This is a genomic window from Nocardioides sp. GCM10023255, assembly GCF_042653125.1.
Taxonomy (GTDB): Bacteria; Actinomycetota; Actinomycetes; order Propionibacteriales; family Nocardioidaceae; genus Nocardioides.
Genome location: NZ_JBHSHU010000001.1, coordinates 1 through 223,387, shown reverse-complemented (window position 1 = coordinate 223,387; position 223,387 = coordinate 1). Strand labels below are relative to the sequence as shown.

General features: G+C 72.5%; 214 protein-coding genes, 5 tRNA genes and 1 pseudogene (1 of these 220 cut by a window edge). 142 read left to right on the top strand and 78 right to left on the bottom strand.

What is annotated here, in order from left to right; translation table 11 throughout:
* Positions 1–809, bottom strand: the start of a protein-coding gene (gene edd / locus ACFO9I_RS01100; RefSeq protein ID WP_379176951.1) for a phosphogluconate dehydratase. 1,060 nt of this gene lie to the left of the window's left edge; only the first 809 of its 1,869 coding nucleotides appear in the window; it begins with the start codon at positions 807–809; the stop codon falls past the left edge of the window.
* Positions 806–2,302 (bottom strand): glucose-6-phosphate dehydrogenase, encoded by a 1,497-nt coding sequence (gene zwf / locus ACFO9I_RS01095; protein ID WP_379176949.1) that lies wholly within the window; start codon positions 2,300–2,302, stop codon positions 806–808. Before zwf ends, edd begins: the two co-directional genes overlap by 4 nt.
* A 96-nt stretch (positions 2,303–2,398) precedes the next feature.
* Here zwf and ACFO9I_RS01090 point away from each other — a divergent pair, with 96 nt between their 5' ends.
* Together ACFO9I_RS01090 and ACFO9I_RS01085 are read left to right on the top strand one after the other, a co-directional pair.
* Complete coding sequence (locus ACFO9I_RS01090; RefSeq protein WP_379176947.1) at positions 2,399–3,610, top strand: ROK family protein; 1,212 nt, start codon at positions 2,399–2,401, stop codon at positions 3,608–3,610.
* 25 nt (positions 3,611–3,635) lie between these two features.
* On the top strand, positions 3,636–5,036 hold the full coding sequence (locus tag ACFO9I_RS01085; protein ID WP_379176946.1) for an amidase: 1,401 nt from the start codon (positions 3,636–3,638) through the stop codon (positions 5,034–5,036).
* Between the two features lie 109 nt (positions 5,037–5,145).
* On the opposite strand, the gene ACFO9I_RS01080 is transcribed toward ACFO9I_RS01085, so the two are convergent.
* Positions 5,146–5,943: a thioesterase family protein gene (locus ACFO9I_RS01080; protein WP_379176944.1), complete on the bottom strand. Its 798-nt coding sequence runs from the start codon at positions 5,941–5,943 to the stop codon at positions 5,146–5,148.
* A 30-nt stretch (positions 5,944–5,973) separates the two neighbouring features.
* Between ACFO9I_RS01080 and ACFO9I_RS01075 the strand changes: the two genes are divergently transcribed.
* The 6 genes from ACFO9I_RS01075 to ACFO9I_RS01050 all read left to right on the top strand — a co-directional run bounded on the left by ACFO9I_RS01075 (position 5,974) and on the right by ACFO9I_RS01050 (position 8,283).
* Positions 5,974–6,046 (top strand) — tRNA-Thr (locus ACFO9I_RS01075).
* Positions 6,047–6,099: 53 nt separating this feature from the next.
* Positions 6,100–6,173, top strand: a tRNA-Met gene (locus tag ACFO9I_RS01070).
* A gap of 36 nt (positions 6,174–6,209) precedes the next feature.
* Complete coding sequence (gene rpmG, locus ACFO9I_RS01065; RefSeq protein ID WP_121804265.1) at positions 6,210–6,380, top strand: 50S ribosomal protein L33; 171 nt, start codon at positions 6,210–6,212, stop codon at positions 6,378–6,380.
* Between the two features lie 91 nt (positions 6,381–6,471).
* Positions 6,472–6,876 carry an FAS1-like dehydratase domain-containing protein gene (locus ACFO9I_RS01060; RefSeq protein WP_379176941.1) on the top strand — a complete coding sequence of 135 codons (405 nt, stop codon included), beginning with the start codon at positions 6,472–6,474 and terminating at the stop codon, positions 6,874–6,876.
* Entirely contained in the window at positions 6,873–7,250 is a 378-nt protein-coding gene (locus ACFO9I_RS01055; RefSeq protein ID WP_379176939.1) for a MaoC/PaaZ C-terminal domain-containing protein, read from the top strand. Before ACFO9I_RS01060 ends, ACFO9I_RS01055 begins: the two co-directional genes overlap by 4 nt.
* Positions 7,243–8,283: a UDP-N-acetylmuramate dehydrogenase gene (locus ACFO9I_RS01050; RefSeq protein ID WP_379176937.1), complete on the top strand. Its 1,041-nt coding sequence runs from the start codon at positions 7,243–7,245 to the stop codon at positions 8,281–8,283. The genes ACFO9I_RS01055 and ACFO9I_RS01050 overlap by 8 nt, the downstream gene beginning before the upstream one ends.
* A gap of 23 nt (positions 8,284–8,306) precedes the next feature.
* Here ACFO9I_RS01050 and ACFO9I_RS01045 read toward each other — a convergent pair whose 3' ends face one another.
* Genes ACFO9I_RS01045 through ACFO9I_RS01035 form a run of 3 tightly spaced genes read right to left on the bottom strand, consistent with a single transcriptional unit; the run spans position 8,307 to position 11,172 of the window.
* Positions 8,307–8,861: a DUF4190 domain-containing protein gene (locus ACFO9I_RS01045; protein WP_379176935.1), complete on the bottom strand. Its 555-nt coding sequence runs from the start codon at positions 8,859–8,861 to the stop codon at positions 8,307–8,309.
* Positions 8,858–9,925, bottom strand: coding sequence for an adenosine deaminase (locus ACFO9I_RS01040; protein ID WP_379176933.1), 1,068 nt, complete (start codon positions 9,923–9,925; stop codon positions 8,858–8,860). Before ACFO9I_RS01040 ends, ACFO9I_RS01045 begins: the two co-directional genes overlap by 4 nt.
* 2 nt (positions 9,926–9,927) lie before the next feature.
* Entirely contained in the window at positions 9,928–11,172 is a 1,245-nt protein-coding gene (locus ACFO9I_RS01035; protein ID WP_379176931.1) for a pyridoxal phosphate-dependent aminotransferase, read from the bottom strand.
* Positions 11,173–11,344: 172 nt separating this feature from the next.
* Here ACFO9I_RS01035 and ACFO9I_RS01030 point away from each other — a divergent pair.
* From ACFO9I_RS01030 to rplA, 5 genes are all read left to right on the top strand, one after another.
* Positions 11,345–11,417: transfer RNA gene (locus tag ACFO9I_RS01030), tRNA-Trp, on the top strand.
* 86 nt (positions 11,418–11,503) lie between these two features.
* Positions 11,504–11,752: a preprotein translocase subunit SecE gene (gene secE / locus ACFO9I_RS01025; protein WP_379176929.1), complete on the top strand. Its 249-nt coding sequence runs from the start codon at positions 11,504–11,506 to the stop codon at positions 11,750–11,752.
* Between the two features lie 87 nt (positions 11,753–11,839).
* Positions 11,840–12,697, top strand: coding sequence for a transcription termination/antitermination protein NusG (gene nusG / locus ACFO9I_RS01020; RefSeq protein ID WP_379176927.1), 858 nt, complete (start codon positions 11,840–11,842; stop codon positions 12,695–12,697).
* Between the two features lie 87 nt (positions 12,698–12,784).
* Positions 12,785–13,213, top strand: coding sequence for a 50S ribosomal protein L11 (gene rplK, locus ACFO9I_RS01015; RefSeq protein WP_125036546.1), 429 nt, complete (start codon positions 12,785–12,787; stop codon positions 13,211–13,213).
* 106 nt (positions 13,214–13,319) lie between these two features.
* Positions 13,320–14,039: a 50S ribosomal protein L1 gene (gene rplA / locus ACFO9I_RS01010; protein ID WP_379176925.1), complete on the top strand. Its 720-nt coding sequence runs from the start codon at positions 13,320–13,322 to the stop codon at positions 14,037–14,039.
* 81 nt (positions 14,040–14,120) lie between these two features.
* On the opposite strand, the gene ACFO9I_RS01005 is transcribed toward rplA, so the two are convergent.
* Positions 14,121–15,116 (bottom strand): DnaB-like helicase C-terminal domain-containing protein, encoded by a 996-nt coding sequence (locus tag ACFO9I_RS01005; protein ID WP_379176923.1) that lies wholly within the window; start codon positions 15,114–15,116, stop codon positions 14,121–14,123.
* Positions 15,117–15,178: 62 nt separating this feature from the next.
* Between ACFO9I_RS01005 and ACFO9I_RS01000 the strand changes: the two genes are divergently transcribed.
* The 24 genes from ACFO9I_RS01000 (at position 15,179) to ACFO9I_RS00885 (ending at position 46,694) form a co-directional block, all read left to right on the top strand.
* Positions 15,179–16,192, top strand: a complete 1,014-nt coding sequence (locus ACFO9I_RS01000) for a D-2-hydroxyacid dehydrogenase family protein (RefSeq protein WP_379176921.1) — start codon at positions 15,179–15,181, stop codon at positions 16,190–16,192.
* 233 nt (positions 16,193–16,425) lie between these two features.
* A complete protein-coding gene (gene rplJ / locus ACFO9I_RS00995; protein WP_379176919.1) occupies positions 16,426–17,085 on the top strand; it encodes a 50S ribosomal protein L10 in 660 nt (219 codons plus the stop codon).
* 90 nt (positions 17,086–17,175) lie between these two features.
* On the top strand, positions 17,176–17,571 hold the full coding sequence (gene rplL, locus ACFO9I_RS00990) for a 50S ribosomal protein L7/L12 (RefSeq protein WP_379176917.1): 396 nt from the start codon (positions 17,176–17,178) through the stop codon (positions 17,569–17,571).
* 314 nt (positions 17,572–17,885) lie between these two features.
* Positions 17,886–18,839 (top strand): ABC transporter ATP-binding protein, encoded by a 954-nt coding sequence (locus ACFO9I_RS00985; RefSeq protein WP_379176915.1) that lies wholly within the window; start codon positions 17,886–17,888, stop codon positions 18,837–18,839.
* A gap of 4 nt (positions 18,840–18,843) precedes the next feature.
* Positions 18,844–19,629 carry an MlaE family ABC transporter permease gene (locus tag ACFO9I_RS00980; protein WP_379176913.1) on the top strand — a complete coding sequence of 262 codons (786 nt, stop codon included), beginning with the start codon at positions 18,844–18,846 and terminating at the stop codon, positions 19,627–19,629.
* Between the two features lie 5 nt (positions 19,630–19,634).
* A complete protein-coding gene (locus ACFO9I_RS00975) occupies positions 19,635–20,462 on the top strand; it encodes an MlaE family ABC transporter permease (protein ID WP_379176911.1) in 828 nt (275 codons plus the stop codon).
* Between the two features lie 7 nt (positions 20,463–20,469).
* Positions 20,470–21,747: an MCE family protein gene (locus tag ACFO9I_RS00970; RefSeq protein WP_379176909.1), complete on the top strand. Its 1,278-nt coding sequence runs from the start codon at positions 20,470–20,472 to the stop codon at positions 21,745–21,747.
* On the top strand, positions 21,744–22,799 hold the full coding sequence (locus ACFO9I_RS00965) for an MCE family protein (protein WP_379176907.1): 1,056 nt from the start codon (positions 21,744–21,746) through the stop codon (positions 22,797–22,799). Before ACFO9I_RS00970 ends, ACFO9I_RS00965 begins: the two co-directional genes overlap by 4 nt.
* Complete coding sequence (locus ACFO9I_RS00960; RefSeq protein WP_379176905.1) at positions 22,799–23,764, top strand: MCE family protein; 966 nt, start codon at positions 22,799–22,801, stop codon at positions 23,762–23,764. Before ACFO9I_RS00965 ends, ACFO9I_RS00960 begins: the two co-directional genes overlap by 1 nt.
* A 1-nt stretch (position 23,765) precedes the next feature.
* Positions 23,766–24,917: an MCE family protein gene (locus ACFO9I_RS00955; RefSeq protein WP_379176903.1), complete on the top strand. Its 1,152-nt coding sequence runs from the start codon at positions 23,766–23,768 to the stop codon at positions 24,915–24,917.
* Positions 24,914–26,317: an MCE family protein gene (locus tag ACFO9I_RS00950; protein WP_379176902.1), complete on the top strand. Its 1,404-nt coding sequence runs from the start codon at positions 24,914–24,916 to the stop codon at positions 26,315–26,317. The genes ACFO9I_RS00955 and ACFO9I_RS00950 overlap by 4 nt, the downstream gene beginning before the upstream one ends.
* Positions 26,314–27,627, top strand: coding sequence for an MCE family protein (locus tag ACFO9I_RS00945; protein ID WP_379176900.1), 1,314 nt, complete (start codon positions 26,314–26,316; stop codon positions 27,625–27,627). Before ACFO9I_RS00950 ends, ACFO9I_RS00945 begins: the two co-directional genes overlap by 4 nt.
* A gap of 35 nt (positions 27,628–27,662) precedes the next feature.
* Entirely contained in the window at positions 27,663–28,217 is a 555-nt protein-coding gene (locus ACFO9I_RS00940) for a hypothetical protein (protein ID WP_379176898.1), read from the top strand.
* Entirely contained in the window at positions 28,214–29,038 is an 825-nt protein-coding gene (locus ACFO9I_RS00935; RefSeq protein ID WP_379176895.1) for a J domain-containing protein, read from the top strand. The genes ACFO9I_RS00940 and ACFO9I_RS00935 overlap by 4 nt, the downstream gene beginning before the upstream one ends.
* A 250-nt stretch (positions 29,039–29,288) precedes the next feature.
* Complete coding sequence (rpoB, locus tag ACFO9I_RS00930; RefSeq protein ID WP_379176893.1) at positions 29,289–32,753, top strand: DNA-directed RNA polymerase subunit beta; 3,465 nt, start codon at positions 29,289–29,291, stop codon at positions 32,751–32,753.
* Between the two features lie 91 nt (positions 32,754–32,844).
* Positions 32,845–36,741, top strand: coding sequence for a DNA-directed RNA polymerase subunit beta' (locus ACFO9I_RS00925; protein ID WP_379176891.1), 3,897 nt, complete (start codon positions 32,845–32,847; stop codon positions 36,739–36,741).
* Between the two features lie 303 nt (positions 36,742–37,044).
* Complete coding sequence (locus tag ACFO9I_RS00920; protein WP_379176890.1) at positions 37,045–37,437, top strand: hypothetical protein; 393 nt, start codon at positions 37,045–37,047, stop codon at positions 37,435–37,437.
* Positions 37,438–37,491: 54 nt separating this feature from the next.
* Complete coding sequence (locus ACFO9I_RS00915) at positions 37,492–38,748, top strand: geranylgeranyl reductase family protein (protein ID WP_379176888.1); 1,257 nt, start codon at positions 37,492–37,494, stop codon at positions 38,746–38,748.
* Positions 38,748–39,536, top strand: coding sequence for a lysophospholipid acyltransferase family protein (locus tag ACFO9I_RS00910; RefSeq protein WP_379176886.1), 789 nt, complete (start codon positions 38,748–38,750; stop codon positions 39,534–39,536). Before ACFO9I_RS00915 ends, ACFO9I_RS00910 begins: the two co-directional genes overlap by 1 nt.
* A 5-nt stretch (positions 39,537–39,541) precedes the next feature.
* Positions 39,542–40,444, top strand: a complete 903-nt coding sequence (locus ACFO9I_RS00905) for an NUDIX domain-containing protein (protein ID WP_379176884.1) — start codon at positions 39,542–39,544, stop codon at positions 40,442–40,444.
* Between the two features lie 53 nt (positions 40,445–40,497).
* A complete protein-coding gene (locus tag ACFO9I_RS00900; RefSeq protein ID WP_379176882.1) occupies positions 40,498–43,323 on the top strand; it encodes an FAD-binding and (Fe-S)-binding domain-containing protein in 2,826 nt (941 codons plus the stop codon).
* Between the two features lie 88 nt (positions 43,324–43,411).
* On the top strand, positions 43,412–44,671 hold the full coding sequence (locus ACFO9I_RS00895; RefSeq protein ID WP_379176880.1) for a class I SAM-dependent methyltransferase: 1,260 nt from the start codon (positions 43,412–43,414) through the stop codon (positions 44,669–44,671).
* Positions 44,664–45,653: a hypothetical protein gene (locus ACFO9I_RS00890; RefSeq protein WP_379176878.1), complete on the top strand. Its 990-nt coding sequence runs from the start codon at positions 44,664–44,666 to the stop codon at positions 45,651–45,653. Before ACFO9I_RS00895 ends, ACFO9I_RS00890 begins: the two co-directional genes overlap by 8 nt.
* A 36-nt stretch (positions 45,654–45,689) precedes the next feature.
* A complete protein-coding gene (locus tag ACFO9I_RS00885) occupies positions 45,690–46,694 on the top strand; it encodes a DNA topoisomerase IB (RefSeq protein ID WP_379176876.1) in 1,005 nt (334 codons plus the stop codon).
* 6 nt (positions 46,695–46,700) lie between these two features.
* On the opposite strand, the gene ACFO9I_RS00880 is transcribed toward ACFO9I_RS00885, so the two are convergent.
* A complete protein-coding gene (locus tag ACFO9I_RS00880) occupies positions 46,701–47,540 on the bottom strand; it encodes a GNAT family N-acetyltransferase (RefSeq protein WP_379176874.1) in 840 nt (279 codons plus the stop codon).
* Between the two features lie 75 nt (positions 47,541–47,615).
* Here ACFO9I_RS00880 and ACFO9I_RS00875 point away from each other — a divergent pair, with 75 nt between their 5' ends.
* Positions 47,616–48,113: a macro domain-containing protein gene (locus tag ACFO9I_RS00875; RefSeq protein WP_379176872.1), complete on the top strand. Its 498-nt coding sequence runs from the start codon at positions 47,616–47,618 to the stop codon at positions 48,111–48,113.
* 12 nt (positions 48,114–48,125) lie between these two features.
* Here the strand turns inward: ACFO9I_RS00875 and ACFO9I_RS00870 are convergent, their stop codons facing one another.
* Positions 48,126–49,082, bottom strand: a complete 957-nt coding sequence (locus ACFO9I_RS00870; protein ID WP_379176870.1) for a helix-turn-helix transcriptional regulator — start codon at positions 49,080–49,082, stop codon at positions 48,126–48,128.
* 80 nt (positions 49,083–49,162) lie between these two features.
* Between ACFO9I_RS00870 and ACFO9I_RS00865 the strand changes: the two genes are divergently transcribed.
* Entirely contained in the window at positions 49,163–50,338 is a 1,176-nt protein-coding gene (locus ACFO9I_RS00865) for an epoxide hydrolase family protein (protein ID WP_379176868.1), read from the top strand.
* A 52-nt stretch (positions 50,339–50,390) separates the two neighbouring features.
* Here the strand turns inward: ACFO9I_RS00865 and serC are convergent, their stop codons facing one another.
* Entirely contained in the window at positions 50,391–51,530 is a 1,140-nt protein-coding gene (serC, locus tag ACFO9I_RS00860) for a phosphoserine transaminase (RefSeq protein WP_379176866.1), read from the bottom strand.
* Between the two features lie 95 nt (positions 51,531–51,625).
* Here serC and ACFO9I_RS00855 point away from each other — a divergent pair, with 95 nt between their 5' ends.
* Positions 51,626–52,144 (top strand): GNAT family N-acetyltransferase, encoded by a 519-nt coding sequence (locus ACFO9I_RS00855; protein ID WP_379176864.1) that lies wholly within the window; start codon positions 51,626–51,628, stop codon positions 52,142–52,144.
* Here the strand turns inward: ACFO9I_RS00855 and ACFO9I_RS00850 are convergent.
* The 3 genes from ACFO9I_RS00850 to ACFO9I_RS00840 all read right to left on the bottom strand — a co-directional run bounded on the left by ACFO9I_RS00850 (position 52,141) and on the right by ACFO9I_RS00840 (position 55,102).
* A complete protein-coding gene (locus ACFO9I_RS00850; protein WP_379176862.1) occupies positions 52,141–53,229 on the bottom strand; it encodes a hypothetical protein in 1,089 nt (362 codons plus the stop codon). The genes ACFO9I_RS00855 and ACFO9I_RS00850 overlap by 4 nt on opposite strands.
* Positions 53,230–53,320: 91 nt before the next feature.
* Complete coding sequence (locus ACFO9I_RS00845; RefSeq protein WP_379176860.1) at positions 53,321–54,331, bottom strand: TerC/Alx family metal homeostasis membrane protein; 1,011 nt, start codon at positions 54,329–54,331, stop codon at positions 53,321–53,323.
* A 171-nt stretch (positions 54,332–54,502) separates the two neighbouring features.
* Positions 54,503–55,102: a class I SAM-dependent methyltransferase gene (locus tag ACFO9I_RS00840; RefSeq protein ID WP_379176858.1), complete on the bottom strand. Its 600-nt coding sequence runs from the start codon at positions 55,100–55,102 to the stop codon at positions 54,503–54,505.
* A 101-nt stretch (positions 55,103–55,203) separates the two neighbouring features.
* Here ACFO9I_RS00840 and ACFO9I_RS00835 point away from each other — a divergent pair, with 101 nt between their 5' ends.
* Positions 55,204–55,773, top strand: a complete 570-nt coding sequence (locus ACFO9I_RS00835; RefSeq protein ID WP_379176856.1) for a hypothetical protein — start codon at positions 55,204–55,206, stop codon at positions 55,771–55,773.
* A 27-nt stretch (positions 55,774–55,800) separates the two neighbouring features.
* Here ACFO9I_RS00835 and ACFO9I_RS00830 read toward each other — a convergent pair whose 3' ends face one another.
* The gene (locus ACFO9I_RS00830) at positions 55,801–56,904 is read right to left on the bottom strand and encodes a citrate synthase 2 (RefSeq protein ID WP_379176854.1); all 1,104 of its coding nucleotides are present in this window, start codon (positions 56,902–56,904) and stop codon (positions 55,801–55,803) included.
* A gap of 113 nt (positions 56,905–57,017) precedes the next feature.
* Here ACFO9I_RS00830 and pdxH point away from each other — a divergent pair, with 113 nt between their 5' ends.
* The 6 genes from pdxH to ACFO9I_RS00800 all read left to right on the top strand — a co-directional run bounded on the left by pdxH (position 57,018) and on the right by ACFO9I_RS00800 (position 64,530).
* A complete protein-coding gene (gene pdxH, locus ACFO9I_RS00825) occupies positions 57,018–57,677 on the top strand; it encodes a pyridoxamine 5'-phosphate oxidase (protein WP_379176852.1) in 660 nt (219 codons plus the stop codon).
* Positions 57,678–57,759: 82 nt separating this feature from the next.
* Entirely contained in the window at positions 57,760–58,344 is a 585-nt protein-coding gene (locus tag ACFO9I_RS00820) for a TetR/AcrR family transcriptional regulator (RefSeq protein ID WP_379176850.1), read from the top strand.
* Positions 58,344–60,080 carry an ABC transporter ATP-binding protein gene (locus ACFO9I_RS00815; RefSeq protein ID WP_379176848.1) on the top strand — a complete coding sequence of 579 codons (1,737 nt, stop codon included), beginning with the start codon at positions 58,344–58,346 and terminating at the stop codon, positions 60,078–60,080. The genes ACFO9I_RS00820 and ACFO9I_RS00815 overlap by 1 nt, the downstream gene beginning before the upstream one ends.
* Positions 60,077–62,071: an ABC transporter ATP-binding protein gene (locus ACFO9I_RS00810; RefSeq protein ID WP_379176846.1), complete on the top strand. Its 1,995-nt coding sequence runs from the start codon at positions 60,077–60,079 to the stop codon at positions 62,069–62,071. Before ACFO9I_RS00815 ends, ACFO9I_RS00810 begins: the two co-directional genes overlap by 4 nt.
* A 387-nt stretch (positions 62,072–62,458) precedes the next feature.
* Positions 62,459–64,072: an MDR family MFS transporter gene (locus tag ACFO9I_RS00805; protein ID WP_379176844.1), complete on the top strand. Its 1,614-nt coding sequence runs from the start codon at positions 62,459–62,461 to the stop codon at positions 64,070–64,072.
* The gene (locus ACFO9I_RS00800) at positions 64,069–64,530 is read left to right on the top strand and encodes a MarR family winged helix-turn-helix transcriptional regulator (RefSeq protein WP_379176842.1); all 462 of its coding nucleotides are present in this window, start codon (positions 64,069–64,071) and stop codon (positions 64,528–64,530) included. Before ACFO9I_RS00805 ends, ACFO9I_RS00800 begins: the two co-directional genes overlap by 4 nt.
* A gap of 73 nt (positions 64,531–64,603) precedes the next feature.
* On the opposite strand, the gene ACFO9I_RS00795 is transcribed toward ACFO9I_RS00800, so the two are convergent.
* The 3 genes from ACFO9I_RS00795 to ACFO9I_RS00785 form a co-directional block, all read right to left on the bottom strand.
* Entirely contained in the window at positions 64,604–66,193 is a 1,590-nt protein-coding gene (locus ACFO9I_RS00795) for a glycoside hydrolase family 13 protein (RefSeq protein ID WP_379176840.1), read from the bottom strand.
* Between the two features lie 115 nt (positions 66,194–66,308).
* Positions 66,309–67,100 carry a hypothetical protein gene (locus tag ACFO9I_RS00790; protein WP_379176838.1) on the bottom strand — a complete coding sequence of 264 codons (792 nt, stop codon included), beginning with the start codon at positions 67,098–67,100 and terminating at the stop codon, positions 66,309–66,311.
* A complete protein-coding gene (locus tag ACFO9I_RS00785; protein WP_379176836.1) occupies positions 67,097–68,452 on the bottom strand; it encodes a cryptochrome/photolyase family protein in 1,356 nt (451 codons plus the stop codon). The genes ACFO9I_RS00790 and ACFO9I_RS00785 overlap by 4 nt, the downstream gene beginning before the upstream one ends.
* 70 nt (positions 68,453–68,522) lie before the next feature.
* Between ACFO9I_RS00785 and ACFO9I_RS00780 the strand changes: the two genes are divergently transcribed.
* Positions 68,523–69,209 carry a metal-dependent transcriptional regulator gene (locus ACFO9I_RS00780; protein ID WP_379176834.1) on the top strand — a complete coding sequence of 229 codons (687 nt, stop codon included), beginning with the start codon at positions 68,523–68,525 and terminating at the stop codon, positions 69,207–69,209.
* 127 nt (positions 69,210–69,336) lie between these two features.
* Here the strand turns inward: ACFO9I_RS00780 and ACFO9I_RS00775 are convergent, their stop codons facing one another.
* Both ACFO9I_RS00775 and ACFO9I_RS00770 read right to left on the bottom strand, forming a co-directional pair.
* Positions 69,337–70,179: an NAD-dependent protein deacetylase gene (locus ACFO9I_RS00775; protein ID WP_379176832.1), complete on the bottom strand. Its 843-nt coding sequence runs from the start codon at positions 70,177–70,179 to the stop codon at positions 69,337–69,339.
* The gene (locus ACFO9I_RS00770; RefSeq protein ID WP_379176830.1) at positions 70,176–70,445 is read right to left on the bottom strand and encodes a DUF2277 domain-containing protein; all 270 of its coding nucleotides are present in this window, start codon (positions 70,443–70,445) and stop codon (positions 70,176–70,178) included. Before ACFO9I_RS00770 ends, ACFO9I_RS00775 begins: the two co-directional genes overlap by 4 nt.
* 57 nt (positions 70,446–70,502) lie before the next feature.
* On the opposite strand from ACFO9I_RS00770, the gene ACFO9I_RS00765 reads away from it, so the two are divergent.
* Together ACFO9I_RS00765 and ACFO9I_RS00760 are read left to right on the top strand one after the other, a co-directional pair.
* On the top strand, positions 70,503–71,687 hold the full coding sequence (locus tag ACFO9I_RS00765) for a saccharopine dehydrogenase family protein (protein WP_379176828.1): 1,185 nt from the start codon (positions 70,503–70,505) through the stop codon (positions 71,685–71,687).
* Between the two features lie 74 nt (positions 71,688–71,761).
* Complete coding sequence (locus tag ACFO9I_RS00760; RefSeq protein ID WP_379176826.1) at positions 71,762–72,040, top strand: DUF4333 domain-containing protein; 279 nt, start codon at positions 71,762–71,764, stop codon at positions 72,038–72,040.
* 10 nt (positions 72,041–72,050) lie between these two features.
* Here ACFO9I_RS00760 and ACFO9I_RS00755 read toward each other — a convergent pair whose 3' ends face one another.
* Both ACFO9I_RS00755 and ACFO9I_RS00750 read right to left on the bottom strand, forming a co-directional pair.
* Positions 72,051–72,248, bottom strand: a complete 198-nt coding sequence (locus ACFO9I_RS00755; RefSeq protein WP_379176824.1) for a hypothetical protein — start codon at positions 72,246–72,248, stop codon at positions 72,051–72,053.
* 124 nt (positions 72,249–72,372) lie between these two features.
* A tRNA-Arg gene (locus ACFO9I_RS00750) sits at positions 72,373–72,445 on the bottom strand.
* A gap of 314 nt (positions 72,446–72,759) precedes the next feature.
* Between ACFO9I_RS00750 and ACFO9I_RS00745 the strand changes: the two genes are divergently transcribed.
* The 3 genes from ACFO9I_RS00745 to ACFO9I_RS00735 all read left to right on the top strand — a co-directional run bounded on the left by ACFO9I_RS00745 (position 72,760) and on the right by ACFO9I_RS00735 (position 76,256).
* A complete protein-coding gene (locus tag ACFO9I_RS00745; RefSeq protein WP_379176822.1) occupies positions 72,760–73,440 on the top strand; it encodes a hypothetical protein in 681 nt (226 codons plus the stop codon).
* Positions 73,441–73,559: 119 nt separating this feature from the next.
* Positions 73,560–74,855: a hemolysin family protein gene (locus tag ACFO9I_RS00740; RefSeq protein ID WP_379176820.1), complete on the top strand. Its 1,296-nt coding sequence runs from the start codon at positions 73,560–73,562 to the stop codon at positions 74,853–74,855.
* A 63-nt stretch (positions 74,856–74,918) separates the two neighbouring features.
* A complete protein-coding gene (locus ACFO9I_RS00735; protein ID WP_379176818.1) occupies positions 74,919–76,256 on the top strand; it encodes a chloride channel protein in 1,338 nt (445 codons plus the stop codon).
* On the opposite strand, the gene argS is transcribed toward ACFO9I_RS00735, so the two are convergent.
* Positions 76,234–77,961 carry an arginine--tRNA ligase gene (gene argS, locus ACFO9I_RS00730; protein WP_379176816.1) on the bottom strand — a complete coding sequence of 576 codons (1,728 nt, stop codon included), beginning with the start codon at positions 77,959–77,961 and terminating at the stop codon, positions 76,234–76,236. The two genes, ACFO9I_RS00735 and argS, sit on opposite strands and share 23 nt — an antisense overlap.
* Positions 77,962–78,096: 135 nt before the next feature.
* Here argS and ACFO9I_RS00725 point away from each other — a divergent pair, with 135 nt between their 5' ends.
* Together ACFO9I_RS00725 and ACFO9I_RS00720 are read left to right on the top strand one after the other, a co-directional pair.
* Positions 78,097–79,332 carry an LCP family protein gene (locus ACFO9I_RS00725; RefSeq protein ID WP_379176814.1) on the top strand — a complete coding sequence of 412 codons (1,236 nt, stop codon included), beginning with the start codon at positions 78,097–78,099 and terminating at the stop codon, positions 79,330–79,332.
* Between the two features lie 10 nt (positions 79,333–79,342).
* A complete protein-coding gene (locus ACFO9I_RS00720) occupies positions 79,343–79,504 on the top strand; it encodes a hypothetical protein (RefSeq protein WP_379176812.1) in 162 nt (53 codons plus the stop codon).
* A gap of 36 nt (positions 79,505–79,540) precedes the next feature.
* On the opposite strand, the gene ACFO9I_RS00715 is transcribed toward ACFO9I_RS00720, so the two are convergent.
* From ACFO9I_RS00715 to ACFO9I_RS00705, 3 genes are all read right to left on the bottom strand, one after another.
* Entirely contained in the window at positions 79,541–79,900 is a 360-nt protein-coding gene (locus ACFO9I_RS00715) for an MscL family protein (protein WP_379176810.1), read from the bottom strand.
* Positions 79,901–79,952: 52 nt separating this feature from the next.
* On the bottom strand, positions 79,953–80,588 hold the full coding sequence (locus ACFO9I_RS00710; RefSeq protein ID WP_379176808.1) for an RcpC/CpaB family pilus assembly protein: 636 nt from the start codon (positions 80,586–80,588) through the stop codon (positions 79,953–79,955).
* A gap of 71 nt (positions 80,589–80,659) precedes the next feature.
* The gene (locus ACFO9I_RS00705; protein ID WP_379176806.1) at positions 80,660–80,959 is read right to left on the bottom strand and encodes an FmdB family zinc ribbon protein; all 300 of its coding nucleotides are present in this window, start codon (positions 80,957–80,959) and stop codon (positions 80,660–80,662) included.
* 82 nt (positions 80,960–81,041) lie between these two features.
* Between ACFO9I_RS00705 and ACFO9I_RS00700 the strand changes: the two genes are divergently transcribed.
* Positions 81,042–83,675 (top strand): penicillin acylase family protein, encoded by a 2,634-nt coding sequence (locus tag ACFO9I_RS00700; protein WP_379176804.1) that lies wholly within the window; start codon positions 81,042–81,044, stop codon positions 83,673–83,675.
* Here the strand turns inward: ACFO9I_RS00700 and ACFO9I_RS00695 are convergent.
* Positions 83,672–84,292: a 5-formyltetrahydrofolate cyclo-ligase gene (locus ACFO9I_RS00695; RefSeq protein WP_379176802.1), complete on the bottom strand. Its 621-nt coding sequence runs from the start codon at positions 84,290–84,292 to the stop codon at positions 83,672–83,674. The genes ACFO9I_RS00700 and ACFO9I_RS00695 overlap by 4 nt on opposite strands.
* A gap of 23 nt (positions 84,293–84,315) precedes the next feature.
* Here ACFO9I_RS00695 and ACFO9I_RS00690 point away from each other — a divergent pair, with 23 nt between their 5' ends.
* The 5 genes from ACFO9I_RS00690 to ACFO9I_RS00670 are packed head-to-tail and all read left to right on the top strand — an operon-like array spanning position 84,316 to position 88,497.
* The gene (locus ACFO9I_RS00690; RefSeq protein ID WP_379176800.1) at positions 84,316–85,728 is read left to right on the top strand and encodes a UTP--glucose-1-phosphate uridylyltransferase; all 1,413 of its coding nucleotides are present in this window, start codon (positions 84,316–84,318) and stop codon (positions 85,726–85,728) included.
* A complete protein-coding gene (gene glp / locus ACFO9I_RS00685; protein WP_379176798.1) occupies positions 85,721–86,953 on the top strand; it encodes a gephyrin-like molybdotransferase Glp in 1,233 nt (410 codons plus the stop codon). The genes ACFO9I_RS00690 and glp overlap by 8 nt, the downstream gene beginning before the upstream one ends.
* Before the next feature lie 52 nt (positions 86,954–87,005).
* Positions 87,006–87,443: a cyclic pyranopterin monophosphate synthase MoaC gene (gene moaC, locus ACFO9I_RS00680; protein ID WP_379177368.1), complete on the top strand. Its 438-nt coding sequence runs from the start codon at positions 87,006–87,008 to the stop codon at positions 87,441–87,443.
* Complete coding sequence (locus tag ACFO9I_RS00675) at positions 87,440–87,916, top strand: MogA/MoaB family molybdenum cofactor biosynthesis protein (RefSeq protein WP_379176796.1); 477 nt, start codon at positions 87,440–87,442, stop codon at positions 87,914–87,916. Before moaC ends, ACFO9I_RS00675 begins: the two co-directional genes overlap by 4 nt.
* On the top strand, positions 87,913–88,497 hold the full coding sequence (locus ACFO9I_RS00670) for a GNAT family N-acetyltransferase (RefSeq protein ID WP_379176794.1): 585 nt from the start codon (positions 87,913–87,915) through the stop codon (positions 88,495–88,497). Before ACFO9I_RS00675 ends, ACFO9I_RS00670 begins: the two co-directional genes overlap by 4 nt.
* On the opposite strand, the gene ACFO9I_RS00665 is transcribed toward ACFO9I_RS00670, so the two are convergent.
* Entirely contained in the window at positions 88,448–90,022 is a 1,575-nt protein-coding gene (locus ACFO9I_RS00665) for a sulfatase (RefSeq protein WP_379176792.1), read from the bottom strand. The two genes, ACFO9I_RS00670 and ACFO9I_RS00665, sit on opposite strands and share 50 nt — an antisense overlap.
* Before the next feature lie 186 nt (positions 90,023–90,208).
* Here ACFO9I_RS00665 and ACFO9I_RS00660 point away from each other — a divergent pair, with 186 nt between their 5' ends.
* From ACFO9I_RS00660 to ACFO9I_RS00650, 3 genes are all read left to right on the top strand, one after another.
* On the top strand, positions 90,209–91,084 hold the full coding sequence (locus ACFO9I_RS00660; RefSeq protein WP_379176790.1) for a hypothetical protein: 876 nt from the start codon (positions 90,209–90,211) through the stop codon (positions 91,082–91,084).
* 23 nt (positions 91,085–91,107) lie between these two features.
* Positions 91,108–91,584, top strand: a complete 477-nt coding sequence (locus tag ACFO9I_RS00655; protein ID WP_379176788.1) for an SRPBCC family protein — start codon at positions 91,108–91,110, stop codon at positions 91,582–91,584.
* An 86-nt stretch (positions 91,585–91,670) separates the two neighbouring features.
* A tRNA-Ala gene (locus ACFO9I_RS00650) sits at positions 91,671–91,746 on the top strand.
* Between the two features lie 69 nt (positions 91,747–91,815).
* Here the strand turns inward: ACFO9I_RS00650 and ACFO9I_RS00645 are convergent.
* Positions 91,816–92,301: a cupin domain-containing protein gene (locus ACFO9I_RS00645; RefSeq protein ID WP_379176786.1), complete on the bottom strand. Its 486-nt coding sequence runs from the start codon at positions 92,299–92,301 to the stop codon at positions 91,816–91,818.
* Between the two features lie 90 nt (positions 92,302–92,391).
* Here ACFO9I_RS00645 and ACFO9I_RS00640 point away from each other — a divergent pair.
* The 4 genes and pseudogenes from ACFO9I_RS00640 to ACFO9I_RS00625 all read left to right on the top strand — a co-directional run.
* Positions 92,392–92,976 (top strand): annotated as a pseudogene (locus ACFO9I_RS00640) (ATP-binding protein); the annotation flags it as partial.
* 1,344 nt (positions 92,977–94,320) lie between these two features.
* Positions 94,321–95,400, top strand: coding sequence for a helix-turn-helix transcriptional regulator (locus tag ACFO9I_RS00635; RefSeq protein ID WP_379177367.1), 1,080 nt, complete (start codon positions 94,321–94,323; stop codon positions 95,398–95,400).
* A 109-nt stretch (positions 95,401–95,509) separates the two neighbouring features.
* Positions 95,510–96,898, top strand: a complete 1,389-nt coding sequence (locus ACFO9I_RS00630) for an FAD-binding oxidoreductase (protein ID WP_379176784.1) — start codon at positions 95,510–95,512, stop codon at positions 96,896–96,898.
* Positions 96,895–97,287: a cupin domain-containing protein gene (locus tag ACFO9I_RS00625; RefSeq protein ID WP_379176782.1), complete on the top strand. Its 393-nt coding sequence runs from the start codon at positions 96,895–96,897 to the stop codon at positions 97,285–97,287. Before ACFO9I_RS00630 ends, ACFO9I_RS00625 begins: the two co-directional genes overlap by 4 nt.
* Here the strand turns inward: ACFO9I_RS00625 and ACFO9I_RS00620 are convergent.
* The gene (locus tag ACFO9I_RS00620) at positions 97,277–98,671 is read right to left on the bottom strand and encodes a hypothetical protein (RefSeq protein WP_379176780.1); all 1,395 of its coding nucleotides are present in this window, start codon (positions 98,669–98,671) and stop codon (positions 97,277–97,279) included. The genes ACFO9I_RS00625 and ACFO9I_RS00620 overlap by 11 nt on opposite strands.
* 81 nt (positions 98,672–98,752) lie before the next feature.
* The gene (locus tag ACFO9I_RS00615) at positions 98,753–99,358 is read right to left on the bottom strand and encodes a TetR family transcriptional regulator (protein WP_379176778.1); all 606 of its coding nucleotides are present in this window, start codon (positions 99,356–99,358) and stop codon (positions 98,753–98,755) included.
* An 89-nt stretch (positions 99,359–99,447) separates the two neighbouring features.
* Here ACFO9I_RS00615 and ACFO9I_RS00610 point away from each other — a divergent pair, with 89 nt between their 5' ends.
* Positions 99,448–101,061: an MFS transporter gene (locus ACFO9I_RS00610; RefSeq protein ID WP_379176776.1), complete on the top strand. Its 1,614-nt coding sequence runs from the start codon at positions 99,448–99,450 to the stop codon at positions 101,059–101,061.
* 84 nt (positions 101,062–101,145) lie between these two features.
* Positions 101,146–101,871: a ZIP family metal transporter gene (locus ACFO9I_RS00605; protein WP_379176774.1), complete on the top strand. Its 726-nt coding sequence runs from the start codon at positions 101,146–101,148 to the stop codon at positions 101,869–101,871.
* 20 nt (positions 101,872–101,891) lie between these two features.
* Here ACFO9I_RS00605 and ACFO9I_RS00600 read toward each other — a convergent pair whose 3' ends face one another.
* Positions 101,892–102,296 carry a pyridoxamine 5'-phosphate oxidase family protein gene (locus ACFO9I_RS00600; protein WP_379176772.1) on the bottom strand — a complete coding sequence of 135 codons (405 nt, stop codon included), beginning with the start codon at positions 102,294–102,296 and terminating at the stop codon, positions 101,892–101,894.
* A 72-nt stretch (positions 102,297–102,368) separates the two neighbouring features.
* Here ACFO9I_RS00600 and ACFO9I_RS00595 point away from each other — a divergent pair, with 72 nt between their 5' ends.
* Complete coding sequence (locus ACFO9I_RS00595) at positions 102,369–103,334, top strand: SDR family NAD(P)-dependent oxidoreductase (RefSeq protein ID WP_379176770.1); 966 nt, start codon at positions 102,369–102,371, stop codon at positions 103,332–103,334.
* A gap of 3 nt (positions 103,335–103,337) precedes the next feature.
* Here the strand turns inward: ACFO9I_RS00595 and ACFO9I_RS00590 are convergent, their stop codons facing one another.
* Positions 103,338–105,014 carry a dolichyl-phosphate-mannose--protein mannosyltransferase gene (locus ACFO9I_RS00590; RefSeq protein ID WP_379176768.1) on the bottom strand — a complete coding sequence of 559 codons (1,677 nt, stop codon included), beginning with the start codon at positions 105,012–105,014 and terminating at the stop codon, positions 103,338–103,340.
* 154 nt (positions 105,015–105,168) lie between these two features.
* Between ACFO9I_RS00590 and ACFO9I_RS00585 the strand changes: the two genes are divergently transcribed.
* From ACFO9I_RS00585 to ACFO9I_RS00555, 7 genes are all read left to right on the top strand, one after another.
* On the top strand, positions 105,169–106,038 hold the full coding sequence (locus ACFO9I_RS00585; protein ID WP_379176766.1) for an endonuclease/exonuclease/phosphatase family protein: 870 nt from the start codon (positions 105,169–105,171) through the stop codon (positions 106,036–106,038).
* A gap of 29 nt (positions 106,039–106,067) precedes the next feature.
* Positions 106,068–106,910 (top strand): 16S rRNA (cytidine(1402)-2'-O)-methyltransferase, encoded by an 843-nt coding sequence (gene rsmI, locus ACFO9I_RS00580; protein WP_379176764.1) that lies wholly within the window; start codon positions 106,068–106,070, stop codon positions 106,908–106,910.
* Positions 106,911–106,941: 31 nt separating this feature from the next.
* Entirely contained in the window at positions 106,942–107,844 is a 903-nt protein-coding gene (locus ACFO9I_RS00575) for a TatD family hydrolase (protein ID WP_379176762.1), read from the top strand.
* A gap of 275 nt (positions 107,845–108,119) precedes the next feature.
* A complete protein-coding gene (locus ACFO9I_RS00570; protein ID WP_379176760.1) occupies positions 108,120–109,268 on the top strand; it encodes a transglycosylase family protein in 1,149 nt (382 codons plus the stop codon).
* Positions 109,269–109,322: 54 nt separating this feature from the next.
* Complete coding sequence (gene rsmA / locus ACFO9I_RS00565; RefSeq protein WP_379176758.1) at positions 109,323–110,234, top strand: 16S rRNA (adenine(1518)-N(6)/adenine(1519)-N(6))-dimethyltransferase RsmA; 912 nt, start codon at positions 109,323–109,325, stop codon at positions 110,232–110,234.
* Positions 110,231–111,172: a 4-(cytidine 5'-diphospho)-2-C-methyl-D-erythritol kinase gene (locus ACFO9I_RS00560; RefSeq protein ID WP_379176756.1), complete on the top strand. Its 942-nt coding sequence runs from the start codon at positions 110,231–110,233 to the stop codon at positions 111,170–111,172. The genes rsmA and ACFO9I_RS00560 overlap by 4 nt, the downstream gene beginning before the upstream one ends.
* Positions 111,165–112,979, top strand: a complete 1,815-nt coding sequence (locus tag ACFO9I_RS00555) for an ABC-F family ATP-binding cassette domain-containing protein (protein WP_379176754.1) — start codon at positions 111,165–111,167, stop codon at positions 112,977–112,979. Before ACFO9I_RS00560 ends, ACFO9I_RS00555 begins: the two co-directional genes overlap by 8 nt.
* A gap of 87 nt (positions 112,980–113,066) precedes the next feature.
* On the opposite strand, the gene ACFO9I_RS00550 is transcribed toward ACFO9I_RS00555, so the two are convergent.
* Complete coding sequence (locus ACFO9I_RS00550) at positions 113,067–113,552, bottom strand: MarR family winged helix-turn-helix transcriptional regulator (protein WP_379176752.1); 486 nt, start codon at positions 113,550–113,552, stop codon at positions 113,067–113,069.
* A gap of 106 nt (positions 113,553–113,658) precedes the next feature.
* Between ACFO9I_RS00550 and ACFO9I_RS00545 the strand changes: the two genes are divergently transcribed.
* Both ACFO9I_RS00545 and ACFO9I_RS00540 read left to right on the top strand, forming a co-directional pair.
* Positions 113,659–114,438, top strand: coding sequence for a trans-aconitate 2-methyltransferase (locus ACFO9I_RS00545; protein WP_379176750.1), 780 nt, complete (start codon positions 113,659–113,661; stop codon positions 114,436–114,438).
* Positions 114,435–114,821 carry a VOC family protein gene (locus tag ACFO9I_RS00540; RefSeq protein WP_379176748.1) on the top strand — a complete coding sequence of 129 codons (387 nt, stop codon included), beginning with the start codon at positions 114,435–114,437 and terminating at the stop codon, positions 114,819–114,821. The genes ACFO9I_RS00545 and ACFO9I_RS00540 overlap by 4 nt, the downstream gene beginning before the upstream one ends.
* Before the next feature lie 7 nt (positions 114,822–114,828).
* Here ACFO9I_RS00540 and ACFO9I_RS00535 read toward each other — a convergent pair whose 3' ends face one another.
* Entirely contained in the window at positions 114,829–115,683 is an 855-nt protein-coding gene (locus ACFO9I_RS00535) for a patatin-like phospholipase family protein (RefSeq protein ID WP_379176746.1), read from the bottom strand.
* Between the two features lie 88 nt (positions 115,684–115,771).
* Between ACFO9I_RS00535 and ACFO9I_RS00530 the strand changes: the two genes are divergently transcribed.
* Positions 115,772–116,233, top strand: coding sequence for a hotdog fold domain-containing protein (locus ACFO9I_RS00530; protein ID WP_379176744.1), 462 nt, complete (start codon positions 115,772–115,774; stop codon positions 116,231–116,233).
* Here ACFO9I_RS00530 and ACFO9I_RS00525 read toward each other — a convergent pair.
* A complete protein-coding gene (locus ACFO9I_RS00525) occupies positions 116,205–116,924 on the bottom strand; it encodes a hypothetical protein (RefSeq protein ID WP_379176742.1) in 720 nt (239 codons plus the stop codon). The genes ACFO9I_RS00530 and ACFO9I_RS00525 overlap by 29 nt on opposite strands.
* Positions 116,925–117,034: 110 nt before the next feature.
* Between ACFO9I_RS00525 and ACFO9I_RS00520 the strand changes: the two genes are divergently transcribed.
* The gene (locus tag ACFO9I_RS00520; protein WP_379176740.1) at positions 117,035–118,162 is read left to right on the top strand and encodes a sensor histidine kinase; all 1,128 of its coding nucleotides are present in this window, start codon (positions 117,035–117,037) and stop codon (positions 118,160–118,162) included.
* A complete protein-coding gene (locus tag ACFO9I_RS00515) occupies positions 118,159–118,800 on the top strand; it encodes a response regulator (protein ID WP_379176738.1) in 642 nt (213 codons plus the stop codon). Before ACFO9I_RS00520 ends, ACFO9I_RS00515 begins: the two co-directional genes overlap by 4 nt.
* Here the strand turns inward: ACFO9I_RS00515 and ACFO9I_RS00510 are convergent.
* Both ACFO9I_RS00510 and ACFO9I_RS00505 read right to left on the bottom strand, forming a co-directional pair.
* The gene (locus ACFO9I_RS00510) at positions 118,793–120,265 is read right to left on the bottom strand and encodes a CehA/McbA family metallohydrolase (protein WP_379176736.1); all 1,473 of its coding nucleotides are present in this window, start codon (positions 120,263–120,265) and stop codon (positions 118,793–118,795) included. The genes ACFO9I_RS00515 and ACFO9I_RS00510 overlap by 8 nt on opposite strands.
* Positions 120,262–120,537: a hypothetical protein gene (locus ACFO9I_RS00505; protein WP_379176734.1), complete on the bottom strand. Its 276-nt coding sequence runs from the start codon at positions 120,535–120,537 to the stop codon at positions 120,262–120,264. Before ACFO9I_RS00505 ends, ACFO9I_RS00510 begins: the two co-directional genes overlap by 4 nt.
* 124 nt (positions 120,538–120,661) lie before the next feature.
* Between ACFO9I_RS00505 and miaB the strand changes: the two genes are divergently transcribed.
* Positions 120,662–122,161: a tRNA (N6-isopentenyl adenosine(37)-C2)-methylthiotransferase MiaB gene (gene miaB, locus ACFO9I_RS00500; protein ID WP_379176731.1), complete on the top strand. Its 1,500-nt coding sequence runs from the start codon at positions 120,662–120,664 to the stop codon at positions 122,159–122,161.
* A 50-nt stretch (positions 122,162–122,211) separates the two neighbouring features.
* Here miaB and ACFO9I_RS00495 read toward each other — a convergent pair whose 3' ends face one another.
* The 7 genes from ACFO9I_RS00495 to ACFO9I_RS00465 are packed head-to-tail and all read right to left on the bottom strand — an operon-like array spanning position 122,212 to position 124,019.
* Positions 122,212–122,514, bottom strand: coding sequence for a hypothetical protein (locus ACFO9I_RS00495; RefSeq protein ID WP_379176729.1), 303 nt, complete (start codon positions 122,512–122,514; stop codon positions 122,212–122,214).
* Positions 122,511–122,762 carry a hypothetical protein gene (locus tag ACFO9I_RS00490; RefSeq protein WP_379176727.1) on the bottom strand — a complete coding sequence of 84 codons (252 nt, stop codon included), beginning with the start codon at positions 122,760–122,762 and terminating at the stop codon, positions 122,511–122,513. Before ACFO9I_RS00490 ends, ACFO9I_RS00495 begins: the two co-directional genes overlap by 4 nt.
* Positions 122,759–123,259: an NUDIX hydrolase gene (locus ACFO9I_RS00485; RefSeq protein ID WP_379176725.1), complete on the bottom strand. Its 501-nt coding sequence runs from the start codon at positions 123,257–123,259 to the stop codon at positions 122,759–122,761. Before ACFO9I_RS00485 ends, ACFO9I_RS00490 begins: the two co-directional genes overlap by 4 nt.
* Positions 123,256–123,447, bottom strand: a complete 192-nt coding sequence (locus ACFO9I_RS00480) for a hypothetical protein (protein WP_379176723.1) — start codon at positions 123,445–123,447, stop codon at positions 123,256–123,258. The genes ACFO9I_RS00485 and ACFO9I_RS00480 overlap by 4 nt, the downstream gene beginning before the upstream one ends.
* Positions 123,444–123,620, bottom strand: a complete 177-nt coding sequence (locus tag ACFO9I_RS00475; RefSeq protein ID WP_379176721.1) for a hypothetical protein — start codon at positions 123,618–123,620, stop codon at positions 123,444–123,446. The genes ACFO9I_RS00480 and ACFO9I_RS00475 overlap by 4 nt, the downstream gene beginning before the upstream one ends.
* Before the next feature lie 22 nt (positions 123,621–123,642).
* Positions 123,643–123,804: a hypothetical protein gene (locus ACFO9I_RS00470; RefSeq protein WP_379176719.1), complete on the bottom strand. Its 162-nt coding sequence runs from the start codon at positions 123,802–123,804 to the stop codon at positions 123,643–123,645.
* The gene (locus tag ACFO9I_RS00465) at positions 123,801–124,019 is read right to left on the bottom strand and encodes an antitoxin (protein WP_379176717.1); all 219 of its coding nucleotides are present in this window, start codon (positions 124,017–124,019) and stop codon (positions 123,801–123,803) included. Before ACFO9I_RS00465 ends, ACFO9I_RS00470 begins: the two co-directional genes overlap by 4 nt.
* A gap of 74 nt (positions 124,020–124,093) precedes the next feature.
* Between ACFO9I_RS00465 and miaA the strand changes: the two genes are divergently transcribed.
* The 7 genes from miaA (at position 124,094) to ACFO9I_RS00430 (ending at position 130,907) form a co-directional block, all read left to right on the top strand.
* Positions 124,094–125,014, top strand: a complete 921-nt coding sequence (gene miaA / locus ACFO9I_RS00460; RefSeq protein WP_379176715.1) for a tRNA (adenosine(37)-N6)-dimethylallyltransferase MiaA — start codon at positions 124,094–124,096, stop codon at positions 125,012–125,014.
* 66 nt (positions 125,015–125,080) lie between these two features.
* Positions 125,081–126,016: a helix-turn-helix domain-containing protein gene (locus tag ACFO9I_RS00455; RefSeq protein WP_379176713.1), complete on the top strand. Its 936-nt coding sequence runs from the start codon at positions 125,081–125,083 to the stop codon at positions 126,014–126,016.
* Positions 126,017–126,043: 27 nt separating this feature from the next.
* The gene (locus tag ACFO9I_RS00450) at positions 126,044–126,592 is read left to right on the top strand and encodes a dihydrofolate reductase family protein (protein ID WP_379176711.1); all 549 of its coding nucleotides are present in this window, start codon (positions 126,044–126,046) and stop codon (positions 126,590–126,592) included.
* 80 nt (positions 126,593–126,672) lie between these two features.
* A complete protein-coding gene (ggt, locus tag ACFO9I_RS00445) occupies positions 126,673–128,526 on the top strand; it encodes a gamma-glutamyltransferase (RefSeq protein WP_379176709.1) in 1,854 nt (617 codons plus the stop codon).
* A gap of 83 nt (positions 128,527–128,609) precedes the next feature.
* Complete coding sequence (locus ACFO9I_RS00440; RefSeq protein ID WP_379176707.1) at positions 128,610–129,251, top strand: pyridoxamine 5'-phosphate oxidase family protein; 642 nt, start codon at positions 128,610–128,612, stop codon at positions 129,249–129,251.
* A complete protein-coding gene (dapF, locus tag ACFO9I_RS00435; protein ID WP_379176705.1) occupies positions 129,244–130,098 on the top strand; it encodes a diaminopimelate epimerase in 855 nt (284 codons plus the stop codon). The genes ACFO9I_RS00440 and dapF overlap by 8 nt, the downstream gene beginning before the upstream one ends.
* A 32-nt stretch (positions 130,099–130,130) precedes the next feature.
* On the top strand, positions 130,131–130,907 hold the full coding sequence (locus ACFO9I_RS00430) for an SDR family NAD(P)-dependent oxidoreductase (RefSeq protein ID WP_379176703.1): 777 nt from the start codon (positions 130,131–130,133) through the stop codon (positions 130,905–130,907).
* On the opposite strand, the gene ACFO9I_RS00425 is transcribed toward ACFO9I_RS00430, so the two are convergent.
* The 4 genes from ACFO9I_RS00425 to ACFO9I_RS00410 form a co-directional block, all read right to left on the bottom strand.
* Entirely contained in the window at positions 130,908–133,853 is a 2,946-nt protein-coding gene (locus tag ACFO9I_RS00425) for a hypothetical protein (RefSeq protein ID WP_379176701.1), read from the bottom strand. It lies immediately after the preceding gene.
* Positions 133,854–133,968: 115 nt separating this feature from the next.
* Entirely contained in the window at positions 133,969–134,604 is a 636-nt protein-coding gene (locus tag ACFO9I_RS00420; protein ID WP_379176699.1) for a nucleoside/nucleotide kinase family protein, read from the bottom strand.
* A 5-nt stretch (positions 134,605–134,609) separates the two neighbouring features.
* Positions 134,610–137,078: a GcvT family protein gene (locus tag ACFO9I_RS00415; RefSeq protein ID WP_379176698.1), complete on the bottom strand. Its 2,469-nt coding sequence runs from the start codon at positions 137,076–137,078 to the stop codon at positions 134,610–134,612.
* A 25-nt stretch (positions 137,079–137,103) separates the two neighbouring features.
* On the bottom strand, positions 137,104–137,952 hold the full coding sequence (locus ACFO9I_RS00410; protein WP_379176696.1) for a hypothetical protein: 849 nt from the start codon (positions 137,950–137,952) through the stop codon (positions 137,104–137,106).
* 165 nt (positions 137,953–138,117) lie between these two features.
* Between ACFO9I_RS00410 and hflX the strand changes: the two genes are divergently transcribed.
* Positions 138,118–139,626 carry a GTPase HflX gene (gene hflX, locus ACFO9I_RS00405; protein WP_379176694.1) on the top strand — a complete coding sequence of 503 codons (1,509 nt, stop codon included), beginning with the start codon at positions 138,118–138,120 and terminating at the stop codon, positions 139,624–139,626.
* A gap of 97 nt (positions 139,627–139,723) precedes the next feature.
* Entirely contained in the window at positions 139,724–140,455 is a 732-nt protein-coding gene (locus tag ACFO9I_RS00400; RefSeq protein ID WP_379176692.1) for an SGNH/GDSL hydrolase family protein, read from the top strand.
* On the opposite strand, the gene ACFO9I_RS00395 is transcribed toward ACFO9I_RS00400, so the two are convergent.
* Positions 140,433–141,326, bottom strand: coding sequence for an alpha/beta fold hydrolase (locus ACFO9I_RS00395; protein ID WP_379176690.1), 894 nt, complete (start codon positions 141,324–141,326; stop codon positions 140,433–140,435). The two genes, ACFO9I_RS00400 and ACFO9I_RS00395, sit on opposite strands and share 23 nt — an antisense overlap.
* Before the next feature lie 130 nt (positions 141,327–141,456).
* Here ACFO9I_RS00395 and ACFO9I_RS00390 point away from each other — a divergent pair, with 130 nt between their 5' ends.
* On the top strand, positions 141,457–143,496 hold the full coding sequence (locus ACFO9I_RS00390) for an ATP-dependent DNA helicase (protein WP_379176688.1): 2,040 nt from the start codon (positions 141,457–141,459) through the stop codon (positions 143,494–143,496).
* A gap of 75 nt (positions 143,497–143,571) precedes the next feature.
* Here ACFO9I_RS00390 and ACFO9I_RS00385 read toward each other — a convergent pair whose 3' ends face one another.
* From ACFO9I_RS00385 to ACFO9I_RS00365, 5 genes are all read right to left on the bottom strand, one after another.
* Entirely contained in the window at positions 143,572–144,873 is a 1,302-nt protein-coding gene (locus ACFO9I_RS00385; protein ID WP_379176686.1) for an alkaline phosphatase family protein, read from the bottom strand.
* On the bottom strand, positions 144,873–146,636 hold the full coding sequence (locus ACFO9I_RS00380) for an alkaline phosphatase D family protein (RefSeq protein ID WP_379176684.1): 1,764 nt from the start codon (positions 146,634–146,636) through the stop codon (positions 144,873–144,875). Before ACFO9I_RS00380 ends, ACFO9I_RS00385 begins: the two co-directional genes overlap by 1 nt.
* A gap of 83 nt (positions 146,637–146,719) precedes the next feature.
* Positions 146,720–147,484 (bottom strand): phosphatase PAP2 family protein, encoded by a 765-nt coding sequence (locus ACFO9I_RS00375; RefSeq protein WP_379176682.1) that lies wholly within the window; start codon positions 147,482–147,484, stop codon positions 146,720–146,722.
* Between the two features lie 142 nt (positions 147,485–147,626).
* On the bottom strand, positions 147,627–148,349 hold the full coding sequence (lexA, locus tag ACFO9I_RS00370) for a transcriptional repressor LexA (protein ID WP_379176680.1): 723 nt from the start codon (positions 148,347–148,349) through the stop codon (positions 147,627–147,629).
* Positions 148,350–148,471: 122 nt separating this feature from the next.
* Entirely contained in the window at positions 148,472–149,293 is an 822-nt protein-coding gene (locus tag ACFO9I_RS00365; protein WP_379176678.1) for a GNAT family N-acetyltransferase, read from the bottom strand.
* Positions 149,294–149,352: 59 nt separating this feature from the next.
* Here ACFO9I_RS00365 and ACFO9I_RS00360 point away from each other — a divergent pair, with 59 nt between their 5' ends.
* From ACFO9I_RS00360 to ACFO9I_RS00340, 5 genes are all read left to right on the top strand, one after another.
* The gene (locus ACFO9I_RS00360; RefSeq protein ID WP_379176676.1) at positions 149,353–150,150 is read left to right on the top strand and encodes an SDR family NAD(P)-dependent oxidoreductase; all 798 of its coding nucleotides are present in this window, start codon (positions 149,353–149,355) and stop codon (positions 150,148–150,150) included.
* 416 nt (positions 150,151–150,566) lie between these two features.
* Positions 150,567–150,908 carry a hypothetical protein gene (locus ACFO9I_RS00355; protein ID WP_379176674.1) on the top strand — a complete coding sequence of 114 codons (342 nt, stop codon included), beginning with the start codon at positions 150,567–150,569 and terminating at the stop codon, positions 150,906–150,908.
* A gap of 359 nt (positions 150,909–151,267) precedes the next feature.
* The gene (locus ACFO9I_RS00350) at positions 151,268–151,648 is read left to right on the top strand and encodes a hypothetical protein (RefSeq protein WP_379176672.1); all 381 of its coding nucleotides are present in this window, start codon (positions 151,268–151,270) and stop codon (positions 151,646–151,648) included.
* Between the two features lie 284 nt (positions 151,649–151,932).
* On the top strand, positions 151,933–152,322 hold the full coding sequence (locus ACFO9I_RS00345; RefSeq protein ID WP_379176670.1) for a LysM peptidoglycan-binding domain-containing protein: 390 nt from the start codon (positions 151,933–151,935) through the stop codon (positions 152,320–152,322).
* Between the two features lie 125 nt (positions 152,323–152,447).
* Complete coding sequence (locus ACFO9I_RS00340; RefSeq protein ID WP_379176668.1) at positions 152,448–152,864, top strand: DUF3052 domain-containing protein; 417 nt, start codon at positions 152,448–152,450, stop codon at positions 152,862–152,864.
* A gap of 17 nt (positions 152,865–152,881) precedes the next feature.
* Here ACFO9I_RS00340 and ACFO9I_RS00335 read toward each other — a convergent pair whose 3' ends face one another.
* Positions 152,882–153,277 carry a hypothetical protein gene (locus ACFO9I_RS00335; protein ID WP_379176666.1) on the bottom strand — a complete coding sequence of 132 codons (396 nt, stop codon included), beginning with the start codon at positions 153,275–153,277 and terminating at the stop codon, positions 152,882–152,884.
* A gap of 206 nt (positions 153,278–153,483) precedes the next feature.
* Here ACFO9I_RS00335 and ACFO9I_RS00330 point away from each other — a divergent pair, with 206 nt between their 5' ends.
* The 5 genes from ACFO9I_RS00330 (at position 153,484) to ACFO9I_RS00310 (ending at position 159,629) form a co-directional block, all read left to right on the top strand.
* On the top strand, positions 153,484–154,443 hold the full coding sequence (locus tag ACFO9I_RS00330; RefSeq protein WP_379176664.1) for an ATP-binding protein: 960 nt from the start codon (positions 153,484–153,486) through the stop codon (positions 154,441–154,443).
* Between the two features lie 44 nt (positions 154,444–154,487).
* The gene (locus ACFO9I_RS00325; RefSeq protein ID WP_379176662.1) at positions 154,488–154,991 is read left to right on the top strand and encodes a mismatch-specific DNA-glycosylase; all 504 of its coding nucleotides are present in this window, start codon (positions 154,488–154,490) and stop codon (positions 154,989–154,991) included.
* Between the two features lie 418 nt (positions 154,992–155,409).
* Positions 155,410–155,928 carry a transcriptional regulator NrdR gene (gene nrdR, locus ACFO9I_RS00320; RefSeq protein WP_379176660.1) on the top strand — a complete coding sequence of 173 codons (519 nt, stop codon included), beginning with the start codon at positions 155,410–155,412 and terminating at the stop codon, positions 155,926–155,928.
* 155 nt (positions 155,929–156,083) lie between these two features.
* Positions 156,084–158,999 carry a vitamin B12-dependent ribonucleotide reductase gene (locus ACFO9I_RS00315; protein ID WP_379176658.1) on the top strand — a complete coding sequence of 972 codons (2,916 nt, stop codon included), beginning with the start codon at positions 156,084–156,086 and terminating at the stop codon, positions 158,997–158,999.
* Between the two features lie 261 nt (positions 159,000–159,260).
* Entirely contained in the window at positions 159,261–159,629 is a 369-nt protein-coding gene (locus ACFO9I_RS00310) for an ATP-binding domain-containing protein (protein WP_379176656.1), read from the top strand.
* A gap of 11 nt (positions 159,630–159,640) precedes the next feature.
* On the opposite strand, the gene ACFO9I_RS00305 is transcribed toward ACFO9I_RS00310, so the two are convergent.
* Positions 159,641–160,606, bottom strand: coding sequence for a hypothetical protein (locus ACFO9I_RS00305; RefSeq protein WP_379176654.1), 966 nt, complete (start codon positions 160,604–160,606; stop codon positions 159,641–159,643).
* Between the two features lie 194 nt (positions 160,607–160,800).
* On the opposite strand from ACFO9I_RS00305, the gene ACFO9I_RS00300 reads away from it, so the two are divergent.
* From ACFO9I_RS00300 to ACFO9I_RS00285, 4 genes are all read left to right on the top strand, one after another.
* On the top strand, positions 160,801–161,115 hold the full coding sequence (locus tag ACFO9I_RS00300; RefSeq protein WP_379176652.1) for a hypothetical protein: 315 nt from the start codon (positions 160,801–160,803) through the stop codon (positions 161,113–161,115).
* A 141-nt stretch (positions 161,116–161,256) separates the two neighbouring features.
* The gene (locus ACFO9I_RS00295) at positions 161,257–162,246 is read left to right on the top strand and encodes a nuclease-related domain-containing protein (RefSeq protein WP_379176650.1); all 990 of its coding nucleotides are present in this window, start codon (positions 161,257–161,259) and stop codon (positions 162,244–162,246) included.
* 174 nt (positions 162,247–162,420) lie between these two features.
* Positions 162,421–162,603 (top strand): hypothetical protein, encoded by a 183-nt coding sequence (locus ACFO9I_RS00290; RefSeq protein WP_379176648.1) that lies wholly within the window; start codon positions 162,421–162,423, stop codon positions 162,601–162,603.
* Between the two features lie 30 nt (positions 162,604–162,633).
* Positions 162,634–163,086, top strand: coding sequence for a hypothetical protein (locus ACFO9I_RS00285; protein ID WP_379176646.1), 453 nt, complete (start codon positions 162,634–162,636; stop codon positions 163,084–163,086).
* Positions 163,087–163,238: 152 nt separating this feature from the next.
* Here ACFO9I_RS00285 and ACFO9I_RS00280 read toward each other — a convergent pair whose 3' ends face one another.
* Complete coding sequence (locus tag ACFO9I_RS00280) at positions 163,239–163,664, bottom strand: MarR family winged helix-turn-helix transcriptional regulator (protein ID WP_379176644.1); 426 nt, start codon at positions 163,662–163,664, stop codon at positions 163,239–163,241.
* Between the two features lie 144 nt (positions 163,665–163,808).
* Here ACFO9I_RS00280 and ACFO9I_RS00275 point away from each other — a divergent pair, with 144 nt between their 5' ends.
* From ACFO9I_RS00275 to ACFO9I_RS00245, 7 genes are all read left to right on the top strand, one after another.
* A complete protein-coding gene (locus tag ACFO9I_RS00275) occupies positions 163,809–164,396 on the top strand; it encodes a hypothetical protein (protein ID WP_379176642.1) in 588 nt (195 codons plus the stop codon).
* A gap of 57 nt (positions 164,397–164,453) precedes the next feature.
* Positions 164,454–164,852 (top strand): hypothetical protein, encoded by a 399-nt coding sequence (locus ACFO9I_RS00270; RefSeq protein ID WP_379176640.1) that lies wholly within the window; start codon positions 164,454–164,456, stop codon positions 164,850–164,852.
* Positions 164,853–164,881: 29 nt separating this feature from the next.
* Positions 164,882–165,331, top strand: coding sequence for a hypothetical protein (locus ACFO9I_RS00265; protein ID WP_379176638.1), 450 nt, complete (start codon positions 164,882–164,884; stop codon positions 165,329–165,331).
* 77 nt (positions 165,332–165,408) lie between these two features.
* On the top strand, positions 165,409–166,659 hold the full coding sequence (locus ACFO9I_RS00260) for a lipase family protein (protein WP_379176636.1): 1,251 nt from the start codon (positions 165,409–165,411) through the stop codon (positions 166,657–166,659).
* Positions 166,660–166,911: 252 nt separating this feature from the next.
* Complete coding sequence (locus ACFO9I_RS00255; protein WP_379176634.1) at positions 166,912–168,795, top strand: FlgD immunoglobulin-like domain containing protein; 1,884 nt, start codon at positions 166,912–166,914, stop codon at positions 168,793–168,795.
* 109 nt (positions 168,796–168,904) lie between these two features.
* The gene (locus ACFO9I_RS00250) at positions 168,905–170,098 is read left to right on the top strand and encodes a hypothetical protein (RefSeq protein ID WP_379176632.1); all 1,194 of its coding nucleotides are present in this window, start codon (positions 168,905–168,907) and stop codon (positions 170,096–170,098) included.
* Between the two features lie 71 nt (positions 170,099–170,169).
* Positions 170,170–171,639 carry a hypothetical protein gene (locus ACFO9I_RS00245; protein WP_379176630.1) on the top strand — a complete coding sequence of 490 codons (1,470 nt, stop codon included), beginning with the start codon at positions 170,170–170,172 and terminating at the stop codon, positions 171,637–171,639.
* 1 nt (position 171,640) lies between these two features.
* Here the strand turns inward: ACFO9I_RS00245 and ACFO9I_RS00240 are convergent, their stop codons facing one another.
* Genes ACFO9I_RS00240 through ACFO9I_RS00230 form a run of 3 tightly spaced genes read right to left on the bottom strand, consistent with a single transcriptional unit; the run spans position 171,641 to position 175,199 of the window.
* Positions 171,641–172,291: a response regulator gene (locus ACFO9I_RS00240; protein ID WP_379176627.1), complete on the bottom strand. Its 651-nt coding sequence runs from the start codon at positions 172,289–172,291 to the stop codon at positions 171,641–171,643.
* Entirely contained in the window at positions 172,288–174,351 is a 2,064-nt protein-coding gene (locus ACFO9I_RS00235) for a sensor histidine kinase (protein ID WP_379176625.1), read from the bottom strand. The genes ACFO9I_RS00240 and ACFO9I_RS00235 overlap by 4 nt, the downstream gene beginning before the upstream one ends.
* A gap of 29 nt (positions 174,352–174,380) precedes the next feature.
* Positions 174,381–175,199: a hypothetical protein gene (locus ACFO9I_RS00230; protein ID WP_379176623.1), complete on the bottom strand. Its 819-nt coding sequence runs from the start codon at positions 175,197–175,199 to the stop codon at positions 174,381–174,383.
* 183 nt (positions 175,200–175,382) lie between these two features.
* Here ACFO9I_RS00230 and ACFO9I_RS00225 point away from each other — a divergent pair, with 183 nt between their 5' ends.
* From ACFO9I_RS00225 to ACFO9I_RS00175, 11 genes are all read left to right on the top strand, one after another.
* A complete protein-coding gene (locus tag ACFO9I_RS00225) occupies positions 175,383–176,393 on the top strand; it encodes a LacI family DNA-binding transcriptional regulator (protein WP_379176622.1) in 1,011 nt (336 codons plus the stop codon).
* Positions 176,390–177,328: a carbohydrate ABC transporter permease gene (locus ACFO9I_RS00220; protein WP_379176621.1), complete on the top strand. Its 939-nt coding sequence runs from the start codon at positions 176,390–176,392 to the stop codon at positions 177,326–177,328. Before ACFO9I_RS00225 ends, ACFO9I_RS00220 begins: the two co-directional genes overlap by 4 nt.
* Positions 177,325–178,167 (top strand): carbohydrate ABC transporter permease, encoded by an 843-nt coding sequence (locus tag ACFO9I_RS00215; protein ID WP_379176620.1) that lies wholly within the window; start codon positions 177,325–177,327, stop codon positions 178,165–178,167. The genes ACFO9I_RS00220 and ACFO9I_RS00215 overlap by 4 nt, the downstream gene beginning before the upstream one ends.
* A gap of 57 nt (positions 178,168–178,224) precedes the next feature.
* Positions 178,225–179,511 carry an ABC transporter substrate-binding protein gene (locus ACFO9I_RS00210; protein WP_379176618.1) on the top strand — a complete coding sequence of 429 codons (1,287 nt, stop codon included), beginning with the start codon at positions 178,225–178,227 and terminating at the stop codon, positions 179,509–179,511.
* Between the two features lie 17 nt (positions 179,512–179,528).
* Positions 179,529–180,680 (top strand): ADP-ribosylglycohydrolase family protein, encoded by a 1,152-nt coding sequence (locus ACFO9I_RS00205; RefSeq protein ID WP_379176616.1) that lies wholly within the window; start codon positions 179,529–179,531, stop codon positions 180,678–180,680.
* Positions 180,677–182,041 (top strand): ADP-ribosylglycohydrolase family protein, encoded by a 1,365-nt coding sequence (locus ACFO9I_RS00200; protein ID WP_379176614.1) that lies wholly within the window; start codon positions 180,677–180,679, stop codon positions 182,039–182,041. The genes ACFO9I_RS00205 and ACFO9I_RS00200 overlap by 4 nt, the downstream gene beginning before the upstream one ends.
* Positions 182,038–182,955, top strand: a complete 918-nt coding sequence (locus ACFO9I_RS00195; protein ID WP_379176612.1) for a ribokinase — start codon at positions 182,038–182,040, stop codon at positions 182,953–182,955. Before ACFO9I_RS00200 ends, ACFO9I_RS00195 begins: the two co-directional genes overlap by 4 nt.
* Positions 182,952–184,925, top strand: coding sequence for an SUMF1/EgtB/PvdO family nonheme iron enzyme (locus tag ACFO9I_RS00190; protein WP_379176610.1), 1,974 nt, complete (start codon positions 182,952–182,954; stop codon positions 184,923–184,925). The genes ACFO9I_RS00195 and ACFO9I_RS00190 overlap by 4 nt, the downstream gene beginning before the upstream one ends.
* Positions 184,922–186,109, top strand: a complete 1,188-nt coding sequence (locus ACFO9I_RS00185) for a CaiB/BaiF CoA transferase family protein (RefSeq protein WP_379176608.1) — start codon at positions 184,922–184,924, stop codon at positions 186,107–186,109. The genes ACFO9I_RS00190 and ACFO9I_RS00185 overlap by 4 nt, the downstream gene beginning before the upstream one ends.
* Complete coding sequence (locus tag ACFO9I_RS00180; RefSeq protein ID WP_379176606.1) at positions 186,106–186,864, top strand: HpcH/HpaI aldolase/citrate lyase family protein; 759 nt, start codon at positions 186,106–186,108, stop codon at positions 186,862–186,864. The genes ACFO9I_RS00185 and ACFO9I_RS00180 overlap by 4 nt, the downstream gene beginning before the upstream one ends.
* A 63-nt stretch (positions 186,865–186,927) precedes the next feature.
* The gene (locus ACFO9I_RS00175; RefSeq protein WP_379176604.1) at positions 186,928–187,626 is read left to right on the top strand and encodes a hypothetical protein; all 699 of its coding nucleotides are present in this window, start codon (positions 186,928–186,930) and stop codon (positions 187,624–187,626) included.
* Here the strand turns inward: ACFO9I_RS00175 and ACFO9I_RS00170 are convergent.
* Entirely contained in the window at positions 187,579–189,207 is a 1,629-nt protein-coding gene (locus ACFO9I_RS00170; RefSeq protein ID WP_379176602.1) for a LuxR C-terminal-related transcriptional regulator, read from the bottom strand. The genes ACFO9I_RS00175 and ACFO9I_RS00170 overlap by 48 nt on opposite strands.
* A complete protein-coding gene (locus ACFO9I_RS00165; protein WP_379176600.1) occupies positions 189,155–190,315 on the bottom strand; it encodes a flavin-containing monooxygenase in 1,161 nt (386 codons plus the stop codon). Before ACFO9I_RS00165 ends, ACFO9I_RS00170 begins: the two co-directional genes overlap by 53 nt.
* Before the next feature lie 188 nt (positions 190,316–190,503).
* Between ACFO9I_RS00165 and ACFO9I_RS00160 the strand changes: the two genes are divergently transcribed.
* Entirely contained in the window at positions 190,504–191,190 is a 687-nt protein-coding gene (locus tag ACFO9I_RS00160) for a SprT family zinc-dependent metalloprotease (protein ID WP_379176598.1), read from the top strand.
* A 73-nt stretch (positions 191,191–191,263) separates the two neighbouring features.
* On the opposite strand, the gene ACFO9I_RS00155 is transcribed toward ACFO9I_RS00160, so the two are convergent.
* From ACFO9I_RS00155 to ACFO9I_RS00140, 4 genes are read right to left on the bottom strand one after another with little or no spacing between them, the layout of a single operon-like run.
* Complete coding sequence (locus tag ACFO9I_RS00155; protein WP_379176596.1) at positions 191,264–191,554, bottom strand: contact-dependent growth inhibition system immunity protein; 291 nt, start codon at positions 191,552–191,554, stop codon at positions 191,264–191,266.
* A gap of 16 nt (positions 191,555–191,570) precedes the next feature.
* Positions 191,571–192,974: an RNase A-like domain-containing protein gene (locus ACFO9I_RS00150; RefSeq protein WP_379176594.1), complete on the bottom strand. Its 1,404-nt coding sequence runs from the start codon at positions 192,972–192,974 to the stop codon at positions 191,571–191,573.
* Positions 192,971–193,276 (bottom strand): WXG100 family type VII secretion target, encoded by a 306-nt coding sequence (locus tag ACFO9I_RS00145; RefSeq protein ID WP_379176592.1) that lies wholly within the window; start codon positions 193,274–193,276, stop codon positions 192,971–192,973. Before ACFO9I_RS00145 ends, ACFO9I_RS00150 begins: the two co-directional genes overlap by 4 nt.
* On the bottom strand, positions 193,273–193,599 hold the full coding sequence (locus ACFO9I_RS00140) for a WXG100 family type VII secretion target (protein WP_379176590.1): 327 nt from the start codon (positions 193,597–193,599) through the stop codon (positions 193,273–193,275). The genes ACFO9I_RS00145 and ACFO9I_RS00140 overlap by 4 nt, the downstream gene beginning before the upstream one ends.
* Positions 193,600–193,714: 115 nt before the next feature.
* Between ACFO9I_RS00140 and rlmC the strand changes: the two genes are divergently transcribed.
* Both rlmC and ACFO9I_RS00130 read left to right on the top strand, forming a co-directional pair.
* Complete coding sequence (rlmC, locus tag ACFO9I_RS00135; RefSeq protein ID WP_379176588.1) at positions 193,715–194,845, top strand: 23S rRNA (uracil(747)-C(5))-methyltransferase RlmC; 1,131 nt, start codon at positions 193,715–193,717, stop codon at positions 194,843–194,845.
* Positions 194,846–194,950: 105 nt separating this feature from the next.
* A complete protein-coding gene (locus tag ACFO9I_RS00130) occupies positions 194,951–195,094 on the top strand; it encodes a hypothetical protein (RefSeq protein WP_379176586.1) in 144 nt (47 codons plus the stop codon).
* Between the two features lie 10 nt (positions 195,095–195,104).
* Here the strand turns inward: ACFO9I_RS00130 and ACFO9I_RS00125 are convergent, their stop codons facing one another.
* The gene (locus ACFO9I_RS00125; protein ID WP_379176584.1) at positions 195,105–195,530 is read right to left on the bottom strand and encodes a hypothetical protein; all 426 of its coding nucleotides are present in this window, start codon (positions 195,528–195,530) and stop codon (positions 195,105–195,107) included.
* 309 nt (positions 195,531–195,839) lie between these two features.
* On the opposite strand from ACFO9I_RS00125, the gene ACFO9I_RS00120 reads away from it, so the two are divergent.
* Both ACFO9I_RS00120 and ACFO9I_RS00115 read left to right on the top strand, forming a co-directional pair.
* Entirely contained in the window at positions 195,840–196,241 is a 402-nt protein-coding gene (locus tag ACFO9I_RS00120) for a hypothetical protein (protein WP_379176582.1), read from the top strand.
* A gap of 1 nt (position 196,242) precedes the next feature.
* A complete protein-coding gene (locus ACFO9I_RS00115; RefSeq protein ID WP_379176580.1) occupies positions 196,243–197,538 on the top strand; it encodes a hypothetical protein in 1,296 nt (431 codons plus the stop codon).
* Here the strand turns inward: ACFO9I_RS00115 and ACFO9I_RS00110 are convergent.
* The gene (locus ACFO9I_RS00110) at positions 197,478–198,575 is read right to left on the bottom strand and encodes a flavin-containing monooxygenase (RefSeq protein ID WP_379176578.1); all 1,098 of its coding nucleotides are present in this window, start codon (positions 198,573–198,575) and stop codon (positions 197,478–197,480) included. The genes ACFO9I_RS00115 and ACFO9I_RS00110 overlap by 61 nt on opposite strands.
* 297 nt (positions 198,576–198,872) lie before the next feature.
* On the opposite strand from ACFO9I_RS00110, the gene ACFO9I_RS00105 reads away from it, so the two are divergent.
* The 3 genes from ACFO9I_RS00105 (at position 198,873) to ACFO9I_RS00095 (ending at position 203,971) form a co-directional block, all read left to right on the top strand.
* Positions 198,873–200,321, top strand: coding sequence for an MFS transporter (locus tag ACFO9I_RS00105; protein ID WP_379176576.1), 1,449 nt, complete (start codon positions 198,873–198,875; stop codon positions 200,319–200,321).
* Positions 200,322–200,408: 87 nt separating this feature from the next.
* Entirely contained in the window at positions 200,409–200,621 is a 213-nt protein-coding gene (locus ACFO9I_RS00100; protein WP_379176574.1) for a heavy-metal-associated domain-containing protein, read from the top strand.
* A 56-nt stretch (positions 200,622–200,677) separates the two neighbouring features.
* Positions 200,678–203,971: a heavy metal translocating P-type ATPase gene (locus ACFO9I_RS00095; protein ID WP_379176572.1), complete on the top strand. Its 3,294-nt coding sequence runs from the start codon at positions 200,678–200,680 to the stop codon at positions 203,969–203,971.
* Here ACFO9I_RS00095 and ACFO9I_RS00090 read toward each other — a convergent pair.
* Both ACFO9I_RS00090 and ACFO9I_RS00085 read right to left on the bottom strand, forming a co-directional pair.
* Positions 203,940–204,509: an isochorismatase family protein gene (locus ACFO9I_RS00090; protein ID WP_379176570.1), complete on the bottom strand. Its 570-nt coding sequence runs from the start codon at positions 204,507–204,509 to the stop codon at positions 203,940–203,942. The two genes, ACFO9I_RS00095 and ACFO9I_RS00090, sit on opposite strands and share 32 nt — an antisense overlap.
* 11 nt (positions 204,510–204,520) lie before the next feature.
* The gene (locus ACFO9I_RS00085; protein WP_379176568.1) at positions 204,521–207,250 is read right to left on the bottom strand and encodes a helix-turn-helix transcriptional regulator; all 2,730 of its coding nucleotides are present in this window, start codon (positions 207,248–207,250) and stop codon (positions 204,521–204,523) included.
* A gap of 123 nt (positions 207,251–207,373) precedes the next feature.
* Between ACFO9I_RS00085 and ACFO9I_RS00080 the strand changes: the two genes are divergently transcribed.
* Positions 207,374–207,850 (top strand): GNAT family N-acetyltransferase, encoded by a 477-nt coding sequence (locus ACFO9I_RS00080; RefSeq protein ID WP_379176566.1) that lies wholly within the window; start codon positions 207,374–207,376, stop codon positions 207,848–207,850.
* On the opposite strand, the gene ACFO9I_RS00075 is transcribed toward ACFO9I_RS00080, so the two are convergent.
* Entirely contained in the window at positions 207,834–208,301 is a 468-nt protein-coding gene (locus tag ACFO9I_RS00075) for a hypothetical protein (RefSeq protein ID WP_379176564.1), read from the bottom strand. The genes ACFO9I_RS00080 and ACFO9I_RS00075 overlap by 17 nt on opposite strands.
* Before the next feature lie 175 nt (positions 208,302–208,476).
* Between ACFO9I_RS00075 and ACFO9I_RS00070 the strand changes: the two genes are divergently transcribed.
* From ACFO9I_RS00070 to ACFO9I_RS00060, 3 genes are all read left to right on the top strand, one after another.
* A complete protein-coding gene (locus tag ACFO9I_RS00070) occupies positions 208,477–208,611 on the top strand; it encodes a hypothetical protein (protein ID WP_379176562.1) in 135 nt (44 codons plus the stop codon).
* Positions 208,612–208,699: 88 nt separating this feature from the next.
* On the top strand, positions 208,700–211,039 hold the full coding sequence (locus ACFO9I_RS00065) for a transketolase-like TK C-terminal-containing protein (RefSeq protein ID WP_379176561.1): 2,340 nt from the start codon (positions 208,700–208,702) through the stop codon (positions 211,037–211,039).
* 92 nt (positions 211,040–211,131) lie between these two features.
* Positions 211,132–211,713, top strand: a complete 582-nt coding sequence (locus ACFO9I_RS00060) for a thermonuclease family protein (protein ID WP_379176559.1) — start codon at positions 211,132–211,134, stop codon at positions 211,711–211,713.
* Here ACFO9I_RS00060 and ACFO9I_RS00055 read toward each other — a convergent pair.
* Positions 211,669–213,162, bottom strand: a complete 1,494-nt coding sequence (locus ACFO9I_RS00055; protein ID WP_379176557.1) for an MFS transporter — start codon at positions 213,160–213,162, stop codon at positions 211,669–211,671. The genes ACFO9I_RS00060 and ACFO9I_RS00055 overlap by 45 nt on opposite strands.
* Before the next feature lie 151 nt (positions 213,163–213,313).
* Between ACFO9I_RS00055 and ACFO9I_RS00050 the strand changes: the two genes are divergently transcribed.
* Positions 213,314–214,687, top strand: a complete 1,374-nt coding sequence (locus ACFO9I_RS00050; protein WP_379176556.1) for an NAD-dependent succinate-semialdehyde dehydrogenase — start codon at positions 213,314–213,316, stop codon at positions 214,685–214,687.
* A gap of 7 nt (positions 214,688–214,694) precedes the next feature.
* Here the strand turns inward: ACFO9I_RS00050 and ACFO9I_RS00045 are convergent, their stop codons facing one another.
* Both ACFO9I_RS00045 and ACFO9I_RS00040 read right to left on the bottom strand, forming a co-directional pair.
* A complete protein-coding gene (locus ACFO9I_RS00045; RefSeq protein WP_379176554.1) occupies positions 214,695–215,450 on the bottom strand; it encodes an MOSC domain-containing protein in 756 nt (251 codons plus the stop codon).
* A gap of 12 nt (positions 215,451–215,462) precedes the next feature.
* Positions 215,463–216,110: a maleylpyruvate isomerase family mycothiol-dependent enzyme gene (locus ACFO9I_RS00040; RefSeq protein ID WP_379176552.1), complete on the bottom strand. Its 648-nt coding sequence runs from the start codon at positions 216,108–216,110 to the stop codon at positions 215,463–215,465.
* An 83-nt stretch (positions 216,111–216,193) separates the two neighbouring features.
* Between ACFO9I_RS00040 and ACFO9I_RS00035 the strand changes: the two genes are divergently transcribed.
* On the top strand, positions 216,194–216,634 hold the full coding sequence (locus tag ACFO9I_RS00035; protein WP_379176550.1) for a MarR family winged helix-turn-helix transcriptional regulator: 441 nt from the start codon (positions 216,194–216,196) through the stop codon (positions 216,632–216,634).
* A 4-nt stretch (positions 216,635–216,638) separates the two neighbouring features.
* Here ACFO9I_RS00035 and ACFO9I_RS00030 read toward each other — a convergent pair whose 3' ends face one another.
* From ACFO9I_RS00030 to ACFO9I_RS00015, 4 genes are read right to left on the bottom strand one after another with little or no spacing between them, the layout of a single operon-like run.
* Entirely contained in the window at positions 216,639–217,121 is a 483-nt protein-coding gene (locus ACFO9I_RS00030; protein WP_379176548.1) for a DUF1097 domain-containing protein, read from the bottom strand.
* A 13-nt stretch (positions 217,122–217,134) separates the two neighbouring features.
* Entirely contained in the window at positions 217,135–218,169 is a 1,035-nt protein-coding gene (locus ACFO9I_RS00025) for an NAD(P)-dependent alcohol dehydrogenase (RefSeq protein WP_379176546.1), read from the bottom strand.
* Positions 218,166–218,981: an iron-sulfur cluster assembly protein gene (locus ACFO9I_RS00020; protein WP_379176544.1), complete on the bottom strand. Its 816-nt coding sequence runs from the start codon at positions 218,979–218,981 to the stop codon at positions 218,166–218,168. The genes ACFO9I_RS00025 and ACFO9I_RS00020 overlap by 4 nt, the downstream gene beginning before the upstream one ends.
* Complete coding sequence (locus ACFO9I_RS00015; protein WP_379176542.1) at positions 218,978–220,027, bottom strand: amidohydrolase family protein; 1,050 nt, start codon at positions 220,025–220,027, stop codon at positions 218,978–218,980. Before ACFO9I_RS00015 ends, ACFO9I_RS00020 begins: the two co-directional genes overlap by 4 nt.
* A gap of 204 nt (positions 220,028–220,231) precedes the next feature.
* Between ACFO9I_RS00015 and ACFO9I_RS00010 the strand changes: the two genes are divergently transcribed.
* The gene (locus ACFO9I_RS00010; RefSeq protein ID WP_379176540.1) at positions 220,232–221,725 is read left to right on the top strand and encodes a helix-turn-helix domain-containing protein; all 1,494 of its coding nucleotides are present in this window, start codon (positions 220,232–220,234) and stop codon (positions 221,723–221,725) included.
* Between the two features lie 515 nt (positions 221,726–222,240).
* Positions 222,241–223,290, top strand: coding sequence for an IS30 family transposase (locus ACFO9I_RS00005; RefSeq protein ID WP_379176538.1), 1,050 nt, complete (start codon positions 222,241–222,243; stop codon positions 223,288–223,290).
* Positions 223,291–223,387 lie beyond the last annotated feature (97 nt).

Below are 223,387 nucleotides of genomic sequence, written 5' to 3'. Positions count from 1 at the left end.
GTGACGCGGGCACCGGCAGCGCGGGTGAGGGCCTCGCGCAGCGGGGTGCCGGGGTTGACGAACGACGACCCCGGCAGGTGCAGGCCGAGGACCTCCATCAGCAGCTGGTTGGAGTTGGCGGTGCCGTAGAACGTGCAGGTGCCCGCCGAGTGGTACGACGCCGCCTCGGCCTCGAGCAGCTCGTCGCGGCCGACCTTGCCCTCGGCGTACAGCTGACGGACCTTGGCCTTCTCGCCGTTCGGCAGGCCCGAGGTCATCGGGCCGGCCGGCACGAAGACGGTCGGCAGGTGGCCGAAGGAGAGCGCGCCGATCAGCAGGCCGGGAACGATCTTGTCGCAGACGCCCAGCATCAGCGCGCCGTCGAACATGTCGTGGGAGAGCGCGATCGCGGTCGACATCGCGATCACGTCACGGCTGTAGAGCGAGAGCTGCATGCCGTCGCGGCCCTGGGTGATCCCGTCGCACATGGCCGGGACGCCACCTGCGAACTGCGCGATGCCGCCGGCCCGGACGACCGCCTTCTTCAGTGCGGCCGGGTAGGTCTCGAACGGCTGGTGCGCGGAGAGCATGTCGTTGTACGCCGACACGATCGCGACGTTCGGCTTGGTGCGACCGCGCAGGGCCTGCTTGGCCGGGGCGTCGGACGCGGCGAAGCCGTGCGCGAGGTTCGCGCAGGCGAGCCGGCCTCGGGCGGGGCCCTTGTCGGCGGCGGCCCGGATGCGGTCGAGGTAGGCGGCGCGGCCGGGCGCGCTGCGCTCGACGATGCGCGCGGTCACCTCGGTGACGACGGGGTGGAGGGGAGTGGTCACTGGTCAGGCTCCTGCCAGGATCGGCCGTCGCGCTCGAGGAGCGTCGTGGCGGCGATGGGCCCGCTCGTGCCGGCCGGGTAGCGCAGCGGCTGGTCGGGCGACGTTGCCCAGCGGGTGAGGATCGGCTCCACCCAGGTCCACGCGGCCTCGACCTCGTCGCGGCGCATGAACAGGGTGGGGTTGCCCTTGATGACGTCCATCAGCAGACGCTCGTAGGCATCGGGGAGGCGCTGCTCGAACGCCGTGGCGTAGCTCAGGTCCAGCGAGACCGGACGCAGCCGGATCCCCCCGGGGCCGGGCTCCTTGGCGGTCAGGTGCAGGCGCATGCCCTCGTCGGGCTGCACCTGGATGTGCAGCCGGTTCGGCTCGGTGGTGCCCTCGCTGTTGGGGAACATGTGGTGCGGCGGCGCCTTGAAGACCACGATGATCTCCGACGCGCGACGGTCCATCCGCTTGCCGGTGCGCAGGTAGAACGGCACGCCCGCCCAGCGCCAGTTCTGCACCTCGGTCTTCAGCGCCACGAACGTCTCGGTGCGGGTGGCGTTGTGCCCGAGGTCGTCGGTGTACGACGGCACGGCCTCGCCGTCGACGAGCCCGGCGGTGTAGCGGCCGCGCACGGTGTCGCGGTCCACGTCGGCCGGGGTCATCGGCTTGAGCGCCTGCAGCACCTTGAGCTTCTCGTCACGGACGGTCTCGCGGCCGATGTGGGTCGGCGGCTCCATCGCGACCAGGCAGAGCAGCTGGAGCAGGTGGTTCTGCACCATGTCGCGCATCGCGCCCGCGTGGTCGTAGTAGCCGCCGCGGTCACCGACCCCGAGCGACTCGGCCACGGTGATCTGCACGTGGTCGACCCAGCGGGAGTTCCACAGGGGCTCGAGGAAGGCGTTGGCGAAGCGCGTCACCAGGAGGTTCTGGACGCTCTCCTTGCCGAGGTAATGGTCGATGCGGAAGATCTGGGACTCGTCGAAGACCCGACCGACCGCGTCGTTGACGGCCTGCGCGGAGGCGAGGTCGTGCCCGATCGGCTTCTCGAGGACGACCCGGGCGCGCTCGTCGACGACGCCGATCTCGTCGAGGCGCTGACTGATGTCGCCGAAGAGCGCGGGCGCGACGGCGAGGTAGAAGACGCGGACGGCCTGCTCCACGTTCGGACGGTCCTTGAGCAGCGCGTGGAAGCGGTGCCAGTCGTCGGGTCGCTGCGCGTCGAGCATCAGGTGGTGCAGGCGGCCGGCGAAGCGGTCGACGACGGTCGTGTCGAGGTCGGCGGGGGCGACGTACGTCGTGAGCGCGGAGCGGACCTCCTCGCGCCAGCCGGCGTCGTCGAGCTCGGACCGGGAGACGCCCAGGATCCGGGTGTCGTCGGGCAGCTGGCCCTCGAGGTCGCGGTGGTAGAGCGCCGGCAGCAGCTTGCGCAGCGCGAGGTCGCCCGTACCGCCGAAGACGGTGAAGTCACACGAGGTCGGGACCGTGTGGGGGGAGGCGGTCTGGTCCATGCCATCCACGGTAGGGAGAAGTTTGGATCGTTACAAGCACAACTAAGGTATTTTTGAGATCAAAGTGAGGAACACCGTCCGAACGGGAGGAGGGACATGAGCGAGACCACGCGCGAATCGGCCGCCCCGGCGACCGCAGGCGAGCTGCTGGAGCTGGTGCGCACCGGCCGGGCCAGCACCCGCTCGGACCTGCGTCGGCTGACCGGCCTGTCCCGGACCGCCGTCGTCAGCCGCGTCGCGGCGCTCACGTCCGCAGGACTGCTGCTGCTCGGCGAGGAGCTCGCCTCCACCGGCGGCCGGCCCCCGGGGGCGCTGGTGTTCAACCGCGACGCCGGCGTGGTGCTGGCCGTGGCCGTCGGACGTTCGCGCAGCCAGCTCGCGGTCCTCGACCTCGAGGGCACCGAGCTGGCCTCGGACTCCCGCGACCACCGCGTCGGGATCGGCCCGGACGAGCTGATGCCCGAGGTCGCCGCCCGGCTCACCGGGCTCCTCGAGGGTGTCACGCCCGAGGTGGTCGGGATCGGGCTCAGCCTCCCGGGCACCGTCGACGTGGTCCGCGGCGTCAGCCTCGACTCCCCGGTGATGGGCGGCTGGGACGGGGTGCCGCTCGCACCGTACCTCTCCGCGGTCGCCGACGCCCCGCTGTTCGTCGGCAACGACGGTGACGTGATGGCGCGCGCCGAGCTGCTCGCCCGCCCCGGCACGCTGCGCGACGCGCTCGTGGTCAAGGCCTCGACCGGCCTCGGGCTGGGCATCGTCGCCGACGGGCACGTGCTGTCGGGGCACCTCGGCGCCGCCGGCGAGATCGGGCACACCTGGCTCGGCGCCGCCGACGGCCTCACCTGTCGCTGCGGCCGCACCGGCTGCCTGGAGGCCGTGGCCGGAGGGTGGGCGCTGGTGGCGCGCCTCGAGCAGTCCGGTCACCACCGGGTCGGCCACGTGCGCGACCTGGTGTCGCTGGCCCTCGAGGGGGACGCCGAGGCGCGCGGGCTGCTGCGCGAGAGCGGCCGGCACCTCGGCGAGCTGCTGGCCGTGGCGATCAACCTGCTGAACCCCGCCACGATCGTCATCGGCGGCGACATGGCGGCGGCCTTCGACGTGTACGCCGGCGGCGTGCGTGAGAGCGTCTACGCCCGCGCCGGCGCCCTGTCGACCCGCGACCTGCAGATCGTCCCGGCCACCCACGGGGACCGGGCCGGCCTCGTGGGCTGCGCGGCGCTCGCCCTGGACCACGTGCTGTCGCCGGCCGCGGTCGACGCGCGTCTCGCGGTCCTCTCCGCGCGGGTGCCCGCCGACGCCCCGGGCTGACCATGCCGCTGAGTAGGTTGTCCGCATGAGCCGCGTGCACGCGTTCGGTGACGACGCCCTCGGGGACCTCGACGCCGTCGGGCTGGTGGCCCGGATCCAGGACCGCAGCGTCTCCGTGGCCGAGGTCGTCGACGCCGCGATCGGGCGGGCGGAGCGGGTCGACCCGGTGCTCGACACGCTCGCCCACCGGGCGTTCGATCGCGCCCGGGAGGAGGCGCGCCACCCGCGCGGCGGGTTCTTCGCCGGCGTGCCCAGCGTGCTCAAGGACAACGTCGACGTGCAGGGCATGCCGACCCGTCACGGCACCGACGCGTTCGTGTCCCGGCCGCGGCGGGAGGACGGCGACTTCGCGCGGATGTTCCTCGCGACCGGGCTGGTGCCGCTGGGCAAGACGAGGCTCTCGGAGTTCGGCTTCAGCCCGGCGGCCGAGCACCCCCGGCTGGGGCCGGTCCGCTGCCCGTGGGACACCGACCGCACCGCCGGGGCGTCCTCGGCCGGGTCGGCCGCGCTGGTCGCCGCCGGCGCGGTCCCGCTGGCCCACGCCAACGACGGTGGCGGATCGATCCGGATCCCGGCCGCGGTCAACGGGCTGGTCGGCCTCAAGCCCACCCGGGACCGGCTCGCGCAGGACAGGCTGATGCGGGACATGCCCGTGCGCATCGTGTCCGACGGGGTGCTGACCCGCTCGGTGCGCGACACCGCCGCGTTCTACCGCGAGGCCGAGAAGGTCTACCGGGCCCTGCAGTTCCCGCCGATCGGCAACATCACCCGCCCCGGCCGGGCCCGGCTGCGGGTGGCCGTCGTCACCAGCGGCGTCGGCGTCGGCGCCTCGCCGGAGGTCGCGGATCTCACCTGGAAGACCGCCGCCCTGCTCGAGGAGCTCGGGCACCGCGCCGAGGCGGCCCAGGCGCCGGTCGCCGACTCGTTCCCGGACGACTTCCTGCTGTACTGGTCGCTGCTGGCGCTGGCGATCGTGCGCACCGGTCGGCGCAGGTACGGCCGCAGCTGGGACCCGACGCGGCTGGACAACCTGACGCTGGGCCTGGCGGCACATGCCCGCCGCAACCTGCACCGGGTGCCGCTGGCGATCCGGCGGCTCAGGCGCGCCCGCCGGCGCACCGAGGAGCTCTTCTCGACCCACGACGTGGTCCTGACCCCGACGCTGGCCACCGAGACCCCGCAGGTCGGCCACCTCGACCCGACCCACGACTACGACACGATCATGGAGCGGCTGCTCGGCTGGGTGGCCTTCACGCCGCTGCAGAACGCCACCGGGGAGCCGGCCATCTCGCTGCCACTGGCGACCACCGAGGCCGGCCTCCCGCAGGGGATGATGTTCGGCGCGGCCGCCGGCCGCGAGGCCACCCTCCTCGAGCTCGCCTACGAGCTGGAGGAGGCCCGTCCCTGGGCCCGCATCCAGGACTGAGCAGGTCGAGTCGGCGCAAGCTCGCCGCGAAAACAGGTCGAGTCGGCGCAAGCTCGCCGCGAAACAGGTCGAGTCGGCGCAAGCTCGCCGGTCCTGCCCCGATCCGGCGTCAGCGCGGGGCGACGAGCAGGGCCTGCGAGGAGCGGGCGACCAGGCCGAGCTCGTCGGAGATCGCCGCCGTCGCCACGCCGACCGAGCCCGGACCCAGGGTGGTCTCGGCGTCCAGGCAGATCCACTCGCCCACGGGCGGGCGCAGCACGTGGACGGTCAGCTCGGTGTTGAGGAACGCCCAGCGGCGTACGTCGAGCGCGGCGCTGGCGCCCGAGGCCGAGTCGGCGCAGGCCAGCAGCCGCTGCACGGGCGACGGGTGCTCGCCCTCGACCAGGGCGGGCGGGCGCATCCACACCACACCGGGACCCGGGGTCGACACCGAGCCGGACACCCACCGCCACTCGACCGCGTCGAGGTAGCCGCCGTGCCAGGCGGTGGGGCGGTCGTGGCGGACGCCGTCGGCCGGGCCGTGCGCCAGCGGTTTCGGCTGCTCGGGCCCGTCGGTGGAGACGGGGAACAGCCAGGCGCGGGCCGAGGCGACGACCCGTCCGCGGGTGACGTCGTGCAGCTCCGCGCCCACCAGCTGCACCGACCGCCCGGGTCGCAGCACCGTGGCGGAGGTCGCCAGCGGCCCGACCGGGACCGGGCCGTGCAGCTCCATCGTGAAGCGACCGACGTGGGCCTGCGAGAGCCTCTCGACGGCACGGGCGAGCAGGGCCGCCGGAGGGCCGCCGTGCTGGGCGTCGGCGGCCCACGGACCGGCCGTCGCGGGCAGCGACTCGAAGGTCTCGCGCCCGTCTCCCGAGGCGTCGATCAGGCGGTAGAACCAGGGGTGCTCACCCGATTTTTCTTCCACGTCGCTCCCTGTGTATTGTTCTCGCTCGTTGCCCCTTTAGCTCAGTCGGCAGAGCGTCTCCATGGTAAGGAGAAGGTCTACGGTTCGATTCCGTAAAGGGGCTCTGGGTGTGGGTTGCCGGCGGCCAGTATTCTGGCCGGCGTGCCCTGTCCCGGTGGCGGGGTAGCTCAGGTGGTTAGAGCACACGGCTCATAATCGTGGTGTCGCGGGTTCGAGTCCCGCCCCCGCTACTAACTCTCGACCGACCAGCAACAAAAGGACTTCCCGTGGCCAGCAAGAGCTCCGACGTTCGCCCCAAGATCACGCTCGCGTGCGTGGACTGCAAGGAGCGCAACTACATCACCAAGAAGAACCGCCGCAACGACCCCGACCGTCTCGAGCTGGCGAAGTTCTGCCCGCGCTGCCGCAAGCACACCGCGCACCGCGAGACCCGCTGACCCACTTCAGCATCCGCCTGGCCCGCCCGAGATCCTCGGGGCGGGCCAGTCGTCATTTCGGGGCCTCCGACGGCGCCGATAGTGTGACGCCATGCCTGTCGACCAGTCGCTCGTCGGCCGGGAGTTCCCGCCGACCTCGCCGTACACCGTCACCGAGGAGAAGGTCCGCGCGTTCGTGGCGGCGACGGGCGGTGGCGAGTACGCCGGAGGCCCGGTCCCGGCCACGTTCCCGATCGTGATGGCCTTCGACGCGATGAACGCCTTCCTCGAGGCCGAGTCCATCGACCTGTTCCGCATCGTCCACGGCGAGCAGAAGTTCCACTACGAGCGCCCGGTGGTGCCCGGCGACGTGCTCAGCGCCTCGCTCACCGTCGCCAGCCTGCGCCAGATCGGCGGCAACGACATCATCGGCACGGCCAGCCGGATCACCGACGCCGAGGGCGCCCTCGTGTGCACCACCTCAGCCACGCTCGTCCACCGAGGAGAGTCCGCATGAGCCTGCCCACGCAGACCTTCACGGTCACCCGGGCCGACCTGGTCGCCTACGCCGAGGCCAGCGGCGACCACAACCCGATCCACCAGGACGAGTCGGTCGCGCGCAGCGTGGGACTGCCGGGCGTGATCGCCCACGGGATGTACACCATGGCGCTCGCGGCCCGCGCGGTCGCCACCTGGTTCCCCGATGCCGAGGTGGTCAGCTTCGGCTGCAAGTTCACCAACCCGGTCGTCGTGCCCGCCGACGGCGGCGTCGACGTCGAGGTGGCTGGTGAGGCCAAGCCGGGCGACGACGGGCTCACCACCGTGGCCCTCACCGTCACCTGCGAGGGCCAGAAGGTCCTCGGGATGCCGAAGGCTGTCGTGCGTGCCTGAGCTGCTCCGCGACCACACCACCCTCCGCCTCGGGGGTCCGGCCCGGGAGTTCGTCACCGCCACCACGGCAGACGAGCTGGTCGACGCCGTACGCCGCGCCGACGAGGCCGGCGCCCCGGTCCTGGTCCTGGGCGGTGGCAGCAACCTCGTCGTCGCCGACGAGGGATTCGACGGAACGGTCGTGGAGGTCGCCACCCGCGGCATCGTCCCCGACGCCGAGGACGGCGCGACGTGCGGCGGCGTCATGGTGACCGTGGCGGCGGGGGAGACCTGGGACGACCTCGTGGCGCGGGCGGTGGACGCCGGCTGGATCGGGATCGAGGCCCTCTCCGGCATCCCCGGCTCCGTCGGCGCGACACCGATCCAGAACGTCGGCGCCTACGGCCAGGAGGTCTCCCAGACGATCGCGACGGTGCGTGTCTGGGACCGGGTGCTCCGCGGGGTCCGGACCTTCGCCAACGCCGACTGCGGGTTCGGCTACCGGCACTCCCGCTTCAAGGCCGACCGGCTGGACTCGGGGGGCGGCCGGCACGTGGTGCTCGACGTGACCTTCCAGTTCCGCCAGGGGGACCTCGGTGCCCCGGTTGCCTACGCGCAGCTGGCCGGCGCGCTCGGCGTCGAGGCCGGCGGCCGGGTGCCGCTCACCGAGGTCCGCAAGACCGTCCTCGAGCTGCGCCGCAGCAAGGGCATGGTGCTCGACGGGGACGACCACGACACGTGGAGCGCCGGCTCGTTCTTCACCAACCCGGTCGTCGCGCTTGAGCAGGTGCCGGAGGGGGCGCCGGCCTGGCCGCAGCCCGACGGGGGCGTCAAGACCAGCGCCGCGTGGCTGATCGAGCACGCCGGCTTCGCCAAGGGCCACGGGAACGCGCTGGCGAGCCTGTCCACCAAGCACACGCTCGCCCTGACCAACCGGGGGAGCGCCACCGCCGCGGACCTGCTGGCCCTGGCCCGCGAGGTCCGCGACGGGGTCGAGCGTCGGTTCGGCATCCGGCTCGTCAACGAGCCGGTGCTGGTCGGCTGCGAGCTGTAGGCGCGCAGCCGACCCTGCGCAGGTCAGTACCCGCTGCTGCTGCTGGAGGTGGTGCCGGCGACCGCCAGGGCGATGACGCCGATGATGAGCAGCACGCCGAGCCCCAGCAGCACGGTGCCGATGATGCCCATGATCCTGCCCGCGTTGGCCTGGTCGCGACCGCCGTATCGCCCCGGCTCGGCGTCGATCTCGCGCACCGCCCGCGCGCCGATGCGCCACGCGAAGGGTGAGAGCACCAGCGTGATGCCGCCGCAGAAGGCGATGCCGGCCAGTCCGATCAGGCTCAGGACCAGCGCCGTGGTCGCCGAGGGGTGGTTGGCCGCCATCGGCGTGCCGTAGCCGTACGCGCCGGGCTGCGCGCCGTACGGCTGCTGGCCGTAGGGCTGCTGGCCGTACGGGGCCTGGCCGTAGGGAGCCTGGCCGTACGGCTGCTGGCCGTAGGGCTGCTGCGGTCCGGTCGGCGGGGGGCCGTACGGGCTCTGCTGGCCGTAGGGGTCCTGGCCGTACGGCTGGTGGGTCGGGGGCAGCGAGGAGTCCCCCTGGCCGGGGGGCTGGTTCGCGTCGTCTGGGCTGCTCACGCGTCCATCCTGACAGGCTCGGGGGCCAGCCACCGGTCGACCTCCGCGATCAGCTCGCGCTTCACGTCGTCGGGGGCGCGCGAGCCGCGGACCGACATCCGCCCCAGCTCGGCGAGCTGGGCGTCGGTGAGCTCGTGCGCGGCCCGCATGGTGGCGTACTGGCCGGCCAGGCGCGAGCCGAACAGCAGCGGGTCGTCGGCGCCCAGGGCCACCGTCGCTCCCGCCTCGAGCAGCGTCGGCAACGGGACCGACGTCAGGTCGGAGTAGACACCGAGGGCGACGTTGGAGACCGGGCAGACCTCGAGGACCACGCCGCGCTCGACGATGCGGTCCAGCAGCGCGGGGTCCTCCGCGGACCGGACGCCGTGGCCGAGCCGGTCGGCGTGCAGCGCGTCCAGGCAGGCGCGGATGCTGTCCGGGCCGAGCAGCTCGCCGCCGTGCGGGACCAGGGTCAGCCCGGCCCGCTCGGCGATCGCGAACGCCGGCGCGAAGTCGGTCGTGGTGCCCCGGCGCTCGTCGTTGGAGAGCCCGAACCCGACCACGCCGCGCCCGGCGTACTGCGCGGCCAGCCGGGCCAGCGTCCGCGCGTCGAGGGGGTGCCGCGTGCGGTTGGCCGCGATCACGACGGCGATGCCCAGCCCGGTGTCCCGGGAGGCGGCGGCGACGGCGTCGAGCACCAGGTCGGTGAAGGCGGTGATGCCGCCGAACCGGGCGCCGTAGCCGCTGGGGTCGACCTGGATCTCCAGCCAGCGACCGCCGTCGCGCACGTCGTCCTCCGCCGCCTCGCGCACCAGTCGGCGCACGTCGTCCTCGGTGCGGAGCACCGAGCGGGCGACGTCGTAGAGCCGCTGGAAACGGAACCAGCCCTTCTCGTCGGCCGCCGAGAGCCGCGGCGGCCACTCCGAGACCAGCGAGTCGGGCAGCACGATGCCGTCCCGCTCGGCCAGCTCGAGCAGCGTCGCGTGCCGCATCGAGCCCGTGAAGTGCAGGTGCAGGTGCGCCTTGGGCAGGGTCAGCAGGTCACGCGCGCCCGCCTCGCCGTCCGCCCCCGTCGGACCGACCACGCTCAGGCGAACAGCTTCTGGAGCCGCGTGACGCCCTCCGCCAGGTCGTCGTCCCCGAGGGCGTACGAGAGCCGGAGGTAGCCGGGCGACCCGAAGGCCTCACCGGGGACGACCGCGACCTCGGCCTTGTCGAGGATGTACTCGGCGAGCTCGGCCGACGTCTCGATGACGCGGCCGTCGTACTCCTTGCCGAGCAGGCCCTTGACCGACGGGTAGGCGTAGAACGCGCCGTGCGGGGTCGGGCAGACGACGCCGTCGATCTCGTTGAGCATCGAGACGATGGTCCTGCGCCGCCGGTCGAAGGCGACCTTCATCTCCTCGACGGCCGTCAGGTCCCCGCTCACGGCGGCGATCGCGGCACGCTGGGCGACGTTGGAGACGTTCGAGGTGGCGTGCGACTGCAGGTTGGTGGCCGCCTTGACCAGGTCGGTCGGGCCGATCATCCACCCGACGCGCCAGCCGGTCATCGCGTAGGTCTTGGCGACACCGTTGACCACGACGCAGTTGTCGGTGAGGAAGGGGCACAGCACCGGCATCGAGCCGGTGTCGACGCCGTCGTAGACGAGGTGCTCGTAGATCTCGTCGGTGAGCACCCACAGCTGGTGGTCCTCGACCCACTGCCCGATCGCGCGGATCTCGTCGGAGGTGTAGACGGCGCCGGTCGGGTTCGACGGCGAGACGAACAGCAGCACCTTGGTGCGGTCGGTGCGGGCGGCCTCGAGCTGCTCAGGCGTGACCTTGTAGTCCTGCGTCTCGTCGGCCAGCACCGGCACCGGCACCCCGCCGGCCAGCTGGATCGCCTCGGGGTAGGTCGTCCAGTACGGCGCCGGCACGATCACCTCGTCGCCCGGGTCGAGCATCGCCGCGAACGCCGCGTAGATCGCCTGCTTGCCGCCGTTGGTCACGAGGACCTGGCCGGGCTCGATCTCGAGGCCGCTGTCGCGGAGGGTCTTCTCGGCGATCGCCTTCTTCAGCTCGGGCAGCCCGCCGGCCGGGGTGTAGCGGTGGTTCCTCGGGTCGCGGCAGGCCTCCACGGCCGCCTCGACGACGTAGTCCGGCGTCGGGAAGTCGGGCTCGCCGGCACCGAAGCCGATGACCGGGCGGCCCTCGGCCTTGAGCGCCTTGGCCTTCGCATCCACCTTCAGCGTTGCCGACTCGGCGATGGCGCCGATGCGCTGCGAGACGCGACGGTCGCGGGGGCTTCCCCCGGCGGCGGGGCCGGGCTGGGCGGACACGTTGGCGGTCATGGCACCATCGTAGAGGCGCAGTCGCGGACCGGCGGCCCGGGTTTCACGCCCGGACCGGCCGTTCCACCGGCGGCATCGGGGCCGGTTTGGACTCGGCCTCGGTGTTACCCGTAGACTCCCCGTTTGGTGGTTTCCCACATGCTCCGGCGTGCCCGGAAGTGGGCGTCATCGGAGGGCACTAGCTCAACTGGCAGAGCATCGGTCTCCAAAACCGAAGGTTGGGGGTTCAAGTCCCTCGTGCCCTGCAAGACAGACGCACGACAGCAGCACAGATGGATGCAGGAAAGCTGGTCGACCCGGCCAGGACATCGAACGAGGAGAGGTGACGCGCGTGTCGGACAGCAAGGCCGTCCGCGGTCCGCGAGAGAGCAGGACCGAGAAGCGCACCAGCCTTCCCACGTTCTACCGCCAGGTCGTCGCCGAGCTGCGCAAGGTGGTCTACCCGACCCAGGAGCAGCTGGTCACCTACTTCCTGGTGGTCATGGTGTTCGTCCTCTTCATGATGGCGCTCGTCGCGGCGGAGGACCTGGCGTTCGGCAAGCTCGTCTTCGCGATCTTCGCCGGCAACTCGGACCAGTGACCACGCGGGTGTCCTCCCGGACACCCGCCCGCCCGGCCTCGACCGGGCACAGCAGATCGAATTGACATCGAAGTGACGGAGCATCACGTGTCGGAGCAGTACGACTCGGTCGAGACCGAGGAGACGGTGGCCGCCCCCGCGGGCGACGCGTCTGCCGAGGAGACCCCGGAGGTCGCCGCGGAGACCGAGGCCCCCGTCGACGTCGAGGACGGCGACGAGGCCGGTACGCCGGCCGACGCCGACAGCGAGTCCGAGGCAGGGTCCGAGGACGAGCAGGTCGCGGAGAGCGACGACGAGGCCGGGGACGAGCCCGGCGACGACGACCCGCTCGAGGCGTTCCGTCGCGAGCTGTGGGCCAAGCCCGGCGACTGGTTCGTGGTGCACACCTACTCCGGCATGGAGAACCGGGTGAAGTCGAACCTCGAGAACCGCATCATCTCCCTCAACATGGAGGACTACATCCACGAGATCGTGGTCCCCACCGAGGAGGTCGCGGAGATCAAGAACGGCCAGCGCAAGATGGTCAAGCGCACCGTTCTCCCCGGCTACGTCCTCGTCCGCATGGACCTCACCGACGAGTCCTGGGCCGCGGTCCGGCACACCCCGTCGGTCACCGGGTTCGTCGGCCACAGCCACCAGCCGGTGCCGCTGAGCATGTCCGAGGTCGAGAACATGCTGGCTCCCGCCGTCGTGGCCCGCGCCGAGGCCGAGGCCGTGGCGGCCGGCACCCCGGCGGCCAGCACCGGCACCACCGCGAAGAAGCCGATCGAGGTCGCCGACTTCGACGTGTCCGACTCGGTCATGGTCGTCGACGGCCCGTTCGCCACGCTCCACGCGACGATCACCGAGATCAACGCCGAGTCCCAGAGGGTCAAGGCCCTCGTCGAGATCTTCGGCCGGGAGACCCCGGTCGAGCTGAGCTTCAGCCAGATCCAGAAGGTCTGAGGCCGGGCCCGAGCTTGCGTCTCGAAACCCAGTAAGCAGTGGCAGGGGGCTCGACCCCCGTCATGACCACACGAGAGAGAGAAAGAAATGCCTCCCAAGAAGAAGATCGCCGCACTGGTCAAGGTGCAGCTGCAGGCCGGTGCCGCTACCCCGGCCCCGCCGGTCGGTACCGCCCTCGGTCCGCACGGCGTGAACATCATGGAGTTCTGCAAGGCGTACAACGCCCAGACGGAGTCCATGCGCGGCAACGTGATCCCGGTCGAGATCACCATCTACGAGGACCGGTCCTTCACCTTCGTCACGAAGACCCCGCCGGCCGCCGAGCTGATCAAGAAGGCCGCCGGCCTGAAGAAGGGCTCGGGCGTCCCGCACAAGGAGAAGGTCGGCAAGCTGACCAAGGACCAGATCCGCGAGATCGCCACGACCAAGCTGCCCGACCTCAACGCGAACGACATCGACGCCGCGATGAAGATCGTCGAGGGCACCGCCCGCTCCATGGGCGTCACCACCGACTGACGACCCCTCGCTGGTCCCGCCGGTCGAGACCAACGGATCCCTAGCACCTGTGGCAGGGCCGCGCTGGCCCCTTGAAGACCACACCTGGAAGAGAAGAGAACCAGACATGCAGCGCAGCAAGACCTACCGCGCAGCGGCCGAGTCGTTCGACAAGGACGAGCTGTTCGCCCCGCTGGCCGCGATCAAGATCGCCAAGAACGCGAGCAAGAAGAAGTTCGACGAGACCGTGGACGTCGTCATGCGTCTCGGCGTCGACCCCCGCAAGGCCGACCAGATGGTCCGCGGCACCGTCAACCTCCCGCACGGCACCGGCAAGACCGCCAAGGTCCTGGTCTTCGCGAACGCCGAGAAGGCCGAGGCCGCCCGTGAGGCGGGCGCCGACGTCGTCGGTGGCGACGAGCTCATCGAGAAGGTCGCCGGTGGCTGGCTCGACTTCGACGCCGTGGTCGCGACCCCGGACATGATGGGCAAGGTCGGCCGCCTCGGTCGCGTGCTCGGTCCCCGTGGCCTGATGCCGAACCCGAAGACCGGCACCGTGACGCCGGACGTGGCCAAGGCCGTGTCCGACATCAAGGGCGGCAAGATCGAGTTCCGTGTCGACCGCCACGCGAACCTGCACTTCATCATCGGCAAGGCCTCCTTCTCCGAGGTCCAGCTCGCGGAGAACTACGCCGCCGCCCTCGAGGAGGTGCTGCGTCTCAAGCCGGCCAGCTCCAAGGGCCGCTACCTGAAGAAGGTCACCGTCTCGACGACCATGGGCCCCGGCGTCCAGGTCGACCCGAACCGCATCAAGAACGTCGCGGTCGAGGACGAGGCCACCGCCTGACGGACCTCGCGCCCAGCGCGTACGAAGGGCCGGTCACCCCACGGGGTGACCGGCCCTTCGCCAGTTCAGGAGCCGGCGTGACTACTCGGTGAAGACGCGCTCGTCGACCAGCTGCTCGCGAACCGCCTGGCCCTCGGGCACGAAGCGGGCCTGGTCGAACCGCTTCTGGAACTCCAGCTCCACCCCGTCGCGGCCGAAGCGGTTCTTCTCGACCGAGAGCACCGCCCACTCGCGGAACCGTTCGGCGTTGCCGAGGTCGTAGGTCAGGTGGTGGCGGGCGACGATGTCGTACTTGCTGTTGAGGATCAGCACGACGTCGGCCTCGTAGCCCAGTGCCGAGGAGCCACGCAGGTGGTTGACCCGCATCCGCCGGCCGCTCTCGAGACCGGTCTTGTCCGCGGCCACGACGGCCAGGACCGGGACGGCGGCGTCGATGGCGAGGTCCTTGAGGCCCTCCACGACGGTCGTGGTGCGCTCCGCCTCCTCGGCCGGGCCGTCGGGGACCAGCACCTTCTGGAGGTAGTCCACGACCACCATCGGCGAGTGCCCGGTGAGGTGGTGGGTGGTGTCCACGGCGGTGCGGATCGCCGCCAGGTCGGTGGAGGTGCCCGTGGAGCGGTGCACGTGGAGCAGGTCGGCGTACTTGCGGACCCTGGCCAGCGCCTCGTTGCCCGCGGCCACCGTGTCGAGGCGGTCCTCGATGGTGCCGCTGCCGACGGCGTCGAACGCCGCGCGGACCGCGGTGAGCCGGGCCCGGTTGGTGTCGTCGATCTCCCCGGCCTCCAGGGCGACCAGCTTCTCGATCAGGTCCTCGGGGTCGTGCTCGTAGGAGAAGTACACGACCGGCCGTCCCTCGCGGACGATGTTGCGGGCGAGCTGCAGCGCGAAGGTGGTCTTGCCCAGGCCCTGCGGGCCGGCCAGCAGGCACAGGCCTCCGGAGCGGAGGCCACCGCCGATGACGGGGTCCAGCCCGCCGAAGCCGGTGGGCCAGATGCGGTCCGCGGCGTGGCGACCGGTGCGCAGCCGCTCATCGGTCCGGGTCAGCACGGTCGAGACACTGGTGAGCTTGTCGTCCATGGCGACAGTGGAGCAGCGGCGACTCGGCTCCCGGGTCGAAACGAGGGCAGGGATCCCCTGAGATGGGTACGTCGGACGCCGACCTGCCGGGCCCGCGCCGCGGCCGACGTCGTACCTTGGCGGGCGTGCGCTGCGTGATCCTCGACGACTACCAGGGTGTCGCCACCGCCCTCGGCCCGTGGTCGGACCTCCCGGGGGTCGAGGTCACGGCGGTGCGCGAGCACCTCGCCGGCGAGGAGGCTGTGGCGGCCGCCGCCGGTGACGCCGACATCCTGGTCGTGATGCGGGAGCGCACGCCGCTCACCGCGTCGCTGCTGGCCAGGCTGCCCCGCCTTCGTCTCGTGGTCACCAGCGGCATGCGCAACGCCTCCATCGACCTGGCCGCGTGCCGTGAGCGCGGGGTCACCGTCTGCGGCACGGGCTCGTCGTCGACCCCGCCCGTCGAGCTGACCTGGGCGCTGGTCCTGGGCCTGGCCCGCCACCTGGTGCCGGAGTCCACGGCGTTCCGCGAGGGCGGCCCGTGGCAGTCCACCGTGGGTGTCGACCTGGCGGGGGCGACCCTGACGCTGATCGGCCTGGGCAAGATCGGCACCCGGGTGGCCGCGGTGGCCGGTGCCTTCGGGATGGACGTGGTCGCCTGGAGCCCACACCTGACCCCGGAGCGGGCGGAGGCTGCCGGCGTGCGGTTCGCGCCCAGCCTGTCCGCAGCCCTGGGCGAGGCGGACTTCGTCTCGCTGCACCTGGTGCTGTCCGACTCCACGCGGGGGCTGCTGGGCGCCGAGGAGCTCGCGATGATCCGCCCCACGGCGTACCTCGTGAACACGTCCCGGTCGGGCCTGGTCGACACCGGCGCCCTGGTCGCCGCGCTGCAGGAGGGCCGGATCGCGGGTGCCGGCCTCGACGTGCACGACGAGGAGCCGCTGCCCGCCGACCACCCGCTGCGGCGCCTCCCCAACGTCCTCGCCACGCCGCACCTCGGCTACGTCACCCGGAGAAACTACGACACCTACTTCACCGAGGCGGTCGAGGACGTCGCGGCCTGGCTGGCCGGGGCGCCAGTACGCCGCCTCGACTGACCTCGATTTGGCCGGCTCCGGCCGCACCCCGTAGTCTTCCTCTCGAAACCAGAGACCGCCGGTTGTCGCGCCGCATCAGCAGCACGACCGAAGGCTCCGCGGATTGCGGACGGCCAGCGCAGGTGTCAGAGCAAGGTCGGGCCCGCCCGGCCGTCCACGCCCTGAGCGCCCGCGCTCGGGGCGTTCGTCTTTCCCGGGTCCTTCACGGTGGCCTCCAGTCCGGAAGGAGACCCATGGCGCGGGCAGACAAGCAGGCCGCCGTCGCGGACATCGTTGAGTCGTTCAACGGTGCCGCCGGTGCTGTGCTGACCGAGTACCGCGGTCTCACCGTGAAGCAGCTGCAGGAACTGCGGCGCTCCCTCGGTGCGAACGCCAACTACGCCGTGGTCAAGAACACGCTGGCCAAGATCGCCGCCACCGAGGTCGGCATCGAAGGCTTCGACGACCTGCTGACCGGTCCGACCGCCATCGCCTTCATCAACGGCGACGTGGTCGAGGCGGCCAAGGGTCTGCGTGACTTTGCCAAGGCGAACCCCACCCTCGTCATCAAGGGTGGCGTCCTCGACGGCAAGCCTCTCGACGCGAAGGAGGTCGCCAAGCTGGCCGACCTCGAGTCGCGCGAGGTGCTCCTGGGCAAGCTGGCGGGCGCGATGCTCGCGTCGCTCAGCCAGGCCGTCTACCTGCTCAACGCCCCCATCGCCCAGGCTGCCCGGCTCGCCGGTGCGCTGCAGGCGAAGGCCGAGCAGGACCCCTCGATCCTCGCAGGTGGTGCTGGTACGCCGGTCGCCGCCGAGGAGGCCCCGGCCGCAGCCGACGCTGCTGACGAGGCCCCCGCTGACGAGGCGGCTGCCGACGCCGCCGCCTCCGACGAGGGCGACACCACCGAGGCCTGAGGCACCGCCTCTCCACTCGGTCAACCACCACCTGAAACCCGGTCCGGCCGCGCACCGTCGGCGGACCACCGAACGGAAGGAAACGCCATCATGGCGAAGCTCACCACCGACGAGCTGCTCGACGCGTTCAAGGAGATGACCCTCATTGAGCTGAGCGAGTTCGTGAAGCAGTTCGAGGACACCTTCGGCGTCACCGCCGCCGCCCCGGTCGCCGTTGCCGCTGCCCCCGCCGCCGGCGGTGCCGCTGGCGACGCCGGCGAGGCCGCTGGCGAGCAGGACGAGTTCGACGTCATCCTCGAGGCTGCCGGCGACAAGAAGATCAACGTCATCAAGGAGGTGCGCGCCCTCACCTCGCTCGGCCTGAAGGAGGCCAAGGAGCTGGTGGAGTCCGCGCCGAAGCCGATCCTGGAGAAGGTCGCCAAGGACGCCGCGGAGAAGGCCAAGGAGGCCCTCGAGGGCGCCGGCGCCACCGTCACCCTCAAGTGACGTCGTAGCACCAGTCCCGGACAGGGGCGACCACCCGCGAGGGTGGTCGCCCCTGTTCTGCATTTCCAGCCCCTGTCCCGGGGCGTCGGCGTCTCGCGGGCTAGACCTCAGGTTTGCCCGGGAGGGCGCGTGGGCAGGTTCGGCCCGGGAGAGGAATCAGCACGTGGACCCCGGGAGATCTCGCGGCAGCTGCCGCGTAACCTCACCGCGGCCGGGCCGTTGTTACTCACCAGTGGGACCCGCGAGGGGAGTCGCTCGCGCGCCCATGAGGGGGGCGTTCGACGGGGTGCAGACGACAGGGAGAGAGCGGCGCCATGGGCGTGGAGATCAAGGTCGAGGACCTCAGCAAGTCCTTCGGCAAGCAGCTCATCTGGGGTGACGTGACGCTGACCGTCCCCGCCGGGGAGATCTGCGTCATGCTCGGCCCCTCGGGCACCGGCAAGTCGGTCTTCCTCAAGACCCTGATCGGGCTGCTGAAGCCCGACAAGGGGTCGATCATCATCGAGGGCACCGACATCGCCAGCTGCAGCGAGAAGGACCTCTACGAGATCCGCAAGCTGTTCGGGGTGCTGTTCCAGGACGGCGCGATGTTCGGGTCGATGAACCTCTACGACAACGTCGCCTTCCCGCTGCGGGAGCACACCCGCAAGTCCGAGTCCGAGATCCGCGACATCGTCATGGAGAAGATGGACCTCGTCGGCCTGATCGGCGCCGAGGACAAGCTCCCCGGCGAGATCTCCGGCGGCATGCGCAAGCGCGCGGGCCTGGCCCGTGCCCTGGTGCTCGACCCGGAGATCGTGCTCTTCGACGAGCCCGACTCGGGCCTGGACCCGGTCCGCACGGCCTTCCTCAACCAGCTCATCGTCGACCTGAACGCCCAGATCGACGCGACGTTCCTCATCGTCACCCACGACATCAACACCGCGCGCACGGTCCCGGACAACATCGGGCTGCTCTACCACCGCCACCTCGCGATGTTCGGCCCCCGCGAGATGCTGCTCTCCTCCGAGGAGCCGGTGGTCCGCCAGTTCCTCAACGCCCAGCGGGTCGGCCCCATCGGCATGTCCGAGGAGAAGGACGCCGACGAGCTCGCGGCCGAGGCCGACCAGGAGCTGCCGCCGCTGCCGCCGATCCCGATGCAGCTCGAGCCCTCCAACGGCATCCCGCGGCGCAGCCAGCGCGAGCCGGGCGCGTGGTGCCGCGAGAACGGCGTGACGCCTCCGCCGGGCTCGTTCGAGGAGAACATGACGATGACGACGGGGGTCTGATCCGTTGTCCTCCCTGACCGCCACGCGCGCCCTCGCGCCGATCGGCACCGCAGGCAAGCTGTTCGCCTTCGGTCTCGACGTCGGCCGCGGGCTCTTCCGGCGCCCCTTCCAGATGCGCGAGTTCCTCCAGCAGGCCTGGTTCATCGCCTCGGTGACGATCATCCCCACGGCGCTGGTCGCCATCCCGTTCGGCGCGGTGATCGCGCTGCAGGTCGGCGGCCTGATCAAGCAGTTCGGAGCCCAGTCCTTCACCGGGTCCGCGGCGGTCCTCGCCGTGGTCCGCGAGGCGGGCCCGATCGCGACCTCGCTGCTGATCGCCGGCGCCGGCGGCTCGGCCATCGCGGCCGACCTCGGCGCCCGCAAGATCCGCGAGGAGCTCGACGCGATGATGGTGCTGGGCATCGACCCGATCCAGCGCCTGGTGGTGCCGCGGGTGCTCGCCTGCATGCTCGTCGCCGTCTTCCTCAACGGCCTGGTGAGCGTGGTGGGCGTGGCCGGCGGCTACGTCTTCAACGTCGTCCTGCAGGACGGCACACCAGGGGCCTACCTGGCGAGCTTCACCGCCCTGGCGCAGCTGCCGGACCTCTGGCAGGGCATGGCCAAGGCACTGGTGTTCGGCCTGATCGCCGCCATCGTGGCGTCGTACAAGGGCATGAACGCCGCAGGAGGACCGAAGGGTGTCGGTGACGCGGTGAACGAGTCCGTCGTCATCACCTTCATGTTGTTGTTCGTCGTCAACTTCGTGATGAGCGCGATCTACTTCCAGCTCGTCCCCCCGAAGACGGGTTGACCCGCATGGCCAGCATCAAGGCGGTCTACGACAAGCCGCTCAAGACCCTCGACAGCCTCGGCGAAGAGCTCGCGTTCTACGTCCGGGCGCTCCTGTGGACCCCGCGCACGGTCCGCCGCTACAAGAAGGAGATCATGCGCATCCTGGCCGAGGTCACCCTCGGCTCGGGAGCGCTGGCCGTCATCGGCGGCACGGTCGGTGTCATCACCGCCATGTGCTTCTTCACCGGCACCGAGGTGGGCCTGCAGGGCTACGCCGCGCTGAACCAGATCGGCACGGCGGCGTTCTCCGGCTTCGTCTCGGCCTACTTCAACACCCGTGAGATCGCGCCGCTGGTCGCCGCGATCGCGCTGGCGGCCACCGTGGGCTGCGGCTTCACCGCGCAGCTCGGGGCGATGCGGATCTCCGAGGAGGTCGACGCGCTCGAGGTGATGGCGATCCCGTCGCTGCCGTTCCTGGTGACCACGCGGATCATCGGCGGCCTGATCGCGATCATCCCGCTGTACGTCGTGGGGCTGCTGTCGTCGTACTTCGCCACGAGGCTGACGGTCACCCAGTTCTTCGGCCAGAGCACCGGCACCTACGACCACTACTTCAACCAGTTCCTGCCGCCGGGGGACGTGCTCTGGTCGTTCGGCAAGGTGCTGGTCTTCGCGGTCACCGTGATCCTGATCCACTGCTACCACGGCTACACCGCCTCGGGCGGTCCCGCGGGCGTGGGCGTCGCGGTCGGCCGGGCGGTGCGCACGAGCATCGTCGCCATCAACGTCATGGACCTGTTCCTGTCCATGGCCATCTGGGGCACCACCACGACCGTCCGGTTGGCGGGGTGAGGCGGCGATGAGGATCCTGCACCACTTCCGGCTGCTCGGGCTGCTGTTCCTGTGCCTGCTCCTCGCAGGCGTCTACCTGACCTACGGCATCTTCAGCAAGAAGTTCGTCGACTACGACGAGGTCACGCTGCAGACCTCGAGCATCGGCCTGCAGCTCCCTGCGCGGGCGGACGTGAAGATCCGCGGCGTGATCGTGGGCGAGGTCCTCGGCTTCGACTCCAACGCCGAGGGCGCGAAGCTCACCCTGGGGATCTACCCCAGCCAGGTCGACACCATCCCCGAGAACGTCACCGGCTCGATCGTTCCCAAGACCCTCTTCGGCGAGAAGTACGTCTCCCTCGAGGTGCCCGACGACCCGTCGCCGCAGCACATCGAGACCGGCGACACGATCAAGCGGACCGAGGTCGCGGTCGAGGTGGAGAAGGTCCTCTCCGACCTCTACCCGCTGCTGCGCACCGTGCAGCCCGCCGAGATCAACCAGACCCTCAACGCGCTGGCCACGGCGCTGGAGGGCCGCGGTGAGCAGATCGGCGAGAACCTCGAGACCGTCGACAGCTACCTCAAGCGGATCAACCCGCAGATCCCGGACATCGTCGAGGACCTCCGGCTGACCTCCCAGGTCTCCGACACCTACGCCTCGGTGATGCCGCAGATCGCCCGGATCCTGCGCAACACAGTGAAGACGACCGGCACCCTCGAGGACCGCCAGGCCAAGCTCAACGCGCTCTTCACCGACGTGACGGCGTTCTCCGACACCGCCCGCGGCTTCCTCCAGGCCAACGGCGACAACCTGGTCCGGCTCGGCCAGGTCAGCGCCGCCCAGCTGCGGGTGCTCGCGAAGTACGCCCCGGAGTTCCCCTGCCTCACCAAGGGCATCGTGAACGCCGGCAAGCTCCAGGCCGAGGCGTTCCGCGGGTTCACGCTGCACATCGTCCTCGAGACGCTGCCCAACCAGCCGCGCGGCTACAACGCGAACGACGTGCCGCGGGTCGGCGACGACCGCGGCCCCAACTGCCTGCACCTGCCGAACCCGCCGTGGTCGCAGTCCAACCCCGTGCGGCACCAGCCGGACTTCAACGACGGCGTCGACGAGCCCACCGGCAAGGGCACCAGCCGCGTCGCCCCGAACTACTACCGCGGCAGCATGGTCGGCAGCCGCCAGGAGTCGGACTTGCTCAAGTCACTGCTCGGTCCCTCGCTCGGCCTGACCGCCGGCGACGTGCCCGACCTGGGGGTCCTGCTCGTGGGCCCGATGGCCCGTGGGGCGGAGGTGTCGCTGCGATGAAGATGCTCGACAGGCGCACCGCGTCCGACCTGACCAAGCTGCTGATCTTCATCGTCGTCACCACGCTGGCGACCGGGGTCCTGGTCATCACCATCGGCAACCTGACCTTCGGCGGCAGCAAGGAGTACAAGGCCGAGTTCGTCGACGCCACCGGCGTCGTGAAGGGCGACGACGTGCGGATCGCCGGGGTCAAGGTCGGCACCGTCAAGAACGTCGAGATCGTCGACCGCACCCGCGCCATGGTGACCTTCTCGGTGCAGGACGAGACCTCGCTGAGCAAGGCCACCCACGCGGCGATCCGCTACCGCAACCTGGTCGGCCAGCGCTACATCTCGCTCACCCAGGAGATCGGCGACGGCGCGGCGCTCGCCGAGGGCGCCACGATCCCGGTCTCGCAGACCTCGCCCGCGCTGGACCTCACGGTCCTCTTCAACGGGTTCAAGCCGCTGTTCCAGGCGCTCTCGCCCTCGGACATCAACAAGCTCTCCTACGAGATCGTCCAGGTCTTCCAGGGCGAGGGCGGCACCCTCGAGGGGCTGCTGGCCCACACCGCCTCGGTGACCTCGACGCTGGCCGACCGCGACAAGGTGATCGGCAGCCTGATCGACAACCTCAACGAGGTGCTCGACCACATCGGCGACCGCGACGGCCAGCTCAACCAGCTGATCACGACGTTCCGGGCCTTCGTGGGCGGCCTCAAGGACGACCGCCAGGCCATCCTCGGGTCGCTGGACCAGATCTCCGAGCTCTCGGTCCAGACCGCCGACCTGGTCTCGGGGATCCGCGAGCCGTTCGTGGACGACATCAAGCAGCTCCGCTCGGTGGCCACCACCCTCGACGCCAACAAGAGCGAGCTGGACCGCGCCCTGCAGGTGCTGCCGATCAAGCTCAACAAGGTCGGCCGGACCGCGATCTACGGCTCCTGGTTCAACTTCTACCTGTGCCAGTTCAAGGGGAGGGTGACGATCCCGGGCGCCGGTGGCGTGAACGTCACGTACCCCCCGAGCGGCGTCAAGGTCGCCGACCGCTGCGACCTCGGAGGTAACGGCTGATGAGTGTCCCGTTCCGTGAGCGCAACCCCGTCGTCATCGGTGCCGTCAGCCTGGCGGTCATCGCGGTCATGATCCTCGGCGCCTTCCGGGCCCAGGACCTGCCGCTGATCGGCGGTGGCGACACCTACTACGCAGCGTTCTCCGAGTCCGGCGGCCTGAAGGCCAACGACGAGGTCCGCATCGCCGGCGTCCGGGTGGGCAAGGTCGAGAAGGTCGAGCTCGACGGCGACCACGTCCGGGTCACCTTCCGCGTCGACGGCGGCGCCGACTTCGGCGACGAGACGCACGCGGCGATCAAGGTCAAGACCCTGCTCGGCGCGATGTACCTGTCGCTCGAGCCGGCCGGCTCCGGCCAGCTCGCCGAGGGTGCCGAGATCCCCGTGGACCGCACCAGCTCGCCGTACGACGTCGTCGACGCCTTCTCCGGCCTCGCCGAGACCTCCGAGCAGATCGACACCGACCAGCTGGCCCGGTCGCTGACCACGCTCGCCGACCTGACCAGGAACACCCCCGAGGAGTTCCGCAGCGCCCTGGACGGGGTGTCCCGGCTCTCCTCGAACGTCGCCGCGCGCGACGACCAGATCAACACGCTGCTGAAGAACCTCAAGCGGGTCTCCGGCGTCCTCGACGCCCGGGACCAGGACATCGTCGGGCTGATGAAGGACTCCGACGTGCTCTTCCGGGCCCTGGTCGCGCGCCGCGAGGCGGTGCACAACCTGCTGGTGTCGACGTCGACCCTCTCCAAGGAGCTGACCGCCCTGGTGAAGCAGAGCCGAGCCGACCTGAAGCCCGCGCTGACCCACCTCGAGTCGGTCGTCGCGGTGCTGAACAAGAACGAGGACAACCTCGACAACAGCCTGCGGCTGATGGCGCCGTTCTACCGGGTCTTCGCCAACACGCTCGGCAACGGGCCGTGGTTCGACACCTACATCCAGAACCTTCCCCCCGTTCCGCAGGTGGGCTGAGATGACGACCCTGAAGAAGCTCATCGTCCCCGCGATCATCGTGGCGCTCGTCGGCGCGGCCGCGCTGGTGATGTTCGGCGGCGGTGACCAGAAGACGCTGACCGCGAAGTTCCCGCGCACGATCTCGATCTACGAGGGCAGCGACGTGCGTGTCCTCGGCGTGCCGATCGGACAGGTCGACAAGGTGACGCCCTCCGGCACCGACGTCGTCGTCACCATGTCCTACGACCCCGACGTGAAGATCCCGGCCGACGCCAAGGCGGTGATCATCGCCCCGTCGATCGTGGGGGACCGGTTCGTCCAGCTGACGCCGACCTACGAGGAGGGCGACGACGTCCTCGCCGACGGGACGGTGCTCGACCAGGACCGCACCGCGGTGCCGCTGGAGCTCGACCAGATCTACTCCTCGCTCGACGACCTGACCGTCGCGCTCGGCCCGACCGGCGCCAACAGGGACGGCGCCCTGTCGGACCTGCTGGAGACCACCGCGAAGAACTTCGGCGGCCAGGGCGCCCAGTTCCACCAGACGATCGAGGACTTCGGCAAGCTCAGCGCCACCCTCGACGACAACAAGGACGAGCTCTTCGGCTCCGCCCGCAAGCTCGAGGGCTTCATCGGGACGCTGGCGAAGAACGACAAGACCGTCCGCCAGTTCAACCAGTCGCTCGCCGACGTCTCCTCCATGCTCTCCGGCGAGCGCCAGGAGCTGGCGGCGTCGCTGAAGAACCTCGCCGAGGCGATGGGCCAGGTGTCGACCTTCGTGAAGACCAACCGCGAGGTCCTCGGCCGCAACATCTCCGGGCTGAACCGGGTCTCCAAGGTCCTGGTCAAGCAGCGCGGCGCCCTCGACGAGATCCTGAAGGACGCCCCGGTGGCCCTGAACAACCTCGCACTGACCTACAACCCGCAGGCCGGCACCCTCGATACCCGCGCCAACGTCGGCCAGCTCGGGCAGCAGATCGGCGCCGACCCGGCCGCGTTCCTCTGCTCCATCCTCGACCAGGCCGACACCAGCGGCCAGGCCTGCGACCTGATCCAGAACGGCGGCCTGCCGGGCCTCGGCCGGACCGGGACCTTCGGGCAGGGCGCGCGGTCCACGTCGCACGACGTCTACGACCCGAGCCTGGGTGGCCTCGTGGAGGTGCAGCGATGAGCAGGTGGACCAGGCTGGGCAGGATGCTCCTGCTGCCCCTCGCGGGCTCGCTGCTGCTGACCGGCTGCGGCTTCGACGTCTACAAGCTGCCGCTGCCCGGCGGCACCGACGTGGGCGACGACCCGATCACGGTGCACGTCATGTTCGCCGACGTGCTCGACCTCGTGCCGAAGTCCACGGTCAAGGTGAACGACGTGAGCGTGGGGCAGGTGACCGACGTCGCGCTCAAGGACGGCGCGGCCGACGTCACCCTCGAGCTGCGCGGGGACACCGACCTGCCGCAGAACACCGAGGCCACGATCCGGCAGACCAGCCTGCTGGGCGAGAAGTTCGTCTCGCTCGCCCCGCCCGCGGACGGCGCGCAGGGCGAGCTCGGCGACGGCGACGTGATCCCCCTCGAGCGCTCGGGTCGCAACCCCGAGGTCGAGGAGGTGCTCGGCGCGCTGAGCCTGGTGCTCAACGGCGGCGGCGTGGCCCAGCTCAAGACGATCGCCCAGGAGCTCAACCTGGCCCTGGAGGGCCGGGAGGACTCCGCCAGGTCCGTGCTGACCCAGGTCGAGACGCTGATGAAGCAGCTCGACAAGAACAAGGTCGAGATCGTCAAGGCCATCGACTCCCTGAACAACCTCGCGGTCTCGGTGCGCAAGCAGGAGGGCAGCATCGACGCGGCCCTCGAGGAGCTCCCGAGCGCCCTGACCTCCCTCGACAAGCAGCGCGACGACCTGGTCAAGATGCTCAAGGCGCTCGACAACCTCGGGGACGTCGGCGTGCGCGTCATCCAGGCGTCCAAGGACTCCACGATCGAGACGGTCCGCCAGCTCAACCCGGTGCTCACCGAGCTGGCCAACTCCGGCGACGACTTCGTGAAGTCGTTCAACGTCTTCCTCACCTACCCGTTCGTCGACGAGGTCGTCGGTCGCGACCCGCAGGTCGCCCGCAACCTGCACATGGGCGACTACACCAACCTCTCGGTCGAGCTGGACCTGTCGCTGACCGGCGGGGACGACGACGGCCCCCCGACGCTGCCGACGGACCTGCCGACGGTCATCGACCCCACGGTGATCCTCGACAACGTGACCAAGTGCCTGCGCAGCGGGGACCTCACCAGCAAGGCCTGCCAGAAGGTGCTGAACACCCCCACCGAGCTGCTGAAGCTCCAGGAGGAGTGCCGCAAGAAGAAGAACGAGGACAAGGACGTCTGCAAGCAGCTCAACCAGCTGCCCGACATCCCGGGCGGCCTGCCGCTGCCCACCTCGCCGCCGTCGATCCCGGGCCTGGGCCGCACCGGCTTCGGCCCGACCACGCAGACCGACCCCCGCGGCCCGACGATGAGGCAGATGATGAAGGTCTACGACCCCGCGCTGGTGAGCCTGCTCGTCCCGGGGATGGTGGTCCGATGATCACCCGTCGCACCCGGATCCAGCTGATGGTGTTCGTGCTGATCACGCTGCTGGGCGTGACGTACGTCGGCGCCCGCTACGCCCGTCTCGACCGGCTCGTCCTCGACGACTCCTACACCGTGGTTGCCCACTTCGAGGAGTCCGGCGGCATCTTCGCCGGGGGAGAGGTGTCCTACCGCGGCGTGCGCATCGGCCAGGTCGGCAAGCTCGAGCTCACCGACGACGGCGTCGACGTCTACCTCGACATCGACAAGTCCTACGACTCGATCCCCGCCGACACCCTGGCTGTGGTCGGCAACCGGTCCGCGGTCGGTGAGCAGTACGTCGAGCTGCAGCCGCAGGTCGACACCGCGCCGTACCTCCGCGACGACTCCGAGATCGCCGACGACGACACGCGCACCCCCATCGCCACCCAGAAGCTGCTGGGCGACCTGTCCACCACGGTGGAGTCGGTGGACAAGAAGGCCCTGAGGACGACCGTGTCCGAGCTCGGGCAGGCCTTCGGCGGCACGGGCAAGGACCTGCAGCAGATCATCGACACCGGCAATGCCTTCATCAAGTCGGCCAACGACAACTTCGACGTGACCACCGACCTGATCAGGGACGGCAACACCGTCCTGAAGGGGCAGGTCGCCTCCGCGAGCGCCATCCGGACCTTCGCCCGCGACCTGTCGCTGTTCAGCGGCACCCTGGCCGGCTCGGACGAGTCGCTGCGGGCGGTGATCGACAACGGCTCGGCGACGGCGACCCAGCTGCGCACCTTCCTCGAGGACAACCAGGTCGACCTCGGCGAGCTGATCAACAACCTGGTCACCACCGGTGACGTCGTGGTCAAGCACCTCGACGGGATCGCGCAGATCCTCGTGATCTACCCCTACGTCGTGGAGGGTGGCTTCACCGTCGTCTCCAAGTCGCCGGACACCGGGCTGTACGACGCCCACTTCGGCATGGTCCTGACGCAGGACCCGAAGGTCTGCACGCGCGGCTACGAGAGCACCAACATCCGGCCGCCGCAGGACGGCAGCAACGCCCCGATGAACACCCGGGCCCACTGCGCCGAGCCGCCCACCCAGAGCAACCCCCGCGGGTCGCAGAACGCACCCCGCGCCGGGGCGGCCTACCGGGCCCCCGCCGGCCCCGGCTACCGGGCACCCGTCGTGGCGTCCTACGACCCCACGAGCGGCCGCCTGTCCTGGGGTGGCAAGGTTGACCCGGCCCTCGGGTCACCGGGCACCCCCGCCCCCAGCACCCTCGGAGAGGAGTCGTGGAAGTGGCTGTTCCTCCAGCCCCTGACCAAGACGCAGGAGTGACGAGCAGCAGCGATTCCGACGCACGGGTCCTGCCCGTGCCGACGGAGCCCTCCACGGGGGAGCGTTCCGGAGCGACGACCTTCCGGGTCGTCGTCCTCGGCGTGCTCGTCATCGTCCTGCTCGCCGCCTGCGGCACCCTCGTCTGGCTGCTCGCGGGCCGCCGGGGCGAGGCCGACGCCGAGCAGTCGGCGCGCGAGGCAGTGATGTCGCAGACCGACCAGTTCATGCTGCGCATGGGCACCTACGGTCCCGACCTGCTGGACTCGAAGGGCCAGATGCCGGAGTACCGCTCCCGGGTCAAGGAGGTCATCACGCCGAAGTTCGCCACCTCCTTCGACAAGCAGGCCGGCACCGCCGAGCAGCTGGTCGCCCAGGCCGGTGTCTCGCGCAAGGCGCAGGTGTTCGCGACCGGGGTCTCGGACGTCGACGACGACTCGGCGACCACGCTGGTCGCCGGCACGTTCACCGACACCTACAGCAAGGGTGGCCAGCAGGAGCCGGTGCCGTTCCGGATCCAGGTGTCGCTGGTGAAGACCGACGGCAAGTGGCTGGTCGACGACTTCAGCCCGGTGACGGGAGCCGACGAGTGAACCCCAGCTGGTACGACCTGCTCGGCGTCGAGCCCGGCGCCTCCGAGACCGAGATCCGCGCGGCGTGGAAGGGCGCGATCGCCGACCTCGACCCCACCGACCGCCGCTTCCGGGTGTGCAACCTAGCCGCGGAGGTGCTGCTGGACCCCGAGCGTCGGGCGGCGTACGACGCGCAGCTCGCGGCCGAGCAGGTGGACGACGAGCCGGTCGACGTCCCGGGCGACGACCCGGTCGAGGAGGAGGGCGCGCCCGCAGCCTCGACCGCGCCCGCCACCGCGATCGTGCCCGGTGCGCCGGCCACGACCGCGAAGCACGCTCCGCGGCCCCGCCGGGGCGTGCCCGGGTGGGCGCTCGCCGCTGTCGGCGTGCTCGCGGCGCTGGCGGTCGGTGCGGCGGCCTGGATCTGGGTGGCCGAGCCCTCCGACGCCTCGGTGGAGGAGTCGACACGGGCGGCCCAGGCGGCGGCCGAGCGGGCCGTCGGGCCGATCCTGTCCTACGACGCGAAGCACCTCGACGAGGACCAGCAGGCGGCGGAGTCGTACATGACCTCCGACTACCGCAAGGACTACGACCAGCTCTTCGAGGTCATCAAGCAGAACGCGCCGGGCACCGAGACCGTCGTCAAGGCACAGGTGGTGGCGTCCGGGATCGTCCGCTCGGGCGACGACCGGGTGGACGTGCTGCTCTTCGTCAACCGGCCCACCACGAACAAGAAGACACCCCAGCCGGTGGTCTACAAGGACCAGGTGACGGTGACGATGCAGAAGGTCGGCGGGGAGTGGCTCGTGGACGACATGGTCACCTCGCCGGTGGCCGGCTGACCACCGACGACACCCCCGCGGACCGGGCCGCGGACGCCTCCTCGGCGCGGACACTTGACCGGGGGGGCCGCGCGGTTCATCATCATCGTCAACGTCTCGCCGTAGCGGCGCATGCCGATGTTGTGGCGCGCCCAGTATTGGGGTATCGTAGCGCTTTGCGCCTGCCCTCAAATGCGAATCGCCTGCCCGGTGGCTGATTTAGTGGTGGGCCGGCGCCACCCATGAGAGCGAACCCGTCGAAGGACACCTCTTGGCCGCGCGCACCACCTCTGGAAATCCCCGCCGCATCTCTTTCGCAAAGATCCAGGAACCCCTCGAGGTTCCGCAGCTCCTCTCCCTCCAGACCAACAGCTTCGACTGGCTGGTCGGCAACGAGGCGTGGAACGACGCAGTCGAGCGTCGGATCGCCGAGGGCGAGGACGTCTCCCGCAAGTCCGGTCTCCAGGAGATCTTCGAGGAGATCTCCCCGATCGAGGACTTCTCCGAGACGATGTCCCTCTCGTTCGAGAACCCGGTCTTCTACGACCCGAAGTACACCACGGACGAGTGCAAGGAGAAGGACTTCACCTACTCCGCGCCGCTGTACGTGTCGGCGGAGTTCACCAACAACGACACCGGTGAGATCAAGGGCCAGACGGTCTTCATGGGCGACTTCCCGCTCATGACCGACAAGGGCACCTTCATCATCAACGGCACCGAGCGCGTGGTCGTCTCGCAGCTCGTCCGTTCGCCCGGCGTCTACTTCGAGCGCTCCGCGGACAAGACGTCCGACAAGGACATCTACACCGCGAAGCTGATCCCCTCGCGCGGCGCCTGGCTCGAGTTCGAGATCGACAAGCGCGACATGGTCGGCGTGCGCCTCGACCGCAAGCGCAAGCAGAACGTCACGGTGCTGCTCAAGGCCCTCGGCTGGACCAACGAGCAGATCCGCGAGGAGTTCGGCGAGTACGAGTCGATGATGCTGACCCTGGAGAAGGACCACACCCAGGGCCAGGACGACGCGCTGCTCGACATCTACCGCAAGCTGCGCCCGGGCGAGCCGCCGACGCGTGAGGCCGCGCAGACGCTGCTGAACAACTACTACTTCAACCCCAAGCGCTACGACCTCGCCAAGGTCGGCCGCTACAAGATCAACAAGAAGCTGGGCCTCGTCGAGGCGTTCGACCAGCAGACGCTGACGATCGACGACGTGGTCGCCGCGATCAAGTACATCGTCGCGCTGCACGACGGCCGCGAGCAGATCGAGTCGCCCCAGGGCACCCTCGACATCGCCGCCGACGACATCGACCACTTCGGCAACCGCCGCATGCGCACGGTCGGCGAGCTGATCCAGAACCAGCTCCGCACCGGCCTGGCCCGCATGGAGCGCGTGGTCCGCGAGCGGATGACGACCCAGGACGTCGAGGCGATCACGCCGCAGTCGCTGATCAACATCCGGCCCGTGGTGGCGGCGCTGAAGGAGTTCTTCGGCACCTCCCAGCTCTCGCAGTTCATGGACCAGACCAACCCGATCGCCGGCCTGACGCACAAGCGTCGGCTCTCGGCGCTGGGTCCCGGTGGTCTGTCCCGTGACCGCGCCGGCATGGAGGTCCGCGACGTCCACCCGTCGCACTACGGCCGCATGTGCCCGATCGAGACGCCGGAAGGCCCGAACATCGGTCTGATCGGCTCGCTGGCCTCCTACGGCCGGATCAACCCGTTCGGCTTCGTCGAGACCCCGTACCGCAAGGTCGTCAAGGGTGTCGTCACCGACCAGGTCGACTACCTCACCGCGGACGACGAGGACCGTCACGTCATCGCGCAGGCCAACGCCGCGCTGGACGAGAAGGGGCGCTTCGTCGAGGAGCGCGTGCTGGTCCGCCAGCGCGACGGCGAGGTCTCCGAGATCCTGGCCGACGAGGTCGACTACATGGACGTCTCGCCGCGCCAGATGGTGTCGGTCGCGACCGCCCTGATCCCGTTCCTCGAGCACGACGACGCCAACCGCGCGCTCATGGGCGCCAACATGCAGCGCCAGGCCGTGCCGCTGATCACCAGCGACTCGCCCCTGGTCGGCACCGGCATGGAGTACCGCGCCGCGGTCGACGCCGGTGACGTCGTCACCGCCACGAAGGCCGGCGTGGTCAAGGAGGTGTCCGCCGACATCGTCGAGACGATGAACGACGACGGCTCCTACTCGACCTACAAGCTCGCGAAGTTCCGTCGCTCCAACCAGGGCACCTGCATCAACCAGCGCCCGCTGGTGAGCGAGGGCGACCGCCTCGAGGTCGGCTCGCCGATCGCCGACGGTCCGTGCACCGACGACGCCGAGATGGCGCTCGGCACGAACCTGCTGGTGGCGTTCATGCCGTGGCAGGGCCACAACTACGAGGACGCGATCATCCTCAGCCAGCGCCTGGTGCAGGAGGACATCCTCACCTCGATCCACATCGAGGAGCACGAGGTCGACGCCCGCGACACCAAGCTCGGCCCCGAGGAGATCACCCGGGACATCCCGAACGTCTCCGAGGAGATGCTGGCCGACCTCGACGAGCGCGGCATCATCCGCATCGGCGCCGAGGTCACCACCGGTGACATCCTCGTCGGCAAGGTCACGCCCAAGGGCGAGACCGAGCTGACCCCCGAGGAGCGGCTGCTCCGCGCGATCTTCGGCGAGAAGGCGCGCGAGGTGCGCGACACCTCGATGAAGGTGCCGCACGGTGAGTCCGGCACGGTCATCGGCGTCCGCGTGTTCGACCGCGAGGACGGCGACGAGCTGCCCCCGGGCGTCAACCAGCTGGTCCGCGTGTACGTCGCGCAGAAGCGCAAGATCTCCGTGGGTGACAAGCTCGCCGGCCGTCACGGCAACAAGGGCGTCATCGCGAAGATCCTGCCGATCGAGGACATGCCGTTCATGGAGGACGGCACCCCGGTCGACGTCGTGCTGAACCCGCTCGGCGTGCCGCGTCGTATGAACATCGGACAGATCCTCGAGCTCCACCTCGGCTGGCTCGCCAAGCAGGGCTGGGACCTCGACCTGTCCGACGACAAGGACGACGCGGACTGGAAGCAGCGCCTGATCAAGATCCACGCCGACAAGGCGGAGCCGGACACCAAGGTCGCCACCCCGGTGTTCGACGGTGCCCGCGAGGACGAGATCACCGGCCTGCTCGGCGCGACGATCCCGAACCGCGACGGCGTGCGGATGATCGACGAGACCGGCAAGGCCAGCCTGTTCGACGGCCGCTCCGGCGAGCCGTTCCCGGACCCGGTCTCGGTCGGCTACATGTACATCCTCAAGCTGCACCACCTCGTCGACGACAAGATCCACGCGCGCAGCACCGGCCCCTACTCGATGATCACGCAGCAGCCGCTGGGCGGTAAGGCCCAGTTCGGTGGCCAGCGGTTCGGTGAGATGGAGGTCTGGGCGATGGAGGCGTACGGCGCCGCCTACGCCCTGCAGGAGCTGCTCACGATCAAGTCCGACGACGTGCCGGGTCGCGTCAAGGTGTACGAAGCGATCGTCAAGGGCGAGAACATCCCCGACTCGGGCATCCCGGAGTCGTTCAAGGTCCTCGTCAAGGAGATGCAGTCGCTCTGCCTCAACGTGGAGGTGCTGTCCCAGGACGGCACGGCCATCGAGATGCGCGACGCGGAGGAGGACGTCTTCCGCGCCGCCGAGGAGCTCGGCATCGACCTGTCGCGTCGCGAGCCCAGCTCGGTCGAAGAAGTCTGATGCGTGTGGCGGCGCGCCCCTCGCGGAGCGCGCCGCCCCCGCCCAGTCCACAGCCTTGATTCAACAGTTCTAACGAAGGACAACAGCCACCGTGCTCGATGTGAACTTCTTCGACCAGCTTCAGATCGGCCTGGCCACCGCGGACGACATCCGCACCTGGAGCCACGGCGAGGTCAAGAAGCCGGAGACCATCAACTACCGCACGCTCAAGCCCGAGCGTGACGGCCTCTTCTGCGAGAAGATCTTCGGTCCCACCCGGGACTGGGAGTGCTACTGCGGCAAGTACAAGCGAGTCCGCTTCAAGGGCATCATCTGCGAGCGCTGCGGCGTCGAGGTGACCCGTTCCAAGGTCCGGCGTGAGCGCATGGGCCACATCGAGCTGGCCGCCCCGGTCACGCACATCTGGTACTTCAAGGGTGTGCCGAGCCGCCTGGGCTACCTGCTCGACCTGGCGCCGAAGGACCTCGAGAAGGTCATCTACTTCGCGGCGTACATGATCACCTCCGTCGACGAGGACGCCCGCCACCGCGACCTGTCCTCGCTCGAGGGCAAGGTGCAGCTCGAGCGCGAGCGCCTCGAGAAGCGCCGTGACGGCTCCATCGAGGACCGCGCGCGCAAGCTCGAGGAGGACCTCGCGGCCCTCGAGGCCGAGGGTGCCAAGGCCGACGCCCGCCGCAAGGTCAAGGACGGCGCCGAGCGCGAGATGAAGCAGCTGCGCGACCGTGCGCAGCGCGAGATCGACCGTCTCGACGAGGTGTGGAACACCTTCAAGTCCCTCAAGGTCCAGGACCTCACGGGCGACGAGATGCTCTACCGCGAGATGAAGAACTGGTTCGGCAAGTACTTCGAGGGCCACATGGGCGCCACGGCGATCCAGAAGCGCCTCGAGAGCTTCGACATCGAGGCCGAGATCGAGTCGCTGCGCGACACGATCGCCAACGGCAAGGGCCAGCGCAAGGTCCGCGCCCTCAAGCGCCTCAAGGTCGTCGACGCCTTCCGCAAGACCGGCAACAAGCCGCAGGGCATGGTGCTCGACGCCGTCCCGGTCATCCCGCCGGACCTGCGTCCGATGGTGCAGCTCGACGGTGGCCGCTTCGCGACCTCCGACCTCAACGACCTGTACCGCCGCGTCATCAACCGGAACAACCGCCTCAAGCGGCTGCTCGACCTCGGCGCGCCTGAGATCATCGTCAACAACGAGAAGCGGATGCTGCAGGAGGCCGTCGACTCGCTGTTCGACAACGGCCGCCGCGGTCGTCCGGTCACCGGCCCGGGCAACCGGCCGCTGAAGTCGCTGTCCGACATGCTCAAGGGCAAGCAGGGTCGCTTCCGTCAGAACCTGCTCGGCAAGCGCGTGGACTACTCGGGCCGTTCGGTCATCGTGTCGGGTCCGCAGCTGAAGCTGCACCAGTGCGGTCTGCCCAAGCAGATGGCGCTGGAGCTGTTCAAGCCGTTCGTGATGAAGCGCCTCGTCGACCTGTCGCACGCGCAGAACATCAAGTCGGCCAAGCGGATGGTCGAGCGCGCCACCTCCGGCGCCCGGTACGCCGTCGTGTGGGACGTCCTCGAAGAGGTCATCACCGAGCACCCGGTGCTGCTGAACCGTGCGCCCACGCTGCACCGCCTCGGCATCCAGGCCTTCGAGCCCCAGCTGATCGAGGGCAAGGCCATCCAGATCCACCCGCTCGTCTGCTCGGCGTTCAACGCCGACTTCGACGGTGACCAGATGGCCGTGCACCTGCCGCTGTCGGCGGAGGCCCAGGCCGAGGCCCGGATCCTGATGCTGTCGACGAACAACATCCTGAAGCCGTCGGACGGTCGCCCCGTGACCATGCCGACCCAGGACATGATCATCGGCCTGTTCTTCCTCACGACCGACCGTGAGGGCGAGCCCGGGGAGGGCCGCGCGTTCTCGTCGCCGGCCGAGGCGATCATGGCGTTCGACCGTGGCGAGATCACGCTCCAGAGCAAGATCAGGCTGCGGCTCGACGACATCGTGCCGCCGCTCGAGCTCGAGCTCGGCCCGGACTGGGAGGAGGGCCAGTCGCTGACCCTCGAGACCACCCTGGGTCGCTCGCTGTTCAACGACACCCTGCCCGCCGACTACCCCTTCGTGAACTACGAAGTGGGCAAGAAGGCCCTGGGCGCGATCGTCAACGACCTGGCCGAGCGCTACACCAAGGTCGAGGTCGCAGCGTCGCTGGACGCGCTCAAGGACACCGGCTTCCACTGGGCGACCCGCTCGGGTGTCACGGTCTCCATCGACGACGTCACCACGCCGCCGGAGAAGGCCCAGATCCTCGAGGGCTACGAGGCCCAGGCCGCCAAGGTGCAGAAGCAGTTCGAGCGCGGTCTGGTCACCGACGAGGAGCGTCGCCAGGAGCTCATCGAGATCTGGACCCAGGCGTCCAACGACGTGGCCAAGGCCATGGAGGGCACCTTCGACCGGTCGAACCCCATCTACATGATGGTCGACTCCGGTGCGTCCGGAAACATGATGCAGATCCGTCAGGTGGCGGCCATGCGTGGTCTGGTGGCCAACCCGAAGGGCGACATCATCCCGCGGCCGATCAAGGCGAACTTCCGCGAGGGCCTCTCCGTGCTGGAGTACTTCATCTCCACCCACGGTGCCCGCAAGGGTCTCGCCGACACCGCGCTGCGTACCGCCGACTCGGGCTACCTGACCCGTCGTCTGGTGGACGTCTCGCAGGACGTCATCATCCGCGAGGACGACTGCGGCACCGAGCGCGGTCTGCCGAAGCGGATCGGTGAGCGTCGTGAGGACGGCACCGTCGTCAAGCACGAGAACGCCGAGACCGCGGCGTACGCCCGGTCCGCGGCCACCGAGGTCACCCACCCGGAGACCGGCGAGACCCTCGCCGCCGCCGGTGAGGACCTCGGCGACGTGAAGATCGGTGAGCTCATCGCGGCCGGCATCGAGGAGGTCAAGGTCCGCTCCGTGCTGACCTGTGACGCCCGCACCGGCACCTGCGCGAAGTGCTACGGCCGCTCGCTGGCCACCGGCAAGCTGGTCGACATCGGTGAGGCCGTCGGCATCATCGCCGCCCAGTCGATCGGTGAGCCCGGCACGCAGCTGACCATGCGTACCTTCCACACCGGTGGTGTGGCCTCCGCGGACGACATCACGCAGGGTCTGCCCCGTGTGGTCGAGCTCTTCGAGGCCCGCTCGCCCAAGGGTCGTACGCCGATCTCCGAGGCCGCCGGCCGCGTGGAGATCGAGGAGACCGACAAGGCCCGCAAGGTCATCGTCACCCCCGACGACGGCTCCGAGGTCCAGGAGTACCCCGTCTCCAAGCGTTCGCGCCTGAACGTCGAGGACGGCCAGCACATCGAGGTGGGCCACCACCTCACCGCTGGTACCCCCGACCCGCAGGACGTCCTGCGGATCCTGGGTGTCCGCAAGGCGCAGGAGCACCTGGTGGACGAGGTCCAGCACGTGTACCGCAGCCAGGGCGTGTCGATCCACGACAAGCACATCGAGATCATCGTGCGGCAGATGCTGCGCCGGATCACGGTCATCGAGTCGGGCGACACCAACCTGCTGCCGTCCGACCTGGTCGACCGGGTGCTGTTCGAGGAGGAGAACCGTCGCGTGGTCTCCGAGGGCGGCAAGCCGGCCTCGGGTCGCCCGGTCCTCATGGGCATCACCAAGGCCTCGCTGGCGACCGAGTCGTGGCTCTCGGCGGCCTCCTTCCAGGAGACCACCCGCGTCCTCACCGACGCGGCGATCCACGGCCGCTCGGACTCGCTGCGCGGTCTGAAGGAGAACGTGATCATCGGAAAGCTGATCCCGGCTGGTACCGGCCTCGAGCGGTACCGCAACATCCGGGTGGAGCCGACCGAGGAGGCGCGTGCGGCGGCGTACTCCGTCACCGGCTACGACTCGTACGACTACGAGTTCGGCAACTCCGGTGGTGGGCAGGCTGTCGCCCTGGACGACTTCGACTTCGGGTCGTACCAGAGCTGACGCACTCCCGTTCGTCGGGACCCCGTCGCCCTTTGGGGTGGCGGGGTTCCGTCATTTCCGGCAGTGGCCGGGCTACGGCTGCTCGCCCTCGGCCTCCTCGCTCCGTGGGGCAGACCGGGTGCGCGGCGGGGCCCCGGCCAGCCTCGCGCCGGCGGCCCGGTCCTCGGTTGTCGCCCGCTGGGTGGTTGGTCTGGTCCCTGGCTGTCTCCCGGGGCCGGTCGTCGGCGGTGCTCGCTCCCGGTATCGGCAGGAAGTGGTCTGGTCCGGGGGTCTCGGGGCGGCGGTCCGGCGCAGGCTGGAGGGGTGCGACCCCGGTCCGCGCTGCTGGTCGCCGTGGTGGTCCTCGTCAGCGTCGCCGTCACGGGTTGGGGGCTCCTACGCGCCAACCACGAGACCGACCCCGGGGTCCCGTGGGACAGCTACCGGCTCACCACGCACGGGGTCGAGGTCTACAAGCTGCTCCAGTCGTGCGAGCGGATCACCGGCGTCGACGTCGAGGAGACCAGCCGGAGGGTGGAGATCACGCTGCACGTCGACCGCGGCACCGGCTGCGGGGACGTGGCCACGCCCACCGCCAGCGAGGTCCGGCTCGACGACGACCTCGGCGCGCGTGAGGTGCTCGACGGGGCCTGCATCGACCGGGCCTTCCCGACCAGCCTGTGCGAGCGCGGGCCCCAGCAGACCATCAAGCGCTGACCCCGTTCGGGGAGGGCGTGCGCGCGTGTGTGCCCCACCTGCGAGAATCTGCGGGTGACCAGTGCTGTTGTCCCGTCCTCGTGTGACGTGCTCGTCGTGGGGGCGGGGCCGGCGGGTTCGGCGGCTGCTGCGTGGGCGGCGAAGGCCGGGCTGGACGTGCTGCTGGTCGACGCGGCGGTGTTCCCGCGGGACAAGACGTGCGGGGACGGGCTGACGCCGCGGGCGGTCGGGGAGCTGCAGCGGCTGGGCCTGGAGGACTGGCTGCGGGCGCACACCGTCAACCAGGGGCTGCGCGCGCACGGGTTCGGGCAGACGCTGCTGCTGCCGTGGCCCGGCGGCTCGCTGCCGGACTGGGGGTCCGCGGTGGCCCGCACCGAGCTCGACGACCACCTGCGCACGACCGCGATCAAGGCGGGCGCGCAGGCGATCGACGGCGCGCGGGCGGTCGACGTACGCCTCGAGGGCGGGCGGGTCGCGAGCGTGACCTTCGAGCGTGCCGGTGCCGGCGGCACCGCCCACGTCGAGGTGGAGTGCCGGCGGCTGGTCGTGGCCGACGGGGTGCGGTCGCCGCTGGGGAAGATGCTCGGGCGCGAGTGGCACCGCGAGACGGTCTACGGCGTGGCCGGCCGCTCCTACGTGGCCTCCGGGATGTCCGACGACCCGTGGATCAGCTCCCACCTCGAGCTGCGCGGCGCGGACGGCGAGATCCTCTCCGGCTACGGCTGGATCTTCCCGCTGGGGACGGGCGAGGTGAACCTCGGCGTCGGCACCCTCGCCACGGCCAGACGCCCGGCGAACGTCGCCATCAAGCCGCTGATGAAGTTCTACGCCGAGGAGCGCCGCGACGAGTTCGAGCTGTCCGGCGACCTGCGCGCCCCCACCTCCGCGCTGCTGCCGATGGGCGGCGCGGTCTCCCACGTCGCCGGCCCCAACTGGGCGCTGATCGGCGACGCCGCCGGGTGCGTGAACCCGCTCAACGGCGAGGGCATCGACTACGGTCTCGAGACCGGGCGGCTGGTGGCCGAGGTGATGGCCGAGCACGACGACCTGTCCGTGGTCTGGCCGGCGCTGCTGCGCGACCACTACGGCGAGGCGTTCTCGATCGCCCGGCGGCTGGCCGGCCTGGTCACGGTGCCGCGGCTGCTGCCGACGCTGGGGCCGGCCGGCATGCGCTCGGACCGGCTGATGACGCTGGCGCTGCGCTGGATGGGCAACCTGGTCACCGACGAGGACCGCGACCGGGCCGCCCGCGTGTGGCGCTGGGCGGGCCGCCGGTCGCTGGCCCGCGACGCCCGGCCGCCCTTCGCCTGATGTCGTCGTGGTACCGGCTCACCGTCTGGGTGGGGCGGCTGGCGCTGCGCGTCCTGGGCGTCACGACCCGCTGGACGGGGGAGCACCACCTGCCCGCCACGGGCCCGGTCCTGCTCGCCAGCGTGCACGTGTCCTACCCCGACTTCCTGTTCGTGGGGAAGGCCGCGCTGGCCCGCGGTCGGGCGGTGCGCTTCATGTGCCGCCACGACGTCTGGCAGGTCCCGGGGGTGCGTCGGGCCATGGAGTCCATGCGCCACGTCCCTGTCGACCGCCGGGTGCCCGCGGCGGCGTACCTGCAGGCCCGCAGCCTGCTGGTCGCGGGTGAGGCCGTCTGCGTCTTCCCCGAGGCCGGCATCTCGCACTCCTTCACCGTGCGCTCGCTGATGAGGGGCGTCGCCGCGCTCGCACGGGAGACCGGCGTGCCCGTCGTCCCCGTGGTCGTGTGGGGCGGCCAGCGCCTGTTCACCGTCGGTCGCGACGGCCGCCGCGGGTCCTGGGACCTGCGGCGCGGCCGCACCGTCGACGTCCGCTTCGGTGCGCCCGTCCCGGTGCCGCCCGGCGCCGACCTGGTCGCCACCACCGAGGAGCTGGGGCACACGCTGACCGCGATGCTCGAGCAGGTGCAGCGGCTGCCCGTGCACCGACCGCGCGACGGGGAGCACGCACCGTGGTATCCCGCGCACCTCGGCGGGCACGCACCCGACCGGCGTACGGCCCTCGGCCTCGACGACGTGCCACGCTCGGCCGTGCGGCCCACCTGGGGGCCGCCCCTCGAGCCACTACCGTGAGCGGCATGGGGACGATTCCGAAGCGGCAGCGCGTCGGCGCCTACGCGGTGATCCTGCGCGACGACCGGATCCTGCTCAGCCGCCTGGCGCCGATGGTGACCAGCGAGGAGCTGTGGACGCTGCCGGGCGGGGGGCTCGACCACGGTGAGGACCCGCGGCACGCGGTGGTCCGCGAGATCCACGAGGAGACGGGCCTCGACGCCGAGGTGGGGGAGACCGCCCGCGTCTACTCGTCGCACCTGCCCACCGCCTGGCGCGAGGGCCGGCGCATCGACGCGCACGCGCTCCGGATCGTGTACGACGGCTGGGTGCCGGTCGACGCCCCCGAGCCGCGCGTCGTCGAGGTCGGTGGCTCCACCGCCGAGGCGGCGTGGATCCCGGTGCGCGACGTCCTCGACGGCAGCGTCCCGGTCGCGGCGGTCGTGCTCGAGGCGCTGCGCGACCACCGGCCGTTCCGCCGGCAGCGGGTCGCGGCTTACGCCCTGGTGGTCCGCGACGCCCCGGACGGGCAGTGCGTCCTGCTGACCCGGATCTCCCGGCGCGGGCACCACAGCGGGTCGTGGACGCTGCCCGGCGGCGGCCTCGACCACGGCGAGTCCCCCCGGGAGGCCGTGGAGCGCGAGGTGCTGGAGGAGTGCGGCGTCCCGTGCACGGTCGGCGCGCTGCTCGACGTCCACGACGTGCACTTCAGCGGCACCGCGCCCTCCGGCCGGCACGAGGACTTCCACGGCGTCCACCTGGTCTTCGAGGCCGAGCTGGCCGCCGCCGCCGAGCCGCGGGTGGTGGAGCTCGACGGCACGACCGACGAGGTCGCCTGGGTGCCGGTGGCCGACGTCGACTCCGGCACGGTCGAGGTGCTCGACGTCGTCCGGCACGCGCTCGCGGTACGGCGGGCCCGCCAGGACTGACCACACCTCGGCGGCCGTCCGGGACGGCTCCGGCGGCCCGTTATCTTGGGGCGGTGGATGCGCCTGATCTCGTTGCCGAGCTCCGAGCCCGCGGGATCTCCGACGTCGACGACTCGAGCCTGACCCGCGCCCTCTACTCCTCGGACGCCTCGCTCTACCGCGTCGTGCCGCAGGCGGTGGCGCGGCCCCGCCACGCCGAGGAGATCGCGGCGCTGCTCGACGCGTCCCGACAGCTCGGGGTCCCGCTCACGATGCGTGGTGCCGGCACCTCGATCGCCGGCAACGCGGTCGGGCCGGGCATCGTCGTCGACACCCTCAGGCACCTGGACAAGGTGGTCTCGATCGACCCCGAGGCGCGCACCGCCGTCGTGCAGCCGGGGGTCGTGCACGCCGACCTGCAGCGCGCGGCCGCACCGCACGGCCTGCGCTTCGGGCCCGACCCCTCGACCCACACGCGCTGCACCATCGGCGGGATGATCGGCAACAACGCCTGCGGGTCCCGCGCCCTCGGCTACGGCCGCACCGCCGACAACGTCACCGGGATGCGGGTCGCCTTCGGGACCGGCGAGCTGGTCTCGACGGGCTCGACCAGCGGGACGGGCCAGGCGGGCGCCGTCGCCTCGGCGCTCGGGTCCCTCGTGGACCAGCACCTCGCTCACATCCGCACGGATTTCGGACGGTTCACCCGCCAGGTCAGCGGCTACTCGCTCGAGCACCTGCTGCCGGAGAACGGTCGCCGGCTGGACCGGTTCCTGGTCGGCTCGGAGGGCACCCTCGGGCTGGTGACGGAGGCGACGGTCCGGCTGGTGCCGGAGGAGTCCGGCCGGCTGCTCGTGCTGCTGGGCTACCCGTCGATGGTCGAGGCCGCGGACGCCGTGCCCGCCCTGCTGGCGGCCGGCGACGGGCGGCTGATCGCCTGCGAGGGGCTCGACTCGCGGATCGTCGACCTGGTCCGGGCCCGGGGTGGCGGCGTGCCGGACCTGCCGCGGGGCGCGGGCTGGCTCTTCGTGGAGGTCGCCGGCGACGACGCGCCGGCACTGGCCACGCGGCTGGTGACCGGGTCGGGTGCGCTGGACAGCCGGCTGGTCTCCGACGGCGCCGAGTCGGCTGCCCTGTGGCGGATCCGTGAGGACGGCGCCGGCCTCGCCGCGCGCAGCCTGCGGACGCCGGCGTACTCCGGCTGGGAGGACGCGGCCGTCCCGCCGGAGCGCCTCGGCGCCTGGCTGCGCGACTTCGACGAGCTGCTGCGCGAGCACGACCTCGACGGCGTCCCGTACGGCCACTTCGGCGACGGTTGCGTGCACGTGCGCATCGACTTCCCCTTCCGGCCGGGCGACGACCGCGGTCCCAGGCTGTTCCGCGACTTCCTCACCGCGTGCGCGCTCAAGCTGCGCGACCACGGCGGCTCGCTGTCCGGCGAGCACGGCGACGGCAGGGCCCGCTCGGAGCTGCTGCCGCTGATGTACGACGTGGAGTCGTTGCGCCTCTTCGGCGCGGTCAAGGCCGTCTGCGACCCCGAGAACCTGCTGAACCCCGGCAACCTCGTCGACCCGGCCCCGCTGGACGCCGACCTGCGCGCGGTGCGGCCGCGCACGCCCGTCAGCTCCGCGCTGCGGTTCGTGCACGACGGCGGCTCGCTCGGCAACGCCGTGCACCGGTGCACGGGTGTCGGCAAGTGCGTGGCGCCGCGCACCAACGGCGTGATGTGCCCGTCGTACCTCGCCACCCGCGACGAGAGGGACTCCACGCGCGGCCGCTCGCGGGTGCTGCAGGAGGCGCTCGACGGCACCCTGGTGCACGGGCTCGCCGACCCCGCGGTCGACGCGGCGCTCGACCTCTGCCTGGCCTGCAAGGGCTGCGCCTCGGACTGCCCCACCGGTGTCGACATGGCGACCTACAAGGCCGAAGCGCTGCACCAGAAGTACGACGGGCCGGGCGCCACCGCCCGCCGGCCCCGCAGCCACTACCTGCTCGGCCGGCTGCCGAAGTGGGCGGCGCTGGCCGCCCCGGTCGCGCCGCTCGCGAACCGGATGACGAAGCTCGGGCCGGTCGCCCGGCTGGCCAAGGCGACCGCCGGCATCGACCAGCGCCGGTCGATCCCCTCCTTCGCCGCGACCACGCTGCGACGCTCGCAGAGGGGTCGTGCCCGTGAGGGTGCGCCCGGGCGCACCCCGGGGGACACGACTCCGGACGTGTGGATCTGGGCGGACTCGTTCACCGACCACTTCCTGCCCCAGACCGCGCACGCGGCGATCGAGGTCCTCGAGGCGGCCGGCCTGACGGTCCGGGTGATCGCGGACGACGCCTGCTGCGGGCTCACCTGGGTCACCACCGGCCAGCTGGACAAGGCGCGCGCCATCATGGGCCGCACCGTCGCCACGCTGGCGCCGTACGTCGCCTCGGGCGTGCCGGTGCTGGGCCTCGAGCCCTCCTGCCTGGCGACGCTGCGCAGCGACGCGGTCGAGCTGACCGACGACCCGCGGGCCGCGGAGGTGGCCGCCGGGGTGCTGACGCTCGCCGAGCTGCTGGAGCGGCTCGACTGGACCCCGCCCGACCTGCGCGGGGTCACCGTCGTGGCCCAGCCCCACTGCCACCACTCCTCGGTGCTCGGCTGGGCCGCCGACCAGCGGCTGCTGGAGTCCGCCGGCGCGACCGTCACCAAGGTGGCCGGCTGCTGCGGGCTGGCCGGCAACTTCGGCATGGAGCAGGGGCACTACGAGGTGTCGGTGGCGATCGCCGAGACCCACCTGCTGCCCGCCGTGCGCGCGCACGAGGGCGCCGTGGTGCTCGCCGACGGCATGTCCTGCCGGGTCCAGCTCGACGACCTCGCGGGCGTCCCGGCAATTCATCTGGCCGAGCTGCTGGCCCGTAACCTGTAGGCGTGAACCCCCGCCACCGTCGCCTCGTGATCCCGGTGGCCCTGGTGGCCCTCCTGCTGCTCGTCGTCATCGCCGCGGTGGTGCAGAAGTGAGCGAACCGCTGCTGCGGGCGCTGAGCCGGATGCGCGCCCACCTGCTCGACCCCGAGACCCTCGTCAAGGCGGTCGCCTCCGGCCGGCAGAAGGGCCAGCAGCCCCGCTGGAAGCGGGTCGAGATGCGCTACGTCGATCTCAAGGCCGGACGCCACCTGCAGGTCACGGCGTACGACGCCACCCAGGCGCACACCTCCAACCACAAGGAGGGGGCGGACGCCCGGGACGCGGTCGACGACCTGCTGGACATGCCGTTCGGCAATTGGCACGTCGACACCACCACCCAGAGCCACCAGCTGCGGGTCACCAAGAAGCTCGAAGCCGTCGTGCACACCACCGAGCGGGCCGAGGAGGTCGAGGTCGACCGCGGCCACGACCGCGACAAGACCCGCCTGCTGGCCGAGGACGACCCGCTGTTCCGGGTGCTCGGCCTCACCGACGCGCAGGGCCGGATGAAGCCCAGCCGGCAGGCGAAGTACCGCCAGGTCGAGGAGTTCCTGCGGCTGCTCGACGCCGCGATCACCGACGCCCTCGCCAAGGGCCACCTGCGCCGGCCGACCGCCGACGAGCCGCTGCGGATCGTCGACCTCGGCTGCGGCAACGCCTACCTGACCTTCGCCGCCCAGCGGTTCCTGACGACGGTGCGCGGCCTGCCGGTCGTCGTCACCGGGGTGGACGTCAAGGAGCAGTCCCGCCAGCACAACGGCGCGGTGGCCCGCGAGCTCGGGGTGGACGCCGAGTTCGTCGTCGGCAGCATCTCCGGCGCGGAGCTCGAGCAGGACCCCGAGGTGGTGCTGGCCCTGCACGCCTGCGACACCGCCACCGACGAGGCGCTGGCGCGCGCGGTCGGCTGGGGTGCCCAGCTGGTGCTGGCCGCGCCCTGCTGCCACCACGACATCGCCGCGCAGCTGCGCAAGGCGCCCACGCCCTCGCCGTACGCCCTGCTCACCCGGCACGGCATCCTGCGCGAGCGCTTCGCCGACACCCTCACCGACGCGCTGCGTGCCTCCCTGATGCGGCTCTCGGGCTACAGGGTCGACGTCGTGCAGTTCGTGGAGAGCCAGCACACCCCGCGCAACACCCTGCTGCGCGCCGTGCGCACGGGTGCGCCCGTCAAGGGCGGCGGCGTGCGCAAGGAGTACGACGAGCTGGTGGCCACGTGGGCGTTGCGGCCGCGGCTGGCCCAGCTGCTCGACGAGCAGCGCCCGGCGGCGCAGGTGGCGGAGGAGCGTGCCGGGGAGGCTGCCGGTGCGTGACCGGGTGCTGGCCGGACTGCTCGTGGTGCCGTTCGTGATGGGCGCCGCGGCGGCACCCGCGCGGCCCGGCGACGTGGCGTTCATCTTCACCGACCCGCAGATCGTGGAGTCCAGCGGCCTGGTCGCCCGCGACGGGCTGTTCGTCACCACCAACGACTCCGGCGACTCCGGGCGGGTGTTCACCGTCGACCCGGCCGACGGGGACACGGTCGGCGTGACCAGCTGGTCGCAGGACCCCACCGACGTCGAGGCGCTCGCGCCGGCCGGGCGGGGCGCCGTCTGGGTCGGCGACATCGGCGACAACACCATCGAGCGCGACAGCGTGCGGGTCGCCCGGGTCCCGGTCGGTCGCGGGGACCGCGCGGCCGACGTCCCGACCTACGACCTCACCTACCCCGACCGGCCGGTCAACGCCGAGACGCTGCTGTCGGACCCGACGACCGGCCGGCTGTACGTCGCCACGAAGAACGTCTTCGGCGGCACGCTGCTCGCCGCCCCCGCGAGGCTGCGGACCGACGGTCCCAACCGGTTGCGGCCGCTCGGGCCGGTGCTGCCGATCGCCACGGACGGGGCGTTCTTCCCGGACGGGCGGCACGTCATCCTCCGCGACTACTCCCAGGCCGTGGTCTACACCTTCCCCGGGCTGGAGGAGGTCGGCTCGTTCCGCCTGCCCGACCAGGACCAGGGCGAGGGGATCGCGGTCGACGAGTCCGGTGCGGTGTTCGTGTCGTCCGAGGGGCAGCGCGAGCCGGTGCTGGAGGTGCGGCTGCCCGCCGACGTACGCCGTGCCGTCGGCCCGGAGCGGCCGGCCGTCTCGCCGTCGGCGAGCCCGTCCGCGACGGGCTCCGCGGACCGGCGCGGGACCCCCGCCCCGGACCCGGTCGAGCGCCCGGCCTGGCCGTGGTTCCTCACCGGCTGGCTGGCGCTCGGTGGGCTGGTCCTGGTCGCGCGGTGGCTGGGCCGGCGTCCCTCCGGCCGCTGAGGTTTGCGCGGCCGCGCCGCTGGCTACCTTCTGCGCATGCCACGCCTGCGCCGCACCTCACCCGACCAGCCGGGATGGACCCGACGCCGCGCCGGCCGCGGCTTCGTCTACCTCGACGGTGACGGCAACCGGCTGCCCGAGGAGGACGCGCAGCGGGTCCGTGACCTGGTGATCCCGCCGGCCTGGGAGGACGTCTGGGTCTGCCCGTGGCCGAACGGCCACCTGCAGGCGGTCGGCACCGACGACGCCGGCCGACGGCAGTACCTCTACCACCCCGACTGGCGCGCCCGTCGGGACGCGGAGAAGTTCGACCGGATGCTCGAGTTCGGCCGGGCGCTGACGCGCGCCCGCGAGCTGGTGCTGACCGACCTCGGGCGCGAGGGCATGCCGCTGGAGCGGGCCTGCGCCGCTGCGGTCCGGCTGCTCGACCTCGGCTACTTCCGGATCGGCAACGACGTCTACGCCGACACCAACGGCAGCTTCGGCCTCACCACGCTCGAGCGACGGCACGTGCGGCGTCGCCAGGACCGGCTGGTCTTCACCTTCACCGGCAAGTCCGGCGTCGACCACCGCATCGAGATCGACGACGCGGTGGTGATCGAGGCGATCGACATCATGCGCCGCCGGCGCGGGCAGGACCTGCGGCTGCTGTCCTACAAGGAGGGGCGCTCCTGGCGGGCGATGCTGCCGGCGCTGGTCAACGAGTACGTCCGCGCCAGCACCGGGATCGAGGCCACCGCCAAGGACTTCCGCACCTGGCACGCCACCGTGCTGGCCGCGGCGGCGCTGGCCGAGACCGACGAGCACGGCGAGTCCCGGGCGTCGCGCAAGCGGGCGGTCTCCGGGGCGATGAAGGAGGTCTCGTCCTTCCTCGGCAACACCCCCACGTTGGCGCGGTCGTCGTACGTCGACCCGCGTGTCATCGAGGCCTACGAGGAGGGGCGCACCATCAACGGCACGACCCGGCGCGGCTACGACACCCCCGATGCCCGGCAGGCGGCGCTGGAGCGGGCGACCCTGCGGCTGCTCAAGGAGTCGTGACGCGGCTCAGCGCGCGGGCGTGAAGACCAGGTCTTGGCGCAGGTAGAGCTCGGCGAGACCCAGGCGCCGCATGTTGTGCTGCGAGGGGTTCGGGTTGCCGGGGGACTCGGGCCAGGTCTCGGTCGACACCCAGTGGCAGCCCCGCGCGGTGCCCTCGCGCAGCCGGGCCGCCATCAGCGCGGACTGCGCGCCGCGGCCGCGGAACGCGGGCAGGGTCGCGGCGCCGCTCAGGGTCGCCACCTCGCCGTGCACGAACAGGTTCGCCACCGCGGCCAGCTCGTCGCCGTCCCAGGCGCCGTAGGTGACCCAGTCGCCGTCGTACGCCGGCACCTCGGCGAACCACGCCTCCATCGCCGGGTCGGCAGGCATGCCGAAGCCGGTGCGGATCACCCGTCCGTACTCCGTGGCGTCCTCGGGCCCCAGCCGGTCGACCCGCAGGTCGGTCCGGTCCGGGCCGAGGTCGGGCAGCGGCCCGAAGTACTTCACGAAGGTGGCCCCCGGCGTGAGCCCGCGCTGCTCGAGCAGTTGCTGCCACCCCTCCGGCTGCGCGTGCGGGGCCACCTGGACGGCGAGGGACGGCGCCGCGCGCTCGGTCGCGAGCCCCAGGACCTCGTCGACGACCCCGGCGGTGAGCGGCTCGGTCAGGCCCAGCCCCACCGCCTTGTTCCAGTAGCCGCCGGTCGGGTCGTGGGTCATCAGCGTGAGGACCCCGCCGCCGATCCGGACGGCGTCCATCCCCAGCGCGCGCCTCGCCTCGGGAGAGGCGTCGTGGTTGAAGCGGTACATGAACTCCGCCTCGGCCTGCTCGGCGAGCACCCCCCACGCGGGGTCGAAGGTCGTGGGCACACCACCAGCATGCGGGTGGGAGACCCGTGCCGCCATGGCCCGGCCGGGCAGGATCGGGCGGTGCAGAATCGGGGCATGGAGATCACCGTCGTCCAGGGCGACATCACCCACCAGCAGGTCGATGCCGTCGTCAACGCCGCCAACCGGGCCATGCGTGGTGGGGGAGGCGTGGACGGTGCGATCCACGCCGCCGGCGGCCCGGCGATCCTCGAGGACTGCATCGCCCGCTTCCCGCACGGGCTCGCGACAGGGGACGCCGGCTGGACCACCGCCGGCGACCTGCCCGCCCGCTGGGTGATCCACGTCGTGGGCCCCGACCACCGGGCCGGCGAGACGGACCGTTCGCTGCTGACCTCGTGCTACGCCCGCGCGCTGGAGGTCGCCGACGAGATCGGTGCGGGCACGATCGCCTTCCCGCTGATCAGTGCCGGCATCTTCGGCTGGCCGAAGGAGGATGCGATCGCGGCTGCGCTGGAGACGCTGTCCGGGGCCGGGTCACGGGTCGGGGAGGCCCGGATGGTCGCGCGCGACCGGGCGACGTACGACGCGATCGTGGCGGCGCTCGGCGGCTGAGCCGCGGGCCGCTCAGCCCGGGTCCACCGACCCGGCGTAGCGACGCGCCAGGAGCCGCAGGTGCTCGACCAGCTCGGGCGGCTCGGTGACGTGGAAGTCCAGGCCGAGCATGCCGATGTAGACCGCGACGATCTCGTGGCTGTCTCCTCCGGTGACCAGGACGCTGCGGCCGTCGGGGAGCGGCTCGACGGTCCCGACCGCCGGGTTGATCCGGGCGACCACCTCCGCGGCGGGTGCGTCCACGACGATCCGCGCGTGCACCGCCCAGCCCGTGGCCGCCACCTCGCGCACCACGAACTCGGTGAGATCGCCCCCGGGCACGGGGGAGGGGGTGAAACGGGGTCCGCCCGGCGTGCGCAGCCGCAGCCAGTCGACCCGGTACGCCGCCCAAGCGCCGGTGTCGCGGTCCCGGCCGACGAGGTACCACCGGCGCTGCCAGCTGACCAGCCGGTACGGCTCGACGCTGCAGGGCTCGTCCCGGTAGTCGCAGCGCAGGCTCTGCCCGTCGCGGATCGCCGCGGCCAGCTCGGTGAGCACGGTTGCGGGGACCTCGGGGTCGGGCACGTTGCTGTCGGTGTTGACCGGGCCGGCGCTGGTGGCGTCGCGCAGGGCCCCGATCTGGCGTTGCAGGCGGTGGGGCAGCACGTGCTCCAGCTTGGCCAGCGCCCGCGCGCTCGTCTCCTCGACACCGGCGATGCCGGAGGCGGCCCGCAGCCCCACGGCCACCGCGACGGCCTCCTCGTCGTCGAGCAGCAGCGGGGGCAGCTTGGCGCCCACGCCGAGCCGGTAGCGCCCGCCCGGCCCGCGGACCGCGTCGACGGGGTAGCCGAGCTCGCGCAGCCGGGCCACGTCGTTGCGGACGGTCCGGTCGGTGACGTCGAGGCGCTCGGCGAGCTCGGACCCGGACCAGTCGACGCGCGACTGCAGCAGGCCGAGCAGGTCCAGCAGCCTGGCGGAGGTCTCGCGCACGGCGTGTTCCTTCGATTCTTTCCGGGAGCCCCGAGAATAGCGGAACGAAATGTTCCGGAATACGTCCTAGCGTCAGCTGCATGGACACCGACACCGCACCCGCCGCCACTTCTCCCGCCACCGACCTCGAGGCCTCCGGGGTCGTCACGCCGTTCCGCGTCGACGTCGACCAGCACGCCCTCGACGACCTGCAGGACCGCCTGGCCCGCACCCGTTTCGCCGCCCCGGCACCGGGCGACTCGTGGGACCACGGCACGCCCGAGGCCTACCTGCGCGAGATGGTCGACCACTGGCAGCACCGCTTCGACTGGCGCGCGCAGGAGGAGCGGTTGAACGCCGTCCCCCAGTTCCTGACCGAGATCGACGGCCAGACCATCCACTTCGCGCACGTGCGCTCCGCCGAGCCGTGCCCCCGCGCCCTCGTGCTGACGCACACCTACCCGGGCTCCTTCGTCGACTTCCTGGACATGGTGGGCCCGCTCACCGACCCGGTGGCCCACGGCGGCCGCGCCGAGGACGCCTTCCACGTGGTCATCCCCTCGATCCCCGGATTCGGGTTCAGTGCGCCGCTCGCCGAGGGCGGCTGGACCGTGGCCCGGGTCGCGCGGACCTGGGACGTGCTGATGCGGCGCCTGGGCTACGACTCCTACGGCGCCCACGGCAGCGACGCCGGCGCGATGGTCTCCCGCGAGCTGGCCGTGATGGACCCCGAGGGCTTCCTGGGCGCGCACGTGCTGCAGCTGTTCTCGTTCCCGTCCGGCGACCCGGACGAGCTCGCGTCCTTCGGTCCGAAGGAGTACGGGGCGCTGGAGTTCCTCGGCTGGTTCCAGCAGCGGGCGGGGTTCGCCGCGGCGAACGGGTCCCGGCCGCAGACCGTCGCCGCCGGGCTGGCCGACTCGCCGGTCGGACAGCTGGCGTGGAACGAGCTGTTCGAGAACTTCGGCAACGGCACCAGCCTGCTCACCCGCGACCAAGTGCTGACCCAGGTGTCGTTGTACTGGCTGACCAACACCGGCGGGTCCGCGGCGCGGCTCTACTGGGAGGAGAACCGGGCAGCGGCCGAGCCGGTCGTCAGCCACGGTCGCACCGGGGTGGCCGTCTTCGCCGACGACTTCCAGACGATCCGGCCGCTCGCCGAGCGCGACAACACCGCCATCGTGCACTGGAGCCAGCACCCCGAGGGTGGCCACTTCTCGGCGATGGAGGTCCCGGAGGTGGTCGCGGCCGACATCCGGGCCTTCTACGCCGGGCTCTGACGGGGCGGCGGGGCCCCGGGGACGATGTCTCCGGGGCCCCGCCCGCGTCGGATCAGGAGTGCGCGACCACGTGGTCGATGCAGGCGGTGAGCGCCTCCACGTCGGCCGGGTCGATCGCGGGGTACATCGCGATCCGCAGCTGGTTGCGGCCCAGCTTGCGGTAGGGCTCGGTGTCGACGATCCCGTTGGCGCGCAGCGTGGCGGCCACCGCGGCGGCGTCGATCGACTCGTCGAAGTCGATGGTGCCGATGACCAGCGAGCGGTGGTCCGGGTCGGCGACGTACGGCGTGGTGTACGACGTCTTCTCGGCCCAGCCGTAGAGCGCGTTCGACGACGCCGTGGTCCGCTCGACCATGCCCGCGAGCCCGCCCTGGGCGTTCATCCAGTCCAGCTGCTCGGCCATCAGGAACAACGTGGCGACCGCCGGGGTGTTGTAGGTCTGGTTCTTGCGCGAGTTGTCGATCGCGGTCGGCAGGTCGAAGAACGCGGGGACGTGCCGGCCGCTCGCAGCGATCTCGGCGGCGCGGTCCAGCGCGGCCGGCGACATGATCGCCAGCCACAGGCCGCCGTCGGAGGCGAAGCACTTCTGCGGCGCGAAGTAGTAGGTGTCGACCTCGGTCAGGTCCACCGGCAGCCCGCCCGCGCCCGAGGTCGCGTCGACGAGCACCAGCGACTCGGACGCCGTGGTCCCCTCCGGGCGGCGTACCGGCGCCATCACGGCCGTCGAGGTCTCGTTGTGGGCCCAGGCGTGGACGTCCACGCCCTCCTCGGCGACCGCAACCGGCCGCGACCCGGGGTCTGAGGCGATCACCGACGGGTCGGCCAGCCACGGTGCGTCCGCGGCGGCCTTGGCGAACTTCGAGGAGAACTCCCCGAAGGACAGGTGCTGGCTCTTCTCCCGGATCAGTCCGTAGGTCGCGATGTCCCAGAACGCCGTGGCGCCGCCGTTGCCGAGCACGATCTCGTGGCCCTCGGGCAGGTCGAAGAACGTCGCGAGGCCGTCGCGGACCCGGCCCACCAGGTTGCGCACCGGGGCCTGCCGGTGCGACGTGCCCATCAGCGTGGTCCCGGTCGCCGCGAGCGCGTCGAGGTGGCTGGTCTGGATCTTCGACGGCCCCGCTCCGAAGCGGCCGTCGGCCGGGAGCAGGTCAGCGGGGATCGTCGGCCTGGACGTCTGCGGGGCGTCGGTCATGAACAGCCTTCCGGGTGGGTAGGAGGTGACTCCTGACGACGCTGTCAGACCCTTATTGTGGCACCCGCAACGCGCCGTACCCTCGAGGAGTCCAGATGACCAGCAGCACGGGGAACCCCGGCTTCGCCGACCGGGCCCTGCTGGAGATCGTCCGCGTCGACTACGGGCAGCCGGACGCCATGCGCCTGATCGCCGAGGTCCAGGCCGAGTACGTCGCGCGGTACGGCGGCCCCGACGACACGCCGCTGGAGCACGCGATGTTCGAGCCACCGGCCGGCAGCTTCTTCGTCGGCTACACCGGGGGCGAGGCGGTCGCGACCGGTGCGTGGCGGCGCAGCTCCGTCGCGGCGTTCGGCACGACCGACACCGCCGAGGTCAAGCGGATGTACGTCGTGCCCCGGCTGCGCGGTGCGGGGCTGGCGCGCCGGATGCTGGCGCACCTCGAGCAGGACGCGGCCGCGGCGGGTGCCCGGGCGCTGGTGCTGGAGACCGGGCTGCGCCAGCCGGAGGCGATCGCGCTCTACGAGTCGAGCGGCTACACGCCGGTCCCGGGGTTCGGCTACTACAAGGACGCGCCGCTCTCGCGCTGCTTCGGCAAGCTGCTGACGCCCTAGGTGCAGGGGCGGCGCCGGTAGCTGGGGTTCTCCCGGTCGATGCGCGAGCCGGTCTCGAGCACCGTGTTGCCGTGCCGGCGCCAGCCGTCGGTGGGCTCGCCCCGCGGGAACCAGACGCCGTAGTAGCCGACGCAGCCGAAGAGGTGCCGGCTGAACACGTTGTCGACGAACCGCACGTCCTCCACGCTGTGGCCGCCCCGGGGGTCGGCGTCGGACGGGCTGTAGTCGTGCGCGTAGACGGAGAAGCCACCGCCGGCGACCAGGTTGTGGCGCACCGTGATGTCGCGGCTGCTGCGCAGGCTGTCCCAGATGGCGATGGCGCTGTTGGCGGCGTTCTGGTCGTCGCTGGTCATCAGCCACGTGTTGTGCCTGATCAGCCCGTGGGACGCCCCCTCGGTCTGGTAGCCGTCGACGTGCCCGTTGGCGGTCCGGGTGGTGAAGTCGTGGAACCAGCTGCCGCTGATCTCGAAGTTGTCGCCGGTCGTTTGCGAGTAGCCGGTGTCGCTCCAGCTGAACACCCCGTCATTGGCGTGGCGGCAGTCGAGCCTCTTCACCACCACTCGGCGGCCCTGGTGCCAGATGCAGGCGTGCACCCCGCGCATGCCGTTGGTGGCGACGCGGCGGATCGTCGCGCTCGCGCCGTTCGCCACCGTGATCACACCGGAGCCGTTGGCCGCCTCACCCCGGCGCCCGGTCGTGCAGCGGACCGCGACGTCACGGATCGTCACGCCGCGGGCCCGGACGTCCAGGCAGCCGACGATCCTGCGGCAGCTGATCGTGGCGTCCCTCCGGGTCACGTGGATGACCGAGGAGGGGTCGCTGCCCCGCGGAGCCAGGGTGTCTCCCGGGCACCGGCTCGCGCGCGGGCCGGTGTTGCCCGGCCCGGGCCACCCGCACCTCTCGAGGTGCCCCCAGACGAAGGACCCGTTGTCGGAGCACCTGTCCGCTCGTGCGGCGGGTGCGTCGGTGCCGGCGGCGTGCACCCACGGGACCGGGTTGACGCCACCGGTGACGCTGAGGAGGGCGCCGAGCAGCACGAGGCGGGGGACGAGCGACAGAACGGTCTGGACTGCTGGGTGCTGCACGGGTCTCCTCGTGGTCCGTCGCCCCCCGGGACCCGCGGGAGTCTAGGCACCTGTCGCCCGCTCCCGCGTGGCGCATCCCCCATCGTGGGGATCAGCCGACCATTTCCTCCACGTCGTCGCGGTCCCGCCGCGAGGCGGCCAGGCTGGTGGCCACGGTGACCGCCAGGATGCCGACGACCACGCCCAGCGAGGCCAACGTCGGGATCTCCGGGACGGCCGGCCACTGCAGGTGTGCCCAGTGCAGGGCCAGCTTGGCGCCGATGAACGCCAGGATCGCGGCCAGCCCGTAGCCGAGGTGGACCAGCCGGCTCAGCGCGCTCTCGAGGACGAAGTAGAGCGCGCGCAGGCCGAGCAGGGCGAAGGCGTTGGTGGCGAAGACGAGGTAGGGGTCGCCGGTGATGCCGTAGACCGCGGGGACGGAGTCGATCGCGAACACGATGTCGGTGGCGAGCACGGCCAGCACCACCAGCGCGAAGGGGGTCAGCGCCCGACGCCCGGCCTGCCGGACGCTCAGCCGCGGGCCGTCGTACTCCTCGGTGACGGGGAAGAACCGGCGGGCCACCCGCACCACCCGCATCCGCGAGACGTCGACCTCGTGGCCGTGACCGCTCAGGGTGTCGCGGAGGATCTTGACGCCCGTGACCACCAGCACCAGGCCGAAGACGAGGAAGACCCAGTCGAAGGCGGCGAGGGCCGCCGCACCGAGCGCGATGAAGACGCCGCGCAGCGCGAGGGCGCCGACGATGCCGTAGAGCAGCACCCGCTGCTGCAGCGCCGCCGGCACCGCGAACGCCGCCAGCAGCAGCATGAAGACGAAGAGGTTGTCGACGCTGAGCGACTTCTCCACCAGGTAGCCGGTGAGGTACTCCACGCCCCGGTCGGTGCCGTGCTGCCACCACACCCAGCCGCCGAAGGCGAGGGGGAGGGCGACGTAGAAGGCCGACCAGCCCAGGGCCTCACGCAGCGTGACCTCGTGGGGCCGGCGGGTGAGCACGAAGTCCAGCGCCAGCAGCGCGAGGACGAGGCCGATGGTGACGGCCCAGAGCGTCGGGGTGGCGATCGTGTCGACGGTGCCGGGCGCGGTCGCAGCGAGCGGGGACATGGTTCTCCTCGGACGTGGATCGGTGTCCGAGGTCTTCCTCGACCGGCTGCTGCCGGCGACCTCCCGGGACGGCCGTGGGGCAGTCGTACTGACCGGGTGGTGCTTGGGTGAGGTACTCCCCTCGAGCCCCCAGTGTACTGACCCCTTTCAAGGGCTGGATCCGATGCGAGGTCAGCCCACGACCAGGTAGCGCTCGTCGTCGATCTCGCGACCCCAGTAGACCGGGTCGGGCAGCAGGGTCAGCGTGGCGTCCCGGCCGGCGGCCTCGAGCAGCGCGACCGTCTCGGCCGCGGCGAGCCCGCCGCCGTTGAACCAGCGACCCTCGACCAGGAGCAGCCGCCCGCCCGGCACCAGCAGGTCGACCCAGCGGCGCAGGGCACCGGCGGGGTCGGGCATCGCCCAGAGGACGTGGCGGCACAGGACGACGTCGTACGCACCCGGGTCGAGCGGCGGGGCGGAGGCGTCGGCCTCGGTGAACCGGACTCCGGTGTCGCCGTCGGCCTTCTCGATGGCCAGGCGCACCATCTCGGGGGAGATGTCGATGCCGTCGACGGTGTAGCCGTGCTCGGCCAGCAGCAGCGCCAGGGTGCCGGTCCCGCAGCCGAGGTCGGCGACCCGGGCCGGCGCCGGCGGCAGCGCGTCGAGCAGCAGGGCGCGCCAGGCCTCCCGGGTCCCCGGGTCGTGCAGACCGTGGTCGGGGGCCTCGTCGAACGTGGCGGCCTCGGCGTCCCAGAGGGTGCGGGTCTCGTGCAGGTGGTCCCGGGGTGTCATGCGCGGAGCATAGGCACGGGAGCCGCGGGGGTCACTCGCCTCAACGGGTGAGGTCCGCGGATCCGCATGACCCGTCGCCGGATCCGACCTACCCTCGTCGGGTGTCTCGGATCCGGATCCTTCCCGCCCTCGTCCTCCTCGTCGTCCTCGCGCTGCTCGCGCCGCCGGCCTCGGCGGCCATCGAGGACTACCCCGACTACCAGCCCCAGACCCGGTGCGCGCCGCACGCGAAGCCCGGCACGACGTACCTCGGGCGGCACGTGGTGAAGCGGTTCGGCGGCGGCTTCGGGCCCATCGCCCGCCCCTGCGGCAGCGGCGGCACCTCCGAGCACAAGGAGGGGCGGGCGTTCGACTGGGTGCTCGACGCGACGAGGAAGAAGGACCGGTCGCGGGCCCGGGCGTTCATGGACTGGGTGTTCGCGACCGACCGGCGCGGCAACACCGACGCCCGCGCCCGCCGGATGGGGATCATGTACGTCATCTGGAACGACCACATGTACTCCGCGTGGGACCGCTACGAGCGCGAGCCCTACCTCAGCTCGAGCTGCAGGACCCGCAAGAGGTGCAGCAAGACGCTGCGGCACCGCGACCACCTGCACATCTCGCTGACCCGCAAGGGCGGCAAGGGACGCACGAGCTGGTACGACGGACGGCTGCCCGCTCAGGACTGAGCCGGTCGTTGCGCAGCAGGGGGAGGGTCAGGCCGACCACTCCGCGTGCCAGCCCTCGACCTCGTCGGCCTTGCGGGCCGCCGGACCCGTGTAGACCGCGGAGGGACGGATCAGGCGCCCGGTGCGCTTCTGCTCGAGGATGTGAGCCGACCAGCCGCCGGTGCGCGCGCAGGTGAACATCGAGGTGAACATGTTCGCCGGCACCTCGGCGAAGTCGAGCACGATGGCGGCCCAGAACTCCACGTTGGTCTCGAGGACCCGGTCCGGGCGGCGCTCGCGGAGCTCGGCCAGCGCGGCCTTCTCCAGCGCCTCGGCGACCTCGTAGCGCGGGGCGTCGAGCTCGCGCGCCGTACGCCGCAGCACCCGGGCGCGCGGGTCCTCGGCGCGGTAGACACGGTGGCCGAAGCCCATCAGCCGCTCGCCCGAGTCGAGCAGGCCCTTGACGTAGCCGCGCGCGTCGCCGGACTTCTCGACCTCCTCGATCATGCCGAGCACGCGCGAGGGGGCACCGCCGTGCAGCGGGCCGCTCATCGCGCCGATCGCGCCGGAGAACGCCGCAGCCACGTCCGCGCCGGTGCTGGTGATCACGCGCGCGGTGAAGGTGGAGGCGTTCATGCCGTGCTCGGCCGCGCTGCTCCAGTAGGCGTCGATGGCCTTGACGTGCTTGGGGTCGGCCTCGCCCTTCCAGCGGATCAGGAACTTCTCGGCCAGGGTCTTGCCCTGGTCGACCTCGGCCTGGGGGACCACCGGCATGTTGAGCCCGCGCGCGGACTGCGCGGCGTACGACAGCACCATCACGGCGACCCGGCCGAGGTCGGCGCGGGCCTGCTCGTCGGAGATGTCGTAGGTCTGGCCGAAGCCGAAGGCGGGCGCGAGCATGGCGACCGCGGCCTGCACGTCGACGCGCACGTCGCCGGTGTGCACCGGGAGGTTGTACGGCTCGGCGGGCGCGAGGCCCGGGGTGTAAGAGCCGTCGATCAGCAGGCCCCAGACGTTCTCGAACGGGACCCGGCCGACGATGTCCTCGATGTCGACGCCGCGGTAGCGCAGCGCGGAGCCTTCCTTGTCGGGCTCGGCGATCTCGGTCTCGAACGCAACGACACCTTCGAGTCCGTGGTGTACCTCGGTCATGCGCTCGCGACTCCTCTGCTCGGTGTGCGCCCGTGGTCGGACGCGCCGGTCGCATTCTGCACCCGTGCCGGGATCGGCGCACCTGTGAGGTCCATCCTTCTAAGGTCGTGGCCATGGAGCGTGAGAACCCGACCGACGCGATCGACCTGGCCGCCCTGCGTGAGGAGTACTCCCGCGCCGGGCTCGAGGAGTCGGACCTGGACCCCGACCCGTTCGCGATGTTCGACCGCTGGATGCGCGAGGCGGTGGAGGCCGAGCTGTACGACGCCAACGCCATGGTCGTGGCCACCGTCGGCCCGGACTTCCAGCCCTCGGCGCGGATGGTGCTGCTCAAGGGGGTCGACGAGCGCGGCTTCGTGTTCTTCACCAACACCGGGTCGCGCAAGGGTCAGGAGCTCGCCGGCAACCCGCGCTGCGCGCTGCTGTTCCCCTGGCACCCGCTCGAGCGGCAGGTGCGCGTCGACGGCGTCGCCGTTCCCCTGGACCGGTCGGCGGTGGAGGAGTACTTCGCCCAACGGCCGCGCAAGTCCCGCCTCGGGGCGTGGGCCTCGCACCAGTCGCGTCCCGTCACCGGCCGCGACGAGCTGAGCCTGGCGTACGCCGAGGCCGACGCGCGGTTCCCCGACGAGGTGCCGGTGCCCGAGGAGTGGGGTGGCTACCGGGTGCACGCCGAGGCGATCGAGTTCTGGCAGGGCCGGCCCGGGCGGATGCACGACCGGCTGGTCTACCGGCGCTCCGGTGCCGGGTGGGCGACCGAGCGGCTGGCGCCGTGAGGTGGATGAGTCACGGGTCCACCGGCGATTCGACACCCGCAAATCACTTGTGAGTGAGCACTCACTCACTTAATCTGGCGGGGTGACCCCTCGTGCCGCCGCCATGACCCCCGACGCTCGCCGGGCACAGCTGGTCGACGTGACGCTCCAGCTGCTCCGCGTGCACGGCCGGGCGGTGACCACGCGGCAGATCGCCGAGTCGGCCGGGATCGCCGAGGGCACGATCTTCCGGGTCGTCGACTCCAAGGAGGAGCTCGTCGACGCCGCGATCGAGCAGGCCTTCGCTCCCGGGGACGTCGTCGCCCGGATCCAGGAGATCGACGCCGCCCAGCCGTTGCGGGACCGGCTGCTCGTCCTCGTCTCGATCCTGCAGCAGCGCCTCCGGGCGACCTTCGACCTGTTGCAGAAGGTCGGCCTGGTCGGACCGCCGCAGCACCTGCACGACTCCGCCGCCGCCGACGAGTGGCGGGCCCGGCTCAGCGAGCTGCTGGCCGGCGTGGTCGGCGACGACGCCGACCGGCTCGCGGTCCCGGTGGGGGAGTTCGTGCACGTGCTGCGCCTGCTCACCTTCGCGGGCAGCCACGACCACATCGCCGACGGGCACCTGCTCGCCCCCGACCAGATCGTCGACACCGTCCTGCACGGACTGCTGAAGAGGGATGCCTGATGCTGCTCCGACTCCTGCGTGAGCGACTCGCGCCGTACCGGACCTGGCTGGCCGCGGTCGTCGTCCTCCAGTTCGTCGGGGTGGTGGCGATGCTCTACCTGCCCAGCCTGAACGCCGACATCATCGACAACGGCGTGGCCCGCGGCGACACCGGCTACATCGTGCGCACCGGCGCCCTGATGCTGGTGGTCTCGCTCGCGCAGATCGTCTGCTCGGTGGGGGCCGTCTGGTTCGGCGCGCGCACGGCGATGGGCTTCGGCCGCGACGTCCGCGCGGCACTGTTCCACCGGGTCGGCACGTTCTCCCAGCGCGAGGTGCAGCACTTCGGCGCACCCTCGCTGATCACCCGCGGCACCAACGACGTGCAGCAGGTGCAGATGCTCGTGCTGATGGCCTGCACGATGGCGGTCTCCTCGCCGATCATGATGGTCGGTGGCGTCCTCATGGCGCTGCGCGAGGACGCCGGCCTCGGCTGGATCCTGGCCGTGGTGGTGCCGGCGCTGTTCCTGAGCGTCGGCCTCGTCGTCAGCCGGATGGTCCCGAGCTTCCGGCAGATGCAGGCCCGCATCGACGAGGTCAACCGGGTGCTGCGCGAGCAGATCACCGGCATCCGGGTGGTGCGGGCGTTCGTCCGCGAGCCCCACGAGACCGCTCGCTTCGCCACCGCCAACGGCGACCTCACCGAGGTGGCGGTCCGGGCCGGGCGCTGGATGGCCACCATGTTCCCGCTGGTGATGCTCGTCGTGAACGTCTCCAGCGTCGCCGTCATCTGGTTCGGCGGCCACCGCGTCGACAACGGGCAGATGCAGGTCGGCGCGCTGACGGCGTTCCTGTCCTACCTGATGCAGATCCTGATGTCGGTGATGATGGCGACCTTCATGCTGATGATGGTCCCGCGCTCGTCGGTCTGCGGCGACCGGATCACGGAGGTGCTCGACACCGAGACCTCGGTCGCGCCGCCCGCCGACCCGGTCACCCCCGACCCCGAGCGGCGCGGGTGGCTCGACCTCGACGGGGTCGTCTTCGCCTACCCGGGCGCGGAGTCGCCGGTGCTCGACGACGTCTGGTTCTCCGCCCGCCCCGGGCAGACGGTCGCGGTGATCGGCTCGACCGGCGCCGGCAAGTCCACGCTGGTCAACCTGGTCCCGCGGCTCTTCGACGCCACCGAGGGGACGGTCTCGGTCGCCGGCACCGACGTACGCCGCCTCGCACCCGACGACCTGTGGTCGCAGATCGGGCTGGTGCCCCAGAAGGCCTGGCTCTTCAGCGGCACCATCGCGAGCAACCTGCGCCACGGCAGGTCCGACGCCACCGACGACGAGCTGTGGGCGGCGCTCGAGGTCGCGCAGGCACGCGACTTCGTCGAGGCGCTGCCCGAGGGGCTCGACGCCCCGGTCGTCCAGGGCGGCACCAACTTCTCGGGCGGCCAGCGGCAGCGGCTCGCGATCGCGCGCGCGGTCGCGCGACGCCCCGGCATCTACCTCTTCGACGACTCGTTCTCGGCGCTGGACCTGGCCACGGACGCCCGGCTCCGGGCCGCGCTGCGGCCGGTCACCACCGACGCCACGGTCGTGATCGTCGCCCAGCGCGTCTCGACCATCATCGACGCCGACCTGATCCTCGTCCTCGAGGACGGCCGCGTCGTCGGGCGCGGCACCCACGAGCAGCTGCTCGAGGACTGCGCGACCTACCAGGAGATCGTCACCTCCCAGCTGAGCAGCGAGGACGCGGCATGACCGACACCGTGCAGCAGAAGCCCGCCAGCAAGGGCAAGGCGCTCGAGGCCACCGAGCGCATCGAGGCGCCGGTCGGCGGACCGGGCCGCGGCCCGATGGGCGGCGGCATGGTCGGCCAGAAGGCGATGAGCTTCGGGCCGTCCGCGCGCCGCCTGGCCGCCCGGATGCGCCCCGACCGCGGCAAGGCGATCCTGGTCGTCGTCCTCGGCGTCGCCAGCGTCGCGCTGATGTCGGTGGGGCCCCGGATCCTCGGCAAGGCCACCGACCTGGTCTTCTCCGGCCTCTTCAGCCGCAACCTGCCCGCCGGCGTCACCCAGGAGCAGGCCGTGCAGGGCCTGCGTGACCGTGGCGACAGCACGCTCGCCGACATGCTCGCCTCGATGGACCACGTCGTGCCGGGCCAGGGCGTCGACTTCGACGCCGTGCGCGACGTGCTGCTCGTCGTGCTGGCGGTGTACGCCGGCGCCGCGCTGCTCGGCTGGCTGCAGGGCTTCGTCCTCAACACGGTCGTGCAGAACACCGTCTACCGGATGCGTGAGGACGTCGAGGCGAAGATCAATCGGCTGCCGCTGGGCTACTTCGACCGCTCGCCGCGCGGTGAGCTGCTGAGCCGGGTCACCAACGACATCGACAACGTCAGCCAGACGCTGCAGCAGACGATGAGCCAGCTGATGACCTCGCTGCTGACGGTCGTCGGCGTGCTCACGATGATGGTGTGGATCTCGCCGCTGCTGGCGCTGATCGCACTGGTGTCCGTCCCCCTGTCGCTGTTGGTCACCCGGGCGATCATGAAGCGCTCGCAGGGACAGTTCGTGGCGCAGTGGCGGCGTACCGGACGTCTGAACGCCCACATCGAGGAGACCTTCTCGGGCCACGCGCTGGTCAAGGTCTTCGGGCGCCAGGAGGAGGTGGAGCGGACCTTCGCCGAGGAGAACGACGAGCTCTACCAGGTGAGCTTCGGGGCGCAGTTCGTGTCCGGCCTGATCATGCCGTCGATGATGTTCATCGGGAACCTCAACTACGTCGTGATCGCGGTCGTCGGCGGCCTCCGCGTGGCCAGCGGCTCGCTCTCGCTGGGCGAGGTGCAGGCCTTCATCCAGTACAGCCGCCAGTTCACGCAGCCGTTGACCACCGTGGCGTCGATGATGAACCTCCTGCAGTCCGGCGTCGCCTCGGCCGAGCGCGTCTTCGAGCTGCTCGACGCCGAGGAGGAGCCGGCCGACGCTCCCGACGGCGGAGTTCCCGCCAGCCGGCGCGGCGAGGTGGCCTTCGAGCACGTGGCGTTCCGGTACGACGACGACCAGCCGCTCATCGAGGACCTCTCGCTGGTGGCCCGGCCGGGGCAGACCGTGGCGATCGTGGGCCCCACCGGCGCCGGCAAGACCACGCTGGTCAACCTGGTCATGCGCTTCTACGACGTGGACTCCGGCCGGATCACGCTCGACGGGGTCGACATCACCAGCGTGCCCCGCGCGGCGCTGCGCAGCCAGATCGGCATGGTCCTGCAGGACACCTGGCTCTTCGAGGGCACGATCCGCGACAACATCGCCTACGGGCGTCCGGACGCCACCGAGGAGCAGGTCCTGGAGGCCGCGCGGGCCACGTTCGTGGACCGGTTCGTGCACTCGCTGCCCGACGGCTACGACACCGTCGTCGACGAGGAGGGCAGCAACCTGTCCGCCGGCGAGCGCCAGCTGGTCACCATCGCGCGCGCCTTCCTCACCGACCCGGCCCTGCTGATCCTCGACGAGGCCACCTCGTCGGTGGACACCCGCACCGAGCTGCTCCTGCAGCACGCGATGGCCGCGCTGCGCACCGACCGGACCAGCTTCGTGATCGCCCACCGGCTCAGCACCATCCGGGACGCCGACCTGATCCTGGTCATGGAGGACGGCGCGATCGTGGAGCAGGGCACCCACCACGAGCTGCTGGCGGCCGAGGGGGCCTACGCCCGGCTCTACCAGTCGCAGTTCGCGGCGGCGGTCGCCTGACTCGTGCGGTCCAGGGTGCGCCCCGGCGCACGCTGGACCGCACGACCCTAAATGCCTTGAAGGGCCGGCGGGGCCGTCCTACGGTGGTGGGACACGGGAAAGGAGGTGGTCCGAAGAATGAATTCTTTGAGGACGCGTGAGGTGGCTGCCCGCTAGCAGCAACCGTCAGCGAAGTACTGCTGGCGAATCCACAGCAGTCACCCGACCCGCAGACGATCCGGTCATCACGTCCACCGGAGCGGGCCTCTCGTCGAGGTCCACGTCTGCGGGTCGCTGCATTTCCGCCTCGCTGCTGCCTGTGGCGGTCGCCACGTTGGTTGCCTGCGTCAACCAAAAGGGAATATAGTTGCTTGTCGCAACCTTCTACTCCCTGTGAAACGAGCTTCCTTGTCCACCCAGGCAGTCCCTCCCACCGCCGAGCAGTCCGCCCAGATGTCGCACCGCGAGGTGCTGGAGGCGCTCAGCGGCCTCCTCCTCGCGATGTTCGTGGCGATGCTCTCGAGCACCATCGTGTCCAACGCGCTCCCGACGATCGTGTCCGACCTGCACGGCAGCCAGACGGGCTACACCTGGGTCGTCGTGGCGACGCTGCTGACGATGACGGCGACCACGCCCATCTGGGGCAAGCTGGCCGACCTGTTCAGCAAGAAGGTGCTCGTCCAGTCGGCGCTGGTGATCTTCTCGATCGGCTCGGTCATCGCCGGCTTCTCGACCTCGATGGGCATGCTGATCGGCGCCCGCGCCATCCAGGGCCTCGGCGTCGGTGGTCTCACCGCGCTGGTCCAGGTCGTCATCGCCTCGATGGTGACGCCGCGTGAGCGCGGCCGCTACTCCGGCTACATCGGCGCCGTCTTCGCGCTGGCCACCGTCTCCGGCCCGCTGGTGGGTGGCCTGCTCGTCGACACCGTCGGTTGGGAGTGGTGCTTCTTCGCCGGGCTCCCGGTCGCGGTCCTCGCGTTCGTGGTGCTCCAGAAGACCCTGCACCTGCCCGTGGTCAAGCGCGAGGTCCACATCGACTACCTCGGGGCCGTCCTGCTGGTCGGCGGCGTCTCGATCTTCCTGGTCTGGGTGTCCCTCGGCGGCCAGCAGTTCGGCTGGACCTCCGGCACCAGCTGGGCGCTGCTCGCCGCGGCGGTCGTCGTGATCGCGGCCGCGATCCTGGTCGAGGCGAGGTTCGCCGTCGAGCCGGTCGTGCCGCTGCGCCTGTTCAAGGACCGTACGACGTCGCTCGCGACCGTCGCCTCGGTGCTGATCGGGGTCGCGATGTTCGGCTCCACCGTCTACCTGAGCCTGTACTTCCAGCGGGCGCGCGGCATGACCCCGACCGACGCGGGCCTGATGTCGGTCTGCATGGTCGGCGGGCTGCTGGTCTCCAGCATCGTCTCCGGCCGGATCATCAGCTCGACCGGCGTGTGGAAGAAGTGGCTGGTCGGCGGCATGACCCTCGTGATCGTCGGGCTCGCGCTGCTGAGCACCATCGACGCCACCACCCCGCTGTGGCGGGTGGGCGCGTTCATGGCCGTCCTGGGCCTGGGCCTCGGCGCCACCATGCAGAACCTCGTGCTCGCGGTGCAGAACAACACCGCCCAGGCCGACATGGGCGCCGCCAGCTCGGTCGTCGCGTTCTTCCGGTCGCTGGGCGGCTCCATCGGCATCTCGGCGCTGGGTGCGGTCCTGGCCCACCAGGTGGCGGACGAGGTGAAGACCGGCGTCACCGCGCTGGCCCGGACCCGGCCCGAGCTCGTGCAGGGCTTCCAGGGTCACGACAACGGCGAGATCCCCGACGTCAGCACGCTGCCCGCTCCGCTGCGTGCGATCTTCGAGGGGGCGTTCGGTGACGCGACCGGCCACATCTTCCTGGTCGCCGTGCCCTTCGCCGTGGCGGCGTTCGTCTGCGTGCTGTTCATCAAGGAGGTGCCGCTGCGCACCACCATCGACCGGCAGGACGAGGTCGTCACCGGACCGTCCGAGGCCACCGGCACGGAGGTGGGCGCGCGATGACCACCTCCACGGCCACGCGTCGTACGGACTCCCTGCGGCTGCTCGAGCAGGAGGTCGGCGTCATGATCCGCCGGATCCGCCGGGTCCTGTGGGAGCGCGCCCGGGGAGTGCACCCCGACCTGCAGCCGTCGGGGTACCTCATGCTCGCCTATCTCGCCGACCACGGTGCGACGCGAGGCTCGGGCGTCGCCGAGGCGCTGGCCATCGACAAGGGGGCGGTCAGCCGCCAGCTCCACCACCTCGTGGAGCTCGGCCTCGCCGACCGCACGCCCGATCCCGACGACGGCCGCGCCACGCTGGTCTCGGCCAGCGCCGATGCCGTTGAGCGGATCACCTCGGTGACCGAGGAGCGGCGACGCTGGCTCGATGAGCGCCTGGGCGACTGGACCGACGCCGAGCTGAGCGACTTCGCGACGGTCCTGGGCCGCTACAACGCGGCGCTCGACGAGCGCGCCTGACGCCATCCGTAGACGACGAAGCGCCTGCCCCCCGCGGGGGCAGGCGCTTCGTGCATCCCAGGAGGAGGTCGGGTCAGCGCAGCCAGACGGCCGTGTCGGCCGGCAGTCGCCCGCCCTCGACGTGGCCGCTCGCGAGCAGCACGTCACCCTCGGGGAGATCGACCGGGGTGGAGCCGCAGTTGAGCACGGCCGTCACCGGACCGCGGCGGAACGCCAGCACGTCGGCGCCGAGGTCGAGCAGCTCCACGTCGTCGCCCGCCGTGGTCGCGAACGTACGCCGCACGGCCAGCGCCGCGCGGTAGAACGACAGCGTCGACTCCGGGTCGGCCTCCTGGGCCTCGAACGTGCGCTCGGACCACGCGGCCGGCTGGGGGATCCAGGGGTGGCCCTGGCCCGGCCCGAAGGCGAACGGCGGCTCCTGGTCGCCCCACGGGATCGGCACCCGGCAGCCGTCGCGGCCGGGCTCGCCGGTGCGGAACCAGGACGGGTCCTGCCGGTGGTCGGGGTGCACGTCGACCTGCTCGAGGCCGAGCTCCTCGCCCTGGTAGAGGTATGACGAGCCGGGCAGCGCGAGCATCGCCAGGGTGGCCGCGCGGGCCCGGGCCAGGCCCTGGGCGCCGCCGCCGTAGCGCGTGACGTGGCGGATGACGTCGTGGTTGCTGAGCACCCAGGTGGGGGTCGCGCCGACGGGGCGCAGCGCGTCGAGGGTGCCGGTGATGACGTCGGCGAACTCCTCGGCCGACCACTCCGCGAGCAGCCAGGAGAAGTTGAAGGACTGGTTCATCTCGTCGGGCCGCACGAAGCGGGCCATCGACTCGGGGGTCTGGGTCCAGGCCTCGGCGACGTCCATCCGGTCGCCGTCGTACTTGTCGAGGATCTCGCGCCAGCGACGGTAGACCTCGTGCACCTCGGGCTGGTCCCACATCGGCTCGTCGCGCATCCGGCGCTCGACCATGCTGCCCTCGACGTGGGTGTCGTGGGCGTCCTCGTCGGCGTGCACGACCTGGTCGCGGAGGCTCTCCTCCTTGAACAGGCCGTGCGCCACGTCCACGCGGAAGCCGTCGACGCCGCGGTCGAGCCAGAACTTCAGGACGTCCTCGAACATGTCGCCCACCTCGGGGTGGCGCCAGTTCAGGTCGGGCTGGGTGCTGTCGAAGAGGTGGAGGTACCACTCGCCGTCCTCCACGCGGGTCCACGCCGGGCCGCCGAAGACCGACTCCCAGTTGTTCGGGGGCTGCGAGCCGTCCTCGCCGCGGCCGGCGCGGAAGAGGTAGCGCTCGCGCTCGGGGCTGCCGGGGCCGGCCGCGAGGGCGGCCTGGAACCAGGCGTGCGCGTCGGAGGTGTGGTTGGGGACCAGGTCGACGATCACCCGCAGGCCGAGCTCGTGGGCCCGGTCGAGGAGTGCGTCGGCGTCCGCGAGGGTGCCGAACAGCGGGTCGACGTCGCAGTAGTCGGCCACGTCGTACCCGTGGTCCTTCTGCGGCGAGGTGTAGAACGGCGTGATCCACAGGGCGTCCACCCCGAGGTCGCGCAGGTACGGCAGCCGCGCCGTGATCCCCGGCAGGTCGCCGATGCCGTCACCGTTCCCGTCAGCGAAGCTGCGGACGTAGACCTGGTAGATGGAGGCGTGCCGCCACCACTCGATTTGATCGTTCCAACCCATGCGCTCAAGTCTTCCGAGAGCGCGGGTGACTAGTCAATTCGCGTAGCGGGTGGGAGACGTCATACGGACGGGTCGCGCGGGCAGCCGGCTCGTCCGACGTCCCGCGGGGACGTGGTCAGGCGAATGCGGCCGGGTCCACGGCCACCCACACGTGCTCCGCGCAGGCGACGACGCGACCGTCCGCGTCGTACAGCGTGGAGGCGGTGAAGGTCTTGCGCCCCTCCTGGCCGCGCGCGAGCCCGACGACCACGTGCTGCTCGCCGATCACCGGCAGCGCGTCGACCCGGGCGGTCATCCCGGCCAGCACCATCAGCCGCTCGGTCAGGTCGCCGGCCCAGCCGCCCACACAGTCCAGCGCGGCCCACGTGGTGGCCAGCGAGGCCCGCGGGTGCTCGTCGACATAGGAGTGGAAGTCCTCGCCCACGCTCGGGTGCGGCGTCCACGGCGCCGCGATCCGGGTCGCCCCGTCCTGGTCCTCGACCCGGCCCGGGAAGATCCGCAGCCCGTCGCCCTCGGCGCGGCCGGTCCCGCAGGAGAAGCAGGTGGGGAAGGGGTGCGAGGTCAGGCCGGGGTACGTCGCGGAGGCGGCGCGCGCCGCCGCGGCCGGGACCGGCTCGACCGTCACCAGCGGGTCGTCCACGACGGTCGCGCGGGCGATGACCGCGCCCCCGAGGGTGGCGACCGTCGAGCCGTCGTCCTCGGCCACGGTCATCGGGGTGTCCAGCGGTGGCGGCTGGCGCAGCGCCACCCGGATCGTCGGCCACGAGCGGGCCCGGTCCTCGGGGCAGTCGTGGGGGATGAGCGCCGCCAGGGCCCCCGCCGTCCAGCCCCCGTTGCCCGAGGACGCCGGCCCGCAGAAGCGGTGCGGCACCAGCAGGTCGGCCGACGTGGTCGCCGAGGTCGTCATCGTCGGATCTTCTCCCAGCGGTCCAGCGCCTCCTGGCGCTCCTCCTTGTGGTCGACGAGGGGCTCCGGGTAGCCGACGGCCCGCCGGGTCTCCTCGTCGGGCTCGTGCGGGTCGTCGACGTCGGCGAGCTCCTCGACCCACTGCCGGACGTAGGCCCCGTCCGGGTCGAACTTGCGGCCCTGGCTGGTGGGGTTGAAGACCCGGAAGTACGGCGCCGCGTCGGTGCCGCACCCGGCCGTCCACTGCCAGCCGTGCTGGTTGGAGGCGAGGTCACCGTCGACGAGCCAGTGCATGAAGTGGCGGGCGCCGTGCTGCCACTCGAGGTGCAGGTCCTTGACCAGGAAGCTGGCCACGATCATCCGCACCCGGTTGTGCATCCAGCCGGTGGCCCGGAGCTGGCGCATCCCGGCGTCCACGACGGGGAAGCCGGTGCGGCCCTCGCGCCACGCCTCCAGCTGCGTGCCGGGGCGGTCGTAGGGCATCTTCGCGAACTCCTCGCGGAGGTACTCCCGCGCGGTCTCGGGGCGGTGGAACAGCACGTCGGCGTAGAACTCCCGCCAGGCGAGCTCCTTGCGGTAGGTCACCGCGCCCTTCGAGCGGAAGCGCGCGAGGTCGGCCAGCATCGTGCGCGGGTGGATCTCGCCCCACTTCAGGTGCACCGACATCCGGGACGTGCCCTCGGTGCCGGGCTTGTCGCGGTCGTCGGCGTACTCGTTGACCCGCTCGTCGAGGAAGTCGCGCCAGCGCCGGGCGGCGGCCTGCTCGCCGGCCTCGGGCAGCGCGAGCCCGGCGGGCAGCTCCGGGTCGGGGATGTCGGTGGTGTCCTCGAGCGACAGCCAGGTCACCCCGGTCGGGGCGTCGATCGGGCCGCGCCAGCCGTGCTCGGACCAGGCCTTGGAGAACGGCGTGTAGACCTTGTACGGGTCGCCCGAGCCGTTGGTCACGCGGCCCGGCGCCACGGCGTACGCCGAGCCGGTGCGGACGAGCTCGATGTCGTGCTCGGCGAGCGCCTCCTCCACGTCCTGGTCGCGCTGCCGGCCGTAGGGTCCGAAGTCGGCGGCGACGTGCACGCGACCGGCCCCGACCTCGCGGGCGGCCAGCACCACCCGGCGGACCGGGTCGCCGCGCACGACCGACAGGGAGGCGTGGCGCTGGCGCAGCGAGGCGTCGAGCGCACGCAGGGAGGCGCCGAGGTAGGCGCGCCGGCTGGGGCCGGCCGGGCCCCACAGGGCCGGGTCGAGCACGAACAGCGGGAGCACGTCACCGTCGGCGGCCGCTTCCACGAGAGCAGGGTTGTCCGCCAGGCGGAGGTCGCGGCGGAACCACATCACGGCGTTGGTCGAGGTGGCCATCGGGCACCACTGTGCCACGGGTGTGGCGACGGGCGACCGGGACGCGTGCGCCATGCGTCAGAATGGGTCGGTGAGCGACCTGATCGACACCACCGAGATGTACCTCCGGACCATCTACGAGCTGTCCGAGGAGGGCATCGTCCCCCTGCGCGCACGGATCGCCGAGCGGCTGCACCAGAGCGGGCCGACGGTCTCCCAGACCGTGGCCCGGATGGAGCGCGACGGGCTGCTCACCGTGCAGGGCGACCGGCACCTGGAGCTCACCGACGAGGGCATGCGCCTGGCCACCCGGGTGATGCGCAAGCACCGGCTCGCCGAGCGGCTGCTGACCGACGTGATCGGCCTGGACTGGGAGCTGGTCCACGAGGAGGCGTGCCGCTGGGAGCACGTCATGTCGGAGACCGTGGAGCGCCGGCTGGTCGAGCTGCTCGACCACCCGACCGAGTCGCCCTACGGCAACCCGATCCCGGGCCTCGACGAGCTCGGCGAGGTGGTGTCCGGCGAGGAGTTCATGGAGGGCGTGGAGCCGCTGTCGAAGGCGGCGTCCGCCGACGAGGCGCGGGTGATCGTGCGCCGCATCTCCGAGGAGATGCAGAAGGACGAGACCCTGATGAGCGCGCTGCGCCGGGTCGGCGCGCTGCCGGACAAGACGATCACCGTGGTGACGACCGGCGAGGGCGTGCTGGTCGGGTCGGGCGGCGAGACCGCCGAGGTGGTGCCCGAGGCGGCGGACCACATCTTCGTGCGCCGGCTCTGATCCGGGGCGCTCGTCCCACCCTCGAACGGCGCGGTCTGGACGGTCGGGGCGTGTGGGGATTCCTTCCCGAGTCGTGGGTCTCCCGTGGAGCCGGACCTGTCCGGTCAGGCCGGTTCGACCAAGCGGGTCAGGCCAGCCGTGTCAGGAAGGCGCTGCACCCGACCTCCAGCTTGCACGTCGCGAGCTCGTCGCCGCGGGTCGTGCCCCGGTTCACGATGACCACCGGGGTGCCGTTGCGGGCCGCCCGGCGCACGAAGCGGAGCCCGCTCATCACGGTGAGGGACGACCCGGCCACCAGCAGGGCGCCGTCGTCGTCGACGAGCGCGTCGACCGCGGCGTAGCAGCGCTCGACGCGTGGGGGCGGGACGTTCTCGCCGAAGAAGACGACGTGCGGCTTGAGGACCCCGCCGCACGCCTCGCACCCCGGCACCACGAAGTCGCGGGTCTCGTCGAGCTCGACGTCACCGTCGGGGCGCACGGCGGCCCCGGCGTGCCGCTCGGCGAAGCCGGGGTTGAGCTCGGTGAGCCGCTCGTGCAGCGCCGCGCGCGCCGACGTGGTCCGGCAGTCGAGGCAGACCACCTCGGCGATCCGGCCGTGCAGCGCCACCAGCCGGCGGGACCCGGCCCGCTCGTGCAGCCCGTCGACGTTCTGGGTGATCAGCAGCGTGGGGTCGAGGCGGGCGAGCGCGTGGTGCCCGTCGTTGGGGTCGGCGCCGCGCATCCGGCCCCACCCGAGGTGGCTGCGCGCCCAGTAGCGCTGCCGGGCCTCCGGACCGGACACGAACTCCTGGTAGGTCATCGGCGTCCGCGAGGGCGACCCCGGACCCCGGTAGTCGGGGATGCCCGAGTCGGTCGAGAGGCCCGCGCCGGTGAGCACCACCAGCGGTCGGTCGCGCAGCAGCGCCAGCGCCGCGGCGTACCCGTCGTCGTGGGTCGCCGGCGCAGCCGGCGCGGCGTCCTGCAGGCTCATCGGGCGTAGCGCAGCTCGGCCCGGGCGCGCGCCTTCGCGGCCTCGACCTCCCGGTCCTTCGGCGGCGCGCTGGTGACCAGGTCCTCGAGCAGGTGCTGGGTGACGTGGGCGATCTCCTGCACGGCGCGGTCGAACGCCGCCTGGTTGGCCTGCGACGGTCGCGTCGTGCCGCTGACCTTGCGGACGTACTGCAGCGCGGCCGCGGTGACCTCGTCGCTGGTCGCGGGCGGCTCGAAGTTGTGGAGCGGGCGGATGTTGCGGCACATGCGTTTCAGGGTACGTCGCCCCGGCGTGTCTGTACGGGCGACCGTTAGCCTCGGGGCATGGGCGAGGCACGCAACGCAGACCGTGAGTTCGACATCGTGCTCTTCGGGGCGACCGGGTTCACCGGCCGGCTCACCGCGGAGTACCTCGCCCGGCACGCGCCGGCCGGCCTGCGCTGGGCCCTGGCCGGGCGCAGCCCGCAGAAGCTGGAGAAGGTGCGCGACCAGCTGGGCGACGTCGACCCCGAGCTCAAGCGGCTCGAGCTGCTGCACGCCGACGTCACCGACGCGGCGTCGCTGGCGGACGTGGCCGGCCGGGCCCGGGTGGTCATCACCACCGTCGGTCCCTACCTGACGTACGGCGAGCCGCTGGTGGCCGCGTGCGCCGAGGCCGGCACCGACTACGTGGACCTGACCGGCGAGCCCGAGTTCGTCGACCGGATGTACCTCGCCCACCACGCGACCGCCGAGCACACCGGCGCGCGGATCGTGCACGCGTGTGGCTTCGACTCCATCCCGCACGACCTGGGGGCGATGTACACCGTGCAGCAGCTCGACGCCGCCGGGCCGGTGACGGTGCGCGGCGTGGTCCGCGCGGGCGGCATGTTCTCCGGCGGCACGTTCCACTCCGCCATGACGGCGATGTCCCGCGCCCGGCAGATGAAGGAGGCATCCTCCGCCCGCCGGCGCGTGGAGCCGCGCCCCGAGGGCCGCTCGTCCCGCGCGGTCGCGGGCAAGCCGCACCGCGACGGGTCGCTCGGCTACTGGCTGCTCCCGCTGCCCACCATCGACCCGGTGGTCGTGGCCCGCAGCGGTGCGGCGCTGGCGTCGTACGGACCGGAGTTCCGCTACTCCCACTACGCCGGCACGAAGACGCTGCGGTACGCCGCGGGCGGCACCGCCGGCGTCGGTTTCCTCGCCGCGGCCGCGCAGGTCCGGCCGGTGCGCAACCTGCTGCTCGGCCGGATCAAGCAGGGCGACGGGCCGGGCGAGAGCAAGCGCGAGAAGTCGTGGTTCACCGTGGACTTCGTGGGGGAGGGCGACGGCCGGACGATCCACACCCGGGTCTCCGGCGGCGACCCGGGCTACACCGAGACGGCGAAGATGCTGGCGGAGTCGGCGATGTGCCTGGCCTTCGACGACAACCCGACGACGGCCGGCCAGGTGACCACCGCCCAGGCGATGGGCGACAACCTGCTCGCGCGGCTGCAGGCCCAGGGCATCCGGTTCGAGGTCGTCACCTGAGCCGACCGGGCGTGTGAGGGACACGCCTCCCGGCGAAGGCGCCGGGAGCGGTCGACGATGGCTACGGTGCGCCCATGAGAACTCTCCTGATGGCTGTCGCCGCCGCCCCCGCGCTCCTGCTGCTGACGGCCTGCAGCCCCTCCGAGGTGGACATCGACGGGCTCGAGAAGGAGATCACGTCCGGGGTCGAGGACCAGACCGGTCAGGCGGTGAGCGTCGACTGCCCGGACAAGGTCGAGTGGAACACCGGCGGCACCTTCGAGTGCGACGTCGAGACGAAGGACGGGCAGCAGGTCAAGGCCGCGGTGACGATGAAGAACGACGACGGTGACGTCGCCTGGGAGATCAAGTGAGCTGAGCCCGTCACCCGGTGGGGTTCGCGTCCCGCACGGTCGCGGGCATCTCCACCATGATCGCCATGTCGGGGTGGCTGTCCGGGTCGATCCAGACCCGGGCCGCGCCCAGCCGTCCCAGCGCCTCCTCGATCGCGGTCAGCAGCTCGCTGGCGACCGTGGCCTTCATGGGTCCGTGCAGCGTGAGCAGTCGTCGGGGAGCGGTCACCGCGTCGTCCTCGAGGTCGTGGGGCCGGGCGCGCGGTGTCCCCTCCCGAGCGCGGTACGCCCTCTCAACGGTGCCGTCGCAGGAGGGTGACGGAGACGTCGCTCACGCCGTCGACCGGCGAGGGTGCCCCAGGCAGGAGTCGAACCTGCGACCTTTCGCTTAGGAGGCGGCTGCTCTATCCGCTGAGCTACTGGGGCGAGCCCTGTGCAGACTCGTGGTGGGAGCTGTCCAGTGGCGGTGGTCATTTTGTCAGCAGACGGGCGATGTGACGAATGCGGCCCCTGAGCCCTCCCGGGGAGATCGCCGCTCGGGGCCACCTGCTGCGGCTCGCCCGGACTCTCAAGTCGTGCTCGCAAGAGCCCGATGACATCAGTGGACGTCCGACCGGACAAGCGTCGGTCGTCTCGGTGTAACGACCGCGACGGCTGGCGACATGTATCAGCAGCGACGCGTCCTGTGTCGCACATCACCTCCCGGGAACCCTCCCCGGCCTGATCACTGTGAGGCCCCCATGCCAGTGCTCGGCACCACCGCGTTCAAGCTCGTCTCCGCCACCTCCGCCATGGCCGCTGCCGGCCTGCTCTCGCTCTCCGCGCCGTCCGCCGGCGCCGCCTCGCGTGACGCCGACGGCGACGGCATGCCCAACCGCTGGGAGATCGCGAACCACCTGGACCCGCACCGCGCCAACGCCAAGGGCAACCCCGACCACGACGGCCTGCGCAACATCGCGGAGTACCGCCACGGGACGCGTCCGAAGGACGAGGACTCCGACAACGACGGCGACGACGACGGCGACGAGGTCCACGACGGCCTGCACTCCACGGACCCGACCGACCCCGACACCGACGGCGACGGCACCGAGGACGGCGACGAGGACGCCGACCACGACCAGGTCGACAACGAGGACGAGGACGACGCCTACGAGAGCTGCACGGCCGACGACGACGACGCTGACGAGGACGGCCTCGCCGACGAGGACGAGAACGACTTCGGGACCCGGGTGCACGACTCGGACAGCGACGACGACGGGACCCCCGACGGCGACGACGACTCCGACGAGGACGGCCAGCACGACTCCGACGACGCCGACGAGCAGGACGACGCGGACGACGACGACCAGGGCCAGGACGACGACTGCCAGGGTGACCACGACCAGGGCGGCGACCACGACGGCGAGGACGACCTGCGCTGACGCGTGGCCGGAGCCGATCCACGGGGTCGGCTTCGGCCGCTCGCTATCTTCGAGCGCATGGACGACCCACGAAGTACGGACCGTTCACCGCTGACCACAGTCGGGGGTGAACGGGCCTGATGGACAGCCAGACCTTCCTCAACCTCGGCCTGGTCCTCGTCTTCGTCCTCGTGGGCGGCGTCTTCGCCGCCACCGAGATCGCACTCGTCTCGCTGCGCGACAGCCAGCTGGTGCGGCTGGAACGCCAGGGTGCCCGCGGGGCACGCGTGGCCGCCGTCGCGCGCGACCCCAACCGGTTCCTCGCCGCCGTGCAGATCGGCGTGACCGTGGCCGGCTTCTTCTCCGCGGCGTACGGCGGCTCGACGCTGGCCCCCGACCTGGCGCCGCACCTGCAGAGCCTGGGCCTGCCCGCCGAGGCGGCCGACACGACCGCTCTCGTCGTGATGACCCTGGTGATCGCCTACCTGTCGCTGGTCCTCGGCGAGCTCGTGCCCAAGCGGCTCGCCCTCCAGCGCTCGGCCGGGCTCTCCCTCGCGGTGGCGCCACCGCTGGACCGGTTCGCCACGCTCATGCGACCGGTGATCGCGCTGCTGTCCGCGTCGACGAACGTCGTGGTCCGCCTGCTCGGTGGCGATCCGTCGGCGACGGGCGAGCAGCTGTCGGAGGAGGAGCTGCGCGACATCGTCGCCACCCACGAAGGCCTGGGCGAGCAGGAGCGCCGCATCCTGCGCGACGTCTTCCAGGCCTCCCGCACCACCCTCAAGGAGGTGATGCGGCCGCGCGGTGAGGTCGAGTTCCTCGCGGCCGACCTCCCGCTCGTGGACGCCGTCGAGCGGGTGCGGACGAAGCCGTGGTCGCGCTACCCGGTGACCGGGGCCGGCTTCGACGACGTGCTCGGTTTCCTGCACGTCCGGGACCTGCTGGGGGTCACGGGCGACGACCCCCGGGTGGTCGGCGACGTGCGGCGGGACGTGCTGATGCTGCCCGCCACCAACAAGGTGCTGCCCTCCGTCTCGACCATGCGCCAGGAGGGCGTGCACCTCGCGGTCGTCATCGACGAGTACGGCGGCACCGACGGCATCGCCACGCTGGAGGACCTCGTCGAGGAGCTGGTCGGCGAGATCCGCGACGAGTACGACGCCACCGAGCCGCGCACGGACGACATCGGCACCTCCTCGACCGTGGACGCCGGCATCACGATCGAGGAGTTCGCCGAGACGACCGGGCTCGAGCTCCAGGACGGCAGCTACGAGACCGTGGCGGGCTACCTCATCTCCCGGCTGGGACGCATCCCGCGCGTGGGTGACTCGGTCGACATCACGGGGGCGCGGCTTGAGGTGACGCAGATGGCCGGCATGCGGGTGGCCGAGGTGCGCGTGCTGCCCGCTCGCCGGCCCGGTCCGGACCTGTGGTGACGGCGCCCGCCTCACTCGCTCCGGGCGATCTGCTCGGGCGGGTCGTCGTGGTACGGCTGAGCAGTGGACACGCAAGGCACCCAGACGGCCGCCCCCGCGGGCGCGGCGACGCCTGACCCGTTCGCGCTGCTGCGCAGCCGCGGGTACGTCGGCCTGCTGGTGCTGGGGGCGCTCGTCGGCGTCCCGGTCGCCGTCGTCGCCTACTTCTTCCTGGCCCTCGTCACCAAGGCGCAGCACTGGGTCTTCGACAGCCTGCCCGACGCGCTGGGGCTCGACTCCTCACCGATCTGGTGGCCGGTCGTGCCGCTGGTGCTCTGCGGCCTCGTGGTGGGGCTGACCCTGAGGTACCTGCACGGCACCGGCGGTCACCGGCCCGCCGAGGGCTTCAAGGCGAGCGGTGCCACCGACCCGCGGGACCTGCCGGGCATCGCGCTGGCCTCGCTCGCCACGCTGTGCCTGGGCGCGGTGCTCGGCCCGGAGGCGCCGCTGATCGCGATCGGCAGCGGCCTCGGCGTGCTCGCGGTGCGCCTGCTGAAGAAGGACGCCCCGCAGTCGGCGGTCGGGGTCATCGCGGCGGCCGGGAGCTTCGCCGCCATCGCCACCCTCCTCGGGTCACCGATCACCGGCGCCTTCCTGCTCATGGAGGCGGCCGGGCTGGCCGGGACGATGATGGGCGTGGTGCTGCTGCCCGGCCTGCTGGCCGCCGGCATCGGGGCGCTGATCTTCGTCGGGCTCGACGGGTGGACCGGCCTGGGCACCTTCTCGCTCGCGATCCCCGACCTCCCGACCGCGTCCGCGCCGACCGTGAGCGAGTTCCTCTGGGCGATCGCGATCGGCCTCGTGGCGGCGTTCCTCGGCCTGCTGATCAGGCGCGGGGCGCTGGCCCTGCAACCGGTCGTCGAGCGCCGGCAGGTCCTGCTCACCCCGGTGGTCGGCCTGGGGGTGGCCCTGGTGGCCGTCGCCTTCGAGGCCGCGACGGACCGGGACGCGTCGTACGTCCTCTTCTCGGGCCAGGACGCGCTGCCGGACCTGGTGCGGGAGGCGTCCTCGTGGTCCGCGGGCGCGCTGGTCCTGCTGGTGGTGTGCAAGGGCCTCGCCTACAGCCTCTCGCTGAGCTGCTTCCGCGGCGGCCCCGTCTTCCCGGCCATGTTCGTCGGCGCCGCGCTGGGCATCCTCGCCGCCGAGCTGCCGGGGCTCTCCACACTCGCCGGAGTGGGCATCGGCATCGGCGCGATGACCGTGGCCATGCTCCGGCTGCCCCTGGTGTCGGTGCTGCTGCCCTCGCTGCTGCTGGTCAGCGACGCGGTCGCCCTGATGCCGCTCGTCATCGTGGGCGTGGTGACGTCGTACGTCGCCTCCGCGTGGCTCACACCGCCGGTCACATCCGCTGAGGCGCCGTGATGCCGAGCAGGCCCAGCCCCTGCTCGAGCACGGCCAGCGTCACCGCGCACAGCCGCAGCCGCGAGGCACGGACCTCCGCCTCGGAGGCCTTGAGCACCGGGCAGCGGTCGTAGAACGTCGTGAACGTCTGCGCGAGGTCGAAGAGGTAGGTGCACAGCCGGTGCGGCTCCAGCGTGGCGCCGACGCCGGCCACGACGTCGCCGAACCCGAGCAGCGCGAGCATCAGCTCCCGCTCGGCCTCCTCGGTCTGCACGACCGGGCCGTCCTGGGTGTCGCCGGCTCGGCGCAGGATCGAGCGGATCCGTGCGGCGGCGTACTGCAGGTAGGGGCCGGTGTTGCCGGTGAGCGACACCATCCGGTCCAGGTCGAAGGTGTACTCGCTGTCGTGGGCGACCGAGAGGTCGGCGTACTTCACCGCGCCGATGCCGACCTGGCGGGCGACCAGCTGCCGCTCGGCGTCCGGCATCTCGGGCCGTGCCTCGGCGATCACCGCCGCCGCGCGCTCCACGGCCTCGTCGAGCAGCGCCCGGAGCCGGACCGGCGCGCCGCTGCGGGTCTTGAGGATCTTGCCGTCGGGGCCCAGGACGTTGCCGATCTGGACGTGCACGACCTCGACGTCGTCGGTCAGCCAGCCGGCCCTGCGCGCGGTGGCGAAGACCATCTGCAGGTGCAGGTGCTGGGGGGCGCCGATCACGTAGAGGATCCGGTCGGCCCCGAGGTCGCGGACCCGGTGCCGGATCGTGGCGAGGTCGGTCGTGGCGTAGCCGTAGCCACCGTCGCTCTTGCGGATGATCAGCGGCACCGGCTTGCCCTCGCGGCCGGTGAACTCCTCGAGGAAGACGCACAGCGCCCCCTCGCTCATGGTCGCGATCCCGGCCGCCTCGAGCTCCTCGCAGATGCCGGGCAGCTCGTCGTTGTACGTCGACTCGCCGGCCAGGTCGGCGTCGGTCAGGGTGACGTCGAGGGTGGAGTAGATGGAGTTGAAGTACGCCGTGGAGAGGTCGATCAGCTCCTGCCAGAGGCGCAGCGTGTCGGGGTCGCCGGCCTGCAGCGCCACCACCCGGCGCCGGGCCCGGTCGGCGAAGCCACCCTCGTCGGCGTCGAACTCGGCGCGTGCGCCCTGGTAGAACGCGTTCGGGTCGGTGGCCAGCAGCCTGGCCTGCTCGGAGTCCTCGCCGACGTCGAGCAGGTGCTCGATGAGCATCCCGAACGGGGTGCCCCAGTCGCCGATGTGGTTCTGCCTGACCACCCGGTGCCCGAGGTGCTCGAGCGTCCGGGCCAGCGCGTCGCCGACCACGGTCGTGCGCAGGTGGCCGACGTGCATCTCCTTGGCCACGTTCGGCGCCGAGTAGTCGACCGGGACCACCTGGGCCTCCTGGACGGGGACCCCGAGCCGAGCGTCGCCGGCCAGCGCCGTGACCTGCCCGGCCAGCCAGTCCCCGCGCAGGGTGAGGTTGACGAAGCCGGGCCCGCTGACGACCGGCGCCAGGCACACGTCGGAGACGTCGAGGTGCTCCACCAGCGCCTCGGCGACGGCGCGGGGGCTGCTGCCGAGCCGCTTGGCCAGCGCCAGGGCGACGTTGGCCTGGAAGTCGGCGAACTGCGAGGGACGGAGCACCGGGTCGGTGCCGGCGTGCTCGGGCCCGAAGGCCGCGCCGAGGGCGCGCTGGAGGCGGTCGGTGAGCACGTCGGCGGGGCTGGTCATGCCGCTCAGGGTAGGCGTCGCCGGGGGCCGGGCCGACGCCGGGTTTGGTCGAAAGGGCAGGTCAACGGCACACTTTGGAGATTGCGCGTAGGTTCGTCCTGCGCCGTGCTGACCCGAGCCCCGAGGTGAACATCCATGTCCGACGCTGAGCAGAGCAGTGCCCAGCCGGAGCCCGGCGCGCCCAAGAGGCGCGGCAAGAAGCGCAAGAGACACACGGTCGCCAAGGTCGTGGTCGCCGCGCTCGTGGTGCTCGGCATGGTCACCGGCCTCTCCGTCGTGTTCATCTACCGCCACCTCAACGGCAACCTCAACGTCGTCGACCTGACCCAGCAGCTCGGCACCGACCGCCCCGACAAGGTGGCCGTCGAGGGCCCGCACGAGCCGCTGAACATCCTGGTGATGGGGTCCGACGCCCGCGACTGCGAGGGCTGCAACATCGACAACCTCACCGGGATGGGGGAGCGGTCGGACACCACGATCCTGATCCACCTCTCGGCCGACCGCACCCGCGCCTACGGCATCAGCATCCCGCGCGACTCGATGGTCGACCGGCCGACCTGCAAGTCCGAGGACGGGGGAGACATCCCCGGCGGCACCCACGTGATGTGGAACGAGGCCTTCTCCGTGGGCGGCCCGGCCTGCACGATCCGCCAGTTCGAGCAGCTCAGCGGCGTGCTCGTGGACCACTTCGTGGTCGTCAACTTCGAGGGCTTCAAGGACATGGTCGACGCGATCGGCGGCGTCGAGGTCTGCATCCCCGAGGACATCGTCGACCCGGCGCACGGCATCAACATCCCGGCCGGCACCCGCAAGCTCGAGGGCCAGCAGGCGCTCAACTACGTCCGCGAGCGGTACGTCGTGGGCAACGGCTCCGACATCGGCCGGATGAAGCGCCAGCAGGCGTTCATCGCCTCGATGGCCCATCAGGTCGTCACCGCCGGGACCCTCGCGAACCCGATCAAGGTGGTGCGCTTCCTCGAGGCCGCGACCCAGTCGATCACCCTCGACAAGGAGATCGGCAGCCTGAAGAAGATCGGCCAGCTCGGCTACGAGTTCCGCGACATCGGGCTGGACAAGATCCAGTTCATCACCATCCCGAACACCGTCGACCCCGCGGACGCCAACCACCTGGTGTGGACCCCGGAGGCCAAGCAGGTCTGGAAGAAGATCGCGAAGGACGAGCCGCTGACCAAGCGGCTCGCCGAGGACGTGATCAGCGCCGGCAACGTGCCCGGCACGTCGGGCAGCAGCAACCCCTCGGGGAGCGGCTCGTCGTCGTCGTCGCCGTCGCCCGGTGGCGGTGGCGGTGGCTCGGGCAGCACCGAGGGTCCGGACGCCCAGACGCTCAGCGACGCCGGCCTGTGTGCCTGAGGAGCCGGGCATGACCGAGGAGACCGACTGGGAGCGTCGTCGCCGGCTGGCCGCGATCTTCGGGGACGTGCTCCCCGAGACGACCGCCGACGAGCGGGAGCCCGAGACCGGGTCGGCCGAGGACGCCGGCGAGGCCTGGCTGAAGTCGCAGGTGCCGCCCCACCACGGCTGACGCGCGCTCCGGCGCGTCAGGCCGTGTGAGACCGCGTCAGACCTGGCGCTGGGCGAGCAGGTCGCGGATCTCCTGCAGCAGCTTCACGTCCTCGGGCGTGCCCGGCTCGGGGCTGGGGAAGTAGCGCTCCTTGGCCACGGTGTACGGCTTGACGATGAAGAAGTACACGACCGCGGAGATCACCAGGAACGAGATCACCGACGTGATCCACACCCCCACCGAGACCCCGCCGGGGCTGTAGGTGGAGAAGTCCGGCGTGCCGCCGACCTTCCCGATCAGGTCCATGATCAGCCCGACCGTCGCCGTGACGACCGCGGCGAACGCGGCCGCCATGATGAAGGCGACGGCGAGCTCGACGAGGTTGCCGCGGAGGATGAAGTTCTTGAACCCGGTCATGTGCTGCTCCTAGTCGTCCGAGATGCCCAACCCGTTCGGGGATGACTGCACGCTAACGGGCGTAGGTGAAGGTCAGGAAGTAGCGCACGGCGGCGTCCGCGACGGCCGGAACGTCGCCCGGCTCGGCGCCCACGACCACCAGCCGTCCGCCCACCTCGCCGGCGGCCGACGGCTCCGTGGTCGCGACGGGGACGGCGAGGACCGGCACGTCGGCCGCCACGACCCGGGCGCCGGAGCCCTGCGGGTCGGCCGCGACCAGGTCGACCCGGTCGCCCGGGCGCAGGAGCCCGGCCATGCCGGCGTCGGGCAGCCGCACCGGCATCGCGACCCGGCCCGGGTGCGCCGCGGCCAGGGCAGGGCCGACCAGGCGGACGTCGGTGACCGGCTCCCCGGCGCGCAGCGGCGCGGCGAGCACCCGGCCCTCCGGGTGGTCGACCAGCCCGGCCGGTGCAGCGTCCGGAGACAGGTCGGCCTCCGCCAGGTCGTCGGCCGCGAGGACCGAGCCGGCGGGCAGGTCGCGGGCCGCCACGCGCACCGACAGGGCCGGCGGAGGCGGCGCCGCGGTGGCGTGCAGGCCGGTGGCCACCGCGACGGCGGTGAGCGCCGCGGCCAGCAGCCGACGGCGCCGCAGCACGGCGCGGCGTACCGAGCGGAGCAGGCGGACCAGGTGGTCGCGGGTCGAGGTCATGGCCCCGACGGTAGGAGTTCTCGCGCCGCCCCGGGCCGGCTCTCCACAGGCCCCTCATGGGGCCCGGCGGGTCAGTCCTTGGCGGCCGACGCGGTCGCGGCGGGCTTGCTGTCGCTCGAGCTGGTCGACGAGGAGTCGCTCGACGTCGTGGTCGAGGAGCTGCTCGAGGAGGAGGTCGTCGACGAGGATCCCGCCGAGCGGCTGTCGGTGCGGTAGAAGCCCGAGCCCTTGAAGACGACGCCCACGGCGTTGAAGACCTTGCGCAGGCGACCGTCGCACTCCGGGCAGACGGTGAGCGCGTCGTCGGAGAAGCTCTGGAACTGCTCGAAGGCGTGGCCGCACTCGGTGCAGGCGTACTGGTAGGTCGGCACGGTTCTCCTTGATGGCGTCGGGTCGGCTGGCACTCGGCCCCGGCGACTGCCAATCATACGGCACGGCAGAATGGCCGGCACCATGACCGAGCAGCCCGATCCCCGTCCGTCGGAGCCCGGCGCCGGCACCCGCTCCGGCCCTGTCAGCTGGTGGCGTGCCTTCCTCGGCTGGCCCCGTCCGGCCCGGATCGCGGCGTACGTCGCCGCCGGGCTGGTGCTCGTCCTGGTGGCCGGGCTGGTCACCGGCGCCGTCCTGGTCCGGCGGCCGTTCCCGCAGACGACCGGCACCCTCGAGGTCCCGGGTCTCACGGGGAAGGTCGAGGTGGTCCGCGACGACCACGGGATCCCGCAGCTCTACGGGGACTCGGTCGAGGACCTGATGCGGGCGCAGGGCTACGTCCACGCCCAGGAACGGTTCTTCGAGATGGACGTGCGACGGCACGCCACCGCCGGCCGGCTCGCGGAGATGTTCGGCAAGGACGCGCTCGAGAGCGACGAGATGGTCCGCACCATGGGCTGGCGGCGGGTCGCCGAGCGCGAGCTCGCGCTGATCAAGCCCGAGACCCGGACCGCGCTGGAGGCGTACGCCGACGGCGTCAACGCCTACCTCGACGAGCACTCGTCGAGCCAGATCGCGGTGGAGTACACCGTGCTCGACGCCGGCGGGCTCGACTACGAGCCGGAGCCCTGGACCGCCGTCGACTCGCTCTCCTGGCTCAAGGCCATGGCCTGGGACCTGCGCGGCAACATGACCGAGGAGATCGACCGGGTCCTGGCGCTGGCCGGCAACAGCGCCGAGCGGGTGGCCGAGCTGTACCCGCCGTACCCCTTCGCCGAGCACGCGCCGATCGTCGGCCAGGGCGCCGTCGTCGACGGTGTCTTCGACCAGGACGCGACCCCGGGCGCGACCCGGAACCCGCAGCGGCCGGCGTACACCGCGGGGGCGCGTGCCGCGCTCGAGCGGCTGCGCCACGGCATCGCGCGGATGCCCACGCTGCTCGGGCGCGGGGACGGCGTCGGCAGCAACAGCTGGGTGGTCGACGGTGACCACTCCGCCACCGGGGCGCCGCTGCTCGCCAACGACCCCCACCTCGGCACCAGCCTGCCGGGGGTCTGGATGCAGATGGGGCTGCACTGCACGACGGTCTCCGAGGACTGCCCCCTCGACGTCGCCGGCTTCACGTTCTCGGGGGTCCCGGGTGTGATCATCGGCCACAACGCCGACATCGCCTGGGGCTTCACCAACCTCGGTCCCGACGTCAGCGACCTGTTCCTCGAGCGGGTCGAGGGCGACCGGTGGCGCTACGACGGCCGGCTGCGTCCCCTGCGCACCCGCACCGAGACGATCAAGGTCGACGGCGGCGACGACGTCCGGATCACCGTGCGCTCGACGAAGCACGGTCCGCTGCTCTCCGAGGTCTCCGACGAGCTCGAGGACGTGGGCGCCGACGCGCAGGTGCCGGGGCGCCCCGACGACGAGGAGTACGCCGTCGCGCTGTCCTGGACCGCGCTGAAGCCGGCCCCCACCGCGGACGCCATCCTCGAGCTCGACCTGGCGACCGACTGGGACTCCTTCCGGGCCGCGGCCTCGGCCTTCGCGGTGCCGGCGCAGAACCTGGTCTACGCCGACACCGACGGGCACATCGGCTACCAGGCGCCCGGCCGGATCCCGATCCGCAAGTCCGGCAACGACGGGCAGCTGCCCGTGGCCGGCTGGCTGCCTGAGAACGACTGGACCGGCGACTACGTGCCCTTCTCCGGGCTGCCCAACGTCCTCGACCCCGACGAGGGCTTCATCGTCACCGCCAACCAGGCGGTGATCGGGCAGGACTACCCCTACCGGCTCACCGACGACTGGGACCAGGGCTACCGCTCCCAGCGGATCCGGGACCGGCTCTCGGAGGAGGGGGAGCTCTCGGTCGACGAGATGCTCGCGCTCCAGCTCGACGACCGGAACCCGATGGGCCCGGTGCTCACGCCCTTCCTCCTCGACGTTCGGTTGCCGCACGGCTACTACTCGGCCGGGCAGCGGCTGCTGCGCTCGTGGGACTTCTCCCAGCCCGCCGACAGCGCAGCGGCGGCGTACTTCAACGTCGTCTGGAGCAACCTGCTCCGGCTGACCTTCGACGACGACCTGCCCGAGGACCAGTGGCCCGACGGCGGCGACCGGTGGTTCGCGGTCGTGAGCCGGCTGCTGGAGAAGCCGTCGGACCCGTGGTGGGACGACAGCGCGACCAGCGGGGTGGAGACCCGCGACGACGTCCTGGCCGCGGCGATGACCGCGGCGCGCGACGAGCTGACCCGGCGCCAGGACGTGCACCCCGACGAGTGGAGCTGGGGGCGCCTGCACCGCCTCGACCTGCACCAGGCGGCGCTCGGCGAGTCCGGCATCGGCCCCGTCGAGTGGCTGGTCAACCGCGGACCCTGGGACCTCGCGGGCGGCAGCGCGGCCGTGGACGCGACCGGCTGGGACGCCGCCGACGGCTACGCCGTCGAGACCGCCCCGTCGATGCGGATGGTGGTCTCGCTCGGCGACCTCGACCGGTCCCGGTGGATCAACCTCACCGGTGTCTCCGGGCACCCCTTCGACAGCCACTACACCGACCAGACCGACCTGTGGGCCGCCGGTGACACCCTGCCCTGGCCGTTCACCCGGTCGGCGGTGGAGGAAGCCGGCGAGGACACGCTCACGCTGGAGCCGGCCGGGTCGGACTAGCGGCCGAGGATCCGCACCCCCGAGGGAGTCGCGGCGGCGACCACCCGCCGGTCGTGGGGCTCGGCCGGCACGTCGATGCCGACCTCGTCGTCGTGGAGCAGGACGCAGGTGAACGTCCCGACGGGGACCCTCGCGAGGGCCCGGTCGTAGCAGCCGCCACCGCGGCCCAGGCGCAGCCCGTCGGAGGAGACCGCCAGGCCGGGCAGCAGGACCGCGTCGGCGGTGCCGACCGCGTCCGGCCCGAGCCGCTCGCCGACCGGCTCGAGCAGCCCGAGCCGGGCCGGTGCCAGGGTCCCCTCACCGCGGTAGACGGCCCAGTCGAGGTCCAGGTCGGGCAGCACCACGGGGAGGATCACCCGCTTGCCGGCGTCGGTGAGCGCGGCGAGGAGGTGGCCGGTGCCGGGCTCGTTGCCGATGGAGACGTACGCCGCCACGGTGGCCGCGCGACGCACCTCCGGGACCGCGAGCAGCACCTCCGCCAGCGCGCGTGACGTGTGCCCCACCTCCGCCAGCGAACGCCGGTTGCGGCGGGTCAGCAGCTGGTCGCGCAGCGCCAGCTTGGCCGTGGCGGCACCAGGTCCCGGAGACGGATCTGAGGGCATTTGCGGCGGGACCACCGGACCAGCCTACGATCGACTACATGGGTAGCGCAGGGTTGCACCGGGCACGCGACAAGATGGTCGCCGCGGGCGTCGACGAGGTCGCCATCGAGACGTTCGCGCACTACTACCGGCTCCTCGAGCACGGCGAGACCGGGATGATCCCCGAGTCGTCGATCGAGCCGGTGGACATGGAGCGGCTCGCGGACGTCGAGGTGGCCGACGAGGACGCCGCCGAGGCGATCCGCAGGACGGCCGTGATCAAGCTCAACGGCGGGCTCGGCACCTCCATGGGCATGGACCGCGCCAAGTCGCTGCTGTGCGTGCGTCGCGGGCTGTCGTTCCTCGACATCATCGCCCGGCAGGTGCTGCACCTCCGCACGGAGTACGACGCCACGCTGCCCCTGATCTTCATGGACTCCTTCCGCACCTCGGCGGACACGATGGCGGCGCTGGCCCGCTACGAGGACCTCAAGGTCGAGGGCCTGCCGCTGGAGTTCCTGCAGAACAAGGAGCCGAAGCTGCTCGCCTCGGACCTCTCGCCGGTGAGCTGGCCCAAGGACCCCGACCTCGAGTGGTGTCCCCCCGGCCACGGTGACCTCTACACGGCGCTGCGCGGCACGGGCCTGCTCGACCGGCTCCTCGACGCCGGCTACAGCTACGTGTTCGTCTCGAACTCCGACAACCTCGGGGCGGTCCCGGACGCGCGGGTCGCGGGCTGGTTCGCCACCTCGGGTGCGCCGTTCGCGATCGAGGCCGTGCGGCGTACCCCCTCCGACCGGAAGGGCGGCCACTTCGCCCGGCGCAAGAGCGACGGCCGGATCGTGCTGCGCGAGACCGCGCAGACGCTGCCCGAGGACGCCGAGGCACTGGCCGACCTCGACCGGCACCGGTTCTGCTCGACCAACAACCTGTGGTTCGACCTGGCCGCGATGAAGAACGCGCTGGACGTGCGCCAGGGGATCCTCGGCCTGCCGCTGATCCGCAACGTCAAGAACGTCGACCCCGGCGACAAGTCGACCCCCGAGGTGATCCAGGTGGAGACCGCGATGGGGGCGGCGATCGAGGTGTTCGAGGGTTCGCGGCTCATCGAGGTCGGGCGCGACCGGTTCGTGCCGGTGAAGACCACCAACGACCTGCTGGTGCTGCGCTCGGACGTCTACGACATCGGCCAGGACTTCGTGCTCGACCAGGTGGCCGACGCCCTGCCGTTCGTCGACCTCGACGCCGACCACTACAAGCTCGTCGGCGAGTTCGACAAGCGCTTCCCCGAGGGGGCGCCGTCGATGCGCAAGGCGACCGCCCTGCGGGTCGAGGGCGACTGGACCTTCGGCAAGGGGGTCGAGGTCATCGGCGACGTCACGCTCGAGGCCGCATCGGCCCAGCGGGTCGACGCCGGCGCGGTGCTCTCCGACGGCGCGGAGCGCGCCGCGGACGGGTCCACGCATGGGTGACGACCTGACCTCCGTCGAGGACCACCTGGCCCGCGTCCTCGATGCCGTCGGGCCGCTGCCGGACTTCCCGCAGCCGCTGATGGAGGCCCTCGACCTCGCGGCCGCCGAGGACGTCGTCGCCCCCATCCGGCTGCCGTCGTTCGACAACTCCGGCATGGACGGGTACGCCGTGTGCCACCGAGACGTGGTCACCGCGACCGACGAGTCGCCGGTGCACCTGCCCGTGGTCGGCGAGATCGGCGCCGGCCAGGCGCAGCTGCTGGCGATGTCGCCGGGGACGGCCGTGAAGATCATGACCGGCGCGCCGCTGCCCGCCGGTGCCGACTCCGTCGTGCCCTACGAGTGGACCGACCGCGGGGTCGCGCAGGTGCGGATCGGTCGGGCGCCCGAGCTCGGCCAGCACGTCCGCAGGGCCGGGGAGGACGTCGCCGAGGGCGACCTCCTCGTCGAGCACGGCACCGTCCTCGGCCCGCGCCACCTCGGCCTGCTGGCCTCGGTCGGCCGGGCCACGGTGCGCTCGCGCCCGCGGCCTCGCGTGGTGATCCTGTCCACCGGCTCGGAGCTGCGCGAGCCCGGGCAGCCGCTGGGCCACGACGCCATCTACGACGGCAACTCCTTCCTGCTCGCGGCGTCCGCGCGGCGGGCGGGCGCGATCGCCTACCGGGTCGGGATCGTCCCCGACGAGCCGCGCGCGTTCCTCGACGCCCTGCACGACCAGCTCGTGCGCGCCGACATCGTGGTGACCAGCGGCGGGGTGTCGCAGGGCGACTACGACGTCGTCAAGGAGGCGCTCACCCCCACCGGGACGGTCTGGTTCGGCGGGGTCGCGATGCAGCCGGGCAAGCCGCAGGGCTTCGGGGTGGTCGGCGAGGACCGGACGCCCATCTTCACGCTGCCGGGCAACCCGGTGTCGTCGTACATCTCCTTCGAGATGTTCGTGCTCCCCGCGATCCGCCGGCTGATGGGCAAGACGCCGGTCTCCCGACCGACCACGCGGGCCCGGCTTACGCGTGCGATCAGCTCGCCGGCGGGCCGGCGCCAGTTCGTGCGCGGGGAGTACGCCGTGGACGGCGGCGGGCCGTACGTCAGCCCGGTCGGCGGGCACGGGTCGCACCTGATCGGTGACCTCGCGTCGTCCAACGCGTTGGTGGTGGTGCCCGAGGACGTCACCTCGGTGCCCGCGGGCGAGCAGGTGCAGGTGCTGCTGCTCGACCAGGACTTCTAGAGGGGGATCTGTGGACCGGTTGACCCACGTCGACGAGGCCGGCGCCGCCCGGATGGTCGACGTCTCCGGCAAGGACGTCACGGCCCGCACCGCCACCGCCTCCGGACGGGTGCTGGTCTCGGCCGAGGTGGTCGCGCTGCTCCGCGGGGCGGGGGTGCCGAAGGGGGACACCCTCGCGGTGGCCCGGCTCGCCGGCATCATGGGCGCCAAGCAGACGCCGTCGCTCATCCCGCTGTGCCACCCGCTCTCCATCTCCGGTGTGACGGTCGACCTGACGGTCACCGACGAGAGCGTCGACATCGCCGCCACCGTGCGGACCACCGACCGGACAGGCGTGGAGATGGAGGCGCTGACCGCGGTGTCGGTCGCGGCGCTCACCGTCGTCGACATGGTCAAGGCTGTCGACAAGGCGGCCGTGATCACCGACGTCCGGGTCGAGACCAAGACCGGTGGCAAGTCCGGCGACTGGGCGCGGGAGAGCCGCTCGTGAGCCTGCGTGCTGAGGTCGTGGTCGCGTCGAACCGCGCCGCGGCCGGCGTCTACGAGGACACCACCGGGCCGCTGATCGTGGAGCTCCTCGTCGAGCTGGGCTTCGCCGTCGACGCCCCCGTCGTGGTGCCGGACGGCGCGCCCGTGGGCGAGGCGATCGCGGCGGCGGCGTCCGGCGGGGCACGCGTCGTGCTGACCACCGGTGGCACCGGCCTGACCCCGACCGACCGGACGCCCGAGGTGACGCGGGCGCTGCTCGACCGCGAGGTCCCGGGCATCGCGGAGGCGATCCGCGCCCACGGTGTCGCCAACGGGGTCCCCACCGCGGTGCTGTCGCGCGGGCTGGCCGGCGTCGTGGGCAGCTGCCTCGTCGTCAACCTGCCCGGGTCGCGCGGCGGCGTGAAGGACGGCCTCGCCGTGCTCCGGCCGATCCTCGTGCACGCCGTCGAGCAGGTCGTGGGGAGCGATCATTGAGCGGCTGGCCCGTCTGGCTGTCGTCGGACGGAGTGACGCTGCGGCCGCTGACCTACCGTGACGCGCGCGACTGGCGCGCGGCCCGGCGCCGCAACGCCGCCTGGCTCAAGCCCTGGGACGCCACCGTCCCGCCCGGGTCCGAGGCGCGTCCGTCGTCGTTCCGGTCGCTGGTGTGGCGGTTGAACCGCCAGGCGCGCGCGGGGACGACCTACCCCTTCGCGATCGAGGTCGAGGGCCGGTTCGTGGGCCAGGTGACCGTCAACAACATCGTGCGCGGGTCGGCGCAGTTCGCGTCGGTCGGCTACTGGCTGGACCGGGAGTACGCCGGCCGCGGCATCATGCCGCGCGCGGTCGCGATGGTCATCGACCACTGCTTCTCCACCGCGGGCCTGCACCGGATCGAGATCGCCATCCGCCCGGAGAACTCCAACTCGCTGCGGGTCGTCGAGAAGCTCGGCCTGCGCGAGGTCGGCTACGCCCCGAAGTTCCTGCACATCGACGGGGCCTGGCGCGACCACCGCATCTACGCCGTCACGGTCGAGGAGTGCCCCGAGGGGATGCTGGCGAGGTTGCGGGACTGACACCCTGCGCGCGGGGGCTCCGCGGCTGGGGGACGGGTCCGAACCGGCGACCGCAGTCGGCGCCGGCGCACTGCGCCAGGGCGGCGTACCTGCGTGCCAGCTCGCGCAGCACGGGCCGGTAGCGCAGGTCGCGGGCGACGTCCACCATCTCGTGGGGATCCGTGCGCCGGTCGTAGAGGAAGGCCCGCTGGTCGTCGATGCGGAGCATGTAGGTGTAGCGACGGGTGCGCACCCCGCGGAAGTCCCAGCCGGGCTCCGGGCCCCGACGTCGGTGGTTGCCGGCCTGCACCAGCTGGGTGTCGCGCCAGGACCCTGGTCTGTAGCCGCGCAGGACGGTGGCGAACGACCGACCGTCCTGGGGACGGCCGGCCGTGCCGCCGGCGAGGTCGAGGATCGTGGGGGCGAGGTCGGTGAGCGTCACGGGCAGGCTCGAGGTCCTCCCGTGGCGGGCGCCGGGGACGCGGACGACCAGGGGCACCTCCAGCGCCTCGCGGAACAGGATGTTCTTGCCCGTGAGGCGGTGCTCGCCGAGGAGGAAGGCGTTGTCGGAGGTGAAGAGGATGTAGGTGTTGGCGAGCTGGTGGGTCTCGCGCAGGACGGAGACGAGGCGGGCCACGGCGGCGTCGACGTCCTGCAGCGACTGGATGCGCCGGGTGAACTCCTCCTGCAGGGGTCCCCGGGGCAGCGGATGCCGCATCCGGTGCGGGTAGGGCCGAGGTCGCCGGCCGGCGACGTCGAAGGAGGGCTTGGACAGCGACGGTGAGCGCACGCCCCGGAGGACGTGCTGGTATCGCGCGGTCGGCAGCGGGAGGCCCACGGTGGCCGAGTGGTTCGCCCGGCGCAGGTGCGGAGCGACGTGGGAGGCCCAGATGAAGAACGGGGCGTCGTCCGCGGCGAGGCGGCGTACGAAGCGTGCGGTGTAGCCGGAGATCACCGGAGTGACGTTGCGGGTGAAGGTGCGGGTCCCGGTGTCGGTGGCGAAGGCGGTGTCGCCGTAGCTGTAGATGCCGTGCACGGCCCCGCGCCAGATCGTCCAGCCCGTCGGGCGTCCCTCCCAGTTCCAGCGGTTGAGGAACTTCCCGACCAGCGCGGTGTGGTAGCCGGCCGCCTGCAGCCAGGTGCCGATGGTGTTCTTCTTCTCCCGCAGCACGTGGTAGCCGCCGTAGGGGCCACGGTTGAACTGCACGCCGTTGTTCTGCCCGAGCTGTCCGGTGATGATCTCGGCGCGCGCCGGGCAGCACAACGGTGCCGGCGAGAGTGCGTGGGAGAAGGTCACCCCGTGCCCACCCAGGATCCGACGGGTCCGAGGCATCCACCTCAGGTCGGCGAGGGTCTGGTCGTCGGTGGTGACGAGCACGATGTTGGGGGCGTTCGGGCGGGCCACGGGAGCCGGTGCGGGCGAGGGGGAAGGCGCGGGCGGGTGGTCGTCGTCCCGCGCCACGACGAGCCACGAGATCGTCGTCACCAGGGCCAGGCAGAGCAGGAACTCCACGGCGAGGCGCGCGGGACGGACGGCTTCGGTCATGCCTGCGCCCCCGGTTGCTGCGAGCCCGGGCCGACGCTCGGGGTGTCGGTGCCCCGGCCTCGGTTGACCCGGGGGATGTGTCTTCGAGTCTAGTGACCACTCTTCTCTCATCAGTCACATGAGTCTTTTTGCGACACACGGGTGGACATCCGCGGGGGTGTGCGCTAGCACTCCTAACCTCTGATCGTGGACCCCAGCGCATTGATCTTCGTCGCCCTCGCCGTCGCGTGGGCCGTCTACCTCGTGCCCAAGGCGCTCAAGCACCACGACGACGCGGTGCGCAGCCGCTCGGTCGACCGGTTCTCCCACACCATGCGGGTGCTGGCGCGCCGCGAGCCCGTCGACCGGCGCAACGCCCGGCTCGTCGTCACCCCGGGCCGCGCGGCGTCCACCGCGGTGGTGACCACCAAGGCCCACGCCCGCCCCGAGGTCGTCCACGCCGCCGAGGTGCCCGCGCCCGAGGCGACCGGGGCACCCGCGGCTGCCCCGAAGGCCCGCCGCGAGGCTGCCAACCGTGCCGCTCGCCGGCGCCGCCGCGTGCTCGGCACGGTCCTGCTCGCGAACGTCGTGGTCCTCACGCTCGCCGGCTTCTCCGTGCTCCCGTGGTGGTCGGAGGCGATCCCCGCCGGGCTGCTCGTCGCCTGGCTGGTCGCCTGCCGGCTGATGGTGCGCTCCGAGCGGGCCGCCGCGGCGCCCGCCGCACGCCGTCCCCGCGCCGCCGCCCCGCGGTGCACCGAGGCGGCCACCGTCCCGGACGAGGAGGCCGTCGCCGAGCGGGTCCTCGCCGACGAGGGCGACGACTGGACTGTCGACACCTCCTCGATGCCGGCCGCCGTGATCGACCCGACCCTGTGGGACCCGGTGCCGGTCACTCTCCCGACGTACGTCACCAAGCCGGCGGCCGCCCGCCGCACGGTGCGCACCATCGACCTCGACGCCACCGGCGTGTGGACCTCCGGCAACACCCACGCCGACTCGCAGCTGGCCCGCGAGGCCGACGAGGCCGAGAAGGCCCGCAAGTCGCGGACCCACGGCGAGGACCAGCGCGCCGTCGGCTCCTGAGCTGCCGCGGCTGGAGTGAGGTCATGACCGCGCCCGTCGTCCTCCGTGAGTCCCGCGTCGTCGCCGCCCCTGTCGAGCGCGCCTTCGACGTGCTGCTGCCGCACCCGCTGACCGAGATCTTCGGCCACCGGTACGCCGCCATCCCGCCGATCCGCGAGGTGCGTGACCAGGACGGCGCGTGGGGCAGCGGCGTCGGCCAGAGCCGCACCATCGTGCTCGCCGACGGCGCGACCATGCGCGAGGAGCTGACGAGCCTGGACCGGCCGCGCAGCTTCGGGTACCGGATCACCGGTGTCACCGGCGTCATGAAGGTCCTGGTCGGGTCCGTCGAGGGCCTGTGGTCCTTCGAGCCGGCCGGCACCGGCGTCCGGATCGGCTGGCAGTGGACGGTGCACCCGGCGTCCCGGGCGGCGTCGCCGGCGATGCCGGTCTTCGGGCTGATGTGGCACGGGTACGCCCGTCGGGCACTCGCGCGCGTCGACTCCCTGCTGGTGCCGTGATCGTCCGCGCGGTCGTGTCGCGAACCGATTGGGAGACGCCGCACCGCTGGTGCTAACGTTTCCCACCGCGTCCCTCGGGACGCACTGGGGCTGTGGCGCAGTTGGTAGCGCGTCTCGTTCGCAATGAGAAGGTCAGGGGTTCGAATCCCCTCAGCTCCACCACGCGAGGCACCGTCTCCCACCTGCGGGAGACGGTGCCTTTCTGGTTCCCTGGCGCCGTGTCGGCGGCGCTCAGACCCAGTAGGTGTCGTGCATCTGCATGAAGCTCGCGCGCTGCTCCTCGGTCATCTGCTCACCACGGGCCAGGGTCTCGAAGTAGTCCTCCCGGGGACCACCGGGAGCGAACATCAGCAGCATCGAGGCGCGGTCCGCGCCGCGGAAGCCGTGGATGCCGCCCTCGGGGACGTACAGGAAGTCGCCCGACCGGGCGGTGATCCACTGGCGACCGTCGTAGAGGCGGACCTCGCCGGAGAGCACGTAGAACTGCTCGGAGATCGAGCGGTGGAAGTGCGGGTCCGGGCCGGACTCGGTCTCCCCGAACGTCCACCGGTAGAGCCCGAACCGCCCGGCGGCCTGGTCGCCGGTGGCGAGGTACTCGCAGGTGCCCCCGCTCCGGTAGGTGATCTCGGCCGGCTCGTCCGACCGCCGCAGCCAGGCGCTGGCCTCACCCTCCTCGGCCAGGTAGGTGTCGTCGGGATAGGGACGTGGGAGCGACACGGCTCGACCTCCGGCTGGTAGGGGTTCCGCGCTCCGGTCCGGGGCGCGAGGGAATGTCTACCAAGGGGCGACCCCGGCGCGCACAAGGGAATGACGAGCGCGTTTACGGGTCGTGGGACCCGTGACGGGTGCGATGATGCCGACGTGGTGGGGTCCCCGGGTGAGGTGCCGCTCGTCGGCCGCGAGCGCGAGCTGACGCTCCTGCGGGCCGCCGTGACCGGGGCCGCCGAGGGTGGACCCGCCGCGATCCTGGTCGCGGGGGAGGCGGGCGTCGGGAAGTCCCGGCTGGTCCGGGCGCTGCTGGAGGAGCCGCTGCGTCCGCCGCCGCTGGTGCTGAGGGCACAGTGCGTCGACCTGGGCGATCCGGGCCTGCCGTACCTCGCCGTGATCGACCTCGCGCGGGCCCTCCGGGCCGTGGCCGGAGCCGATCCCGAGGTCGCCTCGGTCCTCGAGCGCTTCCCGGCCGTGACCGGCCTGACGGATCCGCAGGCCGCGGGCGACAGTCACGTCGACGAGTCGCGGCGGCTCCAGCTCTTCGACGCCACGGCCGCGCTGCTCGCCGGCGTCGGACGCGTCCGCGGCCCGGTCGTCGTCCTGGTGGAGGACCTCCAGTGGGTGGACGCGTCCTCGGCGGACTTCCTGCGGTTCCTGCTCAGCCGGATGGTCTCGGAGCGGCTGCTGGTGGTGGCGACGGTCCGGACCGACGGCCTGGCCGTCCGTCCGCGGGTGCGCCGGTTGCTCAGCGAGCTGGGACGGTTGCCGTCGGTGCGCCGGCTCGACCTCGAGCCGTTCACCGCGTCGGAGGTGGCGGAGTACCTCGCGCGGGTCGACGGCGACGCGGACGCCGCCGCCGAGGTGTTTCGTCGCACCCGCGGGAACCCCTACTACGTGGAGACCCTGGCCTCGGGACTGCGGTCCGACGGCACGCTCGACGACGGGATCCCGCGGGCGCTGGCGGACCTGCTCGTCGGCAGGCTGGACGGCCTGCCGGACGACGCACGCACCGTGGTGCGCGCCGCCGCGGTGGTGGCGCACTCCGTGCCCGACCGCCGGCTGCGCCAGGTGGTGGGGCTGGCCGACGACGCCATGGACGAGGCGCTCCGCGTCGCGGTGGCCGAGGGACTGCTGGTGCCGGACGGCGCCGGCTACTCCTTCGCGCACGACCTGCTGCGCGCCGCGGTGCACGACGACCTGCTGCCCGGCGAGCGCGCGAGGCTGCACGCCGCGCACGCGGCCGTGCTCGAGGCAGGGACGGCCGGACCCGCACGTCCCGCCGAGGTCGCCCACCACGTCACGCAGGCGCAGGACGTGCCGAAGGTGCTGCTCTGGTCGGTCCGAGCCGCCGCCGAGGCCGAGCGGGTCCTGGCCCCGGACGAGGCCCTCGAGCACCTGGAGCGCGCCCTCGCCGTGTGGCCGGACGTGGCCGACGCCGCCGCGCTGGCGGGTGACTCGCGCGGACGGGTGGCGATCCGGGCGGCACGCGCCGCGGGGCTGGCCGGCGAGGCGGCCCGGGCCGTCGAGTGGGCCCGCCGGGGTGTCCAGCTCTGCGACGCCGACAGCGACGAGCCGGGCGGGGTGCAGGCGCGCGCCGAGCTGGTCCGCCAGCTGCTGGCCGCCGACGCCGCGGACCGGGCGGTCCGGCCCGCCGAGGAGGCGGTCCGCCTCGCCGAGACCACGGGCGTCGACGCGGGCACCGCGGCGCTGGCCCACCTCGGGCTGGCCCGGACGCTGCTGCTGACCCATCGGACCGACGAGGCGCGCCCGCGCGCCGAGCGCGCGCTCATGGAGGCCCGCGCCGCCCGCGAGCCTGGGCTCGAGGTGGAGGCGCTGACGACGGAGGCGTTCCTCGACGAGGTCGACGGGGACCGCGCAGGTGCGGCCGAGCGGCTCGGCGCTGCGCTGCAGCTGGCGCGGTCGGAGGGTGAGCTGGCCGCGGAGCTGCGCGCGCACTACGTGCTGGCGTCCCTGCACTACTACAACGGGGACGTGGCCGGGTCGCTGCCGATCCTGCGGACGGCGATGGCGCGGGTGACCGAGAGCGGCCTGCGGTGGAGCGGCTCGGGCGTCGAGCTGAGGCTGCTGCACGCGATCGCGCTCTACGTCTCCGGTGACCTCGACGGCAGCCTGACGGCCGCCCGGGCGCCGGGGAGCCGACCCCCGGACGTCGCGGCAGCCCGGCTCGCCGCGGTGGGCTGCTACGCCGCCGTCGCGCGGGGGCTTCCCGACGCCGAGCGCCGGGTGGCCGACCTGGAGGGGAGCTGGGACGCCGACCCCCAGGTCGGTCTGGTGGTCGGCGGCTGCGAGGCCGACCGCCTCACCTGGCAGGGCGACTACGCCGCAGCGGTCGCGATGGCCGACCGGGCACAGACCCACATGGACACCGTGGCCGGCGAGGGGATGTACGGCGGCCTCTGGCTGTCGGCGCTGGCGCTGGGGGCGCTGGCCGACGAGGCGACGTACTGCCGCCTGCGCCGCGACCAGGCCGGGGCAGCAGTGGCGCAACGGCAGGGAGACGTGCTGCTGCAGCGGGTGGACCGGGTCGTCGCCGGCGGGCACGGGCGGCCGGGAGGCCTGGGGCCCGAGGGCCGCGCCTGGCAGGCCCGCGCCGTGGCCGAGCACGCCCGATTGCGTGGTGAGCCGGCCGTCGAGGAGTGGCAGCGGGCGCTGGACGCCTTCGGCTACGGGCACGTCTACGAGCAGGCCCGCTGCCACTGGCGGCTGGCAGAGGCCTGGGTCGCCGCCGGTGACCGGGCTGCGGCCAGACCGCACGCCGAGGCCGCGGCCGCCGCGGCGGAGCGGATGCGGGCTGGTCCGCTCGGGAGAGCGGTCGAGGCGACCGTGAGCCGGGCCCGACTGGGCGGCTCCGCCGATGGCGACGCGGTGCTGACCGCGCGGGAGCGTGAGGTCCTCGCGCTGGTGGCGGAGGGGCTGACCAACCGCGAGATCGGGAAGCGGCTCTTCATCAGCGAGAAGACGGCCAGCGTGCACCTGAGCCACGTGATGGCGAAGCTGAACGTCGCCAGCCGGACCGAGGCGGTCACCGTCGCCCACCGGCGGGGCCTGCTGGACGTGCTCGGGCCCGACCGACCCGGCCACTGAGCCGGGCCGGGTCGGACTGCGTGAACTCCTCATGCCCGGTGAGGCCCCTTAGCCGCAGTGTCGACGCCAAGCCGATCCGCACCGTGCGGAGGCCTCGAGGAGGAACGAGATGGCAACGTCGTACACGCGCGAGCGGCTCGCGCGACAGGTCGCCGGGGCGGTGCACGAGGGCGGGGAGCCCGCCGCCGCCCGGGAGGCAGCCGGGTTCAACACGGCCGTCACCCACCACCCCGCGGTGGTGGTCGCGGCGACCAGCGCACAGGACATGGCGGCGGCGGTGAGGTACGCCGCCGACGAGGGGCTCCGGGTCGTGGTGCAGGCCACGGGGCACGGGGCGACCGCGCCCGCCGACGGCGCCGTGCTCGTCTCCACGAGGCGGATGCAGGGCGTCCACGTCGACCCGGTCGCCCGGGTCGCGAGGGTCGAGGCAGGCGCCCGGTGGCGGTCGGTGATCGACGCCGCCGTGCCCCACGGCCTGGCGCCGCTGTCCGGGTCCTCCTCGGGGGTGGGAGTCGTCGGCTACACCCTCGGCGGAGGGATGGGCCACCTCGCGCGCCGCCACGGCTTCGCGGCCGACCACGTCCGCTCGGTCGAGCTCGTCACCGCTGCGGGCGAGGTCAGGACCGTCACCGCCGAGACCGACCCCGAGCTCTTCTGGGCGGTCCGCGGCGGACAGAGCAGGTTCGGGATCGTGTCCGCCCTCGAGCTCGACCTCTTCCCGGTGCCGCGGTTCTTCGGAGGCGCCATGATCTTCGCGGCTCCCGCCGTCGAGGACGTGCTGCACGCCTTCGCCGCCTGGGCGCCGACGATGCCCGAGGACGTCACCACGTCGGTCGCGCTGCTGCGGCTGCCGCCGGCCGAGCACGTGCCGCCCCCCATGCGGGGCGTCGTCAGCCTGGCCCTGCGGTTCGGCTTCGCCGGCTCGCCGGACCGTGGCGAGGCGCTGCTCGCGCCGATGCGCAGCGTCGCGACCCCGGTGCTGGACTCCGTCGGCCCGATGTCGTTCGCCGAGGTGGACCGCATCCACATGGATCCCGCCGACCCGCTGCCCGCGGTCACCACCGGCGCGCTCCTGCGCGAGGCACCCGCGGCCGCGCTCGACGCCGTGCTCGGCGTCGCCGGCCCGGCCGTCGACGTGCCCCTGGCCGTGGTCGAGATGCGGCTGATGGGTGGCGCGCTCGGCCGTCCGGCGACGGTCCCGAACGCGGTGGCGGGGCGCGACGGTGCGTTCTCCGTGTCGGTGGTCGCCCCGGCCCCACCGCCGATGCTGGCGGCCGCCCGTGCCGCGTCCGGCCGCGTGGTCGACGCCCTGGCGCCGTGGTCGACGGGGACGTCGCTGGTGAACTTCGCCGGCCACGGCGGCGAGCGCGGGGCGAGCAGCGCGTGGACCCCGGAGGTCCTGGAGCGGCTGCGCCGGGTCAAGGCCGCGGTGGATCCGCACGACGTGTTCGGTGGCGGCCTCGCCGCCCCGGTGGCAGCGCCGGCAGGTGCGCGATGAGCCGGCAGGTGGTCGTCGTCGAGCCGGGACAGGGACACCGCGTCGGCAACGTCGAGTTCCTCGCACGCACGGAGGACACCCCCTTCTTCAACCTCGCCGTCATCGTCCTGAGGCCGGGGCAGGGGGTCGAGGGCCACCGGCACACGGCGGAGGACGACTCCTTCCTGGTGCTCGAGGGCACGCTGTCGCTGACCGTCGGCGACGACGAGCGGGTCGTGCAGGCCGGGCCGGGGACGTTCGCGCTCGTGCCAGCGGGCACCCTGCACGCCCTGCTCAACGCCGGCCCGACCGACGTGCGCTTCCTCAACGTCCACGCACCCGGTGGTTTCGACCGGCGGATCGGGCTCGGGCGGCAGCCGACCCGGCCTGCGGTGACCGTCACGCCATGACGCTGACCACGTCGACGTAGAAGCTCGTCGGCAGCGTCGAGTCGTTGACGGCCTGCAGCTTCAGCGTGATCGTCTGCCCGGCGTACGCCGAGAGGTCGACGGTGGTGGCGGTCCACGTCCCGGTGGGCGAGGCGTTGCTGTAGCTCTTCAGCGTCGTCCCGTTGGCCTGGATGTTGAGCCGGTCGTACGCCGTCGACCCCGACTCCTGGGTCGTGACGTAGCTGCGCAGGGTCAGCGTCTGGGAGCTCGCACCGGTCGGCACGGTCACCTGCTGGGTGGCCGACTGGGTCGAGGAGGTCGTGCCGCCGACGAGCAGGGAGTGGGTGCCGGCGTAGGCGCGTGTGGTCACGACCGAGGCGCCGGAGCCCAGGCTCCAGTAGGAGTTGCCCGACTCGAAGCCACCGTTGACGACGCGCTCGGCCGGCGTACCGGTGCCGCCGCCGGACGTGGAGCCGCCGACGAGCCACTGCGTGGCGTTGAGGGCGAGCGCGGCGTTCGTGCCGGCCGGGTCGTTCCAGCCGTCGTAGAGCGTGTTGCCGGGCTGACCGGTGCCGTCGTCGATCGGCGAGCTGTCACCCCAGAAGGCGACCCGGCCGGATCCGAAGCTGCTGGTGACGAAGGCGGCGCCGGTGGTCCCGCTGGCGGAGTAGCCGGAGCGGTAGAGCTCGCCGCGCACCGTGCCGTTGGCGGTCGGGTGCAGCGTGGCCGTGGTTCCGTTGCGCAGGATGGTGCCGGTCACCTCCCCGAAGGGCCCGGCGACGATCGGGTCCCCGGCGGCCCGGCTGCCGACGACGCCCGGGTCCTCGTTGCCGATGTCGAGGTGGTCGATGGCGAAGCCGAAGGGGTCGGTCGGGTCGACGGAGTTGTCGGTCATCAGGTCGTTGAGGACGTCGACCGAGTCGTAGCCGTCGTTGTTGCGGTCGGAGACGTCGTGGTCGCTGACCATGAACAGCCCGCCGCCTGCCTGGACGAACTTCATGATCGCGGTCTTCTCGGCCGCCGTGAACAGGGTGTTGGGCTCGGGCAGCACGAACCCGTCGTAGTTGGCGAGGTCCTGGCTGTTGGTGGCGTCGCCGTAGGTGATCCGGCCGGTGGCCGGCAGCGTCTCGAGGGAGTAGTCACCGGTGCGCTGGAGCGCGACGCCCCAGGCGGAGATGGCGCCGGTCCAGCTCGTCTCGCTCGTGGGGCCGGCGTTCTGGCCGAGCGGGTCGGGCTGGCTGGTGGAGATGATCCAGTCGGCGTTGCCGGCGGTCTCCGCGGAGCTGTTGTCGAAGAGCACCTTGTACGGCGGGGTGGCCGCCGTCGCCGGGCTCTGGAGGGCGGGGCTCAGCCCGGCGACGAGTGCGCAGGTGAGCAGGACGATCTTCATGGATTCCCGAGACATGCCGGAGAATCTAGGGCTCTGCCCCCGGCCGCGACAGGGGTCGCGCGGTGACGCCCGGGTGAACGAACGCCCCCTCCGCGGTCACGCCGACCCGGCGGCGAGCGGGCCGGACAGGCAGGCCTGCAGCCGGGGTGCGAGGTCGGCGACGAGCTCCTCCGCCGGCAGGCCGGCCAGGGGCTCGACCCGGATCACGTAGCGGGCCATGGCCAGCCCGATGATGTGCATCAGCACCAGCGACGCCCGGTAGGCGGCCCGGTCGCCGCCGATCTGCTGGGCCACCGGCTCCAGCATGTCCGCCGTGATCCGCTCGCGCAGCAGCCGGCCGGCCTCCGGCTCCGAGGTCGCGGCCCGCACCAGGGAGAGCATCCGGCCCCGGCCCTCCTCGGACTCCAGGGTCTGGAGCGCGAACGACGCCAGCCGCAGGCCGGCCTCCTCGCGCGGCCCCTCCACCAGCATCGTGACCACGACCGCGGGGTCGGCCGGCAGGTCGGCGGACTCGACGAAGAGGCGCACCTTGGAGCCGAAGTAGTGCGTGACCAGCGCGGGGTCGACGCCGGACTCGATCGCCACCTGGCGCATCGAGGTCCGGTCGTAGCCGACGGTCGCGAACATCCGGCGAGCGGTCGCCCGGATGGTGTCCCTGGTGCCGCTGTCGCCGGCGCGGCGGCCTCGTCGTGTCGTGCTCAAGAGAGGTCTCCCCAATTAATTCTTGACGTGATGAATTCAATGCGTGCAGAATTATGGCGCAAGCCTACTCATCCCCTTCTGGAGCCACCATGTCCCACTCGATCCCGACGGCCGCCGGACCGGTCGCCGCGCCCGCGCTCAGCCCGCGCCGGCGCACGAGCATCCTCGTCGTCGTCTGCCTGGCCCTGATGATGGTGGTCTCGGCCGTGAGCGGACTGAACGTCGCGCTCCCCGACCTCGCCGTCGACACCGGCGCCAGCCAGACCCAGCTGACCTGGATCGTCGACGCCTACACGCTGGCCTTCGTCGGCCTGCTGCTGCCGCTCGGCGCGATGGGCGACCGGTTCGGCCGCCGGGGCGTGCTCCTCTTCGGGCTCGTGGCGTTCGGGCTCGGGGCCGGGCTCGCGATGACGACCGACGACCCCACGACGCTCGTCGCGCTGCGGGCCCTGATGGGCGTCGGCGCGGCCGCGGTCATGCCGGCCACCCTGTCGGTCATCACCAGCTCGTTCCCGCCCGAGGAGAAGGGTCGGGCCGTCGGGGTCTGGGTCGGCGTGGCCGGCGGCGGCGCCGTCCTCGGCCTGCTCGCCTCCGGCATCCTGCTCGAGCTCTTCTCGTGGAGCTCCTTCTTCGGGCTCAACGTGACGCTGGCCGCCGTCGCGCTGGCCGGGACCCTCGCCGTCATCCCGTCGTCCCGTGACGAGCACGCGCCGCGGCTCGACCCGGTGGGTGCCCTGCTCTCCCTGGTCGGCATCGTCGCCCTGGTCTTCTCGATCATCGAGGGCCCCGAGCGCGGGTGGGCGGACACGCTCACCGTGGCCGGCTTCGTCGTCGGCGCGCTCGGCCTCGCGGGGTTCGTCCTGTGGGAGCTGCGTCGCCCCGACCCGATGCTGGACCCGCGCCTCTTCCGGCTGCGCGGCTTCAGCGCCGGCTCACTGGCGATCACGGTGCAGTTCTTCGGCAGCTTCGGCTTCTTCTTCGTGATCATGCAGTACCTGCAGTACGTCGAGGGCCGCTCGCCGCTGATGGCGGCCGTCTGCCTGCTGCCGCTGCCGGTCGTGCTCATCCCGCTGGCCCGTCGGGCGCCCGTGATCGCCGGCCACCTCGGCACCCACCGGGTCGTGGCGCTCGGGCTGGTGCTGAGCGCCACCGGCATGCTCATCCTGTCCCGGCTCTCGCTCGACTCGTCGTACGGCTTCCTGGCCGTCGGTCTCGTGGTCTTCGCCGCCGGCATGGGCCTGGCGGGCACCCCGGCCACGACCGCGATCGTCTCCTCGCTGCCGAAGTCGCGGCAGGGCGTGGCCTCGGCGGTCAACGACGCGTCCCGCGAGCTGGGCAGCGTGCTCGGCATCGCGATCCTGGGCAGCGCGCTGAACGCGGCGTACCGCGACGGCGTCGCCCCGGCGACGGACGGGCTGCCTCCGCAGGCCGCCGACGCCGCGGAGTCCTCGATCGCGTTCATCACGCGCGGCGCGGACCAGATCGCGGCGATGGGGCCGGCGGGGGACCGGCTGGTGCAGGCCGCGCAGCAGTCGTTCGTCGACGCGACCGGGACCGCGTTCCTGATCTCCGCCGGCGTGCTGCTGGTGGGTGCGGTCGCGGTGTGGTTCCGCGCCCCGCGGGACGCTGCGGCCGAGGCCGTCGAGGAGCCCCTCCCGGAAATGCACGAACCGCCGGCGTCTCGGGTCACCGGCGGTTCGTGAGAAGAACGTAGCGCGGCGAACCCCAAGAGATCCTGAGATCTGGCTCAAGATCTCCTCAATTCGGGCTGTGGCAGCATCGCGGCCATGTGGGAAGCGGCGTTCTGGGGCTTCGTGGGCGGGTTCGCCCTGCTGCTGGGGGCGGTCGCCGGCATCTGGCTGCCGACCAGCAAGCGGTTCGTCGGCCTGATCATGGCGTTCGGCGTCGGCGTGCTGTTCAGCGCGGTCGCCTTCGAGCTCACCGCCGAGGCCTACGACCGCTCCGGTGCCGACGCGGTGGTGCTCGGGCTGCTGGCCGGCTCGCTGGTCTTCTTCGGCGGTGACTGGCTGATCGACCGTCGGGGCGGGGACCGGCGCAAGAGCCAGAACGGCTCGCCGGCCGACGCCGGCGCGATGGCGCTGGTCCTCGGGGCCCTGCTCGACGGCATCCCCGAGTCCGCCGCGATCGGGGTCAGCCTGATCGGCGGCGGCACGGTCGGGACGGCGGTCGTGGCCGCCGTCTTCCTCTCCAACATCCCCGAGTCGCTGTCCGCGTCCGCCGGCATGCGCAAGGACGGCCGCTCGGTGCGCTACGTGCTCGGGCTGTGGGTCGCCGTGCTGCTGGCGTCCACGGTCGCGGCCGCCCTGGGGTTCGGGCTGCTCGGCTCGGCACCGGCGGTGGTGATCGCGGTGACCCAGGCCTTCGCCGCCGGGGCGATCCTCACCATGCTCGCCGACACGATGGTGCCCGAGGCAGTCGAGCACGCGGGCGCGCTGGTGGGCCTGGTGACGGCGGTCGGCTTCACGCTGGCCTTCCTGCTCTCGATGGCCTGAGCCCGACCGACTCGGACCGGTCAGAAGTCGCTGGAGGACAGCACCCGGTCGACCTCGACGCGGATCGCCACCCGGTCCGGGTTCTCCCTCGGGGTCCGGTAACGGGCGGCGTACATCGTCTCGGCCCGGCGCACCGACTCCGGGTCGGAGAGCACCGAGCCACGCCCCTCGATGGTCGACCAGCGACGACCGTCGACCTGGCAGGCCGCCAGCAGGGGCGAGCCGGCGAGGTTGCGCGCCTTGCGCGACGTCCGCGAGGTGATCACCCACGCGCACCGCTGCTCGCGGTCGAGGGCCACGCCGACCGGCACGACGTGCGGCCGGCCGTCGGTGCGCAGGGTGGTGAGCGTGCAGAGATGGCGCTCGGTCCAGAAGTCCAGCAGGGCGGCCGGCCACGCGGGCCAGTCGGGCGTCGGTGAGGTCACGCCCCCATGGTGCCGGGTCGGGCCGCACGGACGCGCTTGGGTGGGCGATTCCCGCGGGCTACGTTCGCCACCATGCTGCCGCGCCCCCTCGCCGTCGGGATCGACACCCTCCTGGACCGCACCGTGGCCCCCGGGTACACCCGGATCGGTCCCGCGATCCGCCGCCACCTCCCGACCTGGCCCGCCGACCCGGAGCCGGACGCCATGAAGGGCAAGGTCGTCGCGGTCACCGGCGCCACGTCGGGTCTCGGCCTGGCCACCGCCGAGGGGCTCGCCCGGCTGGGCGCCGAGGTCGTCCTGGTGGTGCGCGACACCGACAAGGGCGCCCGGGTGCTGCGCGACCTCGGCGGTCGGCTGCCGCTGGCCGAGCTGCACCTGGCCCGCTGCGACGTGGGCGACCTCGACGACGTACGCCGCTTCGCCGACGAGCTGGACGTCGACCACCTCGACGTGCTGGTGCACAACGCGGGGGCGATGCCGCCCGAGCGGACCGAGTCCGCCCAGGGCCACGAGCTGACCATGGCCCTGCACGTGCTCGGCCCGGTGCTGATGACCGAGCTGCTCCGGCCGCGCCTGACCGACGCGCGGGTCGTGCTCGTCACGTCCGGCGGGATGTACGGGCAGCGGCTGCGTGTCGACGACCCGGAGTACCTGCAGGGGGACTACTCGCCGACCACGGCCTACGCCCGCAGCAAGCGCGCCCAGGTCGAGCTCCTGCCGGTGCTCGACCAGCGCTGGGGCGGGTCCGGCATCTCGGTGCACGCGACCCACCCCGGCTGGGCCGACACGCCGGGTGTCGTGGACTCCCTGCCGACCTTCCACAAGGTCACGGGCCCGTTGCTGCGCGACGCCGCGGGCGGCGCCGACACCACCGTGTGGCTCTCCGCGACCGACCCGGTCCCGACCGGCGGCCAGCTCTGGCACGACCGCCGGCCTCGGCCCTTCCACCTGCTGCGCCGCACGCGCACCGGCGAGGAGGAGCGCGCCGCGCTGTGGCAGTGGGTACGCCGCGAGCTGGACCTCCCGCAGGACGCGTAGCCGTCAGATCCAGCGCTGGAACCAGATCCGGTCCAGCCACTCGCCGTGCGTCAGCAGCTGGTCGGTCCAGATCGGCCAGAACCAGGCGAAGTTCACGAGCACGAGCACGAAGAACGACCCGGACACGACCACGCCCGCGGTGCGCCGTGGGGTGGGCACGGGGGAGGAGCCGATCACCCGCCCCATCGTGAGGGTGAGCGCGAGGACCAGGAACGGCAGGCTCACCACGGCGTAGAACGAGAAGATCGGTCGGTCGTCGTACTGCAGCCACGGCAACCACGTGGACAGCACCCCGACCACCGCGAGCCCGAACCGCCAGTCCCGGGCGCCGATCCACATCGCCGCGGAGTAGAGCAGGGCGAGCACCCCGCCCCACCACAGCACGGGGGTGCCGAGCAGCAGCACCTGGCGCAGGCAGTCGCTGCCGGCCGGGGCGTCGCAGCCCTGCGTGCCCGGCTTGATGTCGACGTCCGCCTCGACGCCCACCGGCCGGTTGAGGAGCAGCCAGCCGGACGGCTTCGAGGCGTAGGTGTGCGTGCTGTCGTTGAGGAAGTGCGTGTGGAACACGTAGACGTCGCGCTGGTAGTGCCACAGCGAGCGCAGCGACTGGGTCACCTCGCCCAGGCCCGAGGCGTCCGGCTCGTCGCGGGTCGGCCAGTCCTTGCCGCCGTCGTAGTGGGTGTACTGCGTCGCCGACAGGTGGGTCTCGTACTCGTGGGCGTGGATGAGCCACCCTGTCCACGAGGCGACGTAGACCACCAGCGCCACCAGCACGAGGTGCACGAAGGCCGGCACGCCGTCGACCAGGGCCGACCTGAGCACCGCCCACCGGACGCCGAAGGACCGCCGGGCGCCGGCGCTCCACAGCCACACCAGGACGCCGAAGGCGGCCAGCGGGTACGCCGCCTCCCACTTGCTGCCGAGGGCGAGCCCCCAGCACACCCCGCCGAGCAGCAGCCAGGGGCGGAACAGCAGCCCGCGCACCGGCCCCCAGCCGTGGGTCACCTGCTCCGGCGCGAGCCGGGCCAGCCGGGCGCGGTACCAGTCCCGGTCGTTGACCGTGCAGGCGACCGCGCAGAGCAGGAAGAAGGCGACGAAGATGTCCAGCAGCGCCAGCCGGGAGAGGACCAGGTGCAGGCCGTCGAAGGTGAGCAGCAGGCCGGCGACGCAGCCGAGTGCGGTCGACCCGGTGAGGCGCCGCGCCAGCCGGCACATGACCAGCACCATCAGCGACCCCACGACGGCGGCGGAGATCCGCCAGCCGAACGGGTCCATGCCGAAGGCCTTCTCCCCGAGCGCGATCAGCCACTTGCCGACCTCGGGGTGCACGATCATCGACGGGCTGTCCTTCCACACGCCCGTGGTGGTGCCGTCGAGGATCTTGTCGTTCGCGCTGCCGACGTACTCCTTCACGTAGCCGAAGTGGGCCAGCGACCAGGCGTCCTTGGCGTAGTAGGTCTCGTCGAACTCGAAGGCGTGGGGCGTGCCGAGGTGCCACAGGCGGAGGAACAGCGCCAACAGCGCCACCCCGATGCTGGCCGACCAGCCCACGACCGGGTCCTCGAGCCGCTTCCGGCCCCGCGCCCGCTCCGGGGCGAGCGGCACGCGCCGGCCTGATGCGGTGCGCGACAGGCCCACCCGGCGCTGGACCGCGGCGTCGGGAGCGGCGAGGTTCGTCACAGCCGGAGACTCTACGTGCCTCAAAATGAGGAGAAACGCTCAAGTCCGGACCCGAATGGGCCGATTCTTCTGTCGGGGTCCCCCCGGCCCCGCGTCCCGGACTGGAACGACTGGATCGACGGGACGCATCCGCTGTGCCTCCCCGGAGACCGTCGTGCTCGTTCGTGCTGCCACCTCGCTGTTCCCTGCCCTCGTGCTGCTGCTGGCCGGGCTCACCCCGCAACCCGCCCTCGCCGGGTCCGCGGGTCCGGTGACCGTCCCGCTGCGTGTGGGGAGCTACAACATCCGGGCCGCCGAGCCCGTCGACTCCTTCGAGGCCGGCGTCGAGGCCCTGCGGCCGCGGATCGACGTGGCCGGGCTGCAGGAGATCACCGGGCGCGACAAGCTCCGGTACCTGGCGGCCACGACGGGCTGGGCGTCGTACAGCGCCCTCGAGCAGATGCAGAACCCGGTCATCTGGGACCGCTCGAAGCTCGCCTTCGTCAGCGGCCGCGGAGCCCTGCTCGCCAAGGGCCGCTACATCGGCGACGAGCTGCCCAAGCTCGGGGACCACACCAAGGACACCTACGCCACGATCGTGCACCTGCGGCACATCCTCAGCGGTCGGTCGCTGACGGTGATCAACGTGCACCTGCTCGCCGGCGCGACGCAGGCGGGGCGGCCGCGCGCCGACCGGCCCCTGATGTTCTCGGAGTACCGCGACCAGGTCCGCAGCCTCGACGCGCTGGTGGCGGCCGAGTCCTCCTCCGGCCAGGTGATCGTGCTCGGTGACTTCAACGTGGGGTACGCCGCCGACGCCCGCTGGCAGCGCAAGAACTTCCCCTACACCCGGTTGACCAAGCACGCGATGGTCGGCATGTGGCGCGACTGCGGCACCGACGACAACGGCACCCACGGGCGCCAGTACATCGACCAGGTGTGGACCGACGTGCCCGCGGCCAGCTGCGAGGTCGGCTACGACATCCAGCACTCCGACCACTACCCGGTCGTCGGCACCTACGCCGTGGACGTTCTGCCCGGCTGAGCCGCGGAGGGGCCTGCGATGATCGGGGCGTGACCACCCTCCCAGGCACGCTCGTGCTCGCCGCCACGCCCATCGGCCGGGTGACCGACGCACCGCCGCGGCTCGCCGAGGAGCTGGCGAACGCCGACGTGGTCGCCGCGGAGGACACCCGCCGGCTCAAGCGGCTCACCGGCGACCTCGGCGTCACCGTCACCGGCCGGGTCGTGTCGTACTTCGAGGGCAACGAGAGCTCCCGCACCCCCGCGCTGCTCGAGGCCCTGCTGGCCGGCGAGCGGGTGCTGCTCGTGACCGATGCCGGCATGCCCAGCGTGTCCGACCCCGGCTACCGCCTGGTCGCCGCCGCGGTCGAGGCCGACGTGCCCGTCACCGCCGTGCCCGGACCGTCGGCCGTGCTCACCGCGCTGGCCGTGTCCGGACTTCCGGTGGACCGGTTCTGCTTCGAGGGCTTCCTGCCCCGCAAGGCGGGCGAACGGTCGCGGCGTCTCGCCGGCCTGGCCGTCGAGGAGCGGACCATGGTGTTCTTCGAGGCGCCGCACCGCACCCACGCCGCGCTGGTCGCGATGGCCGAGGCGTGGGGCGGGGAGCGCCCCGCGGCGGTGTGCCGCGAGCTGACCAAGACCCACGAGGAGGTGCGCCGCGGCCCGTTGGCGGACCTGGTCGGCTGGGCCGAGGAGGGCGTGCGTGGCGAGGTGACGATCGTGGTCTCCGGCGCGCCAGGCGGCCCGGACGTCGCCGGCGACCCGGACAGCCTGCGCGCCGCCGTGGCCGACCTCGAGGCGGTCGGGACCAGCCGCAAGGACGCGATCCTGGAGGTCGCGCGCCGGGCGGGGCTGCCCAAGCGCGAGGTCTACGACGCCGTGCACAAGCAGTGACCCGCCCCCCGATCCGTGAGGAGGAGCACGCATGACCGACCGGCCGACCCGGTCCCGCGCCGCCACCGACGAGAGGAGCGGCTCGCGCCGCGACCGCGAGCGCCCGCCGCTCCCGGAGCCGCTGCCGCACCCGGTGGTGGACAACCACTGCCACCTCGACATCGCCGACGCGGACCGGCCCGACGAGTGGTTCAGCACCGCCGAGGCCCTCGCGACCGCCGCCTCGGTCGGCGTGCCCCGGATCGTGCAGATCGGCTGCGACCTGCCGGGCGCGCGCTGGGCGGTCGAGGCCGCGGCGACGTACGACGCCCTCGTGGCCGGCGTCGCCCTGCACCCCAACGAGGCGCCGCGGCACGCCGCCGCGGGTGACCTCGAGGAGGCGCTGGCCGAGATCGAGCGGCTGGCGCAGGCGCACGACAAGGTGCGCGCGGTGGGGGAGACCGGCCTCGACCACTTCCGCACCGGCGAGGAGGGCCGCGCCGCCCAGGTCGAGTCGTTCCGCCGGCACATCGACCTGGCCAAGCGGCTCGACAAGACCCTGGTCATCCACGACCGCGATGCCCACGACGAGGTGCTCGCGGTCATCGACGATGAGGGCGCGCCCGAGCGCTGGGTGATGCACTGCTTCTCCGGCGACGCCGACGTGGCCCGCCGCTGCCTCGACCGGGGCGCGTTCCTGTCGTTCGCGGGGACGGTCACGTTCAAGAACGCACAGCCGCTGCGCGACGCCCTGGCGCTGGCCCCGCAGGACCGGATCCTGGTGGAGACCGACGCGCCGTACCTGACCCCCACGCCGTACCGCGGCCGCCCCAACGCCTCCTACCTGGTGCCGCTCACCATGCGTGCGATGGCCGAGGTGCGGGGCACCGACCTGGGGGAGCTGTGCGCGGCCGTGGACGCCAACACCGAGGCGGCGTTCGGCGGCTCCTGGTAGCACCTCGAGGCCCCGGAACCGTGGATCTTGCCGACGAGAGGCTCGTCACGTCGTCCCCAAATGCGGGGTCCGCGGGTTTGCATCCACCGGATGCGTCGTTATCGTCTTGTGACTGATGGCCGGGATCGGGATCGATCTGACCAGTGCTGGTGGCCGCCGCAACGTGGCGGTGGCCCCGCGTAGAACCCCCGCAAAGCGCGCACCCACACCCGTGGCTGGCGCGCGCCGCGAAGCGCTGGCACCCGAGAACCGGGGAGTACGACGTTCGGAGAATCGTGCCCAGTAATGAGCACAGCAAGCTGTCCCGACTGACCTCTCGACTCAAGACCCGCACCGCCCTGGTCGCCACCGCGACCGTCGCGGTGCTCGCCGTGGCCGGCACCACCTTCGGCTACTCGGCGCTCAGCAAGGAGGTCACCCTCTCCCTCGACGGCCGCTCCGAGCAGGTCACTGCCATGGGCGGCACCGTCGGTGACGTCCTGGACTCCCAGGGCATCGAGGTGGGTGACCACGACATCGTCGCTCCCGGGCTCGACGAGCCGGTGACCGACGGCAGCCGCATCTCGGTCAAGTTCGGTCGTCCGCTCAAGCTCGAGGTGGACGGCGACTCCCAGACCTACTGGGTCACCGCGACCAAGGTCGCCGACGCCCTCGGTGAGATCGGCAAGCGCTTCAGCGGCGCCGAGCTGTCCACCAGCCGCGGCGGCAGCATCAACCGCGAGGGCCTCAAGCTCGAGGTCGTGACCCCGAAGACCCTCACGGTCAAGGTGGCGGACAAGAAGCCGGTCAAGCGCCAGCTCACCGCGCTGACCGTCGGCGACGCGCTGAAGGAGATGGGCGTCAAGGTCGGCAAGACCGACCGGACGACCCCCGCCACGGGCCACGAGGTCCAGGACGGCGACAAGATCGTCTTCACCGACATCCGCCGGGTCACCAAGCGCGTCGAGGGCGAGAGCATCGGCTTCGACACGGTGCACCGTGACGACTCCTCGATGATGCAGGGCGACTCGACCGTCGTGCGCGAGGGCTCCGAGGGTGCCCGCAACGTGACCTACCAGCTGGTCTTCCGCAACGGCGACCTCGCCGTGCGCAAGGTGCTGTCCCAGCAGGTGACCCGCCAGCCCGTGGACGAGATCGTCAAGGTCGGCACCAAGGAGCCGGCGCCGGCTCCGACGTCCAACTACGTCTCCGGTGGCTCGGTGTGGGACCGGATCGCCCAGTGCGAGTCCGGCGGCAACTGGGCGGCCAACACCGGCAACGGCTACTACGGCGGCCTGCAGTTCAACCTGAGCACCTGGCAGGCGTACGGCGGCGTGAGCCGTCCGGACCTCACCAGCCGTGAGTACCAGATCAGCATCGCCGAGAAGGTGCGTGCTGCGTCCGGTGGGTACGGCGCCTGGCCGGTCTGTGGCGCCCAGGCCTGACCTGGTCGTCCCCCGCTTTCGGTGGTCGAACCTGTCGAGACCTAGGCTCGTCCCGTGACGAGCGCTGATTCCACCTCCGCCGGTCCGAGGCTTCTCGGGCCGGCGGAGGTGCGTTCGCTGGCAGCCGAGCTCGACCTGCGGCCGACCAAGCAGCGGGGCCAGAACTTCGTCATCGACGCCAACACCGTGCGGCGGATCGTGCGCGAGTCGGCGATCACCGGGGACGACGTGGTGGTCGAGATCGGTCCCGGCCTCGGGTCCCTGACCCTCGCCCTGCTCGAGGTCGCGGGCCGGGTGGTGGCGATCGAGGTCGACGAGGTCCTCGCCGAGCGCCTGCCCGCCACCATCGCGACGTACGCCCCCGGGCAGCGCGACCGCTTCGAGGTGGTGCTCGGTGACGCGCTGCGCATCGAGTCCGTGCCCGGGCCGGCACCGACGGCGCTGGTCGCGAACCTGCCCTACAACGTGTCCGTGCCGGTGCTGCTGCACATGCTCACGCTGCTGCCCTCGCTCGAGAAGGGACTGGTCATGGTCCAGGCGGAGGTGGCCGACCGGCTCGCCGCCACCCCCGGCTCCAAGGTGTACGGCGTCCCGTCGGTCAAGGCCGCCTGGTTCGCCGAGGTGCGCCGGGCCGGTGCGATCGGGCGCAACGTCTTCTGGCCGGCGCCCAACGTCGACTCCGGGCTGGTGGCCTGGACCCGGCGTGAGCCGCCGACCACGACCGCGACCCGCGAGCAGGTCTTCGCGGTGGTCGACGCGGCCTTCGCCCAGCGTCGCAAGGTGCTGCGCGGAGCCCTGCGCGGCCTGGCCGGCTCGGCCGAGGTGGCCGCTGCGGCGCTCGACCACGCCGGCGTGGACCAGCTCGCCCGCGGCGAGTCGCTGACCATCACCGACTTCGTGCGGATCGCCGAGGGGCTGGTCGCCCAGGGCTGGGTCGGCTCCGGCGTACGAGGGGTCGACGCGTGATCCCGGACGCTCCCGGGCTCGTCGTGCGCGCGCCCGCCAAGATCAACCTGCACCTCGGTGTGGGGGCGGTGCGGCCCGACGGGCTGCACCCGCTGCTCACCGTCTACCAGGCGGTGGGCCTCTACGACGACCTCCGTGCCGTCCCGTGCGAGAAGTGGCGGCTGGGGCTGGCCGTCGAGGACCACGTCGACCACGCAGGGGTGCCCCTGGACGGCGACAACATCGTCGACCGGGCGGCCGCGCTGCTGGCCGCCCACCACGGCCTGGAACGGTCCGGCCTCGGCGGAGACCTGCACATCACCAAGGCGATCCCGGTCGCCGGCGGGATGGCGGGCGGCTCGGCCGACGCCGCGGCGGCGCTGGTCGCGCTCGACCGGCTGTGGGGGCTCGACACCCGCGACGCCGACCTGCTGGCGCTGGCCGCCGAGCTCGGCAGCGACGTCCCCTTCGCGCTCGTCGGTGGCACCGCGCTCGGGACCGGACGCGGCGAGATCGTCACCCCGGTGGTCGACCACGGCACCTGGTGGTGGGTGCTCGCGCTGTCGCCCGAGGGCATGTCCACCCCGGCGGTCTACCGGCACTTCGACGAGCTGCACCCCGACGCGCCGGCCACCCCGCCGCCCGCCGACGAACTGCTCGCCGCGCTCGACTCCGGCGACCCGCACCGGCTCGCCGCCACCCTCCACAACGACCTGCAGGTGCCCGCCTTCGACCTGCGTCCCGACCTGGCGCGGCGGATCGAGCGCGGCGAGGCCGAGGGCGCGCTGCGCGGGCTGGTCTCCGGCTCCGGCCCGACCTGCGTCTTCCTGTGCGAGTCCGGCGACCACGCCCGGGCCGTCGCGGCGGCGCTCCGCGCGCCCTCCGCGGACGGGCAGGAGCCCGTCGTCCTCGTCGCCAACGGCCCGGTCGCGGGCGCCCACGTGGTGACCCATGGCTAACCTCCTCAACCTCGAGCGGGTCTCGAAGTCCTACGGCGTCCGCCCGCTGCTCACCGACGTCTCGCTGGGCATCGGCGCCGGCGAGCGGATCGGCATCGTCGGCCGCAACGGCGACGGCAAGACCACGCTGCTCGAGGTGATGACCGGCCTCGAGGAGCCCGACACCGGTCGGGTCTCGCGCACCCGCGGCCTGCTGGTCGGCTACCTGCACCAAGGCGACGAGCTGGTCGACACCCACACTGTGCGCGAGGCCGTGCTCGGCGGCCTGTCCGACCACGAGTGGGCAGCCGACGCGCGCAGCCGCGAGGTCGTCGAGGTGCTGCTGGCCGGGGTCTCCCTGGACCGGCCCGTGGTCGGGCTGTCCGGCGGGGAGCGGCGGCGCTGCTCGCTGGCCGCCCTGCTGCTCGGCGACCACGAGCTGATCGTGCTCGACGAGCCCACCAACCACCTCGACGTGGAGGCCGTGGCCTGGCTGGCCCAGCACCTGGTCCAGCGCCCGTCCGCGCTCGTGGTGGTCACCCACGACCGGTGGTTCCTCGACGCGGTCTGCCAGTGGACGTGGGAGGTCCACGACGGGGTCGTCGACGCCTACGAGGGCGGGTACGCCGCGTTCGTGCTCGCCAAGGCCGAGCGGCAGCGCCAGGCCTCGGCCTCCGAGACCCGCCGGCAGAACCTCGCCCGCAAGGAGCTCGCCTGGCTGCGTCGCGGTGCGCCCGCGCGGACCTCCAAGCCGAAGTTCCGGATCGAGGCCGCTAACGCCCTGATCGAGGACGTTCCGCCGCCGCGCGACCGGATGGAGCTGCAGCGGTTCGCCACCCAGCGGCTCGGCAAGGACGTCATCGACGTCGAGGACGTCGACCTGGTCCGCGGCGACCGCACGCTCCTCTCGCACGCCACCTGGCGGCTCGGGCCCGGAGACCGGGTCGGGATCGTCGGCGTCAACGGCGCCGGCAAGACCTCGGTGCTCTCGCTGATCGCCGGGTCGCTCCCGCCGGCGGCCGGCAAGGTCAAGCAAGGCCGCACCGTGGCCCTGCAGCACCTGACCCAGCAGCTCGACGACCTCGACCCCGACGGTCGGGTGCTGCCGACGGTCGAGTCGATCCGCCGGGTGACGAAGACGGCCGACGGCGAGATCACCGCGAGCTCGATGCTGGAGCGCTTCGGCTTCACCGGCGACCGACTGACCGCGCGGATCGGCGACCTGTCCGGCGGCGAGCGTCGTCGCTTCCAGCTGCTCCGGCTGCTGCTCACCGAGCCCAACGTGCTGCTCCTCGACGAGCCCACCAACGACCTCGACATCGAGACGCTCAACGTCCTCGAGGACTTCCTCGACGGCTGGCCCGGGACCCTCCTGGTCGTCTCGCACGACCGGTACTTCCTCGAGCGGGTCACCGACTCCGTCTGGGCGCTCCTCGGCGACGGCCAGATCTCGATGCTGCCGCGCGGGGTCGACGAGTACCTCGAGCGACGTACCGCCGACCTCCACCTCGAGTCGGCGCAGGTGCAGGCCCAGGACGCGTCGAGTCGGCGCGAGCTCGGCGCGGAAACGGGTCGAGTCGGCGCAGGCTCGCCGGAGAAGGCGAAGGCCGGCAGCGCCGAGGAGCGCGCGGCGCGCAAGAACATCGCCCGGATCGACAAGCGGCTCGAGCGGATCGCCGAGCAGGAGGCGGCGCTGAACGCCGAGGTCCTCGAGCATGCCCAGGACTACGAGAAGCTGGCGGACCTCAGCGCCCAGCTCGACGTGCTGGCGGCCGAGAAGGAGGAGCTCGAGATGGAGTGGCTGGAGGCCGCCGAGATCCTCGAGTGACGAGCTTGCGCCGACTCGAGCCGTTCCAGCGGCGAGCTTGCGCCGACTCGAGCCGTTCCAGCGGCGAGCTTGCGCCGACTCGACGTCTCAGGCGAAGGGGGCCAGCAGGGTCCGCAGCAGGGCCGCGAGCTGCTCCTGCTCGGCGTGGGGCAGGTCGGCGAGGAACGACTTCTCGGCCTCCAGCAGCGCCTCGAACGCCCCGTCCACGGCGGTCTTGCCCTCGGCGGTGAGCCGGACGATCACGCCGCGCCGGTCCTCGGGGTCGGGGTGGCGCTCCACGAATCCGCGGGCCGCGAGCCGGTCCACCCGGTTGGTCATGGTGCCGCTGGTCACCAGGGTCTCGCGAAGCAGCCGGCCGGGGGAGAGCTCGTACGGCGCGCCCGCGCGGCGCAGCGCGGCGAGCACGTCGAACTCCCAGGACTCGATGCCGTGGGTGGTGAACGCCTGCCGCCGGGCCAGGTCGAGGTGGCGCGCGAGCCGGGAGATGCGGCTGAAGACCGCGACGGGCGCCAGGTCGAGGTCGGCACGCTGGCGCGCCCACGCCTCCACCAGGTCGTCGACCTCGTCCCTCATGGCCCCATCGTAGCCGGTTCGGTCGAGAATCTTGACATCGAGACAGTTCTCGACGACGATCGGTTTGTCTTGATGTCAAGATACTTCGCCGAGCTGGAGGGCTGCCGTGACGCACCGCTGGGACCCGGACCGCTACCTGACGTACGCCGACGAGCGTGGCCGCCCGTTCGTCGAGCTGCTCGCGCGGATCGGCGTCGACGACCCGCGCAGCGTGGTCGACCTCGGCTGCGGGCCCGGCAACCTGACCGGCCTGCTGGCCGACCGTTGGCCCGACGCGCACGTGACGGGCCTGGACTCCAGCCCGGAGATGATCGCGAAGGCTCGCGCCGCCGACGACCGGATCGCCTTCGACGTCGCCGACCTGCGGGAGTGGACGCCCGACGAGCCGGTCGACGTCCTGGTCTCGAACGCGACCCTCCAGTGGGTCCCCGGCCACCTCGACCTGCTCGAGGGCCTCGTCGCGCGGGTCCGGCCGGGCGGCTGGTTCGCCTTCCAGGTCCCCGGCAACTTCGACGAGCCCAGCCACACGATCCGCAGCGAGCTCGCGGCCGAGGCGGCGTACGCCCCGCACACCCGCGGGGTGGCCGTGCCCTCGAGCCACGACCCGGCGGTCTACCTCGACCGGCTGACCGCGCTGGGCTGCGCCGTCGACGCCTGGGAGACGACGTACCTCCACGTGCTGACCGGCGAGGACCCCGTCTTCGCCTGGGTCTCCGGCACCGGGGCCCGGCCGACCCTGCAGGCCCTGCCCGACGACCTGAGGCCTGCCTTCGAGATGGAGTTCAAGAGCCGCCTGCGTGCGGCCTACCCTGAGCACGCGTACGGCGTGGTGCTGCCCTTCCGGCGCATCTTCGCCGTCGCCCGGACGCCCGAGGAGGGACGATGAAGCTGCACCACGTCCAGGTGGCCTGCCCGCCCGGCGGCGAGGACGCCGCCCGGCGCTTCTATGCCGACGGGCTCGGGATGACCGAGGTCGAGAAGCCCGCTGACCTGAGGGCTCGCGGTGGCGCCTGGTTCCGGGCGTACGCCGCGGACGGTGCCGTCGCGGCCGAGATCCACGTCGGCGTCGAGGAGCCGTTCGCGCCGGCCCGCAAGGCGCACCCGGCCTTCGTGCTCGACTCGGTCGCCGTCCTCGAGGCCACCGCCGAGCGGCTCGCCGCGACCGGCAGCGAGGTCGACTGGAGCCAGCGCGCCACGTTCGCCGGCTACGAGCGGTTCCACACCTTCGACGGGCACGGCAACCGGGTCGAGGTGCTGGCCCCGGCCTGAGCCCGGATCACCGCCACAGGTCCACCACGCCCCCGGTGACCGAGAGGCCCTGGGTGCGACCGGCGCGCGCCGAGGCGATGCGAGCAGCGGGGTCGAGGATGTTGTGCCCGACGACCTTGCGGGCGAGGACGTCGGGTGCCAGCACGGTGGACAGGACGCCCTCGAGCTCCTCGGCGGGGCTGCGCAGAAGGCCGTATCCGTGCGGCATCGGTGCCAGCGCGACGACCCGATCGCAGCCGCGCGCGAGGTCGGCGTTGGCGGTGGAGTGGACCCCGCCGTCCACGTAGAGCCGCCCGTCGATCAGCACCGGGGGGTAGACGCCCGGGACGGCGCAGCTCGCCGTGACCGCGTCGAGCAGCGAGACCCCCGTGGAGCCGTCGAACACCCGGCGACGCCCGTTCAGTGCGTCCACGGCCGTGACCAGGAGGTGACGAGTGGGTGGCCACGCCAGGTGGGGGAGGCGGTCGCGCACCTCGGCGTACTTCTCCTCGACCGCCTCGGTGTGGCCGGCCGCGCTGCGCCGCACCGACCAGCAGCCGACCTCGCGGCCGAACGCCTCGAGGTCGCCGCGGGCCAGCACCAGCGCGCGCAGGAACCCCAGCACCACCTGGCCGTTGGCCTTCGGCACAGGAGGCTCGTCCTCGGGGTGCGGACGGACCTGGTGGTCGTAGAGCGACTCGAGCTCGGTGCCGCTGACGAGCTGGGCGCCGACCGCCGAGCCGGCGGATGTGCCGACGACGAGGTCGGCCGTGGTGAGGTCCACCCCAGCCTCCCGCAGGCCGAGCAGCATCCCGGTCTCCCAGGCGATCCCCGTGATCCCGCCGCCGCCCAGCACGAGACCGCGCCGCAGCGGCTGCTCCATGCCTCCATCCTGCGCCCGGTCGGCGGTGAGCCGCGTCATCCGCGGGGGAGCATGACAGGAGAAGTTACCCGACGGTAATGTCATCTCCATGAGCCAGGTCCTGACCCTGTGGAAGAAGACCAGCGCGCTGCCCCAGGGGTCGCGGATCTTCTCGGTCCTCTTCGCCCAGAAGGCGCCGTACTTCGCGACCATCCGGCCACGCTTCACCGAGATCCGGCCCAACCGCGCCGAGCTCGTCATCCCGAAGCGGCGCCGCGTCCACAACCACCTCGGCACCGTGCACGCGATCGCCCTGTGCAACGGCCTCGAGGCCGCGATGGGTGCCCTCGCCGAGGCGACCATCCCCGCCGACAAGCGGTGGATCCCCAAGGGGATGGAGGTCAGCTACACCGCCAAGGCGACCAGCGACATCACCTGCGTCGCCGAGACCGACCCCGAGCAGTGGACCTCGGACGACCCCGACCTCCCGGTCCGCGTGCGCGGCGTCCGGGAGGACGGGACCGTCGTGGTCGAGGGCGTCATCAGGCTCTGGGTGACGCCGCGGAGGTGACGCCGTCGCGCAGCCAGTGCCACGCGAGCGCGCCGATCCACAGCTCGTAGGCGAGTGAGCTCAGCGCCAGCGGGGGGAAGAACACGTCGCTCACGGTGGTCGCGGTGCCCAGCGCGCTCACCACGACGATCGCGATGCCGGTGCGCTGCAGCCACGGGCCGTCCCCGACCAGGCGCAGGGCGAGGACGACCGCCAGGACGAGGAAGATCCGCGGCAGTGCCGAGAAGGTGAGGGAGTACGGCGCGATCGCGTCCCAGCCGGCCAGCAGTCGCGGGTCGGTGCCCTTCTCCGCCGCGTCGAGCGCGACGTCGTGGAGCACCGCGGCGTACGGCCACACGAAGGCCAGCAGCGTCCCGGCGGCGACCGCCACGGTCGCCAGGGTGCCGGTCGCGTCCGCCCGACGCAGTCGCACGTGCACGGCGCCGAGGAAGCCGAGCAGCAGGACGCCGGCGAGCATGAACACGTAGTTGCCGATGCGGTAGGCGTCCGCGGCGTCGAGGACGTGGTGCCCCCAGACCGCGGGATCCTCCCCGGGACGCCCGCCCCGGGGCAGGACGAAGATCGTCATGCCCACCATGACGGTGAGCTGGCAGACCGTGAAGGCGATGCCGAACCAGGTGCTGATCCGGGTGACGTCGAGGCCCGTGGCAGGGGTGCCCGATCGTGGGGTGTCGGTGTCGATGAGAGTCATGCCGGGACCGTACGAACGGCGTCGGTCCCCGCACATCGACCGCTGGGCTGGTCCGCGGATCAGCCCGTGGGCTGAGGCCGAACGGGCCCGGCGCGCCCTACGCTGCCCGGGTGACCTCGCGCGTGACTCCCGCCGCCGGGCCTCTCGGCGCCAACCGCACCGATGCGGTCGTCGCGGCGGTGCTCGTGGCGCTCGGGCTGGTCCAGGTCACGCTCTGGCCGATCGCGGACTCCGTGGTGGGCCAGCTCTACGTGGTCGGTACGACGGCGCCGCTGGCCTGGCGGCGTACCCACCCGGTGCCGTCCGCCGTCGTCTCCACGCTGCCGTGGTTCGTGCCCACCGAGGGGTTCCCGCTGCTGGGGTTCGTGGCGGTGGTGCTCCAGTTCTTCGCCCTCGGCAGCTGGGGCCGGCCGGGACGGGCCGTCGTCGCGGCGACGCTGTGGGCGGCGTTCGCGACCGCCGTCGGGACGCTGGTCGGTCCCGAGGCGCCGGTGGCCGCGATCGGGGCGGTGATCGCGGTCGCGGCACCGGTGCTGGCCGGCCGACTGGTCGCGCACCTGCGCGCGCAGAACGCCGAGCTGGCCCGGTTGGCCGAGCGGCTGCGCGAGGAGCGGCGGCGCGCCGAGGAGGCGGCGGTCGAGGCCGAGCGCGCCCGGATCGCGCAGGAGCTGCACGACGTGGTGGGCCACGAGGTCACCCTGATCGCGGTCCAGGCCGAGGCCGCTGCCGCCGCCCTCCGGCTCGCCCCCGAGCGGGCTGCGGAGCCGGTCGAGGCCATCCGGGCGACCGCGCACCGCACCCTCGCCGAGATCCGCGGCGTCCTCGACGTGATGTCCCCGGACGTCGACGTGCGCGGGGCCTCCGACGACCTCACCGAGGTCGCCCGCCGGGCCGAGCAGGGCGGCATCCCGAACGTCCTCGAGGTCTGCGGAGCTCCTGCCGTGCACCAGGAGCAGGCCCGGCTCGCCGTCAACCGGATCGTCCGGGAGTGCCTCACGAACGCCGGCCGGCACGCGCCCGGTGAACCCGTCTCGATCGAGGTCACCTGGGAGGACCACCAGGTGCTGGTGCACGCCACCAACCGCACCTCGGTCTCGGCGGCGCCGGAAGCGGGACGCGGCCTGACCGGGATGCGGCACCGGGCCGAGCTGCTGGGTGGCGCCTTCCACGCGGGTCCGCGGGATGGTCGCTTCGACGTCCGGGTCACGCTGCCGCTCGTCGCGGAGTCCCGACCGTGACCCGCGTGCTCCTGGTCGACGACCAGGACCTGGTCCGGCAGGGGCTGCGGCTCATCCTCGAGCTCGCGGGGCTCGAGGTGGTCGCAGAGGCGCGCGACGGTGCCGAGGCGGTCGCGGCGGTCACGGAGCACGCGCCCGACGTGGTGCTGATGGACCTGCGGATGCCGGGGCTGGACGGGATCGAGGCGACCCGGCGGATCACCGCGTCGGACCACCACCCCCGCGTCCTGGCGCTGACCACGTTCGACGTCGACGAGCACGTCGTCGAGGCGCTGCGCGCCGGCGCGGTGGGGTTCCTGCTCAAGGACGTCACGGCCGACGCCCTGGTGGAGGCCGTACGCCGCGCCGCCGCGGGCGAGCCGGTGGTGGCGCCGGCGGTCCTGTCCCGCATGATGGCGAGCTTCGCGTCCCGGCCTCCGGTGGCCGTCTCGTTGCCGCCCGGCTTCGGCGACCTCAGCGACCGGGAGCGCGAGGTGCTGGCGATGATCGGTGCCGGCCGGTCGAACGCCGAGATCGCAGCGGACCTGGTCATCAGCATGGCCACGGTCAAGACGCACGTGCGCCACATCTTTGCCAAGCTCGACCTGCGCGACCGCGCCCAGGCGGTGGTGGTCGCCCGCGACGCGGGTCTCAGCTGAGGAACACCGGGTTGGTCATCGCGACCATCGCCGGGCCCCGGCGCACCTCGGCCCGCACGAACGACGTACCTCCCGGCACCGAGGCGTCGAGCAGCACCTCACCGCCGGTGGCCGGGGCGGTCGCGTGGACCGTGGTGCCCGGGCCGAGCAGCGTGGCGACGCAGCCGTCGTCGAGGCCGGTGACGTGGAGGCGTACGCCGACCGTGTCCCCCTCGCTGCTGGGCACGTGGTCGCCGCACCCGCCGGTCACCTCGCCGAGCGTCGCGGTCAGGTCGAGGTCGATGTCCGAGGACTCGGCGATCCACGCGTGACCGCCCCGGTAGCCGTCGAGCAGGGCGTCGACGGACAGCGAGTCGGCCCGGACCACCGTCTGGGCGAGCCCGATCCGCTGGCCGTGGTTGTGGGAGTCGGAGTTGCCGACGGCCGGCTTGAAGACGCCGTCGGTCAGCAGGCCGTGCCATGCCGACAGTGCCTTCTCGTTGGCGTAGGCGTTGAGCCCGCTCCACGGGCCGTTCCACACCTCGACGGCGTCCATCGGTCCGAAGTCGTCGCCGAACTGCCAGCCGATCCCGGTCCCGAGCTGCTCGGGGTGTGCCGCGATCGCGATCCCGCCCGCGTCGCGCACCTGCTGGGTGAACCGGGGGAGCTCGCCGTCCTCGGGGCGGTAGCGCCAGTCCACCCAGGTCCCGGCCGGCAGCCCGGCGGCGATCCAGTGACCGGCACGCGTGGTGACCTCCTCCCCGCAGATCACCAGGAAGTCGTCGTCGACGACCTTGCCCCAGCGGGCGTGGGCCGAGCTGGTGTTGTGCTCGGAGCTGCCGATGAAGTCCAGCCCGGCCGCCCTGGCGTCGGCCAGCGCCTCGGCCGGGGTCTGGGAGCCGTCGGAGTGGACGGTGTGCACGTGCAGGTCGCCGCGGTACCAGCCGGCTCCCGTGCCCGCGACGCTGGTGGGCGGCGGGTGCGGGACGAAGCGCGGCCGGCGCTTGCCGAAGTGCAGCGTCACCTCCACCTTCCACGGGGTGCCGCCGAAGTCGATCTGGTAGGGCCCGAGCGCGATGGCCCAGCGTCCCGGCGTGATCGGCCCGGCGAGGTAGCCGGGGGTCGCCCGGTGGCGGTTGATCCGGAACGAGCGCCGGGCACCGCCCGACCAGCCCCGGAAGCCCGCCGCGTCGCCGAGGCCGTGGCCGGAGGCGTCGAAGATGCCGATGTCGACCACGTTGAAGGTCGTCGGCCCGGCCGGCGTCGGGGTGTAGTCGTAGTGCACCTCGAGCGCGCGCACGCCCTCGGGGACCCTGAACGGGACGTAGTGCCAGTCCGGCCCGTCGGGGTCGGTGAACCTCCCCTTGAAGACCAGGGTCCTGCTGCTCTCCCCGGCCATCGCCGGCGCGACCGTCGTGAGCGCAGCGGTGGTCGCGACCCCGGTCCCGCCCAGCAGCAGGGCACGCCGGTCCAGCCGGCCGGTCACTCGGCACCCCGGCGTCCGCTGCGTCGCCGGGCCAGCACGGACCCGTTGCTCTGCGAGGACAGCACCGAGCGGTTGCTCTGGTGGGAGAGCACGGAGACGTTGCTCTGGTAGGAGCCCAGGGACAGCGTCGACATCCAGGACCCGATGCTCGCGAAGGACGCGAACGAGCCGATGCTGCCGAACGAGGCCACGGAGCCGACGCTGCAGATCGAGAGGACCGAGCCCTCCGAGCAGATGGACAGGACGGAGCCGCGCGATCGCCAGGAGAGCACGAGCGCACCCTAGTCCGCGGCCGTCCGGGCCATCGGTGCTTTCGGGAGGACCCGTCCACAGCAGGCGAGCGAGGGCGCGCGGGATTCCCGCCCGCCCCGCTGCCCGCCGTACCCTTGTGCGGTCATGACTGAGGCAGCAGCGCGCACGTATGAGGTCCGCACCTACGGGTGCCAGATGAACGTCCACGACTCCGAGCGGCTGACCGGGCTGCTGGAGGACGCGGGGTACGCCGCGGCGCCGGTGGGCGAACAGGCTGACGTCGTCGTGTTCAACACGTGCGCGGTGCGCGAGAACGCCGACAACAAGCTCTACGGCAACCTCGGCCACCTCGCGCCGGTCAAGGCCGCGCACCCGGGCATGCAGATCGCCGTGGGCGGCTGCCTGGCGCAGAAGGACCGCTCGACCATCACCCAGAAGGCCCCGTGGGTCGACGTCGTGTTCGGCACCCACAACATCGGCTCGCTGCCGGTGCTGCTCGAGCGGGCGCGGGTGCAGCAGGAGGCCCAGGTCGAGATCCTGGAGTCGCTCGACGTCTTCCCGTCCACGCTGCCGACCAAGCGCGAGTCGGCCTACGCCGCGTGGGTGTCGATCTCGGTCGGGTGCAACAACACCTGCACGTTCTGCATCGTCCCGTCGCTGCGCGGCAAGGAGAAGGACCGTCGCCCGGGCGACATCCTCGCCGAGATCCGCGCGCTGGTCGCCGAGGGCGTCTCCGAGGTGACCCTGCTCGGCCAGAACGTCAACGCGTACGGCGTGGAGTTCGGCGACCGGCAGGCGTTCTCGAAGCTGCTGCGGGCCTGCGGCGAGATCGAGGGGCTGGAGCGGGTCCGCTTCACCAGCCCGCACCCGGCGGAGTTCACCGACGACGTGATCGAGGCGATGGCCGAGACGCCGAACGTGATGCCGTCGCTGCACATGCCGCTGCAGTCCGGCTCGGACAAGGTGCTGCGCGACATGCGCCGGTCCTACCGCCAGTCGAAGTTCCTCGGGATCATCTCGCGGGTCCGCGACGCGATCCCGCACGCGGCGATCACGACCGACATCATCGTGGGCTTCCCCGGCGAGACCGAGGAGGACTTCGCGGCCACCCTCGACGTGGTCCGCGCGGCCCGCTTCTCGAGCGCCTTCACGTTCCAGTACTCCAAGCGCCCCGGCACCCCCGCCGCCGTGCTCGACGACCAAGTCGCCCCGCACGTGGTCAAGGACCGCTACGAGCGCCTCGTCGCGCTGGTCAACGAGATCGCGTGGGAGGAGAACAAGGCGCTCGTCGGCCGGACCGTCGAGCTGATGGTCGCCGAGGGGGAGGGACGCAAGGACTCCGCCACCCACCGGCTCTCCGGCCGCGCCCCCGACAACCGGCTCGTGCACTTCTCCGCCGACTTCTCCGAGGTGGACGCCGACGGCGTGCGCCCGGGCGACATGGTCACGGTGACGCTGACGTACGCCGCCCCGCACCACCTCGTCGCCGACGGGCCGGTCCAGGCCGTGCGGCGTACCCGCTCCGGTGACGCGTGGGAGGCCCGCCAGGCCACGGCGGCGTCGTCCGGCGCACCGGGCGTCTCGCTGGGCATGCCCACGCTCGGGGTGCCGGCGCCGCTGCCGGACGCGCCCGCCTGCGGCTGAGTCCCGACTGCGGTTGATCCGGCGCACCACGTGCACCGGATCGACCGCGGTCAGGACTGGTCGGAGCGCGGGTCCTTGCTCGAGTAGCCGGACTTGGGCTCCAGCCCCTCCGGCTGTGGCTCCGGGTTGCCGGTGGACTGCTCGGGGGGCACGTCCGCCTCCGGGTCGCGCTCGTGCGGCGCCGTGTCGCGGACCCCGTCGGTGGCGACCTGTCCCGGACCGGTCGGGCCGACCCGCTCGCTGCTGACTCCCATGCCGCCCGCGGCACGCTCGGGGCCGGCCGAGTTGGGCGTCGAGTCCTGGACGTCGGCGTCCTGCGCGGATGAGTCGGCGGAGTCGGAGGGGTCGCTCATGCCGGGGACTCCTCCTCGCCCGACATCGGCTCCTCCTCGTCGCGCGTGGCCTGCGTGGAGGTGTCCTCACCCTCCTGGATCGCCGCGGGGACCTCGACGTCGTCCACCGCCGGGTTGTCGCGGGTCGACAGGTCGCGGGTGGCCGGGTTGGTGTGGTCGATGTCGTCGACGGCGTCGACGCCGCCGGGTGCGAGCTCGCCGGGCTCGGTCTGGGGCTCGGGCATCGGACCGAGGTCGTCGGTGCTCATGAGGTTCTCCCTCCCTCGTGGTGTGCACCTTCGAAGCCGAAGGTGCTGTACGCCGTGGTGGTACCCGTCCGCAGCGACTCCAACACCGCCCGCTCGTGCGGCACGACCGGATCGGGCAGGTCCCCGAGCGGGCACCAGCGCAGCTCGGCGCACTTCTCGGGCTCGACCACACGCGGCTCGCCGCGCCACGAGCGGGCGGTGAAGAAGAAGTCGATCCGCTCGTCGATCGGCTCCCCGCCGCGGGTGCGCTGCATCGCGGTCAGGAACGCCAGGTCGAGGTCGGTCACGTCGATCTCCTCGGCCGCCTCGCGCCGCGCGGCGTCGTACGCCGTCTCGCCCTTCTCGACATGACCGGCCGCGGCCGCGGCCCAGTGGTCGTCCATGAACCCGGTGTTCTGCCGCAGCTGCAGCAGCACCTCCGGGCCGGTGACGCCGTCGCGCAGCAGGAAGACGTACGACGCCGGCACCACGACGAACCGGTCCAGCGGGGCGCTCACTCCTCGGTGGATTCTTCGGTCTCGAGGTCGTGCGGGGTCGCCTCGGGCTCGCCCTCCACGTCGTAGACCGTGCCGGTCTCGTCGGAGACGGCCGTCTCCCGCTCGTCGGCCTCGTACTCCTCGGGGTCGGGAGCCTCGGTGGGCGCCTGCTCCTCGGCGAGCTCTTCCTCGTCCGGTCCTGTCGTCATCGGCGCTCCTCGGTGTCGGTCTTCTCGTCCCGGTGGTCGTTCCCGTCGTCCGCCTCGGACCCGGGCACGCCCGGCTTGCCGGGCGTCTGCGCGCCCGCGGGCGCGTCGGTGCGCAGCGGTCCGCCCGGCGGGGTGGGGGCGTCGAGCGGTTCGTCGTTCTGCTTCTGGCTCATGGTCGTCCTCCTGTCAGAGGGCTCACTGGGACGGCTGGTCCTCGGAGGTCTCGGCGTTCTCCTCCTGCGTCGCCGACCCGCCACCTGCGTCGTCCTCGTCGGGCAGCTCGCCGCGGTGCTCACCGGGCGGGGTGCCGGTCCCGAGCGGCTGCTGCTCCTCCTCCTCGGGGATCGGTGCCGTCATCGGGCGCCCCCGTCGGGGAGGTCGTCGTTGCGGCCGTCGAGCTTGTCGAGGGCGTCCTTGGCCTTCTCGGCGCCGGTGGCGATCTTGTCGGCATGCTTGCCGCCGGTCTTGTCGTCGACCATCTCGGCGGCCTTGTCGATGCCGCCGGCGATCTTGTCGCCGTGCTTGTCCACGGCGTCGCCGAGGGCGTCCTTGGCCTTGTCGAAGAAGCTCATCTGCCACTCCTCTCTGAGCGGGTCGGACCCTGGCTGGGTGCGGTCACGTACCCGGTCTTTGACACACTAACCACATGCCGCCAGACCCGATCGGAGTGCCGGTCGTGGCCATCGTGGGCGCGACCGCCTCGGGCAAGACCGGGCTCTCCCTGGACCTCGCCGAGCGGCTGGGCGGGGAGGTCGTCAACACCGACGCCATGCAGGTCTACCGCGGCATGGACATCGGCACCGCCAAGGTCCCGGTCCAAGAACGCCGCGGTATCCCGCACCACCTGCTCGACCTGATGACGGTCCGCGACCCGCTCACGGTCGCGGAGTTCCAGCAGCAGGCCCGCGACGTCGCGCGCGAGCTGCGCGAGCGCGGCCGGGTCCCGGTGCTGGTCGGCGGGTCGGCGCTCTACACCCGCGCGATCCTCGACCGCTTCGAGTTCCCGGGAACCGACGAGTCGGTCCGCGCCCGCCTCGAGGACGAGCTGGCCGAGGTCGGGGCGCTGCGGCTGCACGAGCGGCTCGCGCTCGTCGACCCCGAGGCCGCCGCCCGCATCCTCCCCGAGAACGGCCGTCGCGTCGTGCGCGCGCTCGAGGTCATCGAGATCACCGGGCGCCCGTTCACGGCGTCGCTGCCGACGATGGAGTACGCCGACCCCGCGTCGGTGCAGATCGGTGTCGACATCGACCGGCCCGCCCTCGACGCCCGGATCGAGCAGCGGGTGGACCAGATGTTCGCCGACGGGTTCGTCGAGGAGGTGGTGCGGCTGCTCGACGAGGGGCTGGCCGAGGGGCGCACCGCCGGTCGGGCGATCGGCTACCGCGAGGTCGCCGCCCACCTCGCCGGCGAGCTGTCCCTCGACGAGGCCCGGGAGCGGACCGTGGTCGCGACCCGCCGCTTCGCCCGGCGCCAGGACTCGTGGTTCCGCAAGGACCCGCGCATCGTCTGGGTCCGGTACGACGACCCCGAGCGCGTGGAGAAGGCGCTGGCGGCGGTCCCGGGCTGAGCCCGGATCCGGGCTGAGCAAGAACGGTCGGGCGCCCGCGGGCCGGCGGGCGCGACACTGGACGGCATGAGCGACCAGCCCTTCGGCACCCCGAGCGGCCGCGACCGGCTGCGCGAGCTGCTCGACGCCGTCCTCGACGAGGGGAACCAGACCCTCGGCGAGATGGCACAGGACGCGTACGCCTCGCCGTACCACTTCAACCGCCAGCTCTCCCGCGGCGCGGGCGAGCCGCCGGTCGCCATGCGGCGCCGGGTGATGCTGGAGCGGGCCGCCTGGCAGCTGCGTCGCGGCACGTCGGTCACCGATGCGGCCTTCGCGGCCGGCTACGAGTCGGTCGAGGGGTTCAGCCGTGCCTTCGCCCGGGCCTACGGGCACCCGCCGGGCGGCGCGGTCGGCTCCGGCCGCACCGGCCACTGGCTGCCCGCTCCCAACGGCATCCACTTCCACCCGCCCACCTCGCTCTGGGTCGACAGCGGCGCGCGTCCGGCGGCCGACGACGTGACGGCGGTGCTGGTCCACCACGACGTCGACGACACGCGCGCGGTGCTGGAGCTGGCCAAGGGTCTGAGCGAGGAGGACTACCGGAGGCCACGGCTGCCCGGGCACCTGGTCCTGGACTGGGACGGTCCCGAGGAGTCGGTCGCGTCCGTGCTCGACCACCTGGTGTGGAGCAAGGAGGTCTGGCTCGCCTCGATCGAGGGCGCCGACCACCCGGTCCACGGCCCGGACGACCTGCCCACCCTGGTGGACCGGCACGAGGACGTGGCCGCACGCTGGCTGGCGTTCGTGCGCGACGTCGAGCAGCGCGGCGCCTGGAGCGACCGCCTCGTCGACGCGCTCTGCGAGCCCCCGGAGAGCTTCGTGCTGTCCGGCGTCGTGGCCCACGTGCTGACCTACGCCGCCCACCGCCGCCAGCTGGTGCGGATGGTGCTGCGCGCCGACGGGCACCGGCCCGACCACGGCGACCCGCTCGAGTGGCTCGCCCGCCGGGCCGCTCCCTGACCTGCCGACCGGCCTCGAGAGGAACCCATGACCCGCACGACCTACTACACCGCCACCACCCTCGACGGCTTCATCGCCGACGAGCACGACTCGCTGGACTGGCTGTTCGTCCAGCACATCGACGAGGACGGGCCGATGAGCTACGGGGCGTTCATCGCCGGCATCGGCGCGCTGGCGATGGGCGCGACGACGTACGAGTGGATCCGCGCGCACCACCTCGACAAGGGCGAGCCGTGGGCCTACGAGCAGCCGACCTGGGTCTTCACGCACCGCGACCTGCCCCCGATCGAGGGGGCCGACGTCCGCTTCGTCGCCGACGACGTGCGGCCGGTGCACGCGGCGATGGCCGAGGCCGCCGGCGGCCGGGACCTGTGGGTGGTCGGCGGCGGGGACCTGGCCTGCCAGTTCGCGGAGGCCGGGCTGCTCGACGAGGTGTGCGCGCAGGTCGCACCGGTCACCCTCGGGAAGGGCCGGCCGTTGTTCCCGCGACCGTTCGACCTGAGACTGACCGAGCTGGCGCGCAACGGCGACTTCGCCTGCGCCCGGTACGACGTCGTGGGGCCGCGCACCTCCTGAGATCCCCGGCCCGGGCCTCGACACCCGTGGCAGGGCGAGGCAGGGTGGGGGAGTCCGTCGCTCCATCTCGGGAGGAACGCATGCGCCGACCCCGCGCCACCACGTCCGTGGCCGTCCTGGCCCTCGCCGCCACCACGCTCACCGCTGGCCCGGTGGGCGCCGCCGACGCCGACCCCGGCGGCCGCGCGCCCGCCCAGCGGGCGACCCCGCCGCCCAGGACCCCGACCATGGTGGGTCGCGGCGGGGCGGTCACGTCCGTCGACGCCGACGCGTCCCGGATCGGCCTGCGGGTGCTGAAGCACGGCGGCAACGCGGTGGACGCCGCGGTGGCGACCGCGGCCGCGCTCGGGGTGACCGAGCCGTTCAGCACCGGCATCGGGGGCGGCGGCTACTTCGTCCACTACGACGCGAGGACCGGCAAGGTGCGCACCATCGACGGCCGCGAGACCGCGCCCGCCGCCATGCCGCACGACGCGTTCATCGACCCCGCCACCGGAGACCCCTACCCGTTCACCCCCGAGCGGGTGACCAGCGGCGTCTCCGTCGGCACGCCCGGCACCCTCGCCACCTGGCAGCGCGCCCTCGACAGGTGGGGCACCCGCACCCTGGCGCGGACCATGCGCCCGGCCGCCCGCCTCGCCCGCCACGGCTTCGTGGTCGACCAGACCTTCCACGACCAGACCAAGCAGAACGAGGAGCGCTTCACGGCGTTCACCTCCACCAGGCGGCTCTTCTGGAGGCACGGGCACGCCCCGCGGGTCGGCAGTCGCTTCCGCAACCCCGACCTCGCCGCGACGTACGACCTGATCCGCCACCGGGGCCCGCGAGTCCTCTACGACGGCAGGCTCGGGCGCGAGGTGGCCCGCACCGCGCGCAAGCCACCCACCACGAAGGGCACCGACCTGCCCGTCCCTCCCGGCCACCTCACCGCGAAGGACCTGCGCGCCTACCGTGCGATCGACCGACGCCCGACGCACTCGGACTACCGCGGCTACGACGTCTACGGGATGGCTCCGTCCTCGAGCGGTGGCCTGACCGTCGGCGAGGCGCTCAACGTGCTGGAGCAGTACGACGTCGCCGCGATGGACGACGCGGCGGCGCTGCACCACTACATCGAGGCCAGCGCGCTGGCCTTCGCCGACCGCAACGCCCACGACGGCGACCCGGCGTACGTCGACGTGCCGCAGCGCGACCTGCTGTCGGACAGGTTCGCCGCCGAGCGGGCCTGCGCGATCGACCCCGACCAGGCGATGCCGAAGCCGACCGAGCCGGGCGACGTCACGTCCTACGACGGCCAGTGCGACGCCGGCGCCGCCGGCACGACCGACCCGGCGACCGACACCGAGAACGTCGAGACCAGCAACCTGACCGTGGCCGACCGGTGGGGCAACGTCGTGGAGTACACGCTCACCATCGAGCAGACCGGCGGGTCCGGCATCGTGGTGCCCGGCCGCGGCTTCCTGCTCAACAACGAGCTGACCGACTTCTCGGCGGAGTACGACCCCGACGACCCGAACCGGATCGAGGGCGGCAAGCGCCCGCGCAGCTCGATGTCGCCGACGATCCTGCTGGAGGACGGCAAGCCGTTCCTCGCGCTCGGCTCGCCGGGCGGCTCGACGATCATCACCACGGTCCTGCAGATGCTGTTCAACCGCATCGACCGGGGGATGCCCATCGACGAAGCGCTCGCCGCGCCGCGCGCGTCGAACGGCAACACCGCCAAGACGCTGGCGGAGCCGGAGTTCATCGACGCGTACGGCGCGCTGCTCGCGCCGTACGGGCAGGAGCTCCAGCCCTCGGGCGACACCTTCACCAGTGCCGCCGAGATCGGGGCGGCCACCGCGATCGAGTTCGGTCCGCGCGGGCTGCTGACAGCGGTCGCCGAGCCGAAGCGGCGCGGTGGTGGCTCGGCGACGGTGGTGCACCCCCGGTAGCCACCCGTTCAGGACCCGCTCCACCTCGGGGCCGCGACCCCTTCCCGCGGCCCCGAGGTCCGGTCCCCGCGTACCGTGGACCCGTGAACCACGACCACACCTGGAGCGAGGTCGCGTCGGTCGACGAGCTCGTCGCGCTGCTCGGCGAGCCGGGCCAGCGGGCCCGCGACAAGGCCCGGCCCGCGCTGCTCGACGTCGACCGCGACTGGCTGTCCGCCTCGCCGTTCTGCGTGATGGCCACAGCGTCTGCCGACGGCCGCTGCGACGCCTCGCCCAAGGGCGACCCGGCCGGCAGCCTGGTGCACGTCATCGACGAGCGGACCATCGCGCTCGCCGAGCGGCCCGGGAACCGGCGCGCCGACGGCTACCGCAACATCCTCGAGAACCCCCACGTCGGGCTGAACTTCCTCATCCCGGGGCGCGGCGACACCCTGCGGATCAACGGCCGCGCGCGGCTGGTCAGCGACGCGCCGTTCTTCGACGCGATGGTCGTCAAGGGGCACCGGCCGGTGCTGGCGGTCGTGGTGGAGATCGACGAGCTGTTCTTCCACTGCGCGAAGGCGTTCCTGCGCTCGGGGCTGTGGCAGCCCGAGACCTGGGACCCGGAGGGCGTCGTGCCCCGTCGAGCGGTGATCGCGAGCACGGTGGAGCCGTCGGGCATGACCGCCGAGCAGCTCGACGACTACTACCGACCCGAGAACTACGCCAAGGGACTGTATGCCTGACACCTACCCCTTCCTCAAGGGCCACGGCACGGAGAACGACTTCGTGCTGCTGCCCGACCACGACGGCAGCGTGCACGGTGCGCTCGCCCCCGAGCGGGTGCGCGCGCTGTGCGACCGGCGCGCGGGCATCGGCGGCGACGGCGTGATCCGGGTGATCCGCACCGCGTCGTACGACGGGCCCGACGCCGCGGTCCTCGGCGACGCCGAGTGGTTCATGGACTACCGCAACAGCGACGGCTCGCCCTCGGAGATGTGCGGCAACGGGATCCGGGTCTTCGTCCGCCACCTCCTCGACGAGGGCCTGGTCGACGCCTCCAGCCCGGTCCCGGTGGCGACCCGGGACGGGCTGAAGGTGCTGACCGTGGCCGGTGACCAGATCACCGCCGACATCGGCGCGCCGAAGGTGTTCGGGAACAGCGTCGTGGGCGTGGGCCTGCGCAGCTGGCCGGCCCGGCACGTCGACATGGGCAACCCGCACGCGGTCGCGTTCGTGGAGTCGCTCGACGACGCGGGCCCGCTGCTCGACGCCCCGGCCCACGACGGCGAGACCTACCCCCACGGCGTGAACGTGGAGTTCGTCGTGCGCCGCGGCGAGCGGCACGTCGGCATGCGCGTGCACGAGCGTGGATCGGGGGAGACCCGCTCCTGCGGCACCGGTGCGTGCGCGGTGATGGTGGCCGCGGCGCTGCGCGACCGGCTGGTGCCCGAGGGGGGCGTCCCTGACGAGGACGTCGCCTACCGCGTCGACGTGCCCGGCGGCACGCTGACGGTCACCTGGACGGCCGAGAACCGGGTGCTGCTCACCGGTCCGGCCGTGGTCGTGGCCTCGGGGGTCACCGCCCTCTGAGTCGGGTGACCCGGGCTCTAGGATCGCCAGCCATGGACATCAACGGAGCATCAGCGATCGTCACGGGTGCGGCGTCGGGCATCGGCGCGGCCGTCGCCCGCAAGCTCGCCGCGGCCGGCGCACGGGTCGTCGTCGCGGACCTGCAGGCCGACAAGGGCGAGGCGCTCGCGCAGGAGATCGGCGGCGTGTTCGCCAGCGTCGACGTCACCGACACCGAGCAGATCAAGGCTGCCGTCCGGATCGCCTCCGACTTCGGCCCGCTGCGGGTGCTGGTGAACTCCGCGGGCATCGGCTGGGCCCAGCGCACCATCGGCCGGGACGGCGAGTTCGACTCCGCCCACGACCTCGGTGCCTTCACCAAGGTCGTGGCGATCAACCTGATCGGCGCCTTCGACGCGCTGCGGCTCGCGGCGACCGAGATGAGCAGGCTCGAGCCGACCGAGTCCGGCGAGCGCGGCGCGATCGTGAACATCTCCAGCGTGGCGGCCTTCGACGGCCAGATCGGGCAGGCGGCGTACGCCGCGTCGAAGGGCGGCCTGGTCGGCCTGACGCTGCCGGTCGCCCGCGACCTCGCGGCGGCGGGCATCCGGCTGAACACGGTGGCGCCCGGGCTGATCGACACCCCGATCTACGACTTCGCGCCGAACCCCGAGGAGTTCAAGGAGCAGCTCGGCCAGAGCGTGCTGTTCCCGAAGCGGCTCGGCCGCCCCGAGGAGCTGGCCTCGATGGTGCTCGAGTGCCTGACGAACCCCTACATGAACGGAGAGACGGTCCGCGTCGACGGCGGCATCCGGATGCCGCCCAAGTAGTCACGCCAGCGCCGCGGCCACCGTCGCGTACAGCTCCTCGGCGTACGCCGCCTGCTCGTCGGGCACCCGCGCCAGGACCAGCTGCTCGATCAGGCTCAGCAGCTCGGGCAGCACCCACGCCTCGGGCGGCTCGGGAGTGACGCCGGCCTGCACCGCCCCCCGGAAGGCCACGAACGTCGCACAACCCCCCACCACCGCGGCGAGGGTGCTGCGCGCGGCGAGGATCTTGCGGGCGTTGTAGCGGCCGAGGTCGCGGTACGCCGCGAACTGGGCGGTGTGGAAGAACTGGTTGACGGTGCTGATCCTCGGGAACGTCGGGTCGACCTCGCGGTAGGCCAGCAGCTGCGGCGGCATGTCCTGGGTGAGCGCTGGCTTGCAGTACCAGAGCACGCTGATCCGCTCGATGCCCTGGTCGACCCGGCGCACCAGCCCGATGTTGACCGACCGCGGCGAGTAGTCCCGGCCCGGTGACGGCTCCGGGTCCGCGCGCAGCACGTCGAGGTTGAGCGCGATGCTGGCCGCGCACTCGAGCTGGGCCAGGTCGACGGCGCGGGAGATCGACCGGGCCAGGTTGCCGGGCCCGGAGTCCGCGTCCACGCAGATCAGCTCGCGGTGGTGGGCGGTGCGCAGCAGCTCGACCAGCGCCGTGTTCTCCCAGTGGCCGCCGTCGGTGACGTAGAGGTAGAGGTCGCTGGGGTCGTGGAAGCCGAGGAACTCCTTGAGCAGGTAGCCCAGGCCCGGTCGGGGCAGCGGACTGCCCAGCGCGGCCAGCTCGGCGGCCCACCGCGGGTTCGGGATCCACGACCCGAGCCGCACGTTCGCGAACGCCAGCAGCATGCTCACCGGCCCGAGCCGGAACCGTCCCATCGCCGGCGACACGGCGGCGCCGGAGAGCCCGACCGCGCGCATGGTGGTCAGCCGCGGGCTCCACGACGGTCGCAGCGTGCCGAGGTCCGCCGCCGAGCACTCGTAGCGCTGCCACAGGCCGTCCTCCTCCTGGGGCACGAAGAGCCGCACCGCGGTGGGGGAGAACGTCACGCTCAGGGCGGGCACGCCGTAGTGGGTGCGCACGCCGCGGCCGGTCACCGTCGCCGAGGCGCAGATGGTCAGCGGGGTGCCGGTCGGCTCGGCCGCGCTGCGCACCGGCAGCGCGGCGAGCGCCGGCTCGACCCGCTCGTCGCCGGTGGCGGTGTCGTTGTTGACGTACGCCCGGGCGCGGACCACGCCGTCGCTGCCGAGCAGGCGGTACGTCGCGAACGCCGAGCGCAGCTTGCCGCGGTAGAACGCCGCGAGCGACCAGAACTCGGAGGTGCCCAGCAGGTGCAGTGCGAGCAGCACCACCACGACGACCACCAGCAGCACCAGGTGCCGGTCCGCGGGCGCGGCGGCCATCGCGCCGAGGCCCCACCGGCAGACCAGGAACAGCAGCAGCGCGCCGAAGACCACCCCGCCGAGCACCGGGGCGAACCGGGCCAGCGGCTTGCGCAGGATCCGGAACACCGCACCGGCCGACCCGAGCGCGCCGGCCACCGTGACCACGGACGTGAACAGGTCGTGGGCCGCGACCGGGCGCCAGAGCAGCTCGATCAGCATCGGGACGACCACGAGCGCCGCGGCCAGCAGGGCGGCGACCGCGAGGCCGCCGTACCCGAGGAACTTCGGGACCAGCAGCCACGCCGGCGGGACCGTGCGGCCGCTGGCGTCGCTGAACTTCCCGGCCGCCACCCAGAGCACGACGGCCACCACGCCCACGGCCAGCCAGACGAGGATCGGCCAGCCGACCCGGCCCGGCTGGACCAGGCAGTCCCGGTCGGCCTGGAAGGTCAGCGCCCGCTCGAGGCGCCAGGACGGGCAGGTGAGGCCGACGTACCACCGGTAGAACCAGCCGACCAGCTGGGAGACCACCCACAGGACGCCGAGGAAGACCAGCGCGTTGACGGCGATGCCGGTCAGCACCGTCGCGATGACCGCGGGCAGCCGCCGGGCGCGGGTGGCGTCGACGGCGTCGCCGGCCATCGAGCCGCCCGTGGTCATGGCGTCCTCGCCGCTGCCGCGCGGGGTGTTGGACAGCAGGTAGCCGAGGTTGGCGCGCAGGTGCCGCTCCTCCGGGGTGATCTGCACGCCGCCGTACGCCCACGGCTCCGGGTCGGGCGACGCCGGCCGCGGCAGGCTCCGGGCCACGCTCCAGGCACCGGTCATGTAGGAGCCGCCCGATACCGAGGTCACGTGGTCGGCCTGGTCCCAGCCCCGCGGCACGAGGCCGTCGCGCTCGAGCGACTGCAACGCGCCCAGGCTGATCGAGGCGGCCCGGATGCCGCCGCCGGAGAACGCCAGCCCCAGGCCGCCCTCGTCCTCGGTGAACCGGGCCGGCCCGCCGGTGGCCGTGTCGGCCTGGCGCAGCACGGCGCGCACCTCGCCGCGCAGCAGCAGCGACAGCAGCCCGCCCGCGGCGTACAGGCCGACGACCAGGATCGCGAGCCACTTGGCCCACGAGGCGGCCGCGGCCAGCTGCCACGCGGTCGCCCAGGGGTCCAGGCCGCCGGGGCCGCAGCCGAGCAGGACGAACAGGTCCTCCAGCAGGTCGAGGGCGCCGGCGCCGAGGGCGACCAGGGCGAGGGGCACGCCGAGCCGCCGGGTCGACATGGTCCGGTACGCCGGCCCGGTCCAGAGCGCGACCAGCGCGAGCAGCGGCGCCCAGCAGAGGATGAACGGCACGTCGAACGCGAGCGCGCGGAAGACGTCGTCGGTGCCGTAGAGCGAGACCCAGAACGCGGCCGCGTCCGGGTCGCCGACCAGCTCCAGGCCGACGATCCCCGGGCCGCCCACGCTCGTGTCCAGCGAGGCGAGCCAGCCGAAGACGACCGCGAGCGCGAGGAGCGCGAAGGTGACGACGAGGCCGACCAGCCCGCCCCGGCCGGTGCCCAGCCAGGCCTGGATCCGGCGCATCCCGACCACCGCCCTCCCGGGCGACCTGGCCGCCCGATCGACGTCTTTCAGTCTGGCCGGGCCGGCGGGAGGTACGCGTGCCCCGGATGGGGGATCCTCGGGTGGCCCACCCGGGTCAGCCCGTGACCCAGTCGGTGAGGTCCAGGACCAGGTCCGCGCGGTCGCGGGCGGCCTCGACCAGCTCGGCGTTGGGCTGGTCGACGCGCTCGACCCAGGCCCGGGCCGCGTCGGGGGACTTGCCGAACGCGACGTGCCGGGCGACGAGGCGGGAGACCCGCAGCGCCTCGGGCGAGACCACGTGCCAGACCGCGTCGAGGCCGGCCCGGACTGCCCGCCACGGCGGTTCGTCGAGCAGCAGGTAGTTGCCCTCGGTCACCACCAGCGCCGCCGACGGGTCGACCGGGACCGCACCGGCCAGCGGCTGCTCGAGGTCACGCTCGAAGCCCGGCGCCATCACCACGTGGTCGGGGTGGTCGCGCAGCCGGGCCAGCAGCGCGGCGTACCCCCACGCGTCGAAGGTCTCCGGCGCGCCCTTGCGGTCGAGGAGCCCGCGGCGGGTGAGCTCCACGTCGGCGAGGTGGAAGCCGTCCATCGGCACCACCACCGCGCCGGCGGTGCGGGCGAGGTGGGCGGCCAGCGTCGACTTGCCGGCCCCCGGCGCCCCGGTGATCCCGAGCAGCACGCGGCCGGGGCGTGCGGGCAGCAGGCCGGCGAGCTCGCGGCCGTCGGGGGAGAGGCGTACGGCGGCCACGCGGGTCAGACGCGGATCCGCGCGGACGTGGGGTCGTACATCGGCCGCAAGGACACCTCGACCGGGTGCCGGGTGCCGGCCACGTCGACCTCCCACGTCCCCGAGGCCAGCCAGTCCGGCGTGACCGGCGAGCCGCCGCCGGAGACGAAGGCCAGCCCGACGGCGGAGCCCAGCGTCCAGCCGTACGACGCCGCGCGCACGTAGCCGACCTCGATGCCGTCACGCAGCACGACCTCCGCGTGGAAGAGCAGCGGCTCGGGGTCGAGCACCCGGAGCTGCACCAGCCGCTGGCCCATCCCGCCCGCCGCGGCGTTGGCCTCCTTGCGGGCCAGCACCGCCTCGCGGCCGACGAAGCCGCCCGGCTTGTCGAGCGCGAGCGCGAAGCCGAGGCCCACCTCCAGCGGGCAGTCGGTGTTGTCGATGTCGTGCCCGAAGTCGCGGTAGGCCTTCTCCATGCGCAGCGAGGCGAGGGCCTTCAGCCCGACCGGCACCAGGCCGTACGCCGCACCGACCGACTGCAGCGCGTCGTACACCTTGAGCCCGTCCTCGGCCGGCACGTACAGCTCGTAGCCCAGCTCGCCCAGGTAGGTGATCCGGGCGCACAGCACGCGCACGCCGGCCAGGTCGATCCACCGCGCGGTCCGGAAACCGAACGCCTCGGTGGACAGGTCCGCCTCGGTCAGCTCGGCCAGCACCTCCCGGGACCGCGGCCCCTGCACGTTGAGCTGCGCGTGGTCCTCGGTCACGTCCTCGACCGAGACGTCCGCGGACCCGGTGTGGCGGCCCAGCCAGGCCAGCGCGTGGCCGTGCGCGGTGTCGGAGGCGACGACGAGGAAGTCGTCGTCGGCCAGCTTGGTGACGGTCAGGTCGGCCTCGATCCGGCCGTCCTCGTCGAGCCACTGCGTGTAGGTGATGGTCTCGGCCGGACCGTTCACCGCGCCCGCCGACACCCGGTCGAGCACGGCGCCGGCGTCGGCGCCCCGCACCCGGAGCTTGGCCATGAAGCTCATGTCCATCAGCCCGACGCCCTCGCGCACGGCCCGGTGCTCGGCCGCCCACTGCTCGAACCACGGCGCCCGCCCCCACGTGGGCTCGGCGACCGGGGTCTCACCGGGCCCGGCGAACCAGTCGGCGCCCTCCCAGCCGGACACCTCGCGCAGCAGCCCGCCCTGGCCGACCAGCCGGTCGTGCACGGGGGAGAGCAGCGTGTTGCGGGCGCTGCGCAGCTGCTTGCCCGGCGTGTGCGCGGCGTACACCGTGCCGAGGATCTCGGTGGTCCGGGCGGCGCGGTAGCCGTCGTCTGCCTGGTAGGGCCGGAAGCGGTCGACGTTGAAGCCGGTCACGTCGACGTCGGGGCGGCCGGTCGTGATCCAGTGCGCCACCACCCGGCCGAGCCCGCCGGCGGACAGGATCCCGACGGAGTTCATGCCGGCCGCGACGAAGTAGTTGCGGATGCCGGGTGCCTCGCCGACCGCCGGTGCGAGGTCGGGGGTGAAGGACTCGGGCCCGCAGAAGAACGTGCGGACGCCGGCCTCGAGGGTGACGGGGACGCGGGCCATCGCCTTCTCCAGGAACGGCCCCATCCGGTCCCAGTCGGGCGGGATCTTGCCGAAGGAGAAGTCCTTCGGGATGCCTTCGACCCGCCACGGCGCGGCCTGCGGCTCGAAGAGGCCGACCATCATGCCGCCGCCCTCCTCGCGGTAGTAGCCGTAGGAGGCGGGGTCCTCGAAGACCGGCGCGTCCGGGTCGAGCCCCTCGATCGTGTCGGTGATCAGGTAGTAGTGCTCGGCCGCCTGGTTGGGGATCACCAGGCCGTTCTGCGCGCCCAGCTCGCGGGCCCACATGCCGGCGCAGTTGACGACGTACTCGCACTCCACGTCGCCGGCGGTGGTCGAGACCGAGGCGACCGCGCCGCGCGCCGTGCGCACCTCGGTGACCGAGACGCCCTCGACGATGCGGACGCCGAGCTGCCGGGCCCCCTTGGCCAGGGCGGTGGTGACGTCGACCGGGTTCACGCGGCCGTCACCGGGGACGTGGAAGCCGGCGAGCAGGTCGTCGGTCCGCGCCCAGGGGAACAGCTCGGACATCTCTCGCGGGGAGATCTCCTCGACCTCGAGACCGAGGTGGCGCTGGAAGGCGGCGACCCGGCGGTACTCCTCGAGCCGGTCCTCGTCGGCGGCCGCCTCGATCAGCCCGACGGGCCGGAACCCGGTCGCCTGGCCGGTCTCCTCCTCCAGGCGGGCGTAGAGCTCCCGGGAGTAGAGTCGGATCCCGGTCGAGGTCTCCGACGTCGAGCCGAAGCACGTCATCAGCCCGGCGGCGTGCCACGTGGTGCCGGAGGTGAGCCGGTCGCGCTCGAGCAGGACGACGTCGGTCCAGCCGGCGTGGGCGAGGTGGTAGGCGATCGAGCAGCCGATGACGCCGCCGCCGATGATGACGACGCGGGCGCGGTCGGGGAGTGCGGGGGTGTTCACCGGGCCAAGGTACTGCCGGCGCTCCTCAGGAGGCGCGCGTGAGCTTGTAGTGCAGCCGGACCACGGTGGCCGACCAGAGCCGCAGCACGTGGTCGGTGCGGAGCACCCCGTCGGGGTCGACGAAGACGTGGAACTCCTCGTGGATCGGGGCCCGGGCGGCGTGGTGCCCGCCCCCGTCCGCGACGACGACGTACGCCCCGTCCTCGCCGAACGCGCCGGACGGCGAGCTCAGCACGAGGGACCCGTCCGGGAGGGCTCGCGGGCGCAGCAGCACCTGCACGTTGCCCGCCTCGAGCGGGAACGCCACGTGCACGCTCGGCTGGTCGGACCCCGGGAGGGTCCGGCTCGAGTAGCAGCCGCTGTAGACGTACTCGCCGGTCGACCGCAGGGTGCGGATCCACCCCGCTGCCCGCTGCTCGCCTCCGGCGTCGAGGATGGTCACGACCCTGCTGTCCATGCCCCGTGCCACGTCGAGCGGACGGGTCGGCAGCGCCAGCTGCTGCACCCGCCGCCCGAACACCCGGGACACGAGCTCGCCGCCGGGCGCGAACAGCGGGTTCCACTGGGTCCAGACCTCCATCCGCCACTCGGAGGTGTGCTCGTAGAAGTGCCGGACCTCGGCTCGCAGGTCGGCGGCGCGGAAGCCGGATCCGTCGAGCTCGGCCAGGTCGGGCACCAGCCCGGCGTCGTCGCGCTCGCGGAGGGTGCCGCCGAGCCTCGAGGCCGCCGCGGCGAGCCAGCCGTCCCCGATCGTCTGGCCGTCGTGCATCGGAGCGGCCAGCCACGCCTCGCCGCCGTCGAGGTCGACCGGGCGACCGGTCGCCCGCCAGAACGTCCGGGTGAACCGGTCCAGCCGGGGCATCAGCGTGCTCATGTGGAGCAGCGTGCCGGACCGGTCCCGCCCGCACCGGGGAAACGCCTCGACCGGCCTTCTCGGGAATCGCGACCGGACCTGCGGCGTTCCACTCAGTGCGGGGATCCGCCGCCGGACGGTTAACGGCTCGCGCTCCCCGCTCACCCCACCTACCCTGAAGGGCATATGACGAACGCACGCGACTTCAACCTCGACGCCGAGCTGGACGCCACCGAGACCTGGGACGACAGCGAGGACGGCTGGGAGTCGGGGTACGCCGACGAGGCGACCGACTCCTGGGTCGGTGAGCCCGACCCCGAGGACGCCGACGAGACCGTCGGTGAGATGGACCTCGCCGAGCGGCACGCGCTGCGCCGCGTCGCCGGGCTGCGCACCGACCTCGAGGACATCACCGAGGTCGAGTACCGCCAGCTCCGCCTCGAGCGCGTCGTGCTGGTCGGGGTGTGGACCGAGGGCTCCATCGAGGACGCCGAGAACTCCATGGCCGAGCTCGCGCTGCTGGCCGAGACCGCCGGCTCCGAGGTGCTCGACGCGATCTACCAGCGCCGCCAGAAGCCCGACCCGGCCACCTACATCGGCCGTGGCAAGGTCGACGGCCTGCGCGAGATCGTGCAGGCGACCGGTGCCGACACCGTGATCCTCGACGGGGAGCTGGCGCCCAGCCAGCTGCGCAACCTCGAGGACCGGCTCAAGGTCAAGGCCGTCGACCGGACCGCGCTGATCCTCGACATCTTCGCCCAGCACGCGAAGTCCAAGGAGGGCCAGGCGCAGGTCGAGCTGGCCCAGCTGAACTACATGAAGCAGCGCCTGCGCGGCTGGGGTGGCAACCTCTCCCGCCAGGCCGGTGGCCGGGTCGCGGCCGGTGCCGGTATCGGTGGCCGTGGTCCCGGTGAGACCAAGATCGAGACCGACCGGCGTCGCATCAACACCAAGATCGCCAAGCTGCGCCGCGAGCTCAAGGAGATGAAGGGCACCCGCGACACCAAGCGCCAGGAGCGCCGTCGCAACCACATCCCCAGCGTCTCGATCGCCGGCTACACCAACGCCGGCAAGTCCTCCCTGCTCAACCGGCTCACCGACGCCGGGGTACTGGTCGAGGACGCGCTGTTCGCGACCCTGGACCCGACGACGCGGCGCACGACCACCGCCGACGGCCGGGTCTTCACGATGAGCGACACCGTCGGCTTCGTCCGGCACCTGCCCCACCAGCTGGTCGAGGCGTTCCGCTCGACGCTGGAGGAGGTCGCCGACTCCGACCTGATCCTGCACGTCGTCGACGGCTCCCACCCCGACCCCGAGGGCCAGCTGGCCGCGGTGCGCGAGGTGTTCGCCGAGATCAAGGCCGACCAGGTCCCCGAGCTGGTCATCATTAACAAGGCCGACGCCGCCGACCCGATGGTGCTGGCCCGGCTGCGCCAGCGCGAGCCGCACTCGGTGGTCGTGTCCGCGAAGACCGGGGAGGGCATCGCCGACGCCCTGCGCGTCATCGAGGGCGAGCTGCCGCGCCCGGGCGTGGAGTTCAAGGCGCTGCTGCCCTACGAGCGCGGCGACCTGATCAACCGGCTGCACCAGCACGGCGAGATCGACTCGATGGAGCACACCGGCGACGGCACGATCGTGCTCGGCCGGGCCAACGAGGACCTGGCCGGCGAGCTGGCGGCGTACGCGCTCTGACGTCGTCGGGGGTCGCGTCGGTAACGGTTCGGTCGCGGACTGGGGATCTTTCGCGATTTCCCCGGTCTGGACCAGTTCCGGGCCGCATCATTGACCCGTGATCCATCGGGGGGTTGCGGGGAGGGTCCCGCTCACCAGTCTGCGCCGGCGTCAGGTCGGCCTCGCCGTCGTGCTCGTGGCGCTGCTCGCCGCGACGCTCAGCGGCTGGTTCGCCGAGCGGGCCCGCGGTGCGGACCCGTCCCGGTGCGAGCGGTTCGCCGCGGACTCGGTGGCCAGGGCCCACTCCGTGACCGGATCGGGGCCGCGGATCGTGGTCATCGGTGACTCCTACTCCGCAGGCCTCGGCCTCGATGACCCGGCCGCGTCCTGGCCCTCGCGACTCCCCGGCAGCGTCCACGTCGCGGCCTTCTCCGGCTCGGGGTTCAGCGAGGGTGCCAGCACCTGCGGCGCGGTGTCCTTCGCCGACCGGGCGCCGGCCGCGCTGCGCGGCGGCGCCGACCTGGTCGTGGTCGAGGGCGGGCTCAACGACTTCGACCAGCCGGCGAGCGAGGTCACCGCAGGCTTCACCCGGCTGATGCGGGCGCTCGACGGGCACCCGGTGGTCGTGGTCGGCCCGGTCAGCGCGCCGTCACGCGCCGGCGCGGTCCCGCGGGTCGACGCGCTGCTGGCCGGCCTCGCCGAGGAGTACGGCGTGCCGTACGTCGGCACCTCCGACCTCGCGCTGGACTACCTCGGCGACGACCTGCACCTGACGCCGGCCTCCCACCAGGCCTTCGGCGACGCCGTCGCGGCCCGGATGGCCGACATCAGCGACCGGCCAGCCGCCTGAGGTCGCGGAGGATCTCCTCGATCTTCACGGCCAGGGAGACGTGTCCCTCGTCGTCGAACAGGTGCGGCTCGGCGCCCGGCACGTGCGTCGCGAGCCACTCGCCGTGGGTGAACGGCACCATCGCATCCTGACGGCCCTGCCACACCGCCACCGGCACCCGGATGCCGGCGAGGTCGAATCCCCACGGGCTGGTCGCGGCCAGTCCGTCGTCGCGGGCTCCGACCACGCCCTGCGCGCCGGCGTGGTGCATGCTGCGGGCCAGGTAGTCGCCGAGGGCGTCGGTGAACGCGGCCGCGTCCACGGGGGTCAGCAGGTCGCCCATCGCGGCCGCCACCTGGTCGGGCTCGGCCCGCAGGATCGGCAGGAAGTCCTCGGTGAGGTAGGCGGCGTACGCCTCGGGGCCCTGCTCCGCGGCGGTGTACTCGGCGCGGTTCTCCGGGGCCATCCCCTCGAACCAGTCCAGCCCCTCGACACCCTTGGGTGCCACGCCGGCCAGGGTCGCGGCGGCCAGGCAGCGGTCCGGGAGCTCGGCGGCGCAGGCGAGCGCGCGCGGGCCGCCACCGGACCAGCCCAGCGTCACGAACTCGCCGACCCCGAGGTGGTCCAGGATCGTCACCGAGTCGGCGACGTCGTCGACCACGCGCGGGGGACCGGCCGCCCAGGAGTAGGGCGTCGAGCGGCCGTACCCGGGCCGGGAGTAGGTCACCAGGCGCAGCCCGATCGAGCGCGCCACCTCGTCGAACGTCGGGTAGGGCACGGCGGCCGTGGGCGAGCCGCCGTGGTAGAGCCAGGGCAGGCCGTCGGGGTCGCCACCGGTCAGCACCTCCAGCACGCGCCCGTCGTCGGTGTGCACCTCGATGTGGTCCGTCACGATCTCCCCCTCGTCGTCTCGTGCCCCCCGCACCCTAGACCCGCGCCCCGACAACCGGGCGGACACCGGCGGACCCCGTGCCTGGGGACGGCCGCGGTCGGCTGTCCGTGCCCGCGGTTAGGGTTCTCGGGTGCCACCCACTGCCCCCTCGACCAGCCCCTCGACCAGCCCCGCGCCGACATCGGACACGACCGGGGCCGGTGGCGTGCGCGAGGTGCTGGGCGCGGCCGTCACCGCGCTGGGCGGCAAGCAGCGCGACGGGCAGGTGCAGATGGCCGAGGCGGTCGCCGAGGCGATGACCGACGGCCGGCACCTGCTGGTGCAGGCCGGCACCGGCACCGGCAAGTCGCTGGCCTACCTGGTCCCGAGCCTCTTGCACGACCAGCGCGTGGTGGTCGCCACCGCCACCCTGGCCCTGCAGCACCAGCTCGTCGAGCGCGACATCCCGCGCCTGGTCGAGGCGGTGGGCGCTCTGCCGGACTCGGGGGTCGACGCGTCGTACGCCGTGCTCAAGGGCCGCTCCAACTATGCCTGCCTGCACCGGATCCGCGAGGGCGTGCCCGACGAGCAGGGCGCCCTGGTGGAGATGCCGAGCGGGTCGATGGGCCAGAAGGTCCTCGAGCTGCGGGCCTGGGCCGAGGAGGAGGCGGAGTCCGGCGGCAGCGGCGAGCGTGACAACGCCCCGCGGCACACTGACCGCGAGTGGCGCCAGGTCAGCGTCGGCCACCGCGACTGCCTCGGGGCCGCGAAGTGCCCGTTCGGCCAGGAGTGCTTCGTCGAGCTGGCGCGCGAGAAGGCCCACCGCTCGCACCTGATCGTCACCAACCACTCGCTGCTCGCGATCGACGCGATCGAGGGGGTGCCGATGATCCCCGACTACGACGTGGTGGTCATCGACGAGGCCCACGAGCTCGTGCAGCGGGTCACCCAGGCCGCCACCGACGAGCTGAGCGCGAGCGACGTCGAGCGGGCCGCCCGGCGCTCGCAGCGGTTCGTGGACGGCTCCGAGGCCGACGACCTCGCCGACGCCGCCGACGCCCTGCGCGACGCGATCGCGGAGTCCGACCCCGGCCGCTTCGAGCGGCTGCCGCAGCACCTCGGCGACGCGCTGGTGCTGGTGCGCGACGCCGCGCGGGCCTGCCTCTCGGCGTACCCCAAGGAGAGCGACGCGAGCGACGCCGACGCGGGCCGGACCCAGGCCAGGGGGTCGGTGCAGGAGGTCTTCGCGAACGCCGAGCGGATGGCGGCCGACCTCGAGTCCGACGTGCTGTGGCTCAGCGAGGGAGGCGAGCGGATCCCGCCGCGGCTGTGCGTGGCGCCGCTGCAGGTGTGGGGCCCGATGCGCGACAAGCTGCTGACCGACAAGACCGTGGTCTTCACCTCGGCGACGCTCATGCTCGGCGGCGACTTCAGCTCGGTCGCGACCAGCGTCGGGCTCAAGCCCAGCGAGCGGATCGTCGACGGCCAGGCCGTCGGGGGTGCCACCTCCGAGAGCGCGCTGCCCTGGCGCGGCCTCGACGTCGGGTCGCCGTTCGACTACGGGCAGCAGGCGATCCTGTACGTCGCCCGCCACCTGCCGCCGCCGGGTCGCGACGGCCTCGGCAAGGCCCAGCTCGACGAGATCTGCGAGCTGGTCGACGCCGCCGACGGGCGCACCCTCGGGTTGTTCTCGAGCCGGCGTGCCGCCGAGGCGGCCGCGGAGGCGGTGCGCGAGCGGCTCCCGCACCTCACCACCTTGGCGCAGGGCGACGCGCAGCTCCCCGAGCTGGCCAAGCAGTTCGTCGACGACCCCCACACCTGCCTGTTCGGCACGCTCAGCCTGTGGCAGGGGCTCGACGTCCCGGGCGACACCTGCCAGCTCGTGATCATCGACCGGATCCCGTTCCCGCGGCCCGACGACCCGCTGATGAGCGCCCGCCAGAAGGCCGCCGACAAGGCCGGCGGCAACGGCTTCATGCAGGTCGCCGCCACCCATGCCGCGCTGCTGATGGCGCAGGGCGCCGGCCGTCTGATCCGCACCACCACCGACCGGGGCGTGGTGGCGGTGCTCGACCCGCGGCTCGCGACGGCACGGTACGGCGGCTTCCTCAAGGCCAGCCTGCCGCCGATGTGGACCACCACCGACCCCGCGGTCGTCCGCAAGGCGCTGGCCCGGCTCGCCGGCGGCTGACGGGCAGCCTCCGCGCACCGCAACGTCATGCGATCTGGGGGTCAGAGGCCACAGTTCGTATGGCGTCCGCGCTCCTCAGAGCCGCGTGTGCCCGTCCCAGCCGCCGCGCGGGGCGCCCACGCCGAGGAACGACGCGACCGTGGGGGCGACGTCGATCGTGTGCGCCCGGGCACGGTCGGTGACCCCGCGCGGCACCCGCGGGTGGCCGCCGGTGACGAAGAAGGGGATCGGCCGGGTGGCGGGATGGCCGTGGTTGCCCGGGATCGGGTTGTCGGTCACCGGGTCGGGGTCGCTGAAGCGCCAGCCGGCGTGGCAGTAGGCCACCACGTCACCGGCCTCCGGGCCAAGCCGCAGGCTCGGCTCCCGGCGGTCGTGCGCGGCCAGCACGCCCTCGTGGTCGTGGGCGATCGCCCGCATCCGGTCCACCGCCCGGTCCCGGTCGCGGGCGGGGCCGGTCCAGTAGAGGAGGTCGGCGCCGCCGTTGTCGGCGATCCGCACCCGGCCGGCGAGCAGCGGGTCCGCGTCCATCGGCGCCTGGAGGCTGACCACCTTCTCGGGGGTCGACCAGTCCATCGAGTGGTCGGCCAGCACCAGCAGCATCGAGTGCCGCCACCGGCCGGTGGCGCGCAGCATGTCGACGAAGCGCCCGACCTGGCGGTCGGTGTCGGCGAGGGCGACCCGCCGCTGCAGCCGCAGTGTCGTCCCGGTCAGGTCGGCGTGGCCGAAGCGGTCGACGTCGCCGAGGATGACGAACATGAAGTCGGGGTCGAGCTCGTCGACCATGGCGAGCGCGGCGTCCATCGTGAACCGGTCGGGTGCGTGCCCGGAGACGGGGACGACCGGCGCCGGCTCCCAGCGGTGCGTGGCGCGGGTGCCGAAGACTCCGTAGAGGTACTCCTTGCTCAGCACGGTGCCGGTGGTCAGCCCGTGCCGGTTGAGCCGGCCGATCACCGTGGGGGCCGCGATGTCGGTGGGCCGGTCCATGGTCCGGACCTTGCCGAGCTCGCGGTCGTGGATCGCGTTCGCGGGCACGCCCGACCGGTCTGGCCGGACCCCCGTCATCATCATCACGTGGTTGGGGATGGTCTCCATCACCGGCAGCGAGGCGGCCCGGGGGAGGTGCAACCCGCGCTCTCGCAGGGCGTGGAGGTTCGGGGTCAGCAGGGCGTCGATCTCGTCGGGGCGGCAGCCGTCGACGACCAGCACGTAGGCCCGCTTGCGGTGCCTCGGGCGGCGGCGGGCAGACGCGCTCGCGGCGCCGGGCAGGCTCGAGAGCAGCAGCCCGCCGGCGCCGGCGGAGAGCAGGGCGCGGCGGCCGGTCCGTGCCTGCTCGAGGCCGGCGGCGAAGGTGCCGGCAGCGCGGTCGGGTCCGCACATCAGGAGCCCACCGGGCCGTCGACGGACTCGACGCGTCCGGTGCCGGTCCGGGTCGCCCACGACGTCGACCAGGTGATCGGGGTGTCCCGGTCGGCCCGGTCGCCGATGACGAACCAGTCCATCTGGGCGCGCTCGGCGGTCAGGTCGAGCACCGAGAAGCCGTGGCTGTCGAAGTCGAGGTACTTCACGTGCCGGTTGTTGGCCTTGATCGCCTCCTCGACCGGCACGCTGGTGGTGCGGGCGGGGGAGCCGGTGATGTCCTTGAGGTTGTTCGATGTCACCGAGGTGCACACGAACTCCACCCCCGCCGACTCCCCGAGCGGGTAGGTCGAGGCGTCGTACGGCAGCTCGGCCGCCCAGCCGGAGTGGATGTCGCCGGTGATGAAGAGCGCGTCGCTGACCCGGTGCCGGCGGATGTGCGCGAAGACCTCGCGCCGGTCGTCGGTGTAGCCGTCCCACTGGTCGACGTTGTACGGCGCCCCGTCGGCCGGCAGCAGGCCGGTGGCGTCGTTGACCGGGTCGACGAGGTCGTCGGGGACCGCCCCGAAGTTCACCGGCGCGATCATCACCGGGTTGCCGACGACCTTCCACTGCACGGCGTCGTGGGAGAGCGAGTCCTGGAGCCAGTCCATCTGCCGGCGGCCGGTGATGGTGCGGTCCGGGTCGCTGACCTCGGGGTCGGGGTCGGGCACGGGCGTGGGGGCGACCGGCTGGACCTGGCGGTCGCGGTGGGTGCGCAGGTCGAGCATGCTGAGCTCGGCGAGGGTGCCGAAGCGCAGCCGGCGGAAGAGCCGGTCGCCGTCACCCACGCGGACGCTGCCGTCGAGCCGGGCCGGCATCCACTCGTCGTACGCCCGGTGCGCGCGTGCCCGGCGGTCGCGGTAGCTGCCCTCGCCACCGGCGCCGCGGCCGGGGGTGTGGTTCTCCGCGCCGTCCCGCCAGGCGTCGTTGGCGGTCTCGTGGTCGTCCCAGGTCACGACCCACGGGTACTTCGCGTGCAGGTCCTGCAGGTCGGGGTCGCGCTTGTACTGCCCGTGCCGCTGGCGGTAGTCGGCCAGCGACACCATCTCGTGGGCGGGCTGGTGGCTGCGGATGTCCCGGTCGTCCGGGCCGTAGCCGTACTCGCCCGGCCCGTACTCGTAGAGGTAGTCGCCGAGGTGCACCACCGCGTGCAGGTCGTCGCGGGCGGCGAGGCCGCGGTAGGCGCTGAACCAACCGGCCTGGAGGTTCGCGCAGGAGACGACGCCGAAGCGGAGGTGGTCGGGGGTGGCGTCGTGGGCGGGGGCGGTGCGGGTGCGCCCGACACGGCTGGTGCGTCCGTCCCAGCGGAAGCGGTAGTGGTACCACCGGGCGGGCTGGAGCCCCTTCACGTCCACCTTGACGGTGTGGTCGCGCTCCGGGCCGGTGCCGAAGCTGCCGCTGCGCACCACGTGGCGGAACTGCGCGTCGGTCGCCACCTCCCACTCCACGCGCACGCGCGGCCCCTTCCCGGAGCCGGGGGTGCTGGCCGGGGTGGGGGTGACCCGGGTCCAGATGACCACCGCGGTCGGCAGGGGGTCGCCGGACGCGACGCCGTGCCGGAACGCGCCACCGCCGTCACGGGCCGCCGCGGCCGCGGCCGGGGTCGACGTCACGCCCGGTGCGAGGCCGGCGAGGACGCCGCCGGCCGCGCCGGTCGCGAGGAGGGTACGTCGCGGCAACGGCCGGGCTCGCAGGGGCTCGGCTCGCAGGGGCCGGGGGGTGGCGGCGCGTGGGGTGCTCACGCGTCCTCAACGGGCGGGACCGGGCAGGGGTGACGGGGCGCGGGGTGTGAGCACCGTCAGTTCACCCGGGCGTCGCCCGGGGGTCAGTCGGCTGTGGCCGCGGCGGAGCCCTGGGCGGTCGTCAGGCTGTCGAGCTCGCGGTCGAGCTCGTCGTCGTCGACCGGGGCGGGCATGCCCTCGGCGGCCAGCCACCCGGCGACCACGACGAGCCAGCCGACGACCACGTCGATCACCCAGTGGTTGCCGGTGCCGACGATGACGACGGCGGTACCGGCGGCGTACAGCCACCCGAGCACGCGCAGCCAGTGCCAGCGGGCGTGCCGCTGCAGCGCGATCGCGACCCACAGCGCCCAGCCGGCGTGCAGCGAGGGGAAGGCGGCCAGCTCGTTGGTGAGCCCGCCGAGGCCGCGCGGGGCCGACGCGTCGGCGCTCCACCAGCCGTCGGCGGCGTGCAGGCTGAGCACGTCGACGTAGCCCTGGATGAACCGAGGCGGGGCGGTCGGCATCAGCAGGTAGGCAACCAGGCCGATGATGGTGCCGATCGCGAGCGCCCGACGGGCCGGGATGTAGCAGCGCGAGCCGAGCCGGTAGAGCCAGAGCAGCACGGCGGCGGTGACGACGTAGTGGAGCGTGGCGTACCAGTAGCTGGCGATCAGCCCGATGACGTCGTTGTCGGTGAAGAGGTGGTTGAGCGGCACCTCCCAGTGGATCCCGAGGTGCCGCTCGATGTGGAGCAGGTCGTGGGCGCGGGCCAGGGCGGGGCCCATGGCGGCGTCCGCGAAGAGGCGCGAGAGGCTGTAGGCGACCCACAGGGTCAGGACCAGCGCCAGCTCGAGGACACCGCGCACGAGACGTGGGTATCGCTTACGGATACCCACGATCGCGGGAATGCTCGGGATGCTCACGGGTCCACTTTCAGGTCAGGCAGGGCACACTGCCATCAAGTATGCCCCTGACCGCCCCCTGATTCCCGTCATTATTACCTCGGGGTCACATCCGCCGCAGGACCGCGGTCACCTTCCCGAGGATGGTCGCGTGGGTGCCGTCGATCGGCTCGTAGGCGTCGTTGTGGGGGAGCAGCCAGACGTGGCCGTCCTTGCGCTGGAACGTCTTGACCGTCGCCTCGCCGTCGATCATCGCCGCCACGATCTCGCCGTTCTGCGCGGTCTGCTCCTGACGGATGACGACGTAGTCGCCGTTGCAGATGGCGGCATCGATCATCGAGTCGCCAGAGACCTCGAGCAGGAACAGCTGGCCGTCGCCGACGAGCTGCTTGGGCAGCGGGAAGACGTCCTCGATCCGCTCCTCGGCGAGGATCGGGCCACCGGCCGCGATCCGGCCGAGCACGGGGACGTACTGCGCCGCGGGCACGGCGTCGCCCACGCCGGTCTCGTCGTACATCGTCTCGTCGGCCGCCGAGATGGACCGGCGGGCGGCCATCACCTCGGGCAGGAACACCTCGATCGCGCGGGGCCGGTTGGGGTCGCGCTTGAGGAAGCCCTTCTCCTCGAGCACCTTGAGCTGGTGGGCGACGCTGGAGGAGCTGGTCAGGCCGACCGCGTCACCGATCTCGCGCATGCTCGGCGGGTAGCCGCGCTTCTCGATGGAGTTCCTGATCGTGGTCAGGACGCGCTGCTGGCGCGGGGTGAGGCCGGTGGCGTCCGGCGGGCCGTCGGGAAGCTGGGTGACCTTGTCGGACTTCTTCGTGGCCATGCGGCTGCCTCCAGGCTCTGCGGCGGACGCTCCGGGGCGCCCCGGGCGAGTGGGGACCACGCTAGCCAAAACGGCTGGGTGATTCAAACATCTGTTCGAAGGCGTGTCGCGGGTCGGGCGGGTCACGATCCGGCGGGGATCCACACGTACTGCGGCATGGTGCACACCTCGACGTAGCCGAGCCGCTCGTAGACCGGGCGACCCATGCGGCTCGCGACCAGGATCGACTCGTCGCACCCGCGCGCCCGCCCCGCGCGCAGCAGAGCGGCCGTGACGGCGTACCCCACGCCGCGCCTGCGGGCGTGCGCGAGCGTCGCGACGTTGTAGATGCCCGCGGTGCGTCCGGTGATCCACACCGAGCCGCAGCCGACCGGCTCGCCGTCGAGGCTCGCCACGGCGTGCACCAGGCAGGCCGGGTCGAAGACGGTCATCCAGTCCCGCAGCGGTGCAGCGAGGGAGCCGGGGATCTCGAAGACCTCGCACATGAGTCGCGCGACGTCGCGGTCTGATGCCTCGGTGCCGAGCGCGATCTCGAGCCCGGGCACCGCGCGCGCCTCGGGGTCATCGAGGTCGGCGGGGTCATCGGGGTCGGCGGGCTCGTCCGCGGTGATCGCGACGTGCATGCCCGGGCTGTCCTCGCGCTGGGCGCCGATCCCGGTGAGGGCGCGGTCCAGCGCCTCGGACCAGGTCGAAGGTCCGCACCACCACAGGAACGGGAGCCCGGCCTCGACGAACGGGGCCACCGTGTCCTCGACGCGTGCCCGCTCGGTCCCGGGCGTGAAGCGGGCGCCGACGACGTCGTTGAAGAGCGGGTGCGGCAGTCCGCTGCGGAAGCTCGTGACGTCGGGGTGGGTGCCGGTCGTGACCAGGGGGGAGGTCGCCAGGACGCGGTGGAACTCCGCGAGGTTCCTCTCGACGGCGTCGGCGCGCGGGTCGGTGGTCACCGTCGGAACGTACGACGCGACGGGCCGTCGCCGCATGACGCATCTGGTTGACTCCGGCCATGTCCTTTGCCTCGAGCTGTGTCGTCACCGGTGGTGCCCGCGGGATCGGGCGGGGGATCGCCGAGCAGATGGTGGCCCGCGGCCACGCCGTCGTCGTCACCGACGTGGACGGGCCGGCCGCCGAGCGGACGGCCACCGAGATCGGTGCCGTGCGCGGCCTCGCGCTCGACGTCCGCGACCCGGCGGCCCATGCTGCGGCGGCCGCCGAGGCCACGCGCCACGGCGCGCTCACCGCGTGGTTCAACAACGCCGGCGTCGGTGACGACGGCACGCTCTCCTCGCTGTCCGAGGAGGCGGTGCGCCGGCTGGTCGAGGTGAACGTCCTCGGCACGCTGTGGGGGATGCGCGCCGCGCTCGATGCCTTCGGTCCCCGCGGAGGGGACATCGTGAACACGGCGTCGCTGTCGGGGTTCGGGCCGGTGCCGGGCTACAGCGTGTACGCCGCCACGAAGGCCGCGATCGTCTCGATCTCGATGTCGTGCGACGTGGAGACACCCCGGGGCGTGCGCGTGCACGCGCTCTGCCCGGACGGGGTGCAGACGGCGATGCTGGACGGCCAGGACCCGGACGGGATCGGGGCGGCGCTGGTGCATTCCGGCGGGCGGATCCTCAGCGTCGACGAGGTCGCCTCGGCCGCTGTCTCGCTGATCGGCACCTCCCGGGTCGTGCGCTCGGTGCCGGGCTGGCGCGGAGGCGTCGTCCGGGCCTCGGCGCTCGCGCCCTCGGTCGCCGCGCGCGGGCTCGGGCTGTTCGTCGCCCAGGGCCGGCGGGCGATGAAGCGGTCCGCCTCCTCCTGACCCGTCCCGCCAGCAGGGCAGTTCGCGCTCCTCTCCTCTGCTCCCACGCTCGGGCACGTCCGACCGCCCGCGAACTGCCCGGCGCTGGGGTCTCCGGCCGTCCTCCACAGGCCGGTGACCTGCGGGTTCCCCGCTCGTTGAACCTCCACTAGCGTGCTTTCCGGCGCCCGGTTGACGGGGTTTTCGGGTGCTGGTTCTCGGGGAAGGATCTGCGCGTGCATCGCTCTCGGACGGCGTTCGCTCTCGGACTCGCGGCTGCCCTGTTGCTGGGTGGGTGCTCGGATGATCCTGAGCCGAAGATGGCTCCTGCTCCGTCGGGGTCGGCCTCAGTGAGGGAGTCGCCCTCGCCGTCGACCGGTCCGGCGCAAACGAGCAGGGGCCAGCAGGAACAGTTCCTTCGTGAGTACTTCGCTGCTATGTCGGATTCGCTCTCATCCGGCGAGACATCGGAGTTTCTTGCCGGCTCCTCGAAGCAGTGCCACAACTGCAAGATCCTTGCCGCAAACGTCGAGGCCGCCTATCGAAATGGTGGCTACATCAAGGGCGGCCGCTGGACCGTCCAGTCGGTTGCTTTCACTCGAAAAGCACCACTCGGGATGATCTGGAAGGTCGACCTCTCTACGGCGCGCGAGCGTTGGTACGACTCGAAGGATCAGCTCGTGAAGGTTGTGAGCGCAGATGTGCTGCGTGTTGGACTGGCGTTGATCCCGCGCGACGGCGACTGGCAGGTGCGAGAGCTCAGGCTGGAGGAGTCGTGAAGCGCTTCGTCGTCTTCGCAGCGTCGGCGTTGCTCGTCGGGGGGCTGCCAGGTCATGCGGTTGCTGACCACGACCACTCGTCGTCGCATGTCACGACCACGTCGGGCGGAATCTGGACCGGCGTCACGATTCACCACCCCGCTCAACCTGGTCAGGGGACTTTGGGAGAAGGCGACCCTAATCAGTCGTCCCCACAGCCAATCGTCTTTGTAGGACCCGACCTGCAGGACGAGTTCTGTGCGGGCGTCAACTGGACGGAAGGATGTGTCCCCGACCCGGCCGCTCCGGCTGAACCGGATGTGACGCCCGGCGTAGTCGCTGAGGCGTTCCGGAATCTGCAACTGCCCAGGTCAGAGCTCATGGTCCAGCCCCCAGGTGGCGAGACACTGGTCAACTTCGAGACCAACTTCTACACCGAGCAGCAGCCGTTCACGCGCACTGTGCGACTGCTGGGGCAGCGGGTGGATCTGAAGATCTGGCCGAGCCAGTTCCGGTGGGTGTTCGGTGACGGCGACGAGCTCGCGAGCGAGAGCGCGGGGGCGCCGTACCCGCACCTGGAGATCACCCACGACTACCGGGCCAAGGGTGGGGTGAGCCCGCGGGTGGACACGACGTACGCCGCCGAGTTCCGGGTCAACGGGGGGCCGTGGCGCGACGTCGACGGGACGGTCACGATCCCGGGCGCGCCGGAGCGGCTGAGGGTGCGGACCGCGACTCCGGTGCTGGTCGGGTATCGCTGATCGTGGAGTGACCGTCGTACCCGGTACGACAGGGACTCCACGCCGGCCCGAGCGCCAACGCTGCCGTTCGAATGTGTTCGAACAAATGTTCGTGACGGGTCTTGTGTCGTTCGAACACGTGCTCTAGCCTCGTACACATGTTCGATCGAACGCCTGATCGACTCGGTGGAAGCCGGATGGTCCAGACCAGTCCCACGCGGACTGTCGGTGGCCCCCGTTAGACATCGGTTCGACAGCAGATCGACGACGACCGAGGCTGGCCGCCACTTCCCCAGGAGGTCCCGATGAGCACGATGACCGCGAGCACCACCTTCCGCCCGACCGTGGTGCGCACGCCCGCCACCCGGACGACGCGCACGGCCCCGGCCCGCGCCGGCGGACAGGTCCGGCTCACCCGTCGCGGCCGGCTCGTCGTCTTCGCTCTCGCGCTGCTCGTGGTGCTCGGGCTCGGGCTGTTCTGGGCGGCCGGCTCGGTTGCGACCGAGCGGCCCGGCACCCCCGAGCCCACCCGCGTGGTGATGGTCGGCTCCGGCGAGACGCTTTGGGGCATCGCCGCCGACATCGCCGACGACGGCGACGTCCGCGGCATGGTGGAGCGCATCGAGCGGCTCAACGCCCTCGACTCCGCGATGGTGCAGGCCGGGCAGCGCCTGCGGGTGCCGGCGGGGGACTGACCCGCCGACCGACAAGACTTCGCCAGCCGACTCGACCCCGGCTGGCGAGCCGGGGAAGACGAGGGGTGGAGCCTGGGGAGGCTCCGCCCCTCGCGGCATTTCCGCGACGTCGCTAGCGTCGCGCCATGGCCGGCTACTCGGGCACCCCGCTGGTGCGCAAGCTCGGCATCAAGGACGACCACGTCCTGTTCCTCGACGGCGCCCCGGACGACCTGGACCTCGGTGAGGCCGCGGCGCACGTCGTACGCCGCCTGCCGCGGCAGGCCGACGTCACCCTCACGTTCCACACAAAGCGCGCAGGGCTGGCGGAACGGCTCCCGGTCCTGTTCGAGCGCACGGCTCGCGACGGCATGGTCTGGGTCTGCTGGCCCAAGAAGGCCGCGCAGAGGACGAGGCGCAACCCGGACGGCCTCGACTCCGACCTCGACGAGAACATCGTGCGCGCGCTCGGCCTCGAGCTGGGGTTCGTCGACGTCAAGGTCGCCGCGATCGACGAGACCTGGTCGGGGCTGAAGTTCGTCCGACGCCTGGTGGACCGCTGACGGTCCGACCGGGGAAGTCAGCGCGCGGCTCGCCGGCCGCCCGGCGTACGCACCTGCGGCGGCGCAGGCGGAGCAGACGGACCGGGGGGCGCGAGCGGCGCCGCGTCCACCCGCGGCGCGCCGGGCGGGGGCGCGTCATGGGTGATCCCCAGCCGGCGCAGCAACCGGGTGACCAGCATCAGCCCCGCGAACAGGCACGCGACCGCGCCCGCCGACGCGAGCCCGAGGAACCACCACGCGCGCGAGTCGCCCGAGCGGGCGGTGGAGCCGAAGTCGATCGCGGCGTACACGAGGTACCCCCAGGCGACCACCGAGACCGTGACCCCGACGGCGAGAAGCAGGAGGGACGGCGAGAACGACGGTGCCCGTTTCGACGCCCGTCGTGATCCTGCGCGCTTCCCCCTGCTTCCCACGCCATCATTGTGACCGATCCCTCGGTTCGCCACGCCGTCGGGCCGACATTCCCATCCGGACCGCGACACGAATGTCAAGTGCCGTATGGGGGATCTGCGCAACATGTGGCGTGGCTTACCCTGTGCGCGTGGTGGAGGGGTTGGGCTCCGCGGGGGATGCGTCCTCGGAGCAGCTGGGAGATGGGCCGCGAGGACCGCTGGGGCACTTGTCGCGACTGGGCTTCGCCCTGCGCAGCGCCCACGACGTGGACCAGATCGCACGCTTCCTGATCACCGACCTCGTCGAGCTGCCGGAGGTCCGCCGGGTCGGCATGGCGCTCACCGAGGGTGGCGGCCGCCGGCTCCGGTTCGTCGCCAACGAGCGGGTCGGCGCCGAGGGCCTCGAGTGGTGCCACATCGACAGCTACGAGGACGTGCCGCTCACCGCCGTGGTCCGCACCGGGGAGCCGGTCTTCGGCAACCTCGACGACCTCGAGCGGGAGTACGCCGACATCGTCAAACGGCAGCGTGCGGACGGCGTCGAGGCGATGGCGGCCTGGCCGCTGCCCGGCACCGGCTCGCCGATCGGCGGGATCATGCTGTTCTTCGGCAAGCCGCAGGAGTTCACCGAGGCCCAGCGCGGGCTGCTCGAGGCGACCGCGCGCCGGGTCGCCGACGCCGTACGACGCGTCCGCGTCACGAGCGGTCGCGGCCCGGGTGACGCCAGCCCGGACGACCCGGCGCTGATCGGCGAGGGCCGTCGCAACGCGGTGCTGCTCGAGGGCGATCCGCGGGCGCCCGGCGCGGCCCGCCGGTTCCTGCGCGAGCAGCTGGCCGCGTGGGAGGTCGACGCCGACACGGTCGACAACGCACAGCTGTGCCTCTCCGAGCTGGTCACCAACGTCGTGATGCACGCCCGCACCACCTCCGAGCTCACCGTGCACCTCGAGGACGGCGTGCTGACCGTGGTGGTCCGCGACCTGGGCGGCTCGAGCCGCGCCGGCGACCCCGGGGTCATCGCGCCGCCGGGGGAGGGAGAGGACCCGCTGCGGGTCTACGGCCGCGGGCTGATGCTCGTCGACGCGATCGCCGACCGCTGGGGCTCCGAGGTCGACGCGAGCGGCACCACCGCGTGGTTCGCGCTCGAGCTCGGCTCCGCGCAGGGGTCGTCGGCCCAGACCGGCTGACGCAGCCCGTCCGGGGCCTTGGCCCGACTTGTCATCGTGGCCGCATGGAGGTGCTGCCCGACATCGTGGGCCCGCGCCCGCGGATCGTCTTCTGCGGCATGGCGGGCGCGCAGAGCCGGCGCAGCCGTGACCACTACTACGAGACGCCCGGCAACGCGTTCTGGGAACTGCTGCACGACAGCGGGCTCACGCCGACCCGGTTGACGCCGGTCGACGACGGCCGGCTGGTCGAGCACGGGCTCGGGCTGACCGACCTGGTCCGCCATCCCACCGAGCCGCCGACGTACGACGTGGACGAGCTCGAGGCCAAGCTCGAGCGGTGGCAGCCGGAGTGGCTCGCCTTCACCAGCAAGGGCGTGGCGCACGCCGCAGCGCGGGTTCTCGGCGTACGCCGTCCCGGGCTGGGGATCGCGCACTGGGAGCTGGCGGGGGCGCAGGTCTTCGTGCTGCCCGGGCCGAGCGGGGCCAATCGGCGGCACGACTACGACGGCCGGCCGGACCGGCTCTCGTGGTGGCGCGACCTGGCCGGGTTGGCGGGCGACGGCTGAGCATGTGGGGGAACTCAACCGTCGCTCGCGTGTGCACACCCCATCAGGGTCGGGAGGGGCTTCGGGAGACCCTGCCGGAACATCGCCAAAGTTGGTCACGAAGGGCCCGCGACACGCCCGGATCAGACCGGTCCACCGCCCCTGACCTGCGGTTTTCCGATGACCGGGGGACATACCTCCGGTACTTGTCGCGTTCGCTTGCGAAGGCCTGTGGTCGGGGCGTACGGTTACCACTACATCTAGTACTTACACCGGTGTAGTTATCCACATCTAGTTCACAGCTAGGCGCGGAAGACCCACAGGTGACCGGGTGTTCTACACAGCAAGACCCCCGTTTTCCACAGCCTCTGCACACCCGTCGAGGGTGTCTGTGGCGACCCCGGAGAGCGGGCGAGCACGCACACGAGAGGGGGACCCGATGCACTGTCCGTACTGCCGCAACACCGACACCCGGGTCCTCGACTCCCGCGTGGCCGACGACGGCGGCTCGATCCGGCGCCGTCGTACCTGTCCGGCGGAGAACGGTGGCTGCGGCAAGCGGTTCACGACCGTCGAGCAGATGCAGCTGACCGTGCTCAAGCGCAGCGGCGCCACCGAGCCGTTCACCCGCGACAAGGCCGTCGCCGGCGTCCGGAAGGCCTGCAAGGGCCGTCCGGTCTCCGAGGACGACCTGGCCTGCCTGGGCCAGGCTGTCGAGGACGCGCTGCGCAGCGAGGGCTTCGCGGAGGTCCCGGCCCACCAGGTGGGCCTGGCCATCCTCGGCCCGCTGCGCAAGCTCGACGAGGTGGCCTACCTCCGGTTCGCGAGCGTCTACCGCGCTTTCGAGTCGGCTGACGACTTCGAGGACGAGATCGCGATGCTGCGCGCCGAGCGCACCGCGGTCCCCTCGACCCCCGGCGAGCTGCTCGACGCGGCCGCCTCGGCCCCGCCGGGCTGACCCAGACCGCCCGGCGTGTGTAGTGGGGAAGCTGCGCGCGCCGGGCGAACCAATGCTTCCCCCATCCGGAGCACTTCAGAGTGTCGGTGGTCGGAGAGACCATCAGTAGCAAGGCCCACACAGCACGTCATCGAGGGACTAGGGAGAGCGCACACATGACCGAGACGGTGAGCGGCGCAGCACGCGCCAAGACGGGTGCCGGGCTGAAGATCGAGCGGGTCTTCAGCACCAAGGGCAAGCACCCGTACGACGAGATCACCTGGGAGCGTCGCGACGTCGTCCAGACCAACTGGAAGACCGGCGAGGCCGTCTTCGAGCAGCGCGGCGTGGAGTTCCCCGACTTCTGGTCGGTCAACGCCTCCACCATCGTCACCACCAAGTACTTCCGCGGCGCGGTCGGCACCGACGCCCGCGAGTGGAGCCTCAAGCAGCTCATCGACCGGGTCGTGAAGACCTACACCAAGGCCGGCGTCGACCACGGCTACTTCGCCACGAAGGCCGACGCCGAGGTGTTCGAGCACGAGCTGACCTGGCTGCTGGTCAACCAGTACTTCTCCTTCAACTCTCCCGTGTGGTTCAACGTCGGCACGCCCTCGCCGCAGCAGGTCTCCGCCTGCTTCATCCTCTCGGTCGACGACTCGATGGACTCGATCCTGAACTGGTACAAGGAGGAGGGCTTCATCTTCAAGGGCGGCTCCGGCGCCGGCCTGAACCTCTCCCGCATCCGCTCCTCCAAGGAGCTGCTCTCCTCGGGCGGCACCGCCTCCGGCCCGGTCTCCTTCATGCGCGGTGCCGACGCCTCCGCGGGCACCATCAAGTCCGGCGGCGCGACGCGTCGTGCGGCCAAGATGGTCGTCCTCGACGTCGACCACCCCGACATCGTCGAGTTCGTCGAGACCAAGGCGCGCGAGGAGGACAAGATCCGCGCGCTGCGCGACGCCGGCTTCGACATGGACCTCGGCGGCGCCGACATCACCTCGGTGCAGTACCAGAACGCCAACAACTCGGTCCGCGTCTCCGACGAGTTCATGCGTGCGGTCGAGGACGGCACCGACTTCGGCCTGCGCGCCCGGATGACCGGCGAGGTCATCGAGAAGGTCGACGCCCGCGAGCTGTTCCACAAGATCGCGAAGGCCGCCTGGGAGTGCGCCGACCCGGGTCTTCAGTACGACGACACCATCAACGACTGGCACACCAACCCCGAGACCGGCCGGATCACCGCGTCCAACCCGTGCTCGGAGTACATGTCGCTCGACAACTCCTCGTGCAACCTGGCGTCGCTGAACCTGCTGAAGTTCCTCAAGGACGACGACACCTTCGACGCCGCGCTGTTCGCCAAGGCGGTCGAGTTCATCATCACCGCGATGGACATCTCGATCTGCTTCGCCGACTTCCCGACCGAGGCGATCGGCAAGACCACCGTCGACTACCGCCAGCTCGGCATCGGCTACGCCAACCTCGGCGCGCTGCTGATGGCGATGGGCCTGGGCTACGACTCCGACGGTGGCCGCGCGATGGCCGCAACCATCACCTCGCTGATGACCGGCACGTCCTACAAGCGCTCCGCCGAGCTCGCCGGCGTCGTCGGCCCGTACGCCGGCTACCAGCGCAACGCGGACGCCCACAAGCGGGTCATGCGCAAGCACCAGGCGGCCAACGACACGGTCCGCACGCTCTCGATCGCCGACGCCGACGTGCACAAGCTGGCCACCAAGGCATGGGCCGACGTGATCAAGCTCGGGGAGAAGAACGGCTTCCGCAACGCGCAGGCCTCGGTGCTCGCGCCGACCGGCACCATCGGCTTCATGATGGACTGCGACACCACCGGCATCGAGCCCGACTTCTCCCTGGTGAAGTTCAAGAAGCTCGTCGGCGGCGGCTCCATGCAGATCGTCAACCAGACGATCCCGCGGGCGCTGAAGAAGCTCGGCTACCAGCCCGAGCAGGTCGAGGCGATCGTCGCCTACATCGCCGAGCACGGCCACGTGATCGACGCCCCGGGCCTGAAGACCGAGCACTACGAGGTCTTCGACACCGCCATGGGTGCGCGTGCCCTCAAGCCGATGGGCCACGTGCGGATGATGGCCGCGGCGCAGCCGTTCCTCTCCGGTGCGATCAGCAAGACGGTCAACCTGCCGGAGACGGCGACCGTCGAGGAGATCGAGGAGGTCTACCTCCAGTCGTGGAAGCTCGGCCTGAAGGCGACCGCGATCTACCGCGACAACTGCAAGGTCGGCCAGCCCCTGGCCGACGGCGGCGGCAAGGCCAAGAAGGACGCCGCTGACGCCGCCGCTGCGGCGGCCGAGGTCGTCGAGAAGGTCGTGGAGAAGGTCGTCTACGCCCCGACCCGCAAGCGCCTGCCGAAGTCCCGCGTCTCGCGCACCACCTCCTTCACCGTGGGTGGCGCCGAGGGCTACATGACCTCGGGTGCGCACGACGACGGCCAGCTCGGCGAGGTCTTCCTCAAGCTCGGCAAGCAGGGCTCGACCCTGGCCGGTGTGATGGACGCCTTCTCGATCGCGGTCAGCATCGGCCTGCAGTACGGCGTGCCGCTGGAGACCTACGTCTCGAAGTTCACCAACCTGCGCTTCGAGCCCGCCGGCCTCACTGACGACCCGGACGTGCGGATGAGCCAGTCGATCATGGACTACATCTTCCGCCGCCTCGCGCTGGACTACCTGCCCTTCGAGACCCGCCAGGGCCTGGGCATCTACTCCGCCGACGAGCGCCAGCGCTACCTCGAGACCGGCTCTTATGAGCCCGTCGAGGAGACCGGCATGCCGGCCGAGCTGATGGAGGGCAGCTCCTCGGTGGTTGAGGAGGCCGGCCACGGCCGTCTCGAAACCTCCGAGGACGACGAGCCCGTGGTCATGCACGACAGCCACGGCAGCGACCAGCGCGAGGTGCCGGCCAAGCCGGCCAAGGAGGCGCACACCTCGGCCGAGCTGCTGGAGAAGATCACCGGCCAGGCGATCGACTCCCCGCTGTGCTTCACCTGCGGCACGAAGATGCGGCCTGCCGGCTCGTGCTACGTGTGTGAGGGTTGCGGCAGCACCAGCGGCTGCAGCTGAGCTAGCAGTTCGTAGCCGTCGGACCCGTCACCGAAGGTGGCGGGTCCGTCGCCAATTCGGCTGGATCGACCGGTCCGTTTCGACGATGTCTGACCGACCCCAGGCCGAGCCCAAGGGAATCCGGGAGGGGAGCGCGCCCTGCGGAACACCAAGCAGATCCACGAGTCGTTCGGTCCGCTCGCCCCGAGCAGGATGTACGCCCGCGGCGGTGACGGCCCCGCCGTACGCTTCGTGGCCGCGCCGACCGAGGAGGCCCTCTCGGTGGCTGACGACCAGGTCGACATGCTGCTGGACGAGGGATGGAAGGCGGGCAGCATCTGCCTGCTGACCACCGGGCACCGGCACCCCATCCAGCTCGAGCGGACCGACTTCCACGACCAGGACGGGTACTGGAAGACGTTCTTCGATGACGATGACGTCTTCTACGGCCACGTCCTCGGCTGCAAGGGGCTCGAGCGACCGGCGGTTGTCCTCTGTGTCAACGAGGAGGGCGAGCGCGACCGGGCGCGGGAGCGGCTGTACGTCGGGATGTCGCGGGCCACCGATGAGCTCGTGGTGGTCGGCGACCCCGCCGTGATCCGACGCGTCGGTGGTGACCAAGTTGCACGGCGACTGGGGATAGCGGACTGATTGCTGTCGAATCACGCCCCGTCGGGGACGTCCGATCCCGGCAGGACGACGAGCTTGCCCCCGGGGCGGCTCTCGGGCATCCAGTCGTCCCACGGCTCCATGTCCTCGGCGAACGGCGTCCGCCAGACGAGGTGCCCGAGCAGCGCGATGACGAACTGGTCGGTCGTCATGCCGTACTGCCGAGCGCGCGCGTCCAGCTCCATGTGCAGGGTGACAGGCATGCGGTCGATGCAGAAGGAGACGCTCTCGTTCTGACGTGACGCCGAGAACTGTCGCCAGTGCTCGCAGGCTCGGATCTCGAGGGGGTCGTACAACAGCTCGTCGAGCGGGACGTGCGGCGTCGAGAGCAGGTCCGGATCTTCGAGGCGGGCTAGGGCGAGCGCACGCACCACCCGACCCCGACGGGCGTCGGGGTCGTTGCCGTTGTTCCAGCTCTCCTCGTTGCAGCGTTCGGCGATGAGCTCTCGGACGTGCAGCTCCTCGCGGGGACCGGCAAGGGTGGAGCGCTCGATGGTCGTGGCATCGAGCTCACCGGATCGCCACGTCAGGGCGATCAGCTCCCCGCGCTCAGCCTCGGGGAGACACCCGGGCGGTCCCACGAGCGCAGGCTCGAGGGACTTGCTCGCTCGAACCAGTCCGCCACCGACGAGCGGGAGGGGGCGGGCCGCGGCCATTAGCAGAAAGGGGTGCACCCCCGCCCCGAGCCACAAGTCGTTGCGGTCACGGAGTGAACCGCGGACCCGATGGGTGAGGACGATCCCGTCCAGCACCTGCGCCAGGTTGGCCACCCGGCCATCGGGCCGCACGACCAACGACGTGGCAACGTCCGCGATCTCCACCACCTTGTCCGGGGTGATCCGCGGGTCGTCGGCAAGCGCCTGTGCGCGGACGGCGAGCCATCGCGTGTCCTGCGGTCCGTGCTCGAACGTGAGCTGCTCGAGTGCGTCGTGCAGGTCGAGCCAGTTGTCTGAGGTCATGGGCGTCCTCCGCTGTCGGACGTCCGATTCTGCGGACTTTCTGCGGAGTCCGTCACCGCCCATCCACAGGCCCGTGGCGGCGCCCCCATCTAACGTGGTCCTCATGCACCACCCACCGCCTGACGCCGAGCAACGGCGCTAGCCCGCACGCGACCGTGTGTGGGCGCGCCGACCGGTTGCTCGGAGGCGATGGCATGGCACACACGGACAAGACGAAGCCGCTCAAGGTGCGGATCTGGCACGACGCGCTGGTGCGGGTCGAGCTGCACGACCACCGCGACGGGCAGTGCGACCTGCCCACGAGTCTTGGCGACCTGATCGCCCAGGCGTGGGACCCCACGTCGTGCACGTGGGACCACCTCTGGACCGGCATCGGGGTCTGCCCCTGTGGCTGGTGCACCGGGGCACACTGGCGGAGGGCGGAGAACAGGCGCGAGCGGCAGCGCGTACGGGCGTCGCTCCGTGAGGCCAAGAAGGAGTGGGACGCGACGGGGCACTGCGACGAATGAGGTCGACGGTGAGGGACGTCCGCGTGAGCAGCGCGCCGAGCTCGTACGCCGCCGTCGTGCACTGAGCCCCCGCCACCGCTCAAGTCGGCCACCTGTGCGTCCGATGCAATTCGGAGATCCGGACAACGCACGGGGGCGAGCATGGCGGGGGAGTCGGCGCACGAGCTGGCGCGACGGCAACGGGAGAAGGCCGAGCGCCTGCTGCGGTCCGCCGAAATGTGGGAGCGGGGCGGAGACGGCGAGCAGGTCGTCGGAGCGATCCTCGACCAGCTCCGGCCCGAGGGTTGGGAGGTCTTCCACGACGTTCGATGGCCGGGACGCCAGCGCGCGAACCTCGACCATGTGGCGATCGGACCGACCGGTGTCTTTGTCATCGACGCGAAGAACTGGTCGGGGCGGATCGACGTACGTGGACAGAGCTTTCGATGCAACGGGCGTCGGCAAGATCGGACGGTGGCGGCTGCCGGTGACGCCGCCCTGGCGGTTGCTGCACTTTTGAATCCAGACGCTGGGTCAGTGACTCGCTCCGCGTTGTGCTTCGTGCGCGATGAGCCCGTGTCGGGGTGGTGCTACGAGGTGATGCTCTGCTCGACGGCCAACCTGCGCGAGATGCTGGTGAGCCGACCTGCCGTGCTCACCCCCGACCAGGTGAAAGTGGCGTCGGTTGAGCTCCAGCTCGGCCTCCGCGCGGCAGTTCGACTCCCACCGACGTCGCGCGCTCAGACGCACGCCCAGCTCATGCGACGAACCATCACGACGGCTGCGAGCACGCCCCGACCACCCAAGCCGCCAACCCGCAAGACGAACAAGGGGCCAGGTTTCCTTGGGACCCTGATGCGCTTCGCACTCGTGATGATCCTCGGCGTCGTCGCCCTCGGACTATTGCCCCGGCTCGGGATGCTCATCGGTGACCAGCTCACGCCATCACTCACGCCGGCCGTAACCGAGTACAGCAGCTGCGCCCTGCTGCACCAGGACTACCCTCGCGGTGTCGGCACCAAGGCGGCTGTGCGTGACATCGCGGTGAAGAAGCGGAGGCCTGCGGCGAAGCCGGAGATCTACCAGGCGAATGTCGGGCTCGACGTCGACCGGGATGGTCTTGCCTGCGAGAGTCCGCGCGGACGCCGCTAGACCACGCCCGCGCCCGATTGGCGAGTACGTCGTTCGGCTCAGCCACAGGCCCGCCCGGCCGACGAATGCCGCAGATCCGGACGAGTCACACAACGTGGGCCCGATCCGGGACGACCTCCGACCCGACGGGTGGGAGGTCGTCCACGACGTGGCCCGGTCGGGCCTCATCGACCTGTGGGTCCAGTTCTTCGCCACGACGGCCGGCGGCAGGGCAGCTCGGTCGGCGACGGCATCGTTCTCGGCTGCACGGAGATCGAGCTGCTCATCGGGCAGGCCGACAGTCCGGTTCCGGTGCTGCCCACCATCGCGCTCCACGCCGAGGCTGCGATCGAGGCGGCCATGGGAAGCGAGACCTGAACCGGAGGCTGGTCCTGCGAGACTGTGCGGGTGACCGAGACGGAGCAGCCCTCACCCGACTACGAGTGGGCGATCAGCTCCGAGCCCGACTTCCTCGTCGTGCAGTTCCCACCCCTCGCCGTCAGCCAGGGAGGCCGAGCCGTCGACGCCATGCGGACGCTGTTCAAGGCACGCGGCTTCGCCGAGGCGACCGCGCTCGAGAACGCCAAGCCGCCGGTCGCCAACGGCTGCCTGCTCTCGGAGGTCGACCCGTCGGCCGCCGAGCTCATCGTCCAGATCGGAACCTCCGCGAGCCGGATAGCGGTGCCTCACGGTGACCCGACCTGGTCCGAGCGCGTGTTCGGCGAGCGGGAGGTGCTCGTGCTCGCCTGCGAAGCGGTGATCGACGGCGGCGCCGTCCAGCGGCAGCGACTCGAGCGTGAGATCGCCGCCGGTGCCGTCCTCGCCGCGCGGGTGCCTGCTGGACGGCTGTCGCCGGAGTAGACAGCTGGCGGACTTCATCCGGCGGACGGCATCGTCACTGCGTCCGGATTGCCGGAGGGTGCCACTGCCCCAATCCGCTCAGCCACAAGCCCGCCCGGTCGATGAGTGCCGCAGATCCGGACGAGCGGCGGGGGCGGGGATTGGCGGCCGCCTCAGCTCTCGGCAGCAGCGAGAAGCTTCGACAGCAGTCGCCGCAGCTCTCGGTGTCCGCGCTCGCCGAGGATCTCGGTCACCTGCTCCTCGATGCCCTCGATCGTCTGACGCCCTGCGGCCACGGCGTCCCGGCCACGCTTGGTGAGAACGATGAGCTTCGCCCGGCCGTCCGCGGGGTCGGGGCGGCGGACGACGTACCCCATGTCCACGAGCTCGTCGACGAGCTCACCCATGGCCTGCGGGGTCATGTTGGCCTTCCGAGCCAACTCGGTGAGCCGTGAGCCCTCGGGTGAGATCTGGGCGAAGACGGCGGAGTGCTTGGGCTTCTGCGGATAGCCGGCACCGACCACGCCCTCGACGATCTGGAAGCCGAGCAGGCTGTAGGCCTGGCCCAGCATCGAGACGGTGTTCAGCAGGTCCTCCATTGACAGCTCCGGGCTACGAGAGTATTCAGGTTACCTGAGTAATTGTCGGCGCCACGCCGGCGTCTTGCCTCTCGGGTGGGAGGAGTGAAAGCCATGACGCACGTAGGGGCAGGGCAAAGGCCCGCCGTCGTCGATCGGGGCCTGGTGAGCCACGCAGGTGTGGTCTGCGGCGTGGCAGGAGTCCTCGGAGCCCTGAGCGGGATCTTCCTGGCCGTCTACCCGGGACAGGTGTCCGACGACATGTACAGCTATCCGCTCACGGCGGGTGGCTTCACAGTGATCCAGATCTGGTTCTTCATCCAGCACCTCGGGCTGCTTGCCGGGATCATGGCGCTCTCCGGTGCGGAGGCCATGGCGCCGGGACGCAGCACACGCTGGGGCACCGGCCTCGCCGTGTCGGGCATGGCGCTGCTCGCCGTCACGGAGCTTGTCGCCATCACCGCGCGGAGCGAGACCTACCCCGGTGAGGGCACCGGCCTCCTCGACGCGTTGTACGGCGTCTCTACCCTCGCCGCGGGTGTGGGCCTGATCCTGGCCGGCATCGCCGTCCGCCGCCGGGGACGCTGGACCGGGTGGCGTGGGCTCGTGGTGCTGGTCGCCGGCATCTTCGTGTTCGTGCCGATGACACCTGCCCTCATGGGCCCGTTCGTCCTTGCCCGGCTCGCGATCGTGGGCTGGATGCTGCTCTTCGCCGCGTTCGGCTACGCGCTCTGGAGGGCCGACGAGCGATGAGTGGCACGAGGAGACCGTCGCTCCAGGGCGAGCGGCCCGGGTGAAGCGAGGGACGCCGTGATCAAGGCGGCCGCCGTCTGCTCCCTCGTGCTCGGCCTGGGCTTCGGTCTCCCGGGCGCGTACGGCGCGTGGTACTACGCGCGGTACGGCGAGGTGTGGACCTTCCTCGGATTCCCGACGTACGGCGACGGGCCGTTCGAGCGCTGGGGGATCCCGACCAGCGTCGGGTTGCTGCTCGGCTTCGTGGCCGTGTGTATCGCCGAGGTCCTGATCGGGGTCCTGCTCTGGCGGGACCTCACGGCAGCCCCGTGGCTGGCACTGGCCCTGCTGCCGGTCGAACTCGTGTTCTGGGTCGGCTTCGCGCTGCCGTTCGGACCCGTGCTGGGAGTCGCGCGCACCGCGCTGGTCATCGCCGTCCTCGTGTCGGGGGCGTCGGCGCTCGGGAGGCCGGGCTGATGTGAGCACGCCCCTGCGACGCTCTGTCCGTGACCGAGACCCAGCAGTGCTCGCCCGACTACGCGTGGGCGATCAGCTCCGAGCCTGACTACCTGGTCGTGCAGTTCCCACCGCTCGTTGCCGGCCAGGGCGGCCGGGCGGTCGATGCGATGCGGACGCTGTTCAAGGCGCGCGGGTTCGCCGAGGCCACTACGCTGGAGAACGCCAGGCCCCCGGTTGCGAACGGCTGCATGCTCTCGGAGATCGACTCGTCGACCGCCGAGCTCATCGTCCAGATCGGGAGCTCCGCCGGCCGCATCGCGATCCCGCACGGTGACCCCGCCTGGTCCGCCCGCGTGCTCGAGGAGAAAGAGGTGCTCGTGCTCGCCTGCGACGCGGTCATCGTGGACGGTGCGATCCAGCGCCAGCGCCAGCGACTCGAACGCGAGGTTGCCGCGGGTGGCGTCCTGGCCGCGCGGGTGCCCGCCGGCCGGCCGTAGTTGGCGCCGGCCGGGGTAACCACGTGGCCGGCGTGTCGTTGAATGGGCGACAGGACCTCTTGCCGAAGGGACCGCCCGTGCGTCTCAAGCCTGCTGCCCTCACCCTGCTCGCGACCGCCCTCGCGGCCACGATGGCGCCGGCAACCCCGGCGGCCGTAGGTGCCGAGGAGGGGATCGTGCGTCCGGAGAAGGACCCGTTCTACACCTACGACGGGGACAGGCCACTGCGCGACATCAGGCCCGGGACGCCCCTGAAGACCCGCGACGTCACGCTCGCGGCCGACACCAACGAGACTCCGCTGCCGGCCCAGCAGATCCTCTACCGCACGACGGACACGCTGGGTCGCGCGGTCACGACCGTGACCACGGTGGTCCTCCCGGTCACCGGCACGGCACAGCCGCGGGTGGCGGCGTACCTCTCCTTCTACGACGCGCTCTCCGCCAAGTGCAACCCGTCGTACACCCTGCGCGGCGGCAACCCCGGCGCCGCCAACCAGCAGCTCACCGACCTCGAGCAGGGGACCGTCCAGAGCCTCAGCGCGCAGGGCTACATCGTGACCGTGCCGGACTTCGAGGGCCAGGACCTGCACTGGGTCGCCGGGCGCGAGTCCGGCATCAGCGCGCTGGACGGGATCCGGGCGACGCTCAGGGCGCTGGAGCTCGGGAAGGGCACTCCCGTCGGGATGATGGGCTACTCCGGCGGCTCGATCGCCGCCGACTGGGCCAGCGAGCTGCAGCCACGCCGCGCCCCGAAGATGAACCTGGTCGGCACCGCCATGGGCGGGGTGCCGGTGGATCTGCGGCACAACCTGCCGTACGTCGACGGCACCCCCGAGTGGTCCGACGTGATCCCGGGCGCCATGATCGGCATCAGCCGGGCGTACGGCCTCCGACTGCGGCCGTACCTCTCGAAGTGGGGCCGCATGGTCGCCAGGACCGAGGCGCACCAGTGCATCGGCGAGATGTCCGGCGAGTTCCCGAACCTCACGATCAAGCACCTGATGAAGAAGCGCTACGAGGACATCCTCGACGTCCCGGTCTTCCGCCGGATCATGAAGCAGCTGGAGATGGGCTCGGCGAAGGGCCACCCGAGCGCCCCGATGCTGATGGTCTGGGGCAACCACGACGGCAAGGGAGACGACGTGATGGTCGCCCGGGACCAGGCGCGGCTGGCGAGGCAGTACTGCAGCCAGGGTGTGCCGGTGCAGACCCAGGAGATCCAGGGCGCCGACCACAGCCAGGCCGGCGCGAGCTTCATCCCGGCGGCCGAGGCGTGGCTGGCCTCGCGGTTCGCGGGCACGCCGGCGCCGAGCACCTGCGCCCCGTGAGGAGTGCCGTGAGCGCGCCGCTGCCGAGGACGGCATAGCCCGAAAGGGTCATTTCGTTCCGGGTTCGCCGTTCCGCGTACGCGCCGTCGAGGGCGTTCGTATCGTGACCGCACCAGCTCGCCGGGCACGCCTCGCGAGTGGCACATCCTCGGCGGGCGATCGACACAACGGTCGCTGCGGCGGTCCGACGTTCAAGCCCATGGACTCACCTCGCTTCCCGCTGCCCTGAACACTCCCGTTTGGAGAACGTGCATGCGCGTGAATCGAGCCGTCCTCGCCGCCGCCCTCGCGGTGGGACTCGCAACCCCCGCCGCGGCGGCGACCCAGGATCCCCACGTCAGCAAGAGGAATGCGCTCGGCGGCCAGGTCCACCGCCTGGCTCTCGGCAGTGCCGACGAGGTCGGACCGCAGCTCGCGCAGCGCGCGGAGGAGGCGACGACGGGTGCGCCGGCCGCGGCCGCCATCTCGTCGACCCCGGTGATCACCGAGCCCACCCCAGGCGCGACCGTGTCCGGTGCCATCACGCTCGCGGCGACGTCCGGGGACACGTCCGTGCGGTTCGGGTTGACGTCGTACCCGTGGACCCAGTCGGTTCCCGTCGTCGACGGCGTTGCCAGTACGACGTTCGAGACGTTCGGCCTGAACGGTCCTCAGCAGCTCACCGCACAGGACTGCGACGCCACGGGCTGCTCGGCCAGCACCGCCGCGGTGGACGTGACCGTCGACAACGCACCGGTGGCCATCGTGCAGCCGTCCGACAACGCGACCGTCGGCACGAGCGTCTCGGTGATGGCGACGGCGCCCGGTGGTGCTGTCCGCTTCCTGCTGGACGGCGCACCGATCGCCCAGGCGACGTCCGCGCCGTACACCACCACCATCGACACCAGCGCACTCGCGCAGGGCGCGCACACGGTCAGCGCGATCGCGTGCAGCACCGACCTCGCACGCTGCGACGCGTCACGGCCCGACCAGGTCGTCATCGACGTCCGGAACCGCCTCGCACCGGTGATCACGTCCGCAGCCCCGTCGACGTTCAGCCCCAACGGCGACGGTCGCAAGGACACCACGGAGGTGTCCTACCGCCTCGATTCCGCGCAGTCCGTCGCCTGGCGGGTGCTGAACCGCTCCGGTCAGACCGTGCGTGGACCCGTGGAGCTGGGGACACTGGGCGCGGGGAGCCACGCGTGGAAGTTCAACGGCCGGAACGATGCCGGCTCCGTCCTCGGAGACGGGGCCTACACGGTGCGCCTGGAGACCACCAGGACCGTGGGCGGCACCGAGGTGTCGGGTTCGGCGGAGCGCACGGTCGAGATCGACCGCACCGCTCCTCTTGCGCGGCGCATGAGGGCGACGCCGCGCACCTTCTACCCCGTCAAGGACGGCTACCGCGACAAGGCGACGGTCAAGACCGACCTGAGCGAGGACGTGCAGTCCCTGCGCGCTGAGGTCGTCGACGCGCGCGGCCGACGGGTGCGCACGATCGACTCCGGCGCCCAGCGACGCGGCACGCGCACGCTGGTCTGGGACGGCCGGAGCAACAGCGGGGCCAGGGTCACCGCCGGCCGCTACGGCGTGCGGCTCACCCTTCGCGACGCCGCGGGCAACCAGACGGTCACGGACAGCAAGTCCCTCGTGGTGTCGGACAAGCGGCTGGTCAAGAGGTCCGCCGTCAAGACGATGGCGCCGAAGTCCAACCTCGCCGGTCACGTCATCGGCGGCTGCTCCCAGATCTGGTACCCGGCGAAGAAGAACTGGCCGGGGTCGCTGAGCTACCTCAGCAACTACGAGGTCTGCTACGACCCGACCGACACCCAGCTCCTGGCGTTCACCCGGCACGCCATCAAGCTCCCTGCGGCGGTCGAGTACGGCAAGGTGCGGGTCGACACCTACGGCGCCAGGAGCGTCCCCGGCTACCCCGACATCGGCCTCGTGTTCTACGAGACGAGGTCCGGCGACATCTCCGAGCAGGGCGGCATCCTGCGTGCGAGCCAGCGCTGGCACTCGGGTGATGCGGTGCGGGCCGACGGGTTCGTCAGCCGCAAGCACCTGTTCCGCTGGTGGGCCGGGACCTCGAACAGCAACTTCTACGACGTGAAGTCCTTCCGGGTCTCCTACTCGTACTACGTCCTGGACTGACGGCCCGCGGGCCAGCAACCTCGCAAAGCCCGCCGTCCGCACGTGAGTTGTCCACAGGCGCGGTCGGCGGGCGTTGCGACTGTCCGGAGCGTGGCGTTGTCTCGGGGGCATGAGCAGACCGAGACCAACCTTCCGCCCGTCCCCGGGGTTCCGCCGCGGGGAGCGGATCAGTGACCTGATGACGCGCGAGCACATGGCGTTCGTCGACAGCTCGTGCGCCGCCGAGCGCGCCGGTGACGCGGAGACCGCGCTGGAGTACCACCAGGGCGTGCCGATGTTCCGCCGCAGTGCACACCGCGTCCTGCTGGCGCAGCTGGTCGACCTGTCGGACGAGATGACGCCCTGGCTGTGGGCGCGATGGGCTGCCTACCAGTGCACGCGCGCCGAGGAACCGGGCTCGCCCTGTCGCGAGTCGACCCGGGCGGCCCTCGACCACACCCTCCGGACGTTCTACGCCGATGCGTGGGCGCAGGCGTACGACGAGGGTGCCGACCCGGTCCGGTTGATGTCGAGGATCGTGGGTGAGGACTGGGCCTATCGCCAGGTCTGCACCTTCGAGCTCGAGGGTCTGGAGCGCTTCCTCGACTCCCTCGCCACCGGACGGCTCGCGGAGGGCTGCGCCCTGGCGCGCGAGTGGGTCGGGGCCGCGATGAGCGGCTTCAGGGTCGAGTCCGTCGTCCCCGGACGGCTGGTCGTCCACGACCTCGGCGAGGACCGCTCTGTCGAGGTGCTCGACCTGGGTGCCGGACTCCTGGGCGACGCAGGTGGCTGGCTGATCGGACGACTGGTGCCCAGCGGGACCAGCCCGGCGCTGATGTTCGACACCCTCCCGCTGCCGGTGGACGAGCAGACCGCGGTCACGGCCGCGACCGGCGACCGTCGCGGCGCGTGGGTCACGGCGCTCGAGCACGCGTTCGCCGAGGGGCGCCTGGACCGCTCGATCCTGCAGTCGGAGGACCGCGAGCTCGTCACCGACGTGCCCGGCCTGAGCCTGCTCGAACGCGGCACGTCGCCAGCCGCGCTGGCCAGCGCCAGGGACCAGCTCGGTCGCGGGCGTGACGAGATCGGGCGCGCGGCGTACCGCGTCCTGCGGGGCGTCGCCGAGGGAACGTTCGGGACCGAGACCGATGCGCCCTACGTGGCGGCCGCCGTGCTGAATCCCCACGGCTTCGCGGAGGCTCGGACGCAGCTGGTCGCCCCGCGTCATCGTGAGGCCTGGGAGCATTGGGCCGGGCTCGTGCCGGCGCCCGCGCAAGGGCGACTCGCGCGGCTGGCGGCGCTCAGCGCCGAGGCCGCAGCGTGACCGTCACCCACGGTCGGGCGCGTGTTAAATAGACTATTGCGCATTCGAACATGTGTGCGATAACATGAACCATGGTCCCGGACCTCGACTCACTCGACGGAGAGCGCACTCTCGCGCTGCTCGGGTCGGTGCAGCGTCGCCGGCGCCAGGCCGAGCTCGACGACCTGGACCTCGCCGCCCACTGGGCCGCGCTCCACAGCACGCCGCCCGAGCAGCGTCATCCGCACGGGGACAAGCTGGTCCGGCTGGGCGGGGAGGGTACGCCGAAGGTCCGCGAGCTGTGCCTGGCCGAGCTCGGGATCGCTCGCGACGTGCACACCCTGGCCGCGCGGGCGCTGGTCGCCGACGTGCTCGACCTCCAGCATCGGCTGCCGCAGGTCTGGGCCTTCGTGCGGGACCTCGCCGTCGAGGCGTGGCTGGCGCGCAAGATCGCGTCCGCCACCCGCTCGCTGAGTGGTGAGCAGGCGGCGTGGGTCGACGCCCGGCTCGCGCCCCTGGTCGCGGACCTGTCGGCCGGGCGGGTCCTGACCATGCTCGAGGCGCTGGTCATCGAGGCCGACAGCCCGGCGTGCGAGGAGCGGCTCGAGAAGGCGCGGCGGGAGCGGCACGTGTCGCTGGGGCGAACCGACGAGCACGGCCTTCGTCTCGTCATCGCCCGCATCGCCGCCGGCGACGCGGCTTTCGTCGACGCCACCGCGGACCGGGTCGCCGACATCCTGGCCGTCCACCCGGAGCGCCGCTCGGCCGATCTGCCCGACGACCCCAACCGCTGCCAGCTCCGCGCCGAGGCGTTCGGCTGGCTCGGGCGGCCCGCCCAGCTGCTGCAGCTGCTCGCCGCCCACCTCGACGTCTCTCGAGACGCGGGCGAGGACCTCTCGCCCGCGGTCACGCCCGACCCGGCGGCGCTGGCGCCCTTCGTCAACGAGTTCACGGCCGCCGACCTGAGCCGGCTCGGGCCGGGCGTTGCGCTGTTCGTGCACCTCCACGAGGACACCCTGCTCGAGGCGGACGGGGCCTCACCCCTGGCTCGGGTCGAGGGCATCGGTCCGGTGCTGCTGCGCCAGCTGGTGTCCCTGCTGGGCCACACCCACGTGACGGTCACCCCGGTGGTCGACTGCCGGGAGACCGCGGCCGTCGACGCCTACGAGCTCCCGGATCGGCTGCGCACCCGGATCCGGCTCCGCTCGCCGGCGGAGGCGTTCCCCCACTCGGCCACGATCACCGGCATCGGTCGACGCCGGGTCGACCTCGACCACCCCACGCCGTACCAACCCCAGGGACCACCGGGGCAGACCGGCGACCACAACGCCGCCCCGCTCACCCGGAGCCGACATCGGGCCAAGACCCATCTGGCCTACCGGGTCATCCAGCTCGCCCCGGGCGTCTGGCTCTGGCGCACGCCCCACGGGCTGTGGCGCCTGGTCCACCCCGACGGCACCACGGTCATCGACGAGGAGACAGCGGCGTGGCGCTTCGGCGACGACGAGCTCACGCCGAGCTGCGCGCGGCTGTGGTGGCGCCACTGTCGAGACGCCGCCTGACTCAGGGCTCCTCCTGCCCCAGGCCCGCCCGACGGGCCCGGGCGATCGCCTCGGCCCGGTCGGGCACGTCGAGCTTCGAGAACACGCTGGACACGTGGTTGCGCACTGTCTTCTCGGACAGGAAGAGCGCGCGGGCGATGCGGCGGTTGTCGAGGCCGCGGGCCATCAGGTCCAGCACCTCGCGCTCGCGCTCGCTGAGCTGGGGGAACATCTCCCGCCCGGGCTGCGCGGCGAGCCCCGAGAAGTAGCTGCCGAGACGGGCTGCGACGGTCGGGCTGAACACCGCTCCTCCGGCCGCGACCGTCGTCACCGCCTGGACGAGGTCGTGGCGGCCCGCCCCCTTCACGACGTAGCCACGCGCGCCGGCCCGCATGGCTGCGACCACGGCGTCGTCGTCGGCCGACATGGTGATCACCAGGACGTGCGTCTCCGGGCTGGCGGCGAGGACGTCGCGGGTGGCCGCGATCCCCGAGCCGTCCGGGAGGTTGAGGTCCATCAGCACCACGGTCGGCGTCAGCGTCCGGGCCTGCTCCACGGCCTCGGCGCAGGTGTGCGCCTCGCCGACGACCTCGACGTCGGGCGTGTTCGTGAGCGCGGCGCGGACGCCGTCGAGGAAGAGCGGATGGTCGTCGACCAGCAACACCCGGATCACGTCGTACCTCCCACGGTGAGGGGCAGGATGGCGCGGACCTCGGTGCCGCCGTCCGGGCCCGGGGCGACGTGGAGGCGCCCGCCCACCTCCTCGGCCCGCTGACGCATGGACGGGAGCCCCAGGCCGGAACCGGCGGTGCCGGTGCCGCGGGCCGCGTCGAGACCGACGCCGTCGTCACTCACCACGAGCTCGACGTGCGAGTCGGCGTGCAGGGCGAGAGTCGCCCGCCCCGCCCCGGAGTGCCGGGCGACGTTGGCCAGGGCCTCCGCGGCGATGCGGTGGACCGCCACCTCGACGGCAGGGTCGAGGTCGAGCCGGTCGTCGACGCGCACGTCGAGGCAGAGGCCCGGGCCCGCCATCCGGGCAGCCAGGGCGGCCAGGGCGCCGGGCAGGCCGAGGTCGTCGATGCCCGGCGGGCGCAGGCCCTCGCAGATGGTGCGCACCTCGGCCACGGCGATCGCGACGCCCTCGCTCGCGGAGGCCAGCAACGACGCGGCCGGCGCGCTGTCGGTGAGGTCCAGGGCGGTCTCCACCTGGAGCCGCAGACCGGCGAGGGTGGCGCCGATGCCGTCGTGCAGCTCCTGGCGGAGCCGGCGCCGTTCGGTCTCGCGGGCTGCCACGATGGACGCGCGGCTGCGCTGCAACGCGCGGCGGAGCTCGAGCGCCGCCACCGCCGGGGCCGCCTGGTCCGCGACCCCCTGGAGGACGACCACGTCCCGCTCGTGCAGGCGTCGCTCACCGTCGCGGGGGCTGACCTCGAGGTGTCCGACCGTCTCGCCGCGATGTCGCAGCGGGAACCGTCGGCTCGTGGCGTCGTCGACGTCGCCGGTCGAGGCAGCCTCCGTGACAGTGTCCCCGGACTCCAGGCGCAGGCGAGCGCCACGCAGCCGCAGGTCCTCCACGACCGTGTCGCACACCAGCCCCGGCACCTCGCTCATGTCGGCAGGGGAGGCGCTCAGCCGGGAGGCGAGGTGGGAGGAGACGACGTAGGGCTCCGCTCGATGGCCGAAGTAGAGCCGGTCGACGCCCGCGGCCAGCCGGCGGCCGAGAGGCTGGATGACCGCTCCGGTGACTCCGGCCGCGACGGCGGCGCTCAGCACGGACCGCTCCGGGCCGAGCGCCCCGACGACTGCCTCCACGACGGCGAAGACGCTGAGGTAGGCCCCGATCAGGCAGGCCGTGAGGCTGGCGGCCACCAGGGCGCGGCACACGGCGAGGTCGAGGTCGTAGAGCCGGTGGCGGGTCACCGCGACGCCGACGGCCAGCGGCAGCAGGGCGACCGCCGCAGCCTGGGCGAGGACGTCCGCGGGGGACGGCACCAGTCCCTGTGCCAGCGTGACCGCGACGAGTACGGCGGCGGCGCCGAGGAGCACCGCGACCTGACGGCGTGCCAGGCCCTGTGAGATCCGGTAGCGGACCACGAGGGATGCGAGCGAGGCCAGCACGCTGGGCACGAGCAGTGCAGTGGCGACCAGGCCGAGGGCTTTCGCGAGCACCGGCGCGGTCACCAGCTTGGGCACCGCGACGAGTCCGGCCAGCGACTCGTCGTACAACGCCACGCCGACCGACAGGGCCACCATGCCCGCCACCGAGGCGCGGGCGGCCAGCCGCCAGGCACGCCAGGGGAGCAGACCGTCGGGGTAGAGCAGCGGGACCAGGGTGAGCAGCGGCAGGAACCCCGGCACCCACAGGAAGCTCTGGAGCTGCGACCACAGCCGGGCCAGGTCGGTCGGCGCGGGGGCGGTCATCGCGAGCGCGGTGGTCAAGGCTGCAGCGGCGGAGGCCAGGCCCGCGCCGAGGAGCACCCACGCGAGCTGCCGGGCGCCTCGGGCGAGCCGCCCGGCCAGCACCATCAGCGCACCCACCACCGGGTAGGCCGTGCCCACGACGGCGTCGACGAGCAGCTGCGGCGCCGGCGGAAGGGACCAGGCGTCAGCGGCCGTGGTGACGACGAGGGCGGTGACGGCGAGGCTCACGGCCAGCACCGCCAGCGACGCCGTCACGGGACGGACGCGCCGCGGTCCCGAGGCGGCGGCCTCGGGACCCGGCGCCGGCTGCATGCCGGGCAGTGTAGGTGTGGACGACCCCGTCACGAGGTCGAACGGACGAGCTCGGAGCGGCGGGTGAGGGCCCAGGAGACGCCCGCGAGGAGACCGGCGCCCAGGACCAGCAGCGACCAGGTGCGGCCCTCGCCGAAGGCCAGGCCGGCGGCCCCCGTCGCGACCGTGCAGGCGGCGAACCAGGCAGTCAGGTGGCGCGCCGGCGGCAGCAGGGCGGCGACGACGGCGAGCACGACCACGGTCGTCGCGAGCCAGGCCATGTCGAACAGGTGGGGGTTGATCGCGTGGTGCCCGCTCGTCACTGCGTTCTGGGCGGCGAGCTGGTCCACCGCGTAGGGCAGCAGCACGGCCGAGCCCAGGAGGGCGACCGGTGCCAGCACGGGGTGGAGCTGGACCCGGGCTCGCAGCCGAGGACGCCTCGGCAGCACCATCCACACGAGGGCGCCGGTGACGGCGACGACGGCTGTCAGGATCGGCGCGCCACCACCCGGGGCGATGATCGAGCAGATCACCCCGGTGGCGACGAAGGTGAGGTGCTGCCATCCGAGTGCGGTCGACGGCCGCCGTCCCTGCCAGCCGGCTCGCAGCAGGCCGATGAGGGGCACCAGCCAGAGGGCGAAGAGGACCAGCCCCTGGCCGGTCGCCTGGTGGAAGCGGTGGTCGGGGTTCTCCCCGACGACCAGCATCCGGGTGATGTTGACGGTGAACACGGTCGGCAGCGCGCAGGCGAGGAACGCGGTCGTCGCGATCGCGATGCGGCGCCCCCGACGTGGCCTGAGGGGCAGCTCGGAGCCGGGCTGGTCGGTGAGGTCGGAACGGGTGGGCTGGAAGCCTGCGAGTGATGTCATGCCGCAACCCTCGTGCGCCCGGTGTCCCGGTCTCATCGGCGACTTGTCCCGCCCATGTCCCGTTCCGCGGGACCACCCCGTTGACGTGACGACCGTCTCGTGGCAGTCTCTGCAAACGATTACAGTAATCGATTACAGAGAGCGAGCCGGACAGTGTCGAACGAGCGCCCCACGGTCGCCCGCGTGGCCGAGCTGGCCGGCGTCTCGGTCGCCTCGGTCTCCCGGGTCCTCAACGGCCTGCCGGCCAGCGAGGCCGTCCGGGAGAGGGTGAACCAGGCGGTCGCCGAGGTCGGCTACCGGCCCAACGCGTTCGCCCGCAGCCTGAAGGTCCGCCGCTCCCAGCAGCTCGCGCTCGCGGTCGCCGACGTCGGCAACCCCGTCTACGTCGAGATGATGCGCGCGATCGAGGACGAGACCCGCGCCCGTGGCTACCGGCTCCTGGTCTCCTCGACCGGCGGCCGCACCGACGACACCCTGGCGCTCCTCGAGAGCCTCGACGGCGGGTACGCCGACGGGCTGGTGCTCAGCCCCGTGCGCGTCGACGCGCAGCTCGTCGAGGCGCTGCGCAAGGTCACCTGCCCGACCGTGGTCATCGGCACCGTGCCCACCGATCTCGCCATCGACAACGTCCGCGCCAACTCCGCCGGCGGCGTCCGGATGGCGCTCGAGCACCTGCACGACCAGGGTTGCCGGCGGATCGCCTTCGTCAACGGCCCCCGCGACACCGTCCCCGGTGCGGCCCGGCGCAAGGCGTTCGAGCGCACCGCGAAGACCCTGGGCCTCGACCCGAGCGAGGAGCTGCGCGTCGAGGCCGGGGACTTCACCCTGGCCGAGGGCCGCAAGGCCGCCGAGACCCTGCTCGACCGCACCACCCCGGACGCCGTCCTCGGCGGCAACGACCTGCTCGCCATCGCCACCATGCAGGTGCTCGCCGAGCGCGGCCTGCGCATCCCCGAGGACGTCGCCGTGGTCGGCATGGACGACACCGAGCTCGCCGGCGTCACGACCCCGAGCCTGAGCAGCGTCGGCCTCGGCGCCCTCGAGCGCGGCCGGGTGGCCGCCCAGCTGCTGCTCGACCGGATCGACGACCCCCAGGGGTCCGCGCAGCGCGAGCCGCAGCGGGTCACCGTCCAGCCCCACCTGACGATCCGCCGTTCCTCGATGAGGGGCCAGACCGCCGAGGCACTCCGATGACCACCACCCAGCTCGCACCACCCTCCCCGGCGGCGCCCGCCCCCGCGCAGCCCAAGGGCCGCAGGCCCGGCAAGCTCAAGGGAGACGCCTGGCCGCTGCTGCTGCCCGCGCTGATCCCGGTGGCGCTGTTCAGCGTCTACCCGCTGCTGCAGGGCATCTACCTCGGCTTCACCGACTCCCGTGCCGGCCTCAACCAGGTCACCCACTTCACCGGCCTGCAGAACTACCGGGACCTGATGAGCAACGAGCTCTTCTGGAGCTCGTTCAAGATCGGCCTCATCTGGGCCTTCTCGGTCACCATCCTGCAGTTCCTCGCCGCGATGGGCCTCGCGCTGCTCCTCAACCAGAACCTCAGGCTGCGCTGGCTCGCGCGCACCCTCTCGCTGGTCCCGTGGGCGATGCCGCCGGTGGTCACCGGCATCATGTGGCGACTGATGTTCGACCCCAACTCCGGGCCGATCAGCAGCACCTCGCAGGCTCTCGGCCTCGGCCCGCTCAACCTCCTCGGCGACTTCAGCACCGCCCTGCCCGCGGTCATCGTCGTCGGCGTCTGGGCCGGCATGCCGCAGACCACGATCACGCTGCTCGCCGGCCTCCAGGGCATCGACGAGTCCCTGCACGAGGCCGGGGCGGTCGACGGCGCCAGCGCGTGGAGCCGGTTCCGCCACATCACGCTGCCCCAGCTCAAGCCCGTCATCGTCGCGATCACGACGCTCAACTTCATCTGGAACGTCAACACCTTCGACCTCATCTACGTGATGACCAACGGCGGACCCGGCGGCAAGACCATGGTCCCCGCGCTCTTCGCCTACAACGAGGGCTTCCGCTACGGCCACTTCGGCGTCGCCGCCGCGATGGGCAACGTCATGGTCGTCGTCATCGTCGGGATGCTGCTGTTCTACCTCCGCGCGCGGCTGAAGGAGACCAACCGATGAGCGCCATGCGCACCAGTCCCGCCGGCCGCGTCGGGCAGTACGCCGCCCTCGTCGCCTACTGCGCCTTCCTCGGCTTCCCGCTGCTCTGGCTGCTCTCCACGGCCTTCAAGAGCACGTCCGAGATCGCCCTCGGCGCGACCGGCCTGCTGCCGTCGAGCCCGACGCTCACCAACTTCACCACCGCGATCGACCGCGCCAACCTGATCGACGCCGGCCTCAACAGCCTCCAGGTCGCGGTCGCCACCACGATCCTCACGGTCGCGCTGGCGCTGCCGGCGGCGTACGGCCTGGCCCGCTTCCGCACCGTCCTCAAGCCGGTCACGCTGGGCTGGATCCTGGTCAGCCAGGTCTTCCCGACGATCCTCGTGATCATCCCGCTGTTCCTGATCCTCAAGCAGTTCCAGCTGCTCGACGCGCTGCCCGGCCTGACGATCGTGTACGTCGTCTTCACCTTGCCGTTCTGCCTGTGGATGCTGATCGGCTACGTCTCCAACATCCCGCGCGAGCTCGAGGAGGCCGGCGCGATGGACGGCGCGGGCCGGCTGCGGATCCTGGTCAGCATCGTCTTCCCGCTGCTGCGCCCGGGCGTCGTCGCGACCGCGCTCTTCGCGTTCATCTCGTCGTGGAACGAGTTCCTCTTCGCGCTGGTCCTGATCCAGACCCCCGACAAGGTGACCCTGCCGTTGGCCCTGTCCCGCTTCGTCGGCGCCGAGGGCCAGGTCCAGCTCGGGCCGCTCGCCGCGGCGTCGCTGCTCGCCACCATCCCCAGCCTGCTCTTCTTCGCGCTGATCCAGCGCCGCCTCACCTCGGGCCTCCTGTCGGGAGCCGTCAAGGGCTGACCGCCACCACGTCACGAGACAACCACCCAGCACCAGTCACCAAAGGGGAACCCACCGATGAAGCTCAAGTCCGCGGGCGTCGCTGCCGCCGCCCTCACGCTCGCCCTCGCGGGGTGCGCCACGTCCACCCAGGAGTCGCCCGAGAGCAGCGGCGGGGACGGCAAGAAGGTCACCCTGCGCTTCCAGAGCCTCGCCTTCCAGGAGCCGACGGTGAAGGCCACCAAGGAGATCGTCGACGCCTGGAACGCCGACCACCCCGACACCCAGGTCGAGTACGTCCAGGGCAGCTGGGACTCCGTGCAGGACCAGCTGGTCACCCAGTTCCAGGGCGGCACCGCGCCCGACATCATCCAGTACGAGTCGGCCGCGATGACCGGCTTCGCCCAGCAGGGCTACCTCGCCGACCTCTCCGACTCGTTCTCGGACGACGTGCAGTCCTCGGTCAGCCAGGACGTGTGGGACACCGTCACCGTCGACGACAAGGTGATCGCCGCTCCGACGCTGCTGCAGAGCTACGTCGTCTTCGCCAACGAGGACCTGCTGAAGAAGGCCGGCGTGGAGATGCCCACCGGTGACACCTGGTCGTGGGACGACTTCCAGGCCGCCGCGAAGGCCACCACCACGGACGGCGTCCACGGCCTCGGCTGGGGGCTCGGCTCGCCGACCGCGACCATGCTGAGCCTCGGCGAGAACTTCGGGGCGGCGTACTTCGACGGCTCCGGCACCGACGCCACCATGAGCGTGGGCGACGCCGAGCTCGAGCTGCCCGAGCGGATCCACGCCATGACCTACGACGACAAGTCCCTCGACCCGGTCACCCTGACCCAGGCGGGCTCCGACGTCATGTCGGGCTTCCTCAAGGGCAAGTACGCCATGACCGTGCAGGGCTCCTACAGCGCCCAGACGCTCGCGGAGTCCGCGCCCAAGGACTTCCACTGGGTCGCGATGCCCGTCCTCGAGGGCGACAGCGCCGCGCAGGCCGCGAACCCGCAGACGCTCTCCGTCTCCGCGCAGAGCAAGGACGTCGAGGGCGCCGCGGAGTTCATCGACTACTACATGCAGGCCGAGAACCTCGCCAAGGTCGCCGAGGGTGACTGGCTGATCCCCGCCTCCTCCGACGCGGCCGACCAGGTCTCCGAGGACACCGACGGCGAGAACGGCTGGGACACGATCCTCGCCGGCGGCCAGTACTTCACCAAGGCGCCGTTCCAGTCGGTCACCAACTACCCGCAGTGGAAGGACCAGATCGCCACGCCGGCCTTCCAGCGCTACCTCGCCGACGACATCTCCGCCGACGAGCTCGCCGCCCAGCTGTCCGACGGCTGGGACCAGGTCAACAAGTGATCGACGAAAGGCTCAGCGTGAAGCTGCTCGACAAGGCACTCGGGACCCTGGTGGGCTCCGCCGTCGGTGACGCCCTCGGGGGCGCCACCGAGGGCTGGACCACCGAGCAGATCCGGGACCGGTACGACGGCTGGGTGACCGGCATCGTCCCGCCCTTCAACGCCGACTGGCGCGACGCCCGGCCCATCGCGCCGTACCACAAGGGCGACGGCCACATCACCGACGACACCTTGATGACGCACGCCCTCGTCGACGTGTACGCCGAGCGGCGCGACCACCTCGACGCGTACGCCGTGGCCTCCGACCTGGTCCCGCTGCTGATCGGCGAGAAGCGCTGGGTCCCGGAGCTCGAGGCCGAGGCGCTGCTGCTGCAGCGGATCTTCCTCGCCGAGAAGTGGCTGGTCGCGCGCCTGCACTACGGGCACGTCGACCCCCGCGAGGCCGGGGTGGGCAACATCGTCAACTGCGGCGCGGCGATGTACATGGCGCCGGTCGGGGTCGTCAACGGCGCCGACCCGGCCGGTGCCTACGCCGAGGCGATCGAGGTCGCCTCGGCCCACCAGTCGAGCTACGGGCGGGAGGCGGCCGGCGTGCTGGCTGCCGCCGTGGCCGCCGCGTTCACCCCCGGCGCGACCGCCCGGTCGGTCGTCGACGACGCGCTGGCCGTCGCCCACGACGGCACCCGTGCGGCCATCGAGGCGGTCGCCACCGCCGCGGACGGCGTGCGTGACTGGCGCGAGGCGATCCCCGTGCTGCGCGCGGCGATCGAGCCGTTCGACACCGTCGGCCCGGCCTACCGGGCGCCGTCCATGGACGCCCGCCGGCCCAGTCGCACCAAGGCGATCGAGGAGCTGCCGGTGGCGCTCGGGATGGTCCTGGTCGCCGACGGCGACTACGAGTCCGCCGTGCTCGGTGGCGTCAACTACGGCCGCGACGCCGACTCGATCGCCAGCATGGCCGGCGCGGTCTGCGGTGCGCTCGGCGGCCAGGGGGCGGTCCGCGCCGACTGGGCCACCGAGGTGGCCGAGGCCAGCCGGACCCCGCTCGAGCCGGCCGGGCGCACCATCGCCGCGGTGGCGCAGGACGTCTTCGCCAAGGACGCCGAGCGCGCCCGCCTGCGGGAGTCGCGGCGTACCTCCCTGTTCGACCTGGAGGAAGTCGCCGGATGAGCCGCCTGACCTGGGTGCAGCCGCCCGACCTGCTGGCCCACGAGCTGGTCGCCGGCGCCGCGGACGGCAAGGAGGTCGCCGACGTCCGCGACCGCTGGCTGGCCGCCGGCGGGCAGGACGTCGCGCCCGCCGCGGGCCTGGGCCAGGTCGGGGACGAGAAGCTGCGGGCCCTCGCGGTCGAGCTGCTCGACGAGCTCGACGCGCGGCCGGTCGACCCGGCGCTCGCCGAGCGGGAGCCCGACACCTGGGAGGCGATCGAGGCGTCCCGCGGCCTCGCGCTCGCCGCGCAACCGCCGGGGGAGGACCTCGGGGACCGGGTGCACGGCGCGTGGGCCGGGCGCGCCGCCGGCTGCCTGCTGGGCAAGCCGGTCGAGAAGATCCCGCGGCACGGCATCCGGGAGATCCTGACCAGCCAGGGCCGGTGGCCGCTCGCCGACTGGTTCACCGCGGCCGGCCTGCCCGACGAGGTCGCCGCCCGCTGGCCGTGGAACCGGCGCAGCGCACCCACCAGCCTGGCCGAGAACATCGACGGGATGCCCGAGGACGACGACCTCAACTTCCCGATGCTGGCGCTGGGCCTGATGGAGACCCACGGCGACGACTTCACCACCGACGACGTCGCCGACGCCTGGCTGGCGAACCTGCCCGGCGGGCGCGTCTTCACCGCCGAGCGGGTCGCCTACCGCAACCTGCTGCTCGGCGAGAGCGCCCCGCGCACGGCCACCCGGCACAACCCGTTCCGGGAGTGGATCGGCGCCCAGATCCGCACCGACCTCTACGGCTGGGCGCGACCGGGCGCCCCCGCCGCCGCGGCGCGGCTCGCGTGGGTCGACGCGCGGCTCAGCCACGTCCGCAACGGCGTCTACGGCGCGATGTTCGTCGCCGCCACCTGCGCGAAGGCGGTCGTCTGCGACGACGTCGACGAGGCCGTCGAGGCCGGGCTCTCGGTCGTCCCGCCGCGGAGCAGGTACGCCGATGCCGTGCGGTTCGGCGTCGAGCTCGGCCGCTCCGGGCTGGCGACCGAGGACGCGCTGGACCGGCTGTACGAGACCTACGGCCACCTGCACTGGGTGCACGTGCTCAACAACGCGGCGCTGGTTGCCTACGCCCTGACCGCCGCCGAGGGCGACTTCGGGACCGCGATCTGCACCGTGGTCACCGGCGGCTGGGACACCGACTCCAACGGTGCGACCGTCGGGTCGGTGTGCGGCGCCCTGGCCGGGTTCCACCGGCTGCCCGGGCGCTGGGTCGAGCCGCTGCGCAACCGGGTCGCCACCAGCCTGCCCGGCCACGACGGCATCGGGCTGGACCGGCTCGCCGACCGGACCCTCGCGCTGGCCGTGTCGGGGGTGGCCCGATGAGCCACGAGGTCGTGGTCGTCGGCAGCGCCAACCTCGACCTCGTCTCCACGGTCACCACGATCCCGGCGCCCGGCGAGACCGTGCTGTCCACGGCCCGCGACGCGCGGGCCGGCGGCAAGGGTCTCAACCAGGCCGTCGCCGCGTCCCGCGCCGGCGCGCGGACCCTGCTCGTCGGCGCCCTCGGCGACGACGACGCCGGTCGCACCCTGCTCGAGGAGGCGGCCGACGCGGGCATCGACACCGCGCTGGTCCGCCGCGTCGCAGGTCCGAGCGGCACCGCCTGGATCATGGTCCGCCCCGACGGCGAGAACGCGATCGTCGTCGACAGCGGCGCCAACGCCACCCTCGAGTCGCTGACAGACGAGGAACGGGAGGCGGTCGCCGCGGCGGGCGTCGTCGTCGCCCAGCTCGAGACCCCGCTCGCCGCCGTGCACGAGGCGGCCTCGGTCGCCCGGGTGGGCGGCGGCCGGGTGGTGCTCAACGCCGCCCCGGCCCGCGAGCTCCCGCGCGAGCTGCTGGCGTGCGTCGACGTCCTCGTCGTCAACGAGCACGAGGCGCGCCACCTCTCCGGGCACGCCGACCCCGCGACGGCGGCCACCCACCTGCTCGACGTGGTCGGCTCGGTCGTGGTGACCCTCGGTGCCGAGGGCGCGCTGCTCGCCGACCCGGCCGGGCAGCGTCGTGTCGCGGGCGTGCCCGCCACCGTCGTCGACACCACCGGCGCCGGCGACACGTTCACCGGCGTGCTGGCCGCGACCCTCGCCGCCGGCGCCGACCTCGACACCGCCGCGGTGCGTGCCGTCGTCGCGGGCGCCCTGGCCGTCGAGTCCGCCGGGGCCGTCCCGTCCATCCCCACCGCCGACCAGATCCGCGCCCGGGCCGAGGCCCACCTCGCACAGGAAGCGAACCGATGACCATCCCCGTGGAGGCGCCCCGCGATCCCTACGCCGCGCGCCCCATCGACAAGCCCGCCCCCGTGCCGCTCGAGCCCGGCGCGGACCTCTCCGTCCTCGACGAGGCCAAGATCCTGGCCGCGCCCGCGGACCCCGCCGACCGTGCGGCGTGGCGGGAGGCGCTGCACCGGTGGCGGCGCGAGGCGCGCGAGCGGACGGCGTACGACGGCGCGGTCTACGACCACCCCGACAGCCGCTGGGCCACCACCGCGTGGAACGTCGCGATGGTCTGGCTCTGGGACGAGGCCGTCCGCGACTGGGACCGCGAGGCCTTCGACGCCGACCGGCTGCTCGCGGCGTACGCCGGCTTCGGCGGGCTCGACGCGGTCGTGCTGTGGCACGCCTACCCGGTGATCGGGGTCGACCCGCGCAACCAGTTCGACTGGTACGACGTGCCTGGCCTGGCCCAGCTGGTCGCGGACCTGCACGAGCGCGGCGTCAAGGTCTTCCTCGACTACAACCCCTGGGACACCGGCACGCTCCGGACCGAGCGCACCGACGCGGCGCGGCTCGCCGGGCTCGTCGAGGTGCTCGGGGTCGACGGCGTCTTCCTCGACACCCTCAAGGAGGGCGACCCCGAGCTGCTCGCCACGATGGCCTCGCTCCAGCCGCGGCCGGTGCTCGAGGGCGAGTCGCGGGTGCCGCTGGCGCGGATCGTGGACCACCAGGCCTCGTGGGCGCAGTGGTTCGCCGACAGCCCGACGCCCGGCGTGCTGCGGGCTCGATGGTTCGAGCAGCGGCACATGATGCACCACACCCGGCGGTGGAACCACGACCACCGCGACGAGATCCGCTCGGCCTGGGTCAACGGGGCCGGCGTGCTGATCTGGGACGTCGTCTTCGGGGTGCGCGTCGACTGGGAGCCGCGCGACCAGCACAGCCTGCGCCGGATGCGCGCGGCCTACCGCCACCTGGAGGACTTCCTCGTCGAGGGGGAGTGGGAGCCGCTCACCGACCTCGCCCCCGAGGCCACCGCGGCCGGCGTCGCCGGGTCCCGCTGGAGCCTGGGCGGCTGCGACCTCTACACGCTGGCCAACCCAACCAGCGCTGCGTACGCCGGCCCCCTGCTGCCCGCGGACGACGCGGAGGTCCACGTGGTCCTCGGCGACCGCACCGTGCCGGCCGGCGGCATCGTCGGTCTGGTCCGCGTGCCGGCCGGTGCCGAGCCGCCCGCGGGCCTGGCCGCGCTGGTCGCCGACAACGCGGCCGACCCCGCCCCGACCGCGCCGGCGCCGCGACCCGTCCCCGAGCTCCGCACCGCCGCGGCCGCCCCCGGCCGGGTCCCCGCGGACGCGATCCGCCTCGAGGCAGGTGAGCACGAGCTGACCGTCCGCTGGCGCCAGCGCGAGACCGGGCTCTACGAGGCCGCGCCCTACGTCGAGGACTGGAAGCCCTTGCCGCCCCGCCTGCACCAGCTCCGCGAGGAGAAGCTGACCGTGCGGACCGGCGCGGTCGCCGTGGACGCGGCCGACGTCAGCAACGCCGACTTCGCGATGTTCGTCGCCGACACCGGCTACCGCCCGGCGGTCCCGGACCGGTTCCTCGCGCACTGGGTGGACGGCGCGCCCGCGCCCGGCACCGGCGACGAGCCGGTGCGGTTCGTCGACCTCGAGGACGCCCGCGCCTACGCCCGCTGGCGCGGTGCGCGGCTGCCCACCGAGCACGAGTGGCAGCTCGCCGCGGGCCGCACCGGCTGGCGGCGTCGTGAGCCCCTGGTCTGGCAGTGGACCGAGAGCGAGCACCGCGACGGGCGCACCCGCTGGGTGGTGCTCAAGGGCGGCTCGTGGTTCCGCGCCGAGGGCTCGGAGTGGTACGTCGACGGCGGCCCGCAGGACGCCTCGTGGTCGGTGCGGTTCCTGCTGACCCAGGCCGGCACCGGCCGCTCGGGGTGCATCGGGTTCCGGTGCGCGGTGGACCCGGAGCAGCCGTGAGCGGCCCGCTCGAGGGGCTGCGCGTGGTCGACGCGGCGACCCTGTTCGCCGGGCCGCTCGCCGCGACCTACCTCGGGGACTTCGGCGCCGACGTGGTCAAGGTCGAGCACCCGCGCCGCCCCGACGCCGCGCGCGGGCACGGCCAGGTCAAGGACGGCATCGGGCTGTGGTGGAAGACGCTCGGCCGCAACAAGCGCACCGTCACCCTCGACCTCAAGCACCCCGACGGCGCCGCCACGATGCGCCGGCTGCTCGCCTCGGCCGACGTGCTGGTCGAGAACTTCCGGCCCGGCACGCTCGAGCGGTGGGGCCTGGCCCCGGAGGACCTGCTGGAGCTGAACCCGCGGCTGGTCGTCGCACGGGTGACGGCGTTCGGCCAGGACGGGCCGTACGCCGGCCGCCCGGGCTTCGGCTCGCTGGCCGAGGCGATGAGCGGCTTCGCGGCGATCACCGGCGAGCCCGACGGTCCGCCGACGCTGCCGCCCTTCGGGCTGGCGGACGGGATCGCCGGCCTGGCGACGGCGTACGCCGTCATGGCCGCGCTGCGGCACCGCGACCTGACCGGTCGCGGCCAGGTCGTCGACCTCGCGATCATCGAGCCGATCCTGATGATGCTGGGGGCGCCGCTGACGGCCTACGACCAGCTCGGCTACGTGCAGCCGCGCACCGGCAACCGCTCGGTCAACAACGCCCCGCGCAACGTCTACCGGACCGCCGACGACCAGTGGGTCGCGGTGTCGACGAGCTCGCAGAGCATCGCCGAGCGGGTGCTGCGGATGGTGGGTCGCGACGACCTCGTCGAGGAGCCGTGGTTCGCCTCGGGCGGGCAGCGCGCCGAGCACGCCGACGAGCTCGACGCGGCCGTGGGCGGGTGGATCGCCGAGCGCCGACGTGACGAGGTGATCGAGGCGTTCGAGAAGGCGGAGGCCGCCATCAGCCCGGTGTACGACGTCCGTGGGCTGCTCGCCGACCCGCAGTACCGCGCCCGCGGCACGGCCCTGACCGTGCCCGACGAGGACCTCGGGCCGCTGGTGATGCAGAACGTGCTCTTCCGGCTCTCCGAGACGCCGGGCGCGGTGCGGTGGGCCGGACGGCACCCGGGCGCCGACACCGACGAGGTGCTCGGCGAGCTGGGCCTGTCCGACGAGGAGGTCGCGGCGCTGCGTGAGGCGGGTGCGGTGTGAGCACCGTCGCGCTCTACGTGCCCGGGTCGCGCCCGGACCGCTTCGACAAGGCGGCCGCGACCGGCGCCGAGGTGATCGTCGACCTCGAGGACTCGGTGGCACCCGACGACAAGGCCGCGGCCCGCACCGCGGTCGCCGCGTGGGTGGCGTCGTACGACGGGCCGGTGCAGGTGCGCGTGAACGCGCCGGGCTCCTCCGACCTGGCGCAGGACCTGGCCGCGCTGCCGGACCGTGTCGACCTGCGGGTGCCGAAGGTGTCCGGTCCCGAGGACCTCGAGCACGTCGCCGGGCGGCGCGTGCACGCGATCCTCGAGTCCGCGGCCGGGGTGGAGAACGCGCTGGCCGTGGCCCGCGCGCCCGAGGTCGTCTCGCTCGCGCTCGGGGAGGCCGACCTCGCGGCCGAGCTGGGCCTGGCGGGCGAGGAGGCCTATGCCTGGATCCGCTCCCGCGTCGTCGTGGCGTCCGCGGCCGCCGGGCTGCCCGCGCCGATGATGTCGGCGTACCCCGCCGTCCGCGACCTCGCCGGTCTCGAGGAGTCGTGCCGCCTCGGGCGCCGGCTGGGCATGCGCGGACGCACCGCCGTCCACCCCTCGCAGGTGGAGGTGATCCGGTCGGTCTTCGCCCCCTCGCCCGACGAGATCGGGTGGGCGAGCGACGTGCTGGCGGCGCTCTCCTCGACCGGGGTGGCCACGCTGCCCGACGGGTCGATGGTCGACGCGGCGATGGCCAGACGGGCGCGCTCGATCCTCGGCTGATCACCCACATGAGGGCTTGCTGCGCCCGTCCTGCGAGCGCATGCTGGATCGGGAGGAGGGGTCATGGCCACCTACGAGATTCCCGACGGCCTCCCGGTCCTGTCGCGAGGCAGGCACCGCTCGGCACGCAAGGGCGCCTGCTTCATGGAGATGGCGTCGGTGCTGGCGAACGAGCCGTGGAGCGACCACCCGAAGTGCACCCACCCGCTGCTGGCCCACCTGGCCCGGCTGGTCAACGACCACACCACGGACCGGCACCGCGGCGAGCTGGTGACCCTCATCCCGTCCGTGGTCGGGCTCCGCGGCCGGGGCCTGCCGTGGACGGTGGCCCTGACCGCCGACGTCGCCCTGCGCGTGCTCCCGGAGGTGCCCGCCACCTCGGAGCGCGCCCTGGTGGCGGGCCTGGTCCGGTGCGACGAGCTGGCGACGGCGCTCGGGCCCGGAGCGGTCGAGGGTGCCGACGCGGTCCGGCAGGCACTGGACGACCGGCCCGACGCCGTGCGCTGGTCGCGACGGCTGGCCGGCGGGTCGGGCATCACCGGGACGCAGTTCGAGAAACGCTCGGCGCCCAACGTCATGAGGTGTGCCGTGCAGGGCATCGTCGCCGCGGCCCGGAACCCCGACGAGTGCGACGCGCGCCTGCGCCACCTGCTCGAGGGGGCCGTCGGCACGGCTCGGCGGCTGGACCCCACCGAGCGCTCCGCGACCCGGACGTCAGAGCAGGTCGTGCTCGAAGGCGAAGGCCGCCGCCGCGGTCCGTGACCCCACACCGAGCTTGGTGAAGATGTTGGACAGGTGCCGAGCCACGGTCTTCTCGCTGAGCACCAGCTCGGCCGCGATGGCGGCGTTGCTGCGGCCGGCCGCGACCAGCCGAAGCACCTCCACCTCCCGGGCGCTCAGCCCGGCCGGCAGGTCGGTGGGGGAGAGCAGCCGCTCGACCTCCCGCGCCGCCGGCACGGCGCCGAGCCGGCGGAAGGTGGCGAGCGCGGACTCCAGCTCGGCCCGGGCCGACGCCGAGTCGCCCAGGGCGGCCAGGGCGCGGCCGGTGAGGGCGCGCACCCGCGCGACGTCGTACGCACCCTCGACGCGGGCCCACAGCTGCCCGGCCTTGCGCAGGTAAGGGAGCGCGCCGGACGCGTCGCCCGCGGCGACCTCGACGGCGCCCGCGGCGTACGCCGCCATCGCCCGGACCGCCGGCGACCCGACGTGCTCGGCCACCCGGTCCAGCTCCAGCGAGGCCGTGCGCGCCTCGTCGACGGCTCCGACGCCCAGCAGCACGTCGACGGCCCCGGGAAGCAGCCGGCACTGGTGCACCGGGTCGGACGGCTCCGCGAGCAGGCGGCGTACCGCCCCGGCCGCTGCGTCCCGGGCGCCGCGCGCCAGCCACAGCAGGGCCAGGCCGGGCTGCGGGTCGAAGCCCCGCTCGCCGGCTCGCTGGTACGCCGCGTCCGCTGCGTCGAGCTCGCCACGCAGCCGCAGCAGGTCGCCGCGCTCGGACTCCGCCAGGCCGATCGCGGCGAGCGAGTGCGCCGCCCGGTAGCGGTCCACGGCCCGCTCGAGCTCCTCCAGCGCCTCCGGCCAGGCCCCCTGCATCCGCATCACCTGGCCGCGGTGCAGCGAGCACTGCCCGGTGAAGGTGACCAGCCCGGGCAGCGACGTGCACCAGCGGTGCAGCGCAGACGTCCACTGCGCCACCCGGCCGTAGTCGGCGACCTCCTGGCAGCCCTCGATCGCGGTGCAGAAGACGTTGCCGAAGATCTCGGGCGAGGTCTCGCCGGCCGCCACCCGCGCCATCGCGTCGTCCAGCAGCGCGATGCCCTCGGTCACCCGGCCGGAGTAGATCGCGAGCCGCCCCGAGGCCACCAGGCCGAGCGCGAGCAGGTCGGCGTCGCCGTGCTCCCGCCCCGCGGCCACGGTCTCGGCGGCGCAGGTGGCCGCCGCCGGCCACTCCGCGGCGCCGAGGTGGCGGTACATCCGCAGGAACGCGACGTACCCCCGCTCGACACCGCCGCCACCGGAGTCCTCGAGGAGCCGCTCGGCCCGTGCCGTCCAGCCGCCCGCCAGCGCCTGCTCGCCGGTGGTGTCGAGCAGCATCGTGATGTGGAATGCGCACTGCACGGCCCCGGTCGGGTCGCCCGTCTCCTCGCACCAGCGGAAGGCGCGCTGGTAGTGGCCGACCGCCTCCTCCGGGCGTCCGAGGAGGTACGCCGACAGGGCGGCCCGGCGCAGGTCCTCGACGCCCAGCGAGTCGGGCTCGACGCCGGCCCACGTGTCGAGGGCCGCGGCCCACTCACCCCGCTCGTAGTCCTCGCGGGCCTGCAGCAGCTCGTCGACCACGCCCATCGCGGGCACCTCCCTCTCCGGACGATACCCGCGGGGACGGGCGCTCGGTGATCCGTCGGGCGACGAGCTCGGCGTCGCGGCCGACGCCGGGGAGCAGCATCGAGGAGAAGGCGTACTGGAAGGAGAGGCCGCAGAAGAACAGGCCGGGTGCGTCGTCGACGACGCCGCGGTACTCGCGCGGCCAGCCGTCCTCGCCCAGCACCGGCAGGTCGATCCAGCCGAGCTCCTGGCGGAAGCCGGTCGCCCAGACGACGTTGGCCGCCTCGACCGTGGTCCCGTCGGCGAGCAGGGGCAGGCCGTCGCGGACACCTTCGACGCGGGACTCCGTGCGGACCACGCCGCGGTCGGCGAGGTCGGAGCGCTTGACCCGCAGCATCGGCCCGCCGTGGAACCGGACCTCCGCCATCTCCTTGCGGCCGACCGGGGTGCGCCGGGTGAGCAGGTGGCGCCACAGGAACAGCAGCACCGGGAAGACGACGTGCATCGCCGGCGACTCCAACCGCAGCGGGATCTGGCCGCAGTCGCGCCCGGCCAGGGTGGTCGGGTGCGTCAGGGCCACCTCGTAGGCGATGTCGGACCCGGAGTGCGAGGCGCCCACGACCAGCACGGGGCCCTCGCGCAGCTGGCCGGGCCGGCGGTACTCGCTGGAGTGCAGCTGGAGGATCGACGGGTCGAGGTCGCGCGCCACGTCGGGGACGTACGGCGTACGCCCGAAGGTCCCGGTCGCCACGACCACGTTGTCGCAGCGGATCGGCCCCGCGCTCGTGGCGACGACGTACCCGTCGCCGTCCGGGCCCGCCGACAGCCGCTCGACGGCGATGCCGAGGCGGACCGGCAGCTCGAAGCGGCGGGCGTAGGCCTCGAGGTAGTCCGCGACCTGGTCCTTGCCGGGGAAGGACCACGGGGCGCTCGGGAACGGCATCCCGGGCAGCCCGTCGAACTTCGCCGGCGAGTAGAGCCGCAGGCTGTCCCACTGCTGGCGCCAGTTGTCGCCGATCCGGCGGTTGCGGTCCAGCACGACACAGGTGCGGCCGCGCTTCTGCAGCTGGTACGCCGTGGCGAGGCCGGCCTGCCCGGCCCCGATGACGACGGTCTCGACGTGGTCCATGGTTCCTCCCGGTGGGTGTGCTCCTCACGCTAGGAACGCGGGCCGGGCCGCCGCATCGGGCGGATCACGCACCGCTGTCGCACCGGTCGTGGGTGGAAGCACCCATGCGCCCGACCGGTTGTCGGTGCCCGCTCCTACGGTGTCTCCCGCAGAGGCCGAGGGGTGCCTCGCGGACCGAGGGGACGTGGATGGATCTCACCGAGGCGGCGCGGCTCGGGCGCGAGCTGCTCGACGAGCACGGGTTGCGGGGCTGGACGATCGTGTTCGACCGGGCGAAGCGCCGGGCCGGTGTGTGTCGGCCCGGTCGCAAGGAGATCGGGCTCAGCGCGCCCCTGACCGCGCTCCACCCCGAGGCCGAGGTCCGCGACACGATCCTCCACGAGGTGGCGCACGCCCTCGTCGGGGTGCGGCACGGGCACGACGAGGTCTGGCGGGCGATGGCGCTGCGCATCGGGTGCAGCGGTCAGCGGTGCGGGAGCGAGGACGCGCCGAGCATCGAAGGGAGCTGGGCCGGCACCTGCCCGGCCGGTCACCGGGTGACGCGGCACCGCCGTCCCGAGCGGCCGTCCTCCTGCCGCACCTGCTCGCGGTCCTTCGACGTGGCGCACCTGCTGACCTGGACCTACCGCGGCGAGCCGGCCCCGATGCACCCGGCCTACCTTGCCGAGCTCGAGCGCCTCGAGCAGCGGGCCGCCGCCCCGGCCGCTGTCCCGCCGGTGCGGGTGCGGATGGGCGACCGGCTGCGGATCGCGGTCCCCGGCAGCAAGTACGACGGCGTCGTCGGCACTCTCGTCAAGCGCGGCCGGACCCGCTACCACCTGCGGGTCGGGAGCTCGGTGATGACCGTGCCGTTCTCGATGGTCGAGCCCGCCTGACTCTGGCAAGCAGGGTCGTGTGGCTCAGAGTGCGTCCTGGCGCACGGTGGCCTGCACGACTCCGGGTCTTGGGTCAGTTCTGGGTCGCTGCCGCCACGCGGCGTGCGATCTCGGTCAGCCAGCCGCGATAGCCGCCCTCATCCTCCAGCGGACGAATCTGACACCCGAGCTCATGGACAAACGTGTGCAGGTCTTGCTCGGAGGAGTAGGTGTCGAGGGCCCAGGCGACTTCCCGGGGCAGTTGCACCGCGAGCTCGGGTGACTCGCGCAGGAATGTATCGACGTTGTCGTCGACGGTGCCGACGATGTCGTAGTCCTGATGCAGGTACGTACCCATCAGTTCTTCCAGGGCTGGTGTCTCCATGAAGTTTCCTTGTGTGTCACGGCTGGGGGAAGGAGGTGAGAATCCTGTATCCATCCGGCATCGACGCGTCCCGGACCAAGAGCACCCGCAAGCCTGTTACTTCGAATACGTCGCCAGTGCGCGAGGCGGAACGCCCGGTGACGAAGTCCAGCGTCGCATCGAGTCGGCGGCGCGACCCTCCATGATCCAACCACTCCCGGATCGCTTGTCGCTTCAACTCAAGCACTCGAGAAATGGCGTGTTCGGCGCTGTCCTGGCTGGAAAAAGTCGAGGCGAACTCCGGCCGCGAGTCCCGTGCAAGCCGCTGGAGCAGCTCCTCGTCGGTCTTGCCCACGTGCCTCTGGATCGTGTGACTGCCCGAGTGCTCGTGCCTCGAGAGCCAGCCGGCCTCACGCTCCCACCAGAGCCTGAGCGTCCCGGCCTCGCCCCGTGCAGCAGACCGCGCAGCGGCCGCGTCCTTGAACTTCGTCAGGGACGCCCGTGCCGCTTTCAGTCCCTCACGACTGACCCGCACCGTGCTCGCGATCGAGGCGGTGAAGGCCCGCAGCGCCTCGACGATCGCGACGAAGCGCGGTGACTCCGCGGCGACCTTGGCCGCGACGGCGGAGAGGCCGGCGGCGGTGCCGGCGCCTCCGGTGAGCACGCCGAGCGCCACGCTGATCGCGACACCCTCGACGATCTGCTCGAGCACCCACATCGCCGCGTCGAGGATCTCCTGGTGCTTCGCCTCGACCTGGTCGGCGTACTGCTCGCAGGCGGCAGCGAGCGCGGCGTACTGCGCGCTGAGGTCGCGCACCGTCGACCGCAGCTCGTGCGTGGCGTCGATGGCGAGCGGGATCTCGGGGGAGCGCTCGCGCCAGAAGCCGCGCATCGCGCTGTCGCAGTGGGTCTCCAGCCCGACGAGCCCGTCCGCGGCCGCCCGCCACGCGGCGGCCGCCGAGCGCAGGCGGTCGACGTCGGCACCCGGCCACACGAACCCCTCGAGGTGGTCGAGGATCCAGCCGACCTTCCAGGGCAGTCCCGGCTCGGTCGCGCCGAGCGAGGTGGGCGGCGTCGAGGGCAGCACCACGACGTACCCCCGGTCGTCGCCCACGTCGGGCAGCACGCCGCCGTCGTAGACGGCCGACCCGGCTGCGACCGAACGCACTTCCGCGCGGACGTGGTTGGTCAGCGCGGCGTGGGTGAGGTGGCCGAGCCCGGTGAACGAGCCGACGAGGTCGGCCAGTGCTGCGACGGCCTCGCGCGCGCTCTCGTCGTACGCCGTGGCGAACTCCTGCGACGTCGAGTCGTCGCCGGCCATCCCGCCGAGACCCGCCAGCTGCCCGGTGAGCCTGTCGAACCACAGTGCCGCGAGCTGGTTGCCGCCGACGAACGCCTCGGCCGCGGTCTCGTAGCCGGTGCCGTCGACCTCCAGCCTCACCGGACCTGCTTCCACAGGTGCGTGTTGGCCCGCGCCGCGGCGTCGTAGTTGCCGCGCGCGACGTCCGCGACCGCGCGCAGCACCGCCAGCGCCTCCTGCATCTCGCGGAAGCCGCCGGTCCACCGGTCGTGGGCGACCCGATGCGCCGACGCCGCCTCGCCCGCCCAGGAGAGGTGCAGCCTCCCGACCGACCGGGCCAGATCGTCGACCAGTGCGCGGAGCTCCTCGCCGCAGCGGCCCATGTCCTCGACCGCCTCCAGCAGGCCGTCGACGTCGGCCACGAACGGCGCCAGCCCGCTCACCGGCCGTCTCCTGCGGTGACCACGGCGTGGGCGACCCGGTCGAGTCGCGCCTGCGTCTCCACGTCCTGCCTGACCAGGTCGCGGTGCACGGCATCGACCAGCCGGCCCAGCGTCTGCAGTCCCGCCAGCACGTCCTGCGACCCGTGGTCCCAGGCCTCCCAGCCCTCCGCGAACGCGGCGGCGGCCCGGCCGGTCCAGCCACCGTCCAGCAACCGGTCGACCTCGCGGGTGATGTGGTGGCGGGCCCGGTGCAAGCGGTCGGCCGCCCGGTCGATGTCCGCGAGCGCCGTGCGGAACGCGGTGTCCTCGACGTTGATGGTCATGTCGTCCCCCGAGAAGAGCGAGTACGTCGTCCGCCACCGAGACTGCCCGCCGATCGGGGCCCGCAGGGGTCCGCGGGCAAATCTGTGGACAACCGCTGAGTACGCTGGCCCGGCGATGCACTGCACCTACTTCGAGGCGGGACGCTGCCGCTCCTGCACCCTGCTCGAGCAGCCCTACCCCCGCCAGCTCGCTGGCAAGCAGGCACACGTCGAGGAGCTGCTCGCCGGCCACCACGACCTGGTCTGGCTGCCCCCGGTCCCGAGCCGCCAGGAGGGGTTCCGCAACAAGGCCAAGATGGTCGTGACGGGCAGCGTCGACGAGCCGTCCCTGGGCATCCTGCGCCCGGACGGATCGGGCCAGGACCTGCGCGACTGCCCGCTGCACACGCCCGGCCTTCACGCCGCCCTCCCGGTCCTCGCGGACTTCGTCACCCGGGCCCGGATCACGCCGTACGACGTCCCGCAGCGCCGCGGCGAGCTGAAGCACCTCCTCGTCACCGAGTCACCGGACGGCGAGCTGATGGTGCGGTTCGTGCTGCGCTCCCAGGAGCCGGTCACGCGGATCCGCAAGCACCTGCCGTCCCTGCTGGCCGCGCTGCCGCAGGCGGTCGTCGTCTCGGTCAACCTGCAGCCCGAGCACAAGGCGGTGCTCGAGGGTGACCGCGAGATCCTGCTGACCGACCGGGCGACGCTGCGGATGCGGGTGAACGGGCTCGACCTGCACCTGCGGCCCCAGAGCTTCTTCCAGACCAACACCGAGATGGCGTCGGCGTTGTACCGCCAGGCCACGGAGTGGGTCGCAGAGCTCGCCCCGGCGTCGGTGTGGGACCTGTACTGCGGGGTCGGCGGCTTCGCGCTGCACGCCGCGACGAGCGCGGGGCCGCACGAGGTGGTCGGTATCGAGGCCAGTGCCGAGGCGATCGAGAGCGCCCGGCAGAGCACGGTCGAGGCGGGGCTGACCGGGGTGCGGTTCGAGGCCGGCGACGCGACGGCGTACGCCGTGGCCAGCAGTGGCGCGCCCGAGCTGATCGTCGTCAACCCGCCGCGTCGCGGGATCGGCGACGAGCTCAGCCGGTGGCTCGACGCGTCCTCGGTCGGGCACGTGCTCTACTCCAGCTGCAACGCCGCCTCGCTCGCCCGCGACCTGGCGGCGATGCCGGCGCTGGTGCCGAAGCGGGGGAGGGTGCTCGACATGTTCCCCAACACCGACCACTACGAGCTGCTGGTGCGGCTCGAGCGCCGCTGAGCCGCTGGTCCAGTCCGCCCGTGCCGGCGGGAACAACGATGCCCGCCGGTCAGGTTCCCCGGGCGGAACCGTCACCAGGGGGTGCGGTCGGTGAGGAGGGGCGGCATGCGGACGGCCAGCAGCACGGGACAGCGGGTGTGGCACACCCTGACTCCGGAGCAGAAGCAGGACCGTCTCGCCGAGCTCCGTCGTCGTCAGCAGCTCCAGGTCGAGGTCGAGGCGCGCCGCCTCGCCGCCCTGCTGGACTGACCGCCCGCGCTCAGCGCCAGCGGAAGCTCGCCAGCGCGGACTCGATCAGTCGCTGACGCTCGGCCGCAGGGACGCTCTTGCTCTGCCTGAACTCCACGTGGATGAAGTTCCCGTTGCGCAACGCGCCGAACTCGTCGTACACCGAGTAGGCGTTGATCGCACCCGACAGGTGGAAGGCGCGCTCGCCGTCGAGCTCGACGTCGTCGAGTCGTTCCGGCAGCGGTCTGAACGGCTTGCTCCGCCTGGTGGTCGAGGCGGCCTCGGCCAACGTCCCCGTGGTCCACCCGGGGTCCTCGCCGAGCCCGACGACGCCGATGCCCTCGTCCTCCCCGGCGGAGTCCAGGTAGTCCGCCATGTCAGGCATGTGGGTGTAGCCGTCGGGGGCGTTCATGGTGGCGCTGGCCTGCTCGAGCAGGTCCCCGGTCGCGGGAGGCACCGACGGACCGGGGTCGGGCTCCGCGCCGGTCGACGAGGCGCCCTTCGGCGTCGACGTGTCGTCCGCTCTGGCAGGATCGTCGTCCGAGCCGGTGCAGGCGCTCGTAGCCAGCACGAGGCCGACAACAGCGGCACAGATCCGCTTCTTCACCCGAGAATCTCTCCGTCGTGGGGACTGGTGGTGGTCAGGATAGCGACCGGCCGGCAGGGCTCGGACGACCCAGTTGCGCTGCGGGCGTTTGCCGGCGTGACGCACCGGGTAGGCCGTCGTTGAGCAGTACCGAACACGTTGGGTAGGGGGAAGAACATCATGGTGGCGATCTCAGAGGTCGGCTCGACACTGAACGACCTGGCCGTCGATCCGGACGTCGTCCGGGACATCCTCGAGATGCTCGAATCAGGTGCCGACGACTTGCACGCCCACCCGGTGGGGGAGGTGCCCGACGGGGCCTTCGGTCCCGGGACCGACGCCGTCGACCTCGCCGTGAACACCGCGAAGGCGCACCGCCACGTCAAGGAGGCCATGGACGACATGGTCGCCGGCCTCCGCGGCTTCACCGTCAACATCAAGGACTTCGCGGAGCGGGCGCACGTCGCCGACGACGAGAGCGCCACGCAGCTGCAGGCCCTCCAGGCATCGACCACGTGCGTGGCCGCGCCGAGCTTCTCGGCGCCCAGCTCCTGCACGCTGCCCACGGACGGGGGTGCATGAGATGGCGAAGGGATACCAGCAGGCCAAGCTCGACGCCTACCTCGACGACAGCCGCCACGACGCGGTGCAGAACGGCGCCAAGGAGTGGAGCCGCGCCAGCATGCTGCTCGAGCAGGTGCAGGCCCGCCTGGAGCATGCGGCGAGACAAGCGGGCGAGCTGGGGGGACAGACCGGGCCGGCCGCCTCGGCGGCCTTCCAGAAGTCCGCGAAGGCGATGAGCCACAAGGCCCGGCAGCTGAACGATGGCAGCGGGGCGCTCCAGGCTGCCGCCGACGCGATCGTCTACGGGCGCAACCAGCGGGCCAACCAGCTCGGCGGCGACCCCGGCCCGCGGCCCAGCGACCCGGAGCCGCTGGCCCCCGGCGCCACGGACAAGGAGATCGCCAAGCACGGGCAGCAGCAGTCCGCAGTGTCGGCGTGGGAGCAGGACCAGGAGCGTCGCGAGCAGATCGCGCGCGAGACGACCACCGAGATGGACAGCCGGTTCCGGGAGTCCACCGCCACGATGAAGAAGATCCACGGTGAGCCCGACCCGGTGCCGAAGCCCACCGACCGGCAGGGTCCGGGCTCCACCACGACGCCGGGCGGCCCGGGTGGGTCCACGCGCTCGCCGTACGACAACGGTGGCCGGACCGGCACGACCCACCACAACACGTCGGTGATCACCACGACGGAGAACAACGACAACAACAACAACACCAACACGACGAGCACCACAGCCACCCCGACCGACCCGCAGCCCGACCACTACCCGGTCGCCGAGGACGGCAGCTTGACTCCGTCCGGCAGCTCGCAGGGCTCCTGGACCGGGTCGGACCCCAGCGCGCCCACCCCCGGCGCCCTCACCGGCGGCGCGGGTGGCAGCACCACCCCCGCGACCTCGGTGGGCGCGGGTGCCGGCATCACCGGCGGCGCCGGCCTGCTCGGCGGCGCGGCGATGAGCGGCCTCGGCGGCAACATGGGCGGGGTCCGGGGTGGCCTCACCCCGGTCTCCACCAGCAGCTCGGGTGTCAGGCCGATCGGCTCGACGGCGCGCTCCGCGACCACGGGCACCCTGGGACGCGGCTCGACCCCGGTAGGGACGGGCAGCGGCAGCGGCAGCGGCGGCTCCGGGCGCGCCGGCGGTGGCCGGTCGACGAGCGGCGGCCGCGGTGCAGCGGGCGGTCGCGGTGGCGCAGCGGGTGTGACCGGGCGCGGCGGCGACCGCAGCAGGGGCTCTAAGAAGTCGGAGCGCGATCACCTGGACGAGGAGTGGGAGATCGACGACGAGGACGCCGCTCCCTCGGTCCTCGACTGAGCCAGCCGGCTCGCGACCCACGCGGCGTCGTCCCCGACGAAGCCGAGCAGTGCGGAGCCACGGGTGTGCTGCCAGGGGAGGCCGACGAAGGCCAGGCCTGGCACGCCCGTGAGCCCGCGCTCGTGGACCACTGCCCCGTCGACGACCACGCCCGGCACGTCGATCCACGAGTAGTCGCGGCGGAAGCCGGTCGCCCACACCACGGTCGACGGGCGGGCGACGGAGCCGTCCTCGAACCGCACCCCGTCCGACGACGCCGCGACCAGTCGCGGGCGGAGGCTCACCCCTGCAGCGCGCAGGTCCCGCGTCGGGGTGCCGATCACGAGATCGCCGCGGGAGCGCATCCGCCGCGCCAGTCGTGAGTCGGCGGTCTTCGTGATCACGCCCAGCCGCGTCAGCCACCAGAACAGGTCGCGACCCAGCACGCGCTGCGGCAGCTCCAGCGACCCCGAGCCGGCCGCGAGGGTGACGTCGCGGGTCCCGGAGAGCTCGAGCGCGATCTGACGGCCGGAGTTCCCGTCCCCGACGACCAGGACCGGCCCGGGGGGCAGGGCGGCGGGGTTGCGGTACGACGCGCTGTGCAGCTGGGTGACCCCGCTCATCCGGCCCGCGAGCTCCGGGACGACCGGAGTCTGGAACGGTCCGGTCGCAACCACGACCTGGCGGGCGAGGAGCCGACCCTGCCGGGTGTGCACGGCGAAGAGCCCGTCGACCCGCTCCAGGCGGGTGACCGGGCAGTCCAGCAGCACCGGCAGGTCGAAGCGCTCGGCGTAGGCGACCAGGTAGGCGGCCACCTCGTCCTTGCCCGGGTAGCTGCCGCTCTCCGCGGGGAACGGCCAGCCGGGGAGGCCGTCGTACTCCGCGGGGGAGAAGAGCCGCAGCGAGTCCCACCGCGACCGCCACGCGTGGCCGATCTCGGGGGCGGCGTCGACGACGAGGAAGCGCAGGCCCTGGCGGCGCAGGTGGTACGCGGTCGCGAGGCCGGCCTGACCGGCGCCGATGACGAGGACGTCGAGGGCGTCGTGCGTGGAGCTCATGGTGGTGCCTTTCGGTGGGGTGTGGTCACCACCGTGCCCGGCGACATCGCCGGGTCGCGCCGGTGAAATTGCCGGGTTCGGATGGTTCCCGGGCCGGAGAGGGCGGAGGTTGTCGGCCAGGTCCTGTGCTTGTCGGCCGGTGCAACGGTCGACAAGCACAGGACTCACCGGCCAGCCGGGGAGTCCTGCACGGCCCCAACCCCGGTGGTTCCACCGGCGCGAGCAGGGCCCCGGGAGACGGAGGCTCGGAGCACGAGATCCACACCGGATCGACAGCCCGTGCCGAAGGAGAACCCGATGTCCACCACAGCCCACGCGGCCCACCACCCGCCGCACCCGGTGGCCGAGGAGGCCCGCCGTCCCTGGACGGTGCTCGGCCTCATGCTCGCCGCCCAGTTCATGGTCGTGCTCGACGTCAGCGTCGTGAACGTCGCGCTGCCGAGCATCGGCGCCGACCTGCACTTCAGCTCGTCCGACTACCAGTGGGTGGTCAGCGCCTACGTCCTGCTCAGCGGCGGCCTGCTGCTGCTCGGGGGCCGGATGTCCGACCTGTTCGACCGCCGCCGGATGTTCGTCATCGGCCTGACGCTCTTCACCGGCGCCTCGCTGGTCAGCGGCCTCGCCGACTCCGCGCTCACCCTCGTCCTCGCCCGGGGCGCCCAGGGCGCCGGCGCCGCGATGCTCACCCCGGCCGCCATGTCGATCGTGATGACGACGTACGCCGGCCGCCAGCGCGCCGCCGCCCTCGCCGTGTGGGGCACCATCGCCAGCATGGGCATCGCCGCCGGCGTGCTCTTCGGCGGCCTGCTGACCAGCGCGTTCGACTGGCGCGCGGTGTTCTTCATCAACGTCCCGATCGGCGTCGTCGCCCTGGTCGGCACCCTGCGCGCCGTCCCCGCCGGCACCCGCCGCGGCGCCGGCCTGCGTGGCCTCGACGTGCCCGGCGCGATCACCCTGGTCGGCGGGCTGCTCCTGCTCGTCAACGCCATCGAGAGCGCCGGCAGCCACGGCTGGACCGACACCACCACCCTGGTCTGCGCGTCGGGCGCGGCGGCCCTGCTCACCGCATTCACCGTCACCGAGCGCCGGGTCGCGGCCCCGCTGGTGCCGCCGCGCACCTGGCGGATCCGGTCCCTGGTCTCCGCCTCGACCGTGATGGCCGGCGTCACCGGCGCCGTCGTCGGCTCGATCTTCCTCAGCTCGCTCTACCTCCAGGAGGTCCTGGGCTCCTCGGCGATCGTGACCGGCCTGGAGTTCCTGCCGCTCGCCGCAGCGATCACGGTGGCCGCCGCTGTCGCCTCGAAGCTGCTGCCGCACGCCGGCCCCCGCACGCTCATTCTCGTGGGCCTCGTCGTCTCCGCGGCGGGCGCGCTGCTGCTGGCCACCGCCGGCGCCGACGCGTCGTACGCCGCCGACGTGCTGCCCGGCTTCCTGGTGCTCGGCCTCGGGGTCGGCCCGATGTTCGTGGCGATCTCGGTCGCCGCGATGGGCGACGTGAAGCACGAGGAGTCCGGCCTGGCGTCGGGCCTGATGATGACCGGCCACGAGGTCGGCGCCGCCCTGGGGGTCGCGGTCCTCACCGCGGTCGCCGGCGACGTCACCACCCGCGCCGGCCTGGTCGCCGGGCACACCGAGGCGTTCCTCGCGGTCGCCGCGATCTTCGTCGGCCTGGTGGTCCCGGCCGCCCTGACCCCGAACAAGGTCGCCCACGGTGCGGGCCACGGCCACGGCCACGGCCACCACTGAACCGCCTCTGGACATACCCCCAGAGGGTATGTATCTTCTGTCAGGGAAAACAGATACCCCCTAGGGGTATCACGAAAGGAAATGGACATGTCCACCACCACCGCCACCCACCAGGTCACCGGCATGACGTGCGGCCACTGCGTGAGCGCCGTCGAGCGGGAGGTCGGGGCCATCCCCGGCGTGACCGACGTCCGCGTCGAGCTGGCCACCGGTGACGTCACCGTCACGAGCACCCGCCCGCTGACCCACGACGAGCTGACCGCCGCCCTCGACGAGGCCGGCTACCAGCTCGCCTCCTGAGCCCGTCCCGGGCCCCACCCGCACCACCAGGCAGCACCCAGGCAAGGAGCACCGAGATGACCGTGACCACCCCGCCCCGCACCGCCGGGCCCGGCGCCGCCGGACACAGCACCGAGGCACCCACCGCCGCCGAGTGCACCCTCGACATCGGTGGCATGACCTGCGCCTCCTGCGTCGGCCGGGTCGAGAAGGCCCTGTCCCGCGTGGACGGGGTGGTCACGGCCTCGGTGAACCTCGCCAACGAGACCGCCCACGTCGAGTACGACGCCGGCTCGGTCTCCCCGGACGACCTCACCGCCGCGGTGGCCAGGGCCGGCTACTCCGGCACCGTGCGCGGCCCCGCCGCGCGGGACGACGAGCCGGCTCGGGAGCGGACGGAGGTCGACGACCTCGACGCCCGCCGCGACGCCGAGATCGGCCACCTGAAGCGCCGCTGGCAGGTCGCGCTCACCACCGGCCTCGGGCTGATGGGCGTGATGTACCTGCCGCTGCACCTCGACACCATGGACTGGCTGATGCCGCTCATCCTGGTGATCGCCACCGGCGTGCAGCTGTGGGCCGGCGCCGACATCTACCGGCTGGCGTGGGCGGCGACCAAGAACCGCGCCACCACCATGAACACCCTCGTCGCCCTGGGGACCGGCGTCGCCTACGGCTACAGCGCGTTCGTCACGCTCTGGCCGGGGCAGGCGCAGTCGTGGGGGCTGCCGCTGCACCTGTACTTCGAGACCGCCCTCGTCGTGGTCGCGCTGGTCCTGATGGGCCGCTGGCTGGAGCTGAAGGCCAAGAAGCGCACCGCCGCCTCGGTCAAGGCGCTCGTCGGTCTCGCGCCCGCCACGGCCCGCGTGCTGCGCGGCGGCCAGGAGGTCGACGTACCCGTGGAGGAGGTCGCCGCCGGTGACCTGGTCCGTGTCCGCCCGGGCGAGAAGCTGCCCGTGGACGGCGTGGTCACCGAGGGCGCGTCCAGCGTCGACGAGTCGATGCTGACGGGCGAGAGCGCCCCGGTCGAGAAGGCGGCCGGCGACTCCGTCATCGGCGCCACCCTCAACCGCACCGGCACGCTGGTCGTCCGCGCCACCGCGGTCGGCGCCGACAGCACCCTGGCCCAGATCGTCCGGCTCGTGGAGGACGCGCAGGGCTCGAAGGCCCCGATGCAGCGCCTCGCCGACCGGGTCTCCGCCTGGTTCGTGCCCGCCGTCCTGCTGGCGGCGCTGGCCACCTTCCTGGCCTGGGTCACCTTCGGGCCGGGCACCGACAACCTCGTCCTCGCCATCGGCACCACCATCGCGGTGCTGATCATCGCCTGCCCGTGCGCCCTGGGCCTGGCCACCCCGACCGCGGTCATGGTCGGCACCGGCAAGGCCGCGGAGCTCGGCATCCTGATCGGCGACGGCGAGGCCCTCGAGAACGCCCGCCGGCTGACCGCGGTCGTGCTGGACAAGACCGGCACCATCACCCGCGGCCGCCCCGGCCTCGCCGGCATCGAGACCGTCGACGGCTGGGACGAGGACGAGCTGCTCGCCCTGGTCGCCGCCGCCGAGGTCGGGAGCGAGCACCCCGTGGGCGAGGCGATCGTCGCCGCCGCCCGCGAGCGCGGGCTGGCCCTGCGAACCGCCACCGGCTTCGAGGCGGTCGCCGGGCACGGCATCACCGCCCGGGTCGACGACCGGGCCGTCCTGGTCGGCAACCTCGCGCTGATGGACGCCCACGGCGTCGAGGCGGGCGCCCTCGCCACGGCGGCGGAGCGCTCGGCCCACGACGGCCGGACCCCGATGTACGTCGCCGTCGACGGCCGCCTCGCCGGGCTGGTCAGCGTCGCCGACACGGTCCGTCCGGAGTCGGCGGAGGCCGTGGCCCAGCTCAAGGCGCTGGGCCTGGAGGTCTGGATGGTCACCGGCGACAACGCCGGCACCGCTCGCGCCGTCGCGGCCCAGGTCGGCATCGACCACGTCATGGCCGAGGTGCTCCCCGGCGACAAGTCCGAGCGGGTCGCGGGCCTCCAGGCCGACGGCCACGTGGTCGCGATGGTCGGCGACGGCATCAACGACGCGCCCGCGCTGGCCCGTGCCGACCTCGGCATCGCGATCGGCACCGGCACCGACGTGGCCATCGCCGCCTCCGACATCACCCTGGTCGGCGGTGACCTGCGCGGGTTCGTCTCGGCGATCGCGCTCTCGCGGCGCACCGTGACCACCATCAAGCAGGGCCTGGTCTGGGCGTTCGCCTACAACGTGCTGCTGATCCCGGTCGCGGCCGGCGCCCTGTACTGGTGGGACGGGCTGCTGCTCGACCCGGTGCTGGCCAGCGCGGCGATGGCGATGAGCTCGGTCAGCGTCGTCACGAACGCGCTGCGGCTGCGCGGCTTCCGGCCGCCGGCCAGCGCCCACGAGGTGCTGCACCGGCCGCTGCGCGCCCGCGTCGGCCAGTCGGCGTACCTCCTCGGCGTCGCGACCCTCGCGCTCGCCCTCGGCGCCGGGTTCACCTGGCTCAGCCGCACCGACCAGGCCGAGCGCGGCATGAACGGCGTGCTCGCGTGGTCGGAGGGGATGGGCATGCCGATGCGCCCGCTGATGAGCGTCATGGAGGAGACCGACGTCCCGCCGGTCAGCCCGCACGACGCCGGCCTCGAGGTCGACCTCGACGTGCCCGACGTCGTCCGGCCGGGGGAGCCGACCCCGATCACGGTCACCGTGCGCGACGCGGAGACCGGCGAGCCGGTCGACGACCTGGTGCGCACCCACCAGGTGTGGATGCACATGATCCTGACCCGGTCCGACCTGGGCACCTTCGCGCACATCCACCCCGAGCCCACGGGTGAGGACGGCGTCCTGAGCGTGACCGCGGTCTTCCCGACCGGCGGCGACTACACGGTCCACACCGAGTTCCGCCGCCAGGGACAGATGGCCGACGTGCTGGACGAGCACGCCGTCCACGTCGAGGGCACCGTGCCGGCCCGGGTGAAGGTCCCGGCCGCCGACGTCCGGGAGCAGGTGGTCGACGGGGTCCGCGTGCAGCTCGACGGCGACCCGCACGTCGGGGAGACCACCGACTTCACGCTGCGCTTCACCGACGAGGCGACGGGTGCGCCGGTCGACGACCTGCAGCCCTACCTCGGGGCCGCGGGGCACGTGGTGGTGATGCGCTCCGACGGGTCGATGTTCGGCCACCGGCACGCGGAGACGTACGACGACCGCGACCGGCCGGTGAACGCGCTGCCGGGGACGGAGTTCGGCCCCGAGCTCGACCTGCACGTGCGGTTCGAGGTCGCCGGCGCCTACCGGCTGTGGGGGCAGTTCGAGCTCGAGGACGGGACGGTCGTCACGGCTCCGTTCGTGGTGCACGTCCACTGAGCAGCTCGGCCGTCGGGACCACGGTGGCGAACTCCCCGTGCAGGTTCGTCGCCGTGGCCCGCGCCAGCTCGTCGGCGGTCATCGTGGTGCCGTCCGGGCCGGTCCGGTCGAAGGTGTGGGTCGCGTCGATCGCGAACCACACGTCGAGGCCGAGGTTGCCGCCGACCCGGGCGGTGGTCTCGCAGCAGTGGTTGGTGGTGATCCCGCAGACCACGATCCGCTCGATCCCCTCGCCGGCCAGCCAGGCCTGCAGGTCGGGGGAGCCGTGGAAGCTCGAGTTGACCGACTTGGTGACGAGCAGGTCCGGGGTGTGCCGGGCGAGGTAGGGCTTCAGCGCGTTCCCCGGGTTGTCGGGGTGCAGCGGGCTGTCGGGCTCCTCCGACTCGTGCCGCACGTACACCAGCGGCTGCCCGGCGGCGGCGAACGCGTCGACGAGGGCGGCGATGTTGTCGTCGCAGCCGGGGTTGTTGCGGGCACCCCACCACGGGTCGTCGAAGCCGACCTGGGCGTCCACCACGACGAGGGCGGTGCGGTCCATGGGGTCCTCCTTCAGCCCAGCGCCAGCCGGGACAGCTCGAGCCGGGACGTGACGCCGGTCTTGGCGAAGACGTTGCGCAGGTGGAAGTCGACGGTACGGGGGCTCACGAACAGCTGGGCGGCCACCTCGCGGTTGGACAGCCCGCCCCGGACCAGCTGGGCGACCTGCAGCTCGGTGGGCGTGAGGTCGACCTCCGCGCCGACCTCGCGCTTGCGGGCGGTCTCGCCCGAGGCCCGCAGCTCCTGGGCGGCCCGGTCCGCCCACGGTGTCGCCTTGAGGTCCTCGAAGGTCTCGAGCGCCGCGCGCAGGTGCTCGCGGGCGGCGACGCGGCGGCGGGCGCGCCGCAGGTGCTCGCCGTACGCCAGCTGGGTGCGGGCCTTCTCGAAGGGGCGGGCCGAGTCGGCGTGCAGGGCGAGCGCCTGCTCGAAGTGGGTGGCCGCCTCGTCGTCCGTGCCGGCGAGGACGGCCCGGCCGTGGGCGGCCAGGGCGCCCGCCCAGGCCTGGCCGGTGGCGTCGGCGAACGCCTGCAGGTCGTCGATCCACAGCCGGGCGGTGTCGGCCTGGTCCGCGTGCACCGCCGCCTCGACCCGGTCGAGCCCCGCGGAGCGCTGCAGGATCGGGTGCGTGACCTGCGCCAGGTGGTGGAACGCGGTCGACCACCGGGGCGCGGCGTGCACCCCCTTCGCCCAGCGGGTGACGTCACGCAGCACGACGTCGAGGATGCCGACCGACCGGTCCTCGAGAGCGCTCTCGAGCTCCTGCAGCTGGGTGTCGTAGGCATCGTCGCCGCGCAGCGCCGACAGCAGCACGAGGTTGGCCAGCGGCATCGCCGCCAGCACGGGGTGGCCGGTGCCCTCGCCGAGGGTGAGCGCCTCGTGCTGGTGCGCCGCCGCGGTGGCCCACCGCCCGTTGGGCAGCTCGCTCAGGGCGAGCAGGGTCAGTGTGTGGAGGACCACCACCACGGCCCCTGCGCCGCGGGCCTGGGTCAGGACGCGCTGGTGGTAGTCCTCGGCGGCCCGGGTGTCACCGACGTGGAGCGCCGCGAGCCCGAGGTTGGTCAGCAGGTCGCGGTTGTCCCCGAGCTGCTCGCCGGTGACGAACGCCTTTCGCAGCAAGGAGGCCGCGGAGCCCCAGTCGCGGGCGACGACGCTGCGCAGCCCCAGCGTCAGCTCGCTGAAGCACCGCTGGGCGGGCGGCACGTCACCGTCGGGCAGGGCGGCGTACGTCGCCGGCTCGACGTCCCCGCCCGGGTCCCCGGCGAACGCCGCCAGCGCGGCCGCGATCATCGCCATCGCCCGCGCCTTGTCAGGGTCGTGCGCGGCCACGTCCCGGGCGGCCTCGAGGAGCATCCGCTGCCCCACGGGCACCGAGGCGGTGTTCCACTCGATCATGGCCCGCAGGTGCTGGACGTCCGCGCGCAGGAGCGGCTCCTCCGCCAGGTCGTGGGCGCGGTCGGCGAGCTGCCGCGCGCGTGCCGGTTGCCCGCCGAGCCAGGCCGCGGACCCGGCGGCGTACCAGCGGCGGGCCCGGCCGGGCGCGTCCTCGCTGAGCTCTGCGGCCCGCTCCCAGGCTGCCGCGGCCGCCTCGTGGCCACCGCGCTGCTCGGCGCGGGCCGCCGCCGCGTCGAGCTCGGCGACCACGGCCGGGTCGGGGGTGTCGACCGAGGCGGCCCGGTGCCAGGCCCGGCGGTCGGCCTCGTCCGGACCGGTCATCGCGTCGGCCAGCGCCGCGTGCACGGCCCGGCGCTCGAGGCTGGTGGCCGAGGCGTAGAGCGCCGAGCGGACCAGCGGGTGCCGCAGCCCCAGCGCGGTGCCCTCCACCTGAACGAGCCCGGAGGTCTCGGCCTCGGCCAGCGCGTCCGGGCCGGCGCCCAGGGCCGCGGCCGCCGCGGTCACCGTGTCGAGGCGCGTCGAGTCGTCGGCCGACGCGACCAGCAGCAACCGCTGCGCCGCGGGGGAGAGCCGGCGCGCGCGGTCCAGGAAGACCCGCTCGATCGTGCCGGTGACCGGCAGCCGCCCGGGCAGCTGCTCGTGCCCGGAGAGCTGGCCGCTGGAGAGCGCCCGGGGGACCTCCACGAGGGCCAGCGGGTTGCCGCCGGTGCTGGCCAGCAGCTGGGCCGCGACCTCCGCGGTGATCGTGGCGCCGGTCAGGTCGCGCAGCAGCTCGGTCCCGGCTGCCGGGTCCAGGCCGTCGAGGCGCAGGGTCGGCAGGTCGGCGGACTCGAAGGTCCGCACGTCGTGCTCGCGGGCCGCGAAGAGCAGCGCCACCCGCTCGAGCTGCAGCCGGCGGGCGACGAACTGCAGCGCCGCGGCCGAGGCCTCGTCGAGCCAGTGGGCGTCGTCGACGACCGCCAGCACCGGTCGGGTCTCGGACGCCTCGGCGAGCAGGCTCAGCGTGCCGAGGAACGCCAGGAACCGGTCGCTGCCGGTGGCGACGTCGCCGACCTCCTCGCCCAGGGCCACCCGCAGGGCCCGGGCCTGCGGGGCCGGGAGCTCCCCGGCCAGGGGCATCAGCGGTCGCAGCAGCCGCTGCAACGCGGCGAACGCCAGGGGCGCCTCGGACTCGATGCCCTGGGTGCGCAGCACGGTCATGTCCTCCGCGGCCGCGATCGTGTCCGCGAGCAGCGCGGACTTGCCGGTGCCGGGATCGCCCAGCAGCACCAGCGCTCCACCGGCTCCGTCCCGCGCAGCCCCGAGCAGCTGCGCTGCCCGGGCCTGTTCCCTCCCACGGCCGTGCAGCACGTCGCGACCCTACCGGGACCTGCGACCGGAATCCCGGCGATTTCCCCGGTGCCACCGCAGGCCGGTCCGACGACGCTGGGTGCACCCCCCGGGAGCCGCCCGGGCAGAGGACAGGAGACACCGATGACGCCCACGACCGTCCGCCGGGCCACCCCCGCCGACGCCGGGACCGTGCAGCAGCTGCTGCTCGAGCTCGCCGACCACGAGGGCGAGGGCCAGCACGTCCACGTCGACGTCGCCCGCTGGCGCGAGCTGCTGGCCGACCCGCAGGTGGTGGTGCTGCTCGCCGAGCAGGGCGACGAGGCGGTCGGCTACGTGAGCGCCGTGCGCCAGGTCAACCTGTGGCTGGGGCGTGACCTGCTCGCGCTCGACGACCTCTACGTCCGCGAGTGCGCACGCGGCCGCGGCGTGGGCGAGCAGGTCATGCGCGCGCTCGCGGCGTACGCCGCCGCCGACTCCCTGCTGATCCGGTGGGGCCTCCGCTCGGACAACGACGGCGCCCGGCGGTTCTACGAGCGGCTCGGCGCCACGATGCGCACCAAGACGATCGCCGCGTGGCGACCGCACGACTACGCGGCGCTGCTCAGCTCGAGCACTTGATCTGCCCGGCCAGGCTCGCGAGTGCGTCCTCGAGGTCGCCCGCCGCCTGACCGAGGTCCTGGAGTGCCTGCAGGGCACCCTGGCCGTTGCCGAGGGACTTCAGCTGGTCGGCGAACGTGGTCAGCGCCGCCTGGAAGGTGTCGACGTCGTCGGCGTACGCAGTCCCCGCGACGTCGGCGAGCTTCTTGAAGTCCGCGCTGATGGCCGTCAGGTCTGCCGAGTACTCCGCCGCCGTCTTGTCGTCCTTGAGCGCCTTCACGTCCTGGGTGAGCTGGTCGAGGGCTGCGCAGACCTCCGCCGAGGCCGTCCCGGTCGGGCTGCTCGACGAGGTCGCCGACGAGGAGGTCGACGGTGACGGGGAGCCTTCGTCGGAGTCGGAGTCGGAGCCGCACGCGGCTGCCGGGAGCGCCAGGGCGAGCGCGAGGACGAGGGCGGGCAGGCGGTGGGTCACGACGTTCCTCCGTGGTGGTCGGTCCCTCCACCCTCGGCCCGCTCCACCCGGCGCGCCTCGTCCCCGGCGGGTGACCCTGAGCGGTCTCAAAGGCGACTCCAAGCGGGCTGCAAGTCGCCACCAGCACGCTGGACCTGCTCGTCACCGTGGCGGGCACGCGACGAAGGACACCACCATGACCAGGACGACCACCCGCCGCAGCTGGCACTCCCTGACCCGCGACGAGAAGCGACAGCGCGTGGACGAGCTGCGGCGCCGCCAGCAGCGCGACATCGAGGTCGAGCTGCGCCGCCTGCAGGTCCTGCGGTGAGCCCGTGAGGCACGCGACCGGGGCGGCGTGGCGGCCCGCCGCCCCGGTGCGCGATCATCACTGTGCCCACACCCCGGGGAAGGACACGATGAGCCAGCTCGACCACGCAGCCCCTGCCCTCACCGACGAGGACGCCGCCACCCTGCGGGAGATCTCCCAGCGGGTGCTGTGGCTCTCCGCCGCGATCGTGGACGCCGCCAACCGCGGTCGCCCCAACACCAGCGGCGTCAAGGTGGGTGGCCACCAGTCGTCCTCGGCGTCGATGGTCGACATCATGGTGGCGCTGTGGTTCCACGAGCTGACCGGCGAGGACCGGGTGTCGGTGAAGCCGCACGCCTCGCCGGTGCTGCACGCGATCAACTACCTGCTCGGCGACCTCGACGCGCGCTACCTGCCGACGCTGCGCGCCAAGGGTGGACTCCAGTCCTACCCGTCGCGGCTGAAGGACCCCGACACCGTCGACTTCTCCACCGGCTCGGTGGGCATCGGTGCCACCGCCGCCCTCTGGGCGGCCATCGCGCACCGCTACGTGCGCTCGCAGTTCGCCGACGCGCCCCCGGCCGGCCGGTTCGTGAGCCTGCTCGGTGACGCCGAGCTCGACGAGGGCGCCATCTGGGAGGCCGTGGCCGACCCGCAGGTCGCCCACCTCGGCGAGCTGCTCTGGGTCGTGGACCTGAACCGGCAGTCCCTGGACCGGGTCGTGCCCGACATCCAGATCGCCCGGCTGCAGGGCATGTTCGAGGCCGCCGGCTGGCAGGTCGTGACGCTCAAGTGGGGCCGCCTGATCTCCGAGCTGTTCGAGCGTCCCGGCGGTGAGGAGCTGCGACGCCGGCTCGAGGAGATGCCGAACGAGGAGTACCAGCGGATGCTCCGCGTCGACTCGTCCGAGGTCGCCGACCGGATCATGGGGGAGGGCGGCTCGCCGCAGCTGCGCGCGCTGCTCGACCAGGTGCCCACCGCGCAGCTCGCCGCTGCCGTGCGCGACCTCGGCGGCCACGACCTCGGGCTGCTCGTCGACACCTTCGGCGCCGTCGACGACGACCGGCCGACCGTGGTCTTCGCCTACACCGTCAAGGGCCGCGGCCTGCCCACCGAGGGCCACCCCAACAACCACTCCGCGCTGCTCACCGAGGCACAGATGCACGCCCTGGCCGACGCCTCCGGCACCTCGCTGCAGGACCCGTGGGCCGTGTTCGAGCCCGGCAGTGCCGCGGCCGACCTGTGCCGCGCCCGCGGCGACGCGCTGCGGCGCACGCCCGTCGCGGCCCCCGCCGCCGTCGCCGTGCCGACCACGCTCGGCCACCCGCACCGCAAGGCGGTCTCGACGCAGGCGGCCCTGGGGCGGCTGCTCGCCGACCTCAAGCACGACGTCCCGGAGGCGGCGGCGCGGGTGGTCACCTGCAGCCCCGACGTCGCGTCCTCGACGAACATCGGCGGCTGGATCAACAAGACCGGGGTGTGGTCGGTGCACGACCGGCGCGACTGGTTCGCCGACGACACCGAGCGCGTCCTGAAGTGGTCCGAGGTCAGCAACGGCCAGCACATCGAGCTCGGCATCGCCGAGGTCAACCTGGTCGGGCTGCTCGGCGAGCTGGGCGCGACCTGGTCGCGCTGGGGCGAGCGGCTGATCCCGATCGCGACGCTCTACGACCCGTTCGTGTCGCGGGCGCTGGAGCCGTGGTCCTACGGCATCTACTCAGGCGGGCAGTCGATCCTGGTCGGTACGCCGTCCGGCGTGACGCTGGCGCCGGAGGGAGGCGCGCACCAGTCGATCACCACGCCCTCGATCGGGCTCGAGCAGCCCGGCTGCGTGGCCTGGGAGCCGGCGTTCGCACCCGACCTGGAGTGGTGCTTCCTGCACGCGATGTCGCAGGTGGGCGTCCCGGGCGGCACCTCGGCGTACTTCCGGCTCTCCACGCGGCCGCTCGACCCGGCGCTGGCCCGGCTGCCCGAGGAGCCGGCGCTGCTGGAGCGGCGGCGCCGTCAGGCGGTGGCCGGCGGCTACCGGATCACCTCGCACGACCCGGCCACCGAGCAGGTCACCCTGGTCGGCGTGGGCGCGATGATGCCCGAGGTGCTCGCCGCGGCCGAGCTGCTGGAGTCCTCCGGGGTGACGACGGGCGTGGTCTGCCTGACCTCGCCGGACCTGGTGTTCCGCTCCTGGCAGCAGCGGGCCAGCCGCTCGTCGGGCGAGGGGAGCGGGATCGCCGAGGAGCTGTTCCCGGCCGGGCACCCCGCGCCCCTGGTGACCGTGCTCGACGGCCACCCGCACACGCTGTCCTTCCTGGCCGGCCTGCGCGGCGACCGGACCCGGTGCCTGGGCGTGAGCGAGTTCGGCCAGTCCTCGGGCCTCGAGGACGCCTACGCGCTGCACGGCATCGACACCGGCTCGATCGTCGACGCGGCGCTGTCCCTGCTGGGTCGCTGACGCCGGGTCCCCGATCCGCGGTATCCCCGGCGCCCGCACCGTGACCGTGTCGGTGGTCGGGCGCATCCTCGTGGGTACGGGGAGGTGCGTGCATGCGCGGGATCGGCGGGGCCCTGCTGGTGGCGGGAGCCATGGGCGCATGGTGGCTGAGCACGACGTCGGCACCACCTGAGACCGCCGCCCCGCCCGCCGTGGCGCGCGACGACGTCTCCCGACCGGCGGGGGCGCGCACGGCCACGGTGGTGCGGGTGGTGGACGGCGACACGCTCGAGCTGCGGGTGCCCGAAGGCACCCGGGGCGTGCCCGTCGGCGACCGGACCCCGGTGCGGCTCCTCGAGATCGACACCCCCGAGAGCGTCGAGCCGGGTGCGCCGGTCGAGTGCTACGCGAAGCGGGCCGCGGCGGAGCTGGAGCGGCTGGCACCGCCGGGGTCGAAGGTCTGGGTGCTCCCGGACAAGGACCTCGTCGACCCCTACGGCCGCACGCTGCTCTACGTCTGGAACGCCGACGGGGAGTTCGTCAACCTCGAGCTGGTGCGCTCGGGCGCGGCACGCTCGGTGCTGTACGAGCCCAACGACCGCTACATCGGCCTCATGCGCCGGGCGGAGGCACAGGCCCGGGACCGGGGGTCAGGCGTGTGGGGCCGGTGCGACTTCTTCGGCGCCCTCGCGTGAGAGGGCCGCGTGACGCGCCTCGTACTCCGCCTGCGGGCCCGGCACGACGTGCGTGCGGGCGCGGACGACCGGGACGAACACCGCCACCAGGGCCGCGAGCCCGGAGGTGACCACCAGGACGCCGAACCCGTGCGTGTAGCCCGCCTCGACCGGCAGGCCGTCGGGGCGCAGGCTGGCGGTGACCACGCTGGCCAGCAGCGCACCTCCGAGGGCGCCGCCGACGGTGCGGATGTTGGCGTTCATGCCGCTGGCGACGCCGGTCTGGGTCTGCGGGACCGCGTCGACCACCAGGTTCGACATGGCGGCGAACGCGAGGCCGAAGGCGAGGCCGAGGACCGTGGTCTCGACGACCACCTGCCACAGGCTGTCGTGCGCCACGGTGAGGCCGAGGGTGCCGAGCGCCGTCAGGGCCGCGCCGGCGACCAGGATCGCCTTGGAGCCGAACCGGGCGGCGAGCCGTCCGGAGAAGACACCGGCGATGAACGTCGCCGCGGTCTGGGGCAGGAGCAGGAGGCCGGACTCGGTGACCGAGACGCCGAAGCCGTAGCCGGTGAGCTCGGGCGTCTGCAGGAACTGGGGCAGGAACGCGAACATGGAGTACATCCCCATGCCGAAGAGCAGGGCGACCAGGTTCACGGTCCACACGGTGGGGATCCGCATCATCTGCATGTCGACCAGCGGCTGGTCGCTGCGGGACTCCGCGACCACCCATATCGGCAGCAGGACCGCGGCCACCACGAAGAGGCCGAGCACACGTCCCGAGCTCCAGCCCCAGCTGTGCCCCTGGCTGACGGCCAGCAGCAGGGCGACCAGCCAGGCCGAGAGCAGCAGGGCACTGCCGACGTTGATCCGGCCCGGCGTGCGCTCGGGTGACTCGGGGACCCACACGGCGGCCGCGACGGCGGCGACGAGGGTCATGACCATCGGCAGCCAGAACAGCCAGTGGTAGCTCAGCGCGTTGACCACGGGGCCGGCCAGGACCAGCCCGAACCCGCCGCCGACCGCGAGCAGCGCGGCCGACGTACCGACGGCGCCGGCGACCTTGTCGCGCGGGAACTCGTCGCGGATGATCCCGAAGGTCAGCGGCAGCACGCCGCCGCCGATGCCCTGGACCGCACGGGCTGCGATCAGCACGCCGATCGTGGGGGCCAGCGCGGCCATCAGCGAGCCGACGGTGAGCGCCGCGAGGGCGAAGACGAGCATCCGCTCCTTGCCGACCTTGTCGCCGACCCGGCCGATGATGGGCGTGAAGACCGACGCGGAGAGGAGGTACGCCGTGAGCACCCACGTGACCGTCGCCTGGTCCGTGTCGAGCGCCGCCTCGATCGTCGGCAGCACCGGGTTGACCATGGACTGCAGCAGCGAGAACGACGAGACGCCGAGGCAGAGCACGAGGAACGTCACCCGGTAGTCGGTCCTGCGTTCCGTCGCTGCCGTGTGCCTGCCCATGCTCGGCCCTCCTGAGACGTCGATGCCCAACCACTCAGAGAAGAGCCCGGGTGCTGTCTGCCCGAACCCCGGCACCCGCCGGGGCATTCCCGCGGCCGCTGGTGTCGAGGGTCACCTTGCGCGCGGGGGTGGCCGCCGTAGCGTCGGGTGCATGACTGACTACCAGATCGTCAACCCGGCCACCGGCGAGCTCGTGAAGGAGTACCCCACCGCGACGGACGCCGAGGTGCGGGACGTGCTCGAGCGGTCGCACCGCGCCTACGGCTCCTGGCGGACCACGGGCAGGGACGAGCGCACCAAGGTGCTGCTGCGCGTGGCCGAGCTCTACGAGGAGCGCGCCGACGAGCTGGCGGCGATCATCGCCCGCGAGATGGGCAAGCCGCTGCGCGAGGGCAAGGGCGAGATCAAGCTGGTCGCCTCCATCTACCGCTACTACGCGGAGGAGGGTCCGGAGCTGCTGGCGGACACCCCGCTGAGCCCGAGGATGGGCGGCGACGCGGTGGTGCGCAAGGACCCGGTCGGGCCGCTGCTCGGGATCATGCCGTGGAACTTCCCCTACTACCAGGTGGCCCGCTTCGCGGCGCCCAACCTGATGGTGGGCAACACGATCATCCTCAAGCACGCCCCGCAGTGCCCCGAGTCGGCGCTCGCGATCGAGCAGGTCTTCGTCGACGCCGGGCTCCCCGCCGACGCCTACCTGAACGTCTTCGCCACCAACGACCAGGCCGCCGAGATCATCGCCGACCCCCGCGTCGCGGGCGTCTCGGTGACCGGCAGCGAGCGCGCCGGCTCGGCGGTGGCCGAGATCGCCGGTCGCAACCTGAAGAAGGTCGTGCTGGAGCTCGGCGGCTCCGACCCGTTCATCCTGCTCGACGCCGAGGACCTCGGCGCTGCCGTGAAGTCCGCGGTGCGCGGGCGGATGGGCAACGCCGGCCAGGCCTGCAACGGCGCGAAGCGGATGATCGTCGTGGACGACCTGTACGACGCGTTCGTCGAGCAGTTCACCGCGGCGATGGCCGCCCTCACCCCCGGCGACCCCACGGACCCGAGCTCGGCGTTCGGCCCGCTCTCCTCCGAGACCGCGCTGCAGAACCTCCTCGAGCAGGTCGAGGACGCGGTCGCCAAGGGCGCGACGGTGCGCACCGGCGGCCACCGCGTCGACCGGCCGGGGTCGTTCATGGAGGCGACCGTGCTGACCGACGTCACCCCGGACATGCGGGCGTACGCCGAGGAGCTGTTCGGGCCGGTCGCCGTCGTCTACCGGGTGGCCGACGCCGACGAGGCCGTCGAGCTGGCCAACGGCTCCTCCTTCGGTCTCGGCGGCGTCGTGTGGAGCGCCGACGTCGAGAAGGCGCAGCAGGTCGCCGACCGCCTCGACACCGGCATGGTGTGGATCAACAGCGCCCAGGGCTCCGTCGCCGACCTGCCCTTCGGCGGCACCAAGCGCTCGGGGGTGGGCCGCGAGCTCGGGCCGTACGGCATCGAGGAGTTCGTCAACAAGAAGCTCGTCTACACCCCGCGCTGACCCTCGCTCAGGACGGAACGACGCTGTCCCCGGGGCGGACGACGCCCGGCTCGACGACGTGCGCGTCCACGCCGAGGTCGAGACCGGGTGTCGTTCGGGGCAGCGAGCCCAGCGCCTTGAGGATTGGCGCCGAGGCCACCCCGGTGGCCGGGTCCAGGTCGATGACGGCGCAGCGGGGGATCGGCTCGTGCACCCGGACGGTGGCCTCGCCGAGCCGCAGCGTCCGGCCCACCCACGTCCGCTCCGCGAAGGGCTCGTCGCCGTCGATGACGACGGTGCCCCGCAGCCGCGCGGCCGCGGTCGCGAGGTCCGGCCGCTCGACGTGGTCTGCCAGGATCCGCAGGGAGGCGAGGGAGACCACGCTGACCGGCGCGCCGTACACCACGGCGCCCCGCGGGGCCGCGGCCAGCCGGACCGGCCGGCCGAGCCATGCCGAGGCGAGCGCCGCGTGCGGCCCGTCGAGGAGCGCCAGGTCGGCCGGGCGGCCCCAGTAGTCGCAGGTCACCCGCTCGCCGCTGGGGACTGCCGGCGCCGACGCCACCCCGCCCGAGGGCAGTGCGAGCTCGAGGACCCGGCCGTCCCAGTGGGACCGCACGGCCAGCAGCGTCGGGTTCTGCACCGTCCGGAGGACCTGGCGCGCGGCCACGTCGACGAGGCAGAACGCCCGGTCACCGACCGGCCCGTGGCGGTCCAGCGTCACGGCGTCGTACGTCGCCCAGCGGGTGCCCTTGACCGGGGCGAACCCCACGCTGACGACGCGCATGCCCCGAGCGTGTCACAGGGGGAGGTGCTCCGTGCCCGGGCCGGACAGCTCGCGCCGCGCCGCCGGCCGTCCGGTGAGCGCCAGGAGGTGGGCTCGGATCGGGCCGCGCACCTCGAGGCCGGTGCCGCGCGCCCAGGCGATGTCGGTGGCGACGAGCCGCAGCCCCGCCAGCCGCCGCCTGGCGTGGAACGGCCAGCCCATCGCCCACACCCGGTCGGCGCCGGCCCGCGCCGCCTCGAGGTCCATGGGGCGGTCGATGCCCAGCGGCACGGCGATGTCCTGGCCGTGGACGAGGATGTCGAAGAGCACGTTGTCGGCGTTCGACACCACCGGGACCTTCCGGGACTCGGCGTGCTCACGCAGCTCCGCGACGATCGCGTCCGGGCCGATGGCGGCGTGCCGGCGGGCGGTCTCCTCGTTGAGCCGGTGGAAGCTGCCGCGAGCGCGGACCGCTCCGAGCGCCAGCGACAGCGCGCTCGGCGGGTGGGGGACCAGCGCCAGGTGCGCGGCCACGTCCCGGATCCGCCAGCGGGTGCACAGGGACGGGCCCTCCCACTGCGCAGGTGCCAGCCCCGCCAGCAGGTCGGCGAGCCCGCGTCGCTCGGCGACGATGACCCCCCAGGCTCGCTCCGCGTCGAGGGTGGCGAGCGGTTGTTCCATGGCGGCCTCCTCGGGGAGGATGGTCAGATCAACTGACTACAATCGTCAGACTGACTGACCACTTCGTCAAGGGGAGGCGGCTCGTGACCGGATCCGGGCCCAACGTCGGCCTGCTCCTGTTCCTGCCCTACCGGGCCATGGAGGCCCGGGTGATGCGGGAGCTGGCCGACGCCGGCTTCGACGACCTGACCCTCGCCCAGGCCCGGGTCTTCCAGCGGATCGCGCCGGGTGGCTCGCGGTTGACCGACCTGGCCGAGCAGTCGCAGATCACCAAGCAGTCGGCGGGGTTCCTCGTCGACCAGCTCGAGGCCGCGGGCTACGTCACCCGGGCGCCCGACCCCAGCGACGGCCGGGCCCGGCTGGTGGTCGTCGCCGAGCGCGGCGCCCGCGCGGTCGAGGCGTCGCGGCGCACCGTCGCCGCGGTCGAGGACGAGTGGCGACGCCACCTCGGCGAGCGGGGCTTCGAGCGGCTGCGCACCCTGCTCGCCGAGCTGCGGGAGGTCACCGATCCCTACGCCGGCTGATCGCTCAGGCGGCCCGGGCGGGTGGCTCCACCTCGGGCGCGGGGGCGGACCGGTCGACCAGGGCCTGGATCCGGGCGCCGAGGACGTCGGAGACCCAGCCCAGGCAGGCACCGGCGACCAGGGCGATCACCGTGCCCCACGTGTCGAAGGCCGTGCCGAAGAACACGGCGGTGCCGGCGAACGCACCGGGGATGAACGACAACGGCGCCGCCGCGGCCTGGACGCAGAGGATGAGCGCCACCACGGTCACCGCGATCGCCACCGCTCCGGTGAACGTGAGCTGCTCGAGCACCTGGCTGGCCACCCACCCCCAGAAGACGCCGGCCAGGTTGGCCGCCAGCCCCTTGGTGAAGCCGTCGCGCCTGCCGCCGGCGGCGAAGTAGCACGCCCACGCGATGAACGCGACGAGCTCGAGCTCGATGCTGACCTGGGTCCACAGGCCGGCGAGCACGCCGACCGACACCCCGATGCCGAGGAAGTTCTTCATGGCGCTGCTCCGATCAGGGGGTGAGGATCGCCCGGCCGCGGATGCGGCCCGCGTCCAGGTCGTCGATGGCGGACTGGAAGTCGTCGAGCGCGTACTTCACGGTGTGCAGCGTCACCGCGCCGCGGGCGGCCAGGGCCATCAGGTCCTGCAGGTCGTTGTAGGACCCGACGAGGTTGCCGACGATGTTGATCTCGGTCGAGATGATGTCGATCGTCGGGACGTCGATGTCCTCGCCGTACCCGACGACGTGGTAGTCGCCGGCCCGACGCAGCATCCGCACGCCCTCCGCGGTCGAGCCGCCCTCGCCGACGAAGTCGACGACGACCTCCGCCCCGTGCCCGCCGGTGAGGTCGAGCACCTCCTCGACCTGCTTGCCCTCGGCGACGACGCCGTGGTCGGCGCCGATCGCGACGGCGAGCTTCACGGCCTCGGGGTTGCGGTCCACGACGATCAGCTCGGCAGGGCTGATCGCCTTGAGCACCTGGATCCCGATGTGGCCCAGGCCGCCGGCCCCGATGATCACGCACCGGTCGCGCGGGGTCAGGCGCCGGGCCGCCTTCGCCGCGGCGTGGTACGCCGTGAGGCCGGCGTCGGCGAGCGCCGCCACGTCGGCGGGCTCGAGGGAGTCGTCGATCCTCACCACGCTGCGGGCCGAGGTCTTGAGGTACTCGGCGTACCCGCCGTTGGTGTCGATCCCCGGGAAGGCGCTGCTCTCGCAGTGCACGTCGTCCCCGGAGCGGCAGGCGCGGCACAGGCCGCAGGTGATGAGCGGGTGCACGATCACCTTGTCGCCCTCGGCCACGTTGGTGACCGCGGACCCGACCGCGTGCACCCAGCCGGCGTTCTCGTGGCCGATGGTGTAGGGCAGCGCGACGCCCGACTTCTCGGCCCACTGGCCCTCGAGGATGTGCAGGTCGGTGCGGCACACACCGGCCCCGCCGATCCTCACGACCACGTCCCAGGGACCGGTGGGCTCGGGGACGGGGACCTCGGTCATCTCGAGGTCCTGGTGGTAGCCGACGACCTGGACGGCTCGCATGGTGCTCATGAGGTGTGCTCCTTCAGCGTGGAGAGGGGGATGAACGTGGGGTCGTAGTGCGCGTCGGCCGGCTCGGCGCCCTCGCCGCGGTGGACCTGGTCGGACTCCGAGCCGGGATAGCGGGTGCGCAGCAGACCGCGGCAGAAGTGCGCGTTGCCGTCGATGGAGATCCGGGTGGAGCGGGCCATCCGGAGCTTCAGCGGGACGTCCTCGGGTGCGTACCCGTGGCCGTCGTGGTCGACCATCACGAGCGCGTCGGCGCCGCCCGGCAGGCCGAGGGCCCGCCGGCGCCGCAGCAGCGCGTCGGTGTGCCGGCCGTGCGGCAGGTCGCCCAGCGTCACCGCGCCGAGCGTCTCGACGGGCCGACCGGGCTGGTCCCGCAGCAGGCCGGTCAGGCAGCGCTCCATGGCGGCCGTGTGGGCCTTGCGGCGGAACGTCGTACGCAGCTCCTCGAGGTCGCGCTCCGCCTCGTGGAGGAACGTGCCCTTGTAGCCCGCGTCGGTGGCCAGGCCGCGGTTGATGATGTCGGAGTCGTGGTGGTCGTCCAGCTCGACGACCACCCGGGCCGTCCACGGCAGGCCGACGAGGGCGTCCTTGGCGTCGGAGGCCATCAGGTAGGCGAAGTTCGGCGAGCAGAACGACGTGGGCAGCCGCAGGTGCACGACGACGTCGGCGCGGGTCAGCCCGCCGTGCACCTCGAGGGTGCGGACGAAGCCGAGGTCGGTGATGGGCTCGTCGAGCTCCGGGTCGACCACGGTGCCCAGCGCGGCGTACGCCTCGGCCTCCCACTGCGCGTACGACGGGACGGCGGCGACGCTCATCGCGCCGCCGCCAGGTCGGCGCCGCGCGGCCCGACCGCGGGCTCGTCGGCAGTCTGCTCGTCCTCGGGGAGCTGAAGCTGCGCAGGGACCGGGATGTCGTACATCCTGGCCGCGTTCAGGCCGAGGATCTTCTTCTTCTGCTCGGTGGTGATCGGGGCGTACTCCGTCATGTCCTCGGGGATCTGGAAGTCCACGAACGACTCGACGAGCCACTTCGGCGTCCACAGCGCGTAGTCGGAGGAGAACTGGATCCGGTCCTCGCCGATCCAGTAGAGGAGCTCGCCGATGATCTGGGCGAAGTAGCGCGGCCGGGTGTGGATGAACGGCATGGCGACCGCCAGACCGCCGTGCACGTTCGGCTCCTGGGTGGCGATCCAGCAGAAGTCCTCCAGCCGGGGGAGGCCGCAGTGCTCCACGACGAAGTTGAGGTCGGTGAAGTCGGTGGCCACGTGGTCGACGTCGGCGACGTCGAACGAGTCGCGGTCCAGGGGCCGGATGGTCGGTCCCTTGTGGATGTGGATGTTGGTGATGCCGAGCTCGCGGCAGGCCTCGAAGTAGCGGTAGGCCCACGGGTCGTCGAGCCGCCACCCGCGCGAGTCGCCGTGCCACTCGGCGGTGTAGAGCTTCACGCCCTTGAGGCCGAAGCGCTCGGCATCGGCGCGGAGCTGGTCGAGGCCGGCCTCGCCGTTGCGCGGGTCGAAGTTGTGGTTGTAGGTGAGCTTGCCCGGGTTGGCCCGGGCGAGCGCGAACGCCTCCTCGGTCTGGCCGAAGCCGCGGTGGTAGAACTCGCCGAGGAAGGCGGGCTGGAAGATGGCGTGGTCGACGTACCCGTCCTCGAACAGGTCCTTCATCAGCCGATCGCCGCCCTGGTAGAGGTAGTCCTCGTAGGTCCACTGGGCCTGCTCGGGGGAGAGGTTGCGGTGGTAGTCGTAGAAGCAGTCGATGAACTGCTTGCCGTGGATGTTCTTCTGGTTCTCGGGGCGGCCGTCCCACAGGGCGATGTGGGCGTCGACGATGAAGTAGCTCTCGCCGTCCTTGGTGTACATGTGCATCTCCGTTTCCACGTGACCGGCGTCACTGATGCCGTCGAACGTAAGTCGGCCCGGAGCGCCTGCGACCGGTCGCTGCGTCTCAATCTGAGACCGGTGGTGTCTCAATCTGAGACGCCGTTCTCTCGGCCTCTCGTCGCGCCGCATGTAACGTCGGTCACATCTCGGGGCCGGACTTGCCGCACGGTCGGAGGGGGCGTCATGAGCGAGAGCGAGCTGCCGGAGCGCGTGCGTATGCACCGCGCGCTCGAGGTCCCCGGGCTGCGTGGGGTGCCAGACGGTCGGGTCGTGTCGGACCGGCTGCTCGCCTCGTGGCAGCGCAGCCAGGACTACGGCGTCCCCCTGGAGTCGGTCGAGCCGGTCTTCACGGGGACCTACGACGAGGAGTCGCTCTTCTTCGAGTGCGGCCGGGAGGTGCTCACCGACCTGCACCGCACGCTGGTCAACGAGCCGATCTCCCTGATGCTCACCGATGCGGACGGGCTGGTGCTCAACCGGCTCAGTGGGGACACGTCGCTGCTCCGCGCCCTGGACGCGGTGCACCTCGCGCCCGGGTTCGCCTATTCCGAACGAGCGGCGGGGACCAATGGCCTCGGGCTGGCGCTCGCCGACCGGGTGCCGACCGTCGTGCGCGCCGAGGAGCACTACTCGCTGAGCCTGTGCACGTACACCTGCGCCGCGGTGCCCGTGCTCGACCCGCTGACCGGTCGGCTGGAGGGGAGCGTCAACCTCACCACCTGGTCGAAGTCCTCCAGCGACCTGCTGCTCGCGCTGGCACAGTCGGCCGCCGGCAACACCACCGCGTTGATGCTGGCCCGGTCGCGCGGCCAGCGGCCGCGCCCGGCGCCTCGCGGCGAGGTGTTCCGGGTCGAGACCGAACCCGGGTCGGGGACCCTCCAGGAGCTGTCGCCGACATGGCTGGACGCGGTGGCCCGGGCCGAGCAGGCGATGGTCGCCGGGCGCGTGGTCGCCGCGGTGGGGGAGCCGGGCGCGGGCCGGGGCACGATGCTCGCTCAGGCGCAGCGGCACGCGCTCCCAAGGGACCGGATCCTCTCCGCCAGCTCGCCGGCGGCGCAGGACATCGAGCCGTGGCTGTCGCTCTGGTCGCCCGAGCTGGGTAAGCCCAACACTGCGGTGGTGGTGTGTGACGTCGACGCGTTGCCGGTGTGGGCGGCCGAGCGGCTCAGGGAGCTGGTGGTGCGCGCCCAGGCCTCCGTCCCGTGCCTGCCGTTCTCGATCACCGCGGAGCGCTTCGAGGACATCCCTGCCCCGCTGGCCGGCCTGGTCGGAACCGTGGTGCAGGTGCCGCCGCTGCGTGAGCGGCTCGACGACATCCTCCCGCTGGCCCGGCACGCCGCCCGGCGGGTGCGCGGTCGCGACGTCGACATCACCCCCGCGGCCGTCCAGGCGCTCGCGAGCTGTGGCTGGCCCGGCAACGTCGACCAGCTGAACCGGGTGGTCCGCGACGCCGCCGCGCGTACCGATGTCATCGACGTGCGGCACCTGCCGTCGGAGGTGCTCTCCGGAACGGCGCACCGGCTGACCCGGATCGAGGCGTTCGAGCGCGAGGAGATCGTGCGGGTGCTGACCCGGCCGGGGGTCACCATGAAGGAAGCCGCCGAGGAGCTCGGGATGAGCCGGGCGACGATCTACCGCAAGGTGGCGCAGTACGACATCCACATCCCGAAGGGCTGATCTGTCGTTCTTCCTCGGACGGCCGGGGTTCGGCTGGCTACCGAGGGGGTGGCTCGTCGTGGCCGTCGGCTCCCGGTTCGCGGCCCACGCGTCGCGACCAGTGACCGAGCGCCGCCAGGGCCCTCTGCGAACAACGGGCGGCCAGGCCCCACGAAGACGAACGGCTGCCGCCCCCGACGGCCCGCCCGACGACACGCTGCGCACGGCTGCCGAGGCGCACGACTGGGCCGGTTCGCTCCGCAGCCTTCTGTCGACCCACAGCCCCATTCTCCTCGCACGTCCAGCGGATGGACCCGGCCGGACTGGCGGACTTCCTGCTCGGTGGTTCCGCTTGGCTCGCTGTGGTCCTCGGGCTTGTCGGCTGTCTGTGATCGGCGTCCTTGGCTGGCGATGGCGACAGCCCGCTCGGGGTGGCGCCGGCTCCCGGCTTGCGGCTCCGCCGCTGCTCCGGCCGACCCGGTTCGTGGTTTCAACCGGTAGTTGCAACTCGTGACTGAGTTGGAAGAGTTCCGGTCATGCCTGGTGCGCGGTTGACGGTCGAGCAGCGACGGACGATTGAGCGGGGGTACCGGATCGGGTTGTCGCAGGGGCAGATCGCCTCGATCATCGGCAAGCATCCCTCGACGGTGAGCCGGGAGCTGGCGAGGAGCTTCTCCGCGCCGGGGTCCCGTTCGCCCAAGCGACGAACTGGTCGCGGGGACGGGCAGGGCTACCAGCGGGTCTACGACGCTGAGCGGGCGCATCGGTGGGCGACGCACAAGGCGCGGCGTCCGAAGCCTCGGCGGCTGGACCACGCCCGGCTGCGGGCCAAGGTGTGGGAGTTGTTGCGGGCAGACTGGTCACCGCAGCAGATCGCGAAGACGCTGCCGGCCCTGTACCCGCACGATCCGGTGATGCGCGTGAATCACGAGACGATCTACCAGTCGCTGTTCGTCCAGACCAAGGGCGAGCTGAAGAAGGAGCTGACCGCGCACCTGCGCAGTCGCCGAACCCGCCGCAAGCCTCAGAACGGCGGGGCCAAGCGCGCCACCCTGGGCATCACCGAGGACATCACCATCCGGGCCCGGCCAGCCGAGGTCACCGACCGTGCGGTGCCGGGCCACTGGGAGGGCGACCTGCTGATGGGCGGCAACGGCAAGGGGGCGGTGATCACCCTGGTCGAGCGGTCCAGCCGGTTCGTGCTGCTTGCCCCCCTGCCGGGGCGGCACACGGCTGAGGCGGCCCGGATGAGCCTGACCGAGATGATCGCGACCCTGCCATTGAGCCTGCGCCGCTCGATCACCTGGGACCGCGGCGGCGAGATTGCCCAGCACGCCCAGTTCGAGATCGCCACCGGTGTCCCGGTCTACTTCTGCGACCCACAGTCGCCCTGGCAGCGCGGCACCAACGAGAACACCAACGGCCTGCTACGCCAGTACTGGCCCAAGGGCGCCGACCTACGCGAGCTGACTCAGACCGCCTGCGACGACGTCGCCCTCAGGCTCAACACCCGCCCCCGGATGACCCTGAACTGGCAGACTCCCGCCCACGTCCTTAACGAGAGACTCGTTGCAACAGCCAGTTGAATCCGCGGTTCGGGCGCCTCTCGAGCCTTTCCACAGACTCGAAACTTTACTCGAATATGGTGTTGACTTGTCGTAGAATGAGGCATGGCAGTCAACC

What these genes read in the sequence shown, in the direction of transcription:
- ACFO9I_RS00665 (WP_379176792.1), bottom strand. Translation starts at nt 90,022, where the DNA reads ATGACCGAAGCCGTCCGTCCCGCGCGCCTCGCCGTGGAGTTCCTGCTC.
- ACFO9I_RS00950 (WP_379176902.1), top strand. Translation starts at nt 24,914, where the DNA reads ATGAGCAGGTGGACCAGGCTGGGCAGGATGCTCCTGCTGCCCCTCGCG.
- ACFO9I_RS00195 (WP_379176612.1), top strand. Translation starts at nt 182,038, where the DNA reads ATGAGCCACGAGGTCGTGGTCGTCGGCAGCGCCAACCTCGACCTCGTC.
- ACFO9I_RS00550 (WP_379176752.1), bottom strand. Translation starts at nt 113,552, where the DNA reads ATGAGGGACGAGGTCGACGACCTGGTGGAGGCGTGGGCGCGCCAGCGT.
- ACFO9I_RS00945 (WP_379176900.1), top strand. Translation starts at nt 26,314, where the DNA reads ATGATCACCCGTCGCACCCGGATCCAGCTGATGGTGTTCGTGCTGATC.
- ACFO9I_RS00595 (WP_379176770.1), top strand. Translation starts at nt 102,369, where the DNA reads ATGCTGCCGCGCCCCCTCGCCGTCGGGATCGACACCCTCCTGGACCGC.
- ACFO9I_RS00790 (WP_379176838.1), bottom strand. Translation starts at nt 67,100, where the DNA reads ATGACGACCTCGGCGACCACGTCGGCCGACCTGCTGGTGCCGCACCGC.
- ACFO9I_RS00905 (WP_379176884.1), top strand. Translation starts at nt 39,542, where the DNA reads ATGGGGACGATTCCGAAGCGGCAGCGCGTCGGCGCCTACGCGGTGATC.
- ACFO9I_RS00245 (WP_379176630.1), top strand. Translation starts at nt 170,170, where the DNA reads ATGGTCCCGGACCTCGACTCACTCGACGGAGAGCGCACTCTCGCGCTG.
- ACFO9I_RS00710 (WP_379176808.1), bottom strand. Translation starts at nt 80,588, where the DNA reads ATGACCTCGACCCGCGACCACCTGGTCCGCCTGCTCCGCTCGGTACGC.
- ACFO9I_RS00760 (WP_379176826.1), top strand. Translation starts at nt 71,762, where the DNA reads ATGAGAACTCTCCTGATGGCTGTCGCCGCCGCCCCCGCGCTCCTGCTG.
- ACFO9I_RS00430 (WP_379176703.1), top strand. Translation starts at nt 130,131, where the DNA reads ATGGACATCAACGGAGCATCAGCGATCGTCACGGGTGCGGCGTCGGGC.
- ACFO9I_RS00325 (WP_379176662.1), top strand. Translation starts at nt 154,488, where the DNA reads ATGGAGGTGCTGCCCGACATCGTGGGCCCGCGCCCGCGGATCGTCTTC.
- ACFO9I_RS00885 (WP_379176876.1), top strand. Translation starts at nt 45,690, where the DNA reads ATGCCACGCCTGCGCCGCACCTCACCCGACCAGCCGGGATGGACCCGA.
- miaA (WP_379176715.1), top strand. Translation starts at nt 124,094, where the DNA reads ATGCCGCCAGACCCGATCGGAGTGCCGGTCGTGGCCATCGTGGGCGCG.
- ACFO9I_RS00740 (WP_379176820.1), top strand. Translation starts at nt 73,560, where the DNA reads ATGGACAGCCAGACCTTCCTCAACCTCGGCCTGGTCCTCGTCTTCGTC.
- ACFO9I_RS00030 (WP_379176548.1), bottom strand. Translation starts at nt 217,121, where the DNA reads ATGAAGAACTTCCTCGGCATCGGGGTGTCGGTCGGCGTGCTCGCCGGC.
- ACFO9I_RS00830 (WP_379176854.1), bottom strand. Translation starts at nt 56,904, where the DNA reads ATGACCGAGGTACACCACGGACTCGAAGGTGTCGTTGCGTTCGAGACC.
- ACFO9I_RS00785 (WP_379176836.1), bottom strand. Translation starts at nt 68,452, where the DNA reads ATGGCCACCTCGACCAACGCCGTGATGTGGTTCCGCCGCGACCTCCGC.
- ACFO9I_RS00810 (WP_379176846.1), top strand. Translation starts at nt 60,077, where the DNA reads ATGACCGACACCGTGCAGCAGAAGCCCGCCAGCAAGGGCAAGGCGCTC.
- ACFO9I_RS00465 (WP_379176717.1), bottom strand. Translation starts at nt 124,019, where the DNA reads ATGAGCTTCTTCGACAAGGCCAAGGACGCCCTCGGCGACGCCGTGGAC.
- ACFO9I_RS00620 (WP_379176780.1), bottom strand. Translation starts at nt 98,671, where the DNA reads ATGTCTCGGGAATCCATGAAGATCGTCCTGCTCACCTGCGCACTCGTC.
- ACFO9I_RS00700 (WP_379176804.1), top strand. Translation starts at nt 81,042, where the DNA reads ATGACCGAGCAGCCCGATCCCCGTCCGTCGGAGCCCGGCGCCGGCACC.
- ACFO9I_RS00535 (WP_379176746.1), bottom strand. Translation starts at nt 115,683, where the DNA reads ATGGAGCAGCCGCTGCGGCGCGGTCTCGTGCTGGGCGGCGGCGGGATC.
- ACFO9I_RS00770 (WP_379176830.1), bottom strand. Translation starts at nt 70,445, where the DNA reads ATGTGCCGCAACATCCGCCCGCTCCACAACTTCGAGCCGCCCGCGACC.
- ACFO9I_RS00815 (WP_379176848.1), top strand. Translation starts at nt 58,344, where the DNA reads ATGCTGCTCCGACTCCTGCGTGAGCGACTCGCGCCGTACCGGACCTGG.
- ACFO9I_RS00015 (WP_379176542.1), bottom strand. Translation starts at nt 220,027, where the DNA reads ATGTACACCAAGGACGGCGAGAGCTACTTCATCGTCGACGCCCACATC.
- ACFO9I_RS00725 (WP_379176814.1), top strand. Translation starts at nt 78,097, where the DNA reads ATGTCCGACGCTGAGCAGAGCAGTGCCCAGCCGGAGCCCGGCGCGCCC.
- ACFO9I_RS01005 (WP_379176923.1), bottom strand. Translation starts at nt 15,116, where the DNA reads ATGGACGACAAGCTCACCAGTGTCTCGACCGTGCTGACCCGGACCGAT.
- ACFO9I_RS00745 (WP_379176822.1), top strand. Translation starts at nt 72,760, where the DNA reads ATGCCAGTGCTCGGCACCACCGCGTTCAAGCTCGTCTCCGCCACCTCC.
- rlmC (WP_379176588.1), top strand. Translation starts at nt 193,715, where the DNA reads ATGCACTGCACCTACTTCGAGGCGGGACGCTGCCGCTCCTGCACCCTG.
- ACFO9I_RS00220 (WP_379176621.1), top strand. Translation starts at nt 176,390, where the DNA reads ATGACCACCACCCAGCTCGCACCACCCTCCCCGGCGGCGCCCGCCCCC.
- ACFO9I_RS00210 (WP_379176618.1), top strand. Translation starts at nt 178,225, where the DNA reads ATGAAGCTCAAGTCCGCGGGCGTCGCTGCCGCCGCCCTCACGCTCGCC.
- argS (WP_379176816.1), bottom strand. Translation starts at nt 77,961, where the DNA reads ATGACCAGCCCCGCCGACGTGCTCACCGACCGCCTCCAGCGCGCCCTC.
- ACFO9I_RS00765 (WP_379176828.1), top strand. Translation starts at nt 70,503, where the DNA reads ATGGGCGAGGCACGCAACGCAGACCGTGAGTTCGACATCGTGCTCTTC.
- ACFO9I_RS00840 (WP_379176858.1), bottom strand. Translation starts at nt 55,102, where the DNA reads ATGACACCCCGGGACCACCTGCACGAGACCCGCACCCTCTGGGACGCC.
- ACFO9I_RS00355 (WP_379176674.1), top strand. Translation starts at nt 150,567, where the DNA reads ATGTCGGATTCGCTCTCATCCGGCGAGACATCGGAGTTTCTTGCCGGC.
- zwf (WP_379176949.1), bottom strand. Translation starts at nt 2,302, where the DNA reads ATGGACCAGACCGCCTCCCCCCACACGGTCCCGACCTCGTGTGACTTC.
- ACFO9I_RS00080 (WP_379176566.1), top strand. Translation starts at nt 207,374, where the DNA reads ATGACGCCCACGACCGTCCGCCGGGCCACCCCCGCCGACGCCGGGACC.
- ACFO9I_RS00605 (WP_379176774.1), top strand. Translation starts at nt 101,146, where the DNA reads ATGTGGGAAGCGGCGTTCTGGGGCTTCGTGGGCGGGTTCGCCCTGCTG.
- ACFO9I_RS00160 (WP_379176598.1), top strand. Translation starts at nt 190,504, where the DNA reads ATGGATCTCACCGAGGCGGCGCGGCTCGGGCGCGAGCTGCTCGACGAG.
- ACFO9I_RS00155 (WP_379176596.1), bottom strand. Translation starts at nt 191,554, where the DNA reads ATGGAGACACCAGCCCTGGAAGAACTGATGGGTACGTACCTGCATCAG.
- ACFO9I_RS00235 (WP_379176625.1), bottom strand. Translation starts at nt 174,351, where the DNA reads ATGCAGCCGGCGCCGGGTCCCGAGGCCGCCGCCTCGGGACCGCGGCGC.
- rplJ (WP_379176919.1), top strand. Translation starts at nt 16,426, where the DNA reads ATGGCGCGGGCAGACAAGCAGGCCGCCGTCGCGGACATCGTTGAGTCG.
- ACFO9I_RS01035 (WP_379176931.1), bottom strand. Translation starts at nt 11,172, where the DNA reads ATGACCGCCAACGTGTCCGCCCAGCCCGGCCCCGCCGCCGGGGGAAGC.
- ACFO9I_RS00295 (WP_379176650.1), top strand. Translation starts at nt 161,257, where the DNA reads ATGGCGGGGGAGTCGGCGCACGAGCTGGCGCGACGGCAACGGGAGAAG.
- ACFO9I_RS00490 (WP_379176727.1), bottom strand. Translation starts at nt 122,762, where the DNA reads ATGAGCACCGACGACCTCGGTCCGATGCCCGAGCCCCAGACCGAGCCC.
- ACFO9I_RS00865 (WP_379176868.1), top strand. Translation starts at nt 49,163, where the DNA reads ATGGACACCGACACCGCACCCGCCGCCACTTCTCCCGCCACCGACCTC.
- ACFO9I_RS00020 (WP_379176544.1), bottom strand. Translation starts at nt 218,981, where the DNA reads ATGAGCGTCGCCGCCGTCCCGTCGTACGCGCAGTGGGAGGCCGAGGCG.
- ACFO9I_RS00720 (WP_379176812.1), top strand. Translation starts at nt 79,343, where the DNA reads ATGACCGAGGAGACCGACTGGGAGCGTCGTCGCCGGCTGGCCGCGATC.
- ACFO9I_RS00630 (WP_379176784.1), top strand. Translation starts at nt 95,510, where the DNA reads ATGGCAACGTCGTACACGCGCGAGCGGCTCGCGCGACAGGTCGCCGGG.
- ACFO9I_RS00230 (WP_379176623.1), bottom strand. Translation starts at nt 175,199, where the DNA reads ATGACATCACTCGCAGGCTTCCAGCCCACCCGTTCCGACCTCACCGAC.
- dapF (WP_379176705.1), top strand. Translation starts at nt 129,244, where the DNA reads ATGCCTGACACCTACCCCTTCCTCAAGGGCCACGGCACGGAGAACGAC.
- ACFO9I_RS00635 (WP_379177367.1), top strand. Translation starts at nt 94,321, where the DNA reads ATGGCGCGGGTGACCGAGAGCGGCCTGCGGTGGAGCGGCTCGGGCGTC.
- ACFO9I_RS00255 (WP_379176634.1), top strand. Translation starts at nt 166,912, where the DNA reads ATGCGCGTGAATCGAGCCGTCCTCGCCGCCGCCCTCGCGGTGGGACTC.
- ACFO9I_RS00005 (WP_379176538.1), top strand. Translation starts at nt 222,241, where the DNA reads ATGCCTGGTGCGCGGTTGACGGTCGAGCAGCGACGGACGATTGAGCGG.
- ACFO9I_RS00105 (WP_379176576.1), top strand. Translation starts at nt 198,873, where the DNA reads ATGTCCACCACAGCCCACGCGGCCCACCACCCGCCGCACCCGGTGGCC.
- ACFO9I_RS00060 (WP_379176559.1), top strand. Translation starts at nt 211,132, where the DNA reads ATGCGCGGGATCGGCGGGGCCCTGCTGGTGGCGGGAGCCATGGGCGCA.
- ACFO9I_RS00495 (WP_379176729.1), bottom strand. Translation starts at nt 122,514, where the DNA reads ATGAGCGACCCCTCCGACTCCGCCGACTCATCCGCGCAGGACGCCGAC.
- ACFO9I_RS00625 (WP_379176782.1), top strand. Translation starts at nt 96,895, where the DNA reads ATGAGCCGGCAGGTGGTCGTCGTCGAGCCGGGACAGGGACACCGCGTC.
- ACFO9I_RS01085 (WP_379176946.1), top strand. Translation starts at nt 3,636, where the DNA reads ATGAGCCGCGTGCACGCGTTCGGTGACGACGCCCTCGGGGACCTCGAC.
- pdxH (WP_379176852.1), top strand. Translation starts at nt 57,018, where the DNA reads ATGGAGCGTGAGAACCCGACCGACGCGATCGACCTGGCCGCCCTGCGT.
- hflX (WP_379176694.1), top strand. Translation starts at nt 138,118, where the DNA reads ATGACGAACGCACGCGACTTCAACCTCGACGCCGAGCTGGACGCCACC.
- ACFO9I_RS01090 (WP_379176947.1), top strand. Translation starts at nt 2,399, where the DNA reads ATGAGCGAGACCACGCGCGAATCGGCCGCCCCGGCGACCGCAGGCGAG.
- ACFO9I_RS00165 (WP_379176600.1), bottom strand. Translation starts at nt 190,315, where the DNA reads ATGGACCACGTCGAGACCGTCGTCATCGGGGCCGGGCAGGCCGGCCTC.
- ACFO9I_RS00300 (WP_379176652.1), top strand. Translation starts at nt 160,801, where the DNA reads ATGGCACACACGGACAAGACGAAGCCGCTCAAGGTGCGGATCTGGCAC.
- ACFO9I_RS00215 (WP_379176620.1), top strand. Translation starts at nt 177,325, where the DNA reads ATGAGCGCCATGCGCACCAGTCCCGCCGGCCGCGTCGGGCAGTACGCC.
- ACFO9I_RS00540 (WP_379176748.1), top strand. Translation starts at nt 114,435, where the DNA reads ATGAAGCTGCACCACGTCCAGGTGGCCTGCCCGCCCGGCGGCGAGGAC.
- ACFO9I_RS00045 (WP_379176554.1), bottom strand. Translation starts at nt 215,450, where the DNA reads ATGCGCGTCGTCAGCGTGGGGTTCGCCCCGGTCAAGGGCACCCGCTGG.
- miaB (WP_379176731.1), top strand. Translation starts at nt 120,662, where the DNA reads ATGACTGAGGCAGCAGCGCGCACGTATGAGGTCCGCACCTACGGGTGC.
- ACFO9I_RS00575 (WP_379176762.1), top strand. Translation starts at nt 106,942, where the DNA reads ATGACCGACCGGCCGACCCGGTCCCGCGCCGCCACCGACGAGAGGAGC.
- ACFO9I_RS00960 (WP_379176905.1), top strand. Translation starts at nt 22,799, where the DNA reads ATGAGTGTCCCGTTCCGTGAGCGCAACCCCGTCGTCATCGGTGCCGTC.
- ACFO9I_RS00010 (WP_379176540.1), top strand. Translation starts at nt 220,232, where the DNA reads ATGAGCGAGAGCGAGCTGCCGGAGCGCGTGCGTATGCACCGCGCGCTC.
- ACFO9I_RS00970 (WP_379176909.1), top strand. Translation starts at nt 20,470, where the DNA reads ATGAGGATCCTGCACCACTTCCGGCTGCTCGGGCTGCTGTTCCTGTGC.
- ACFO9I_RS00610 (WP_379176776.1), top strand. Translation starts at nt 99,448, where the DNA reads ATGTCCCACTCGATCCCGACGGCCGCCGGACCGGTCGCCGCGCCCGCG.
- ACFO9I_RS00910 (WP_379176886.1), top strand. Translation starts at nt 38,748, where the DNA reads ATGTCGTCGTGGTACCGGCTCACCGTCTGGGTGGGGCGGCTGGCGCTG.
- ACFO9I_RS00480 (WP_379176723.1), bottom strand. Translation starts at nt 123,447, where the DNA reads ATGACGACAGGACCGGACGAGGAAGAGCTCGCCGAGGAGCAGGCGCCC.
- ACFO9I_RS00470 (WP_379176719.1), bottom strand. Translation starts at nt 123,804, where the DNA reads ATGACGGCACCGATCCCCGAGGAGGAGGAGCAGCAGCCGCTCGGGACC.
- ACFO9I_RS00345 (WP_379176670.1), top strand. Translation starts at nt 151,933, where the DNA reads ATGAGCACGATGACCGCGAGCACCACCTTCCGCCCGACCGTGGTGCGC.
- ACFO9I_RS01060 (WP_379176941.1), top strand. Translation starts at nt 6,472, where the DNA reads ATGCCTGTCGACCAGTCGCTCGTCGGCCGGGAGTTCCCGCCGACCTCG.
- ACFO9I_RS00350 (WP_379176672.1), top strand. Translation starts at nt 151,268, where the DNA reads ATGGTCCAGCCCCCAGGTGGCGAGACACTGGTCAACTTCGAGACCAAC.
- ACFO9I_RS00975 (WP_379176911.1), top strand. Translation starts at nt 19,635, where the DNA reads ATGGCCAGCATCAAGGCGGTCTACGACAAGCCGCTCAAGACCCTCGAC.
- ACFO9I_RS00110 (WP_379176578.1), bottom strand. Translation starts at nt 198,575, where the DNA reads ATGAGCTCCACGCACGACGCCCTCGACGTCCTCGTCATCGGCGCCGGT.
- ACFO9I_RS00845 (WP_379176860.1), bottom strand. Translation starts at nt 54,331, where the DNA reads ATGTCCCCGCTCGCTGCGACCGCGCCCGGCACCGTCGACACGATCGCC.
- serC (WP_379176866.1), bottom strand. Translation starts at nt 51,530, where the DNA reads ATGACCGACGCCCCGCAGACGTCCAGGCCGACGATCCCCGCTGACCTG.
- ACFO9I_RS00130 (WP_379176586.1), top strand. Translation starts at nt 194,951, where the DNA reads ATGCGGACGGCCAGCAGCACGGGACAGCGGGTGTGGCACACCCTGACT.
- ACFO9I_RS00690 (WP_379176800.1), top strand. Translation starts at nt 84,316, where the DNA reads ATGGGTAGCGCAGGGTTGCACCGGGCACGCGACAAGATGGTCGCCGCG.
- ACFO9I_RS00315 (WP_379176658.1), top strand. Translation starts at nt 156,084, where the DNA reads ATGACCGAGACGGTGAGCGGCGCAGCACGCGCCAAGACGGGTGCCGGG.
- ACFO9I_RS00475 (WP_379176721.1), bottom strand. Translation starts at nt 123,620, where the DNA reads ATGAGCCAGAAGCAGAACGACGAACCGCTCGACGCCCCCACCCCGCCG.
- ACFO9I_RS00985 (WP_379176915.1), top strand. Translation starts at nt 17,886, where the DNA reads ATGGGCGTGGAGATCAAGGTCGAGGACCTCAGCAAGTCCTTCGGCAAG.
- ACFO9I_RS00040 (WP_379176552.1), bottom strand. Translation starts at nt 216,110, where the DNA reads ATGGAACAACCGCTCGCCACCCTCGACGCGGAGCGAGCCTGGGGGGTC.
- moaC (WP_379177368.1), top strand. Translation starts at nt 87,006, where the DNA reads ATGGTCGACGTCTCCGGCAAGGACGTCACGGCCCGCACCGCCACCGCC.
- ACFO9I_RS00425 (WP_379176701.1), bottom strand. Translation starts at nt 133,853, where the DNA reads ATGCGCCGGATCCAGGCCTGGCTGGGCACCGGCCGGGGCGGGCTGGTC.
- ACFO9I_RS00525 (WP_379176742.1), bottom strand. Translation starts at nt 116,924, where the DNA reads ATGACTCTCATCGACACCGACACCCCACGATCGGGCACCCCTGCCACG.
- ACFO9I_RS01055 (WP_379176939.1), top strand. Translation starts at nt 6,873, where the DNA reads ATGAGCCTGCCCACGCAGACCTTCACGGTCACCCGGGCCGACCTGGTC.
- ACFO9I_RS00450 (WP_379176711.1), top strand. Translation starts at nt 126,044, where the DNA reads ATGACCCGCACGACCTACTACACCGCCACCACCCTCGACGGCTTCATC.
- ACFO9I_RS00715 (WP_379176810.1), bottom strand. Translation starts at nt 79,900, where the DNA reads ATGACCGGGTTCAAGAACTTCATCCTCCGCGGCAACCTCGTCGAGCTC.
- ACFO9I_RS00170 (WP_379176602.1), bottom strand. Translation starts at nt 189,207, where the DNA reads ATGGGCGTGGTCGACGAGCTGCTGCAGGCCCGCGAGGACTACGAGCGG.
- ggt (WP_379176709.1), top strand. Translation starts at nt 126,673, where the DNA reads ATGCGCCGACCCCGCGCCACCACGTCCGTGGCCGTCCTGGCCCTCGCC.
- ACFO9I_RS00250 (WP_379176632.1), top strand. Translation starts at nt 168,905, where the DNA reads ATGAGCAGACCGAGACCAACCTTCCGCCCGTCCCCGGGGTTCCGCCGC.
- rplK (WP_125036546.1), top strand. Translation starts at nt 12,785, where the DNA reads ATGCCTCCCAAGAAGAAGATCGCCGCACTGGTCAAGGTGCAGCTGCAG.
- glp (WP_379176798.1), top strand. Translation starts at nt 85,721, where the DNA reads ATGGGTGACGACCTGACCTCCGTCGAGGACCACCTGGCCCGCGTCCTC.
- rplA (WP_379176925.1), top strand. Translation starts at nt 13,320, where the DNA reads ATGCAGCGCAGCAAGACCTACCGCGCAGCGGCCGAGTCGTTCGACAAG.
- ACFO9I_RS00555 (WP_379176754.1), top strand. Translation starts at nt 111,165, where the DNA reads ATGGCTAACCTCCTCAACCTCGAGCGGGTCTCGAAGTCCTACGGCGTC.
- ACFO9I_RS00140 (WP_379176590.1), bottom strand. Translation starts at nt 193,599, where the DNA reads ATGACCATCAACGTCGAGGACACCGCGTTCCGCACGGCGCTCGCGGAC.
- ACFO9I_RS00800 (WP_379176842.1), top strand. Translation starts at nt 64,069, where the DNA reads ATGACCACCTCCACGGCCACGCGTCGTACGGACTCCCTGCGGCTGCTC.
- ACFO9I_RS00095 (WP_379176572.1), top strand. Translation starts at nt 200,678, where the DNA reads ATGACCGTGACCACCCCGCCCCGCACCGCCGGGCCCGGCGCCGCCGGA.
- ACFO9I_RS00115 (WP_379176580.1), top strand. Translation starts at nt 196,243, where the DNA reads ATGGCGAAGGGATACCAGCAGGCCAAGCTCGACGCCTACCTCGACGAC.
- ACFO9I_RS00855 (WP_379176864.1), top strand. Translation starts at nt 51,626, where the DNA reads ATGACCAGCAGCACGGGGAACCCCGGCTTCGCCGACCGGGCCCTGCTG.
- ACFO9I_RS01000 (WP_379176921.1), top strand. Translation starts at nt 15,179, where the DNA reads ATGGGTACGTCGGACGCCGACCTGCCGGGCCCGCGCCGCGGCCGACGT.
- ACFO9I_RS00455 (WP_379176713.1), top strand. Translation starts at nt 125,081, where the DNA reads ATGAGCGACCAGCCCTTCGGCACCCCGAGCGGCCGCGACCGGCTGCGC.
- ACFO9I_RS00775 (WP_379176832.1), bottom strand. Translation starts at nt 70,179, where the DNA reads ATGAGCCTGCAGGACGCCGCGCCGGCTGCGCCGGCGACCCACGACGAC.
- ACFO9I_RS00305 (WP_379176654.1), bottom strand. Translation starts at nt 160,606, where the DNA reads ATGACCTCAGACAACTGGCTCGACCTGCACGACGCACTCGAGCAGCTC.
- ACFO9I_RS00070 (WP_379176562.1), top strand. Translation starts at nt 208,477, where the DNA reads ATGACCAGGACGACCACCCGCCGCAGCTGGCACTCCCTGACCCGCGAC.
- lexA (WP_379176680.1), bottom strand. Translation starts at nt 148,349, where the DNA reads ATGGCCACGAAGAAGTCCGACAAGGTCACCCAGCTTCCCGACGGCCCG.
- ACFO9I_RS00280 (WP_379176644.1), bottom strand. Translation starts at nt 163,664, where the DNA reads ATGGAGGACCTGCTGAACACCGTCTCGATGCTGGGCCAGGCCTACAGC.
- ACFO9I_RS00175 (WP_379176604.1), top strand. Translation starts at nt 186,928, where the DNA reads ATGGCCACCTACGAGATTCCCGACGGCCTCCCGGTCCTGTCGCGAGGC.
- ACFO9I_RS00025 (WP_379176546.1), bottom strand. Translation starts at nt 218,169, where the DNA reads ATGAGCACCATGCGAGCCGTCCAGGTCGTCGGCTACCACCAGGACCTC.
- ACFO9I_RS00955 (WP_379176903.1), top strand. Translation starts at nt 23,766, where the DNA reads ATGACGACCCTGAAGAAGCTCATCGTCCCCGCGATCATCGTGGCGCTC.
- ACFO9I_RS00065 (WP_379176561.1), top strand. Translation starts at nt 208,700, where the DNA reads ATGAGCCAGCTCGACCACGCAGCCCCTGCCCTCACCGACGAGGACGCC.
- ACFO9I_RS00385 (WP_379176686.1), bottom strand. Translation starts at nt 144,873, where the DNA reads ATGTGCGGACCCGACCGCGCTGCCGGCACCTTCGCCGCCGGCCTCGAG.
- rplL (WP_379176917.1), top strand. Translation starts at nt 17,176, where the DNA reads ATGGCGAAGCTCACCACCGACGAGCTGCTCGACGCGTTCAAGGAGATG.
- ACFO9I_RS00100 (WP_379176574.1), top strand. Translation starts at nt 200,409, where the DNA reads ATGTCCACCACCACCGCCACCCACCAGGTCACCGGCATGACGTGCGGC.
- ACFO9I_RS00200 (WP_379176614.1), top strand. Translation starts at nt 180,677, where the DNA reads ATGAGCCGCCTGACCTGGGTGCAGCCGCCCGACCTGCTGGCCCACGAG.
- ACFO9I_RS00410 (WP_379176696.1), bottom strand. Translation starts at nt 137,952, where the DNA reads ATGAGCACGCTGATGCCCCGGCTGGACCGGTTCACCCGGACGTTCTGG.
- ACFO9I_RS00795 (WP_379176840.1), bottom strand. Translation starts at nt 66,193, where the DNA reads ATGGGTTGGAACGATCAAATCGAGTGGTGGCGGCACGCCTCCATCTAC.
- nrdR (WP_379176660.1), top strand. Translation starts at nt 155,410, where the DNA reads ATGCACTGTCCGTACTGCCGCAACACCGACACCCGGGTCCTCGACTCC.
- ACFO9I_RS00340 (WP_379176668.1), top strand. Translation starts at nt 152,448, where the DNA reads ATGGCCGGCTACTCGGGCACCCCGCTGGTGCGCAAGCTCGGCATCAAG.
- ACFO9I_RS00055 (WP_379176557.1), bottom strand. Translation starts at nt 213,162, where the DNA reads ATGGGCAGGCACACGGCAGCGACGGAACGCAGGACCGACTACCGGGTG.
- ACFO9I_RS00360 (WP_379176676.1), top strand. Translation starts at nt 149,353, where the DNA reads ATGTCCTTTGCCTCGAGCTGTGTCGTCACCGGTGGTGCCCGCGGGATC.
- ACFO9I_RS00090 (WP_379176570.1), bottom strand. Translation starts at nt 204,509, where the DNA reads ATGGACCGCACCGCCCTCGTCGTGGTGGACGCCCAGGTCGGCTTCGAC.
- ACFO9I_RS00050 (WP_379176556.1), top strand. Translation starts at nt 213,314, where the DNA reads ATGACTGACTACCAGATCGTCAACCCGGCCACCGGCGAGCTCGTGAAG.
- ACFO9I_RS00190 (WP_379176610.1), top strand. Translation starts at nt 182,952, where the DNA reads ATGACCATCCCCGTGGAGGCGCCCCGCGATCCCTACGCCGCGCGCCCC.
- ACFO9I_RS00655 (WP_379176788.1), top strand. Translation starts at nt 91,108, where the DNA reads ATGACCGCGCCCGTCGTCCTCCGTGAGTCCCGCGTCGTCGCCGCCCCT.
- ACFO9I_RS00875 (WP_379176872.1), top strand. Translation starts at nt 47,616, where the DNA reads ATGGAGATCACCGTCGTCCAGGGCGACATCACCCACCAGCAGGTCGAT.
- ACFO9I_RS00120 (WP_379176582.1), top strand. Translation starts at nt 195,840, where the DNA reads ATGGTGGCGATCTCAGAGGTCGGCTCGACACTGAACGACCTGGCCGTC.
- ACFO9I_RS00965 (WP_379176907.1), top strand. Translation starts at nt 21,744, where the DNA reads ATGAAGATGCTCGACAGGCGCACCGCGTCCGACCTGACCAAGCTGCTG.
- ACFO9I_RS00530 (WP_379176744.1), top strand. Translation starts at nt 115,772, where the DNA reads ATGAGCCAGGTCCTGACCCTGTGGAAGAAGACCAGCGCGCTGCCCCAG.